This window comes from Pseudomonas sp. P2S-1 (assembly GCF_057197725.1).
This window is the reverse complement of the sequence record NZ_CM170068.1, coordinates 3,344,620-3,569,014: the sequence shown is the minus strand read 5'-3', so window position 1 is coordinate 3,569,014 and position 224,395 is coordinate 3,344,620. Positions and strand designations below refer to the sequence as shown.

General features: G+C 63.6%; 208 protein-coding genes, 1 tRNA gene, 1 other RNA gene and 2 pseudogenes (2 of these 212 running past the window's edge). 115 read left to right on the top strand and 97 right to left on the bottom strand.

Translation table 11 applies throughout. The features are described from left to right. The 12 genes from AC2CQI_RS15760 to yaaA all read right to left on the bottom strand — a co-directional run. Positions 1–273 carry the 5' end (the start) of an alginate O-acetyltransferase AlgF gene (locus AC2CQI_RS15760; RefSeq protein ID WP_075806391.1) on the bottom strand. The gene continues 384 nt to the left of window position 1, outside the view, so the window shows 273 of its 657 coding nt (coding positions 1–273); its start codon is at positions 271–273; the stop codon falls past the left edge of the window. A 6-nt stretch (positions 274–279) separates the two neighbouring features. Beyond that, the gene (locus tag AC2CQI_RS15755; RefSeq protein ID WP_484577256.1) at positions 280–1,437 is read right to left on the bottom strand and encodes an alginate O-acetyltransferase; all 1,158 of its coding nucleotides are present in this window, start codon (positions 1,435–1,437) and stop codon (positions 280–282) included. Between the two features lie 11 nt (positions 1,438–1,448). Then, on the bottom strand, positions 1,449–2,906 hold the full coding sequence (locus tag AC2CQI_RS15750; protein ID WP_075806393.1) for an MBOAT family O-acyltransferase: 1,458 nt from the start codon (positions 2,904–2,906) through the stop codon (positions 1,449–1,451). A 205-nt stretch (positions 2,907–3,111) separates the two neighbouring features. Next, entirely contained in the window at positions 3,112–4,203 is a 1,092-nt protein-coding gene (locus tag AC2CQI_RS15745; RefSeq protein ID WP_484577255.1) for a mannuronate-specific alginate lyase, read from the bottom strand. Between the two features lie 7 nt (positions 4,204–4,210). Beyond that, positions 4,211–5,653, bottom strand: coding sequence for an alginate O-acetyltransferase (locus tag AC2CQI_RS15740; RefSeq protein WP_484577254.1), 1,443 nt, complete (start codon positions 5,651–5,653; stop codon positions 4,211–4,213). A 12-nt stretch (positions 5,654–5,665) separates the two neighbouring features. Continuing rightward, complete coding sequence (gene algG / locus AC2CQI_RS15735; RefSeq protein ID WP_484577253.1) at positions 5,666–7,234, bottom strand: mannuronan 5-epimerase AlgG; 1,569 nt, start codon at positions 7,232–7,234, stop codon at positions 5,666–5,668. An 18-nt stretch (positions 7,235–7,252) separates the two neighbouring features. Next, positions 7,253–8,740 (bottom strand): alginate export family protein, encoded by a 1,488-nt coding sequence (locus AC2CQI_RS15730; protein ID WP_484577252.1) that lies wholly within the window; start codon positions 8,738–8,740, stop codon positions 7,253–7,255. Beyond that, positions 8,737–10,152, bottom strand: a complete 1,416-nt coding sequence (gene algK, locus AC2CQI_RS15725) for an alginate biosynthesis TPR repeat lipoprotein AlgK (protein WP_484577251.1) — start codon at positions 10,150–10,152, stop codon at positions 8,737–8,739. The genes AC2CQI_RS15730 and algK overlap by 4 nt, the downstream gene beginning before the upstream one ends. A 127-nt stretch (positions 10,153–10,279) precedes the next feature. After that, positions 10,280–11,446 carry a PilZ domain-containing protein gene (locus AC2CQI_RS15720; protein WP_484577250.1) on the bottom strand — a complete coding sequence of 389 codons (1,167 nt, stop codon included), beginning with the start codon at positions 11,444–11,446 and terminating at the stop codon, positions 10,280–10,282. A gap of 39 nt (positions 11,447–11,485) precedes the next feature. Continuing rightward, positions 11,486–12,967 (bottom strand): mannuronan synthase, encoded by a 1,482-nt coding sequence (alg8, locus tag AC2CQI_RS15715; RefSeq protein WP_484577249.1) that lies wholly within the window; start codon positions 12,965–12,967, stop codon positions 11,486–11,488. A 70-nt stretch (positions 12,968–13,037) separates the two neighbouring features. Continuing rightward, complete coding sequence (algD, locus tag AC2CQI_RS15710) at positions 13,038–14,354, bottom strand: GDP-mannose 6-dehydrogenase (protein ID WP_484577248.1); 1,317 nt, start codon at positions 14,352–14,354, stop codon at positions 13,038–13,040. Between the two features lie 855 nt (positions 14,355–15,209). Beyond that, positions 15,210–15,989 (bottom strand): peroxide stress protein YaaA, encoded by a 780-nt coding sequence (gene yaaA, locus AC2CQI_RS15705; RefSeq protein ID WP_484577247.1) that lies wholly within the window; start codon positions 15,987–15,989, stop codon positions 15,210–15,212. Positions 15,990–16,110: 121 nt separating this feature from the next. Between yaaA and AC2CQI_RS15700 the strand changes: the two genes are divergently transcribed. The 6 genes from AC2CQI_RS15700 to AC2CQI_RS15675 all read left to right on the top strand — a co-directional run bounded on the left by AC2CQI_RS15700 (position 16,111) and on the right by AC2CQI_RS15675 (position 21,256). After that, positions 16,111–17,235: a polysaccharide deacetylase family protein gene (locus AC2CQI_RS15700; RefSeq protein ID WP_484577246.1), complete on the top strand. Its 1,125-nt coding sequence runs from the start codon at positions 16,111–16,113 to the stop codon at positions 17,233–17,235. A gap of 309 nt (positions 17,236–17,544) precedes the next feature. Further along, on the top strand, positions 17,545–18,939 hold the full coding sequence (locus tag AC2CQI_RS15695) for a PhoH family protein (RefSeq protein WP_484577245.1): 1,395 nt from the start codon (positions 17,545–17,547) through the stop codon (positions 18,937–18,939). Positions 18,940–19,039: 100 nt separating this feature from the next. Next, positions 19,040–19,513 carry a cyclic pyranopterin monophosphate synthase MoaC gene (gene moaC / locus AC2CQI_RS15690; protein ID WP_009408165.1) on the top strand — a complete coding sequence of 158 codons (474 nt, stop codon included), beginning with the start codon at positions 19,040–19,042 and terminating at the stop codon, positions 19,511–19,513. Further along, positions 19,510–19,755: a MoaD/ThiS family protein gene (locus AC2CQI_RS15685; protein ID WP_484577244.1), complete on the top strand. Its 246-nt coding sequence runs from the start codon at positions 19,510–19,512 to the stop codon at positions 19,753–19,755. Before moaC ends, AC2CQI_RS15685 begins: the two co-directional genes overlap by 4 nt. A gap of 1 nt (position 19,756) precedes the next feature. Then, positions 19,757–20,203: a molybdopterin synthase catalytic subunit MoaE gene (moaE, locus tag AC2CQI_RS15680; protein ID WP_484577243.1), complete on the top strand. Its 447-nt coding sequence runs from the start codon at positions 19,757–19,759 to the stop codon at positions 20,201–20,203. A gap of 273 nt (positions 20,204–20,476) precedes the next feature. Further along, positions 20,477–21,256, top strand: a complete 780-nt coding sequence (locus AC2CQI_RS15675; protein ID WP_075806407.1) for an ABC transporter substrate-binding protein — start codon at positions 20,477–20,479, stop codon at positions 21,254–21,256. Positions 21,257–21,287: 31 nt separating this feature from the next. On the opposite strand, the gene AC2CQI_RS15670 is transcribed toward AC2CQI_RS15675, so the two are convergent. The 5 genes from AC2CQI_RS15670 to AC2CQI_RS15650 form a co-directional block, all read right to left on the bottom strand. Then, complete coding sequence (locus AC2CQI_RS15670) at positions 21,288–21,908, bottom strand: helix-turn-helix transcriptional regulator (protein WP_484577242.1); 621 nt, start codon at positions 21,906–21,908, stop codon at positions 21,288–21,290. Positions 21,909–21,982: 74 nt separating this feature from the next. Next, positions 21,983–23,113, bottom strand: coding sequence for an NAD(P)/FAD-dependent oxidoreductase (locus tag AC2CQI_RS15665; protein WP_484577241.1), 1,131 nt, complete (start codon positions 23,111–23,113; stop codon positions 21,983–21,985). 15 nt (positions 23,114–23,128) lie between these two features. Then, positions 23,129–24,079: an ornithine cyclodeaminase family protein gene (locus AC2CQI_RS15660; protein WP_075806410.1), complete on the bottom strand. Its 951-nt coding sequence runs from the start codon at positions 24,077–24,079 to the stop codon at positions 23,129–23,131. A 261-nt stretch (positions 24,080–24,340) separates the two neighbouring features. Continuing rightward, positions 24,341–25,801, bottom strand: a complete 1,461-nt coding sequence (gene rhlB / locus AC2CQI_RS15655) for an ATP-dependent RNA helicase RhlB (protein WP_484577240.1) — start codon at positions 25,799–25,801, stop codon at positions 24,341–24,343. 102 nt (positions 25,802–25,903) lie between these two features. Beyond that, positions 25,904–26,560: an alpha/beta hydrolase gene (locus AC2CQI_RS15650; protein WP_075806412.1), complete on the bottom strand. Its 657-nt coding sequence runs from the start codon at positions 26,558–26,560 to the stop codon at positions 25,904–25,906. Positions 26,561–26,895: 335 nt separating this feature from the next. Here AC2CQI_RS15650 and AC2CQI_RS15645 point away from each other — a divergent pair, with 335 nt between their 5' ends. The 4 genes from AC2CQI_RS15645 (at position 26,896) to AC2CQI_RS15630 (ending at position 31,045) form a co-directional block, all read left to right on the top strand. After that, positions 26,896–27,924, top strand: a complete 1,029-nt coding sequence (locus tag AC2CQI_RS15645; protein ID WP_075806413.1) for an amino acid ABC transporter substrate-binding protein — start codon at positions 26,896–26,898, stop codon at positions 27,922–27,924. Between the two features lie 67 nt (positions 27,925–27,991). Next, positions 27,992–29,161, top strand: coding sequence for an amino acid ABC transporter permease (locus AC2CQI_RS15640; protein WP_484577239.1), 1,170 nt, complete (start codon positions 27,992–27,994; stop codon positions 29,159–29,161). A gap of 10 nt (positions 29,162–29,171) precedes the next feature. After that, on the top strand, positions 29,172–30,269 hold the full coding sequence (locus tag AC2CQI_RS15635; RefSeq protein ID WP_484577238.1) for an amino acid ABC transporter permease: 1,098 nt from the start codon (positions 29,172–29,174) through the stop codon (positions 30,267–30,269). 11 nt (positions 30,270–30,280) lie between these two features. Further along, on the top strand, positions 30,281–31,045 hold the full coding sequence (locus AC2CQI_RS15630) for an amino acid ABC transporter ATP-binding protein (RefSeq protein ID WP_009408188.1): 765 nt from the start codon (positions 30,281–30,283) through the stop codon (positions 31,043–31,045). A 151-nt stretch (positions 31,046–31,196) separates the two neighbouring features. On the opposite strand, the gene algW is transcribed toward AC2CQI_RS15630, so the two are convergent. Beyond that, complete coding sequence (gene algW / locus AC2CQI_RS15625) at positions 31,197–32,357, bottom strand: Do family serine endopeptidase AlgW (RefSeq protein WP_075806416.1); 1,161 nt, start codon at positions 32,355–32,357, stop codon at positions 31,197–31,199. A 239-nt stretch (positions 32,358–32,596) separates the two neighbouring features. Between algW and AC2CQI_RS15620 the strand changes: the two genes are divergently transcribed. The 3 genes from AC2CQI_RS15620 to cysN all read left to right on the top strand — a co-directional run bounded on the left by AC2CQI_RS15620 (position 32,597) and on the right by cysN (position 36,325). After that, positions 32,597–33,355: a Nif3-like dinuclear metal center hexameric protein gene (locus AC2CQI_RS15620; RefSeq protein WP_075806417.1), complete on the top strand. Its 759-nt coding sequence runs from the start codon at positions 32,597–32,599 to the stop codon at positions 33,353–33,355. 135 nt (positions 33,356–33,490) lie between these two features. Continuing rightward, on the top strand, positions 33,491–34,408 hold the full coding sequence (cysD, locus tag AC2CQI_RS15615) for a sulfate adenylyltransferase subunit CysD (RefSeq protein WP_009408193.1): 918 nt from the start codon (positions 33,491–33,493) through the stop codon (positions 34,406–34,408). A 15-nt stretch (positions 34,409–34,423) separates the two neighbouring features. Next, complete coding sequence (gene cysN / locus AC2CQI_RS15610; RefSeq protein ID WP_484577237.1) at positions 34,424–36,325, top strand: sulfate adenylyltransferase subunit CysN; 1,902 nt, start codon at positions 34,424–34,426, stop codon at positions 36,323–36,325. Positions 36,326–36,485: 160 nt separating this feature from the next. Here the strand turns inward: cysN and AC2CQI_RS15605 are convergent, their stop codons facing one another. After that, a complete protein-coding gene (locus AC2CQI_RS15605) occupies positions 36,486–36,965 on the bottom strand; it encodes an Lrp/AsnC family transcriptional regulator (RefSeq protein ID WP_075806518.1) in 480 nt (159 codons plus the stop codon). 128 nt (positions 36,966–37,093) lie between these two features. On the opposite strand from AC2CQI_RS15605, the gene AC2CQI_RS15600 reads away from it, so the two are divergent. From AC2CQI_RS15600 to AC2CQI_RS15565, 8 genes are all read left to right on the top strand, one after another. Then, entirely contained in the window at positions 37,094–38,296 is a 1,203-nt protein-coding gene (locus AC2CQI_RS15600; RefSeq protein WP_484580626.1) for a methionine gamma-lyase, read from the top strand. A gap of 159 nt (positions 38,297–38,455) precedes the next feature. After that, positions 38,456–40,600: a type I secretion system permease/ATPase gene (locus tag AC2CQI_RS15595; RefSeq protein WP_484577236.1), complete on the top strand. Its 2,145-nt coding sequence runs from the start codon at positions 38,456–38,458 to the stop codon at positions 40,598–40,600. Then, the gene (locus tag AC2CQI_RS15590; protein WP_484577235.1) at positions 40,597–42,012 is read left to right on the top strand and encodes an HlyD family type I secretion periplasmic adaptor subunit; all 1,416 of its coding nucleotides are present in this window, start codon (positions 40,597–40,599) and stop codon (positions 42,010–42,012) included. Before AC2CQI_RS15595 ends, AC2CQI_RS15590 begins: the two co-directional genes overlap by 4 nt. Positions 42,013–42,015: 3 nt before the next feature. Next, on the top strand, positions 42,016–42,807 hold the full coding sequence (locus tag AC2CQI_RS15585) for a hypothetical protein (protein ID WP_484577234.1): 792 nt from the start codon (positions 42,016–42,018) through the stop codon (positions 42,805–42,807). Beyond that, positions 42,807–43,166 (top strand): hypothetical protein, encoded by a 360-nt coding sequence (locus AC2CQI_RS15580; RefSeq protein ID WP_484577233.1) that lies wholly within the window; start codon positions 42,807–42,809, stop codon positions 43,164–43,166. Before AC2CQI_RS15585 ends, AC2CQI_RS15580 begins: the two co-directional genes overlap by 1 nt. After that, on the top strand, positions 43,088–43,324 hold the full coding sequence (locus tag AC2CQI_RS15575; protein WP_484580625.1) for a beta-barrel domain-containing protein: 237 nt from the start codon (positions 43,088–43,090) through the stop codon (positions 43,322–43,324). The genes AC2CQI_RS15580 and AC2CQI_RS15575 overlap by 79 nt, the downstream gene beginning before the upstream one ends. A gap of 3 nt (positions 43,325–43,327) precedes the next feature. Further along, positions 43,328–44,116, top strand: coding sequence for a hypothetical protein (locus AC2CQI_RS15570; protein WP_484577232.1), 789 nt, complete (start codon positions 43,328–43,330; stop codon positions 44,114–44,116). A gap of 2 nt (positions 44,117–44,118) precedes the next feature. Then, on the top strand, positions 44,119–44,985 hold the full coding sequence (locus AC2CQI_RS15565; protein WP_484577231.1) for a hypothetical protein: 867 nt from the start codon (positions 44,119–44,121) through the stop codon (positions 44,983–44,985). 48 nt (positions 44,986–45,033) lie between these two features. Here AC2CQI_RS15565 and AC2CQI_RS15560 read toward each other — a convergent pair whose 3' ends face one another. Further along, a complete protein-coding gene (locus tag AC2CQI_RS15560) occupies positions 45,034–45,471 on the bottom strand; it encodes a Z-ring associated ZapG family protein (RefSeq protein WP_075806425.1) in 438 nt (145 codons plus the stop codon). A 141-nt stretch (positions 45,472–45,612) separates the two neighbouring features. Between AC2CQI_RS15560 and AC2CQI_RS15555 the strand changes: the two genes are divergently transcribed. The 3 genes from AC2CQI_RS15555 (at position 45,613) to zapE (ending at position 48,798) form a co-directional block, all read left to right on the top strand. Continuing rightward, positions 45,613–46,248: an alpha/beta hydrolase gene (locus tag AC2CQI_RS15555; protein ID WP_484577230.1), complete on the top strand. Its 636-nt coding sequence runs from the start codon at positions 45,613–45,615 to the stop codon at positions 46,246–46,248. A gap of 24 nt (positions 46,249–46,272) precedes the next feature. Next, a complete protein-coding gene (locus AC2CQI_RS15550) occupies positions 46,273–47,622 on the top strand; it encodes a tryptophan--tRNA ligase (protein ID WP_484577229.1) in 1,350 nt (449 codons plus the stop codon). Positions 47,623–47,703: 81 nt separating this feature from the next. Next, the gene (gene zapE, locus AC2CQI_RS15545; protein WP_075806428.1) at positions 47,704–48,798 is read left to right on the top strand and encodes a cell division protein ZapE; all 1,095 of its coding nucleotides are present in this window, start codon (positions 47,704–47,706) and stop codon (positions 48,796–48,798) included. A gap of 149 nt (positions 48,799–48,947) precedes the next feature. Here zapE and AC2CQI_RS15540 read toward each other — a convergent pair whose 3' ends face one another. Further along, the gene (locus tag AC2CQI_RS15540; protein WP_178392079.1) at positions 48,948–49,844 is read right to left on the bottom strand and encodes a GlxA family transcriptional regulator; all 897 of its coding nucleotides are present in this window, start codon (positions 49,842–49,844) and stop codon (positions 48,948–48,950) included. 470 nt (positions 49,845–50,314) lie between these two features. Here AC2CQI_RS15540 and rplM point away from each other — a divergent pair, with 470 nt between their 5' ends. The 7 genes from rplM (at position 50,315) to AC2CQI_RS15505 (ending at position 55,174) form a co-directional block, all read left to right on the top strand. Then, the gene (gene rplM, locus AC2CQI_RS15535) at positions 50,315–50,743 is read left to right on the top strand and encodes a 50S ribosomal protein L13 (protein WP_009404632.1); all 429 of its coding nucleotides are present in this window, start codon (positions 50,315–50,317) and stop codon (positions 50,741–50,743) included. Positions 50,744–50,757: 14 nt separating this feature from the next. Beyond that, positions 50,758–51,150, top strand: coding sequence for a 30S ribosomal protein S9 (rpsI, locus tag AC2CQI_RS15530; RefSeq protein ID WP_009404633.1), 393 nt, complete (start codon positions 50,758–50,760; stop codon positions 51,148–51,150). Between the two features lie 263 nt (positions 51,151–51,413). Further along, positions 51,414–52,007, top strand: coding sequence for a ubiquinol-cytochrome c reductase iron-sulfur subunit (petA, locus tag AC2CQI_RS15525; protein ID WP_484577228.1), 594 nt, complete (start codon positions 51,414–51,416; stop codon positions 52,005–52,007). Continuing rightward, positions 52,007–53,218, top strand: a complete 1,212-nt coding sequence (locus tag AC2CQI_RS15520; RefSeq protein WP_484577227.1) for a cytochrome b — start codon at positions 52,007–52,009, stop codon at positions 53,216–53,218. Before petA ends, AC2CQI_RS15520 begins: the two co-directional genes overlap by 1 nt. Then, a complete protein-coding gene (locus AC2CQI_RS15515; RefSeq protein ID WP_075806431.1) occupies positions 53,218–54,000 on the top strand; it encodes a cytochrome c1 in 783 nt (260 codons plus the stop codon). Before AC2CQI_RS15520 ends, AC2CQI_RS15515 begins: the two co-directional genes overlap by 1 nt. Positions 54,001–54,117: 117 nt before the next feature. After that, positions 54,118–54,741 (top strand): glutathione S-transferase N-terminal domain-containing protein, encoded by a 624-nt coding sequence (locus AC2CQI_RS15510; RefSeq protein WP_075806432.1) that lies wholly within the window; start codon positions 54,118–54,120, stop codon positions 54,739–54,741. Positions 54,742–54,751: 10 nt separating this feature from the next. Further along, positions 54,752–55,174 (top strand): ClpXP protease specificity-enhancing factor, encoded by a 423-nt coding sequence (locus tag AC2CQI_RS15505; protein ID WP_484577226.1) that lies wholly within the window; start codon positions 54,752–54,754, stop codon positions 55,172–55,174. A gap of 48 nt (positions 55,175–55,222) precedes the next feature. Here the strand turns inward: AC2CQI_RS15505 and AC2CQI_RS15500 are convergent, their stop codons facing one another. The 4 genes from AC2CQI_RS15500 to AC2CQI_RS15485 all read right to left on the bottom strand — a co-directional run bounded on the left by AC2CQI_RS15500 (position 55,223) and on the right by AC2CQI_RS15485 (position 58,701). Further along, positions 55,223–55,801 carry a BON domain-containing protein gene (locus tag AC2CQI_RS15500; protein WP_484577225.1) on the bottom strand — a complete coding sequence of 193 codons (579 nt, stop codon included), beginning with the start codon at positions 55,799–55,801 and terminating at the stop codon, positions 55,223–55,225. Continuing rightward, entirely contained in the window at positions 55,798–56,391 is a 594-nt protein-coding gene (locus tag AC2CQI_RS15495) for a phosphoheptose isomerase (RefSeq protein WP_075806435.1), read from the bottom strand. Before AC2CQI_RS15495 ends, AC2CQI_RS15500 begins: the two co-directional genes overlap by 4 nt. A 122-nt stretch (positions 56,392–56,513) precedes the next feature. Next, positions 56,514–56,885, bottom strand: coding sequence for a YraN family protein (locus tag AC2CQI_RS15490; protein WP_075806436.1), 372 nt, complete (start codon positions 56,883–56,885; stop codon positions 56,514–56,516). Between the two features lies 1 nt (position 56,886). Beyond that, the gene (locus tag AC2CQI_RS15485) at positions 56,887–58,701 is read right to left on the bottom strand and encodes a penicillin-binding protein activator (RefSeq protein ID WP_484577224.1); all 1,815 of its coding nucleotides are present in this window, start codon (positions 58,699–58,701) and stop codon (positions 56,887–56,889) included. A gap of 177 nt (positions 58,702–58,878) precedes the next feature. Here AC2CQI_RS15485 and rsmI point away from each other — a divergent pair, with 177 nt between their 5' ends. From rsmI to lpxC, 18 genes are all read left to right on the top strand, one after another. Continuing rightward, on the top strand, positions 58,879–59,754 hold the full coding sequence (rsmI, locus tag AC2CQI_RS15480) for a 16S rRNA (cytidine(1402)-2'-O)-methyltransferase (protein ID WP_484577223.1): 876 nt from the start codon (positions 58,879–58,881) through the stop codon (positions 59,752–59,754). A 67-nt stretch (positions 59,755–59,821) separates the two neighbouring features. Then, positions 59,822–60,181: RNase P RNA component class A (rnpB, locus tag AC2CQI_RS15475), an RNA gene on the top strand. Positions 60,182–60,492: 311 nt separating this feature from the next. Beyond that, a complete protein-coding gene (gene mraZ, locus AC2CQI_RS15470) occupies positions 60,493–60,948 on the top strand; it encodes a division/cell wall cluster transcriptional repressor MraZ (RefSeq protein ID WP_009396653.1) in 456 nt (151 codons plus the stop codon). Further along, entirely contained in the window at positions 60,945–61,892 is a 948-nt protein-coding gene (rsmH, locus tag AC2CQI_RS15465) for a 16S rRNA (cytosine(1402)-N(4))-methyltransferase RsmH (RefSeq protein ID WP_484577222.1), read from the top strand. The genes mraZ and rsmH overlap by 4 nt, the downstream gene beginning before the upstream one ends. Then, complete coding sequence (gene ftsL, locus AC2CQI_RS15460) at positions 61,889–62,182, top strand: cell division protein FtsL (RefSeq protein ID WP_075806440.1); 294 nt, start codon at positions 61,889–61,891, stop codon at positions 62,180–62,182. The genes rsmH and ftsL overlap by 4 nt, the downstream gene beginning before the upstream one ends. Continuing rightward, the gene (locus tag AC2CQI_RS15455; RefSeq protein ID WP_484577221.1) at positions 62,179–63,906 is read left to right on the top strand and encodes a peptidoglycan D,D-transpeptidase FtsI family protein; all 1,728 of its coding nucleotides are present in this window, start codon (positions 62,179–62,181) and stop codon (positions 63,904–63,906) included. Before ftsL ends, AC2CQI_RS15455 begins: the two co-directional genes overlap by 4 nt. Next, on the top strand, positions 63,906–65,369 hold the full coding sequence (locus AC2CQI_RS15450; RefSeq protein ID WP_484577220.1) for a UDP-N-acetylmuramoyl-L-alanyl-D-glutamate--2,6-diaminopimelate ligase: 1,464 nt from the start codon (positions 63,906–63,908) through the stop codon (positions 65,367–65,369). The genes AC2CQI_RS15455 and AC2CQI_RS15450 overlap by 1 nt, the downstream gene beginning before the upstream one ends. Continuing rightward, a complete protein-coding gene (locus AC2CQI_RS15445; RefSeq protein ID WP_484577219.1) occupies positions 65,362–66,729 on the top strand; it encodes a UDP-N-acetylmuramoyl-tripeptide--D-alanyl-D-alanine ligase in 1,368 nt (455 codons plus the stop codon). The genes AC2CQI_RS15450 and AC2CQI_RS15445 overlap by 8 nt, the downstream gene beginning before the upstream one ends. Continuing rightward, on the top strand, positions 66,729–67,811 hold the full coding sequence (mraY, locus tag AC2CQI_RS15440; RefSeq protein ID WP_042122971.1) for a phospho-N-acetylmuramoyl-pentapeptide-transferase: 1,083 nt from the start codon (positions 66,729–66,731) through the stop codon (positions 67,809–67,811). Before AC2CQI_RS15445 ends, mraY begins: the two co-directional genes overlap by 1 nt. A 5-nt stretch (positions 67,812–67,816) precedes the next feature. After that, positions 67,817–69,163 carry a UDP-N-acetylmuramoyl-L-alanine--D-glutamate ligase gene (gene murD, locus AC2CQI_RS15435; protein ID WP_484577218.1) on the top strand — a complete coding sequence of 449 codons (1,347 nt, stop codon included), beginning with the start codon at positions 67,817–67,819 and terminating at the stop codon, positions 69,161–69,163. Further along, positions 69,160–70,377 (top strand): putative lipid II flippase FtsW, encoded by a 1,218-nt coding sequence (gene ftsW, locus AC2CQI_RS15430; protein ID WP_075806445.1) that lies wholly within the window; start codon positions 69,160–69,162, stop codon positions 70,375–70,377. The genes murD and ftsW overlap by 4 nt, the downstream gene beginning before the upstream one ends. Continuing rightward, positions 70,367–71,446 (top strand): undecaprenyldiphospho-muramoylpentapeptide beta-N-acetylglucosaminyltransferase, encoded by a 1,080-nt coding sequence (gene murG, locus AC2CQI_RS15425; protein WP_484577217.1) that lies wholly within the window; start codon positions 70,367–70,369, stop codon positions 71,444–71,446. The genes ftsW and murG overlap by 11 nt, the downstream gene beginning before the upstream one ends. Next, a complete protein-coding gene (gene murC / locus AC2CQI_RS15420) occupies positions 71,439–72,893 on the top strand; it encodes a UDP-N-acetylmuramate--L-alanine ligase (protein ID WP_075806447.1) in 1,455 nt (484 codons plus the stop codon). The genes murG and murC overlap by 8 nt, the downstream gene beginning before the upstream one ends. Then, entirely contained in the window at positions 72,890–73,849 is a 960-nt protein-coding gene (locus tag AC2CQI_RS15415; RefSeq protein WP_075806448.1) for a D-alanine--D-alanine ligase, read from the top strand. Before murC ends, AC2CQI_RS15415 begins: the two co-directional genes overlap by 4 nt. 4 nt (positions 73,850–73,853) lie before the next feature. Further along, positions 73,854–74,723: a cell division protein FtsQ/DivIB gene (locus tag AC2CQI_RS15410; protein WP_075806449.1), complete on the top strand. Its 870-nt coding sequence runs from the start codon at positions 73,854–73,856 to the stop codon at positions 74,721–74,723. 15 nt (positions 74,724–74,738) lie between these two features. After that, positions 74,739–75,992, top strand: a complete 1,254-nt coding sequence (gene ftsA, locus AC2CQI_RS15405) for a cell division protein FtsA (protein WP_009396676.1) — start codon at positions 74,739–74,741, stop codon at positions 75,990–75,992. 57 nt (positions 75,993–76,049) lie between these two features. Further along, positions 76,050–77,246, top strand: a complete 1,197-nt coding sequence (gene ftsZ, locus AC2CQI_RS15400) for a cell division protein FtsZ (RefSeq protein ID WP_075806450.1) — start codon at positions 76,050–76,052, stop codon at positions 77,244–77,246. 112 nt (positions 77,247–77,358) lie between these two features. Further along, the gene (gene lpxC, locus AC2CQI_RS15395; protein WP_075806451.1) at positions 77,359–78,270 is read left to right on the top strand and encodes a UDP-3-O-acyl-N-acetylglucosamine deacetylase; all 912 of its coding nucleotides are present in this window, start codon (positions 77,359–77,361) and stop codon (positions 78,268–78,270) included. A 203-nt stretch (positions 78,271–78,473) separates the two neighbouring features. Here the strand turns inward: lpxC and AC2CQI_RS15390 are convergent, their stop codons facing one another. After that, on the bottom strand, positions 78,474–78,938 hold the full coding sequence (locus tag AC2CQI_RS15390; protein ID WP_075806452.1) for a DUF721 domain-containing protein: 465 nt from the start codon (positions 78,936–78,938) through the stop codon (positions 78,474–78,476). A 280-nt stretch (positions 78,939–79,218) separates the two neighbouring features. On the opposite strand from AC2CQI_RS15390, the gene secA reads away from it, so the two are divergent. The 3 genes from secA to AC2CQI_RS15375 all read left to right on the top strand — a co-directional run bounded on the left by secA (position 79,219) and on the right by AC2CQI_RS15375 (position 84,298). Beyond that, on the top strand, positions 79,219–81,954 hold the full coding sequence (gene secA / locus AC2CQI_RS15385; protein ID WP_075806453.1) for a preprotein translocase subunit SecA: 2,736 nt from the start codon (positions 79,219–79,221) through the stop codon (positions 81,952–81,954). Between the two features lie 120 nt (positions 81,955–82,074). Beyond that, the gene (gene argJ / locus AC2CQI_RS15380; RefSeq protein ID WP_484577216.1) at positions 82,075–83,292 is read left to right on the top strand and encodes a bifunctional glutamate N-acetyltransferase/amino-acid acetyltransferase ArgJ; all 1,218 of its coding nucleotides are present in this window, start codon (positions 82,075–82,077) and stop codon (positions 83,290–83,292) included. 61 nt (positions 83,293–83,353) lie between these two features. Then, positions 83,354–84,298 (top strand): Nudix family hydrolase, encoded by a 945-nt coding sequence (locus AC2CQI_RS15375; RefSeq protein ID WP_484577215.1) that lies wholly within the window; start codon positions 83,354–83,356, stop codon positions 84,296–84,298. A 181-nt stretch (positions 84,299–84,479) separates the two neighbouring features. On the opposite strand, the gene AC2CQI_RS15370 is transcribed toward AC2CQI_RS15375, so the two are convergent. Genes AC2CQI_RS15370 through AC2CQI_RS15360 form a run of 3 tightly spaced genes read right to left on the bottom strand, consistent with a single transcriptional unit; the run spans position 84,480 to position 88,038 of the window. Next, on the bottom strand, positions 84,480–85,040 hold the full coding sequence (locus AC2CQI_RS15370; protein WP_484577214.1) for a cob(I)yrinic acid a,c-diamide adenosyltransferase: 561 nt from the start codon (positions 85,038–85,040) through the stop codon (positions 84,480–84,482). A 3-nt stretch (positions 85,041–85,043) separates the two neighbouring features. Further along, a complete protein-coding gene (locus tag AC2CQI_RS15365) occupies positions 85,044–87,074 on the bottom strand; it encodes a sensor histidine kinase (protein ID WP_484577213.1) in 2,031 nt (676 codons plus the stop codon). A gap of 46 nt (positions 87,075–87,120) precedes the next feature. Beyond that, positions 87,121–88,038, bottom strand: coding sequence for a putative 2-dehydropantoate 2-reductase (locus tag AC2CQI_RS15360; protein WP_075806458.1), 918 nt, complete (start codon positions 88,036–88,038; stop codon positions 87,121–87,123). A gap of 115 nt (positions 88,039–88,153) precedes the next feature. Here AC2CQI_RS15360 and AC2CQI_RS15355 point away from each other — a divergent pair, with 115 nt between their 5' ends. The 3 genes from AC2CQI_RS15355 (at position 88,154) to AC2CQI_RS15345 (ending at position 91,000) form a co-directional block, all read left to right on the top strand. After that, positions 88,154–88,639, top strand: a complete 486-nt coding sequence (locus AC2CQI_RS15355; RefSeq protein WP_075806459.1) for a YajQ family cyclic di-GMP-binding protein — start codon at positions 88,154–88,156, stop codon at positions 88,637–88,639. A 108-nt stretch (positions 88,640–88,747) separates the two neighbouring features. Then, a complete protein-coding gene (locus AC2CQI_RS15350; protein WP_484577212.1) occupies positions 88,748–89,593 on the top strand; it encodes a mechanosensitive ion channel family protein in 846 nt (281 codons plus the stop codon). Between the two features lie 183 nt (positions 89,594–89,776). Then, positions 89,777–91,000: an MFS transporter gene (locus AC2CQI_RS15345; protein WP_484577211.1), complete on the top strand. Its 1,224-nt coding sequence runs from the start codon at positions 89,777–89,779 to the stop codon at positions 90,998–91,000. Here AC2CQI_RS15345 and AC2CQI_RS15340 read toward each other — a convergent pair whose 3' ends face one another. Continuing rightward, positions 91,001–92,572: an AmpG family muropeptide MFS transporter gene (locus tag AC2CQI_RS15340; RefSeq protein WP_075806462.1), complete on the bottom strand. Its 1,572-nt coding sequence runs from the start codon at positions 92,570–92,572 to the stop codon at positions 91,001–91,003. 43 nt (positions 92,573–92,615) lie between these two features. Continuing rightward, a complete protein-coding gene (locus AC2CQI_RS15335) occupies positions 92,616–92,969 on the bottom strand; it encodes an MGMT family protein (RefSeq protein ID WP_075806463.1) in 354 nt (117 codons plus the stop codon). 144 nt (positions 92,970–93,113) lie between these two features. Here AC2CQI_RS15335 and AC2CQI_RS15330 point away from each other — a divergent pair, with 144 nt between their 5' ends. The 5 genes from AC2CQI_RS15330 (at position 93,114) to groL (ending at position 97,731) form a co-directional block, all read left to right on the top strand. Continuing rightward, a complete protein-coding gene (locus AC2CQI_RS15330; protein WP_075806464.1) occupies positions 93,114–94,121 on the top strand; it encodes a DUF481 domain-containing protein in 1,008 nt (335 codons plus the stop codon). A gap of 102 nt (positions 94,122–94,223) precedes the next feature. Next, a complete protein-coding gene (locus tag AC2CQI_RS15325) occupies positions 94,224–94,955 on the top strand; it encodes a HugZ family pyridoxamine 5'-phosphate oxidase (protein WP_484577210.1) in 732 nt (243 codons plus the stop codon). A gap of 63 nt (positions 94,956–95,018) precedes the next feature. Next, positions 95,019–95,489 (top strand): FxsA family protein, encoded by a 471-nt coding sequence (locus tag AC2CQI_RS15320; protein ID WP_484577209.1) that lies wholly within the window; start codon positions 95,019–95,021, stop codon positions 95,487–95,489. 257 nt (positions 95,490–95,746) lie between these two features. Further along, entirely contained in the window at positions 95,747–96,040 is a 294-nt protein-coding gene (locus AC2CQI_RS15315; RefSeq protein WP_075806467.1) for a co-chaperone GroES, read from the top strand. Positions 96,041–96,087: 47 nt separating this feature from the next. After that, complete coding sequence (gene groL, locus AC2CQI_RS15310) at positions 96,088–97,731, top strand: chaperonin GroEL (protein WP_075806468.1); 1,644 nt, start codon at positions 96,088–96,090, stop codon at positions 97,729–97,731. A 256-nt stretch (positions 97,732–97,987) separates the two neighbouring features. Here the strand turns inward: groL and AC2CQI_RS15305 are convergent, their stop codons facing one another. Next, positions 97,988–98,734 (bottom strand): phosphatase PAP2 family protein, encoded by a 747-nt coding sequence (locus AC2CQI_RS15305; RefSeq protein WP_075806469.1) that lies wholly within the window; start codon positions 98,732–98,734, stop codon positions 97,988–97,990. A gap of 287 nt (positions 98,735–99,021) precedes the next feature. On the opposite strand from AC2CQI_RS15305, the gene AC2CQI_RS15300 reads away from it, so the two are divergent. The 6 genes from AC2CQI_RS15300 (at position 99,022) to AC2CQI_RS15275 (ending at position 103,725) form a co-directional block, all read left to right on the top strand. Beyond that, on the top strand, positions 99,022–99,927 hold the full coding sequence (locus AC2CQI_RS15300; RefSeq protein WP_484577208.1) for a DUF3800 domain-containing protein: 906 nt from the start codon (positions 99,022–99,024) through the stop codon (positions 99,925–99,927). An 88-nt stretch (positions 99,928–100,015) separates the two neighbouring features. After that, the gene (gene colR / locus AC2CQI_RS15295) at positions 100,016–100,699 is read left to right on the top strand and encodes a two-component system response regulator ColR (protein WP_075806470.1); all 684 of its coding nucleotides are present in this window, start codon (positions 100,016–100,018) and stop codon (positions 100,697–100,699) included. Continuing rightward, on the top strand, positions 100,689–101,981 hold the full coding sequence (locus AC2CQI_RS15290) for a sensor histidine kinase (protein WP_075806471.1): 1,293 nt from the start codon (positions 100,689–100,691) through the stop codon (positions 101,979–101,981). The genes colR and AC2CQI_RS15290 overlap by 11 nt, the downstream gene beginning before the upstream one ends. 129 nt (positions 101,982–102,110) lie before the next feature. After that, positions 102,111–102,791, top strand: coding sequence for a class I SAM-dependent methyltransferase (locus tag AC2CQI_RS15285; RefSeq protein WP_075806472.1), 681 nt, complete (start codon positions 102,111–102,113; stop codon positions 102,789–102,791). Positions 102,792–102,796: 5 nt separating this feature from the next. Next, the gene (locus AC2CQI_RS15280) at positions 102,797–103,507 is read left to right on the top strand and encodes a lipopolysaccharide kinase InaA family protein (protein ID WP_484577207.1); all 711 of its coding nucleotides are present in this window, start codon (positions 102,797–102,799) and stop codon (positions 103,505–103,507) included. Next, entirely contained in the window at positions 103,507–103,725 is a 219-nt protein-coding gene (locus tag AC2CQI_RS15275; protein WP_075806474.1) for a hypothetical protein, read from the top strand. Before AC2CQI_RS15280 ends, AC2CQI_RS15275 begins: the two co-directional genes overlap by 1 nt. A gap of 61 nt (positions 103,726–103,786) precedes the next feature. Here AC2CQI_RS15275 and AC2CQI_RS15270 read toward each other — a convergent pair whose 3' ends face one another. The 5 genes from AC2CQI_RS15270 to AC2CQI_RS15250 all read right to left on the bottom strand — a co-directional run bounded on the left by AC2CQI_RS15270 (position 103,787) and on the right by AC2CQI_RS15250 (position 111,658). Then, complete coding sequence (locus AC2CQI_RS15270) at positions 103,787–106,834, bottom strand: multidrug efflux RND transporter permease subunit (protein WP_484577206.1); 3,048 nt, start codon at positions 106,832–106,834, stop codon at positions 103,787–103,789. A 12-nt stretch (positions 106,835–106,846) separates the two neighbouring features. Continuing rightward, on the bottom strand, positions 106,847–107,983 hold the full coding sequence (locus AC2CQI_RS15265) for an efflux RND transporter periplasmic adaptor subunit (RefSeq protein ID WP_075806476.1): 1,137 nt from the start codon (positions 107,981–107,983) through the stop codon (positions 106,847–106,849). Positions 107,984–108,049: 66 nt separating this feature from the next. Further along, positions 108,050–109,147, bottom strand: coding sequence for a DUF1513 domain-containing protein (locus tag AC2CQI_RS15260; RefSeq protein WP_484577205.1), 1,098 nt, complete (start codon positions 109,145–109,147; stop codon positions 108,050–108,052). Positions 109,148–109,149: 2 nt separating this feature from the next. After that, the gene (locus AC2CQI_RS15255; protein WP_075806478.1) at positions 109,150–110,214 is read right to left on the bottom strand and encodes an imelysin family protein; all 1,065 of its coding nucleotides are present in this window, start codon (positions 110,212–110,214) and stop codon (positions 109,150–109,152) included. Positions 110,215–110,230: 16 nt separating this feature from the next. Next, positions 110,231–111,658, bottom strand: coding sequence for a di-heme oxidoreductase family protein (locus tag AC2CQI_RS15250; protein WP_484577204.1), 1,428 nt, complete (start codon positions 111,656–111,658; stop codon positions 110,231–110,233). On the opposite strand from AC2CQI_RS15250, the gene AC2CQI_RS15245 reads away from it, so the two are divergent. After that, on the top strand, positions 111,657–111,878 hold the full coding sequence (locus AC2CQI_RS15245) for a hypothetical protein (protein WP_484577203.1): 222 nt from the start codon (positions 111,657–111,659) through the stop codon (positions 111,876–111,878). The two genes, AC2CQI_RS15250 and AC2CQI_RS15245, sit on opposite strands and share 2 nt — an antisense overlap. A 16-nt stretch (positions 111,879–111,894) precedes the next feature. Here AC2CQI_RS15245 and AC2CQI_RS15240 read toward each other — a convergent pair whose 3' ends face one another. From AC2CQI_RS15240 to AC2CQI_RS15225, 4 genes are all read right to left on the bottom strand, one after another. Beyond that, a complete protein-coding gene (locus tag AC2CQI_RS15240) occupies positions 111,895–113,235 on the bottom strand; it encodes an imelysin family protein (protein WP_075806480.1) in 1,341 nt (446 codons plus the stop codon). A gap of 152 nt (positions 113,236–113,387) precedes the next feature. Next, on the bottom strand, positions 113,388–115,469 hold the full coding sequence (locus AC2CQI_RS15235; RefSeq protein WP_372239149.1) for a putative bifunctional diguanylate cyclase/phosphodiesterase: 2,082 nt from the start codon (positions 115,467–115,469) through the stop codon (positions 113,388–113,390). A gap of 354 nt (positions 115,470–115,823) precedes the next feature. Next, a complete protein-coding gene (locus tag AC2CQI_RS15230) occupies positions 115,824–116,420 on the bottom strand; it encodes a superoxide dismutase (protein WP_075806482.1) in 597 nt (198 codons plus the stop codon). Positions 116,421–116,611: 191 nt separating this feature from the next. Then, a complete protein-coding gene (locus AC2CQI_RS15225; protein WP_075806483.1) occupies positions 116,612–117,211 on the bottom strand; it encodes a LysE/ArgO family amino acid transporter in 600 nt (199 codons plus the stop codon). A 191-nt stretch (positions 117,212–117,402) separates the two neighbouring features. Here AC2CQI_RS15225 and AC2CQI_RS15220 point away from each other — a divergent pair, with 191 nt between their 5' ends. The 3 genes from AC2CQI_RS15220 (at position 117,403) to AC2CQI_RS15210 (ending at position 120,284) form a co-directional block, all read left to right on the top strand. Continuing rightward, positions 117,403–118,332: a LysR family transcriptional regulator ArgP gene (locus AC2CQI_RS15220; protein WP_484577202.1), complete on the top strand. Its 930-nt coding sequence runs from the start codon at positions 117,403–117,405 to the stop codon at positions 118,330–118,332. A 12-nt stretch (positions 118,333–118,344) separates the two neighbouring features. Beyond that, entirely contained in the window at positions 118,345–119,340 is a 996-nt protein-coding gene (locus tag AC2CQI_RS15215; RefSeq protein ID WP_484577201.1) for an NAD-dependent epimerase/dehydratase family protein, read from the top strand. Between the two features lie 89 nt (positions 119,341–119,429). After that, entirely contained in the window at positions 119,430–120,284 is an 855-nt protein-coding gene (locus tag AC2CQI_RS15210; protein WP_484577200.1) for an ATPase, read from the top strand. A gap of 107 nt (positions 120,285–120,391) precedes the next feature. Here AC2CQI_RS15210 and AC2CQI_RS15205 read toward each other — a convergent pair whose 3' ends face one another. Both AC2CQI_RS15205 and AC2CQI_RS15200 read right to left on the bottom strand, forming a co-directional pair. After that, positions 120,392–121,441 carry an alkene reductase gene (locus AC2CQI_RS15205; RefSeq protein ID WP_484577199.1) on the bottom strand — a complete coding sequence of 350 codons (1,050 nt, stop codon included), beginning with the start codon at positions 121,439–121,441 and terminating at the stop codon, positions 120,392–120,394. A 52-nt stretch (positions 121,442–121,493) separates the two neighbouring features. Continuing rightward, on the bottom strand, positions 121,494–121,796 hold the full coding sequence (locus AC2CQI_RS15200; protein WP_075806488.1) for an ArsR/SmtB family transcription factor: 303 nt from the start codon (positions 121,794–121,796) through the stop codon (positions 121,494–121,496). A gap of 243 nt (positions 121,797–122,039) precedes the next feature. Here AC2CQI_RS15200 and AC2CQI_RS15195 point away from each other — a divergent pair, with 243 nt between their 5' ends. After that, entirely contained in the window at positions 122,040–122,642 is a 603-nt protein-coding gene (locus AC2CQI_RS15195; RefSeq protein ID WP_075806489.1) for an acyl carrier protein phosphodiesterase, read from the top strand. On the opposite strand, the gene AC2CQI_RS15190 is transcribed toward AC2CQI_RS15195, so the two are convergent. Together AC2CQI_RS15190 and olsB are read right to left on the bottom strand one after the other, a co-directional pair. Continuing rightward, positions 122,618–123,403, bottom strand: coding sequence for a lysophospholipid acyltransferase family protein (locus AC2CQI_RS15190; protein ID WP_484577198.1), 786 nt, complete (start codon positions 123,401–123,403; stop codon positions 122,618–122,620). The genes AC2CQI_RS15195 and AC2CQI_RS15190 overlap by 25 nt on opposite strands. After that, positions 123,403–124,158, bottom strand: coding sequence for an L-ornithine N(alpha)-acyltransferase (olsB, locus tag AC2CQI_RS15185; protein ID WP_484577197.1), 756 nt, complete (start codon positions 124,156–124,158; stop codon positions 123,403–123,405). Before olsB ends, AC2CQI_RS15190 begins: the two co-directional genes overlap by 1 nt. A gap of 133 nt (positions 124,159–124,291) precedes the next feature. Here olsB and AC2CQI_RS15180 point away from each other — a divergent pair, with 133 nt between their 5' ends. From AC2CQI_RS15180 to AC2CQI_RS15150, 7 genes are all read left to right on the top strand, one after another. Next, entirely contained in the window at positions 124,292–125,182 is an 891-nt protein-coding gene (locus tag AC2CQI_RS15180; RefSeq protein ID WP_484577196.1) for an acyl-CoA dehydrogenase family protein, read from the top strand. Positions 125,183–125,346: 164 nt separating this feature from the next. Next, a complete protein-coding gene (locus AC2CQI_RS15175; protein WP_484577195.1) occupies positions 125,347–126,369 on the top strand; it encodes a serine hydrolase domain-containing protein in 1,023 nt (340 codons plus the stop codon). Next, positions 126,366–126,662, top strand: a complete 297-nt coding sequence (locus AC2CQI_RS15170) for an amidase (protein ID WP_484577194.1) — start codon at positions 126,366–126,368, stop codon at positions 126,660–126,662. The genes AC2CQI_RS15175 and AC2CQI_RS15170 overlap by 4 nt, the downstream gene beginning before the upstream one ends. Positions 126,663–126,707: 45 nt before the next feature. Next, on the top strand, positions 126,708–127,289 hold the full coding sequence (locus AC2CQI_RS15165; protein WP_075806494.1) for a YceI family protein: 582 nt from the start codon (positions 126,708–126,710) through the stop codon (positions 127,287–127,289). 1 nt (position 127,290) lies between these two features. Beyond that, positions 127,291–128,448, top strand: coding sequence for a phospholipase D-like domain-containing protein (locus AC2CQI_RS15160; RefSeq protein ID WP_484577193.1), 1,158 nt, complete (start codon positions 127,291–127,293; stop codon positions 128,446–128,448). Positions 128,449–128,542: 94 nt separating this feature from the next. After that, positions 128,543–129,124: a DJ-1/PfpI family protein gene (locus AC2CQI_RS15155; RefSeq protein ID WP_075806496.1), complete on the top strand. Its 582-nt coding sequence runs from the start codon at positions 128,543–128,545 to the stop codon at positions 129,122–129,124. Positions 129,125–129,134: 10 nt separating this feature from the next. Continuing rightward, on the top strand, positions 129,135–129,434 hold the full coding sequence (locus AC2CQI_RS15150) for a ribbon-helix-helix domain-containing protein (protein WP_484577192.1): 300 nt from the start codon (positions 129,135–129,137) through the stop codon (positions 129,432–129,434). A gap of 78 nt (positions 129,435–129,512) precedes the next feature. On the opposite strand, the gene AC2CQI_RS15145 is transcribed toward AC2CQI_RS15150, so the two are convergent. Next, positions 129,513–131,036: a fumarate hydratase gene (locus AC2CQI_RS15145; protein WP_075806498.1), complete on the bottom strand. Its 1,524-nt coding sequence runs from the start codon at positions 131,034–131,036 to the stop codon at positions 129,513–129,515. Between the two features lie 269 nt (positions 131,037–131,305). On the opposite strand from AC2CQI_RS15145, the gene AC2CQI_RS15140 reads away from it, so the two are divergent. Then, positions 131,306–132,241, top strand: a complete 936-nt coding sequence (locus AC2CQI_RS15140) for an iron-sulfur-binding ferredoxin reductase (protein ID WP_484577191.1) — start codon at positions 131,306–131,308, stop codon at positions 132,239–132,241. Positions 132,242–132,346: 105 nt separating this feature from the next. On the opposite strand, the gene pyk is transcribed toward AC2CQI_RS15140, so the two are convergent. Further along, positions 132,347–133,798 (bottom strand): pyruvate kinase, encoded by a 1,452-nt coding sequence (gene pyk / locus AC2CQI_RS15135; protein ID WP_075806500.1) that lies wholly within the window; start codon positions 133,796–133,798, stop codon positions 132,347–132,349. 317 nt (positions 133,799–134,115) lie between these two features. Between pyk and AC2CQI_RS15130 the strand changes: the two genes are divergently transcribed. The 3 genes from AC2CQI_RS15130 (at position 134,116) to sbcB (ending at position 136,481) form a co-directional block, all read left to right on the top strand. After that, complete coding sequence (locus tag AC2CQI_RS15130; protein ID WP_075806501.1) at positions 134,116–134,502, top strand: hypothetical protein; 387 nt, start codon at positions 134,116–134,118, stop codon at positions 134,500–134,502. Positions 134,503–134,649: 147 nt separating this feature from the next. Next, positions 134,650–135,009 carry a pilus assembly protein PilZ gene (locus tag AC2CQI_RS15125; protein ID WP_075806502.1) on the top strand — a complete coding sequence of 120 codons (360 nt, stop codon included), beginning with the start codon at positions 134,650–134,652 and terminating at the stop codon, positions 135,007–135,009. A 32-nt stretch (positions 135,010–135,041) separates the two neighbouring features. Further along, positions 135,042–136,481, top strand: a complete 1,440-nt coding sequence (gene sbcB / locus AC2CQI_RS15120) for an exodeoxyribonuclease I (RefSeq protein WP_484580624.1) — start codon at positions 135,042–135,044, stop codon at positions 136,479–136,481. Positions 136,482–136,548: 67 nt separating this feature from the next. On the opposite strand, the gene mvaT is transcribed toward sbcB, so the two are convergent. Continuing rightward, complete coding sequence (gene mvaT, locus AC2CQI_RS15115) at positions 136,549–136,929, bottom strand: histone-like nucleoid-structuring protein MvaT (protein WP_075806504.1); 381 nt, start codon at positions 136,927–136,929, stop codon at positions 136,549–136,551. Positions 136,930–137,235: 306 nt separating this feature from the next. On the opposite strand from mvaT, the gene purU reads away from it, so the two are divergent. Next, on the top strand, positions 137,236–138,087 hold the full coding sequence (purU, locus tag AC2CQI_RS15110; RefSeq protein WP_075806505.1) for a formyltetrahydrofolate deformylase: 852 nt from the start codon (positions 137,236–137,238) through the stop codon (positions 138,085–138,087). A 4-nt stretch (positions 138,088–138,091) separates the two neighbouring features. Then, a pseudogene (locus AC2CQI_RS15105) lies at positions 138,092–138,256 on the top strand (hypothetical protein); the annotation flags it as partial. Here AC2CQI_RS15105 and gpgF read toward each other — a convergent pair. From gpgF to AC2CQI_RS15080, 5 genes and pseudogenes are all read right to left on the bottom strand, one after another. Continuing rightward, positions 138,233–139,225, bottom strand: coding sequence for a glucosaminyl phosphatidylglycerol flippase (gene gpgF / locus AC2CQI_RS15100; protein ID WP_484577190.1), 993 nt, complete (start codon positions 139,223–139,225; stop codon positions 138,233–138,235). The pseudogene AC2CQI_RS15105 and the gene gpgF sit on opposite strands and share 24 nt — an antisense overlap. Continuing rightward, on the bottom strand, positions 139,222–139,986 hold the full coding sequence (gpgD, locus tag AC2CQI_RS15095; RefSeq protein ID WP_484577189.1) for an N-acetylglucosaminyl phosphatidylglycerol deacetylase: 765 nt from the start codon (positions 139,984–139,986) through the stop codon (positions 139,222–139,224). The genes gpgF and gpgD overlap by 4 nt, the downstream gene beginning before the upstream one ends. Then, positions 139,979–141,103, bottom strand: coding sequence for an N-acetylglucosaminyl phosphatidylglycerol synthase (gene gpgS / locus AC2CQI_RS15090; protein WP_484577188.1), 1,125 nt, complete (start codon positions 141,101–141,103; stop codon positions 139,979–139,981). The genes gpgD and gpgS overlap by 8 nt, the downstream gene beginning before the upstream one ends. Positions 141,104–141,247: 144 nt before the next feature. After that, the gene (locus AC2CQI_RS15085; RefSeq protein ID WP_372239151.1) at positions 141,248–142,012 is read right to left on the bottom strand and encodes a methyl-accepting chemotaxis protein; all 765 of its coding nucleotides are present in this window, start codon (positions 142,010–142,012) and stop codon (positions 141,248–141,250) included. A 90-nt stretch (positions 142,013–142,102) separates the two neighbouring features. After that, positions 142,103–142,978: pseudogene (locus AC2CQI_RS15080) on the bottom strand (cache domain-containing protein); the annotation flags it as partial. 316 nt (positions 142,979–143,294) lie between these two features. On the opposite strand from AC2CQI_RS15080, the gene AC2CQI_RS15075 reads away from it, so the two are divergent. Further along, positions 143,295–144,770 carry a helicase HerA-like domain-containing protein gene (locus AC2CQI_RS15075; RefSeq protein ID WP_484577187.1) on the top strand — a complete coding sequence of 492 codons (1,476 nt, stop codon included), beginning with the start codon at positions 143,295–143,297 and terminating at the stop codon, positions 144,768–144,770. A gap of 143 nt (positions 144,771–144,913) precedes the next feature. Here the strand turns inward: AC2CQI_RS15075 and AC2CQI_RS15070 are convergent, their stop codons facing one another. Beyond that, a complete protein-coding gene (locus AC2CQI_RS15070; protein WP_075801439.1) occupies positions 144,914–146,386 on the bottom strand; it encodes an inorganic phosphate transporter in 1,473 nt (490 codons plus the stop codon). Between the two features lie 327 nt (positions 146,387–146,713). Then, positions 146,714–146,920 (bottom strand): hypothetical protein, encoded by a 207-nt coding sequence (locus AC2CQI_RS15065; RefSeq protein ID WP_075801438.1) that lies wholly within the window; start codon positions 146,918–146,920, stop codon positions 146,714–146,716. 539 nt (positions 146,921–147,459) lie between these two features. On the opposite strand from AC2CQI_RS15065, the gene pcaR reads away from it, so the two are divergent. The 7 genes from pcaR (at position 147,460) to pcaC (ending at position 155,400) form a co-directional block, all read left to right on the top strand. Beyond that, positions 147,460–148,335 carry a pca regulon transcriptional regulator PcaR gene (gene pcaR, locus AC2CQI_RS15060; protein WP_178391953.1) on the top strand — a complete coding sequence of 292 codons (876 nt, stop codon included), beginning with the start codon at positions 147,460–147,462 and terminating at the stop codon, positions 148,333–148,335. 249 nt (positions 148,336–148,584) lie between these two features. Then, the gene (gene pcaK, locus AC2CQI_RS15055) at positions 148,585–149,931 is read left to right on the top strand and encodes a 4-hydroxybenzoate transporter PcaK (RefSeq protein WP_075801436.1); all 1,347 of its coding nucleotides are present in this window, start codon (positions 148,585–148,587) and stop codon (positions 149,929–149,931) included. Positions 149,932–150,158: 227 nt separating this feature from the next. Next, positions 150,159–151,364, top strand: coding sequence for a 3-oxoadipyl-CoA thiolase (pcaF, locus tag AC2CQI_RS15050; protein WP_484577186.1), 1,206 nt, complete (start codon positions 150,159–150,161; stop codon positions 151,362–151,364). Positions 151,365–151,486: 122 nt separating this feature from the next. After that, positions 151,487–152,776, top strand: a complete 1,290-nt coding sequence (locus AC2CQI_RS15045; protein WP_484577185.1) for an MFS family transporter — start codon at positions 151,487–151,489, stop codon at positions 152,774–152,776. A gap of 51 nt (positions 152,777–152,827) precedes the next feature. Next, on the top strand, positions 152,828–154,192 hold the full coding sequence (locus AC2CQI_RS15040) for a 3-carboxy-cis,cis-muconate cycloisomerase (protein WP_484577184.1): 1,365 nt from the start codon (positions 152,828–152,830) through the stop codon (positions 154,190–154,192). Positions 154,193–154,203: 11 nt separating this feature from the next. Continuing rightward, positions 154,204–154,995: a 3-oxoadipate enol-lactonase gene (gene pcaD, locus AC2CQI_RS15035; protein ID WP_484577183.1), complete on the top strand. Its 792-nt coding sequence runs from the start codon at positions 154,204–154,206 to the stop codon at positions 154,993–154,995. A 12-nt stretch (positions 154,996–155,007) separates the two neighbouring features. Beyond that, entirely contained in the window at positions 155,008–155,400 is a 393-nt protein-coding gene (gene pcaC / locus AC2CQI_RS15030; RefSeq protein ID WP_075801431.1) for a 4-carboxymuconolactone decarboxylase, read from the top strand. 111 nt (positions 155,401–155,511) lie between these two features. Here the strand turns inward: pcaC and AC2CQI_RS15025 are convergent, their stop codons facing one another. Next, positions 155,512–156,036: an Mpo1 family 2-hydroxy fatty acid dioxygenase gene (locus AC2CQI_RS15025; RefSeq protein WP_484577182.1), complete on the bottom strand. Its 525-nt coding sequence runs from the start codon at positions 156,034–156,036 to the stop codon at positions 155,512–155,514. A 90-nt stretch (positions 156,037–156,126) separates the two neighbouring features. Here AC2CQI_RS15025 and AC2CQI_RS15020 point away from each other — a divergent pair, with 90 nt between their 5' ends. After that, the gene (locus AC2CQI_RS15020) at positions 156,127–156,816 is read left to right on the top strand and encodes a Crp/Fnr family transcriptional regulator (RefSeq protein WP_484577181.1); all 690 of its coding nucleotides are present in this window, start codon (positions 156,127–156,129) and stop codon (positions 156,814–156,816) included. On the opposite strand, the gene AC2CQI_RS15015 is transcribed toward AC2CQI_RS15020, so the two are convergent. The 5 genes from AC2CQI_RS15015 to AC2CQI_RS14995 all read right to left on the bottom strand — a co-directional run bounded on the left by AC2CQI_RS15015 (position 156,802) and on the right by AC2CQI_RS14995 (position 165,373). Beyond that, positions 156,802–157,731 carry a LysR family transcriptional regulator gene (locus AC2CQI_RS15015; protein ID WP_075801428.1) on the bottom strand — a complete coding sequence of 310 codons (930 nt, stop codon included), beginning with the start codon at positions 157,729–157,731 and terminating at the stop codon, positions 156,802–156,804. The two genes, AC2CQI_RS15020 and AC2CQI_RS15015, sit on opposite strands and share 15 nt — an antisense overlap. Positions 157,732–158,006: 275 nt before the next feature. Continuing rightward, positions 158,007–159,212, bottom strand: a complete 1,206-nt coding sequence (locus AC2CQI_RS15010; protein ID WP_484580623.1) for an OprD family porin — start codon at positions 159,210–159,212, stop codon at positions 158,007–158,009. Positions 159,213–159,635: 423 nt separating this feature from the next. After that, positions 159,636–161,069 carry an AdeC/AdeK/OprM family multidrug efflux complex outer membrane factor gene (locus tag AC2CQI_RS15005; protein WP_484577180.1) on the bottom strand — a complete coding sequence of 478 codons (1,434 nt, stop codon included), beginning with the start codon at positions 161,067–161,069 and terminating at the stop codon, positions 159,636–159,638. Next, positions 161,066–164,218, bottom strand: coding sequence for a multidrug efflux RND transporter permease subunit TtgB (ttgB, locus tag AC2CQI_RS15000; RefSeq protein ID WP_484577179.1), 3,153 nt, complete (start codon positions 164,216–164,218; stop codon positions 161,066–161,068). The genes AC2CQI_RS15005 and ttgB overlap by 4 nt, the downstream gene beginning before the upstream one ends. A 3-nt stretch (positions 164,219–164,221) precedes the next feature. Next, positions 164,222–165,373, bottom strand: a complete 1,152-nt coding sequence (locus AC2CQI_RS14995; RefSeq protein WP_484577178.1) for an efflux RND transporter periplasmic adaptor subunit — start codon at positions 165,371–165,373, stop codon at positions 164,222–164,224. Positions 165,374–165,638: 265 nt separating this feature from the next. Between AC2CQI_RS14995 and AC2CQI_RS14990 the strand changes: the two genes are divergently transcribed. Then, the gene (locus AC2CQI_RS14990; RefSeq protein WP_484577177.1) at positions 165,639–166,271 is read left to right on the top strand and encodes a TetR family transcriptional regulator; all 633 of its coding nucleotides are present in this window, start codon (positions 165,639–165,641) and stop codon (positions 166,269–166,271) included. Positions 166,272–166,428: 157 nt separating this feature from the next. Then, complete coding sequence (locus tag AC2CQI_RS14985) at positions 166,429–167,313, top strand: DMT family transporter (protein WP_075801422.1); 885 nt, start codon at positions 166,429–166,431, stop codon at positions 167,311–167,313. Here the strand turns inward: AC2CQI_RS14985 and AC2CQI_RS14980 are convergent, their stop codons facing one another. Continuing rightward, a complete protein-coding gene (locus AC2CQI_RS14980) occupies positions 167,314–168,714 on the bottom strand; it encodes an MDR family MFS transporter (protein ID WP_484580622.1) in 1,401 nt (466 codons plus the stop codon). Between the two features lie 454 nt (positions 168,715–169,168). Beyond that, positions 169,169–170,077 carry a LysR family transcriptional regulator gene (locus AC2CQI_RS14975; protein ID WP_484577176.1) on the bottom strand — a complete coding sequence of 303 codons (909 nt, stop codon included), beginning with the start codon at positions 170,075–170,077 and terminating at the stop codon, positions 169,169–169,171. A gap of 103 nt (positions 170,078–170,180) precedes the next feature. Here AC2CQI_RS14975 and AC2CQI_RS14970 point away from each other — a divergent pair, with 103 nt between their 5' ends. Continuing rightward, on the top strand, positions 170,181–171,047 hold the full coding sequence (locus AC2CQI_RS14970; protein ID WP_484577175.1) for an MBL fold metallo-hydrolase: 867 nt from the start codon (positions 170,181–170,183) through the stop codon (positions 171,045–171,047). Positions 171,048–171,075: 28 nt separating this feature from the next. After that, positions 171,076–171,690, top strand: coding sequence for an NAD(P)-dependent oxidoreductase (locus AC2CQI_RS14965; RefSeq protein ID WP_484577174.1), 615 nt, complete (start codon positions 171,076–171,078; stop codon positions 171,688–171,690). Positions 171,691–171,790: 100 nt separating this feature from the next. Here AC2CQI_RS14965 and AC2CQI_RS14960 read toward each other — a convergent pair whose 3' ends face one another. Continuing rightward, a complete protein-coding gene (locus tag AC2CQI_RS14960) occupies positions 171,791–172,663 on the bottom strand; it encodes a LysR substrate-binding domain-containing protein (protein WP_484577173.1) in 873 nt (290 codons plus the stop codon). A 116-nt stretch (positions 172,664–172,779) separates the two neighbouring features. Here AC2CQI_RS14960 and AC2CQI_RS14955 point away from each other — a divergent pair, with 116 nt between their 5' ends. Then, positions 172,780–174,399, top strand: coding sequence for a 5-guanidino-2-oxopentanoate decarboxylase (locus AC2CQI_RS14955; protein WP_484577172.1), 1,620 nt, complete (start codon positions 172,780–172,782; stop codon positions 174,397–174,399). Here AC2CQI_RS14955 and AC2CQI_RS14950 read toward each other — a convergent pair. Beyond that, positions 174,396–175,295, bottom strand: a complete 900-nt coding sequence (locus AC2CQI_RS14950) for an AraC family transcriptional regulator (RefSeq protein ID WP_484577171.1) — start codon at positions 175,293–175,295, stop codon at positions 174,396–174,398. The two genes, AC2CQI_RS14955 and AC2CQI_RS14950, sit on opposite strands and share 4 nt — an antisense overlap. Positions 175,296–175,603: 308 nt before the next feature. On the opposite strand from AC2CQI_RS14950, the gene AC2CQI_RS14945 reads away from it, so the two are divergent. Both AC2CQI_RS14945 and AC2CQI_RS14940 read left to right on the top strand, forming a co-directional pair. Further along, entirely contained in the window at positions 175,604–175,897 is a 294-nt protein-coding gene (locus AC2CQI_RS14945) for an antibiotic biosynthesis monooxygenase family protein (protein WP_075801414.1), read from the top strand. A gap of 39 nt (positions 175,898–175,936) precedes the next feature. Next, positions 175,937–176,167 carry a hypothetical protein gene (locus AC2CQI_RS14940; RefSeq protein ID WP_075801413.1) on the top strand — a complete coding sequence of 77 codons (231 nt, stop codon included), beginning with the start codon at positions 175,937–175,939 and terminating at the stop codon, positions 176,165–176,167. Positions 176,168–176,174: 7 nt separating this feature from the next. On the opposite strand, the gene AC2CQI_RS14935 is transcribed toward AC2CQI_RS14940, so the two are convergent. Then, on the bottom strand, positions 176,175–176,777 hold the full coding sequence (locus tag AC2CQI_RS14935; protein WP_484577170.1) for a flavin reductase family protein: 603 nt from the start codon (positions 176,775–176,777) through the stop codon (positions 176,175–176,177). 117 nt (positions 176,778–176,894) lie between these two features. Beyond that, the gene (locus AC2CQI_RS14930; RefSeq protein ID WP_484577169.1) at positions 176,895–177,221 is read right to left on the bottom strand and encodes a hypothetical protein; all 327 of its coding nucleotides are present in this window, start codon (positions 177,219–177,221) and stop codon (positions 176,895–176,897) included. Between the two features lie 443 nt (positions 177,222–177,664). Between AC2CQI_RS14930 and AC2CQI_RS14925 the strand changes: the two genes are divergently transcribed. Next, a complete protein-coding gene (locus AC2CQI_RS14925) occupies positions 177,665–178,423 on the top strand; it encodes a COG4705 family protein (protein WP_484577168.1) in 759 nt (252 codons plus the stop codon). Between the two features lie 101 nt (positions 178,424–178,524). Here the strand turns inward: AC2CQI_RS14925 and AC2CQI_RS14920 are convergent, their stop codons facing one another. The 4 genes from AC2CQI_RS14920 to bglX all read right to left on the bottom strand — a co-directional run bounded on the left by AC2CQI_RS14920 (position 178,525) and on the right by bglX (position 185,560). Continuing rightward, entirely contained in the window at positions 178,525–179,850 is a 1,326-nt protein-coding gene (locus tag AC2CQI_RS14920) for an MFS transporter (RefSeq protein WP_075801409.1), read from the bottom strand. A 268-nt stretch (positions 179,851–180,118) separates the two neighbouring features. Further along, positions 180,119–181,453 carry a sigma-54-dependent transcriptional regulator gene (locus tag AC2CQI_RS14915; protein ID WP_484577167.1) on the bottom strand — a complete coding sequence of 445 codons (1,335 nt, stop codon included), beginning with the start codon at positions 181,451–181,453 and terminating at the stop codon, positions 180,119–180,121. Further along, positions 181,447–183,204, bottom strand: a complete 1,758-nt coding sequence (locus AC2CQI_RS14910; RefSeq protein WP_484577166.1) for an ATP-binding protein — start codon at positions 183,202–183,204, stop codon at positions 181,447–181,449. The genes AC2CQI_RS14915 and AC2CQI_RS14910 overlap by 7 nt, the downstream gene beginning before the upstream one ends. A gap of 58 nt (positions 183,205–183,262) precedes the next feature. Continuing rightward, complete coding sequence (gene bglX / locus AC2CQI_RS14905; RefSeq protein ID WP_484577165.1) at positions 183,263–185,560, bottom strand: beta-glucosidase BglX; 2,298 nt, start codon at positions 185,558–185,560, stop codon at positions 183,263–183,265. A 185-nt stretch (positions 185,561–185,745) separates the two neighbouring features. Here bglX and AC2CQI_RS14900 point away from each other — a divergent pair, with 185 nt between their 5' ends. From AC2CQI_RS14900 to AC2CQI_RS14880, 5 genes are all read left to right on the top strand, one after another. Continuing rightward, entirely contained in the window at positions 185,746–186,342 is a 597-nt protein-coding gene (locus tag AC2CQI_RS14900; protein WP_484577164.1) for a LemA family protein, read from the top strand. Continuing rightward, positions 186,342–187,082 (top strand): TPM domain-containing protein, encoded by a 741-nt coding sequence (locus AC2CQI_RS14895; RefSeq protein WP_484577163.1) that lies wholly within the window; start codon positions 186,342–186,344, stop codon positions 187,080–187,082. Before AC2CQI_RS14900 ends, AC2CQI_RS14895 begins: the two co-directional genes overlap by 1 nt. 156 nt (positions 187,083–187,238) lie before the next feature. Then, positions 187,239–187,856 carry a TPM domain-containing protein gene (locus tag AC2CQI_RS14890; protein WP_484577162.1) on the top strand — a complete coding sequence of 206 codons (618 nt, stop codon included), beginning with the start codon at positions 187,239–187,241 and terminating at the stop codon, positions 187,854–187,856. 78 nt (positions 187,857–187,934) lie between these two features. Next, positions 187,935–189,137 (top strand): class I SAM-dependent methyltransferase, encoded by a 1,203-nt coding sequence (locus AC2CQI_RS14885; RefSeq protein WP_484577161.1) that lies wholly within the window; start codon positions 187,935–187,937, stop codon positions 189,135–189,137. Positions 189,138–189,798: 661 nt separating this feature from the next. Further along, positions 189,799–190,041, top strand: a complete 243-nt coding sequence (locus tag AC2CQI_RS14880; protein ID WP_484577160.1) for a hypothetical protein — start codon at positions 189,799–189,801, stop codon at positions 190,039–190,041. Positions 190,042–190,080: 39 nt separating this feature from the next. Here AC2CQI_RS14880 and AC2CQI_RS14875 read toward each other — a convergent pair whose 3' ends face one another. The 5 genes from AC2CQI_RS14875 to AC2CQI_RS14855 form a co-directional block, all read right to left on the bottom strand. Beyond that, positions 190,081–190,902, bottom strand: a complete 822-nt coding sequence (locus AC2CQI_RS14875) for a hypothetical protein (RefSeq protein ID WP_484577159.1) — start codon at positions 190,900–190,902, stop codon at positions 190,081–190,083. Positions 190,903–191,191: 289 nt separating this feature from the next. Continuing rightward, on the bottom strand, positions 191,192–193,753 hold the full coding sequence (locus AC2CQI_RS14870; RefSeq protein WP_484577158.1) for a TonB-dependent receptor: 2,562 nt from the start codon (positions 193,751–193,753) through the stop codon (positions 191,192–191,194). Positions 193,754–194,005: 252 nt separating this feature from the next. Further along, on the bottom strand, positions 194,006–194,953 hold the full coding sequence (locus AC2CQI_RS14865; RefSeq protein WP_484577157.1) for a FecR family protein: 948 nt from the start codon (positions 194,951–194,953) through the stop codon (positions 194,006–194,008). Next, positions 194,950–195,495 carry an RNA polymerase sigma factor gene (locus tag AC2CQI_RS14860; protein ID WP_075801395.1) on the bottom strand — a complete coding sequence of 182 codons (546 nt, stop codon included), beginning with the start codon at positions 195,493–195,495 and terminating at the stop codon, positions 194,950–194,952. Before AC2CQI_RS14860 ends, AC2CQI_RS14865 begins: the two co-directional genes overlap by 4 nt. Positions 195,496–195,587: 92 nt before the next feature. Continuing rightward, positions 195,588–196,610 (bottom strand): DUF4917 family protein, encoded by a 1,023-nt coding sequence (locus AC2CQI_RS14855; RefSeq protein ID WP_484577156.1) that lies wholly within the window; start codon positions 196,608–196,610, stop codon positions 195,588–195,590. 114 nt (positions 196,611–196,724) lie between these two features. Here AC2CQI_RS14855 and AC2CQI_RS14850 point away from each other — a divergent pair, with 114 nt between their 5' ends. Next, positions 196,725–197,792, top strand: coding sequence for a glycerophosphodiester phosphodiesterase (locus AC2CQI_RS14850; RefSeq protein WP_484577155.1), 1,068 nt, complete (start codon positions 196,725–196,727; stop codon positions 197,790–197,792). A 54-nt stretch (positions 197,793–197,846) separates the two neighbouring features. Then, the gene (locus AC2CQI_RS14845) at positions 197,847–198,482 is read left to right on the top strand and encodes a LysE family translocator (RefSeq protein ID WP_484577154.1); all 636 of its coding nucleotides are present in this window, start codon (positions 197,847–197,849) and stop codon (positions 198,480–198,482) included. Positions 198,483–198,574: 92 nt separating this feature from the next. Here AC2CQI_RS14845 and AC2CQI_RS14840 read toward each other — a convergent pair whose 3' ends face one another. The 4 genes from AC2CQI_RS14840 to AC2CQI_RS14825 all read right to left on the bottom strand — a co-directional run bounded on the left by AC2CQI_RS14840 (position 198,575) and on the right by AC2CQI_RS14825 (position 205,033). Then, on the bottom strand, positions 198,575–200,305 hold the full coding sequence (locus AC2CQI_RS14840; RefSeq protein WP_484577153.1) for a SulP family inorganic anion transporter: 1,731 nt from the start codon (positions 200,303–200,305) through the stop codon (positions 198,575–198,577). Between the two features lie 264 nt (positions 200,306–200,569). Beyond that, positions 200,570–201,517: a cation diffusion facilitator family transporter gene (locus tag AC2CQI_RS14835; RefSeq protein ID WP_484577152.1), complete on the bottom strand. Its 948-nt coding sequence runs from the start codon at positions 201,515–201,517 to the stop codon at positions 200,570–200,572. Between the two features lie 31 nt (positions 201,518–201,548). Continuing rightward, the gene (locus AC2CQI_RS14830) at positions 201,549–203,615 is read right to left on the bottom strand and encodes a methyl-accepting chemotaxis protein (protein WP_484577151.1); all 2,067 of its coding nucleotides are present in this window, start codon (positions 203,613–203,615) and stop codon (positions 201,549–201,551) included. A gap of 65 nt (positions 203,616–203,680) precedes the next feature. Then, on the bottom strand, positions 203,681–205,033 hold the full coding sequence (locus tag AC2CQI_RS14825) for an APC family permease (protein ID WP_484577150.1): 1,353 nt from the start codon (positions 205,031–205,033) through the stop codon (positions 203,681–203,683). A gap of 74 nt (positions 205,034–205,107) precedes the next feature. On the opposite strand from AC2CQI_RS14825, the gene AC2CQI_RS14820 reads away from it, so the two are divergent. After that, positions 205,108–205,419, top strand: a complete 312-nt coding sequence (locus tag AC2CQI_RS14820; RefSeq protein WP_484577149.1) for a hypothetical protein — start codon at positions 205,108–205,110, stop codon at positions 205,417–205,419. Positions 205,420–205,505: 86 nt separating this feature from the next. On the opposite strand, the gene AC2CQI_RS14815 is transcribed toward AC2CQI_RS14820, so the two are convergent. The 8 genes from AC2CQI_RS14815 to AC2CQI_RS14780 form a co-directional block, all read right to left on the bottom strand. Beyond that, entirely contained in the window at positions 205,506–205,649 is a 144-nt protein-coding gene (locus AC2CQI_RS14815; RefSeq protein ID WP_484577148.1) for a hypothetical protein, read from the bottom strand. 3 nt (positions 205,650–205,652) lie between these two features. Further along, positions 205,653–206,264, bottom strand: a complete 612-nt coding sequence (locus tag AC2CQI_RS14810; protein WP_484577147.1) for a GNAT family N-acetyltransferase — start codon at positions 206,262–206,264, stop codon at positions 205,653–205,655. 14 nt (positions 206,265–206,278) lie between these two features. Beyond that, on the bottom strand, positions 206,279–206,452 hold the full coding sequence (locus AC2CQI_RS14805; RefSeq protein WP_484577146.1) for a hypothetical protein: 174 nt from the start codon (positions 206,450–206,452) through the stop codon (positions 206,279–206,281). A 270-nt stretch (positions 206,453–206,722) separates the two neighbouring features. Continuing rightward, a tRNA-Gly gene (locus tag AC2CQI_RS14800) sits at positions 206,723–206,796 on the bottom strand. Between the two features lie 144 nt (positions 206,797–206,940). Continuing rightward, complete coding sequence (locus tag AC2CQI_RS14795; RefSeq protein ID WP_484577145.1) at positions 206,941–207,825, bottom strand: alpha/beta fold hydrolase; 885 nt, start codon at positions 207,823–207,825, stop codon at positions 206,941–206,943. 325 nt (positions 207,826–208,150) lie between these two features. Further along, on the bottom strand, positions 208,151–208,843 hold the full coding sequence (locus AC2CQI_RS14790; protein ID WP_484577144.1) for a pseudouridine synthase: 693 nt from the start codon (positions 208,841–208,843) through the stop codon (positions 208,151–208,153). A 33-nt stretch (positions 208,844–208,876) separates the two neighbouring features. Further along, the gene (locus AC2CQI_RS14785) at positions 208,877–209,098 is read right to left on the bottom strand and encodes a cysteine-rich CWC family protein (protein WP_075801385.1); all 222 of its coding nucleotides are present in this window, start codon (positions 209,096–209,098) and stop codon (positions 208,877–208,879) included. Continuing rightward, entirely contained in the window at positions 209,091–210,578 is a 1,488-nt protein-coding gene (locus AC2CQI_RS14780) for a sensor domain-containing diguanylate cyclase (RefSeq protein ID WP_484577143.1), read from the bottom strand. Before AC2CQI_RS14780 ends, AC2CQI_RS14785 begins: the two co-directional genes overlap by 8 nt. Positions 210,579–210,792: 214 nt before the next feature. Here AC2CQI_RS14780 and AC2CQI_RS14775 point away from each other — a divergent pair, with 214 nt between their 5' ends. Further along, positions 210,793–211,212: a hypothetical protein gene (locus AC2CQI_RS14775; RefSeq protein ID WP_484577142.1), complete on the top strand. Its 420-nt coding sequence runs from the start codon at positions 210,793–210,795 to the stop codon at positions 211,210–211,212. A 16-nt stretch (positions 211,213–211,228) separates the two neighbouring features. Here the strand turns inward: AC2CQI_RS14775 and AC2CQI_RS14770 are convergent, their stop codons facing one another. Further along, the gene (locus AC2CQI_RS14770) at positions 211,229–212,335 is read right to left on the bottom strand and encodes an enoyl-CoA hydratase/isomerase family protein (RefSeq protein ID WP_484577141.1); all 1,107 of its coding nucleotides are present in this window, start codon (positions 212,333–212,335) and stop codon (positions 211,229–211,231) included. 129 nt (positions 212,336–212,464) lie between these two features. Between AC2CQI_RS14770 and ung the strand changes: the two genes are divergently transcribed. Then, positions 212,465–213,157 carry a uracil-DNA glycosylase gene (ung, locus tag AC2CQI_RS14765; RefSeq protein ID WP_484577140.1) on the top strand — a complete coding sequence of 231 codons (693 nt, stop codon included), beginning with the start codon at positions 212,465–212,467 and terminating at the stop codon, positions 213,155–213,157. 100 nt (positions 213,158–213,257) lie between these two features. On the opposite strand, the gene AC2CQI_RS14760 is transcribed toward ung, so the two are convergent. The 5 genes from AC2CQI_RS14760 to AC2CQI_RS14740 all read right to left on the bottom strand — a co-directional run bounded on the left by AC2CQI_RS14760 (position 213,258) and on the right by AC2CQI_RS14740 (position 218,729). Beyond that, positions 213,258–214,301: an AbrB family transcriptional regulator gene (locus tag AC2CQI_RS14760; protein WP_484577139.1), complete on the bottom strand. Its 1,044-nt coding sequence runs from the start codon at positions 214,299–214,301 to the stop codon at positions 213,258–213,260. Beyond that, entirely contained in the window at positions 214,294–215,808 is a 1,515-nt protein-coding gene (locus tag AC2CQI_RS14755; protein WP_075801379.1) for a tripartite tricarboxylate transporter permease, read from the bottom strand. Before AC2CQI_RS14755 ends, AC2CQI_RS14760 begins: the two co-directional genes overlap by 8 nt. Position 215,809: 1 nt before the next feature. Next, entirely contained in the window at positions 215,810–216,268 is a 459-nt protein-coding gene (locus AC2CQI_RS14750; RefSeq protein ID WP_484577138.1) for a tripartite tricarboxylate transporter TctB family protein, read from the bottom strand. Between the two features lie 155 nt (positions 216,269–216,423). Next, positions 216,424–217,410: a Bug family tripartite tricarboxylate transporter substrate binding protein gene (locus AC2CQI_RS14745; protein ID WP_484580621.1), complete on the bottom strand. Its 987-nt coding sequence runs from the start codon at positions 217,408–217,410 to the stop codon at positions 216,424–216,426. 29 nt (positions 217,411–217,439) lie between these two features. Continuing rightward, positions 217,440–218,729 carry an OprD family porin gene (locus AC2CQI_RS14740; protein WP_484577137.1) on the bottom strand — a complete coding sequence of 430 codons (1,290 nt, stop codon included), beginning with the start codon at positions 218,727–218,729 and terminating at the stop codon, positions 217,440–217,442. A 201-nt stretch (positions 218,730–218,930) separates the two neighbouring features. On the opposite strand from AC2CQI_RS14740, the gene AC2CQI_RS14735 reads away from it, so the two are divergent. Both AC2CQI_RS14735 and AC2CQI_RS14730 read left to right on the top strand, forming a co-directional pair. Beyond that, positions 218,931–219,602, top strand: coding sequence for a response regulator (locus tag AC2CQI_RS14735; protein WP_075801375.1), 672 nt, complete (start codon positions 218,931–218,933; stop codon positions 219,600–219,602). Beyond that, complete coding sequence (locus AC2CQI_RS14730; protein ID WP_484577136.1) at positions 219,595–220,977, top strand: sensor histidine kinase; 1,383 nt, start codon at positions 219,595–219,597, stop codon at positions 220,975–220,977. The genes AC2CQI_RS14735 and AC2CQI_RS14730 overlap by 8 nt, the downstream gene beginning before the upstream one ends. Positions 220,978–221,079: 102 nt before the next feature. On the opposite strand, the gene AC2CQI_RS14725 is transcribed toward AC2CQI_RS14730, so the two are convergent. Further along, positions 221,080–221,889, bottom strand: coding sequence for an HDOD domain-containing protein (locus tag AC2CQI_RS14725; RefSeq protein WP_075801373.1), 810 nt, complete (start codon positions 221,887–221,889; stop codon positions 221,080–221,082). Between the two features lie 60 nt (positions 221,890–221,949). Then, positions 221,950–222,879 carry a CAF17-like 4Fe-4S cluster assembly/insertion protein YgfZ gene (ygfZ, locus tag AC2CQI_RS14720; protein WP_484577135.1) on the bottom strand — a complete coding sequence of 310 codons (930 nt, stop codon included), beginning with the start codon at positions 222,877–222,879 and terminating at the stop codon, positions 221,950–221,952. A gap of 145 nt (positions 222,880–223,024) precedes the next feature. Between ygfZ and AC2CQI_RS14715 the strand changes: the two genes are divergently transcribed. Then, complete coding sequence (locus AC2CQI_RS14715; RefSeq protein ID WP_003252043.1) at positions 223,025–223,279, top strand: FAD assembly factor SdhE; 255 nt, start codon at positions 223,025–223,027, stop codon at positions 223,277–223,279. Then, complete coding sequence (locus AC2CQI_RS14710) at positions 223,263–223,715, top strand: protein YgfX (protein WP_484577134.1); 453 nt, start codon at positions 223,263–223,265, stop codon at positions 223,713–223,715. The genes AC2CQI_RS14715 and AC2CQI_RS14710 overlap by 17 nt, the downstream gene beginning before the upstream one ends. A gap of 115 nt (positions 223,716–223,830) precedes the next feature. Here AC2CQI_RS14710 and nadB read toward each other — a convergent pair whose 3' ends face one another. Further along, positions 223,831–224,395: the end of an L-aspartate oxidase gene (gene nadB / locus AC2CQI_RS14705; RefSeq protein WP_484577133.1), read on the bottom strand. Its footprint extends 1,049 nt past the window's final position; only the last 565 of its 1,614 coding nucleotides appear in the window; its start codon lies off the right edge, out of view — the gene reads right to left on this strand; the stop codon is at positions 223,831–223,833.

Genomic DNA, 224,395 nt, shown 5'->3' with positions numbered 1-224,395 from the left:
GTTGCCCACCTTGGCGCTGTAGTCGCCTTGCGGCATGAAGCTGAAGTCGCTGCTGGCCTGGGCCCCGACCTGGTTGATCGGGGTGTTGCCGACGCTGGCGGCGACCGGCTGGCTGGAGGCGTTGTACAACCGCACGAAGGTCGAACCCTTCGGCGCGCTCGGGCCATACAGTGCGGCGTCGCCGCCGGCCCAGGCTTGCAGCGAGGCGAGGGTGAGGCCGGCAGCGAGGGCGCAGGCTTTGGCGATACGGTGCTTGGACGTTTGCATGTGCATTTCCTCTTAGTGTTCGGTCCGGATGGACGTCAGGGCCAGCTCTTGATCGGAGTTGCGGGTTTTCTTCAGTTGCGCGATCCATTGCGGGTCGAAGCCGCTGAGGTCGTTCTTGATTGGCAGATAACGCTCGGGGAATTCCCAGACCACCAGTTGCGGCGGGCTGTTCTTGAACTCATCGCTTTGCAGGTACTTGAGCATCGGCAGGATCGGCCCGTGGCCGTCCTCGGCGTAGTTGGCGACATCGCTGTGCAGGGCCTGCTGCAGGGCGCCGAGGAAGTTCCAGTTGGGGTTGGCGCTGTAGCTGGTGCCGACCAGGGCCACGGGGATCTGCTTGTCGGCGAACAGGGCGTCGCCGCCGCCGTTGTCAGCCTCGACCGCGCGGGTGCTGCGTTTCTGCAACTGGTCCGGCTTGGGCAGCAGGTTGCTGAACAGCGGGTCCAGCGGCAGGAAGTTGGTCAGGTCGCCCTTGTACGGCGCCTGCTGCTGGTTTTCGGTGATGAAGGTCTGCGGCTCGCCGTTGAGCAGGGTCTGCCGGGAGACCGCCTCGGCCAGTTGCTGGGCGGCGACTTCGGCGCCCATCGGTGTCCAGTGGCTGTCGGTACGCAGAAACACCTGGCCGCGAGCCTTGGCCGCTTCCAGCGGGCCGAACAGGTCGGGGGCGAAGATGTTGGCCTGGCGCGCCTGGGCGTGGAAGCTGTTGTACAGATCATGGTGGACGCTGGCCGGGGCGCGCACGCCGATGTACTCGGGATACACCCGGGCCTTGGCCGGGATGATCGCCAGCACCAGTTCCACGCCCTGTTTGCGCAGGGTGTCGCGCACGCCGCGGAGCAGGGCCAGGTTTTCGTTGCGGGTCAGCTCGCCGTCGGCCGCCGGCTTGAACTCCTCGTCGCTGAACAGCCACTGGTCACGGCCCAGCACCACGCCGGGACGGCCTTCGTTGAACAGCTTGAAGTCCAGCGCCGCCCACAGGTTGGTGCCGATGCGCTTGAGCGGGAACTGCTCGTCGTAGTGGGTCTCGGCGGCCTTGGCCAGCTTGCCGTCGAGCAGGCTCATCTGCGCCGTGCGGTGGAACCCGGCGAGCCCGCCGAGGGACCAGATACCCAGCGCCGAAAGCAGGGCGAGGAACAGCAGCGAGTAGAAGATGCGAAGTGATCGGGTCATGGTCGGCTCGCTCAGAACTGGAAGTAGAGGAAGGGCGAGTAGCTCTGCGCGGAGAGCTTGAGGATCGACGCGACGAACAGCAGCAGGACCAGCACGCGGGTGGCGTACAGGCTCCAGTCGAGGCCGACGCTGCCGTCGTGGTGCACCACCACCGGGCTGGCCTTGGCGGTCGGCTTGGCATTGCGATAGAAGTCGCGCAGGCCGAACCAGGCCAGGGTGATGTAGGCCAGGATCAGGGTCGCCACCTGCAGGCCGGTGAGGCTGGCGCGGTTGAGCTCCGAGAGGTTCCAGTCACCGAGGCTGAACATGGCGGCGTACATGCGCCCGGCCACGTGCAGGTTTTCGGCGCGGAAGATCACCCAGCCGATCACCACCAGCAGGAAGGTGAAGGCCCATTTGACCGGGTTGAAGCGCTGCGGGTTGGTGTCCAGGCCCAGGGCCCGCTCGATCGCCAGCCACATGCCGTGCCAGGCGCCCCAGATGATGTAGGTGAAGTTGGCGCCGTGCCACAGGCCGCCCAGGAGCATGGTCAGGAACAGGTTGCGGTAGGTGGCGAAGGTGCCGCCGCGGTTGCCGCCGAGGGTGATGTACAGGTAGTCGCGCAGCCAGGTCGACAGGCTGATATGCCAGCGCCGCCAGAACTCGGTGATCGACTGGCTGATGTACGGCTGCTTGAAGTTCTCCATGAAGCGGAAGCCCATCATCAGGCCCAGGCCGATGGCCATGTCGCTGTAGCCGGAGAAGTCGAAGTACAGCTGCGCGGTGTAGGCCAGGGCGCCGAGCCAGGCGTCGCCGGTGCTGGGATTTTCCAGGGCGAAGCAATGGTCGGCGACCACCGCCAGGGTGTCGGCGATGAAGACCTTCTTGATGAAGCCCTGCATGAAGCGGGTGCAGCCCTCGGCGAACTTGTCGACGGTGTGGGTGCGGTGGTTGAACTGGTCGGCGAGGTCCTTGAAGCGCAGCACGGGGCCGGCGATCAGGTGCGGGAAGATCGCGACGAAGGCGGCGAAGTCGATCAGGTTGCGGGTCGCCGGGGTGTCGCCGCGGTACACGTCGATGATGTAGCTGATCGACTCGAAGATGTAGAACGAGATCCCGATCGGCAGCAGCACGTGGGTCAGGATGAACGGCTCCAGGCCGAACGAGGCCATGATCGCGTTGATGCTGTCGACGCCGAAGTTGGCGTACTTGAAGTAGCCGAGGATGCACAGGTCGACGGCCACGCCCAGCAGCAGCCAGCGCTGGGCAGACTTTGTGCGGACTCCGGCGGCGCCGACTTTCAGGCCGATCCAGTAGTTCCACAGGGTGACCCCGGCGAACAGGGCGAGGAAGTCCACCCGCCACCAGGCATAGAACAGGTAGCTGGCCAGCAGCAGGAGCAGGTTGCGGTAGCGTTGCCCGCTCAGGTAGTACAGGCCGAGGAAGATCGGCAGGAACAGGAACAGGAACACGTTGGACGAGAAGACCATCCGGGTTCTCCTTGGTGGTCAGCTACGGGGCAACAGCGCCCCCCAAACCCCCCAACCATCCGGTTGGGGGAAACCAATGAATCAGTGTCGCTGCGGTCCCTGTGGGAGCTGGCTTGCCAGCGATAGGGCCAGCAGGTTCAGCAGAGGTGTCCAGTCGGGCCTCATCGCTGGCAAGCCAGCTCCCACAGGGGCCGTGTCAAGCCGCCTATTTGCGCTCGGCCCCCGGGTCATACACCCGCGTCACATCCCCGCCGAGGCGGAAGCTGTTGAACGGCTGCATCCCGTGCCGACGCTGCTGCACATCGCCGTTGCACTGGTAGAGGCTGCACCACGGCTCGAGCCAGGCGTACTTGCTGTCGACCTTGAGGTCGTCCATATCCTGCTTCTCGCCGTTCTTGCCCTTGAACGCCGAAGGATCCTTCGACCCACCCAGCACCCGCTCGCCCAGGCGCTTCAGGGCCTGGTGGTTTTCATCCTTCAGGTCTACGCCATTGACCTGGGCAAAGCTGGCGATCATCGCCAGCGGCGGCAGGGCGTAGTTGTGGTAGGCGAGGGCGCGCTGCTTGCGCTTGAGCTCGTTCGGCAAGAAGCCCTGGTCATCCACCTGGTTGGCGGCGACGCGGTACTCCTTCACCGACCAGTCGAACAGGTCGCGGCGGTCGGTGGCCACGGCCGTCGCCATCACCGACCAGGCCGCCCAGTAGCTGTGGTTGTTGATCTTCGCCAGCGGCAGATCGCTCCAGTCGGCAACCACCTGGTCGGCCACGCGGCCGAACCATTTCTCGATTTCCTCGGCCTGGGCCTGGTGCGCCGCCAAGGGCTTCGCGTTGGAGAACTTCAGGCGCAGCCACGAACCGCTGAGGCTGCCCAGGGCCCATTTGCGCATGGACTTGCCGGTGTGGTTGAAGTCCTTCGACAGCAAGGCATCGGCCCGCGCCCAACTGCCCATCCAGGTCAGGGCACAGTCGAGCTGCGCCGGACGCCCGTCGCGCATGTACTGGGTGACCAGCTTGGCCACCCCGCGCTCCAGGGTGGTGATGTCCTTGGTCGAGTCGCGGAAGGCCTGCTCGGACGCCTTGTTCAGGGTCGAGCGCGCCGAGTCCGAGCCCTCGTACTTGCTGCGGAATTGCAGGCTGCCGGTGTAGGGCGTCGGCACCGCTTCGCACTGGAAGTTGCCGTCGCCGGTCTTCTGTTTCTCGATGCCGGCGTAGTAGCCCTGGGGCGGCACCAGCCCGGCGAACGCCTGGCTGGATAGCCCGAGCAATACCGCGCTGGCGAGCATGCTGAGTCTGTTCATGGGGTCCTCACAGTCCGGCCTGGGCGTTGCGCGGGGCATCGCCGACAGGGCCGCGTTTGCACAGGGTGGCCTGGACTTTCTGGGTGCCGTTCTCCGGGCCTTGCAGCTCGACGGCGAGCAGGGTCTGGCTGGCCCAGTCCTCGTCTTCACGCAACTGGAAGGCGAAGCGGCCGTCGGTGTCGGAGGTGGTCGGCTTCTCGATCTTGATGTCCTCATGGCGGCCATTGAGGTACCAGAGGGTGGCCTGCATGACCTTGACCGAGGTGTCTTCGAAACGGATGTCGAGCTGGTGGTTGCGGTTGGTCAGGTCCTTGATCACGCCATCCCGGCCGTTGACCATCAGTTCGTTCTTGCCCGGCTTGATCGCGGTGCTGGCGCTCATCTGCGCCGGCTTGCCTTCGCAGCCGTTGTCGAGCAGGGCGAGCATCTGCCGCCAGATGGTTTCCTGGTTCAGCGGGTACAGCGGGGAGAATTCCCAGACCAGGATCTTCGGCGGGTTCTTCCTGAATTCCTCGCTGCCCAGGTACTGGATCATCGAGCCTTCCAGGCCACCACCGGGGAAGGCGACGTTGAGCACGTCGGCGCCGATGTACTGTTCGAGGAAGCCGGAGAAGTTGTAGTTCTTGCCACTGTGGCTGGTGCCGACCAGGGTGATCTGCGCATTGCCGGAATCACCGAAGAGGTCGTCGCTGCCGCCGCTGGAGCCCTTCGGCTCGGTGGCGAACTGATCCATGTACTGCACGGCGTAGCTGGTGCCGCAGAGCTGGCCGGCGACGTTGTGCAGGGTGCCGGTCTTGCCCATGCGTCCGGATTTCTTCGTTTCGAACTCCTTGCGCGGAATGCCTTCGAAGGCCGGCATGGCGTGCACGGTGTCGGCGACGATCTTCGCCGCGCGCTCGGCGCCGTAAGGGGTCCAGTGCTGGTCGCCACGGAAATAGAAATCCTTGCCCTGGTCGGCCGCCGCCAGTTGCTCGTTGGTCAGCGGCGACAGGTCGGGCACGTTGTAGCCCATGCCCTGGAAGCGCTTGAGCATGGCCTGGTAGTTGCCCAGGGCCTTCTGGTAATCGAACTTCGCTTTCTCTTCCGGGGTAAGCATGTTGCGGTTCACCAGGCCGCGGGTCGGCTGGTAGACGACGACCAACTCAACGCCACGGGCCTTGAAGGCGTCATGCAGTTGCTGCAGGCGCTTGTAGCCGGCGGGGGTGGTGTTGAACTCGGTGCGCAGGTCTTCCTTGGTACGGAACAGCCAGTCACCCTTGGCCTGCACCAGGGTGGTGAAGTTCTGCTGGTAGCGGGTGGTGTAGCGGCTGGCGTCGTGGGCCTCGGGGCACAGTTGGCAGCACGGTTCGGCGCTGAAGCTCGGCGCCGTGACCTGGTCGGCGCGCGCGCCATTGCTGATCGCCAGCAGGGCGGCACTGAGGCCCAGGAGTTTGATCAGATGTGGAGTCATGTTCGGGCTTCCTCAGTCGGCCATTTCGGTCTGTCGTTCGACCGGGTCGATCAGCACGGCCTTCTGCTGGCGCACCATCAGGTCGAGGATCTCGTTCTGCCGTTCGCCCAGCACGCCGGACAAACTGATACCGCTGGCCTTGCTCGGCGCCAGCATCGATACGCGGTACAGCTCCACGCTCAGCGGCGAGTCGATGGACAGCGGGCCGCTGCCGTTGGCCGCCAGCTCGCCGCCGACCAGGATCAGCGAGACCTTGGTGTCGAAGGGGTCGAGGGCGATGTCGCGGTCGGTGTCGGAGAGGTCCTTGATATGGCCGTAGACGCCGACCAGGCCGTTGGCCATGGCGAGGTTTTCGTAGAGACGGATGTTCACGCTGTTGCGCACGCGGATGCCGTGGCGGCGGTTGCTGATCAGCTTGTTGCCCCAGATCAGGTTGTCGCCGCTTTCGTACAGGGTGATGCCGTCGGTGTGGTTGCGGTAGATCTCGTTGTAGGCGATCAGGTTGTTGACGCTGTTACGGTCGATCACCACGCCGGAGAGCTTGTTGTCGTAGCTCTTGTTGTTGATGATCCAGCTGTCGTTGACCTCGCGGGAAATGATGATCCCGTGCTTCTTCTTGGTCCCGTAGACCGTGTTGCCGGCGATGATCAGGCGGTGCGAACGGTCGTGGGGGTCGATGCCGTAGACGATGTTGTCGCTGTAGGTGCTGTCCTTGACCACGAAGTCGCTGGTCTCGTAGCAGTAGAAGCCGTACCACATGTCGCTGAAGGTCGAACCGATGATCCAGCCGGTGGGTTCGGCCCGGCCCATCTGCTTGGCCATGTTCGGCGTGTACTGCGAGATGCTGACCCCGTAGGACTTGCTTTTCGCGTAGCCGAAGTTGGCCATGGTGCTGTTGACGATGTAGGTCTCGGTACCGCCCCACGACAGCAGGAACGGGCGGAATTCATCCGGCTTGCGGAAGGTCGCCGGGCCGTTTTCCTTCTCGCGCCAGCCGATCACCCGGGTGTCGCTGACGAACAGCTTGCCGTCGTTGACCATGAACGAGCCGCCTTCCTGGGACAGGCGCAGTTCCTTGACCTTGCCGTCGATCTCCAGGGTCGCGCCGTGGCCGACCACGATCGGCAGGCGGGCCAGGTACACGCCGGGCGAGGTCTGGCGGAGGAAGCGCTCGGGGACTTTCTTCGCCAGCTCGGTGAAGTTCACATGGCCGCCGTCGATGAAGATCGCCTGGGGAATGCCGCGCTGGCGGGCCACCCATTCGGCGCCCTTGTTGTCGCCGCCGATGAATTCCTTGAGCACGTCTTCCTGGAGCATGCGCCGCACCGAGACCTTGCCCGGCTTGCGGCGGTCGATCTTCTTCTGCACGGCCTCGGCGGTGTAGCCGGAGAGGTCCGGCAGCTTCGGCGGGTCGAGGTGCAGCGGCTCCACCGGCGCGGTGCTGACGGTGTAGGTCCTGGCCTGTTGCAGCTCCTTGGCCACCGACGGCGCCGGCTGCGGGTTGCTGGCCTGGGCGACGCCGGCGGCCAGCAGCAGGGCGCCGGTCAGCAGGGCGTGAAGCCTGTTCGCGTGAAGGTTCATGTCAGTGCTCTCCGCCCATCAGAAGCGCCAGACCACGTCGATGAAGGCGCGGTGCATGTACGAGTCGGCCTCTTTGCCGTAGGCGTCGCCCGGCTTGAATACGCCGCCGCGAAAACGCACCAGCGCCGAGGGTTCGTCGATGGATTTGCTCAGGGCTGCCGGCAGCAGGCCCTGCTTGAAGTACTTGGTGACCACCAGGTCCATCTCCTGCCCGACATCCTTCTCGCCCTGGACCAGCGGACGGTTGATGCCGCCGTCGTCGACCACTGCGTTGATGCCGCTGCCGCCAAGGTTCTGGTCACCGTCGACGCGCCAGAACTTGTGGTAGATCAGGCTGGCGTCGTAGTCGTCGCGCAGTTGCCAGGAGGTGAACAGGGTGGCCGCCTGCAGGTTGCCCAGCTCGCCGCGGAAGGCTTCGCCGAAGCGGTGCACGCGGGAGCGGGTGCCGGTCCAGTTGGAGCGGTTGGATTCCAGGCCGGTCTGCTCATAATTGTTCGAGCCGTCGCTGCCACCGCCGCCGCTGCCCCGGGCATAGGCCGCGCCGACCTGCCAGTTGGGGTCGAGGCGCAGGCGGATGCCGAGGTCGGTGGCCCAGGCGTTGACGTCGCCGCTTTGCTTGCCGGTCGCCACCTGGTCGTTGCCCACCGTGGTGCTGCTCAGGGTGTCGCGGTCGCCGGTCAGCCAGGTCACGCTGCCCCAGTAGTTGAGGGTGTTCTGGTTGCGCCAGTTGTAGGCGTCGCTGTTGGCTTCCAGGCCCAGCCAGGTGAGGTCGCCGGTGCGGGTCTTGTCGAGGGCGTCGAGGGTTTCGCCGGGGCTCTTGAGCTTGCCGTCGTCATGGGTATGGTGGGCGCGCAGGCCGACCCAGTGGCCCGGGGTCCACTGTGCGGCGATATCGCCGTAGACGTGCAGGCGGTCCTTGTCTTCGGCAGCCAGCTCGGTGAGGTCGGTGCGGTACTCGCTGAAGCGTTCGGCCACGCCCAGGTTGGCGCGCAGCAGGGTGGTGTCGAAGGTCCAGTTCAGCGCTTCGATATTGGTGTCGCGCCACATGCCGTCGTCGTTGCGCAGGCGCTGGCGGCCGAAGCGCAGCTCTTCGCCGGGGTAGGCGGTGAAGCCCTTGTAGCCGACCCAGAACTCGCGCATCGCCAGGTAGTTTTTCTTGGCTTCGCGGTCGTCATTCGAGCTGTTGGAATCCTGGATCTCGCTGCCGTCGGCGGACTGGCGGCTGGTGTCGGTCTCGATGATGTCGGTGGCGGCCACCGCCTGGCCCATGGCGTAGGCGCTCCAGTCGCCGCGCTCGAAGTACACCCAGGGGCGCAGGTCGACACCGAGGCCGTTGACGTCGCCGCCATCGCGGGTGCCGAGGTCGCGGTCGTCTTCGGACTGGCCGGTGATCTTCACCTCCAGGCCGAAGTTCTTTTCAGCGGTTTCGGCGGCCAGGGTCGGGCACGCCCAGAACAACGCGAAACTCAGGCCGAGACCGGCTTTCATCCACGGGTTGAGCATCATAGGGAAGCGTCCTCACCTTGTTCTTCTTCAGGGCTTTTCACAGCTTGCAGGGCCAGCGCGCCAGGCCCTGGACCGAGGGCGCCACGGGCGGCGCGCTCCTGTTCCAGCAGGCGCTGGGCGGCGGCTTTCTGTTGCGGATCGAGTTGGCTGTCCAGCTCGCCGGCCAGGGCGGTCGATTGCTCGCTCGGGTTGGCCTGGGCCAGCTGGGCGAAGACCCAGGCATTCACCGGGTTCTGGCGGATGCCATGGCCTTCGCTGTAGAGCTGGGCCAGGGCGTAGTCGGCACTGAGCTGGCCACCGCGGGCGGCCTGGAGCAGGTGGTCGACCGCTTTCTGCGGCTCGACATTGCCCAGGTAGCCACGGCGATAGAGCTGGCCGAGGTAGTAATGGGCGCTGATCTCGCCGGCATCGGCGGCGGCCAGCAGATGGGTTTCGGCCTGTTTAGCGTCGGCCGGGAGGGTCTTGCCTTCGTAGTAGAGGCGACCCAGCAGCAGCTCGGCGCGGGGCTGTTCGGCGTCGCGGCCCTTGTCGATGTATTCCAGCAGCTTGTCGCTGTCGCCCAGCTCGGGGAAGTCGTAGAGCAGTTGCGCCAGGCTGACCCAGGAGGCCGGGTTCTGCGGGGCGATGTCTTCGAGCAGGGCCTGGGCGGTTTTTTCGTCGGTCTGGCCGAGGCTGCGGTCGGCGAGCACGCGGGCCACGCTGTCGACCCGGCTGGCGGGGACGGTGCCGCGCTTGTAGGCCGCTTTCAGCTGGTCCAGCAGCGCCGCCTGTTGTTCCGGCTGGGCGCGTTTCTGGTACACGGTGGCCAGTTCGACGTAGCAGATATCGGTGGTGTTCAGGGCGGCCTTGCAGATCCGTTCGACCTCGGCCAGGTGCTGGTCGTAGGTGTTCTGGGTGCGATAGAGCAGGACCTGGGCCAGGCCGGCTTCCGGGTAACCGGCGGCGCGCCACTGGTCGATCTGCTGCTGGGCGTTGACCTTGGGGAAACTCTGCGGGTATTGCAGGTAGAGCATCGCCAGGGGGATCAGGGTGTTGCCTTCGCCGCTGGCGAAAGCCTGCTTGAGCAGGGCCTCGGCTTCGTGGCGTTCGGCTTCGCTGCTGTCGGGCTTGGCGACGAGCAGGCGGCCGAGGCGGGCCTGGGCGCGGGACGAAGTTGCAGCGGCATCACGGTAGGTGGCTTCGGCCTGCTTCAGCTTGGCCGGGTCGCCGGTTTCCACCTGGATATCGGCGAGGCCGACCTGGGCTTCGCTGTAGCCGAGGTCGGCGAGCTGCCGGTAGTTGCGCTCGGCGGTGGCGGTGTCGCCGTTTTTCAGGGCTTCGTTGGCCAGGCGCTGGTCGGGGAGGCCGGCGCAGCCGGTGAGGCTTATGGCCAGGGCCAGGGCACACATCAGGGGTGTGGCTGATGGCCTCATCGCTGGCAAGCCAGCTCCCACAGGGTTCGAGGCTGCCCACGATACCGAGTCCGACTCAGGTCCTGTGGGAGCTGGCTTGCCAGCGATTGCGGTCACCGCGGAATAACTGTTCATCAAGGAACCCTCTTCAGAGCCCATGCGCCATGGCGCTGTCGATCAGCCAGTCCAGGGACGGGCCGCGCTTGGCGTTGACGCTCGCCGGCAAACCGACCAGTTGGCTCGGCAGCGGTGCATCCGGCTTGATCTGCACGCGGATATCCGAGGACAGGTCGTCGTTGTTCAGGTTGGCGCTGCTGACGATGCGGCCAGTGCGTTCTTCACCGTCGCCGGCAATCTGGAAGTTGACCCGGGTACCCGGCTTGACGTCGTCGAACTGGCGGTAGCTGAAGCGTGCATCGATGGTTGGATTGCTGGTGCGCGGGATCAACTGGAAGATCACCGCGCCCTTGGCCGCGTACTGGCCGTCATCCACCAACTGGCGGGCCACGGTGCAGTCGCACGGGCTGGTCAGGGTGCCGCTCATCTGCTTGCCGAACAGCTCCTCGACCTTGGCCGGCTCCAGTTGCTCCTCATCCAGGTGTCCCTTGAGCAGGTCGAGCATGCTGGTGCTGAACGAGGCCAGCGGCGCACCCTTGACCACCTCGGCGCCGTTTTCCACCAGGGCCTGCAGGGTGCCGTCGCGAGGCATGGTGACCTGGGTGCTTGGCACGCTGACCACGCCGGCTTCGGCATGGCTGACGAAGTACACGCCGTACACCGACTTGGCGATAAAGCCGAAGGCGGCCACGCCGACCACGAACACGCCAAGGCTGAAGGTCACCGCACGCAGGCGGCCCAGCGGGCTGAGGCCGCCGTCGTGTTTCTTCTGCTTGCGCGCCTTGGTGAAGTTGTCGCGCTGCAGGGTGCTGAGCACGTCGCCGATGCTGATCAGCTCGCCGGACAGGTGCGAGGTGATCAGGTGGCGCAGGGTGGCGATGTCGCGCTGCTCGAGGTTCTGGAACTGCGCGCCGGTTCGGCCGTTGGCCGGGTTATAGGCGCGGATCTGGAACTCGACGTCCATCGACAGGCCGAGGTTGTCGACGGTGAACTGCAGGCGCCCGCGCATCACCTCACCCACCGGCAACGGCTGCTTGGCGTGGAAGCTCAGGCCGCCGGCGGAGAGGTCGTCGACCTTCACTTCGACGGTCTCGCGGTTCTCGTTCAGGTAGCGCAGCTTGGCCGGGATCTTGACCCGGGCATGCTGGCGCTGGGTTTCGGACTCATGCACGACATTGACGTTCACGGCGGTATTCATGGCGATGTTTTCCTGTTGGATCCGTAGGGTTGCGGCGACTCACACGACCACGAACAGCACAGCAACGAAGATGCTGGCCGCCGAGAAGGTCATGGTCCGGGAGGACCAGGTGTTGAACCATTGTTGAAAGCTGGCGAGGTCGCGTTTGAGTGCGGTGGGCTGGCGGGTCCAGGACTGGCGGTCGAGGCGGAAGAACACGTAGATCTTCATCAGCGCGCCGACGATCTGGTTGTAATAGAGAATCATGGGATAGGCCGGGCCGATCTTGTGCCCGGAGCACAGCAGCATGATGGTCAGGATCAGGCGGGTGATGCCGATCCACAGCAGGTAGGCGAGGAGGAATTTCGCGCCGAACTTGAAGCTGGCGATCATGGCCACGGTCAGGCCCAGCAGGCTGGTCCACATCGAGACGCGCTGGTCGAACAGCACCACGCTGGTGAACAGGCCGAGGCGGCGCATCCCCAGGCCGAGGGCGCGGGAGTTCTGCCGCAGGTTGTTGCCGTACCAGCGGTACATCAGCTTGCGGCTGGCCTTGAAGAAGCTCTTTTCCGGCGGGTGCTCGACGGTGTTGATGTCGGCATCGGGCACGTAGAAGGTGTCGTAGCCCAGGCGCATCAGGCTGAACCAGCTGGATTTGTCGTCGCCAGTAAGGAACTTGAAGCGGCCGAGGCGCCAGTGGTACAGCGAGTCGCTCTCGACGTCGGCGATGAACTCGGGGTTGGTCACCACCGTGGCGCGGAACATCGACATGCGCCCGGTCATGGTCAGCACGCGCTTGGACAGGGCCATGGAGCACATGTTGATGTGGCGCTGGGCGAAGCGCAGCTTGTGCCATTCGCTCATCACGTAGCCGCCGCGCACTTCGCAGAATTCGTTGGTGGTCAGGCCGCCGACATTGCCGAACAGCTTGAACCAGGGGACGGTCTTGCGCACCACACCTTCACCGAGCACGGTGTCGCCGTCGATCACCGCGACCACGGCGTTTTCGTCCGGCAGGTGGCGGGAGATGGCGCGGAAACCGAAGGCCAGGCCATCGCGCTTGCCGGTACCGGCGATGCGCACGAAGTCCAGGCTGACGTGTTCCGGCGGGTTGTACTTGGCCCACAGGCTCTTGATCAGCAGTTCGTCGGACATCTCCACCAGCGAGCAGACCACGGTGGTCGGGTAGCCGCACTGGATCGCTTCGCGGATCACCGAGCTGTAGACCTGGGCGGTGGTCAGGGCGTCGATGCGGAAGCTGGTGACCATCAGGTAGACGTGGGACGGGTCGGCCGCCTTGCCGAGTTTCTGCACCTTGCGGCGCAGGCGTGGGTAAACCACATACAGGAACAGCATGCCGCGCACGAAGTGGGTCGCGCCCATGGAGTAGCGCCAGATGCCGACCGCGCCGATCAGGAACAGGAAGTCCTTGGAATCGGGGTCGAACAGGGTGTTGGGCAGGGCCAGGGCGATCAGCATGAGCAGGCTCACGTAGAACAGCCAACCGGCGGCCTGCAGCAGGCCGTGCTTGAGGCTTTGCATGTTCAGCATCCGTATCGGTGACGGGACGTTCGAATAAGCGCGCGGGGCCGGATGGCCCCGCGCGGCCTGCTTACCAGCAGATACCTTCGGTACGGCTGGTGCTGCAGGTGGTCTTGCTCATGAAGCCGACCAGGTCGATCACCTGCTTGCCGGCGGGCGCCTGCTGGGCCAGGGCGCGGAACTGCTCGTCGCGGTTGCCCAGGACGATGATCTCGGCACCGTCGATGACCTTCTGGAAATCGGCGTTGAGCAGGGAGGAGACGTGGGGGATCTTCGACTCGATGTAGTCCTTGTTGGCGCCATGGACCCGGGCGTATTCCACGTTCTGGTCGTAGATGTTCAGCTCATAGCCCTTGCCGATCAGGCGCTCGGCCAGTTCCACCAGCGGGCTTTCGCGCAGGTCGTCGGTGCCGGCCTTGAAGCTCAGGCCGAGCAGGGCAACCTTGCGCTTGTCATGGCTTTCGATGATGTCGAAGGCGTTCTGCACCTGGGATTCGTTGCTGCGCATCAGCGAGTCGAGCAGCGGTGCCTTCACGTCGAGGCTGCTGGCGCGGTAGGTGAGGGCGCGCACGTCCTTGGGCAGGCACGAACCGCCGAAGGCGAAGCCGGGGCGCATGTAGTACTGGGACAGGTTTAGGGCCTTGTCCTGGCAGACCACGTCCATCACTTCGCGGCCATCGACGCCGACCGCCTTGGCGATGTTGCCGATCTCGTTGGCGAAGGTGACCTTGGTCGCGTGCCAGACGTTGCAGGTGTACTTGATCATCTCGGCGACTTCGATGTCCTTGCGGATGATCGGCGCGTCGAGTTCTTCGTAGAGGGCCTGGAGCACGTCGCCGCTGGCCTTGTCCAGTTCACCGATGACGGTCATCGGCGGCTGGTCGTAGTCCTTGATCGCGGTGCTTTCACGGAGGAATTCCGGGTTGACCGCGACGCCGAAATCGACGCCGGCCTTCTTGCCCGAGCAGTCTTCGAGGATCGGGATCACCACGTTCTTCACGGTGCCCGGCAGCACGGTGCTGCGCACCACGATGGTGTGGCGGCTGGCTTTCTCGCGGAGGACGAAGCCGATCTCGCGGCACACCGACTCGATGTATTCGAGGCCGAGGTCGCCGTTTTTCTTGCTTGGGGTACCGACGCAGATCATCGATACATCGCTGTCGCGGATGGCCTGGGAGAAATCGGTGGTGCCCCGCAGCCGACCGTTGGCGATGCCCTGTTGCAGCAGGGTTTCCAGGCCGGGTTCGACAATCGGGGATTTGCCCTGGTTGATCAGGTCGATCTTGGTTGCGGAAACATCCACGCCGATGACCTCATGGCCCCGGGCAGACAGGCAACCGGCACAGACTGCACCCACATAACCCAAACCAAAGATGCTGATACGCATCGCATTCACCTCATGTAGTTAGCTACGCCGATTCCATTCAAAGAACCGGACCGGATTGGTTTACCAGCCGTTTTTCGGGCGTACGAATCCACGGCGAAAAGTTCGCGGATTTGCACGCAGGCATAAGTAAGTTGTGAGCGCTTAAATAAGTGCACTCTAATAAGGCAGCCAATGGCCATAAAACGGGGCATGCCCCAAACGCTAGCCGTCTTTATTGCAATACCGCTGCTTCAGTACTGCAGTGCTTGTTCTTTCAAGTGGATTAAATCCTTTGAAATCAACCACTAGGACGAATTTTGAGTGCGTCTTCTCCTGGGCGTGAGCCGCGCTCCGGACGGGTTCCGGGCGGTTGCTCGACAAGGTCCGTACAACTTCCACAATGGATTATTTCTGATGTAAGTCATTTCTCACATGTTGCAATGGAAAATCGTTACCGGTGGTATGAGCGGCGTTGCGGAGGGAAGTTCCTGAGGGCGTTCAGGGCTGGTGAAAGATTTTTTAATATTTTTACAAGATCAGATAGTTTCAATCTGATAGCACTTGTCAGTGTCACCCCTGTATATGCGGGGCGAACTTGGGGTGGGATGGTTATGTGCCAGTACGTGAAATTTTTTCAGGATTTTTCGTCAAAAAACTACGAACGGTCTTATGGCGTTTTGCGATAACGGAAGAAGGGTGGTTTTTTGGCGCCGGGATGTTGGCGAAAAATTGTTGGCTTTATGCGATCCCGGTAGGAGCGTGGCTTGCCCGCGAAGGACCGCGCAGCGGTCCCAAAATGGTGGCAGCAATGAGATTTTGGGACCGCTGCGCGGTCCTTCGCGGGCAAGCCACGCTCCTACCGGGGGGCGGTGGCGTTTACTCGGCTGGATGATCCCGCAGGAACACCAGATTGTCCGGTTTCGACTGCTCGGCACTGTAGTAGTACCCCTGTATATCGAACTGCTTGAGCTGCTGCGGATCGTTGATCCGCTCCTGGATCACGAAGCGGCTCATCAGGCCGCGGGCCTTCTTGGCGTAGAAGCTGATGATCTTGTACTGCCCGTTCTTCTGGTCACGGAACTCGGTGTTGATCACCCGCGCGTTCAACGCACTGCGCTTCACCGCGCTGAAGTACTCGTTGCTGGCCAGGTTGAGCAACAGGTCGTCGCCTTGCTCGGCCAGCGCCTGGTTCAGCCATTCGCTGATCCGCGTGCCCCAGAAGGCATACAGGTCCTTGCCACGGGCGTTGGCCAGCTTGGTGCCCATTTCCAGGCGGTACGGTTGCATCAGGTCCAGCGGGCGCAGCAGGCCGTACAGGCCGGAGAGCATGCGCAGGTGGTCCTGGGCGTAGCTGAAGTCGTCTTCCTTCAGGCTTTCGGCATCCAGGCCGGTATAGACGTCGCCCTTGAACGCCAGCAGCGCCTGCTTGGCATTGGCCGGGGTGAAGTCCGGGGTCCAGCTGCCGAAGCGTGCGGCATTCAGGCCGGCGAGCTTGTCGGACAGGTGCATCAGCTCGCTGATCTGCGCCGGCGACAGGTCGCGCAGTTGCACGATCAGTTCCTGGGAGTCGTCCAGGTATTGCGGCAGGGTGAAGCGCGAGGTCACCGGCGGGGTGTCGTAGTCGAGGGTCTTGGCGGGGGAAATCACCGTCAGCATAAGGTCGGCTCCTTGAATCGTCGGGCGATTCTACGGGGCGGGGCCGATGTTCTCCAGCTATCGCGGCGATAGAGGCCAGCGCTGCTATAGTGCCCGGCGGATCCATGGAAGAGTGTTCACCGTGCGCAAAGCCCTCGTTGTCCTGACCGCCCTGCTGGCCTTCGGCGCCCAGGCCGCCCCGCAGCCGATCGCCGTGTTCGACCGCAGTTTCTGGCCGGAAACCCTGGATACCCCGGTGCTCTTCGATGTCGCCTCGCGGGCCGAGATCCTCTCCTTCGCACGGGTGCTGAGCGAAACCGAATCCCTCGACGACGCGACCCTGACCGCCCGCCTGCAACTGCGCCAGGCCAATCTGCCGGTGATCCGCGAGGTGCGTGAACGCTTGTGGGCCGCGTTGTGGCGCAATTACGACATGGCCCAGCAAAGCTGCGAGCAGGATGCGTCCTTCTGTTATGCGGTGGAGAACCTTGGCGACCTGCGCCGCACCGCTGCCACCTTCGCCGTCGCGGCCGATTCCTTCTATGCCGGCTGGGCCGAACCGAGCCGGCAGTTCCATATCGCCTACCTCAACGAGATCCTGCGCAAGGCCGCACTGTTCCCGCAGACCGCCAGCGAGGTGGCATTCTTCTCGCCCCAGGAAGTCACCGGCGACCGGCTCAACGACCGCCTGTTCCTGTTCAGCTTCGACGGCGGGCCGAGCATGGTCCCCGGCAATACCGAAGCGCTCACCACCTTCCTGCGCAAGCAGAAGCTGGAAGGGTTGTTCTTCGTGCTCGGGCAGAACCTGCAGACCCGCCGCGACAAGCAGCCGATGCAGGCGCTGCGCGACATGTACCGCGGACAATGCGTCGGTACCCAGGGCTGGCAGTACCGTTCCCATGCGCAGTGGAAGGATTGGGAGGATTCGGTGATTCGCGGCGTGTCACGGGCGCAGAGTGATCTGCCGGATCAGTACGTGCCCTTGTTCCGCCCGCCTTATGGCCAGCGCCGGGCCGACAGTCCTGCATTTTTCGCCAGCCAGAACCTCAAGGTCACCCTGTGGGATATCGACGCCCAGGACCTCAGCCCATTGACCGCCGAACAGTCGGCGCAGCGCACCCTGACCTTGATGCTGTTGTGGCGTCGCGGGCTGATCCAGCTGAACGACAGCCAGCCGAAAGCCCTGGAAGTGGTGACGTGGTTGTTGACCAAGACAGCGCAGAGCGGGATCGGCTGGGAGGACTGCCGCGACTTTGTCAGGCAGTGATCGGACAGGGATTGGTGAAAGGTTTCAACGAGGTCCACTCCTGACTGTAGTCGTGCTTTCCCCCCTCGCCAAGGGCTATTCGTCAAAGCGAAAAATAAACTTCACCAACCGGTAAAAACGCTTTTTCCTGCAATGGTTTTTGCGGTATGTAGGAATCAGACGGCCGAATCCTGCAGCCAGGTGGCGTCTTTAAAGGCCCCCTTATGCAGGTGCACCTCCCGCCCGTAACGACGCGGATACGGGAAGGACGGCGTCACTCTGCGATGCAGCCGTAGCGCATCGTGTAGCTTTCACATAAGGTGACCGAGTATGGATGACCAAGGACGCACTTCTTCTTCCAACCAGCCAATCCTGTATGTGTTGGACACCAACGTCCTGATTCACGACCCCAACGCCCTGCTCAATTTCGAAGAACACCACGTCGCCATTCCGATGACGGTGCTGGAGGAACTCGACAAGCTCAAGACCGGTAAACATACAGTCGCCGCCGAATGCCGCCAGGCCATCCGCCTGATCGACCAGACCCTGGGTGATGCGACGCCTTCGGATGTCGAACTGGGTGTGCCCATCCAGCGCGGCAAGAATGGTCCGAAGGGATCGCTGTCGATCCTCATGACCGAGCGCGCCGAGCCCAATCGCCTGCTGCCGGAACATCTCAACGACAACATCATCATCAACCAGGTCCTGGACTTGCGCGCCAAGCACAAGGATCGCGACGTGGTGCTGGTGACCAAAGACATCAACATGCGCCTCAAGGCCCGGGCTTGTGGAATCTCGGCCGAGGACTACAGCACCGACCAGTTGGTCGACGACGTCAGCCTGCTGTCCAAGGGTTATCACTCGGTGACCGGTTCGTTCTGGGATCGCGTGGCCAAGGTCGAGACCCGCCAGGAGCGCGGGCGCACCTGGCACCGGGTGCAACTGATCGACAACCTGCCGGCGGTCCACGTCAACGAGTTCATCATCGATGAACAGGGGTTCGTAGGCTGGATCAAGGGCATCAAGGACAGCGAGCTGCTGCTCCTCGACCTGCACCAGGAGCCGCTGCTGCACCAGGAAGCCTGGGGCCTCAAGCCGCGGGATATCCATCAGGCCCTGGCGCTGTTCGCCTTGCTCGATCCGGATATCCACCTGGTCAACCTCACTGGCGCTGCCGGTTCCGGCAAGACCATCCTCGCCCTGGCTGCCGCCATCGAGCAGACCATGGTCAGCAAGCGCTATCGCCGTATCATCGCCACCCGCAGCGTGCAGGGCCTGGACCAGGAAATCGGCTTCCTGCCTGGCACCGAAGCGGAAAAGATGGAGCCCTGGCTTGGCGCCATCACCGACAACCTCGAAGCCCTGCACATGGACGACGAGAGCACGCATGGCAGTGTCGAATACATTCTCGAAAGGGTCCCGTTGCAGTTCAAATCCCTGAACTACATCCGCGGGCGCAGCTTCCAGCAAAGCCTGATCCTCATCGACGAATGCCAGAACCTCACCCCGCACCAGATGAAAACCATCATCACCCGTGCCGGTTCGGGTTCCAAAGTGATCTGCCTGGGCAACCTGGCGCAGATCGACACGCCATACCTGTCGGCCACCAGCTCGGGCCTGACCTACCTCACCGAGCGCTTCAAGGACTTCCCGAACGGGGTGCATATCACGCTGCAAGGGGTACCGCGGTCGATTCTGGCGGAATACGCCGAATCCCATCTGTAAAACGACAAAGCCGGGCGGCCCAGTGCCGCCCGGCTTTTTTTCGCTGCCAGATCCTGACTCCCGGGTTTACAATCACTGCCCCCGATCAGGAGTTCCCTCTGTGCTGACTCATCTCGATTCCCAGGGCCGCGCCGCGATGGTCGACGTGACCGACAAGGCCGTGACCTTCCGCGAAGCCGTGGCCGAAGCGCGGGTGCGCATGCTGCCGCAGACCTTGAGCATGATCGTCGACGGCGCCCACCCGAAGGGTGATGTGTTCGCCGTGGCGCGTATCGCCGGCATCCAGGCGGCGAAGAAGACCAGCGACCTTATTCCGCTGTGCCATCCGCTGATGCTGACCGGGGTGAAGGTCGAGCTGAGCGCCGAAGGCAGCGACTGCGTGCATATCGTCGCGCGCTGCAAGCTGTCCGGGCAGACCGGGGTGGAGATGGAAGCGCTGACCGCCGCCAGCGTCGCAGCGCTGACCATCTACGACATGTGCAAGGCGGTGGACCGCGGCATGACCATCGAGAGCGTGCGCCTGCTGGAGAAGCTCGGCGGCAAGAGCGGGCATTACCAGGCGGATGCGCAATGAAGATCAACGTGGTGTATTTCGCCCGCTACCGCGAGGTGCTGGGGCGTGATGGCGAGCGGCTGGACGGCGATTTCGCCCGTATTGAAGAGGTACGCCAGGCCTTGCTCGGCAAGGGCGAGGCCTATGCCGTGCTGGCCGAACAGAACCTGATGTGCGCGCGCAACCAGGACCTGTGCAAGCCGGACGAAGCCCTGGAGGACGGCGACGAAGTGGCCTTCTTCCCGCCGGTTACCGGAGGTTGAGATGAGCGTCAGGGTGCAGGCCGCGGCCTTCGATCCGGGAGCGGAAACCAATGCCATGCATGCGGCCAATGTCGGGGTCGGTGCGGTGGTGGCGTTTGTCGGGTATGTCCGCGATTTCAATGACGGGCTGGACGTGGCCGGGATGTTTCTCGAGCACTATCCGGGGATGACCGAGAAAGCCCTGGAGAAGATCGTGGTCGAGGCCGGGCAGCGCTGGCCGTTGCTCAAGGTCGAGGTGCTGCATCGGGTCGGTGCCCTGGAGCCAGGGGAGCCGATCGTTTTCGTCGGCGTTGCCAGTGCCCATCGCCAGGCGGCGTTCGACGCCTGCAACTTCATCATGGATTACCTCAAGACCCGCGCGCCGTTCTGGAAGAAGGAACAGACCAGTGAAGGGGAGCGCTGGGTCGAGGGGAAACAGAGCGATACCGATGCGGCGGGGCGTTGGTAGACACCAATCCTGAATACTGTGCAAAACCCTGTGGGAGCTGGCTTGTCGGACCGCCGAACCGCAGCGATGACGATGGTGAATTCACTATCGCAATCGCTGGCAAGCCAGCTCCCACAGGGTTTTGTGTTGTCCTCGAAAATTGTGGTTGTTGTGTTTCCATACGATAAAGTCCAGTATGGATTAACAAGTACAAAACAACGACAGGCCCCCGCGCCTGACTCCTTTCCTCTGTCTTGTCACCCCCAACACAACAACGAGCGAGAGAGCCCCATCATGAAGACCACCCACCTGATCGCCGGTCTGGCCCTGGGCCTGCTGGCCAGCAGCCCGCTGTTCGCCGCTGAGAAGACCCTGCGCATCGGCATCGAGGCGGCCTATCCACCGTTCGCCTTCAAGACCCCGGACGGCAATATCGCCGGCTTCGACTACGACATCGGCAACGCCCTGTGCGCCGAGATGAAGGTCGAGTGCACGTGGACCGAACAGGAATACGACGGCCTGATCCCGTCGCTGAAGGTGAAGAAGATCGACGCGGCACTGTCCTCGATCACCATTACCGAGGACCGCAAGAAGTCCGTGGACTTCAGCCACAAGTACTACTTCACCGGCGCGCGCCTGGCGATGAAGGAAGGCACCCAGGTCGATGACCAGTACGAAGCCCTGAAAGGCAAGCGCATCGGCGTGCAGCGCGCGACCACCACCGACCGTTATGTGACCGCGGTGCTGGTGCCCAAAGGCGTGGAAGTGGTGCGCTACACCACCAACGAAGAGATCTTCATGGACATGGCCTCCGGCCGCCTCGATGGCGTGTTCGCCGATACCATCCCGCTGCAACTGGGTTTCCTCGACAGCGACAAGGGCAAGGGCTTCGCGTTTGCCGGCCCGGAGCTGAAGGATCCGAAGTTCGTCGGTGAAGGCGCCGGTATCGCTGTGCGCAAGGGCAATACCGAGCTGGTCGCGGAACTGAACAAGGCCATCGATGCGATTCGCGCCAATGGTGAGTACCAGAAGATCCAGGCCAAGTACTTCAAGACCGATATCTACGGCGACTGACCTGTCGCCCCAACTCAGGGCCTGAAGCTTCTCAGGCCTTGAGTTCCTTCAGGTGCTTGTACACCGTCGCCCGCCCCATGTTCAGCACATTGGCCACATAGTTGGCCGCACTCTTGCCCTTGAACGCGCCCTCGGCATACAGGGCCAGGACCAGCTCGCGCTTGTGGTCGCGGCTGAGCACGTTGAGGCTCAGTTGACGCTGGCGCAGCCAGCTGTTGAGGAAGGTGTTGATGCGCTCCTGCCAGTCATCGCGGAACAGCGCATCCGGCTGCGGGATCAGCTTGCTCGGCGAGAGGAACAGGTCCAGCGCCGCCTTGACGTTCTCGAACAGGGAAATGTTCAGGTTGATGCACAGCACCGCCAGCGGCTGGCCGGCCGGATCACGCAGCACCGTGCTCAGCGAGCGGATCTTCTGCCCGTCCCAGTTGAGCTTTTCATAGGGCCCGATATTGGTCTCGTCGGTGCCATCCTCGAACATGTCCTCCAGCGCCGCGTCGTCGCCGATCTCGCGCTTGGACAGGTTGTTGGCGATGTAGTCGATCTTCTGCGTGCGCAGGTCGTGCAGGACCACCTCGGCGTGGGGGAAGAACAGCGTGGCGATGGCGTCGGCGATCGCCCGGTAGTTCTGCAGGAAAGGATCGGGGGTGGGCATTCGGGCGGGCTCCGCAATGGGGTCGGCGCCCTGCAGGCAGGGCGCTGGGAGTGTGCCGCAATCCGGCGCGGGCGTCATCCGCCGAGGCGCGACGGCGACAGTTGCGCGGCGCTCAGGCCGAAGCTGCGCAGTTCTTCGGACAGGTCTTCGCCACGCACCAGTGCGGCGCTGGCCTGGCCCATGGCCGGCGAGGTCTGGATGCCATAGCCACCTTGCGCGGCGACCCAGAACAGGCCGCTCACCTGCGGATCGAAACCGGCTACCAGGTCACCGTCGGCGACGAAGCTGCGCAGTCCGGCCCAGGTGCGGAACGGGCGACGGATCGTCAGGTTGGTGGCTTCCTCGATCTGGTAAATGCCCAGGGCGATATCCAGCTCTTCTGGCTGCACGTCATGGGGCTCGACCGGGTCGGCATTGCACGGCGAGCCGAGGAGCATGCCGGCGTCGGGCTTCATGTAGAAGGACTCGTCCAGGCTGACCAGCATTGGCCAGGCATGGGTGTCGAGGTCTGCCGGGCCTTCGAAGATGAAGGCGGCGCGGCGCTTCGGTTGCAGGCCCAGCGCTTGCGCACCCGCCAGCTCACCGATCCTGTCGGCCCAGGCCCCGGCTGCGTTGATCAGCACCGGTGCGCGGAACTGACCGCGGGAGGTTTCGACCAGCCACTGGCCTTCCGCGTCCTTGGTCAGCCCGAGGACTTCGCAATCGCCATGGATTTCGCCCTGCTGGCGACGGATCCCGCGCAGGTAGCCCTGGTGCAGGCCATCGGTATCGATGTCGCTGGCGCTGGGGTCGTACAGGGCGCCGTGGACCTTTTCCCGCTTGAGCACCGGAATCCGCGCACAGGCTTCATCGGCACTGAGCAGCTGCATTTCCGGCACGCAGGCGCGGGCGCTGTCGAACTGGCGCTGGAGTTCCTCGGCATCGCCTTCGAAGTCCACGGTCATCTCGCCGCGCGGGGTGAGCAGCGGATGCTCGGCGAAACCGGCCGGTGGCTGGTCGAAGAAGGCCCGGCTGGCGAGGGTCAGGGCACGCACCTGCGGGGTGCCGTAGGCGGCGGTGTACAGCGCCGCCGAGCGGCCAGTGGAGTGGTAGCCCGGCAGGGTTTCACGCTCCAGCAGCACGACCTTGCCGTGGTGCGCCAGCCAGTAGCCGGTGGACGCGCCGGCGATACCGGCGCCGATGATGAGGTAGTCGGCCTGTTGCATGACGGTCTCCGCGACTCAGTGGTTGCACTGCAGGTGGTAGAGGGCATTGGCCAGGGCGATATCTTCCAGGCCGAGGCCGATGGAGCGGAAGAACGCGTGGCGCTTGTACTCGGGACGGGCGGCGTGGCCGCTGACCAGTTCCGGCAGGTCGCCGACGATGGCCGCTTCGTTCCAGCCATGCTGCTCGGCAGCCAGGCGCATCTCGCCGGCGCTGCCGGGGGTGGTCTTGCGGTAGTCGCAGTAGACGTCCATGTCCGCCAGGCTGGCCGGTGGCACTTCGTGGGCGCGCACGGCATTGGTGCTGATCGAGGTGATCAAGGCCGGTTTGCCCAGGCGCGCCGGGTCGATCACCGGCTTGGCCGAGGAGGTGCAGAGCAGGATGACGTCGGCGTCGTGCAGGGCGCTGTCGAGGTCGTCTTGCAGGCTGAGGCGGCTGTCCAGGGCGAGAAGGGCGTTGCGCTGCTCGGCGCTTTTGCCTGGCAGGGACGGCGAATGCAGGCGGATGTCCTGCCATTCGCGCAGTTCGCGGATGTAGTGCAGGTGGGCGCGGGCGATGGCGCCGCTGCCGATGATCGTCAGGCGGCGGGCGTCGCTCGGCGCCAGGGCATCGACGGCCACGGCGGTGGTGGCGGCGGTGCGCGCGGTGGTCAGTTCACCGGCGTCGCAGAGCAGCAGGGGCTGGCCGCTGTCCATGGACATCAGCAGGGTCCAGGCGGTGACCAGGGCGCCTTGCTCGCGAACGATGTAGGGCGAGGTCTTGACCCCGTAGACCCGGTCTTCGGCGAGGACGCCGCCGTAGTTGATGAAGTCGCCCTGGCCGGACGGGAATTCCACCAGTTGCTGGGGCGGCTGCACCGCCTGGCCGGCGGCGAGGTCGCGGAACAGGTCGCGCAACACCCGGGGGACATCCACCTGGGCGAGCAGTTGACGGGCTTGCTGCTGATCGAGGACTAGAGGCGCGGCCATTCGGTGGGACTCCCGGGGTTCGGTTTTAAACTAATTTTTCCATTATGGACTTTTAGTTTAAGAATTTGCCATCCCCAGGGTCGGAAATTTGTGCTGTTGCTCAGGGCCCTATCGCTGGCAAGCCAGCTCCCACAGGTACTGCACATGACTTGAGATGTGCAGGGACCCTGTGGGAGCTGGCTTGCCAGCGATGAGGCCCTGAAGAACACCAAAAAATCCCAGGCATAAAAAAACGCAGTCCGAAGACTGCGTTCCTTCCAATCACCCGTGCTTCTTCGGCACCGGCTTGAGCAACTCCGTAGGCGGCATCTCGCAACTGATCTTGCGCCCCAGCAGTTCCTCGATCGCCGGCAACTGGTAGGAATCATCCTCACCGGCAAAGCTGATCGACACCCCACTGGTCCCGGCCCGGCCGGTCCGGCCGATACGGTGCACGTAGTCGTCCGGGTCTTCCGGCAGGGTGAAGTTGATCACGTGGCTGATGCCATCGATGTGAATCCCGCGACCCGCCACGTCGGTGGCGACCAGCACGGTAATCCGGCCTTCGCGGAAGTTCTCCAGGGTGCGAATGCGCTTGTGCTGCGGCACATCGCCGGACAACTGTGCGGCATTCACGCCATCACGCACCAGTCGCTCTTCGATCCGCCGCACTTCGTCCTTGCGGTTGGCGAAGACGATGACCCGCTCCCACTTGTTCTCGGTGACCAGGTTGTACAGCAACTTGTACTTGTCGCTGCCGGCCACGGCGTAGACGTGCTGTTCCACGGTTTCGCTGGCGACGTTCTCCGGCTCGATCTCGACGATCGCCGGGTTGGTGGTCCACTGCTTGGCCAGGTTCATCACGTCTTCGGTGAAGGTGGCGGAGAACAGCAGGGTCTGGCGCTCGCTCTTCGGCGGGGTCTGGCGAATGATCTGGCGCACCTGCGGGATGAAACCCATGTCGAGCATGCGGTCGGCTTCGTCCAGGACCATCACCTCGACCATGTCCAGGTGCACCTCACCGCGCTGGTTGAAGTCCAGCAGGCGGCCCGGGGTGGCGACCAGGATGTCGCAGTGGCGGGCTTCGAGGGCCTTGAGCTGCTTGTCGTAGTCCATGCCGCCGACGAAGGTCATCACGTTGAGGCCGGTGTACTTGGTCAGTTGCTCGGCGTCCTTGGCGATCTGCACCACCAGCTCGCGGGTCGGGGCGATGATCAGCGCCCGTGGCTCACCCATGTAGCGCTCTTTCGGCGGCGGGGTCTGCTGCAACTGGGTGATGATCGAGATCAGGAAGGCCGCAGTCTTGCCGGTACCGGTCTGGGCCCGGCCGATGGCGTCCTGGCCGCGCAGGGTGAAACCCAGCACCTGGGCCTGGATCGGCGTGCAATACGGGAAACCGAGGTCATGGATGGCGTGCATCAGCTCGGGGGAGAGCTTGAAGTCGTGGAAACGGGTCTTGCCTTCCTGCGGCTCGACCACGAAGTCTTCCAGCTTCCAGGTCGAGGCCTGGGGTTTCGGCTTGCGCTCGCGGCGCGGCTTGGCGGCAGGTGCAGGCTCGCTGCGGGCAGGTTTGGCCGCTTCCTTGACCTCGGCGCGGGCAGGCGCTTCGGGCTTGCGCGGGGCGACGGGCGTGGGGGCGGGAGCGGGTGCCGGGGCAGGTGGCTGCATCACGGGAGCAGCGCTTTCGGCGACGAGTTGCTCAACCTCGCCTTTGCCGAACATCTTCTTGAGTGCTTTGAGCACGATCTTCTCATCGATTGGTTAAGGAATGTACGCCGGGCAGTGTAATGCAAGATTCGGGCTCGGCGTAGTGGATTGATCCGACAACTACAGGTAATGCGACATTCAGCGCAGACGCTCGCTCAACCAGTGATAGATGTCGCGGATTTCGTCCTGCACCACCTCGTGCTCCATCGGGTACTCCTGCCAGTTGGCGCTGACGCCCCACTGCTTGAGGTATTCGAAGGCGGTACGACCCATGGAGGTCAGGACCACCGGGTCGTGCATGCCATGCAGGCACAGCGCCGGGATGCGCTGCTGGCTGGCGCTGAGCTGGGTGTCTTGCTGGAAGGTCGGGGCGTAGGTGGAGAGGGCCAGTACCCCGCCGAGGGCACTTTGCCACCTTCTATAGGCAGTGTGCAGCACCACGGCACCGCCCTGGGAGAAACCGGCGAGAACGATGCGCGTCGGGTCGATGCCGGCGGCGCGCTGTTCCTCGATCAGGGCGATGACCTGCTCGGCGGACTCTTCCAGTTGCGCCTCGTCGATGGCCCTGGCCGGGCTCATGGCCTTGATGTCGTACCAACTGGGCATTTCATAGCCACCGTTGATCGTCACCGCACGGCTCGGCGCCTGGGGCATAACGAAACGGGTACTGAGCAGGTGTTCCTGCAACGCTTCGGCCACCGGCATGAAGTCGTAGCGATCGGCGCCCAGGCCGTGCAACCAGATCACACAGGCGTCGGCGGTGTTCTGGGGTTCGAGAATCAAAGGCTTGGTCATGACTGCTCCGAAGTAGTGCACGCGATCTCAATGCGGTGCATGAAAAAAAGGCACGCGAGGGCCACAGGGAAAAAAGATGTCGCATTGCTATAACTTTGCCAGTTGCCAAAGGCTGAACCGCTTTAGCCGGGCGATGTGGTACGCGCTTTGCTACACCCCCTTCGACATGATGCGGCGTGTTTCCTCGGTAACACCTTCTCATGGGAAAACCAAGGCTGTCACAGAACAGCGAATTGCGCCAATTGACCCAATAACAAGCCGAAACGGGTCGGATGCGCCTCATAAGGGTGCGGTGCAAGCCGGCTCAACACAATAAGAGCGAACTGGAGGTTTTAATGAAGATGTTGAAGTCCACCCTGGCAGTCATGACGGCTGCCGCAGCGCTGGGCCTGAGTTCCTTTGCCCAGGCGGGTGCAACCCTGGATGCGGTGCAGAAGAAAGGCTTCGTTCAGTGTGGCGTGAGTGACGGTCTGCCGGGCTTCTCGGTACCGGACGCCAAGGGCACCATCATCGGCATCGACGCTGATGTCTGCCGCGCGGTTGCTGCAGCCGTGTTCGGCGATGCGACCAAGGTCAAGTTCAGCCAGCTGAACGCCAAGGAGCGTTTCACCGCCCTGCAATCCGGTGAAGTAGACGTGCTGTCGCGCAATACCACCTGGACCAGCTCCCGCGACGCGGGCATGGGCCTGGTCTTTGCCGGTGTCACCTACTACGACGGCATCGGCTTCCTGGTGAACAAGAAGCTCGGCGTTTCCAGCGCCAAGGAACTGGACGGTGCAACCATCTGCATCCAGGCCGGTACCACCACCGAGCTGAACGTCTCCGACTACTTCCGCGCCAATGGCCTGAAATACACCCCGATCACCTTCGACACCTCCGATGAAAGCGCCAAGTCGCTGGAATCCGGTCGTTGCGACGTGCTGACCTCGGACAAGTCGCAGCTCTACGCACAACGCTCCAAGCTGGCTTCGCCGACCGACTACGTCGTGCTGCCGGAAACCATCTCCAAGGAACCGCTGGGCCCTGTCGTGCGCAAAGGCGACGAAGAGTGGTTCGCCATCGTCAAGTGGACCCTGTTCGCCATGCTCAACGCCGAGGAAATGGGCGTGACCTCGAAGAACGTCGAGGCCGAAGCCAAGTCCACCAAGAACCCGGACGTGGCCCGTATGCTCGGCGCCGACGGCGAGTACGGCAAGGACCTGAAACTGCCGAAGGACTGGGTAGTGAAGATCGTCAAGGAAGTGGGTAACTACGGCGAAGTGTTCGAGCGCAACCTTGGCAAGAGCACCCCGCTGCAGATCGATCGCGGTCTGAACGCCCTGTGGAACCAAGGCGGCATCCAGTACGCGCCACCAGTGCGCTGATTGGCCGGGCCCGCGGTGACGCTTCCGTCATCGCGGGCTGTTTCGTTCCTTACCATCGGGGCATTTCATGCACAATCCACCCAGGGGCTTGTCCCTTAGCGATCCACGCGTTCGCGCGTGGCTGTTCCAGATCCTCACGATCATCTTCGTGGTCGGTCTGGGCTGGTATCTGTTCCACAACACCCAGACCAACCTGCAGCACCGGGGTATCACCTCGGGCTTCGACTTTCTCGAGCGCAGCGCCGGCTTCGGCATCGCCCAGCATCTGATTCCCTATACCGAATCCGATTCCTATGCGCGGGTCTTCGTCATCGGCTTGCTCAACACGCTGCTGGTGACCTTCATCGGCATCATCCTGGCGACCCTGCTCGGCTTCATCATCGGTGTGGCGCGGCTGTCGCCGAACTGGATGATCAACAAGCTGGCCACCGTCTACGTCGAGACGTTCCGCAACATCCCGCCGCTTTTGCAGATCCTCTTCTGGTACTTCGCGGTGTTCCTGACCCTGCCGGGACCGCGGGGCAGCATCAACATCAACGACACCTTCTTCATCAGCAACCGCGGGCTGAACATGCCCGGCGCCTCGGCTGCCGAAGGCTTCTGGCCGTTCGCCGTCGCCGTGTTGCTGGCGATCGCCGCCGTGGTGTTCATGGTGCGCTGGGCCAACCGCCGCTTCGAGGCGACCGGCGAGCCGTTCCACAAGTTCTGGGCCGCCCTCGGCCTGCTGCTGGTGATCCCGGGCCTGAGCGTGCTGCTGTTCGGCAACCCGCTGAGCTGGGAACTGCCGGAATTGAAGGGATTCAACTTCGCTGGCGGCTGGGTACTGATCCCCGAGCTGCTGGCGCTGACCCTGGCCCTGACCATCTACACCGCGGCGTTCATCGCCGAGATCGTCCGCTCCGGGATCCGCTCGGTGAGCCACGGCCAGACCGAAGCCGCCCGTTCCCTCGGCCTGCGTGAAGGCCCGACCCTGCGCAAGGTGATCATTCCCCAGGCCATGCGGGTGATCATTCCGCCGCTGACCAGCCAATACCTGAACCTGGCGAAGAACTCCTCGCTGGCGGCCGGTATCGGCTACCCGGAAATGGTTTCGCTGTTCGCCGGCACCGTGCTCAACCAGACCGGGCAGGCCATCGAAGTGATCGCCATCACCATGAGTGTGTACCTGGCCATCAGCATCAGCATTTCCCTGCTGATGAACTGGTACAACAAGCGCATTGCGCTGATCGAGCGGTAAGGAGACGCGCATGAGTACCCATGTTTTCAAACCCGACATGCCGCCACCGGTGAAAACCGTCGGCGTCGTTGCCTGGCTGCGGGCCAACCTGTTCTCCAGCTGGCTCAACACCCTGCTGACCCTGTTCGCCCTCTACCTGGTCTGGCTGATCGTGCCGCCGCTGCTGCAGTGGTCGATCTTCGACGCCAACTGGGTCGGCACCACCCGCGCCGACTGCACCAAGGAGGGCGCCTGCTGGGTGTTCATCCAGCAGCGCTTCGGCCAGTTCATGTATGGCTACTACCCCACCGAGCTGCACTGGCGCGTGGACCTGACGGTCTGGCTGGCGGTGATCGGCGCGGCGCCGCTGTTCATCTCGCGCTTCCCGCGCAAGGCGGTCTACGGCCTGTGCTTCCTGGTCGCCTACCCGATCATCGCCTACACCCTGCTGCATGGCGGGCACTTCGGCATGACCACCGTACCGACCAGCCAGTGGGGCGGCCTGATGCTGACCCTGGTGATCGCCACCGTTGGCATCGTCGGCGCCTTGCCGCTGGGAATCCTCCTGGCACTCGGGCGGCGCTCGAAAATGCCGGCGGTGAAGGTGGTCTGCGTGACCTTCATCGAGTTCTGGCGTGGCGTTCCGCTGATCACCGTGCTGTTCATGTCCTCGGTGATGCTGCCGTTGTTCCTGCCGGAAGGCATGAGCTTCGACAAGCTGCTGCGGGCCATGATCGGGGTGATCCTGTTCCAGTCGGCCTATATCGCCGAGGTGGTGCGCGGTGGTCTGCAGGCCATTCCCAAGGGGCAATATGAAGCCGCTGCGGCCATGGGCCTGGGCTACTGGCGCGCCATGGGCCTGGTGATCCTGCCGCAAGCCCTGAAGCTGGTGATTCCCGGCATCGTCAACACCTTCATTGCCCTGTTCAAGGACACCAGCCTGGTGATCATCATCGGCCTGTTCGACCTGCTCAACAGCGTCAAGCAGGCGGCCGCCGACCCCAAATGGCTGGGCATGGCGACCGAGGGCTACGTGTTCGCGGCCCTGGTGTTCTGGATTTTCTGTTTCGGTATGTCCCGCTACTCCATGCATCTGGAGCGCAAGCTGGATACAGGCCACAAGCGTTAGGAGAGATTTTGATGAGCGAAGCGATCAAACAGCCTGTAGGCCCTGAAGGCATTATCCAGATGCAGGGCGTGAACAAGTGGTACGGCCAGTTCCACGTACTCAAGGACATCAACCTGAACGTGCGCCAGGGCGAGCGTATCGTCCTCTGCGGGCCGTCCGGCTCGGGCAAGTCGACCACCATCCGCTGCCTCAACCGCCTGGAAGAGCACCAGCAGGGGCGTATCGTGGTGGATGGCGTGGAGCTGACCAACGACCTCAAGCAGATCGAAGCGATCCGCCGTGAAGTCGGCATGGTGTTCCAGCACTTCAACCTGTTCCCGCACCTGACCATCCTGCAGAACTGCACCCTGGCGCCGATGTGGGTGCGCAAGATGCCCAAGCGCAAGGCCGAGGAAATCGCCATGCACTACCTGGAGCGGGTACGGATTCCGGAGCAGGCGCACAAATTCCCGGGGCAGTTGTCCGGTGGTCAGCAGCAGCGCGTGGCGATTGCCCGGGCGCTGTGCATGAAGCCGAAGATCATGCTGTTCGACGAGCCGACCTCGGCACTCGATCCGGAGATGGTGAAAGAGGTACTGGACACCATGGTCAGCCTGGCGGAAGACGGCATGACCATGCTCTGCGTAACCCACGAAATGGGCTTCGCCCGGACCGTGGCGAACCGGGTGATCTTCATGGACAAGGGAGAGATCGTCGAGCAGGCCGCGCCGGATGACTTCTTCGACCGGCCGCAGAATGACCGGACCAAGCTGTTCCTGAGTCAGATTCTGCATTGATGGAGGTGGCTGGCAGATCCTGGTCTGTCAGCCATTCTTGTGTTGTTTTTGAGGGCCTCATCGCTGGCAAGCCAGCTCCCACAGGTTATGCGATCCCTGTGGGAGCTGGCTTGCCAGCGATGAGGCCCTCAAGAGCAATAAAGCTCTGGGATCAGTTCCCTTCTTCCTGAGCCGCCGGCGCCGGTGGTGGCCGCAGCCCCACTTCAGCCATCAGCTTCAGCTGCTTGCCATTGCGCATGACCTCGATGGCCACCTTCTCGCTCGGCTTGATCCGCGCCACCTGGTTCATCGAGCGCCGACCATCCCCGGCCGGTTCGCCATTGATGCTCAGGATCACGTCCCCCAGTTGCAGGCCGGCCTTCTGCGCCGGACCATCGCGGAAGATCCCCGCCACAACGATCCCCGGACGCCCCTGCATGCCGAACGACTCGGCCAGTTCCGCGCTCAGCGGCTGCACCTCGATCCCCAGCCAGCCACGAATCACCTGGCCGTGCTCGATGATCGACTTCATCACCTCCAGTGCCAGCTTGGTCGGAATGGCGAAGCCGATGCCCTGCGAACCACCGGACTTGGAGAAGATCGCCGTGTTGATCCCGGTCAGGTTGCCGTTGGCATCCACCAGCGCCCCGCCGGAGTTGCCTGGGTTGATCGCCGCGTCGGTCTGGATGAAGTCTTCGTAGTTGTTCAGGCCCAGCTGGTTGCGCCCGGTGGCACTGATGATGCCCATGGTCACGGTCTGGCCGACCCCGAACGGGTTGCCGATGGCCAGGGCGACGTCACCGATGCGGATACTGTCGGAACGGCCGATGGTGATCGCCGGCAGGTTCTTCAGGTCGATCTTCAGTACCGCGAGGTCGGTTTCCGGGTCGCTGCCGATGACCCGGGCCAGGGTTTCGCGGCCGTCCTTCAGCGCCACCACGATCTGGTCGGCACCGGAGGTCACGTGGTTGTTGGTCAGCAGGTAGCCTTCCGGGCTCATGATCACCGCCGAACCCAGGCTCGACTCCCAACGGCGCTGCTTGGGCAGGTTGTCGCCGAAGAAGCGGCGGAACTGCGGGTCTTCGAACAGCGGATGGGCAGCCTTGTTGACCACCTTGGTGGTGTACAGGTTGGCGACGGCGGGGGCGGCATGGGTCACGGCGTCGGCGTAGGACACCGGGCCCTGGACCACGGCCGTGGTCTGCGGTGCCTGCTGCAGGTTGACGTCCTGGCTGGGCAGGCCGACCCACTCGGGAAAACGCTGGATGACCAGCATGGCGATCAGCACGCCGGTGAACAGCGGCCAGCCGAAATAACGCAAAGCCTTGAACATTGAACGAATCCTGGGGAGTTGGCCCGAGCCGGTGACGCGATGGGGAAGTGTTTGAAGCGCGCGATGATACTGCGGCAATGACCGGGCAGGAACCGCTAAATCGCTCGGCCCGTGATGCAGTTGGCCGAATGCCGCCAGGTCGTTGCCGGCGGTTTCCCCGAAACCGTCGACGGCCCATAATGGCCGGCATTATACGGGGCCTTGCGCCGTGCTGAACTGCTGAATTGAGGAGTCTTTCCATGGCTGTTGCCCTGACTACCCTGGTCGAGGAAGCCGACCGTTATCTCGGTAGCGCGAAAATCCAGGACTACTGCCCCAACGGCCTGCAGGTCGAGGGCCGTCCGCAGGTGACCCGCATCGTCAGCGGCGTCACCGCCAGCCAGGCGCTGCTGGACGCGGCGGTGGAGGCGGGGGCCGACCTGGTGCTGGTCCACCACGGCTATTTCTGGAAGGGCGAGAACCCTTGCATCACCGGGATGAAGCAGCGCCGCCTGAAAACCCTGCTCAAGCACGACATCAGCCTGCTGGCCTATCACCTGCCGCTGGATGTGCACCCGGAAGTGGGCAACAACGTGCAACTGGCGCGGCAACTGGATATCACCGTCGAAGGCCCGCTGGACCCGAACAATCCGCGGGTGGTGGGCCTGGTCGGCTCGCTGGCCGAACCGGTGTCGGCGCGGGACTTCGCCCGGCGGGTCAGTGAAGCGATGGGCCGCGAGCCCCTGCTGGTGGAAGGCGAGGAGGTCATTCGTCGGGTCGGCTGGTGCACCGGCGGTGGCCAGGGCTACATCGACCAGGCGATCGAAGCCGGGGTCGACCTGTTCATCAGCGGCGAAGCCTCCGAGCAGACCTACCACAGCGCCCGGGAAAACGGCGTCAGCTTCATCGCCGCCGGGCACCACGCTACCGAGCGTTATGGCGTGCAGGCCCTGGGCGACTATCTGGCCCGGCGCTTCGCCCTCGAGCACCTGTTCATCGACTGTCCGAACCCGGTCTGAGCCCAAACGCACGGGCATATCCATAGATTGTTTCGTTCTAGCCACCCTCCTAAATAGAAGCGGGCGCTGTGATAGAGTGGCCCGCTCGAACACGGCCCGCTTGGCCGTCCATAAGATCGATTTCCGTGAGTAGCCATGGTCGACAAACTGACGCATTTGAAACAGCTGGAGGCGGAAAGCATCCACATCATTCGTGAGGTGGCCGCCGAGTTCGACAACCCGGTGATGCTGTACTCCATTGGCAAGGACTCGGCCGTGATGCTGCATCTGGCACGCAAGGCCTTCTTCCCTGGCAAGCTGCCGTTTCCTGTGATGCACGTCGACACCCAGTGGAAATTCCAGGAGATGTACCGCTTCCGCGACAAGATGGTTGAGGAAATGGGCCTGGAGCTGATCACCCACGTCAACCCGGAAGGTGTGGCGCAGGGCATCAACCCCTTCACCCACGGTAGCTCCAAGCACACCGACATCATGAAGACCCAGGGCCTCAAACAGGCGCTGGACAAGCACGGCTTCGACGCCGCCTTCGGTGGCGCGCGCCGCGACGAAGAGAAATCGCGGGCGAAAGAGCGCGTGTATTCCTTCCGCGACAGCAAGCACCGCTGGGACCCGAAGAACCAGCGTCCGGAGCTGTGGAACGTCTACAACGGCAAGGTCAACAAGGGCGAGTCGATCCGCGTCTTCCCGCTGTCGAACTGGACCGAGCTGGACATCTGGCAGTACATCTACCTCGAAGGCATCCCGATCGTGCCGCTGTACTTCGCCGCCGAGCGTGAAGTCATCGAGAAGAACGGCACCCTGATCATGATCGACGACGATCGCATCCTCGAGCACCTGAGCGACGAGGAAAAGGCCCGTATCGTCAAGAAGAAGGTGCGTTTCCGTACCCTCGGCTGCTACCCGTTGACGGGTGCCGTCGAATCGGAGGCCGAGACCCTGACGGACATCATCCAGGAGATGCTCCTGACCCGTACGTCCGAGCGTCAGGGCCGTGTCATCGACCACGATGGCGCAGGCTCGATGGAAGACAAAAAACGTCAAGGCTACTTCTAATTTCAGGGTTACTCCATGTCGCACCAATCCGAATTGATCAGCGAAGACATCCTCGCTTATCTGGCTCAACACGAGCGTAAAGAACTGCTGCGTTTCCTCACTTGCGGCAACGTGGACGACGGCAAGAGCACCCTGATCGGTCGCCTGCTGCACGACTCCAAGATGATCTACGAGGACCACCTCGAGGCCATCACCCGTGACTCGAAGAAAGTCGGCACCACCGGCGAAGAGATCGATCTGGCGCTGCTGGTCGACGGCCTGCAGGCCGAGCGCGAGCAGGGCATCACCATCGATGTCGCCTACCGCTACTTCTCCACCGCCAAGCGCAAGTTCATCATTGCCGACACCCCGGGCCACGAGCAGTACACCCGCAACATGGCCACCGGCGCGTCCACCTGCGACCTGGCCATCATCCTCGTCGACGCCCGCTACGGCGTGCAGACCCAGACCCGTCGGCACAGCTACATCGCCTCGCTGCTGGGCATCAAGCACATCGTCGTCGCCGTCAACAAGATGGACCTGAAGGGCTTCGACGAGCAGGTCTTCGAGTCGATCAAAGCTGATTACCTGGCCTTCGCCGAGGGTATCAACCTCAAGCCGAGCAGCCTGCACTTCGTGCCGATGTCGGCGCTCAAGGGCGACAACGTGGTCAACCGCAGCGAGCGTTCGCCGTGGTACACCGGCCCTGCGCTGATGGAAATCCTCGAGACCGTCGAAGTCGCCGCCGACCGCAACTTCACCGACCTGCGTTTCCCGGTGCAGTACGTCAACCGTCCGAACCTGAACTTCCGCGGCTTCGCCGGCACCATCGCCAGCGGCCTGGTGCACAAGGGCGACGAAGTGGTGGTGCTGCCGTCGGGCAAGAGCAGCCGCGTCAAGTCCATCGTCACCTACGAAGGCGAGCTGGAAAGCGCAGGCCCAGGCCAGGCCGTGACCCTGACCATGGAAGACGAGATCGACATCTCCCGTGGCGACCTGCTGGTGCACGCCGACAACGTCCCGTCGGTGACCGACCAATTCGACGCCATGCTGGTGTGGATGTCCGAGGAGCCGATGCTCCCGGGCAAGAAATACGACATCAAGCGCGCCACCAGCTACGTGCCGGGCTCGATTGCCAGCATCACCCACAAGGTCGATGTGAACACCCTGGAGCAGGGCGCTGCGAGCGCGCTGCAACTGAACGAGATCGGCCGGGTCAAGGTGGCCCTGGACACCGCGATCGCCCTGGACGGTTACGACAGCAACCGCACCACCGGCGCCTTCATCGTCATCGACCGCCTGACCAACGGCACCGTCGGCGCCGGCATGATCATCGCGCCGCCCGTCCTGCCGCATGGCAGCACCGGCCAGCATGGCAAGCAGGCGCACGTCTCCACCGAAGAACGCGCCCTGCGCTTCGGCCAGCAGCCGGCCACCGTGCTGTTCAGCGGCCTGTCCGGCGCTGGCAAGAGCACCCTGGCCTATGCCGTCGAGCGCAAGCTGTTCGACATGGGCCGTGCGGTCTACGTGCTGGATGGCCAGAACCTGCGGCATGACCTGAACAAGGGCCTGCCACAGGACCGCGCCGGTCGCACCGAGAACTGGCGTCGTGCCGCCCACGTGGCGCGTCAGTTCAACGAAGCCGGCATGCTCACCCTGGCGGCGTTCGTCGCGCCGGATGCCGAAGGCCGCGAGCAGGCCAAGGCGCTGATCGGCAAGGACCGTCTGGTCACCGTCTACGTCCAGGCTTCGCCGCTGGCTTGCCGCGAGCGTGACCCGCAAGGTCTGTACGCGGCCGGTGGCGACAACATCCCGGGCGAAAGCTTCCCGTACGATGTGCCGCAGAACGCCGACCTGGTCATCGACACCCAATCCACCAGCGTGGAAGAGGGTGTGAGGCTGGTGCTGGATGTGCTGCGTGCGCGTGGTGCGATCTAAGCGTTATTGCTGACAACAAAAACCCCGCTTCGGCGGGGTTTTTGTTTTCTGACTCGATGGCCTCATCGCTGGCAAGCCAGCTCCCACAGGGTCCGCGGCGCCGCTGAACCCTGTGGGAGCTGGCTTGCCAGCGATGAGGCCCGGATGAGCACCACAACATTTAGATGTGCTTCTCCGAGACCGGAATCACCCGCTTCTCTTTCACTGCCTTGTACGAAAAACTCGAGTAGATCTCCTTCACCCCTGGCAGCGACTGCAAGGTTTCCCGGGCGAACTCCCCGAACGACTCCAGATCCCGGGCCAGCACCTCAAGCAGAAAGTCGTAACGTCCTGAAATGTTATGGCAGGCCACAATCTCCGGAATCTCCATCAACCGCTGCTCGAATGCCCGGGCAATCTCCTTGGTGTGCGAGTCCATCATGATGCTGACGAACGCCGTCACCCCGAAGCCCAGCGCCTTGGGCGACAGGATCGCCTGATAGCCGGTGATATGCCCGCTTTCCTCCAGCAGCTTGACCCGCCGCCAGCACGGCGAGGTGGTCAGGGCCACGCTGTCGGCCAGTTCGGAAATGGTCAGGCGCGCGTTGTCCTGCAAGGCGCCGAGCAGGGCGCGGTCGGTGCGGTCGAGGGCGTTGGGCAAGATTTGCCCGGCCTTGGCTGGATCGTGGAATTTCATGCCCGGAAAGCCCCGTGGTGGTGGTCATATTTGGAAAAATATTAGTTCATCACTGGCATAAGCTTATGGCAATCCAACAAGAGGGCATCGCCATGAGCGGCTCCAGCAAGCAACAGGGATTTGCCACCCGGGCCATTCACCATGGCTACGACCCGCAGGCCCACCGAGGGGCGCTGGTGCCGCCGGTCTATCAGACGGCGACCTACGCGTTTCCCACCGTCGAGTACGGCGCGGCCTGTTTTGCCGGTGAAGAAGCCGGGCATTTCTACAGCCGGATCTCCAACCCGACCCTGGCCCTTCTGGAAAACCGTATGGCGTCGCTGGAAGGTGGCGAGGCGGCCCTGGCCCTGGCATCGGGCATGGGCGCCATTACCGCTACGCTGTGGACCCTGTTGCGCCCGGGCGATGAAGTGTTGCTCGGCAGCACCCTGTACGGCTGCACCTTCGCTTTTCTGCACCACGGCATCGGCGAGTTCGGGGTCAAGCTCAAGCACGTCGACATGGCCGATCTGAAGGCCGTCGAGGCGGCGATTTCCCCGGCGACGCGGATGATCTACTTCGAATCCCCGGCCAACCCCAACATGCACCTGGCGGATATCGCCGGGGTGGCGAAGATCGCCCGGCGCCATGGCGCGACGCTGGTGGTGGACAACACCTACTGCACGCCCTACCTGCAACGTCCGCTGGAGCTGGGTGCCGACCTGGTGGTGCACTCGGCGACCAAATACCTCAGTGGTCACGGCGATATCACTGCCGGGCTGGTCATTGGCGCGAAGACCCTGGTGGACCGGATTCGTCTGGAGGGCCTGAAGGACATGACCGGAGCGGTGCTGTCGCCCCATGACGCGTCGCTGCTGATGCGCGGGCTGAAGACCCTTAACCTGCGCATGGAGCGGCATTGTTCCAATGCCCTGGCGCTGGCGGAATTCCTCAGGAAGCAGCCGGAGGTCGAGGTATTGCATTACCCCGGGCTGCCGTCATTCCCGCAGCATGTGCTGGCGAAGAAGCAGATGGCCTTGCCGGGCGGCATGCTGGCGTTCGAACTGAAAGGAGGGATCGTTGCCGGGCGGCGTTTCATGAATGCGCTGCAACTGTTCTCGCGGGCGGTCAGCCTGGGCGATGCCGAGTCGCTGGCGCAGCATCCGGCTAGCATGACCCATTCGAGCTACACGCCGGAGGAGCGGGCGCGCTACGGGATTTCCGAGGGGCTGGTGCGGTTCTCGGTGGGGCTGGAGGATATCGATGACTTGCTGGGGGATGTGCGGCAGGCATTGAGGGCCTTCTCGTCAGGATAGTTCTCACACGGATTTACCGCTCCACTGTAGTCCTCCTACAAAAACGCGGTTTTTCCACGGATTTGTCTGTCGCGATTTGAAGAAGCAGCATGATTTTTCTCACCGCTGAATGAGCCTAGTTTCCGGGACAACGATTTCCCGGATCATGGAGCGCTCAGGATGGCGGCAGACAATCAGCATCAAGGCGAAATGCCCGACTCCGGCCTGGCCTGCCTGGTCATGCTGGCCCGGTACCACAACCTGGCGGTCAACCCGGAGCAATTGCTCCATCGCTTCGCGGTCGGCAACGGCCGTTTCTGCACGAGCCTGATCCTCCAGGCGTTCAAGCAGCTCGGACTCAAGGCGCGGGTTTCCGATTGCCCTGTCGAGCGTCTGCGCCATCTGCCGTTGCCGGCCATCGCAGTGGACGAGGAGGGCAGGTATTTCATCATCGCCCGGGTGGATGGCGATCAGGTTCTGCTTCAGGACCCTCGACTATCAAGCCCGCAGGTGTCGACGCTTGAGGCGTTAGGCAAGCGCTGGAGTGGCGAGGTCATTCTGGTGCGGTCCTGGGCCCACCTGCCCGGGGCGGTGGCGCGCTTCGACCTGTCCTGGTTCATCCCTGCTGTCGTCAGGCACCGGCGCCTGCTGGGTGAGACTTTGCTGGTGTCGTTTGTCCTGCAACTGTTCGCCTTGCTCACGCCACTGTTTTTTCAGGTGGTGATGGACAAGGTCCTGGTGCATCGGGGGCTGACCACGCTGGATGTCATCGTGATCGGCCTGCTGGTGATCACCCTGTTCGAAAGCCTGCTGGGCATGCTGCGAACCTACGTTTTCGGTCATACCGCGTGCCGCATGGACGTGGAGCTGGGCAAGCGGTTGTTTCAGCACTTGGTGGACCTGCCGCTAGCGTACTTCCGCGCCCGCAGAGTGGGGGATTCGGTCGCCCGGGCCAGAGAGCTGGAAAACATCCGCACTTTCCTCACCGGCAACAGCATCACGGTGGTGCTGGACGTGCTGTTTTCCGGGGTGTTCATTGCCGTGATGTTTGCCTACAGCGGCTGGTTGACCCTGGTCGTTGTGCTATCGCTGCCGTTCTACGTGCTGGTTTCCTTGCTGGTCACACCGCCGTTGCGGGCGCGTCTGGAGCAGAGCTTCAACCGCGGCGCGGAAAACCAGGCCTTCCTGGTCGAGACCATCACCGGCATCGACACCCTCAAGTCGATGGCGGTGGAGCCGCAGGTCACCCGCCGCTGGGATGATCATCTGGCCGCCTATGTCGCGGCCAGCTTCAAGACCCAGAACCTGTCGGCACTGGCCCATGAGAGCGCCAGCCTGATCGGCAAACTGGTCACTGTCGTCACCCTGTGGCTGGGCGCGCGACTGGTGATCGAAGGCGAGCTGACCGTTGGCCAGTTGATCGCCTTCAACATGCTGGCGGGTCGGGTTTCGCAGCCGATCCTGCGGCTGGCGCAGCTGTGGAGCAGCTTCCAGCAAGTCGGGGTGTCCATCCAGCGCTTGGGGGACATCTTCAACACCCGTACCGAAGCCAATCACGGCAACGCCAGCACAATGCCGAGGCTGGGTGGGCAGATCGAACTTGACCAGGTGAGCTTCCGTTATCGCGCCGACGCCAGCGAGGTCTTGCGTGGGGTCAGCCTACGGATTGCGCCGGGGGAGGTCATCGGCGTGGTGGGGCGCTCCGGATCGGGCAAGAGCACCCTGACCCGTCTGGTCCAGCGCCTTTATGCGCCCGAGCGTGGCCGGGTACTGCTCGACGGCATGGACCTGGCCCTCGTGGACGTCTCGTCCCTGCGTCGCCAGATCGGCGTCGTGCTGCAGGAAAACATGCTGTTCCGCCGCAGTGTCCGCGCCAACATCGCCCTGGCTGACCCCGGTGCGCCGCTCGAGGAGATCATCGAGGTGGCGAAGCTGGCTGGCGCCCACGAATTCATCCTGGAATTGCCCGAGGGCTACGACACCCTGGTGGGGGAGCAGGGTGCTTCGCTGTCGGGAGGCCAGCGGCAGCGCCTTGCCATCGCCCGCGCGCTGATGGGCAATCCGCGCATCCTCATCCTCGACGAAGCCACCAGCGCCCTCGACTACGAGTCGGAGCGGATCATCCAGCAGAACATGGCGCGGATCTGCCGCGACCGCACGGTGATCATCATTGCTCATCGACTCTCTGCGGTGCGCCATGCCGACCGGATCCTGGTCATGGAGCGCGGGCAGATCGTCGAACAGGGCCGCCACGACCAACTGCTGCAACAGCCTGACGGGGTCTACAGCCACTTGCACCGCTTGCAGCAAGGCGGTGGCGAATGATGGCCTGGCGCCTGTTGCTGGAGCGCTACCGCGACGCCTGGGTCGATGCCTGGCGCCGGCGCCGGGTGATGGACGGGCCGCGCCGGACGCAGGACGAACTGGAATTCCTGCCGGCTGCGCTGGCACTCCAGGAAACCCCGGTGCATCCCGCGCCGCGCGTGCTCCAGTGGAGCTTGCTGCTGTTCACGGCGCTGGCCGTTGCCTGGGCCTGTATCGGCGAGGTGGATGTGGTCGCCAGTGCGACCGGGAAAGTGGTGCCCAGCGGGCGCAGCAAACGGATCCAGGCCAGCGAAGGTGCGGTGGTGCGGGCGATCCACGTCAGTGATGGACAAGCGGTCCGGGCCGGAGACTTGCTGGTGGAACTGGACGACCGGATCACCGCCGCCGAGGTCGAGCGCCTGGGGGGTGAGCTGCTGGCGGCGCAAATCGACAAGGCCCGGGCCCAGGCCTTGCTCCGGGCCATCGAGCAGCAACGCGAACCGGAACACCTGGCAGCGCTGATTCCCCAGGCCTCGCCCCAGCAGCAACAGGCAGCACAGCGCTGGCTGCTGGGCCAGCACGAGGAGTTGCGTGCCGCGCTGGACCAGGCCACGGCTGAAATCCAGCAACGCGGTGCCGAAGCCCGTTCTGCCGAGGCGCGGGTCGATTCGCTGGTGCAACTGCTGGTCATCACCCGTCAGTTGGCCGCCGACTACCGGCAACTGTGGCAGGAGTCGGCCATGGCCAAGCACCGCTACCTGGAAAAGGAACAGATGCGCCTCGACCAGGAGCGCGAGTTGGCTACCCAGCGCCTGCGGGTGGAAGAGCTGATGGCGGCGAAGGAAGCCGCCGGCCATCGCCATGCCGGCGTCATCGCCCAGACCCGGCGAGCCATGCTGGATCTGCACGGTGAGGCCAGCAAGCGGGCGGGCGGCCTGACTTTGGAGTTGAGCAAGGCCGAGCAGCGGCATCGCCTGAAGCGGCTGGTCTCGCCGGTCGACGGCACGGTACAGCAATTGGCGATTCATACCCGTGGCGGTGTGGTAACCGAAGCGCAGACGTTGATGGTGATCGTCCCGGTCGAGCAACCGGTGGAAGTCGAAGTGCAGTTCGAGAACAAGGATATCGGCTTTGTGTTTCCCGGGCAGACGGTGGAAATAAAGGTCGAGACATTCACGTTCACGCGCTACGGAGTTATTCCCGGCGTTGTCCAGAGTATTTCCAGTGATGCAATCGAAGATGAGCGGCGGGGCTTGGTGTACAGCGCCAGGGTGAAACTTGAGCAGCGGCATATTCGGGTTAATGAACGGGATATTCCTTTGTCTGCGGGTATGGCGGTGCGGGCCGAAGTGATAACGGACAGGCGCAAGGTGATCAGTTATTTCCTGAGTCCGTTGCAGCGGCATGTTAGGGAAAGTCTGGGGGAAAGATAAGACATGGATTTGGTTCTGGGCTTGACAGTGAAGGTTGCATTTTTTCTTCTGAAATGGTCTTGGAATTTTCTCAGGTTGATCGCGCTTCTTCTTATTTTACTAGTGGGGGCTTGCTGTGTACGGACAGTTGTCGAAGTGGTGAAGGCGCCTGAGTCCGTTCGGTACTTTCCAGATCCCTATGTATGCGGCCAAATTTCAGGATATGTCCTGAGGTTCTCAAATAAGTATGTTCCATACTGGGCCGAGTACGAAGGCAAAAGTTCGTGGGAGCCTGGTTTCACGAAAAACAAGAAAGGGTGTGGCGCAAACCTGACCGAGCTTACGCTGATTGCCTCATGGCCAGATATGAAACCTGATGTTAGCGCCTATTTTGCTACCAGTTTTAAATACGATTATGAAGGATTGAGTATATCGATACAGCCGTCGTCGAGAGTGGTGAAGGATATGCAGGGGCTGATGGACTTCAGACTTAGACACCTTTCTCTTGGGCAGCGACGCGCTATTGAATATGTTGAAAGTATGGATCTTTACCATGTTCGGGGCTTTGGCCCCCTTGGGCAAGAACGTGTATCGGACTTCTATTGGAATAAGAAGGATGGGCAAGTGATGTATATGATCTCTTGCCGCTGGTTACCCATACAGAAAAGAAGCGACTCCTGTGAGGTTGAGTTTTTCTATCCGGGGCTTGACGCTTTCGTGAAAATTGATTTTCAAGTTGAAAAAATAGCGCGCTGGCAGGAGGTTGTCCGTGCATCTGTGGGCTTTCTTAATGAAGGTTTGATAGGGAGTGAATGATGAGTAAATTGACCGAGTTTGATCTTGATCATGCCGAAATTCTGCTCAAGGCTGAAGGTCCGGCATCTATGTATAAATATTTGATTTCCAAAGGGGACCGCTATTCAGCGTTGGCTATAGGTGTGGTGGAGCGAGAGTCATTGTCGGGCATCGCAGCGTCAGCTTACCTGGATTTGACTGCAGAGAAATATGGTAAGGAGTTATCGATAGCTGATAAAGAAACGATCATGAGGAGTATGGCGGGGTACTTCTTGAAAGATAGGCGGTCGAATACGGAGTTATTCTCGACGTTGTCCAGAGTATTTCCAGCGATGCCATTGAAGATGAGCGGCGCGGCTTGGTGTATAGCGCCAGGATAAAACTTGAGCAACGGCGTATTCGGGTTAATGAGCGGGGCATTCCTCTGCCTGCAGGTATGGCAGTGCGGGCCGAAGTGATAACGGACAGGCGCAAGGTGATCAGTTATTTCCTGAGTCCGTTGCAGCGGCATGTTCGGGAAAGTCTGGGGGAGAGATAAGTTATGAATGTTGCGCTGGGTTTGCTGCTGAAAACTGCACTCGTGATGATGGTGTGGTTTTGGAATTCTCTGCGGTTGTTTGCGCTGTTGCTGATTGTCCTGCTCGGAGCTTTGAGTGTGTGGAATATTGTTGAGGTCGTCAGGTGGCCTGCTCCAATTCATTACTTCCAAGATCCTTATGTGTGTGGGCAGATCTCTGGTTATGTGCTCAGGTTTTCAAGGAAGTATGTGTTTCGCTGGCCGGAGTATGAGGGTCTGAGCTCGTGGGAACCTGGGTTTCACAAAAATAAGAGCGGGTGCGATGCAAATTTGAGGGCGCTTAAGTTGATTGCCTCTTGGCCGGAAATGAAACCTGACGTGAATTCATATGGTTCTGCTGGTTTTAAATATGATTTCCAAGGCTTGAGCATATACATAGTGCCGGCGTCGAACGCGGTCACAGACATGCAGCGTTTATTGATGCTGACGCTGGAAGGCCTAACTCCTGAACAGCGCCGCAGTATTAAATATATTGATAGCTTGGGACTTTATCACGTCCGTGGATTTGGCCCGATGAGCCGAAAAGACATCGCTGATCTTTACTGGAGTGAGAAAGATGGAGAAGTGATACATGTGGCTTATTGCCCATGGTTACCTATTCAGAAAAGATTAGGAGAGTGTAGTTTCAGGTTTTTTGTACCGGAGCTAGGGGCTTTTGTCGAAGTTGAGTTTCAAGTTGAAAAGTTAGGGCGCTGGCGCGAGATTGTTCGTGCAGCTATAGATTTTCTTAACGAAGGGCTGGTGGGGAGTTGATTATGAGTAAATTGACAGATGCTGATCTGGCGCATGCTAGGGGGTTGCTTGAAAATGAAGGGCCTGCATCAATGTATGAGTATCTTGGGGGAAAAGGAGATCGATACTCAAAGTTGGCCGCTGGGGTGGTCGAGCTAAAATCTTTGTCAGGTATCGCAGCGTCTAGCTATATGCATTCGATTGCCGCTAAACATGACAAGCAGCTTTCGAAGACAGACGTAGAGGTGATCATGCGTGGCATGGCGGACTCCTACCTTCAGGATATGAATTCGAGGTTGCAGGGCGGAGTGGTTAATACAGAAATAGACCATGTGGCGGCGTCGGAATTTCATAGTAGAACATTCCGGAGGAGTGGCTTGCCTGATGAGGCCTGGACTCTCTACCCTGTTTTAGACGTGCTGACTGAACAAGGCAAGGTAGCCTACTGGAATGCCTTGCGCGGGTTCCGACAGGGTATCGACAAGATCGACCTGAGCCAGACGGGTATCGAAAGCTTCGAAGCGCTGGAACTGTCCAAGGTGCAGCGGGCAACCATCAACGGGCTGGCGCAGATCCATGGGGTTTCGGTGAAGTCCAGCGCCTTGGGGAGCGACGGCAAGCCTGTCGAGTTGCTGTACCTGGATGCTCTGGACCTTGTCCAGGCTACCCGTGACGACTTCATCTTAGCCCAGGCGGGGCAATCGCCCGCCACTCCGGACCCGACGCCGCCCGAAGCGCCTGGAGCCACGCTGCTGGCGTCGCTCGCAGTGCCTGATATCGGTCACCTGATCGATTCGATGGCAGCCTTCGCGCCCCAGGCGCAGCCGGGGTTCCTGCCGATGGATGACGGGCACCGGAATATAGCGGCGATGATGGCGGTGGGCGCGTAAGGGAATGCCGGCCCAATAAAAAGCCCCGCGGTTAGCGGGGCTTCTGGCTCAGTTGCGTTTCAGACCGTAGCTCTCATCGAGCATCCCCGGGCTGTTCGGCGTTTTCGGCGCGTAGTCCCGCGGCACTTCGGTATCCCGTGGCGGGGTCAGGCGATCGCGCTGGCCTTGGCCGGCATCGGAGTGCAGGGCGGCCAGCAGGCGTTGGCGGGTCAGGTCGTCCAGGGCCAGGCGGTTGGCGCCATCGGCCAGGTGATCCTGCACTTCCTGGTAGCTTTGCGTGAGCTTCTTGACCAGGGCCGCAGTGCTGTTGAAGTGGGTGACCACTTCATTCTGGTAGCTGTCGAAGCGCTCCTGGATATCGTCCAGTTGCCGCTGGGTGCTGCTCGGCGCGGCATTGGGCAGAAGGCGGGCTACCAGGAAACCAACGACGACACCCACTGCCAGGGCCAGGGTCGGCAACAACCAAACTAAGAGCGAGAGTTCCACGAGTCCTTCCTCTATAAACGGCTTTGCTTTACGTTAACGGCTCGGACCTGCGCTGTATACCGCGAAGCATCGCAAATATCTCAGAACAGAATCAATCAGCTAGACGAGTCGACCCTTGCCGGGGTCACGGAGTTTAATGCCTTGCTTACCCGCGAATCCCCCGTACTGATCGACGGCCCGGTCGGCCAACTGGAAGCCCTGTATCAAGAGGTTGCCGATGCCCATGGCCTGGTGCTGATCTGCCATCCCAACCCGGTGCAGGGCGGGACCATGCTCAACAAGGTGGTGTCGACCCTGCAGCGCACCGCCCGGGATGCCGGGCTGATCACTTTGCGCTTCAATTATCGCGGCGTCGGCGCCAGTGCCGGCAGTCACGACCTGGGCAGTGGTGAAGTGGACGATGCCCAGGCGGCTGCCGCCTGGTTGCAGGCCCGGCATCCGGACCTGCCGCTGACACTGATCGGCTTCTCCTTCGGCGGTTTCGTCGCCGCCGCCCTGGGTGGACGGCTCGAAGGGCAGGGCGTGGCGCTGAAACAGCTGTTCATGATTGCGCCCGCAGTGATGCGCCTGACCGGTGCGCAAGCCGCGCCGCTGAACGTGCCGCTGACCATCGTCCAGCCCGACGCCGACGAAGTGATCGAGCCCGGGATCGTCTACGACTGGTCCGCCGCGTTCCCGCGCCCCCATGAGCTGCTGAAAGTGGCAGAATGCGGACACTTTTTTCATGGCAAGCTGACCGACCTCAAGGATCTGGTACTGCCGCGTCTTTCGAACTGAGCCAAGCCTGATAAGCGAATACCCATGACTACGCGCATCCTCACCGGCATCACCACCACCGGCACCCCGCACCTGGGCAACTACGCCGGTGCCATTCGCCCGGCGATCCTCGCCAGCCGCCAGCCCGGTGCCGACTCCTTCTATTTCCTCGCCGACTACCACGCCCTGATCAAATGCGATGACCCGCAGCGCATCCAGCGCTCGCGCCTGGAAATCGCCGCGACCTGGCTGGCCGGTGGCCTGGACCCGGAGCAGGTGACCTTCTATCGCCAGTCCGACATCCCCGAGATCCCGGAACTGACCTGGCTGCTGACCTGTGTCGCCGCCAAGGGCCTGCTCAACCGCGCGCACGCCTACAAGGCCTCGGTGGACAAGAACCTGGAAAACGGTGAAGACCCGGATGCCGGCGTGACCATGGGCCTGTACAGCTACCCGGTGCTGATGGCCGCGGACATCCTGATGTTCAACGCGCACAAGGTGCCGGTCGGTCGCGACCAGATCCAGCATGTGGAAATGGCCCGTGATATCGGCCAGCGCTTCAACCACCTGTTCGGCAACGGCAAGGACTTCTTCGTCCTGCCGGAAGTGGTGATCGAAGAGAGCGTGGCGACCCTGCCGGGCCTGGACGGTCGCAAGATGTCCAAGAGCTACGACAACACCATCCCGCTGTTCAGCAGCGCCAAGGACATGAAGGACGCGATCTCGCGCATCGTCACCGACTCCCGCGCGCCGGGCGAGGCGAAGGATCCGGACAACTCGCACCTGTTCACCCTGTACCAGGCGTTCTCCACCAGCGAACAGTCCGCCGCCTTCCGCGACGAACTGTTGCAGGGCCTGGGCTGGGGCGAAGCCAAGCAGAAGCTGTTCCAGCTGCTGGACGGCCAGCTGAGCGAGTCCCGCGAGCACTACCAGCAACTGATCGCCCGCCCGGCCGATCTGGAAGACATCCTGCTGGCCGGTGCGCAGAAAGCCCGCAAGGTGGCCACGCCGTTCCTCGAGCAACTGCGCGAGGCCGTTGGCCTGCGCTCGTTCCGCGCCATCGCCCAGGGGCCGGTCGAGACCAAGAAGAAGGCCGCGAAAGCCGCGCGCTTTGTCAGCTTCCGCGATGAAGACGGCAGCTTCCGCTTCCGCCTGCTGGCGGCCGATGGCGAGCAACTGCTGCTGTCGCGCAACTTCGCCGACGGCAAGGCCGCCGGTGCGGTGACCAAGCAGTTGCAACAAGGCCAGGAACTGGACGTGCGCGCCGAAGGCCTGGGCTTCAGCCTGTGGCTGGACGGCGAGGCCGTGGCCGAAGGCGCCCAGTTCGCCGACGCCGCTGCTCGCGATGCCGCCATCGAGGCCCTGCGTGCCGCCTTGGCACCTCAACAGGACTGACGGCTTATCGGAAGTCTGATTGCCATTACCCGGGGCCGTCGCTACAGTGACGGCCCGCTTTTGTTGCCTTGCTAACGAATTATGACGCCCCTAGAACGATATCAAGCAGATCTGAAACGTCCCGACTTCTTCCATGATGCGGCGCAGGAAACTGCGGTGCGCCATCTGCAGCGCCTGTACGACGATCTGATCGCGGCGCAGAACAACAAGCCGGGCATGTTCGGCAAGCTGTTCGGCAAGAAGGAGCAGGCGCCGGTAAAAGGTCTGTATTTCTGGGGCGGGGTGGGCCGGGGCAAGACCTATCTGGTCGATACCTTCTTCGAAGCGCTGCCGTTCAAGGAAAAGTCGCGCACGCACTTCCACCGTTTCATGAAGCGTGTGCACGAGGAGATGAAGGGCCTGAAGGGTGAGAAGAACCCGCTGACCCTGATCGCCAAACGTTTCGCCGAAGAGTCGCGGGTGATCTGCTTCGATGAATTCTTCGTCTCCGACATCACCGACGCGATGATCCTCGGCACCCTGATGGAAGAGCTGTTCAAGAATGGTGTGACCCTGGTGGCGACCTCCAACATCGTCCCGGACGGCCTGTACAAGGACGGCCTGCAGCGGGCGCGCTTCCTGCCGGCCATCGCCCTGATCAAGCAGAACACCGAGATCGTCAACGTCGACAGCGGCGTCGACTATCGCCTGCGTCACCTGGAGCAGGCCGAGCTGTTCCACTTCCCGCTCAACGAGGAAGCTCACGAAAGCCTGCGCAAGAGCTTCCGTGCGCTGACCCCGGAATGCACCCAGGCGGTGGAAAACGATGTACTGATCATCGAGAACCGCGAGATCCGTGCCCTGCGCACCTGTGATGACGTGGCCTGGTTCGACTTCCGCGAGCTGTGCGACGGCCCGCGCAGCCAGAACGACTACATCGAGCTGGGCAAGATCTTCCATGCCGTGCTGTTGAGTGGCGTGGAGCAGATGGGTGTGGCCACCGACGATATCGCCCGGCGCTTCATCAACATGGTCGACGAGTTCTATGACCGCAACGTCAAGCTGATCATCTCCGCCGAGGTCGAGCTGAAGGACCTGTACACCGGTGGACGCCTGACCTTCGAATTCGCCCGGACCCTCAGCCGCCTGCTGGAAATGCAATCCCACGAATTCCTGGCGCGGGCGCACAAGCCTTAACCACTCTCGAAAGCACAACACCGACCCTGTGGGAGCTGGCTTGCCAGCGATGACTATGGTGAATTCACCATCGCTATCGCTGCGGTTCGGCGGTCCGACAAGCCAGCTCCCACAGGTTTTTTATCGGCAGGGAGATGTGTGCTCGAGGCTCAGGCTTCCTGCATGAACTGCTGCCGATACTGGTTCGGCGACAGCGCCGTATGCTGCCGGAACAGCCGTGCGAAGAAGCTGGCATCGTCGTAGCCGACTTCGTAGCTGATGGTCTTGATGCTCTTGCGCGTGCCGGAGAGCAATCCCTTCGCCGTTTCGATCCGCAGCCGCTGCAGGTAATGCAGGGGCTTGTCGCCAGTGGCGGTCTGGAAGCGCCGCATGAAATTGCGGATGCTCATACCGTGGTTGCGCGCCACGTCCTCGAAGCGGAACTTGTCGGCGAAATGCTCTTCGAGCCAGTGCTGGATCTGCAGGATGATCACGTCCTGGTGCAATTTCTGCCCGCCGAAGCCCATGCGCCCCGGGGTGTAGTTGCGCTGCACTTCGTAGAGGATGTCGCGGGCCACTGCCTGGGCGACGTTGGCCCCGCAGAAGCGCTCGATCAGATAGATGTACAGGTCGCAGGCCGAGGTGGTGCCGGCGGCGCAGTACAGGTTGTCGGCGTCGGTGAGGTGCTTGTCCTGGTTCAACTGGACCTTGGGGAAACGCTCGGCGAACTGATTGAAGAAGCGCCAATAGGTGGTCGCCTCCTTGCCATCCAGCAAGCCGGCCTCGGCCAGCCAGAACACCCCGCTGGCCTCACCGCAGAGTACTGCGCCGCGTGCATGCTGCTGGCGCAGCCAAGGCAGGACCTGGGGGTAACGCTCGCAGAGCGCGGAGAAATCGTCCCAGAACGCCGGCAGGACGATCACGTCGGCTTCTTCCAGGCCGCTGTCGACCGGGACCAGCACATCGCTGAAACTGCGTACCGGCTCGCCATCGGGGCTGACCAGGCGCGTCTCGAACATTGGCTGCAGGCTCAGGCCCAACTGCTTGGCATAGCGCAGGCTGGCCAGGTGGAAGAAGTCCTTGGCCTGCATCAGGGTGGACGCGAACACCTTGTCGATCGCGAGGATGCTGACGCGCCGCAGGGGCACGTTGGGTTGGGTAAACATCATTTTCTTTATTCTTATAGGTCAGAGTGGTCAATCACCGGCTGGATCGTCTTATTTTTTGGCGATTGTGTCCAGCTTCCCGTCCCAGGGCCCTGGTACGGGCGTGCACGGGGTCACGCCGCAGGCGGTCGGGGCAGGGGAGGTGGAAAATCCGCTTGATATTTCTCTGGTAATCCGGATAATCCGCCGTCTCTTTCTACGGTGGAAGTGATGCCCCGCCGCTGAAAAAGAACCCCGCCGAGTATTGAACGCGCTGACCCGAGCCCCCGAAAGCGTTCGTATGCGGCTGCCTTTGACCTTGTCAAAGTAAGCACTATTCAGTAAGATTCGCCGTCTATTTTTTGCAGGGCGGCCTCTGAGGCTTATAAAGAATGAAAACTTTTACTGCTAAACCGGAAACAGTAAAACGCGACTGGTTCGTCGTTGACGCTGCTGGTCAGACCCTGGGTCGTCTGGCCACTGAAATCGCGAGCCGTCTGCGTGGCAAGCACAAGCCAGAATACACCCCTCACGTTGACACCGGCGACTACATCGTCGTCATCAACGCCGAGCAGGTACGTGTCACTGGTGCCAAGACTTCGGACAAGATGTACTACTCCCACTCCGGCTTCCCGGGCGGTATCAAGGAAATCAACTTCGAGAAGCTGATTGCCAAGGCCCCAGAGCGCGTGATCGAGACCGCGGTAAAAGGCATGCTGCCGAAGAACCCGCTGGGTCGCGACATGTACCGTAAGCTGAAAGTCTATGCGGGCGCTACTCACCCTCATACTGCTCAGCAGCCCCAAGAACTGAAGATTTAACGGAATAGTTCATTATGTCGGCGACTCAAAATTACGGCACTGGCCGTCGCAAGACTGCAACCGCTCGCGTTTTCCTGCGTCCGGGCACTGGCAACATCTCCATCAACAACCGTTCTCTGGACGTGTTCTTCGGTCGTGAAACCGCGCGCATGGTCGTTCGCCAGCCGCTGGAACTGACCGAAACCGTCGAGAAGTTCGACATCTACGTCACCGTTGCCGGTGGTGGTGTCAGCGGTCAGGCCGGTGCGATCCGTCACGGTATCACCCGCGCTCTGATGGAGTACGACGAGACTCTGCGTGGCGCTCTGCGTCGTGCTGGCTACGTCACTCGCGACGCTCGTGAAGTCGAGCGTAAGAAAGTGGGCCTGCGTAAAGCGCGTAAGCGTCCACAATACTCGAAGCGTTAATTCGCTCAGAGTTTCAAAAAAAGCCCGGTTCCAAGTGGAACCGGGCTTTTTTTATGTCTTGAATAAAGGGGGGCGGCCATTTGTGTGACAACTTGCCGCATAGACGCAGATCAAGATCTGCGTGGGATGCAGGCCTTTGGCCAGGGTAATAACCTTGCCAGTCATGGGTCTTTTCTTTACCATGCGGCAAATTTTTAGCGCTTCAGAAAATATCTAGTAGATGCCTGTTTCAACAGGCCACAGAGCTGATGGGAGAGGACTGAATGAGCAATGACGGCGTCAATGCAGGCCGGCGTCGCTTCCTGGTTGCAGCCACATCCGTTGTGGGTGCTGCAGGGGCGGTGGGGGCTGCGGTCCCGTTCGTAGGGTCATGGTTTCCCAGTGCGAAGGCGAAGGCAGCTGGTGCACCGGTGAAGGTCAATATTGCCAAGGTCGAACCTGGGCAGCAGATGGTGGCCGAATGGCGCGGTCAGCCGGTTTTCATCGTCCGTCGTACCGAGGAGATCCTTGGTAATTTGAAGAAGATCGTGGGAGATCTCTCCGATCCTGAGTCAAAGGCTTCGGTCCAGCCTGACTATGTCGATCCCTCCAATCGCTCGATCAAGCCGGAAATCCTGATCCTCGTCGGCCTCTGCACCCACCTCGGCTGCTCGCCGACCTTCCGCCCTGAAGTCGCTCCAGCCGACCTGGGTCCAAAGTGGGTGGGTGGTTATTTCTGCCCCTGCCACGGCTCCCACTACGACCTCGCCGGCCGCGTCTACAAGTCCCAGCCCGCGCCGCTCAATCTGCCGGTGCCACCGCATTCGTATGAGTCGGATGACGTCATCGTCGTCGGCGTCGATCAGGAGAAAGCGTGATGAGCAAGTTCATGGAATGGGTTGACGCCCGCTTCCCCGCCACGAAGATGTGGGAAGACCACCTGAGCAAATATTACGCACCGAAGAACTTCAACTTCCTGTACTTCTTCGGTTCCCTGGCGCTGCTGGTGCTGGTCAACCAGATCGTCACCGGTGTCTGGCTGACCATGAGCTTCACCCCTTCGGCCGAAGAGGCGTTCGCCTCGGTCGAATACATCATGCGTGACGTCGAGTACGGCTGGATCTTGCGCTACCTGCACTCCACCGGCGCGTCGGCGTTCTTCATCGTCGTCTACCTGCACATGTTCCGCGGCCTGCTCTACGGTTCCTACCAGAAGCCCCGCGAACTGGTATGGCTGTTCGGCATGCTGATCTACCTGGCGCTGATGGCCGAGGCTTTCATGGGCTACCTGCTGCCGTGGGGCCAGATGTCCTACTGGGGTGCCCAGGTGATCATCTCGCTGTTCGGTGCCATCCCGGTGATCGGCGATGACCTGACCCAGTGGATCCGTGGTGACTACCTGATTTCCGGCATCACCCTGAACCGCTTCTTCGCCCTGCATGTGATCGCCCTGCCGATCGTCATCCTCGGCCTGGTCGTCCTGCACATCCTGGCGCTGCACGAAGTGGGTTCGAACAACCCCGATGGTGTGGACATCAAGAAGAAAAAGGACGAGAACGGCATTCCTCTGGACGGCATTCCGTTCCACCCGTACTACACCGTGAAAGACATCGTCGGCGTGGTGGTCTTCCTCTTCGTGTTCTGCGCCGTGGTGTTCTTCTTCCCGGAAATGGGTGGCTACTTCCTGGAGAAACCGAACTTCGAACAGGCCAACGCCTTCAAGACCCCTGAGCACATCGCCCCGGTCTGGTACTTCACCCCGTTCTACGCAATCCTGCGGGCGGTTCCGGACAAGCTCTTCGGCGTTATTGCCATGGGTGCGGCGATCGCGGTGCTGTTCGTCCTGCCGTGGCTGGACCGCAGCCCGGTGCGCTCGATGCGCTACAAGGGCTGGCTGAGCAAGATCTGGCTGCTGGTGTTCTGCATCGCCTTCGTGATCCTTGGTGTGCTCGGTGTTCTGGCGCCGACTCCAGGCCGCACGCTGCTGTCGCAGGTATGTACCTTCCTGTATTTCGCCTACTTCATTCTGATGCCGTTCTACACCAGGCTCGAGAAGACCAAACCGGTTCCGGAAAGGGTGACTGGCTGATGAAAAAGCTATTTGCAGTATTGATTCTGGCAGTGATGCCTGCCCTGACCTTCGCCGCCAGCGAGCACGGTCCGGAACTGGACAAGGTCGATATCGACCTGACCGACAAGGCCGCCATGCAGGACGGCGCGCGTACCTTTGCCAACTATTGCATGGGTTGCCACAGTGCCAAGTTCCAGCGTTACGAGCGTGTTGCCGATGACCTGGGGATCCCCCACGAGCTGATGCTCGAGAAGCTGGTGTTCACCGGTGCCAAGATTGGCGACCATATGAACATCGGCATGCAGCCGGCCGATGCCAAGGTCTGGTTCGGCGCTGCGCCGCCCGACCTGACCCTGGTTGCCCGGGTTCGGGGTACCGACTGGCTGTACAGCTACCTGCGCGGCTTCTATGAGGATCCGGCGCGTCCATGGGGCGTGAACAACAAGATCTTCCCGAACGTCGGCATGCCGAACGTGCTGGTCGGCTTGCAAGGTCGCCAGGTGGTGGGCTGCAAGCAGATCCAGACCGTGGTCGATGGCAAGAAGCAATTCGACCCGCTCACCGGTGCTCCGCTGACCCACGAAGCCTGTGACCAGCTGACCATCGTGCCGAAATCCGGTACCCTGAACGAAGAGCAGTTCGACGAGAAGGTCAAGAACCTGGTGACCTTCCTGGCCTACTCGGCCAACCCGGTCAAGCTGGAAAGCCAACGCATCGGTACCTATGTACTGCTGTACCTGGCCTTCTTCTTCGTATTCGCCTACCTGCTCAAGCGCGAATACTGGAAGGACGTGCACTGATCACGCAGTAATTTCTGGTAGTTGAACGCGCGCCCTGGGGCGCCTCCGGAGTCCGGAGGTGGCCCCAGGGCGCGTTTGCGTTTATAGCTTTTACTATTCCATGCGAGGAGGAGCTCTATGGGCATGACCAATCGGTTGGCCTGCTATTCCGACCCCGCTGACCACTATTCTCACCGGGTGCGCCTTGTGCTCGCCGAGAAAGCTGTCAGTGTCGAGATCATCGACGTCGTTGCCGGCAGCCAGCCGGCCAAGTTGCTGGAGGCCAACCCGTACGGCAGCCTGCCGACCCTGGTCGACCGTGATCTGGCGTTGTACGAATCCACCGTGGTAATGGAATACCTCGACGAGCGTTACCCTCATCCGCCGCTGTTGCCGGTGTATCCGGTGGCCCGGGCGAACAGCCGCCTGCTGGTACATCGCATCCAGCGTGACTGGTGTTCCCTGGTGGACCAGATCCTCGATCCGCGGGGCAAAGATGCCGCCCGGGCGGTGGCCAGGAAGGAGCTGCGCGAGAGCCTGACCGGAGTGTCCCCGCTGTTCGCCGACAAGCCCTGTTTCCTCAGCGAGGAGCAAAGTCTGGTGGATTGTTGTCTACTACCCATCCTGTGGCGTTTGCCGATCCTGGGTATCGAATTGCCACGGCAGGCCAAACCCCTGCTGGACTATATGGAGCGACAGTTTGCCCGTGAGCCTTTCCAGGCGAGCCTGTCCGCTGCTGAACGAGAAATGCGCAAGCTTTAAGGAGCTGTTGATGAACTCCAGTCGCCCCTACCTGGTGCGTGCACTGTACGAGTGGATCGTGGATAACGATTGCACGCCTCATATCCTGGTGAATGCCGAGTATCCTGCGGTGCAGGTGCCCCAGGGTTTCGCCAGCGACGGTCAGATTGTCCTGAATATCTCGCCGAACGCCGTGCGCGGTCTGCAGATGGAAAACGATGCGGTGAGTTTTGAAGGGCGTTTCGGTGGTGTAGCCCACAGCCTCTACGTGCCGACCGGCGCCATCCTCGGCATCTATGCCCGTGAGAATGGCCAGGGCATGGTCTTCGAACTGGAGCCGCCGATGGTCGAAGACGACGAGGATGACGAAGTCGAGCCGGATGACGATGGTCCGCCGGATGGCGGGCAGCCGCCGCGCCCGACTGGGCGGCCAAGCCTGAAAGTGGTGAAATGAAAAAAGGCGACCTGTGAAGGTCGCCTTTTTCGTTGCTGCGTTTTGCTGTCAGTCAATGTATTCGAACAGCTTGACGATCTTCTGCACGCCGGAGACGCCCTGTACCAGATTGGTGGCGCGGTTGGCCTCCGCCTGGGTCAGCAGGCCGAGCATGTAGACGATGCCGTTCTCGGTGATGACCTTGATCCGCGAGCCGGGGATGCTCGAGTCGGCCAGCATCTGGGTCTTGATCTTGGTGGTCAGCCAGGCGTCGTTGTTGCGCGCCAGCAGCGAGGAGGGCTGCAGTACCTGCAGTTCGTTGTGGACCTTCTTGACCTTCTGCACCTGGCCGGCAGTCTGCTCGGCGAGGCTCTTCAGGTCGGCGCGTGGGGTCTGGCCGGCCAGCAGGACAACGCCGTTGAAGCTGCTGACGACGATGTGCGAGTTCTGGTCCAGGTCAGGGCTGGCCTTGGCCACGTTGACGGCCACCTTGGTCTCGATCAGCGAGTCGTCGATCTTGCTGCCCAGGGTGCGGGTGCCGCGGTCGTCATCGATCGGAGCTTCGCGGCTGGCGTTGATCACCGAGCTGCAACCGCTCAGGCTCAGGCACAGGGTCAGGGCCATCAGGCCGAGGCGTCTTGGGGTCATTCTTCACTCCCGAACAATTGGCTGTCGATCAGATCGCAGAGGCAGTGGATCGCCAGCAGGTGGACTTCCTGGATACGTGCAGTGACATTGGACGGTACGCGAATCTCGACATCCTCGGGCAGCAGCAGCGAGGCCATGCCGCCGCCGTCGCGTCCGGTCAATGCTACGACAATCATTTCGCGATCATGTGCGGCCTGGATCGCCTGGATGATGTTCGCCGAGTTGCCGCTGGTGGAAATCGCCAGCAGGACGTCGCCCGGCTGGCCGAGGGCGCGGATCTGCTTGGAGAAGATTTCGTTGTAGCTGTAGTCGTTGGCGATCGAGGTGATCGTTGAAGTGTCGGTGGTCAGGGCGATCGCCGGCAAGCTCGGGCGTTCGCGCTCGAAGCGGTTGAGCAGTTCCGAGGAGAAATGCTGGGCATCGCCGGCCGAGCCGCCATTGCCGCAGGCGAGCATCTTGCCCTCGTTCAGCAGGGCATTGACCATGATCTGGCTGGCTTGCTCGATGTGGGGTGCAAGAACTTCCATCGCCTGTTGCTTGGTGTTGATGCTGGCCTGGAAAAGCTGGCGAATTCGGGATTGCATGTCCATCAGTGTGACCTTAAATGGGGCTGGCCGGGCGGGGATTGAAAGGCTCCCGGCACATGTCTGTGCAGCCCGCGAAGCAAAGAGCAAAAAATTGAATGGGTAAAGGTGCGTCCGTCGGCGCGGGGTCAGCTGTCGAAGGCATTCTGCAACCAGTCGAGCGGTTGTCCCGAATGGCCACTGCCTTGTAATGCGATGACATCGAAGCGGCAGGGGTGATTGGCCCAGCGTGGTTCCTCCATCAGGAAATGCTGCGCGGCGAGCGTCAGTTTTTCCTGCTTGCGGGCATCGATGCTGCCGAGGGCGCCGCCAAAGCCTGCGTGCAGGCGATAGCGAACTTCGACGAATACTACTGTATCGCGGTCGAGCATGACCAGATCAAGCTCGCCGCGTTTGCACCGCCAGTTCCGCGCCAGAAGCACCAGGCCCTGGGTCAGGAGATAATCCAGGGCCTGTTGTTCGGCCGCCAATCCGGCGGCCTGGCGCGAAGGTGCGGGCATCTCAGCGTGGCGTGTCAGGCAGGCGCTTGACCTGGCCACCGGCGAACTCGGCCCATGGCAACTGGCGCTCGATACGCTGGTTCGGGCTCATGCTCAGGCTGCCGGACAGGCCTTCGATGCGATTGTCGGGCAGGGTCTTCAGTTGGCCCAGGCGCGGCGCCAGGCTGTAGGCGTCGACGCCCATGGCATACAGGCGACCCAGGCTGCCGGCGGCTTGCGGCCACTGGCGCACGACCTGCTGGCGCAGGCCGTTGGTGGTGTCGAGCAGCCATGGGGTCTCGCAGAAGAGGATCCCGGTCATGTCGTTGTACTGGTTGACGTCACCACTGGCGCTATAGACGTTGGAGGTGGCGTAGACCGGCACGTCGCCAGCGTACTGGAAGTTCAGGGTCGGCTTGATCTGCTGGGCCTGCTGCGGGGTCGAGGCGAGGAAGATGAAGTCGATGTCCTGGCGCCGCGATGGCTGCGCCGAGACATTGCCGCCCACGGTGCTTTGCAGGCTCTTGGCGCGGCCTTCGCTCTGGCGCAACTGGAACAGGTCAGCGATCTGCTGGGCCAGGGCCACCGGCTGGGCGATGCGCTCGGCGGCGAGCAAGGTGCCGCCCTTGGCTTCCCAGTCCTGGCGGAAGGCAGCGAGCACGCGGTCGCCCCACTCACCGCTCGGCACCAGGGCCACGGCGCGGCGCTTGCCGTCGGCGTAGGCGCGGCGGGACACTTCACGGGCTTCGTCTTCGGCGGCGAGACCGAACTGGTACAGCTGTGGCGGGGTGTTCTGGCCGGCATCGCTGTAGTTCAGGGCAAGGGTCGGGATCGGCAGTTGTGAATAGGCTGCGAGTTGCTTGACCAGCGGTTTCTCCAGCGGGCCCACCACCAACTGCACGCCAGCGGCTTGCGCCTGGCGGTAGAAATCGTCGAGGGAGGTCAGGCGCGAGCTGTCGAAGACCTGGATGGCAGGCGGGTTCTGGCCGGCTTGCTGGGCCTGGAAGTGAGCAGCCATGAAGCCGTCACGCAGGGCGCGGGCGACCCCGGCCAACTGACCTTCCTGCGGCAGCAGCAGGGCGATCTTGTTCAGTGGCTGGCTGGTCAGGCTTTTCAGCTTCACCAGGGGCGACGGCAATTGCAGGGCTGCCGGGTGATTCGGGTTCTGCGCTTTCCAGGTGTCGATGGCGGCTTGCTGCTGTTCCAGGGTGCCGGCGCTTTTCACCGCCAGGGCCAGGCTGGTCCAGCCACCTAGGGTGTCGCTGCCACCGGGCTGCAGTTGCTCGGGGGGCAGGGCTGCGACCAGGTTCCAGATGGCATCGTTGTTGGCTGCGGCAGCCTCGCCACTGAGCAGCGGCGCCAGGGCGATACGCTCCTGGGCGGCGGCAAGGGTCTGGCCGTCGGCTTCGAAGGCGGCGGCATGAGCGCTGCGGGTGCGCGCCTGGAGGTCGGCCGGCAATTCGTTCAGGTGTGCCAGGCTCGGGTGGCTGAGGGCGGTCAGCGCGGCTTTTGGCTGGTTGCGGCTCAGTGCCAGTTCGGCGGAGAGGGTGCTGGCGAAGACCTGCTGGGCAGGCTTCAGGGTATCCAGCTGGACCTGTTCGAGGATGCGTGCGGCGCGCGCGTTGTCCTTCTGCCGGTAGGCCAGGTCAGCGGCGCTCAGGCGCAGCAGTGCGGCTTTCTCCGGTGTCTTGCTGTTGGCAGCCTGTTCGAGCAGTTGCTCGATGCTGGCGTCTGGTGTGCGTGGCAGTTCGCCCAGGCTGGACGAAGGCGAACTGGCGCAGGCTGCCAGCAGGGCAGCGAGGCAGAGGGCTGAGAGTAGCCGCAGGCATGCGATCATGTACGGGTCCTGTTACTCGATCAAATTAACCTGTGATTGTACCCAAGCGCTGGCCGGGGCGCGATCTTGCTGGCGTGAATCCTTTGTATCAGTTCGCTGGAAAGGTCTTTCGGTGGGGAATTGTCACCCGCTATCACGCTACAATGGCGGCTTTCATCCAGATGACAGGTGTGTGCTGTGACCGATGCTCCAGGTGCTTCCAACCCCTCTGCCGGGTCTCTTTATGTGGTGGCCACGCCCATCGGCAACCTGGATGACATCAGTGCCCGGGCCTTGAAGATCCTCGCCGACGTCGCCCTGATCGCGGCCGAGGACACCCGTCACTCGGTGCGTTTGCTGCAGCATTTCGGTATCAACACGCCACTGGCGCCCTGCCATGAACACAACGAGCGCGACGAGGGCAACCGCTTCATCGCGCGCTTGCTGGCCGGGGATAACGTTGCGCTGATTTCCGATGCGGGGACGCCACTGATTTCCGACCCGGGCTATCACCTGGTGCGCCAGGCGCGGGCGGCCGGTATCAATGTCGTGCCGGTGCCGGGGGCCTGTGCGCTGATCGCCGCGCTGTCGGCGGCAGGACTGCCGTCGGATCGTTTCATTTTCGAGGGGTTTCTGCCGGCCAAGGCTGTCGGGCGCCAGGCGCGCCTGAATCTGCTCAAGGAAGAACCGCGCACGCTGATCTTCTATGAAGCACCGCACCGGATCCTGGAGTGCCTGCAGGATATGGAAGCGATCTTCGGTGCCGAGCGTCCGGCGGTATTGGGCCGGGAGCTGACCAAGACCTTCGAAACCCTTAAAGGCTTGCCTCTGGCGGAATTGCGCGCGTTCGTCGAGAGCGACAGCAATCAGCAGCGCGGAGAGTGTGTGGTGCTGGTGGCGGGGTGGAATGCGCCGGAGGATGAGCAGGCGGTCAGCGGGGAAGTGTTGCGCGTATTGGATTTATTGCTGGCGGAGATGCCGCTCAAGCGTGCGGCAGCATTGGCGGCGGAAATTACCGGTGTGCGGAAGAATGTTCTCTATCAAGTAGCCCTGGATAAACAAAAAAACAAATGATGTCACGATGATATTATCTGTTTTGTCACTTGTTCTCTGAGCCCGCTCCCGTTAATCTTTGCGCCGGAGAGTCGATTGGACAGTCGCTGCCGGTTTTTGTTCCGCAAAAATCGGGGGAGGAAAGTCCGGGCTCCATAGGGCAGAGTGCCAGGTAACGCCTGGGGGGCGCGAGCCTACGGAAAGTGCCACAGAAAACAACCGCCTAAGCACTTCGGTGCCGGTAAGGGTGAAAAGGTGCGGTAAGAGCGCACCGCACGACTGGTAACAGTTCGTGGCTAGGCAAACCCCACTCGGAGCAAGACCAAATAGGGTTCCATATGGCGCGGCCCGCGTTGGAACCGGGTAGGTTGCTAAAGACGTCCAGTGATGGCCGTCGTAGAGGAATGACTGTCCTCGACAGAACCCGGCTTACAGATCGACTCTCCACCTCCTTCCTTTCCTCTGCTGATTCGATAGCAGAAGCCGCTTCGGTAATACCAAAAAAATCTTACTCTTAATAAATCACTTTAACTTCGCACTCTATTCATTTGAGTGAATTCGCTTTTTCCTCCCGAAAAACCCCTCCAAGTACCCTCCTGTCTGTCCTTGTTACGCTAAATCGCCGATCTGTAAGGGTTTTCCTTATATGCGCGCCTTGACGGTGCGGTGGGCGGATTCCTATAGTGTGCGCAAGTGGCAGAAAGTGGCATGAAGTGGGTTTTCAGACACAAAAAAGCTAACATTTAGGGAAGCGCAGCCGTGTTTCGCGGAGCAAACGCAATCAACCTCGACGCCAAGGGCCGTCTCGCAATGCCGAGCCGGTACCGTGACGAGCTTGATTCGCGCAGTTCCGGACAACTGATCGTGACGATCGACGCTGTGGATCCCTGCTTATGTGTGTACCCGCTCGACGAGTGGGAACTGATCGAAGCGAAATTGCGCGCCTTGCCGTCGTTACGTGAAGAGAACCGCCGCCTGCAGCGTTTGCTGATCGGTAATGCGGTAGATCTGGAACTCGACGGCAGCGGGCGTTTTCTGGTTCCGCCGCGTCTGCGCGAATACGCCAAGCTCGACAAGCGCGCGATGCTGGTGGGGCAACTGAACAAATTCCAACTGTGGGACGAGGATGCCTGGAACGCTGTTTCTGCAGCGGATCTGGCAGCCATTCAACAACCGGGCGCCATGCCTGACGAACTGCGTGATTTGATCCTGTGACTATTGATAGCGGCTTTAACCACATCACCGTACTTCTGGACGAGGCCGTCGAGGCTCTTTCGGTGCGCGCGGATGGCTGCTATCTGGATGGCACCTTCGGACGCGGTGGGCACAGTCGTCTGATTCTGCAGAACCTCGGCCCGGGAGGTCGTCTCCTCGGGTTCGACAAGGATCCTCAAGCGATTGCCACCGGGCAAGCGCTGGCGGCCGAAGACGGCCGCTTTGTCATTGTGCAGCGCAGTTTTGCCGAGCTGGGTTCGGAAGTCGCCGAGCGCGGTCTGGCCGGCAAGGTCAGCGGCGTGCTGTTCGACCTCGGCGTGTCTTCGCCACAACTGGACGACCCGGAGCGCGGCTTCAGCTTCCTCAATGACGGTCCGCTGGACATGCGCATGGATCCATCCCGTGGCGTCAGCGCGGCCGAGTTCGTCGCCACCGCCCCGGAAGAAGAAATCGCCCGTGTCTTCAAGGAATACGGCGAAGAGCGTTTCGCCAAGCGCATGGCCCGTGCCGTGGTCCTGCGTCGCGAAGAGCAGCCGTTCACCCGCACCGCCGACCTGGCGGAAGTGCTCAAGGTCGCCAACCCTGCGTGGGAAAAGGGCAAGAACCCGGCAACCCGTGCGTTCCAGGGGCTGCGCATTCACGTCAACAATGAACTGGGCGATCTCGAGGCCGGTCTCGACGCCGCGCTGGAGGCCCTGGAGGTCGGTGGCCGTCTGGCGGTGATCAGCTTCCATTCCCTCGAAGACCGCATCGTCAAACTCTTCATGCGCAAGCTGGCCAAGGGCGAGCAGGACAACCTGCCGCGCAACCTGCCAGTGCAGTTCAAGCCGTTCGAGCCGAAGATCAAGCTGATCGGCAAGGCGCAGTTCGCCTCCGACGCTGAACTCAAGGCCAACCCACGTTCGCGCAGCGCCGTCTTGCGTGTGGCGGAGAAGCTTCGGTGAGCAGGCTCTACGCCAAACCCTTGCCAGGCGGAAGCTTCCTGATGCTTCTGCTGTTCGTTGGCGTGCTCGTGTCCTCGGTCGCGGTGTCCTACAGCGCGCACTGGAACCGGCAGTTGCTGAACACCCTGTACGGCGAACTCAACGAGCGCGACAAGGCGCAAGCCGAGTGGGGCCGCCTGATTCTCGAGCAAAGCACCTGGACGGCCCACAGCCGCATCGAAGCCCTGGCCAGCGAGCAGTTGAAAATGCGCGTTCCTGCCGCTGACGAAGTGCGGATGGTGGCGCCATGATGAAGCTCGAGGGCGCCCTCTATCCCTGGCGCTTCCGGGTCGTACTGGGTTTGCTGGCCTTGATGGTCGGTGCCATTGCCTGGCAGATCATCGATCTGCAAGTGGTCGACCGCGATTTCCTGAAAAGCCAGGGTGACGCCCGCAGCATGCGGCACATTCCGATCCCTGCGCACCGTGGCCTGATCACCGATCGCAACGGCGAGCCCCTGGCCGTCAGTACCCCGGTCACCACCCTGTGGGCCAACCCCAAGGAAATGCAGGCCTCCAAGGAGCGCTGGCCGGCATTGGCCACGGCGCTCGGGCAGAACCCCAAGCAACTCGCCGAGCGCCTTGAGCAGCAGGCGAACAAGGAATTCATCTACCTGGTCCGGGGCCTGACTCCCGAGCAGGGTCAGTCGGTGCTCGACCTCAAGGTTCCCGGTGTCTATGGCATCGAGGAATTCCGTCGTTTCTATCCGGCCGGTGATGTGGCCGCGCATATGGTCGGCTTCACCGACCTCGACGACCACGGTCGCGAAGGTGTGGAACTGGCCTACGACGAATGGCTGGCCGGCGTGCCCGGCAAGCGCCAGGTGATCAAGGACCGGCGTGGTCGCTTGATCAAGGATGTCCAGGTCACCAAGAACGCCAAGGCCGGGAAGACCTTGGCGTTGTCGATTGACCTGCGCCTGCAATACCTGGCCACCCGCGAGCTGCGCAATGCCATTGCCGAGCAGGAGGCGAAAGCCGGCAGCCTGGTGATCATGGATGTGAAGACCGGCGAAGTCCTGGCCATGGTCAACCAGCCGACCTACAACCCGAACAACCGCCGCAGCATGTTCCCGGCCGCGATGCGCAACCGGGCGATCATCGACGTCTTCGAACCCGGTTCGACCGTCAAGCCGCTGTCCATGAGTGCCGCGTTGCAGAGCGGGCGCTGGAAACCGACCGACAAGGTCGAGGTCTATCCGGGCACCCTGCAACTGGGCCGCTACACCATTCGCGACGTGTCCAAGACCGAGGGTCCGATCCTCGACCTGACCGGCATCCTGATCAACTCCAGTAACGTGGGCATGTCCAAGGTCGCCTTCGATATCGGCGGCGAGGCGATCTACCGGGTGATGTCGCAACTGGGCCTGGGCCAGTACACCGGCCTCGGTTTCCCGGGCGAGCGCGTTGGCAACCTGCCGAACCACCGTGAATGGCGCAAGGCCGAGACCGCGACGCTGTCCTACGGCTACGGCTTGTCGGTGACTGCGCTGCAACTGGTGCATGCCTACGCGGCCCTGGCCAACGACGGCAAGATGGTTCCGCTGAGCATTCTCAAGGTGGACAAGGCCCCGGAATCGACCCAGGTGGTGCCGAAGGAAACCGCAGAGACCATCCAGCAGATGCTGCAACAGGTGATCGAGGCGCCGCGCGGTGTCTTCCGTGCACAGGTCCCGTCCTATCACGTGGCCGGCAAGTCGGGTACCGCGCGTAAGGCCACCATCGGCTCCAAGGGCTACACCGAAAACGCCTACCGTTCCCTGTTCGCCGGCTTCGGGCCGATGAGCGATCCGCGCTATGCCATCGTCGTGGTGATCGACGAGCCAAGCAAAGGCGGCTACTTCGGTGGCCTGGTTTCTGCCCCCGTATTCAGCAAGGTCATGTCGGGCACCCTGCGGCTGATGAACGTGCCGCCGGATAACCTGCCCCCTACGCAGCAAGCTGATGCTGCGCCCGCCAAAGGAGGGCGCGGTTGATGACGATGCCACTGAGCAAACTGTTTGCTAACGCCAGCAGCGATCCGCTGATTCGCGAACTGACCCTGGACAGCCGCAATGTGCGTCCAGGCGACCTGTTCCTGGCTGTGCCAGGCGCCAAGGTCGATGGCCGCGACCATATTGCCGACGCCCTGAAACGCGGCGCGGCGGCGGTTGCCTATGAAGTGCAGGGCGCCACCGTCCTGCCGATCACCGATGCGCCGCTGATTCCGGTGAAAGGCCTGATCGCCCAGCTTTCGGACATTGCCGGACGCTTTTACGGCGAGCCGAGCCGGCTGCTGGACCTGGTGGGTGTTACCGGTACCAACGGCAAGACCAGCGTGACCCAACTGGTCGCCCAGGCCCTCGACCTCTTGGGCCAGCACTGCGGCCTGATCGGCACCCTGGGTACCGGCTTCTACGGCGCGCTGCAAAGCGGTCGGCTGACCACCCCCGACCCGCTCGCCGTGCAGGCCACCCTCAACGACCTGAAAAAGGCCGGTGCCCGCGCCGTCGCCATGGAAGTGTCGTCCCACGCCCTGGAGCAGGGCCGGGTCGCTGCGCTGGCCTTCGATATCGTGGTGATGACCAACCTGTCCCGCGACCACCTCGATTATCACGGCAGCATGGAAGCCTACAAGGCGGCCAAGGCCAAGCTGTTCGCCTGGCCGAACCTGCGTTGCCGGGTGGTCAACCTGGATGATGATTTCGGTCGCGAACTGGCGGCCGAGCAGCGCGAGTCGCGGCTGATCAGCTACAGCCTCAAGGATCCGTCGGCCACCCTGTATTGCCGCGAAGCCACCTTCGACGACGATGGCGTGCGCGCCGTGCTGGTCACGCCGCAAGGCGAGCACATGCTGCGCAGCCGCCTGCTCGGTCGCTTCAACCTGAGCAATATGCTGGCTGCGGTCGGCACCTTGCTGGCGATGGACCATCCGCTCGATGAAATTCTGAAAGTCACCGCCAAGCTGGAAGGCCCGATCGGCCGCATGCAGCGTCTTGGCGGTGGCAGCAAGCCGCTGGTGGTGGTCGATTACGCCCACACTCCGGATGCCCTGGAAAAGGTTCTCGAAGCCCTGCGTCCGCATGCCCGTGGTCAGCTGACCTGCCTGTTCGGCTGCGGCGGTGACCGTGATCGCGGCAAGCGTCCGCTGATGGCGGAGCTGGCGGAGCGTCTGGCCGATCGCGTCGTCGTCACCGATGACAACCCGCGTACCGAAGATCCTCAGGCCATCTTCGACGATATTCGCCCCGGCTTCTCCAGGGTTGAAAGCGTGGAGTTCATTGCCGGTCGTGGCGAGGCGATCGCCCGTGTCATCGCTGCTGCCGGTGTCGACGACGTCATCGTCCTGGCCGGCAAAGGCCACGAGGACTACCAGGAAATCAACGGCGAACGTCACGACTTTTCCGATCTTGTAGAAGCCGAGAAGGCCCTTGCAGTCTGGGAGGCCTCCCATGCTTGAAGCCCTGTCCCTGAGCCAGTTGACTGAAACCCTGCAAGGCCGCCTGCTGGGCGCCGATGCGCGTTTCGACGGCGTCAGCATCGACAGCCGCAAGATCGCGCCGGGTCAGCTGTTCATCGCATTGACCGGGCCGCGTTTCGACGGCCACGACTACCTCGACGAAGTAGCGGCCAAGGGCGCCGTTGCGGCGCTGGTGGAGCGTGAGGTTCCAGGTTCCAGCCTGCCGCAACTGCTGGTGGCCGATGCCCGTGTGGCCCTGGGTCAGTTGGGGGCGCTGAACCGTCGCGCCTTCAAGCACCCGGTGGCGGCGATCACCGGTTCCAGCGGCAAGACCACGGTCAAGGAAATGCTCGCCAGCATCCTCGCGACCCAGGGCCCGGTGCTGATGACCCGTGGCAACCTGAACAACGATCTCGGCGCTCCGCTGACCCTGCTCGAACTGGCGCCGCAACATACTGCGGCGGTGATCGAACTGGGCGCCAACCATGTCGGCGAGATCCGCTACACCGTCGGCCTGACCCAACCGCATGTCGTGCTGATCAACAATGCCGGTACGGCTCATGTCGGCGAGTTCGGTGGTCCGGAGAAGATTGTCGAAGCCAAGGGCGAGATCCTCGAAGGACTGGGGGAGGGTGGCGTCGCGGTATTGAACCTGGACGACAAGGCCTTTGGCATATGGAAACAGCGCGCCGGTAAACATGCCGTGCTGAGCTTCGCCCTGAGCAATAGCGCCGCCGATTTCCACGCCAGCGATATCACCCACGACGAGCGCGGTTGCCCGTCCTTCGTCCTGCATGCGCCGCAAGGCCAGGTGGCGATCCAGCTGAACCTGCTTGGCACCCACAATATCGCCAACGCCCTGGCTGCCGCGGCCGCCGCACAGACCTTCGGCGTCTCGCTGCAAGGCATCGCCGAAGGCCTGAATACCGTGCAACCGGTCAAGGGCCGCGGCGTCGCGCAGGTCGCGCCCAGCGGCATCCGGGTGATCGACGATACCTACAACGCAAACCCCACCTCGGTATGCGCGGCCATTGATATACTCGCCGGCTTTTCCGGCCGCACCGTCCTGGTGCTCGGGGATATCGGTGAGTTGGGCCAGTGGGCCGAAGAGGGCCACCGCGAGGTCGGGGACTATGCCAGGGGCAAGGTTGCCGCGCTGTATGCCGTAGGTCCGATGATGGCCCATGCGGTCAAGGCCTTTGGCCAGAATGCCCGCCATTTCACCAATCAAGCTGACCTGATCGCCGCCGTTCGCGGCGAGCAGGCCATCAACACCACCATTTTGATCAAGGGTTCGCGTAGCGCTGCGATGGAAAACGTCGTGGCGGCCTTGTGCGATTCCAGCGGGGAGAAACATTAATGCTGCTGCTGTTGGCCGAGTATCTGCAACAGTTCTACAAGGGCTTCGCGGTCTTCCAGTACCTGACCCTGCGCGGGATCCTGGGCGTACTGACCGCGCTGTCCCTGGCCCTGTGGCTGGGCCCATGGATGATCCGTACCCTGCAGATCCGCCAGATCGGCCAGGCCGTGCGTAACGACGGCCCGCAATCGCACCTGTCCAAGTCCGGCACCCCGACCATGGGTGGCGCGCTGATCCTTTCCGCCATCGGCGTGAGCACCCTGCTCTGGGCCGACCTGAGCAACCGTTATGTCTGGGTGGTGCTGATCGTCACCTTGCTGTTCGGCGCCATCGGCTGGGTCGACGACTACCGCAAGGTGATCGAGAAGAACTCCCGTGGCCTGCCGAGCCGCTGGAAATACTTCTGGCAGTCGGTGTTCGGCCTGGGTGCGGCGATCTTCCTTTATATGACCGCGCCGACCAGCGTCGAAACCACCCTGATCGTGCCGATGCTCAAAGACGTCACCATTCCCCTGGGCGTCGGCTTCGTGGTGCTGACCTACTTCGTCATCGTCGGCTCGAGCAACGCGGTCAACCTGACCGACGGCCTCGACGGCCTGGCGATCCTCCCGACCGTGCTGGTGGGCGGTGCCCTGGGCATCTTCTGCTACCTGTCGGGCAACGTGAAATTCGCTGAATACCTGCTGATCCCGTATGTCCCGGGCGCAGGCGAGCTGATCGTGTTCTGCGGCGCGCTGATCGGTGCCGGCCTCGGTTTCCTCTGGTTCAACACCTATCCGGCCCAGGTCTTCATGGGCGACGTCGGTGCCCTGGCACTGGGCGCCGCGCTGGGCACCATCGCGGTGATCGTTCGCCAGGAAATCGTCCTGTTCATCATGGGCGGCGTGTTCGTCATGGAGACCCTCTCGGTGGTCATCCAGGTCGCGTCGTTCAAGCTGACCGGCAAGCGGGTATTCCGCATGGCGCCGATCCATCACCACTTTGAACTCAAGGGCTGGCCCGAGCCGCGTGTGATCGTCCGCTTCTGGATCATCACCGTGATTCTCGTGCTGATCGGCCTGGCAACCCTGAAACTGAGGTAGAACGCGTGTCCTTGATCGCAACTGACCACTTCCGCATCGTTGTCGGCCTCGGCAAGAGCGGCATGTCCCTGGTTCGCTTCCTGGCGAACCGGGGCATTGCGTTTGCGGTCGCCGACACGCGCGAGAACCCGCCGGAGCTGGCGACCCTGCGTCGCGACTACCCGCAGGTGGAAGTGCGTTGTGGCGAACTGGACGTGGACTTCCTCTGCCGCGCCGACGAGCTGTACGTCAGCCCCGGCCTGGCCCTCGCTACCCCAGCCCTGCAGCAGGCAGCAGCGCGTGGCGTGAAGCTGTCCGGTGATATCGAACTGTTCGCGCGTCACGCGAAGGCGCCGATCGTCGCCATCAGCGGTTCCAACGCCAAGAGCACCGTGACCACCCTGGTCGGCGAGATGGCGGCTGCGGCGGGCAAGCGCGTGGCGGTAGGCGGCAACCTCGGCACCCCGGCCCTCGACCTGCTCAGCGATGACGTCGAGCTGTACGTGATGGAGCTGTCGAGCTTCCAGCTGGAAACCACCGACCAGCTCAATGCCGAAGTGGCCACCGTGCTCAACGTCAGCGAAGACCACATGGACCGCTACAGCGGCCTGCCGGCCTACCACCTGGCCAAGCACCGGATCTTCCGTGGCGCGCGCCAGGTCGTGGTCAACCGTCAGGACGCCCTGAGCCGTCCGCTGCCGGTGGAAAACCAGCCATGCTGGACCTTCGGCCTGAACAAGCCTGACTTCAAGGCCTTCGGCCTGCGTGAAGAAGACGGCGAGAAATACCTGGCCTTCGAATTCCAGAACCTGATGCCGGTTCGCGAGCTGAAGATCCGTGGCGCGCACAACCAATCCAACGCCCTGGCGGCGCTGGCCCTGGGGCATGCCGTGGGCCTGCCGTTCGAGGCCATGCTGGAAAGCCTGCGTGCGTTCGGTGGCCTGGCCCACCGTTGCCAGTGGGTGCGTGAGCTGAACGGCGTCAACTACTACGACGACTCCAAGGCCACCAACGTCGGTGCTGCCCTGGCTGCGATCGAAGGCCTGGGTGCCGATATCGACGGCAAGCTGGTGCTGATCGCCGGCGGCGATGGCAAGGGTGCGGACTTCTCCGCCCTGCGTGCGCCGGTTGCCGAACACTGCCGCGCCGTGGTCCTGCTGGGCCGCGACGCCGAGCTGCTGGCCGAAGCCCTGGGTGACAGCGTGGCGCTGATCCGGGTCAGGACCCTCGAGGAAGCCGTGCACAAATCTGCCGAACTGGCCGAGCCCGGCGATGCCGTGCTGCTGTCCCCGGCCTGCGCCAGCCTCGACATGTTCAAGAACTTCGAAGAGCGTGGGCGCCTGTTCGCCCAGGCCGCAGGAGAACTGGCATGATCTTCGGCGCCATCAAGCCCTATCCGTCGCCGCTGATCAGCGGTCGTGGCATCGACCTGGACTTCCCGTTCCTGGTCGGCTGCCTGGCGTTGCTCGGTCTGGGCCTGGTGATGATCACCTCGGCATCGTCGGAAGTCGCGGCGGCGCAGTCGGGCAATCCGCTCTACCACATGTACCGCCACCTGGTGTACGTCGGGCTCGGCGTGGGTGCCTGCCTGGTCACCATGATGGTGCCGCTCTCCACCTGGCAGCGCATGGGCTTCCTGATGCTGATCGGTGCCTTCGGCCTGCTGGTCGCGGTGCTGATCCCGGGGATCGGCCGCGAAGTGAATGGCTCGATGCGCTGGATCGGCTTCAGCTTCTTCAACGTCCAGCCCTCGGAGATCGCCAAGGTCTTCGTGGTGGTCTACCTCGCCGGCTACCTGGTGCGCCGCCAGCAGGAAGTGCGGGAAAGCTGGATGGGCTTCTTCAAGCCGTTCATCGTCCTCCTGCCGATGGCCGGCCTGCTGCTGATGGAGCCGGACTTCGGCGCCACCGTGGTGATGATGGGCTCGGCGGCGGCGATGCTGTTCCTCGGCGGGGTGGGACTGTTCCGCTTCGGTCTGATGGTGGTGCTGGCGGTGGGCGCGGTGTTCGTCCTGGTCCAGGCCCAGCCGTACCGGATGGCGCGTCTGATCACCTTCACCGACCCCTGGGCCGACCAGTTCGGTTCCGGCTACCAGCTGACCCAGGCGCTGATCGCCTTCGGTCGTGGTGAGTGGTTCGGCGTCGGCCTGGGCAACAGCGTGCAGAAGCAGTTCTACCTGCCGGAGGCCCACACCGACTTCGTGTTCTCGGTGCTTGCCGAAGAGCTGGGGGTGATCGGTTCGCTGCTGACCGTGGCGCTGTTCGTCTTCGTCACCGTGCGCGCGCTGTACATCGGCCTGTGGGCGGAAAAAGCCAAGCAATTCTTCTCCGCCTACGTGGCCTTCGGCCTGGCCTTCCTGTGGATCGGCCAGTTCCTGATCAACATCGGGGTGAACGTCGGCCTGCTGCCGACCAAGGGCCTGACCCTGCCGTTCCTCAGCTACGGGGGCAGCTCGCTGGTGATCTGCTGTGCCTGCGTCGGCTTGTTGTTGCGCATCGAGTGGGAGAGCCGCACGCACCTGGGCAGCGAGGAGCACGAATTCGACGAAAACGATTTTGCCGAGGAGCCGAATCATCATGGCCGCTGACGGCAAGAACGTATTGATCATGGCCGGCGGCACCGGCGGCCATGTGTTCCCGGCGCTGGCTTGCGCCCGGGAATTCCAGGCGCGCGGCTTCACCGTGCACTGGCTGGGCACGCCACGCGGCATCGAGAACGAACTGGTGCCGCAGGCCGGCCTGCAACTGCACCTGATCAACGTCACCGGGCTGCGCGGCAAGAGCAAGCTGTCGCTGCTCAAGGCGCCGTTCACCCTGGTCAAGGCGGTGCTCCAGGCGCGCCGGATCATGCGCCAGGTCAAGCCGGTCTGCGTGGTCGGCTTCGGTGGCTACGTCACCGGCCCTGGCGGCGTGGCCGCGAAGCTGTGCGGCGTGCCGGTGGTGATCCACGAGCAGAACGCCCGTGCCGGTACTGCCAACCGCTTGCTGGTGCCACTGGCCGGTCGGGTCTGCGAAGCCTTCCCGGAGACCTTTGGTGCCAGCGACAAGCGCCGTACCACCGGCAACCCGGTGCGTGCCGAACTGTTCCTGGAACCAGTGCGCGAAGCCCTGGCCGGACGCCGTGCGCGCCTGCTGGTACTGGGCGGCAGCCTCGGCGCCGAGCCGCTGAACAAGCTGTTGCCCCAGGCCCTGGCCCTGGTGCCGGAAGCCATCCGGCCCGAGGTGTTCCACCAGGCCGGGAAGCATCATGACCAGATCACTGCCGAGCGTTATCGCGAAGCAGGGATCGAGGCTCAGGTAGAGCCCTTCATCAAGGATATGGCCCAAGCCTATGGCTGGGCCGACCTGGTGGTGTGCCGTGCCGGTGCGCTGACCGTCAGCGAGCTGGCGGCCGCCGGACTGCCGTCGATGCTGGTGCCCTTGCCCCATGCGATCGACGACCACCAGACCCACAACGCCCATTATCTGGCACGTGAAGGCGCCGCCTTCCTGATGCCGCAAGCGACAACTGGCGCAGCGCAGCTCGCTGAACGCCTGAACGAGGTGCTGATGCAACCGGAAAAACTCGACACCATGGCCACCACGGCACGCCGCCTGGCCAAACCTGCTGCAACCCGCACCGTGGTCGATATCTGCCTGGAGGTGGCCCATGGTTGAGAACCAGAAAGCCATGCCCCAGCCTGAAATGCGCCGCATCCGTCGCATCCACTTCGTCGGTATCGGCGGCGTGGGCATGTGCGGCATTGCCGAAGTGCTGCTGAACCTGGGTTACCAGGTGTCCGGCTCGGACCTCAAGGACTCGGCCGTGACCGAGCGCCTGAAGTCCTTCGGCGCGGAAATCTTCATCGGCCACCGTGCCGAGAACGCCGCCAGCGCCGATGTGCTGGTGGTCTCCAGCGCCATCAACACCGCCAACCCGGAAGTCGCCACCGCGCTTGAGCGCCGCATTCCAGTGGTGCCGCGTGCCGAGATGCTCGCCGAGCTGATGCGCTATCGCCACGGCATCGCCGTCGCCGGTACCCACGGCAAGACCACCACCACCAGCCTGCTGGCCTCGGTCTTCGCCGCCGGTGGCCTGGATCCGACCTTCGTCATCGGTGGCCGCCTGAACGCCGCGGGTACCAATGCCCAACTCGGTACCAGCCGCTACCTGATCGCCGAAGCCGATGAAAGCGATGCCAGCTTCCTGCACCTGCAGCCGCTGGTGGCGGTGGTCACCAACATCGACGCCGACCACATGGCGACCTACGAAGGCGACTTCAACAAGCTGAAGAAAACCTTCGTCGAGTTCCTCCACAACCTGCCGTTCTACGGCCTGGCCGTGGTCTGCCTGGACGACCCGGTGGTGCGCGAGATCCTGCCGCTGGTCAAGCGCCCGGCAGTCACCTACGGCTTCAGCGAAGAAGCCGACGTGCGGGCGATCAACGTACGCCAGTCGGGCATGCAGACCCACTTCACCGTGCTGCGCCGCGACCGCGCGCCGCTGGACGTGTCGGTCAACATGCCGGGCAACCACAACGTGCTCAATGCCCTGGCGACCATCGCCATTGCCACCGACGAAGGCATCAGCGACGAAGCCATCGTCCAGGGGCTCTCGGGCTTCCAGGGGGTTGGCCGACGCTTCCAGGTGTACGGCGAACTGCCGGTGGAAGGCGGCAACGTCATGCTGGTGGACGACTACGGTCACCACCCGACCGAGGTCGCCGCAGTGATCAAGGCCGTCCGCGGGGGCTGGCCGGAGCGCCGCCTGGTGATGGTCTACCAGCCGCACCGCTACAGCCGTACCCGCGACCTGTACGACGATTTCGTCCAGGTGCTGGGCGACGCCAACGTCTTGCTGCTGATGGAAGTCTACCCGGCCGGCGAAGAGCCGATCCCGGGCGCCGACAGCCGCCAGCTGTGCCACAGCATCCGCCAGCGCGGCAAGCTCGACCCGATCTACATCGAGCGCGGCATCGAGCTGGCGCCGCTGGTCAAGCCGCTGCTGCGTGCCGGCGACATCCTGCTGTGCCAGGGCGCCGGTGATATCGGCGGCCTCGCGCCACAACTGTTGAAAAGTCCGTTGTTCGCTGGTGCGGTTGCCAGTCAGGGGAAATCGAAATGACTGCCGAAGCCTACGCCAAGCTGCACTCCACCATTGCCCCGCAAGACTTCGGCCGCGTCGCCGTGCTCTACGGCGGCAAGAGCGCCGAGCGCGAAGTCTCGCTGAAGTCCGGTGCCGCAGTGATCGACGCGCTGCAGAGCGCGGGTGTCGACGTGGTCGCCATCGATGTCGGTGACGACCTGCTGACCCGCCTGCTCAACGAGAAGATCGATCGCGCCTTCATCATCCTCCACGGCCGTGGCGGTGAAGACGGCAGCATGCAGGGCCTGCTGGAGTGCCTGGGCATCCCGTACACCGGCAGCGGCATCCTCGCTTCGGCCCTGGCCATGGACAAGCTGCGCACCAAGCAGGTCTGGCAGAGCCTGGGTATTCCGACCCCGCTGCACACCGTGCTGGCCAGCGAAGCCGACTGTATTTCTGCAGGCGCGGAACTGGGCTTCCCTTTGATCGTCAAACCGGCCCATGAAGGTTCCAGTATCGGTATGGCGAAAGTGTCCAGCGTCGCGGAATTGATCGCGGCCTGGAAAGACGCCGCCAACTACGATTCGCAAGTGTTGGTCGAGCAGTGGATTCAAGGTCCGGAGTTCACCGTTGCGGTGCTGCGCGACCAGGTTCTGCCGCCAATCGCCCTGGGCACCCCGCATTCGTTCTACGACTACGACGCCAAGTACCTGGCTTCCGATACCCAGTACCGGATCCCGTGTGGCCTGGACGCGGCCAAGGAACAGGAATTGATCGACCTCACCGCCCGCGCCTGCGACGCCATCGGCATCGCTGGCTGGGGCCGTGTGGATGTAATGCAGGACGAGCAGGGCCGTTTCTGGCTGCTTGAAGTCAACACCGCACCCGGCATGACCGACCATAGCCTGGTGCCCATGGCGGCACGTGCGGCCGGCCTCGATTTCCAGCAGTTGGTGCTGGCGATCCTGGCGGCCAGTGTCGAGGCGCGAGGTTAAGCCCATGCAAGGCGCGATGTTACGTCATCAGCCACCCGCTCCCGGCCGTAACAAGCCGGTGCCGCGTGGTGCCAGCCGAATGGTGGCCAAGGAGCCACTGTCGGCGCGCCTGCCCAAGCCGAACTTCAGCATCTTCAAGAAGCTGCTGTGGCCGGTCCTGCTGGTCGTCGCGGGCTTCGGTGCCTACGAGGGCGCGCAGCGGCTGATGCCCTATGCCGACCGGCCGATCACCAAGATCGCCGTACAGGGCGACCTCAGCTACATCAGCCAGCAGGCGGTGCAGCAGCGGATCGCCCCCTATGTGGCGGCGAGCTTCTTCACCGTCGACCTGGCGAGCATGCGTACCGAGCTGGAGCAGATGCCCTGGATCGCCCATGCCGAAGTGCGCCGGGTGTGGCCGGACGAAGTGGTGATCCGCCTGGAAGAACAGTTGCCGGTGGCGCGCTGGGGCGAGGATGCCTTGCTCAACAACCAGGGCCAGGCCTTCACCCCGCGCGAACTGGCGAATTACGAGCACCTGCCGCAGCTCTTCGGGCCGCAGCGCGCTCAGCAACAAGTGATGCAGCAATATCAGGTACTGAACCAGATGTTGCGTCCTTTGGGTTTCTCGATCGCACGCCTGGAGCTGCGCGAGCGGGGCAGCTGGTTCCTCACCACCGGCGCCGGCAGCGCCGGCCCGGGGATCGAACTGCTGCTGGGGCGCGACCATCTGGTGGAAAAAATGCGCCGCTTCATTGCCATCTACAACAAGACGCTCAAAGAACAGATCACGAACATCGCCCGCATCGATCTGCGTTACGCCAACGGTCTTGCCGTTGGCTGGCGGGAACCGATTGCACAGCCCGCGGCCCAACCCGCCGTGGCGAAGAATTAGAGAGAGGCAGGACCCATGGCAAATGCGCATAGCGGCAAAATGATCGTCGGGCTGGATATCGGCACGTCCAAGGTGGTGGCACTGGTGGGCGAAGTCGCCGCCGACGGCACCCTGGAGATCGTCGGTATCGGCACCCATCCATCGCGCGGGTTGAAGAAAGGCGTGGTGGTCAATATCGAGTCCACCGTGCAGTCGATCCAGCGCGCCGTCGAAGAGGCACAGCTGATGGCCGGCTGCCGGATCCACTCGGCCTTCGTCGGCGTGGCCGGCAACCACATCCGCAGCCTGAACTCCCACGGCATCGTTGCGATTCGCGACCGTGAAGTCAGCACTGCGGACCTGGAGCGGGTCCTGGACGCGGCCCAGGCCGTGGCCATTCCGGCCGACCAGCGCGTGCTGCACACCCTGCCGCAGGACTACGTGATCGATAACCAGGAAGGTGTGCGCGAGCCTCTGGGCATGTCGGGCGTGCGTCTGGAAGCCAAGGTCCACGTGGTCACCTGCGCGGTCAACGCGGCACAGAACATCGAGAAGTGCGTGCGTCGCTGCGGCCTGGAAATCGACGACATCATCCTCGAGCAACTGGCCTCGGCCTACTCGGTACTGACTGACGACGAGAAAGAGCTGGGCGTGTGCCTGGTGGACATCGGCGGCGGCACCACCGACATCGCCATCTTCACCGAAGGCGCGATCCGTCACACCGCGGTGATCCCGATCGCCGGCGACCAGGTCACCAACGACATCGCCATGGCCCTGCGTACGCCGACCCAGTACGCCGAGGAAATCAAGATTCGCTACGCCTGCGCCCTGGCCAAGCTGGCCGGTGCCGGCGAAACCATCAAGGTGCCGAGCGTCGGCGACCGTCCGCCGCGCGAGCTGTCGCGCCAGGCCCTGGCCGAAGTGGTCGAGCCGCGCTACGACGAACTGTTCACCTTGATCCAGGCGGAGCTGCGTCGCAGCGGCTACGAGGACCTGGTACCAGCGGGCATCGTCCTGACCGGTGGTACCTCGAAGATGGAAGGCGCGGTCGAGCTGGCCGAGGAAATCTTCCATATGCCGGTACGCCTCGGCGTACCACACAGCGTTCGGGGGCTGAGCGACGTGGTTCGCAACCCGATCTATTCCACTGGCGTTGGCCTGCTGACCTATGGCCTGCAGAAACAGTCCGACGGCGTGCCAGTGCCAGGTATCAGAAACGACAGCTATGGCGATGAACCTAAGGCCCCGGTGCTTGAGCGCTTCAAGCGTTGGGTCCAGGGAAACTTTTAAGTTTCAAGAGCAGTAGTGGCAGGCGCAAAAAACTAGAGAACTGAAAGGAGAGGGAAAATGTTCGAGCTCGTAGACAACGTCCCGCAAAGTCCGGTCATCAAAGTGATCGGCGTCGGTGGCGGCGGTGGCAACGCCGTCAACCACATGGTCAAGAGCAGCATCGAAGGCGTCGAATTCATCTGCGCCAACACGGATGCCCAGGCCCTGAAAAACATCGGTGCGCGCACCATTCTGCAACTGGGTACCGGCGTGACCAAGGGCCTGGGCGCGGGTGCCAACCCGGAAATCGGCCGCCAGGCCGCGCTGGAAGACCGCGAGCGTATCGCCGAGGTGCTGCAGGGCACCAACATGGTCTTCATCACCACCGGCATGGGTGGCGGTACCGGTACCGGTGCTGCGCCGATCATTGCCGAAGTGGCCAAGGAAATGGGCATCCTCACCGTTGCGGTGGTGACCCGTCCGTTCCCGTTCGAAGGTCGCAAGCGCATGCAGATCGCCGATGAAGGCATCCGCGCGCTGGCTGACAGCGTCGACTCGCTGATCACCATTCCGAACGAAAAGCTGCTGACCATCCTCGGTAAAGACGCCAGCCTGCTGTCGGCCTTCGCCAAGGCGGACGATGTACTGGCCGGTGCCGTTCGCGGTATCTCCGATATCATCAAGCGTCCGGGCATGATCAACGTCGACTTCGCCGACGTGCGTACCGTGATGAGCGAAATGGGTATGGCGATGATGGGTACCGGCTGCGCCAGCGGTCCGAACCGTGCTCGCGAAGCCACCGAGGCGGCGATCCGCAACCCGCTGCTGGAAGACGTCAACCTGCAGGGCGCCCGCGGCATCCTGGTCAACATCACCGCAGGTCCGGACCTGTCGCTGGGTGAATACTCCGACGTGGGTAGCATCATCGAAGCGTTCGCCTCCGACCACGCGATGGTCAAGGTCGGTACCGTGATCGATCCGGACATGCGCGACGAGCTGCACGTCACCGTGGTCGCCACCGGTCTGGGCGCGAAGATCGAGAAGCCTGTGAAGGTCATCGACAACACCCTGCAATCCGCGGCAGCCCAGGCGTCGACCCCGGCTCCAGCGCCTGTGCGCAACGAGCAGCCAGCGGTGAACTACCGTGACCTGGAGCGTCCGACCGTGATGCGCAACCAGACTCACGCGGGTGCAGCGGCAGCGGCCAAGCTCAACCCGCAGGACGATCTGGATTACCTGGACATCCCGGCCTTCCTGCGTCGCCAGGCCGATTGATGGAATTTATCAGGGGTATTAGGGTGATTGGTGTTCAGCAAAGGTTGGGTCTGTTATCATCCCCAGCCTTTGTTGATACCAGTTCGCAATCTGTGCTGAAGCGGCCAATGCCATGATTAAACAACGCACCCTGAAAAATATCATCCGTGCCACAGGTGTCGGCCTGCACTCCGGGGAAAAGGTTTACCTGACCCTGAAACCCGCGCCTGTGGATACCGGCATCGTATTTTGCCGAGCCGACCTCGACCCCGTGGTGCAAATTCCTGCCCGTGCGGAAAACGTCGGCGAGACCACCATGTCGACCACGCTGGTCAATGGCGATACCAAGGTAGACACGGTTGAGCACCTGCTCTCGGCCATGGCTGGCCTGGGCATCGATAACGCCTACGTCGAGCTCTCTGCCTCCGAAGTCCCGATCATGGACGGCAGCGCAGGCCCCTTCGTATTCCTGATTCAATCCGCCGGCCTGGAAGAACAGGACGCGCCGAAGAAATTCATCCGCATCCTGCGTGAAGTGACTGTTGAAGACGGCGACAAGCGCGCCACCTTCCTGCCTTTCGACGGGTTCAAGGTGAGTTTCGAGATCGATTTCGACCACCCGGTGTTCCGCAACCGGACCCAAAGTGCCAGCGTGGACTTTTCCAGCACCTCGTTCGTGAAGGAAGTCAGCCGCGCCCGTACCTTCGGGTTCATGAGCGACATCGAGTACTTGCGCAAGCACAACCTCGCCCTGGGCGGGAGCGTGGAAAACGCCATCGTGGTGGACAAGGACGGTGTCCTGAACGAAGACGGTCTTCGCTATGAAGACGAATTCGTCAAGCACAAGATCCTCGACGCCATCGGCGACCTGTACCTGCTGGGCAACAGCCTGATCGGCGAATTCCGTGGCTTCAAGTCCGGTCATGCGCTGAACAACCAGCTGCTGCGCAAGCTGATCGAAGAGACCGATGCGTGGGAAGTGGTGACGTTCGAAGACGCCAGCACTGCACCGATCTCCTACATGCGTCCGGTTGCCGCTGTATAAGCTCGAATACTCTCTCTAGTTTTGAAGGCCGCCCTCGGGCGGCCTTTTTTATGCCTGTCTGCTGGCTTGGGAAATGATGTTGTCAGGTCGGGCCCTATCGCTGGCAAGCCAGCTCCCACAGGGTTTATGCCAGCCACAAGATTTGTGCTCGACGCGGACACTGTGGGAGCTGGCTTGCCAGCGATGAGGCCACCAGCAACACCTCAGGCATTGTCTTTATTGCTCTTGCGATGACTCGCCAACCGCTCCAGCGCCGCCCGCAGGTTCGGATCGCTGATCCCCTCCGCGGTGGCCTGGATGGTCTCTGCCGACTTGTCGGAAATATCGATGACATGGCTCGGCGGGCGGACGGTAGTGGCGCTCGGCTGCACCTTGAACAGGATCCGGCTCAGGTTCACGAACACATCCAGCGCTTGCAACTGCCGCTGCAGGCGCTTCTGCTGATAGCGCAGGCGGGTCGCCCAGTGCCCGTCGGTGACGATCAGCGTCAGCGTGCCCTCGCGCCACGACGCCACATGGCAATGCTCCCGCGCCGCCGGCTGCAACTGGCTTTCCACCAGGCGCTGCAACTGCGCCAGGCGTTGCGCCTGGTTGAACAGTGCCTTCAGCGGACGGGCTTCGCGCAACAGCGTGCCGGGGGCGCGAGCAGGGGAGGGGCGGTAGGCCATGATGACACCTGGAAAGTCGATTGCGGTATCTTAACAGATCGCCCGGGAGGGGCTGGAACGCCACTATCCACGTGAATCTTGATCCACGCGGGTTGAAGTTGGGGAAAAAGCCCTTATTGTAAAAAAGCCCCGTCACAGCGCTGTGCCAGCATCGTGGAACTCCACCACTTTCCTCACCATCGTTTCCGGGTAGAATGCTCGTTCGCATGCGGCCAATAAGGGCTGCACGGGCGACTCACGGGGCCGCCCTCCATCCCTACGTGTGGAAGATCCTGCCGATATGTTTGCGCCTTTGTTAAAGAAACTTTTTGGAAGCAAGAACGAGCGTGAAGTGAAGCGCATGCTCAAGACGGTGCAGACCGTCAATGCCTTCGAAGAGCAGATGGTGGCCCTCTCCGATGAACAGCTGCGGGCCAAGACCCCCGAGTTCAAAGAGCGCCTGGCCAAAGGCGAGACCCTCGACCAGATCCTGCCCGAAGCCTTCGCCGTCGCGCGCGAGGCCGGCAAGCGGATCATGGGCATGCGCCACTTCGACGTGCAGCTGATCGGCGGCATGACCTTGCATGAAGGCATGATCGCGGAAATGCGCACCGGTGAGGGCAAGACCCTCGTGGCAACCCTCGGTGTGTACCTCAACGCACTGTCCGGCAAGGGCGTGCACGTGGTCACGGTCAACGACTACCTGGCCCGCCGCGACGCCAACTGGATGCGTCCGCTGTACGAGTTCCTCGGCCTGAGCGTCGGTGTCGTCACCCCGTTCCAGCCGCCTGAAGAGAAACGCGCCGCCTACGCCGCCGACATCACCTACGGCACCAACAACGAATTCGGCTTCGACTACCTGCGCGACAACATGGCGTTCAGCGTGGAAGAGAAATTCCAGCGCGAGCTGAATTTCGCCGTGATCGACGAAGTCGACTCCATCCTGATCGACGAAGCCCGTACCCCGCTGATCATTTCCGGCCAGGCCGAAGACAGCTCCAAGCTGTACATCGAGATCAACAAGCTGATCCCGCGCCTGACCCAGCACATCGAGGAAGTGGAAGGCCAGGTCACCCAGGAAGGCCACTACAAGATCGACGAGAAGAGCCGCCAGGTCGAGCTCAACGAAGCCGGTCACCAGTTCATCGAGGAGATGCTCACCCAGGTCGGCCTGCTGGCCGAGGGCGAGAGCCTCTACTCCGCACACAACCTGGGCCTGCTGACCCACGTCTACGCCGGCCTGCGCGCGCACAAGCTGTTCCATCGCAACGTCGAGTACATCGTCCAGGACGGCCAGGTCCTGCTGATCGACGAGCACACCGGCCGTACCATGCCGGGCCGCCGTCTGTCCGAAGGCCTGCACCAGGCCATCGAAGCGAAGGAAAACCTGAATATCCAGGCCGAAAGCCAGACCCTGGCCTCGACCACCTTCCAGAACTACTTCCGTCTCTACAACAAGCTGTCCGGCATGACCGGTACCGCTGACACCGAGGCCTTCGAGTTCGCCCAGATCTACGCCCTCAACGTCATGGTCATCCCGCCGAACAAACCGTTGGCCCGGAAGGACTTCAACGACCTGGTGTACCTGACCGCCGACGAGAAGTACGCCGCGATCATCGCCGACATCAAGGAAAGCATGGCCTCGGGCCGTCCTGTCCTGGTCGGTACCGCGACCATCGAAACCTCCGAGCACATGTCCAATCTGCTCAAGAAGGAAGGTATCGACCACAAGGTCCTTAACGCCAAGTACCACGAGAAGGAAGCCGAGATCATCGCCCAGGCCGGTCGCCCGGGTGCGCTGACCATCGCCACCAACATGGCCGGTCGCGGTACCGACATCCTGCTGGGCGGCAACTGGGAAGTCGAAGTGGCTTCCATGGAAAACCCGACCCCCGAGCAGATTGCCCAGATCAAGGCCGACTGGCAGAAGCGTCACCAGCAAGTGATCGAGTCCGGCGGCCTGCACGTGATCGCCTCCGAGCGTCATGAATCGCGCCGTATCGACAACCAGTTGCGTGGTCGTTCCGGTCGTCAGGGTGACCCGGGTTCCAGCCGCTTCTACCTGTCCCTGGAAGACAGCCTGATGCGCATCTTCGCCTCCGACCGGGTGAAGAACTTCATGAAGGCCCTGGGCATGCAGTCCGGCGAGGCCATCGAGCACCGCATGGTGACCAACGCCATCGAGAAGGCGCAGCGCAAGGTCGAAGGTCGCAACTTCGACATCCGTAAACAGCTCCTCGAATTCGACGACGTGGCCAACGAGCAGCGCAAGGTGATCTACCACATGCGCAACAGCCTGCTGGCCGCCGAGAACATCGGCGACACCATCACCGAGTTCCGCCAGGAGACCCTGGACGCCACCTTCGCCCAGCACATTCCGCCACAATCCCTGCCCGAGCAGTGGGACGTGTCCGGCCTGGAAGCTTCGCTGGCCAGCGACTTCGGCGTGAAACTGCCGATCCAGCAATGGCTCGACGAAGACGACAAGCTGTACGAAGAGACCCTGCGCGAGAAGGTCATGGCCGAACTGGTTGCGGCCTACAACGAGAAGGAAGACAGCGCCGGCGCCGAGGCCCTGCGTACCTTCGAGAAGCAGATCCTGCTGCGCGTCCTCGACGACCTGTGGAAAGACCACCTGTCGACCATGGATCACCTGCGTCACGGTATCCACCTGCGTGGCTACGCCCAGAAGAACCCGAAACAGGAGTACAAGCGCGAGTCGTTCACCCTGTTCCAGGAACTGCTGGAGTCGATCAAGCGCGACACCATCCGCGTGCTGTCCCACGTCCAGGTGCGCCGCGAGGATCCGGTCGAGGAAGAAGCCCGTCTGCGCCGCGAGGCCGAAGAGCTGGCCCAGCGCATGCAGTTCCAGCATGCCGCAGCCCCAGGCCTGGAAGCGGCCGAGCAGCTGGAAGAGGGCGCTGAAGTCGCCGTCGCCACCGCGCCGGTACGCAACGACCAGAAGCTGGGCCGCAACGAGCTGTGCTGGTGTGGCTCGGGCAAGAAGTTCAAGCACTGCCACGGGCAGATCAACTGATCGAGCCGTGACACGCTGAAACCTGAACACCGCGCCGCGACCGGTTCCTACCGTCGCGGCGTTGTTCCATCTCAAGCACCGTCGGATCGCCGGCGGTGAATTTTTTCTAGGAGCGCTTTCATGGCTGTTGGTCTTGGTCCTTTGCCAACGTTGCACCCGGTTCCCGGTTTCGAACTCGGTATCGCCTCTGCGGGCATCAAGCGCCCGGGGCGCAAGGATGTGGTGGTGATGCGCTGTGCCGAAGGCTCCAGCGTTGCCGGTGTGTTCACCCTGAACGCCTTCTGCGCCGCCCCGGTGATCATCGCCAAGCAGCGCGTGCAGGGCACCGTCCGCTACCTGCTGACCAACACCGGTAATGCCAACGCCGGTACCGGCGCCCCGGGCCTGGCTGCCGCCGAGCGCACCTGCGCCAAACTGGCCGAGCTGACCGGCGTCGACGCCAGCGCCGTGCTGCCGTTCTCCACCGGTGTGATCGGCGAGCCGCTGCCGGTCGAGAAGATCGAAGGCGCCCTGCAGGCCGCCCTGGACAACCTGTCCGAGAACCACTGGGCCGAAGCCGCCACCGGCATCATGACCACCGACACCCTGCCCAAGGGTGCCAGCCGTCAGTTCCAGCATGAAGGCGTGACCATCACCGTCACCGGCATCAGCAAGGGTGCGGGCATGATCCGTCCGAACATGGCCACCATGCTCGGCTACATCGCCACCGACGCCAAGGTCGCTCCGGCGGTGCTCAAGGACCTGATCCTGGACGGCGCCAACAAGTCGTTCAACCGCATCACTATCGACGGCGACACCTCGACCAACGACTGCTGCATGCTGATCGCCACCGGCAAGGCCGACGTGGCCGAGATCAGCGAAGCCAGCGGCCCGCTGTTCGACGCGCTGAAGAAGGCGGTGTTCGAAGTCTGCATGGAAGTGGCCCAGGCCATCGTCCGTGACGGCGAAGGCGCCACCAAGTTCGTCACCGTGCAGGTCAACGGCGGCGGCAGCCACCAGGAATGCCTGGATGTCGGTTACGCCGTGGCCCACTCGCCGCTGATCAAGACCGCGCTGTTCGCCTCCGACCCGAACTGGGGCCGCATCCTTGCTGCCGTGGGTCGTGCCGGCGTGCCGAACCTCGACGTCAGCCTGATCGACGTGTACCTGGACAGTGTCTGCATCGCCTCCAAGGGCGGCCGCAGCGCTACCTACACGGAAGAGCAGGGCTCCGCCGTCATGGCCCAGGAAGAAATCACCATCCGTATCGAGCTGGGCCGTGGTCAGTGCAACGAGACCATCTGGACCACCGACCTGTCCCACGAGTACGTGAAGATCAACGCGGAATACCGCACCTGAACGAACGCCGCCGCCTGGGCTGGCCGGGCGGCGGCATCCTCTCAATCAGCGGAGTTCAAAGTTGAAACGGATTCATGTCGCCGCCGCCGTCATTCGTGGCGCGGATGGCCGTATTCTCATCGCCCGGCGTGGCGAAACCCAGCATCAGGGCGGTCTCTGGGAGTTTCCCGGAGGAAAGGTCGAGGACGGTGAAGCCGTCGAGGTAGCCCTGGCCCGCGAACTGCGTGAAGAGCTGGGCATCGAGGTGACCGCAGCGCGGCCACTGATCAAGATCAAGCATGACTATCCGGACAAGCAGATCCTGCTCGATGTCTGGGACGTCGGCGCCTTTACCGGCGAACCCCATGGGGCCGAGGGCCAGCCACTGGCCTGGGTCTCGCCGCGGGAGCTGGGGCAATACGAGTTCCCCGAGGCCAACCGGCCGATCGTTGCGGCAGCGCGTCTGCCGGGCGAGTACCTGATTACCCCGGACGACCTGGAAACCCCGCAGATGCTGCGCGGGATTCAAAAGGCCATTGCTGGCGGGGTCAAGCTGGTGCAACTGCGTGCGCCGAACATGTACGACCCGAAATACCGTGATGTCGCGGTGGACGCGGTTGGCTTGTGTGCCGGCAAGGCGCAGTTGATGCTCAAGGGGCCGCTGGAATGGCTGGGGGACTTCCCGTCTGCCGGCTGGCACCTGACGGCCGAGCAGTTGCGCAAGTACGCGCCCAATGGCCGGCCGTTCCCCAAGGATCGCTGGCTGGCGGCGTCCTGCCACAGTCTTGAAGAGCTGGCGCTGGCCGAGCAGATGGGCGTGGACTTCGTCACCCTGTCGCCGGTGCAGGCAACCCTGACCCATCCTGAGGCTCAGCCGTTGGGCTGGGAAGCGGCACAGCAGATGATCGACGGATTCAACAGGCCGGTATTCCTGCTGGGTGGTGTGGGGCCGAACGAGCGTGAGCGGGCCTGGCAGATGGGGGCGCAGGGCGTGGCCGGGATCCGGGCGTTCTGGCCCGAAGCCTGACCCCGGTGGGAGCTGGCTTGAACAATGATGTTGTCAGGCCTGGCCAATCGCTGGCAAGCCAGCTCCCACAAGGTCCTGGGTCAGCCATGGTTTTTGTGTCCGGCAGATAACCCTGTGGGAGCTGGCTTGCCAGCGATGAGGCCGGCAAGGGCAAAAATGTTGTCAGGGTCTGGCTTCCTATTCAGGGTTTTGCGGCAGCCTGCCAGAGGATTTCGCCGATGCCCTGGCGGCGGGCGATCAAGCGCGCGGCGACGAACAGTAGATCCGACAGCCGGTTGATATACGCCAGCCCAACCCCCTCCAACGGCTCTACCGCATTCAACTGCTGACACCGCCGCTCCGCACTCCGTGCCAGGCTCCGGCACACATGGGCCTGCGCCACCAGCGCCGAGCCTCCCGGAAGGATGAAGTTCTCCAGTGGCCCCAGCTCCTCGTTCCATAGGTCTATCGCCGTCTCCAGCCGTTCTATCTCGGCCTTGTCCAGCGCCTGGTAACTGGGCATCGCCAGTTCGCCACCCAGGTCGAACAAGCGATGCTGACAAGGCGCCAATACGTCGGTCAGCTCGCCCAGCCCCTCCGCGGCCAACCCCGCCAGCAACAACCCTAACTGACTGTTCAGCGTATCCACCTCGCCAATCGCTTCGATCCGCGGATGGTCCTTGGGCACCCGACGCCCGTCGCCAAGGCCAGTTTCGCCCTTGTCGCCGGTGCGGGTGTAGATCTTCGACAGGCGGAAACCCATGGCTTATGACTCCAGTTTGCGAGTGGCGGGCAGCGGCGTGGCAACCAGGGGCAGGCGCAGGGTGAAGCAGGTGCCCTGGCCCGGACTCGATTGCACTTCCATCTGGCCCTTGTGGTTGTTGGTGATGATGAAGTACGAGACGGACAAGCCAAGGCCGGTGCCCTGGCCGATTTCCTTGGTGGTGAAGAACGGCTCGAAGGTGCGCTTGCGGATCGCCTCGGGCATGCCGATACCGTTGTCCTCGACCTGGATCTCCGCCCACGGCGGATTCAGTCTGGTACGCAAGGTAATACGCCCGGGCTCGCGGTCGTCCTCGCGCAGGTGGATGGCCTGGGCGGCGTTCTTCAGCAGGTTGAGCAGTACCTGCTCCAGCTCGTTGGCGGTGCCCGGCACCGGGCCGAGCGCCGGGTCGAACTGGCGAACGATGGCCTGGCCCTTGAAGTCGAAGCCGATGGCCAGGTCGAAGTCGTTGCCGGCGATCTCCACCGCCTGGTCGATCAGCGCCGGCAGGTCGCAGGGCGCCATCTGCCGGTTGCTGCGGCGGCTGAAGCTGAGCATGTGGGTGACGATCTTCGCCGCCCGCGCCCCGGCCTGCTGGATGCCGTCGAGCAGTTGCGGAACCTGGCGCTCTTCGAGGTAGTGATTGACCGTGCCCAGGTCGATGCCGGTCTCGCTGGCGGCCTCGAGGTTCTTCGGCAGGTCCGGCGACAGGCGCCGGCGAATGTTCTGCACGTTGTGCAGGATGGCGCCCAGCGGGTTGTTGATCTCGTGGGCCATGCCCGCCGCGAGGCCGCCCACCGAAAGCATCTTCTCCGATTGCACCATCATTTCCTCCAGCGACAGGCGCTGGGTGATGTCGTCGATACGGATCACCACGCCACGCCCGCCGCCGCCCATCAGCGGGTAGAAGGTCAGGGCGTAGTGGCGCACGTCATCCTCGCGGGTCCAGGTGACCCGCTCGATCTTCGCCACCCGGTGCTTCTCGACGCTTTCCTTGAGTTGCGGCAGGAACGGCTTGAGCGGCTCGAAGGCGAGGAAGATCGGCTGGTTCAGCGCTTCGTCCAGGGGCGTACCGGAGAGGCTGCTGGCCTCCTGGTTCCACTGGGTGACGTAGAGCTGTTCGTCGAGGGCGATCAGCGCCGAGGGCATGGAGTCGATGATGCTGTTGAGGTAGTTCTGGAAGCCGGTGAGCTTGCGCTCGATCTTGCCGCGCACCTGGACTTCCAGTTCCAGCTTGCGGTTGGTATGGCGGGTTTCCTCGGCCAGGCCCTGGGCCTGGTCGTAGGCCTGCTGGAATTCGTCACGAGCGCGCTTGAGCTGCTGCTCCCGGGCCTCGATGCGCGACAGCATGGTGTTGAACGCTTCCGCCAGGCTGCCGATCTCGTCGTGGTTGCCGGGGCGGGCCCGCAGGGCGTAGTTCTCCTCCCGGGTGACCTGGCGCGACAGTTGTTCCAACTGGTAGATCGGCTGGGTGATCAGGCGCTTGATCTGCCGGGCGATGATCATCCACAGCAGCACGCTGAACACCAGGATGCCGAGGCTGGCCGTCAGGGTGCCGGTGTAGAAGGCGGTGGGCAGTTCGCTGCTGGCCACCAGCAGCAGATGGCCGGGCGGGCTGCCGGTACGGGGCAGGCGCACCAGTTGGGTACTGCGGAATTCAGTGAGGCGCCAGCCTTCGATATTGCGGTAGCGCTTGGGCAGGGCGATCGGCTCGCCATGCTGCAGCTCCGCGAGCAGCTTGCCGTCGCTGCCGTACAGCGCGGCAGCGCGCAGGGGGGTGTAGGTGTCCAGCTCGTCGAGCAGGCGGTTGGCCGCTTCCGGCGAGTCGGTGGCCTGCTGCGCCAGTTGCGGGTTGGACACCAGGCGACCGATGGTCTGCAGGGCCTGGGGCGCCATGGCCTCCTGGGAAATCCAGTAGGCGGCACTGATAAAGGTCAGGTTGGCCACCAGCAGGATGGTGATGAGCAGCACCAGCAGGGCGGCCAGCAGTTTCTGGCCGACCGGCAGGTTTTCCAGGCGTTCGCGCAAGGGCATGGTGACGGCGTGGTCCTGTGGGTGAAGGGGCAGGGTAACGCTGCCCTCAGTCGCTGGGCAATCCGTGGCTGTCCAGGTGTTCGACCAGGCGCCGATAGAGCCGTTCCAGATGGGGCAGCGGCTGACCGTGGCGCATCGCGCTGCGGCAGACGTGGCCGAGCAGGTAGTGGATCTCGGTCCGGCGGCCGTTGCGTACGTCCTGGTACATCGAAGAGTAGTTCGCGGCGGTGGCCTCGATCACCCGTTGTACCTCGGTTTCCAGGTTTTCCGCCGCTTGTGGCTGGCCGCAGCGCTGCAGCAGCCCGGCCAGCTCGGCGCACAGGGTGGCGACTTCGCAATGATGTCCGGCGAGGCCGCCGTTGCGGCAATCGTAGAGCACGGTCAGCGGGTTGATCGCGCAGTTCAGGGCCAGCTTGCGCCACAGGCGGGTGAGGATGTCCGGTGTCCATTCATGGGGAATGCCGGCGTCGGTGAGGTCGTCGAGCCAGGTCGGTGCCAGCGGGTTGGCAGGATCGCCCAGCCAGTTGAAACCGTGGCCGGCGAAGTTCACCTGCCAGTCGCGCTCGCGGAAAGCGCCTTCGGTGCTGGAAGCGAATATGCAGCGGGCCTGCGGGACCCGGGCGGCGACTTCGTCCTGGCTGCCGAGGCCGTTCTGCAGGAGGATCAGCTCGGCGTCCGGTGCCAGGCGGTGGGCGATGCTGGCGATGGCCTTTTCTGCGTCATAGGCCTTGCAGGCCAGCAGCAGGCGCTGGATCGGCGTGTCTGCGTCGAGGGTTTCCGCGGGGATGGCAAAGGTCGCCGGCTGGCCTTGTTCGACCAGGTTCAGGCCGCCCGCCGCCTCATAGGACTGCAGGCGCTGCGCGCTGCGCAGGATCAGGCGAACCGGTTTGCCGGCGCGGGCCAGGCGACAGGCCCAGAGGCTGCCGAGGCTGCCGGCGCCGAGAATATGCCAGGTGCTGCTCATCAGCGTTTCCCAAGCGTTTATAATGAGCCGGCATTTTAACCGTCAAACCCGGTGCGCTCCATCGCACTCCCGTCAAGGAGTGCCAGCGCACCTTTTATTTTCTGGAGAAAAAGGTATGCCGTCGTTCGACGTGGTATCGGAACTGGACAAGCACGAAGTCACCAACGCCGTGGAAAACGCCATCAAGGAACTGGATCGCCGCTACGACCTGAAGGGCAAGGGCAGCTTCGAGTTCAAGGAAAAGGACCAGACCGTCCTGCTGACCGCCGAAGCCGAGTTTCAGCTGGAAGCCATGGTCGAGATCCTGCGTCTGGCCCTGGTCAAGCGCAAGATCGACGTCCAGTGCCTGGAGATCAAGGACGCCTACGCTTCCGGCAAGGAAATGAAGCAGGAAGCGGTGTTCAAGGAAGGTATCGATAAAGAGCTGGCGAAGAAGATCGTCGCTCATATCAAGGACGCCAAGCTCAAGGTCCAGGCCGCGATCCAGGGCGAGCAGATCCGTGTGACCGGCAAGAAGCGCGACGACCTGCAGGAATGCATCGCCGCCCTGCGTGGCCATGAGTTCGGCATGCCGCTGCAGTTCAACAATTTCCGCGATTGATCACGGCGTTTCAGGAACCTTGGCGCTTTGTCGGCGTCCCAGGTTCCTGGCGTCGCTGAATCGTTTGCGGCGCTTTAATTTCTGTTTTTTGCCGCATCAGGAGGGCATATGGATTTGAATGCAGAGGTCGATCAACTGGTCAGGACTTCGCAGACCTGGATTCCGTTGATCATGGAATACGGCAGCCGCCTGGCCCTGGCGCTGATCACCCTGGCGATCGGCTGGTGGCTGATCAACAAGGTCACCGCGAAACTGGGCAAGCTGCTGGCCCTGCGCAACGCCGACACCGCGCTGCAAGGCTTTATCAGCACCCTGGCCAATATCATCCTGAAGATCCTGCTGTTCGTCAGCGTGGCCTCGATGATCGGCGTGGAAACCACCTCGTTCGTTGCCGCCATCGGTGCCGCCGGCCTGGCCATCGGCCTGGCCCTGCAAGGCAGCCTGGCGAACTTCGCCGGTGGTGTGCTGATCCTGCTGTTCCGTCCGTTCCGCCTTGGCGACTGGATCGAGGCGCAGGGTGTCAGCGGCGCCGTGGACAGCATCCAGATCTTCCACACCGTGCTGCGCACCGGCGACAACAAGACGGTGATCGTGCCCAACGGCAACCTGTCCAACGGCATCATTACCAACTACAACCGCCAGCCGACCCGCAAGGTGGTGTTCGACGTCGGTGTCGACTACGAGGCCGACCTGCAGAAGGCCCGCAACGTCCTGCTCGAGCTGGCCAAGAACGACCCACGGGTGCACAAGGATCCGGCGCCGCAGGCGGTGGTTTCGACCCTGGGCGACAGTTCCATCACCGTTTCCCTGCGGATCTGGGTGAATACTGCGGATTACTGGGACGTGATGTTCATGCTCAACGAGCATGCGCGTGACCGGCTGAAGGACGAGGGGATCGATATTCCCTTTCCGCAGCGCGTGATTCGTGTAGTGCAGGAGACTGCTGCCCAGTAGTCAGCCCTGTGTCGTTGCTGATGGCCCTATCGCTGGCAAGCCAGCTCCCACAAAACCCTGTGGGAGCTGGCTTGCCAGCGATAGGGCCCTGAAGGCATTACACTTCTTCACTTCTCCCCGCTATCGGTCCGACAGGGTTTTCTGGCATACAGCCCGGTCTAGTCTTCAACTGCCGACCGACCCATGACCCCGCTCATCAAGATCACTCCCTTCAGAGCCTTCTGCTTCGCCCTGACCCTGGCCCTGTTCGAACTCCTCACCTACCTCGCCAGCGACGTGGTCATGCCGGCCATGCCGCAGGTGGTCAGCGACCTCGACGCCAGTCCCGAATTCATCCCCCACGCCCTGAACCTCTACCTGCTCGGCGGAGTACTCCTGCAATGGCTGATCGGCCCGCTGGCCGATCGCTATGGCCGGCGCCCGCTGCTGCTCGGCGGCTGCGCGTTCTTCTGCGTGGCCTGCCTGGTGACCTACTGGGTCGACGGCATCGAGATGTTCAACCTGCTGCGCCTGTTGCAGGGCATCGGCCTGGGCTTCGTGGTCACGGTCAGCTATCCGGCCCTGAACGAGGCCTTCAGCGAGGCGGATGCGGTGCGGATGATGGCGCTGCTGGCCAATATCGCCCTGTTGTCGCCGCTGCTCGGGCCGTTGGTGGGCACGCTGCTGCTGGAGTGGGTGTCCTGGCGCTGGCTGTTCGTGCTGTTCGGCATCACTGCCGTGCTGGCCTGGTTCGCCTTGTACCGCTTCATGCCGGAGACCCTGGGGGTCGAGCGCCGTGATGGTTCGCGCCTGGCGTTCCAGCCGATCCACCTGCTGCCGCTGCTGTCCGGCTACGCGCAGTTGCTCGGCAATCGCCGTTTCGTCGCCGGCAGCGCCGCGTTGGGCCTGATCGGCCTGCCGCTGATCGGCTGGATCGGCCTGTCGCCGGTACTGCTGATCCATGACGAGGGCCTGAGCAAGATGGAATACGCGCTGTGGCAGTTGCCGGTGTTCGGCGGGCTGATCCTCGGCAACCTGATCATCAACCGCATCGCCGATCGGTATCCGCTGACCGCACTGGTCCGCGGTGCCCTCTGGCCTTTTCTCGCCGGGTTGGCGCTGGCTTTGCTGGCAACCTGGATCTACCCGAGCGTGCCCAGCCTGGTGGTCGGTCTGTCGATCTATGCCCTGGGCCTGGGTATCGGCAACGCCGTGCTGTACCGCATGACCCTGTTCAGCAGCGAGCAGAGCAAGGGCCTGGTCTCGGCCATGCTGGGGATGATCACCATCGCCCTGCTGGGCCTGGGCGGTGTGGTGATGGCCATGTTCGGCGCCGGGGCCAGCCTGCTGGCGTTCGCCGTGGCTTCGGGCGTGGCCGGGGTGCTGGCGCTGTGGCCGTTGCGGGGGGTGTTGAAACAGCAGCCCTGATCAGGACTGCTGCTGTTCGCTGGCGGGGGCGGCGGCGGGTTGTTCCGCCTGCTGGTCCGGATCCTTGCCGCGACGGATTTCCTGATGCCAGTGCAGGGCGATCAGGATCAGGGTCGGCACGCCGAGCAGGGCGGTGATCAGGAAGAAGTCGTGGTAGCCGAACTTCTCCACCAGCACCCCGGAATAGCCGCCGATCAGGCGTGGCAGCAGGAGCATGATCGAGCTGAGCAGGGCGTACTGGGTAGCGGAGAACTTCAGGTTGGTCAGGCTCGACAGGTAGGCGACGAAGGCCGAGGTGGCCAGGCCCGAGCTGAAGTTGTCGAGGGAGATGGTCACCACCAGCATCTGGATGTTCGGGCCCATGTCGGCCAGCATCACGAACAGGATATTGGTCGCGGCCGAGGCCGCGCCGCCGATGAACAGGATCGGCAGGATGCCGAAGCGCACGATCAGCAAGCCGCCGATGCCGGCGCCGAGCAGGGTCATGATCAGGCCGAAGATCTTGCTGACGCTGGCGATCTGGTCCTTGGTGAAGCCCTGGTCGATGTAGAACACGTTGGCCATCACGCCCATCACCGTGTCGGACATCCGGTAGGTGGCGATCAGCCCGAGCAGCAGCAGGGCCTGCCAGCGGTAGCGGTGGATGAAGTCGTTGACCGGCGTCAGCACCGGCGCCAGGCCGCGCCGGCCCATGGCCGAGAGGCACAGGCAGGTCAGGGTGGTGTAGAGGATGGCGCGCAAGAAGGCGCGGTCTTCCAGGAGCAGGTCGAGCAGGCTGACGCCGTCGAACAGCACGCTGGCGAAATCGGTGTTGTACAACTGGGTGAACATCGCAGGGACCGAGACCAGCAGCACGATCAGTACGAACACCGAGATCAGCTGGTGACTGAAGCCGTAGCGCGCGGCCTGCAACTGGGTGCGCAGCGACACCGGGGGTTCACGCATCAGCAGGGTGGTGATCACTGCCGGAAGCATCATCAGGCCGAACAGCACGTAGGTGCCGGTCCAGGCCTTGTGCATGTAGTTGAAACCGGTGGAGCCGAACCACTCGGCGAAGAACAGCGCGCCAGCGGTGGCGAGCAGGGCGGCGACCCGGTAGCCGGCCATGTAGCTGGCGGCGAGGGCGGCCTGGCGCTGGTCGTCGGCGATTTCCAGGCGGTAGGCGTCGACGGCGATGTCCTGGGTGGCGGAAGCGAAGGCGACGAGAACGGCCAGGGCGATCAGCCAGGACAAGTGCTTCTGCGGATCGCAGAAGCCCATTCCGACCAGGCCGATAAGCACCAGGATCTGCGACAGCACCAGCCACGAGCGGCGCCGGCCGAGCTTGCCGAGCAAGGGCAGGCGCCATTGATCGAGCAGTGGCGACCAGACCCATTTGAAGGCGTAGGCCAGGCCGATCAGGCTTGCATAGCCGATGGTCTCGCGTGCCACTCCGGCCTCGCGCAACCAGACCGAGAGGGTCGAGAACACCAACATGTAAGGCAGGCCGGCGGCGAAACCGAGCAGCAGGAGCACCACAGTCGACGGGCTGGCATAGGCAGCGAGCGCAGCGCGCCAGGTTTTACGGGGCATGGGCCAACATCTGCCTCAAGAATACGAACACAAAGCGCGCACTCTAACTGGTGTGATCCATCGGACGCCAGCCATGGCGCGACATATCGACGCGATTATTGCGCAGGCTGACCCCTTCGGCGCGCAAGCGCGCCCGTTGCTCATCGCCCGAAGGCGTTCCTTGCTCAAGGCTGAGACGACCGCCGGCACCCAGCACCCGGTGCCAGGGCAGGCGCGTGTCGGCCGGCAACTGGCTGAGGGTACGCCCGACCCAGCGGGCAGCGCGGCCCAGGCCGGCCATTTCGGCCAGTTCGCCATAACTGACCACCTTGCCCGGCGGGATCTGGTTCATGACCAGGTACAGCGCCGTTCGTCGGCCTTCGGCGCTTTCCTGGGTCATGTCGGAGGCGGCATTCATTCGGGTGTTTCCCCCTTCGCGGTGCACACGGAGAAAGGGTTGCTAATTGAACTCATTGGCATTGGGTGGGTCTTTCCTTGCTCTGGGCCTGGGCATCCGGATAATGCCCGACTTTTTCTCGCGAACCTGAACTCAGTGCTGCCTATGTATTCTAGAACCCTGTTGTGCCTTGCAATGGTCGGCGCGTGCGCGCCGGCTCTCGCCGATACCGTGTGGATGAAGAACGGTGACCGCCTGAGCGGCAAGATCAAGGTGTTCGATGGCGGCAAGCTGCTGCTGGAAACCCCTTACGGCGGCTCCATTCCGCTGGACTGGAAGCAGGTCAAGACCCTGGAGAGCGACCAGGAACTGCTGGTCAAGCAGGACGAGTACAACGGTGAGCGCGCCAAGTCGCTGCAGGCCGCCGAACCGGGCAAAGTGATCCTGGCCAACGGCGAGGCGCCGAAGACCGTCGAGCTGGCGAGCATCCAGCAGATCATGAAGCCCAAGCCGGTGGTCGAGGACCTGGTCTGGAAGGGCAACGTCGACCTGGCCCTGGACTACAAGCGCGCCGAGACCAACACCGACGACTACGACGTCGACTTCAAGACCACCGCCCGTCACGGTCGCTGGCGGCACAACGCTGAAGGCGAATACAACCGCGACAGCAAGGACGATGTCACCACCACCAACAACTGGAGCGCCGAGTACGCCCTGGACCGCTTCATCACCGACAAGTGGTTCTGGCAGGGCCGCCTGGAATACAAGCGCGACCATATCGAGGACCTGGCTCGCCAGCGTACCGTCGGTACCGGCCCGGGCTACCAGTTCTGGGATGACGAACTGGGCGCCTTCTCCCTCGGTTCGCTGCTCAACCGCACCGACTACGAGTACGCCGATGGCGGCAAGGACAACTTCTATTCCGTCGGCATGAAGTGGAACTACAACCGCTACCTGATCGGCAAGACGGTCGAGGTCTTCACCAACGGCGAGGTCGGCAAGCCGCTGGGCAATGTCGCCGACTACAGCCTGGATGCCGAGCTGGGTCTGCGCTACAAGGTCACCGAGTGGGCCTCGCTGAACCTCAAGGCGGAAAAGGACATCATCAGCGGCACCCGCGACAGCGATCTGGACAAGACCCGCTACACCGCCGGATTCGGCGTGACCTGGTAACACGGCTCCGGGAAGCGGGCCCCTTGGCATCGGCAACGATAATGATTAGCTTGTCGCTATCGCCGCCCGTGCCGGGTGGTCCGTTTTTCCAGGAGTGCAGACGTGAGTGCCAACGTAGCCAGGCCCGCCCGAGAATTGCTGTTGAAAGAGTACCGCGGGGTGCTCTCGACCCATTCCAAATCCATGCCCGGCTTCCCGTTCGGCTCCGTGGTGCCGTACTGCCTGGACGCTGATGGCAACCCGCTGATCCTGATCAGTCGTATCGCCCAGCACACCCACAACCTGCAGAAGGACCCGAAGTGTTCGCTGCTGGTAGGCGAGCGTGGTGCCGAGGATGTCCAGGCGGTCGGTCGCCTGACCGTGCTGGCCGAAGCGCGCAAGCTGGAGCAGGCCGAGGCCATCGAGGCCGCTGCCGAGCGCTACTACCGCTACTTCCCTGAAGCGCGCAATTACCACAGCGCCCACGATTTCGACTTCTGGGTCCTGGAGCCGGTGCGCCACCGCTACATTGGCGGTTTCGGCGCCATCCACTGGATCGATCAGCTGACCCTGGCCAATCCGTTCGCCGGCAAGGCCGAGCTGAGCATGGTCGAACACATGAACAGCGACCACGCCAACGCCATCGCCCACTACGTCGCACTCAGCGGTTTGCCTGACGCGGTACCGGCGCAACTGGCCGGGATCGACAGCGAAGGCATGCACCTGCGCATCGGTCTGGCACTGTATTGGCTGGCGTTTCCGGAGCTTTGCAACACGCCGACACAAGTGCGTGAAGCCTTGGTTTTGCTGGCCCGCGCTGATAAATGGCCACAGGTGCAAACAGCTGAGGCTTGAAATTACGAGCTAAAGTTACCATTTGGGGTCTATTGGAAGATGTCTTCCGCTGAGGAAACCTCGATGCGTGCTTTTCTACTGTTGTTTCTCGCTTTCCCGATCCTGGAGCTGTACGTCTTTTTCAAGGTGAGCAGCTCCATCGGCTTCTTCCCGGCGCTGCTGCTGATCTTCGCCGGCTCCGCCCTGGGTATCCTGGTGGTGCGGGTCGCCGGTCTGGCCACGGCGCTGCGTACCCGTGACAGCCTGCAGCGCGGCGAAATGCCCGCCGAGGACATGTTCCACGGCCTGATGCTGGCGCTGGGTGGCGGCCTGCTGCTGATCCCGGGCTTTATCAGCGATGTGTTCGGCCTGCTCCTGCTGCTGCCGTTCGTCCGTCGCCTGCTCGGGCGCAAGCTGCGCGAGCGCGCCGAGGCCCAGGCCATGCGCCAGCGGGCGTTTGCCGATGAGTACATGAACAGCCAGCCGGGTGCCCAAGGGCGCAATCCACGGCAGCCGAATGTGATCGAAGGTGAGTACGAGCACCGCGATTCCTGATCCGGATCCGCTCCTGAAAAACGGCCCTTGCGAGGGCCGTTTTTCATTCCAGCCCTTTCATTGCAAAAAAATTCATTTGCGAGCCTTGTAATCCCCTTGGCCGCCCCTATGTATGGGTCACCGCAAGGTTTCTGGGCATCCGCACCAGACATGAACAGATGTGGCCCGCCTGGCGAGCCACGACCGGCAACGCCGGAAGCATCCACCCGCCGGTAACGAAACCGGCCGATGAAAACCACAATCAGGAGAGATCGACAATGAAGCTTCGTCCTCTGCATGACCGCGTCGTTATCCGCCGCAGCGAAGAAGAATCGAAAACCGCTGGCGGTATCGTTCTGCCAGGCTCGGCTGCTGAAAAGCCAAACCGTGGCGAAGTCGTCGCCGTTGGCACCGGTCGCATCCTGGACAACGGTGAAGTGCGTGCGCTGGCCGTGAAAGTGGGTGACAAAGTGGTTTTCGGCCCTTACTCGGGCAGCAACACTGTGAAAGTTGACGGCGAAGACCTGCTGGTAATGAGCGAGAACGAAATCCTCGCCGTTGTCGAAGCTTGATTCCGCTGGTTTCCCGTTACTCCAAAGTATTCAAGGATTAAACGATCATGGCTGCTAAAGACGTAAAATTCGGCGATTCCGCCCGCAAGAAAATGCTCGTTGGTGTCAACGTACTGGCTGACGCGGTAAAAGCGACCCTGGGCCCGAAAGGCCGCAACGTGGTCCTGGCCAAGAGCTTCGGCGCTCCGACCATCACCAAGGACGGCGTTTCCGTCGCCAAAGAGATCGAACTCAAAGACGCCTTCGAGAACATGGGCGCCCAGCTGCTGAAAGACGTTGCCTCCAAGGCCAACGACGAAGCCGGTGACGGCACCACCACCGCTACCGTCCTGGCCCAGGCCATCGTCAGCGAAGGTCTGAAATCGGTTGCCGCCGGCATGAACCCGATGGACCTGAAGCGCGGCATCGACAAGGCGACCATCGCCATCGTCAAGGAACTGAAAGCCCTGTCCAAGCCATGCGCCGACTCCAAGGCAATCGCTCAGGTAGGCACCATCTCCGCCAACTCCGACAACTCCATCGGCGACATCATTGCCGAAGCCATGGAAAAAGTCGGTAAAGAAGGCGTGATCACCGTCGAAGAAGGCTCGGGCCTGGAAAACGAACTGTCCGTCGTAGAAGGCATGCAGTTCGACCGCGGTTACCTGTCCCCTTACTTCGTCAACAAGCCGGACACCATGGTTGCCGAGCTGGAAGGCCCGCTGCTGCTGCTGGTCGACAAGAAGATCTCCAACATCCGCGAACTGCTGCCAGTCCTGGAAGCCGTTGCCAAGTCCGGCCGTCCGCTGCTGATCGTGGCTGAAGACGTTGAAGGTGAAGCGCTGGCGACTCTGGTCGTCAACAACATGCGCGGCATCGTCAAGGTTGCTGCGGTCAAGGCACCTGGCTTCGGCGACCGCCGCAAGGCCATGCTGCAGGACATCGCCGTCCTGACCGGCGGTACCGTGATCTCCGAAGAAATCGGCCTGAGCCTGGAAGCCGCTACCCTGGAGCACCTGGGCAACGCCAAGCGCGTGACCCTGTCCAAGGAAAACACCACCATCATCGACGGTGCTGGCGCCGAGTCCGACATCGAAGCACGCGTCAAGCAGATCCGTGCCCAGATCGAAGAAACTTCCTCCGACTACGACCGTGAAAAACTGCAAGAGCGTCTGGCCAAGCTGGCTGGCGGTGTTGCCGTGATCAAGGTCGGTGCCGGCACCGAAGTTGAAATGAAAGAGAAGAAAGCCCGCGTTGAAGACGCCCTGCACGCTACCCGTGCAGCCGTCGAAGAAGGCGTGGTGCCTGGCGGTGGTGTTGCCCTGGTTCGTTCGCTGCAAGCGATCGCCGACCTGAAAGGCGACAACGAAGACCAGAACGTCGGTATTGCCCTGCTGCGTCGCGCTGTCGAAGCGCCACTGCGCCAGATCGTTGCCAACGCCGGCGACGAGCCAAGCGTAGTGGTCGACAAGGTCAAGAACGGTTCCGGCAACTACGGTTACAACGCTGCTACCGGCGAGTACGGCGACATGATCGAAATGGGCATCCTGGACCCTGCCAAGGTGACTCGTTCGGCTCTGCAAGCTGCTGCTTCGATCGGTGGTCTGATGATCACTACCGAAGCCATGGTTGCCGACCTGCCGGAAGACAAGCCAGCTGGCGGCGGCATGCCAGACATGGGCGGCATGGGTGGCATGGGCGGCATGATGTAATCCAGCCTTACCCTGCTGCATAAAAGAGCCCCGCTAGATGCGGGGCTTTTTTATGCCTGTCGGAAAGCAAAGTGGTCCCCTGTGGGGCTTGGCTTCAGTGGCAGGCTGAGGTTCTGTTGGGGACAAGCCCAGGTGTCATGGGCTGGCTCAATACCCTGTGGGAGCTGGCTTGCCAGCGATCTGGCCGGATCTGACAACCCTTTTGTGCTTGCCGGCCTCATCGCTGGCAAGCCAGCTCCCACAGGGTCCGCGTTGCTTATCCAGCCTGGGCTACTTTACCGGCTTCGGCACTCACCACCGGCGCCTTCCGGCGATACAGCACCAGGTAATAGCACCCCAGTCCGATCAGCCAGCAGAACACCGCCGTCCACACGTTGTGCGAGAAGAAGTGCGCGCCTTGCAACATGCGCCCGACCGAGAACACCGTGCCCAGCGCGAAGGCGAACACCAGCGCGGCCCTGGCCATGCGCGGACGCCGATCCCGCAGCACGAAGAACAGCGCAAACAGGGTAAAGCCGGTAGCCGCGTGCCCACCGGGCCAGCAGCGTCCGGGCTTGTCGGTCTGCGGCCGGGCTTCCAGCAGCTTGCTGTAGGTTTCCTTGCCACCGAACTCGCTCAAGCTCCACGGACACTGGACTGCGGTGACCGCCTTGAGTGGAGTAACGAATGCAGTGGCCAGGCCCAGGCTCAGCACCAGGCAACCCAGCTCCCGGCGGATCGGTTTCAGGCGTTGCAGGGTAAAGCTGGCTACAAAGCCGATGATTGCCAGCACACTGAAGCCGATCACCACCTGCTTGGCCCGGTCATGCAGGATGTTTTCCAGGAAATAGCTGTGCCGACCGATGAACTGGCCGGCGCTGTGGTCGAAGAACTGGTTGGCCAGGATCATGTCCAGGTCGGTCATTTCCAGAAGGATCAGGATCACAGCGGTTAACAGGGGAATGCCCAGTACAATCCAGGGATTGAGCGGGCGCGACGGACGGAAGTCGTTGATGGCGGGCATGGGCGATCCTGACGGGATGGAGTCGACCGGCGATTCTCCGCCTCGACACATGGGCCGTTCGTGAATCCGTCGTGAAAAAAACGTCAGGTGACAACAGGATACATATCCACTACCGCAGCCCAGTGGATGCCAGGGTTACCAGGGTTGACAAGCAGATTGCCCCTGCTCATCATGGCCGCCACAACCGTCGAACGGTTGACCTCGTGTCGGTTAAGTCCGGCGCAAGATACTGCGAAAGCAGACCACAGCCACCTTCAAGGTGGCTGTTCTATTTCCGGGGGTCGTTGATGCACATCTGCTATATCGACGAGTCTGGTGATTCGCAACCTATCCTGAGCGGTGTCGATAACAAGCAGCCGATGCTGGTCGTCGCAGGGCTCTTTGTAGATGCCCAGCGTATCAGCAGGATTACGGACGAGTTCATCTGTCTCAAGCGCCGTTTCTACCCCGGACTGTTCCAGAAAGAGCGTCATGCCCTGAATGTGCTGCTCAAGGAGATCAAAGGTTCGGACCTGCGCAGCGACATCCGCAAACATCCCGCAAACCACGCTCTGGTGGAGCACCATTTCAAGTTCATCGATGGTGTCCTGGGCATCTGCAAGGCCCACGGCATCAAGCTGGTAGCCCGGGTATGGGTGAAGCAGTACAAGCAGGCGCTGGAAGATCGGTCCATCTATACCATCACCGCGCAGAACATTGCCAAGCGCTTCCAGCACTTCCTGATTGACCAGGAGTCTCGGGGCATGATCATTGCCGACTTTCGGGACCCGGTACGCAACCGTTACGTGGCTCATTCGATCTTTACCCAGAAGCACAAACTGGGGCGGGGAGGGGACGCTTATCCCTCGATCGAAGAGGTCGCGGTATTTGGTATCAGCGATAACCATGCTTGCCTGCAAATCGCCGACCTGATCTGTTCAACCATTCTCTACCCTATGGCTGGACGTACCGTTTGCGACGCCTCTTTCGACAATGTCCACACACATGTCCGTTACGACGCCATCGTCCGGCGCTATGCTCGACGGATCAAAGCGCTGCAATATCACTGTGCCGAGAAGGGTCAACGGCGTTGGGGAATCACGGTGGAGGATCCCCACACCCGCCGGACGTCGATTTTCCCCCAAGCGAAATCTCATGTCATGGAGCCGGGAGAGTCAGCGATGCAGGCCGCTCCAATTGACATAACCGTTTAACCTGCCCGGTGCAGTTCCGGGCAAGCAGGACTCAGGCCGCTTCAGAGCGCCACCTGAAGGCCATCAGCCGAACATCAAGAGGGACGCCATGCGCATTCTACTGGTTGAAGACAACCGCGATATCCTGGCCAACCTGGCCGATTACCTGGGGCTCAAGGGCTATACCGTGGATTGTGCCCAGGATGGACTGTCCGGCCTGCACCTGGCCGCCACCGAACACTACGATCTGATCGTCCTCGACATCATGCTGCCCGGAATCGACGGCTATACCCTGTGCAAGCGCCTGCGCGAGGACGCCCGCCGCGATACTCCGGTGATCATGCTGACCGCCCGCGACCAGCTTGACGACCGTCTCCAGGGTTTCCGTTCAGGGGCCGACGATTACCTGCTCAAGCCGTTCGCCTTGTCCGAACTGGCCGCCCGCATCGAAGCGGTGCTGCGCCGGGCCCAGGGCGGCGGACGCCGCAGCCTGCAGGTCGGCGATCTGAGCTACGACCTCGATACCCTCGAAGTCACCCGCCAGGGCCGTCACCTCAAGCTCAACCCGGTCGGCCTCAAGCTGCTCGCCGTGCTGATGCAGAAAAGCCCGCATGTCCTGCGTCGCGAGGTGCTGGAAGACGCCTTGTGGGGCGACGACTGCCCGGACAGCGATAGCCTGCGCAGCCACGTTCACCAGTTGCGCCAGGTGATCGACAAGCCCTTCGACAAACCGCTGCTGCACACCGTGCATGGCGTCGGTTATCGCCTGGCCGAGGGCCGCGATGGAGTTTAAGCAGAGCCTCGCCCAGCGGATCATCATCGCCTTTGCCCTGATGAGCGCGCTGGTGGCCGGGGCGTTCGCCTTCGGGATCGTCGCCACCGTGCATCTGGTGGAAGAACGCCTGATTTCCTCGGTGCTCGGTGGCGATCTGCAACGCCTGCTGCTGATGGACAGTGTCAGCGAGTGGAGCCACCGGCCACGGCCGGACCAGTTGTTCTACTACAGCGGCGGGCGCGATGACTTTGCCTTGCCGTCGGATCTGCGTCACCTCAACCCCGGCTTCCACGAGGTATTCCGCGAGCATCTGTCGTACCACGCCATGGTCGAAGTGGTGGATGGCCGGCGCTATGTGCTGTTGCAGGACCAGAGCGATTTCGAAGAACGCGAGCGGGTGCTGTTCGCTGTGGTGGTGGTGGGCTTCGTGCTCAGCCTGGCGCTGGCGGTGTTCCTCGGCTGGATCCTGGCGCGGCGGGTGATGGCACCGGTCATCCGCCTGGCCCGGCAGGTTCGTCATCGCGACCAGTTGCTCGGCCTGGCCCCGCCGCTGGCGCCGGATTACGCCGCGGACGAGGTGGGCCAGTTGGCGGTGGCCTTCGATGCCACCCTGGGCCGCCTGCGCGACGCGCTGACTCGCGAACGTCTGTTCACCAGCGACGTCAGTCATGAGTTGCGCACGCCCTTGATGGTGCTCGCCAGTTCCTGCGAGTTGCTGATGGAATACCCGGGTATCGAAGGCCGCGCCCGTGCCCAGGTGGAGCGCATTGCCCGTGCTACCGAAGAGATGCAGGAACTGGTCAAGACCTTCCTGATGCTGGCCCGGGCCCAGCGCGATGAAGGCGCCGTGGCGTCACGCACCACCCTCAAGGAGGTGAGTGACGAACTGCTGGGTGTTTGGCGCGACACCATCGAGCAGAAGGGCCTGAAGCTGACCCTGGTGGTCAACGAGCAGTCACCGACCCTGTACAACGCGACCTTCCTGCATTCGGTGATGGGCAATCTGCTGCGCAATGCTGCCCACTATACCGATGAAGGCTTTATCCGCCTGACCCTCGAGGCCGACAGCTTTACCGTCGAGGACAGCGGCGTGGGCATTCCCGTTGAGCAGCGCGAGGCGATGTTCCAGCCGTTCGTGCGCGGAGGGGAGAAGCGCGGGGAGGGGCTGGGGCTTGGCCTGTCGCTGGTGCAGCGCATCTGTGACGACCAGGGCTGGGTGGTCACGCTCAGCGAAACCCAACCCCATGGCTGCCGTTTCCACGTCAGCCTGGGCGACAAGGGGATGGCGCCGGACGCCTGAGGCTGACGGCGCCCGGTGTAATACTTTGTAAAACCTGTGGTTTTATCTGACGTTTTTTTCACAACGACATGACCTGACGGCAACGTCGCCACCCGTAACGTGGCGCTCATTGAAGTCAGGAGATGTTCCATGTCCACTCAGACCAAACTCGAGTTTTCCGACAAGTACGACCGCCAGCACGCCCAGGAGTACTTCGAGAAGCACCAGGCCAGCCTGGCCCGGCGCCTGTCCCACCAGCGCGACGAGCAACTGGCCCGGCGTGCACTGACCCTGGCAGGCGACCCCGGCCTGGTCCTCGATCTGCCGTGTGGCGCGGGCCGCTTCTGGCCGATGTTGGCGGAAAAGCACAACCGCGTGATCATCGGCGCCGACAACTCAGCCGCCATGCTGGAGACAGCCTGTCGCTCGCAGCCGGCGGATATCGTGAAACGGGTACGCCCCTTGCAGACTTCTGCGTTCGACATCGACTTGCCTGATAACGCCGTCGACAGCATTTTCTGCATGCGCCTGTTCCACCATATCGGTGAAGCGCCTCACAGGATGCAAATTCTAAAAGAATTTCAAAGGGTTACGCGTGATAGCGTGATTCTGTCGCTGTGGGTCGATGGCAATCTCAAGGCCTGGCGCCGGAAAAAGCTCGAAGCGCAGCGGATTGCCCGGGGCGAAACCGGGGGTTACCAGAACCGCTTCGTGTTACCAGCGGCTACGGTCGAAGCAGAATTCAAGGCGGCAGGTTTCCGCATCCAGGAACGAATGGACTTTCTGCCGTTCTACGCCATGTGGCGAGTTTATGTATTGCGAAAGGGTTGAAGACTATGGATGTGACAGACGCGGGCCGGGCCTCCGGTACTGACCGATTCAAGCACTTCTGGCAGCAGCAGGGTGAATGGGTGGAAGCGCCCAACCAGCGCCGCGGGGGCGAGAGCGGTGTGCAGCGCCTGCGCGACGAGCGGGGCCACATGCTCTATGCCAAGCGCCAGGTCGGGCACATCTATCGCAGCCTGTTGCATCCTTTCGGTCGCCCTACGGTGTTGCGCGAGTACGAGGCACTGCACAGTTTCGAACAACTGGGGGTGCGGGTCCCGCATATCGTGTACTGCGGGGTCGAGCGTGATGCCGATCGTCAGTGGCGGGCGCTGCTGGTCAGCGAGGCACTGGACGGTTTCGAGGAGATCGACAACTGGTATGCCGCAGGTGGCCGCGAGCGCCACGGCGAAGCCCTGCATGATCGCATCCTTGAAGACCTGGCGCGCAACCTCGCGCGCATGCACCTGGGGCACTGGCAGCATGGCTGCCTGTATGCCAAGCATGTCTTCGTCAAGGTGGTGGGCGAAGGTGACGCGGCCCGTGCCGAGGTTGCATTGCTCGACCTGGAGAAATGCCGGCGGCGCATCAGCAAGCATAAGGCGGCTGCCAATGACCTGCGCCAATTGCGCCGCCATTCGTCGTTCAGCGATGCTGACTGGGAAAAGCTGCTCTACTTTTACCGTACGGCGTTTGGCAGCGCAGTCAAAGGTTTAGAGTGATGAAACTAGAAATAGCTCGAAGTTTGTTTCTCCTGGCTGCCCTGGCCACCGCAACCGCAGCGGTGGCCGCCTGGGAGCAGCCGCGTCCCGGAGTGATCAGTGCCTCCACGCACTGTCCGCTGCCGCGCACGGCGAAACCGCAGGTCCAGGTACAGCCCGACCATGATCTGCTGCTGTTTCTGTTTGGTATGAGCCAGGGGCTTCGCGCCCAGGGCTGAAGGGCTGCTTCAACCAGGAGGGCCTCATCGCCGGCGTTGCCGGCGATGAGGCCCTCATTGTTTACACAGTCTGCTCGACCGTACGCGGTTCATCCTTCTTCGCCAGCAACGTATACACGCATGGCAGCACGAACAGGGTAAACAGCGTTCCCACCGACATCCCCGTGGCGATCACCGTGCCGATATCGAACCGGCTGACCGCCCCGGCGCCCGTCGCGATGATCAACGGCACCATGCCGAACACCATCGCTGCCGTGGTCATCAGCACCGGCCGCAGGCGGATCGCCGCCGCTTCCTCGATCGCCTCCCGTACCGACAGCCCCTTGTGCTCGCGCAACTGGTTGGCGAACTCGACGATAAGGATCCCGTGCTTGCTGATCAGCCCGATCAGCGTCACCAGCCCCACCTGGGTGTAGATGTTCAGGCTCGATAACCCGAGGAACAGCGGGATCAGCGCCCCGCAGATCGACATCGGCACCGTCACCAGGATCACCAGCGGGTCGCGGAAGCTCTCGAACTGCGCCGCCAGCACCAGGAAGATGATCGCCAGGGCCAGGCCAAACGTGACCCACAGCGCGCTGCCCTCCTGCACGTACTGCCTGGCCGCGCTGGCGTAGTCGAAGGCGAACCCGGCCGGCGCTTCTTCCTGGGCGATGTTGCGCACCTCCTGCAAGGCTTCGCCCATGCTCACCAGCGGAACGCCCGAGATGATCGCCGAGTTGAGCTGCTGGAACTGGTTGAGCTGGCGTGGACGGGCGCGGTCGCTGACGGTGATCAGGGTCGACAGCGGCAGCATCTGCCCGTCCTGGTTCTTCACGTAGTAGTTGTTCAGCCAGTCGGGGTTGTCGCGGTAAGCCCGCTCGACCTGGGCGATCACCTTGTAGCTGCGCCCGTCGATGGTGAAGCGGTTGATTTCCGCCTCACCGAGCAAGGTCGCCAGGGTGCTGCCGAGCACATCCATGGACACGCCCATCTGCGCCGCCTTGGCCCGGTCGATGTCCACCACCACTTCCGGCTTGTCGAAGGCCAGGTCGATATCGAGGAAGGCGAACTTGCCGGATTTCTCGGCGCGTTCCTTGACCCGTTGGGCCACGTCCAGCAGCGACTCGTAGTCGTTCGGCGTGTTGATCACGAAGGCGAACGGCAGACCTTCGCCGGTGCCCGGCAGCGACGGTAGGTTGAAGCCGAAGATCTGCAGGCCGGCGATGCCGTCGAGCTTGTGCTGCACCTCCGGCAGCAGCTCCATCTGGGTGCGCGTGCGGTCGCCCCAGGGCTTGAGCAGGAAGCCGCCGATCCCGGATTGCACGCCGTTGAAACCGTTGATCTGGAATGACGAGTAGTACTCCGGGAACTCCTTGAACAGCGCGGTGAATTCGTCGGTGTAGGCGTTCAGGTAATCGAGGTTGGCCGGCTGCGGCGCGGTGGCCATCATGAAGATGATGCCCTGGTCCTCGTTCGGCGCCAGTTCCGAGGTGCTGAACTTGACGAACAGCGGAATCAGGCACAGCACGATCACGCCGAAGACGATCACCACCGGACGGGTATCGAGGGTGGCGTGCAGCAGCTTCCGGTAGCGCAGCTTGAGCCGTTCGAAGAGCTGGTCGAGACGGTGGGCGAAGCCGCTGGGGTTTTCCTCGTGACGCAGCAGCTTGGCGCACATCATCGGCGACAGGGTCAGGGCGACGATCCCGGAGATGATCACCGCCCCGGCCAGGGTCAGGGCGAACTCCTTGAACAGCGCCCCGGTCAGCCCCTCGAGGAAGCCGATCGGGGCGTACACCGCGGCCAGGGTGATGGTCATCGAGACCACCGGCATGGCGATTTCCCGCGCACCTTCCAGCGCTGCCTCATGCGGCGTCTTGCCCTCCTCGATATGCCGGTGGATGTTCTCCACCACGACGATGGCGTCGTCCACCACCAGGCCGATGGCCAGAACCATCGCCAGCAGGGTCAGCAGGTTCAGCGAATAGCCCATCAACTGCATGAAGAACAGCACGCCGATCATCGACAGCGGGATGGTGATCACCGGGATCAGCACCGAGCGGAACGCGCCGAGGAACAGGAACACTACGACGATCACGATCAACACCGCCTCGACCAGGGTCTTCACCACCTCGTCGATGGAGGCCTGGATGAACAGGGTCGCGTCATAGGCGATGGACGCCTTGAGGTTGGGCGGCAACTGCGCCTCCAGCTCCGGCATCAGCTTGCGCACTTCCTTGATCACATCCAGCGGGTTGGCCCCGGGCGTGGCCTTGATGCCGATGTACACCGACGGCGTGCCATCGAAGGAACTGACCGTGTCGTAGTTCTCTGCGCCCATCTCGACCCGCGCCACGTCGCCGAGCAGCACCCGGCTGTTGCCGCTGGTCTTCAGCGGGATGGCGGCGAAGGCCTCGGCGGATTTCAGTTCGGTATTGGCGTTGATGCTGGTGACCACGTACTCGCCCTTCACCTCGCCGGCGGCGGAGAGGAAGTTGTAGCGGCGCACTGCATCGGTTACGTCGCTGGCGCTGAGGCCGTAGCCGGCCAGGCGCACCGGGTCGAGCCACAGGCGCATGGCGAACAGCTGGTTGCCGAGGATTTCCGCCTCGGCCATGCCCGGCAGGGTCGCCAGCTTCGGCTGGATGACCCGTGACAGGTAGTCGGTGATCTGCGGGTTGCTCAGCTCGCTGCTGTAGAAGCTGATGTACATCAGGGCCGAGGCGTCGGCGGCCTCCTTGCTCAGCACCGGGTCTTCGGCATCCTGGGGCAGTTTGTTCTTGACCTCGTTGGCCTTGGCCAGCAACTCGGTGAACAGCCGGTCGCTGTCCGCGCCGATACGTGCGTAGATCGAGATCACCGAGAAGTTCTGCCGGCTCACCGAGGTCATGTAGTCGATGCCCTCGGCACTGGCCAGGCTCTGTTGCATCGGCTGGGTGATGTAGCCCTGGATGGTTTCGGCGTTCGCCCCGGGGTAGGCGGTGGTCACCGTGATCAGGGCGTTTTCCATCTGCGGGTACTGGCGGATCGGCAGCTTGCTCCAGGCCTGGAAGCCGAGCAGGACGATCAGCAGGCTGACCACGCTGGCCAGCACCGGACGGCGGATGAACGGATCGGTAAATGCCATGGTGCCTCCTTGTCAGTTGGCGCCAGGCTGGCTGTTCGGTTGATCCTTGAGGGTCTTGTCCGGGCTGACGGTGATGTGCGCGCCCTGGGTCAGCTTGAGCTGCCCGGCGGTGACCACCTGTTCGCCGGCCTTCAGCCCCTTGCTGACCACTACCAGGCCGTCACGGTGCTCGCCGGTGGTGACGAAGCGGCGTTCGGCCATCAGGGCGTCTTTCTCCTCCTCGCCGTTCTCGGCTTTTTTCGGCACTGCGACATACACCGAGTTGCCGTAGAGGGTGTAGGTCACCGCGCTCTGCGGCACCACCACTTCGTTGCGCGGGTTGGGCAGCAGCACCTGGACGTTGGCGAACATCCCCGGCAGCAGCTTGCCGTCGGGGTTGGCCAGGGTGGCGCGGACCAGCACGTTGCGGGTGGCGTCCTCGACCTTGGGGTTGATCGCGCTGACCCGGGCGGAGAAGGTCTGGCCGGGGAAGGCGGCGACGTCGATCAGCGCTTCCTGGCCTATGCCGACCTTGGGCAGGCTCTGTTCCGGGATCGAGAAGTCGACATACAGGCTGCTGAGATCCTGCAGGGTGGCGATCACCGTGCCGCTGGGCAGGTACTCGCCGACATCCACCTGGCGGATGCCGATGGTGCCGCTGAACGGAGCGGCGATGCTCTTCTTGTCGAGGGAGGCCTTGAGCTGCTCGACCACCGCCTTGTTACGGCGGAACTGCGAGGTGAGGCGATCGAATTCGCCCTTGGAGATGGCCTGGCTGCCGACCAGTTGGCTACCACGACCGAAGTCCACTTCCGCCAGCTTGAGATCGGCCTGGGCGGTGCCGAGCAGGGCGGTCTCGGCTTTCTGGTCCAGTTCCAGCAACGGCTGGCCCTGCTTGACCTTCTGCCCCGATTCGAACATCAGCTTGGTCACCGTGCCATCGGTTTCCAGGCTCAGGTCGACGCCTTGCAGCGCCTTGAGGCTGCCCACCGCCGGCAGGCGGCTTTGCCAGGCGAGTTCCCGCGCCTCGGTGGCCGCCACGGCGAGGGCGGGTTTCGGTGCGGTGAACATCTGGATCTGCTTGTAGATCGAGAAGGCCTTGTAGCCTCCCAGGATCAACACGATCAACAGCACGATGCCCAACATGATCAGCATGCGACGGCGCAGCATAGGTCCATTTCCCTGGATAGATGTTGGCGAAGTCTAGTCCGTTGCCCTTCGCCCGGCGACAAGTCTTCAGATGAGGTGCAGGTGGTTGTCCCACAGTCCCGACGGCAGTTGCAGCGGCTGGCCGACCAGCGTCTCCTGACGGCAGTCGTACAGACGGCAGCGGCCCTGCCCGGAGGTGACCACAAAGCCATCGGCCACGGCGCCCACGCCGGCGCAATCCGGCATCGGCGCATCGAGGCGGATGCTGGCGTCGTCGAGGTTCCAGATGAACAGGCGGTTGGCCCGCGGCGCGGTCATCGCCACCAGGCGCAGCTCGCTGTGCACGGCGACGCTGGCGGTGTACTGGGCCATGGATTGCAACTGGTGCTCCGGCACCGGGAAGGCCTCGAACGGCTGGCCTGGACGCTTGATCGCCAGCAACTCGGCGGTTTCGTGGGCATCGCCCATGAACTGCTGGCAGGCGACCACGGTGCCATCACTGGCGATGGCCAGGTGACGCACGCTGTTCATCTGCTGACCGAGGGTTTCCTTGCTGATCAGGCTGCCGTCGCGGTGCATCAGCACCAGGCTTGGCTCCATGGCGTTCAGGTTCATTTCCACCCGGCTTTCCGCTTCGGTACGGATACCGCCGTTGGCCACCACCAGGGTTTCCCCGTCGGGCAGCCAGCTGACCTGGTGCGGGCCGACGCCATGGGTAGAGATTTCGCCCGTGTGTACCAGGCGCTCGTCTTCGAAGCGGTACACGCCGAGCACGCCACGTCCCGGGTCGGTGGTGTCGTTCTCGGTGGCGTACAGCCATTCCCCGCTCTTGTGGATCACGGCGTGACCATAGAAGTGGCGATCGGGTTGCGACACGATGGTCTGCAGCAAGCGCCCGTCGCGCAGGTCGACCAGGTAGCTTTCGGTGCCCGGGCGACGGGCGACGAACAGGGCGATGGGCAACTCGGGGTGATTGATGATGTCGTGGCAACGCTGGGCCACCCGGGTGGCGAACACCTGGGTGCCGTCCAGGCGATAGCCGACCGCGTAATGCTGGCCGTCCCCGTCATCACGGGCCGACAGCAGGAGGGGCGGCTGATCCTTTCGCCGCAGCAGGGTCCAGCCGCCCAGGGTCAGGGCGCTGAGCAGAACGCTACCGAGTTTCAGGGCCTGGCGTCGCAACATGATCAGTCACCGTCGTTGGCATTGAAGCCGAGCTGGATGTTCAGCGCCTTGGCCAACTCGCCTTCGTGCAGGCGATGCACCACGTTCAGGCTGTCGTAGATGGCGTTGAGCTGCTGGCGCCCGGCCTCGTCCTGGAGCAACTCGTCGAGGGTGCGCGGGGTGCTTTCCAGCTTCTGCATCGCGTCGGCGTAGGCGGCGTCGATCTTGTCGGCCAGGGCCTTCTGGTCCTTGCCCAGCAGGCCACGCACGCCCTGGTTGTCGACACCGACCCAGACGGTCTGGGCAGCGGCCAGGCTGGCGGCGATGCTCTTCAGCGACGACTGGCTGCGCCAGGCTTCGGCCTGCAGCGGCTGCGGAATGCCCTTGCTCATGCGGCCCATCGGGGTGCCGAGCTTCTTCTTCAGGGTGTCCAGGGCGGTGACCTGGGCGCGCAGCAAGTCGGCGATGGCCTCGTGGGAATCGGCGTAGCGCTGGTTGGGGAACTTGGTCATCTGCGCGAGCATGCCGTCGGTGCTGTTCCAGCCCTTGAGGATGTCTTCGGCCATGGTCTTCTGGTAGTCGGCGATGGCCACCAGCAGCGGACAGTAGCGCGCCTTCTGCTCAGGGTTGGCGGCGTCCGGCTTGCTGTCGAAGAGGATGTATTCGTAGGCGGACAGGCCGCGCACGACCACGCTGGACTTGGCCACGGTGGCTGCGTCCACCGGCTTGTCGCCACCGACCAGGGCTTCGACCTGACGGCCGACCAGGTTCTTCTTGTCCGGCCAGAACTGCACCTGCCAGGCCCGGTTGCCCTCGGCCAGCGGGCCGATCAGCAGCGGTTGCAGTTCGGCCCAGGCCTTCTGCGCATGCAGGTAGTCGGCGCGGGCGGTTTCCAGGCTGGCCTTGCCTTCGCAATAGGCCAGGGCGCTGACGGCCAACTGGCGGTCGGCTTCGACCCAGCGGCTGTAGGTCGGCATGATCACCTGCTTGGCGATGGCGGCGGAGGTCACCGCCTGCGGGTCTTGCGGCGAGCAGGCGCCCAGGGCAAGGGCGGCGAGGCTGGTGAACAACAGCTTGGGACGGAACATGTGTCCGGTTCCTCTCTCAGAGTGAATTCAGGAAGGCCAGCAGCGCGTCGCGCTGGCCGGCGTCGAAGGACAACACACGCTGGCGCGCCGCCTCTGCCTCGCCGCCGTGCCAGAGCACGGCTTCGAGCAGGTTGCGGGCCCGGCCATCGTGAAGGAATTGGGTGTGGCCGCTGACCACCTGGTTCTTGCCGATGCCCCACAGCGGCGGGGTGCGCCAGTCCTGGCCGCTGGCGGCGAATTCGCTGCGCTGGTCGGCCAGGCCCGGGCCCATGTCGTGCAGGAGCAGGTCGCTGTAGGGCCAGATGGTCTGGTTGGCCAGTTCCGGCTCGGCGGCCTTGGCCGAGGTCACGAACGTGGGCGTGTGGCAGCCCTGGCAGCCGGCCTGGTAGAACAGGTTCTTCCCCGCCAGGACCTGCGGCGAGTCGACGTCCTTGCGTGCCGGCACGGCCAGGTTGCGGGTGTAGTAGAGGATCAGGCGGAGGATGTTGTCGCTGACCTCCTGTTCGCCATTGGTGCCATTGCCGTTGGGCGCGGCAAGGCAATCGACCTGGGCCGGGGTGCAATCGTCCATGGGCCGCAGGGTGGTGGTCAGGCCCATGTCGCCGGAGAGGGCGTGGACGTTCTGCTGATTGAGGTTGGGTTGCCCGGCCTTCCAGCCGAAGCGGCCGAGCACGGTTTCGCCCTTGGCGTCGTCCCACACCCGGTTCGGGCGGCCACGGATGCCGTCGCCGTTGCGGTCGTCCGGGTCGGCGTTGGCCAGGATCGCTTCTTCGGGAATGGCTTCGAGCAGGCCGAGGCCGATCATCGGCGGGGCGATGCGCGCCGAAAAACGGGTGTCCGGGTGCATCGGGCCATAGCCGAGCTGGGTGATGTCCAGTTTCGGCTTGCGCAGTTCGACCTGGGTGCCGTCCTTGAAGGTCACGGTCTGCGGCTCGTAGTCGACCCGCACCTTGCCTTCCGGGGCCACACCGGGGATCGCCATGTCCTGCAACTGACCGCCGTAGACCGGCTCGGGGACGATACCCAGGCGCTCGATGACCTTGACGTACTCCGGCTGGTTGGGGATCGACAGGCGTACCAGCATCGACACCGCGTTGCTGTCGCCGGGCTCCGGCGGATGGCCGCGGCCGTCGCGGATATGGCAGTTCTGGCAGGCGTTGGTATTGAACAGCGGGCCGAGGCCGTCGCGGGCGGTGGTGGTCGACGGGGCGATGACCCAGGGATTGCGGAAGAAGCTGTTGCCGACGTTGAAGTCCAGGCGCCGGGCCGGGGTCAGGTTGGCCGAGGGCATCTGGTAGGCCCCGCGGTCGCCGCGGTTCACCGTGGTATCGCCACCGGCACGGGCTTCACCCGGCTCGGCCTGGGTGAAGCGCGGGGCTTCGTCGCAGGCGGCCAGGGGCAAGGCCAGCAGCAGGGGCAGACAAAGGCGAAGCAGCGAGGGCATGGACGATCCCGGACGGTGTTCGAAAAAACAGCCCGCAAGCTTAACAGGAGCGGGCGGAGTGAATAAGAGGGATTTGCGTTTGCTGGATGAAATCGTTGTTGGGGGAGCTGCAAGCTTCAAGCTGCAAGAAAGAGCAGTCCGTGGCGCCGCGGCTTTTTCTTATGACTTGCAGCTTGAAGCTTGCAGCTCAAAAAAAAGGCGACCCGAAGGCCGCCTCTGACTAATCCCGCACCGAATCAGAATTCGTGATCGGCGGTATCCGGGTTCAGGTCGGTGATGCCCAGCTTGCCGGCAGCCTGTTCGATCGCGCCGGTCTGCTTGACCAGCGAAGCGATGGCGTCACGCACGATCTGGTTGCCGGCGGTGTTGTCGGCAGCGATCAGCTGGTCGTAGTGCTCGCCTTTCAGGGCGTGGTCGACGATGACCTGGATCTTGGCTTCGGTAGCGGCCAGATCGTCTTGCAGGGTCTTGTCCGCAGCCGGATCGACCTTGGCCACCAGCGACGACAGGCTCGGGCCGGTCATCTTGCTGCCGTCGACACGGGTGTACTCGCCCAGGTAGACGTTGCGGATGCCCTTGGCGTCGTAGAAGTGCGAGTAGTGGGTGTTGTCGCTGAAGCAGTCATGCTCGTCTTCCGGCGAGTTGGCTTCCAGGGAAACCTTCATGCGCTCGCCCGCCAGTTCACCCAGCGACAGGCTGCCCATGCCGAACAGCATCTTGCGCAGGCCGTTGGCAACCGGCTCGGCCTCCAGGCTGGCGCGATAGTTGTCGGTGACGTTCGGCGCCCAGTTCTTGACCATTTCTTCCAGGTCGCTGACCAGCAGGTCGGTCACCGCTTTCAGGTAGGCACGACGACGGTCGTTGTGGCCGCCGGTAGCGCCCTGGCCTTCCAGGTAGTCCGAAGCCGGACGGTTGCCGGCGCCCGGGCCGGTGCCGTTCAGGTCCTGGCCCCAGAGCAGGAACTCGATGGCGTGGTAGCCGGTGGCGACGTTCGCCTCGGAACCGCCCAGCTCGTTCAGGGTGGCCAGTTTCTCGGGGGTGATGTCCTTCACGTCGACCTTGTCTTCGCCGACCTGGATCTCGGTGTTGGCGATGATGTTGGCGCTGGCCGCCGGGTTGCCCAGGGCATGCTCGTAGCTCTTGTCGACGTAGTCGATCAGGCCTTCGTCCAGCGGCCAGGCGTTCACCTGACCTTCCCAGTCGTCGATGATGGTGTTGCCGAAGCGGAACGCCTCGCTCTGCAGGTACGGAACGCGCGAGGCGGCCCAGGCAGCCTTGGCGGCTTTCAGGGTGTCGTCGTTCGGATTGGCGAGGAACGCGTCGATGGCGGTCTGCAGGGTTTTCGCGGTGCTCAGCGAGTCGCTGTACACGGCGTAGACGATCTCGGCGTAGTGCTTGACCACGGCCTGGGCAGCAGCCTCGTCGACCGCGCCGGCGGCGGCTGGAGCAGCCGGGGTGGCGGCAGCGGCAGGGGCCTGGGCTTGCGGCGCGGTGGCCTTGTCCTTGCCTTCGCCGCAACCGGCGAGGGAGATGGCAATGGCCAACAGACTGGCGGTGGCCAGAGGCATACGAATCATGGCGAATTCCTGCATCGGAGGGTTGAACAGACGTGCAGAAGGCCGCACGCGAAAAAAAGCTGCGACATAATGCGAAAGATTTGCATTTTATGTAAAGAGGCCATCACGCAAATATTCCGGGGCTGTCGCACCCGGACAAGCACGACGTCGTCTCAGAGTATCGAGGCCTGGGTACGCTGCGCCTGCTTGAGGAAGGCCGTGAGTTCACGGGCCGGCAGCGGCTTGCTGTAGTGGTAGCCCTGGCCCTCGTGGCAGCCCTGGGCAACGATGTAGGCCTCCTGTTCCGCGGTTTCCACGCCCTCGGCGATGACCTGCATGCCGAGGCTTTTGCCGAGCTGGATGATGGCGCGGACGATGGTCGCATCGTCGTCGTCCTCCAGCAGGTCCTGGACGAAGCTCTTGTCGATCTTGATCTTGTCCAGCGGCAGGGATTTCAGGTAGCTCAGGGACGAGTAGCCGGTACCGAAGTCGTCGATGGCGATCAGCGCGCCGGAGCGGCGCAGGCTCAGCAGGTGCTGGGCGGCGGTGCTGATGTCTTCCATCAGGCCGGTCTCGGTGACTTCCAGTTCCAGGCTGCGTGGCGGCAGGCGGTAGACCTGGAGCAGATTGTTGACCACTCGCGGCAGTTCGCTGTGGTGCAGTTGCACGGTGGACAGGTTGACCGCCATGCGCAGCTCGGTGAAGCCCTGGTCGTGCCATTCGCGCAACTGGCGGCAGGCCTGGTCGAGCACCCATTCGCCGATCACCACGATATTGCCGTTCTGCTCGGCCAGGGGGATGAACTGGTCCGGCGGGACCATGCCCAGTTCCGGATGCTGCCAGCGCAGCAGCGCCTCGACCCCGACCACGCGCTGGTCGCGGTAGCTGATCTGCGGTTGGTAGACCAGGTACAGCTGGTTGCGCGACAAGGCTTCGCGCAGGTCCTTTTCCAGTTCGCGGCGGCGGCGCATCTCGCTGTCGACGCTGGCGATGTAGAACTGGTAGCGGTTGCGCGAGCGGGACTTGGCCAGGGTCATGGTCTGCTCGGCCTTTTGCAGCAGTTTCTCGGTGCTGTCGCCATCCTCCGGGAACAGGGTGATGCCGATGGTGGCGCGCAGGCGGATTTCCTGGAGGTCGAGGGCGAAGGGGGCTTCCAGGTCGTCGAGGATGCTCTGCGCCAGTTCGGCGGCTTCGTAGGGCTGCTCGATATCGGCCTGGACCAGGGCGAACTGATCGCCACCGAGGCGGGCGAGGGCGCCGAGGCGGCCACTGTGGGCACGCAGACGGTCGGCCAGGGCCAGCAGCAACTGATCGCCGGCCTGGTAACTGAACTGTTCGTTGATGCCCTTGAAGTCGTCGAGGCCGACGCAGATCACCGCGACCCGTCGTTGCAGGCGCCCGGCGTCGACCAGGATCTTGTCCAGTTGCTGCTGCAACTGCTGGCGGTTGGGCAGGCCGGTGAGGAAGTCGTACTGGGCCATGCGCAACAGGCTGTTTTCCGCCTCGTGGCGCAGATGGGTATTGCGCTCGATCGAGGCCAGCAACTGGTTGTGGGTATTGATCCACAGCCCCAGTTCGTTGGTTTCGTGGCCCTTGAGCAACGGCAACTGATGCTCGCTGGGGCGGTCCGGATTGATCTGGGTAAGGTGTTCGATGATCCGCGACAGTGGCTTGGTCAGCAGCCAGTGGTAGACCAGGTACAGCACCAGGCCCATGGCCAGGGCACGCAGCACCCCGGAAATGAAGATGATCACCGAACTGAAGATAAAGCTCTGGCCGTAGCTGGCGGTATCCAGGGTGATGCTCAGGTCGCCGTAGTACTCGCTGTACGGGCCACGGCCGACCAGTTGGGTGGTGAAGGAGCGTTCCTGGCCGAGGATCAGGTCGGTCAGCCAGCGGGTCTGGTTGTCCTGCAGCGGGCGGGATTTTTCCGCGAGCATGGTTTCATTGGGATGACCGATGGAGGCCATGCGCACGGCCTGGTCCTGGAACAGGCCCTCGATGACCTGCATGCCCATTTCCCGGTCGAGGCTGTACACCGCCTGGGTCGACGGGTCGCGGAACATGTCGAGGATGCGCTGCGCATCGCTGGCCACGGCCTGGCGGGTCTTGTAGGCATCGAAGACGATCTGCGCACAGCTGAGCACTACTCCGACGATCAGCGCCGAAAGCAGGACAACCCTGAGCAACTTGACCGATAAGCTGTTCTTGAATTCCAGCTTCAATGGGAGTTCCTTAATCCATGCGCGCGGCATCATTTTGCCATCAACCATGACAATCCACTATCGGCCTTTGCACGGAAAGGTCTGGGCTCTTACCTTTTCCGGTGGCCTGGTCCCTCTCGCCCGGCGGACCTTCAGCACTGTATCGGTTGACCTGTCGCGGGACTTGAGTACCGGACGACGAAAGATTTCCAAGGAGTTGATGTTAGCGTGCCTTGGGTTCTCGGCAAGGTTTGCGGCGTTCTGAGCTTCAAGCTTTAAGCCTCAAGTCATAAGAAAAGGCAGATCGCATCGCTCGCGCTTTTTCTTGCAGCTTATGGCTTGCAGCTTGCGGCTCATAAAACGAAAAAACCCGGCCGAGGCCGGGTTTCTTCAGGAGCGCGGGGCTCAGGCAGTGAAGGTCTTGCCTTCGAACTGCTCGGCGACGAACTTCCAGTTGACCAGGTTCCAGAACGCCTCGACGTATTTCGGACGGACGTTGCGGTAGTCGATGTAGTAGGCGTGTTCCCAGACGTCGCAGGTCAGCAGCGGGGTGTCGCCGCTGGTCAGCGGGCAGCCGGCGCCGATGGTGCTGGCCAGGGCCAGGGAACCGTCGGCCTTCTTCACCAGCCAGCCCCAGCCGGAACCGAAGGTGCCGACGGAAGTCTTGGTGAACTCTTCCTTGAACTTGTCGAAGGAGCCAAACGCAGCGTTGATGGCATCCGCCAGGGCGCCGGTTGGCTGGCCACCGGCGTTTGGCGCCAGGCAGTTCCAGTAGAAGGTGTGGTTCCAGACCTGGGCGGCGTTGTTGAAGATGCCACCCGAAGAGGACTTGACGATCTCTTCCAGGGTCTTGCCTTCGAATTCGGTACCTGGGACCAGGTTGTTCAGGTTCACGACGTAGGTGTTGTGGTGCTTGTCGTGGTGGTATTCCAGGGTTTCCTTGGAAATGTGCGGCTGCAGGGCATCGTGGGCGTAAGGCAGCGGCGGCAATTCAAAAGCCATTTGGATTCTCCTAATCAGGTCTGGTGCGGTGAACGCAAGGCCGATCACGGGCGGCCGGAAAATGCGCCGGCGAGTTTGTACTCTTTGCGGCGCAGACTCGGGATCATAGCACCGGGCCTGTGGCTAAACCACGCAACAAGTGTGTGGGCAAGAGGTTCCAGAGCCTTTGCCGGGGTCGGATGAGCGGCCGGTCAGGTGAAAATCAGCTGCGCCGCCACGGCGAACATCATCACTGCCACCATGAGGTCGAGCAGGCGCCAGGTGCTCGGCCGCGCCAGCCACGGGGCCAGCCAGGCGGCGCCGAGGGCCAGGGTGAAGAACCACAGCAGCGAGGCACTGGCGGCCCCGGCCACGTAGGCGCCGGGCACGCTTTGCTGGGCGCCGAGGGAGCCGATCAGCAGCACGGTGTCGAGGTACACGTGAGGGTTGAGCAGGGTCACCGCCAGGGCGCTGAGCAGCACCGCGCGGCGCGAGCGCAGGCCCTGGCCGTCGCCCTGTTGCAGGCTCTGGCTGGAGCAGGCGCGCATCAGCGCCTTGCTGCCGTACCAGATCAGGAACACGGCGCCACCCCAGCGGGCGACGGCGAGCAGGGTCGGGTTCTGCGCCAGCACGGTGGCCAGGCCGAACACGCCGAGGGCGACCAGCACGGCGTCGCAGAACACGCACAAAGCGGCCACCGGCAGGTGATGTTCACGGCGCAGGCTCTGGGCGAGGACGAAGGCGTTCTGGGTGCCGATGGCCATGATCAGGCCGAAGGCGACGAGGAGGCCGTTCAGGTAGCTTTGCCACATGGGGATGACTCCGGATCTTCAGTGCTTTCCGGGGCCTCATCGCTGGCAAGCCAGCTCCCACAGGGTCAGCGGTGCATGCAATACCTGTGGGAGCTGGCTTGCCAGCGATGAGGCCCGCAATGACTAGCAATTCTCCAGACTTTGCGGATATAAGAAAAACCAATAAACCTCATCCCGCATTAGGAAATCTGATGTTCGACTACAAGCTCCTCTCGGCCCTCGCCGCCGTCATCGAACAGGCCGGTTTCGAGCGCGCCGCGCAACTGCTGGGCCTGTCGCAATCGGCCATCTCCCAGCGGATCAAACTCCTCGAGGCCCGGGTTGGCCAGCCGGTGCTGGTGCGCGCCACTCCGCCGACCCCCACCGAAATCGGCCGGCGCCTGCTTAACCACGTGCAGCAGGTGCGCCTGCTCGAACGCGACCTGCAAGGCCAGGTCCCGGCCCTCGACGAGGAAGGCCTGCCCGAACGCCTGCGCATCGCCCTGAATGCCGACAGCCTGGCGACCTGGTGGGGCGAGGCGGCCAAGGACTTCTGTGCCGACACCCAGGTACTCCTCGACCTGGTGGTGGAGGACCAGGAAGTCGGCCTCAAGCGCATGCGCGCCGGCGAAGTGGCCGGCTGCCTGTGCGCCAGCGAACGCCCGGTGGCCGGGGCGCGCAGCGTGCTCCTGGGGGCCATGCGCTATCGTGCGCTGGCCAGCCCGGCCTTCATGGCCCGGCATTTCGGCGACGGTGTCGAGCCGCAGCGCCTGGCCCGCACCCCCGCCATCGTCTTCGGCCCGGACGATTTCCTGCAGCATCGCTACCTGGCTTCATTAGGCATCAGCGACGGTTTCCTGCATCATCTGTGTCCTTCATCCGAAGGCTTCCTGCGCATGACCGAGGCCGGTCTGGGCTGGGGCCTGGTGCCCGAACTGCAGGCCCGCGAGCAACTGGCCAGCGGGCGGCTGGTCGAGATCGTCGCCGATCGCCCCATCGATGTGCCCTTGTACTGGCATCACTGGCGCAGCGGCGGGCAGTTGCTCAACCAGCTCACCGACCATCTGCGCCGCAGCGCCGGGCAATGGCTGGTGCCGTGGGACGCCCCGGCGGCGTCTGCACCCTCAGGAAAAAAATCGTAAGGCGGAATGTTCATGGGAATTCTGGTCACCGGCGCAAGCGGCTTCATCGGCGGGCGCTTTGCGCGTTTCGCCCTGGAGCAGGGCCTGGAGGTGCGGGTCAACGGCCGCCGTGCCGAGGGCGTCGAGCACCTGGTGCGGCGCGGCGCGCAGTTCATCCCGGGCGACCTCGGCGATCCGGAAGTGGCCCGGCGCCTGTGCCAGGGTATCGACACCGTGGTCCACTGCGCGGGTGCCGTGGGCAACTGGGGGCGTTACCAGGACTTCTACCAGGGCAACGTGGTGGTCACTGAAAACGTCGTCGAAGCCTGTCTCAAGGAACATGTGCGGCGCCTGGTCCATCTGTCCTCGCCGTCGATCTACTTCAATGGCCGCTCGCGCACCGGCATCACCGAGGACCAGGTGCCGCGGCGTTTCTACGATCACTACGCGGCGACCAAGCACCTGGCCGAGCAGAAGGTCTTCGGCGCCCAGGAGTTCGGCCTGGAAGTCCTGGCACTGCGCCCGCGCTTCGTCACCGGGGCTGGCGATGTCAGCATCTTCCCGCGGCTGATGCAGATGCAGCGCAAGAAGCGCCTGGCGATCATCGGCAACGGTCTGAACAAGGTCGACTTCACCAGCGTGCAGAACCTCAACGAGGCACTGCTCAGCGCGATCAACGCCGGCCCCGAGGCGCTTGGCATGGCCTACAACATCAGCAACGGTCATCCGTTGCCGGTGTGGGACGTGGTCAACTACGTGATGCGCCGCATGCAGTTGCCCCAGGTCACCCGTTACCGCTCGGTCGGGCTGGCCTACACCGCCGCTACACTGAATGAAGGCGCCTGCCTGCTTTGGCCGGGTCGCCCGCAGCCGACCCTCAGCCGCCTGGGCGTGCAGGTGATGAGCAAGGATTTCAGCCTGGATATCAGCCGTGCCCGGCATTACCTGGATTACCGCCCGCAGGTCAGCATCTGGGCTGCGCTGGATGAATTCTGCGCCTGGTGGCAGGCCCAGCAGGGCGGTCACTGAACCCGATCCCCTGATCGTGGTCGATGAGGGCGCCGCGAAGCGGTTTATACTAGCGCCCATTTTGCTATCACCGTGGTTGAAAACTGCCCATGCGCAACGATGCTCGAGACGATTTTGACGATGTGCCCACCCTTCAGGCGGTGGAGCGCGATGACGATGAGTTCGCCCCTGCGGCGCACCCGCGCAGCGCCCGCAAGCGTGTGGCCAAGGCGCCGATGGTCGGGCCACTGTGGGCCTTGCTGGGTGCCTCGTTCATCGCCCTGGCCGGCGTGGCCTGGTGGAGCTTCCAGCAGATCTCGCTGATGGAGCAGCAACTGGTGGCGACCCAGGAAAGCTTCGCGCGCATCAGCGAGGAGGCGGCGGGGCGGTTGCAGGTGATTTCCGGCAAGGTCTCGGCCAGCGAATCGTCGGCCAACACCGAGAATGAAGCACTGAAGCTTCAGGTGCGCCAGTTGCAGGCCAGCCTGGGCGAGCAGGGCAAGCTGCAGGAAGGGCAGGCTGGTGAGCTGGGCAAGCGCCTGGAAACGGCGATGGCCCAGGTCAGCCAGCAGCAGGCGGCCAATGCCGCGTTGCAGACCGAATTGCAGAATCAACTGGCGGCGGTGGCCAAGGAGCTGACTGCGGTGAAGGCGGCGCAACTGGATGGCGGCAAGATCGACGGGCAGATCAAGTCGGTGGCCGATGAGGTCGCGGCGCTCAAGGCGGCGAAGGTGGATGGCAGCAGGATCGATACCCAACTGAAGAACCAGGCGGCGGCGACCCAGCGCCTGGAGCAGGACCTGATCGTGCTCAAGAGCGAGCAGGAGAATCGTCCCGTAGCGGCTGCCGGTGGTGGCGCCTCGACGGCGGAATTCGATGCCTTCCGCGGTCAGGTCACCCGCAACATCAACACCCTGCAAAGCCAGGTGCAGAATCTGCAGCAGCAGATCAATGCCAAGAACTAAGTGACCTTCAGGGCCCTATCGCTGGCAAGCCAGCTCCCACAGGTTCGGCGGTGCACGCGGTCCCTGTGGGAGCTGGCTTGCCAGCGATGAGGCCCTGAAGAACGACATCACATCCGCGGATAATCGATATACCCCACCGGCCCCTTCCCATGGAAGGTCTCCGGCCGCGCCTCATTCAGCGGCGCATCCGCCGCCAGCCGCGCCGGCAGATCCGGGTTGGCAATGAACGGAACGCCGAACGCCACCGCATCCGCATTCCCCGCCGCCAGTGCCGCATTGGCGCTCTGCTTGTCGAAGCGTTCGTTGACGATATACGGCCCGCCAAACGCTGCCTTGATCTGCGGCCCGAGGCTGTCGTCGGCTTCCATTTCCCGCGAGCAGATAAAGGCGATACCGCGCTTGCCCAGCTCCCGGGCGACATAGGTGAAGGTTTCTGCCCGATTCGCATCGCCCATGTCATGGGCATCGGCGCGCGGCGCCAGGTGCACGCCGACCCGCTGGGCGCCCCACACCTCGATCACCGCATCGGTGACTTCCAGCAAGAACCGCGCACGGTTCTCCAGCGAGCCACCGTAGCCATCGCTGCGTTGGTTGGTGCTGCTTTGCAGGAACTGGTCGATCAGGTAACCGTTCGCCGCATGCACCTCGACGCCGTCGAAACCGGCGGCCTTGGCGTTCTCCGCCGCCGTACGGTAGGCGTCGACGATATCTTCCAGCTCGGCCGTTTCCAGGGCCCGTGGCGTCGGGTATTCGGTGATCGGCCGCACCAGGCTGACATGCCCCTTGGGCTGGATCGCGCTGGGTGCCACCGGCAGTTCGCCGTTCAGGTAGCTTGGGTGGGAGATGCGGCCCACGTGCCAGAGTTGCAGGAAGATCCGCCCGCCGGCGGCATGCACGGCCTTGGTCACGTTGGTCCAGCCGCGCACCTGGTCGTTGGACCAGATCCCCGGCGTATCCGGGTAGCCCACGCCCATGGGCATGATCGAGGTCGCCTCGCTGAGGATCAGCCCGGCGCTGGCGCGTTGTACGTAGTACTCGGCCATCAGGGCGTTGGGCACCCGGCCCTCGTCGGCGCGGCAGCGGGTCAGCGGGGCCATGATGATGCGGTTCGGCAATTCGAGGTCGCCGAGGGTGATCGGATCAAACAGAGTCGTCATTGCTCAAACCTCAGTGGGTTGTGGGGGCCATTACGGAGCATGGGGATTGCTGTCAGAGCTCGTGGCTCAATTGCGCGAGAAACGCCTGGATGGTGTCCTCGTTGCGCTTGAAGAAGTTCCACTGCCCGACCTTCTGGCTGCTGATCAGGCCGGCCCGTTGCAGGGTGGCCAGGTGCGCCGAGACGGTGGACTGCGACAAGCCGCAGCGCTGGTCGATCTGCCCCGCGCACACGCCGTTGTCGAGGCTGTGGTACTGGTCGGGGAAGCAATGCTGCGGGTCTTTCAGCCAGCCGAGGATGTCGCGCCGCACGGGGTGGGCGAGGGCTTTTATTATTTCGTCGAGATCAAGGGGCATGGTCGGGCTCGTAGGGGTGTAGCGGTATATCGCGATGGGGCGAAATGTAAATCGGTATTTCGCGATATACAAATATGAAAAGGTTTGGGGTGTAGAAAAAATCGGTATATGCGGTGTTCTTTCGGGCCCTATCGCTGGCAAGCCAGCTCCCACAGGTTCAGCGGTGCACTCGGTCCCTGGGGGAGCTGGCTTGCCAGCGATGAGGCCCTCAAAAGCACTACAAATGCCTTAGACTCACACCCCATGAACTACCTAGCCCACCTCCATCTCGGCGGCGACCAGCCCGAGCAACTGCTCGGCAGCCTCTACGGCGATTTCGTCAAGGGCCCGCTCGAAGGCCGTTTCTCCCTGCCTCTGGAGCGGGCGATCCGCTTGCACCGGCATATCGACACCTTCACCGACAGCCACCCCCTGGTGCTTGCCTCCCTGGCGCGCTTCCCCACCGAGCGCCGGCGTTTCGCCGGAATCATCCTCGATGTGTTCTTCGACCACTGCCTGGCCCTGCACTGGCACGATTACGCCACGCAGCCACTGCCGCAATTCACCGCGCGGGTGTATCAGGTATTGGACAGGGAGCCGGCGCTGCCGGGCCGCCTGGCGCAGATCGCGCCGTTGATGGCGGCTGGAGACTGGTTGGGGTCGTACCGCGAGTTCGCGGTGCTGGAGCAGGTATTCCGCGGCATCGCCCGGCGGCTGTCGCGCCCGGAAGGCATGGCCGGGGCGATGGCGGAGGTGGAAGCCCTGTATCCGTTGCTGCTGGAGGACTTCCGCCAGTTCTATCCTGAGTTGCAGGCCTTCGCCGCCGCCGCGCTGGCCGACCCTCAGGCCGCCTTGGCGCGGCGCTGAGGCAAGGTTTCCGCCGCTTCGCCGAACAACGCCCGGCTCACCGCCTGCTGCGCCTGGAACGCCAGGGCCGCACGTTCCTCGCCCTTGCTGGCGATCGGCTCCAGCAACTGCACCTCGACGTCGCCACAAGGCTGGGCGAACAGGCGCATCAGGTGCGACAGCAGATCATCATCACCAATGAACGGCGCAATCGGATCCGGCTTGCCATCCCGCAGGTAACGCACGGCTACCGGCTGCAGCGGTACTTCGCTGTCGATGGCACTGGCCAGCAGGCGGCCGTGGAAGGTGCGCAGGCTGCGGCCATCGGTGGTGGTGCCTTCCGGGAAGATCAGCAGCGGGCATTGCTCCACCAGGTGCTGGCTGATCTGCCGACGCAACAACTGGCTGTCGCCACCGCCACGACGGATGAACAGGGTCCCGGCCTTGTGCGCCAGCCAGCCGGCCACCGGCCAGGTGCGCACTTCGGCCTTGGACAGGAAGGACAGCGGGGCGAGCATGCCCAGCACCGGGATGTCGGTCCAGGACACATGGTTGCTGACCCACAGCATCGGCTGGTGGGGCAACTCGCCGACGACCTTGACCCGGAACGGCAGGGCATTGACCAGGCGCTTCATGAAAATCTGCGACCAGCGCTGCCGGCGTTGCGCCGACGCGTTGATGCCCAGGCGCTCGAACAGGCCGAACGCCGAGGCCATGCCCAGGCCCAGCAGGACCACCAGCAGCAACCGGGCGATGCGGGCGAACACCCGCAGGCGCTGCATCACACGGCCGCCTTGAAGTGACGGGCGTAGCGCGGGCACAGTTCGTCGCGCTTGAGCAGGATGAACACGTCGGCGACCTGGAAATCTTCGTCCCAGCAAGGCTCGCCGCAGATCTTCGCGCCCAGGCGCATGTAGGCCTTGAGCAGCGGTGGCATCTGCGCCACCACGTTGCCTGGCAGGGCCAGGTTCGGCAGCGGGTTCTTCGGTTCGGCGCGCAGGTGCTCGGTGCACAGGTGCTGTTCGCGCAGGCGCTGCATGATCGCGTGGGCCTGCACGCCGCCGTCCTGCATCGGGATGCTGGCGCAGCCCATCAGGTAGCGGTACTGGCCTTCGTTGAGGATCTCGGCCAGCTCGCTCCACAGCACGGCGATGGTCCCGCCGTTGCGGTAGGCGGCGTCGACGCAGGTACGGCCGAGTTCGAGGATCGGGCCTTGCAGATGGACCAGGCCATGCAGGCTGAATTCTTCTTCGCTGTAGAAGCGGCCCAGGCTGCTGGCGGCCTGGTGGTCGAGCAGGCGGGTGGTGGCGACCAGGCGACCGCTGTTGAGGTCGCGCACGCCGATGTGCATGCAGTGGTCGTCGTAGTCGTCCATGTCCAGGCCCTGTTCGGCGCCTTTCAACTTGGCCTTGAATTCACCACTGAAAACGCTGAAGCGCAGGGCCTGGGCCTCGCGAAGTGCAGCCGGGCCCACCAGGCGTTCGGCTTGCAGACGGCGTTCAGTGCTGTTGTCGCCAGAGCGAGCGATCTGAGTCATTGCGTGTCTCCATAAGCCAGCCATGGGGTTGCGGCCGGTCGACTTTGTTGTGCAAGCTCAGACTAGGTAGGGGGGGTGTCACCCCCGTGAATGTTTGGTGATGCTTGTATGACAGGCCCCAAGGAGTCCCGCGATGAGCTGGCTGGAACGTCTCGATCACGCTGTATCCCAACCCCTGTTGAGCAACCTCGACGACACCTGGGCGGCACTGCTCGACCGCCTGGGTTCGGTGTCGCCGTTCGAGTTGGCGGTGCTCGGCGGCAAGGCCATGCCCACGCCGGGGCTGGCCTTCCTGGCCGGATACCAGGCGGCATTGCGGGTGCTCTGGCCTAGCGCGCCAGAGAGCCTCGGCGCGTTGTGTGCCAGCGAGAAACGCAGCGTCCGGCCGGCGGACATGCACATGCGCCTGGACCTGGAAGCCCTGCGCCTGAATGGCAGCAAGGATTTCGTCACCGGTGGGCACGAGGCCGACTGGCTGCTGGTGGCGGCCCGCAGCGAAGCGCCGGGGGAGGCGCCGCAGATCAGTCTGGCGGTGGTCTATCCGGGAGAGCCGGGAGTGCGGCTCGATCCCTTGCCAGCGTTGCCACTGATGCCGGAGGTGGGGCATGCGCGGCTGCATCTGGAACAGGCGCTGTGCGAGCGGCTGGCGGGGGATGGCTGGGATGCCTATGTGAAACCCTTCCGCACGCTGGAGGATCTCTACGTGCTGAGTGCGCTGACGGCGTGGCTGTATGGCATCGGGCGTGGCAATGGCTGGTCGCAGGGCTTGATGTTGCGCTTGCTGGCGCTGCTGGCCGGGTGTGCGGAAGGCAGCCGGCAGAGTCCCGAGTCGCCGGCCTGTCATCTGTTGCTCGGCGGATTGTTCGCCCAGTTCGGTGAGATGCGCGACGAGATCAACAAGGCGCTGTCCGAGAGTGAAGGGAAGTGGGCCAATCTGTGGATGCGTGACCAGGGGATCCTGGAGATTGCCAGTGCGGCGCGGGCCAAGCGGTTGGCCAAGGCGTGGGGGCAGGCCGGGTTCTGAGTTGTGGTTGATGGCCTCATCGCTGGCGAGCCAGCTCCCACAGTGACCGAGTACACCGCTGACCCTGTGGGAGCTGGCTTGCCAGCGATGAGGCCCGAAAGAACACCCTCCACCTGTCATGAACCCCGGCTACCCTTGCCCGATCACGCACCCGGGTATCGACCATGCGCACCGCGCTTATCGCCTTCCTCCTGTTCATCCTCACTCCCGCCTGGGCCGACGATTCGGCCTTGCAGGCCTACGCCTTCCCGCCGCGCAACGAACAGACCCGCGAAGGCATCCGCACCGACGCCCTGCTGGTCATCCAGGACGGCAAGGTCGTCTACGAGCACTACACTGCTCCGACCGGTGCCGACACCCCGCACCTCACCTGGTCCGTCAGCAAGAGCGTGATGGCCACCGTCCTCGGTGTTGCCTACGGCGAAGGCCGCTTCAAGCTGGATGACCCGGTCGCCACTTTCTACCCGCCGATGAAGGCCCACCCCCAGGTGCGTATCCAGGACCTGATGCACTGGGCCAGCGGCCTCGACTGGCAGGAAGATTACGAGTACGCCCCGCTGAAGTCCTCGGTGGTCGCCATGCTCTACACTAACGGCCGCAAGGACATGGCCGCTTTCACTGCCGCCCATGGTGTGGCTGCCGCACCGGGCGAGCGTTTCCTCTATTCAAGTGGCGACAGCAATCTCCTCGCCGCCGCCCTGCACCAGATGGTCGGCCCGGAGCGCTACGCCGATTATCCCTGGGCCGCCCTGTTCCAGCCCCTCGGCATCGAAAGAGCGGTCTGGGAACGGGACGCCCAGGGCACCTTCGTCGGTTCGTCCTACCTCTACATGACCGCCCGCGAGCTGGCGCGCATCGGCCAACTGATGCTCGACGACGGCCGCTGGCAAGGCCGGCAACTGCTCCCGGCGGACTGGGTGAAATTCACCCGAACGCCCTTCGCCAAGGCCGCCGCCGAACCCGGCGAAGCGATGCCCGGCGGCCAATGGTGGCTGAACAACACCTTGGCCTGGCCGGACGCCCCTGGCGACACCTTCGCCGCCCTCGGCCATTGGGGCCAGGGCCTCTACGTGCTGCCGAAACAGAAGCTGGTGATCGTCCGTTACGCCGACGACCGCGACGGCAGCTTCCAGCACAACACCCTGCTGCGCCAGGTCCTCGCCGCCATCCCTGGAGAACAGCCATGAAACGCCTGTTGCTGCTGGTGCTTCTGGGTCTGCTGATCTGGGGCTGGTCGGAGCGCGCGGCCTTGAGTGCCTTCCCCGGCATCCTCAGCGCCTACTCGGCCAAGGAGTTCTGCTCGTGCCGCTACGTGATGGGCTTCGACGACGCTTACTGCACAACCTACGTCAAGCAATGGCTGCCCCTGAGCGACCTGCGTGACGACCCCATGGCCCACCGCGTCGATGCCCGCGGCCTCGGTCGCAGCGCCAGCGCCCAGTGGCAAGGCCCGCGCGAGGGCTGTCGCTTGCTGCCGTGAGGGCGGGCGGGTAAGGTTGAGCGCCAAAGTGTTTCAGGATTTCAAATGTTCAGCCCGCTCCGCCTCCTGCTCGCCGCCCTGGCGCTCGTCTGCCTCCCAGCCCAGGCCAATTGGTACCTGGACAACGAGTCATCCCGCCTTTCCTTTATCACCAGCAAGAACGGCGATGTGTCGGAAGTGCACCGCTTCCTGGTGCTGCACGGCAAGGTTGACCGCAAGGGCGCGGCGTCCCTGCAGGTCGAGATGGATTCGGTCAGCAGCGGCATCCCGCTGCGCGACGAGCGCATGCGCAAGGACCTGTTTGCGGTCGAGAGCTTCCCCGAGGCGAGCATCCGCGCCCAGCTCGACCTGCGTCCGATCAACGACCTGGCCAATGGCGCCCAGCTCGAACTGCGCCTGCCGCTGAACGTCACCCTGCACGGCAAGACCCACAGCTACAACGCCCAGCTCCTGGCCACCCGCCTCGATGAGCGGCGTTTCCAGGTGGTGACCATGGAGCCGCTGATCCTGCGTGCCGAGCATTTCGACCTGGCCCCGGGCCTGGAGACCCTGCGCAAGGCGGCCGGGCTCAAATCGATCAACCTCTCGGTGCCGGTGGGTGCGGTGCTGATCTTCACGGCGCGCTGACATGGCCGGGCCGGTCTTTCCCTGGCGTTCCGGCAATCAATTCGAACTGCTGGTCGACGGACCGGCGTTTTTTCCCGCCATGCTCACCGCCATCGCCCGGGCCGAGTTCCAGGTCGATCTGGAGCTGTACCTGGTGGAGGCGGGAGCCTGCGCCGAGGCCATGGTCCTGGCCCTGGTCAGCGCTGCCGAGCGCGGCGTGCAGGTGCGCTGCCTGTTCGATGACTATGGCTCGTTGGCTTTTACCCTGAGCCTGCGTCAGCGTTTGCAAGGTGCGGGCGTCGAGCTGCGCTGGTACAACCGCCTGCGCTGGCGGCGCGGTGTGCGCAACCTGTATCGCGACCATCGCAAGATCCTCCTCGTCGACCAGAATGTGGCCTGGGTCGGCGGCACGGGCGTCACCGACGAGTTCTGGCATCCCGGCGAGAACAGCAGTGAATGGCACGAGGTGATGGTGCAGATGCAAGGGCCGCTGGTGGCGGACTGGCAGATGCTCTTTGACCGTCAATGGCGGGCCAACCCCCGGCGGGTCGCCTGGCGCCCGCCGACCCATTTTGGCCTGCCGCGTTTGCCGCGCCTGCCGCCTGGCCGTGAAGGGCAGGGCCGGGTCGCCTATGCCGACGCCCGCCAGCATCGCGACATCCTGCAATCCCTGGTCCGAGCCCTGAACAACGGCAAGCAGCGGATCTGGCTGGCGACCCCGTATTTCCTGCCGACCTGGAAGGTCCGCCGGGCATTGCGCCGGGCTGCCTCGCGGGGTGTCGATGTACGCCTGCTCCTGACAGGCCCGCGTACCGACCATCCCTCGGTGCGCTATGCCGGTCATCGCTATTACCCGCGCCTGCTGCGTGCCGGGGTGAAGATCTTCGAATACCAGCCGTGCTTCCTGCACCTGAAGATGGTGGTGGTGGATGAATGGGTGAGTATCGGCTCGTGCAACTTCGATCACTGGAATTTGCGCTTCAACCTTGAGGCGAATGTCGAGGCCATCGATCCGGGGCTGAATCAGGCGGTGACCGAGAGCTTCGTCCGCGATTTCGCCTTGAGCAGCGAAGTCAGTCTCGACGACTGGCGCGCGCGCCCGCTGTGGCGGCGGGTGCAGCAGCGGATCTGGGGCTGGCTGGACCGGCTGGTGGTGAACCTGCTGGATCGCCGCGACTGACGCCGTACGTAGTAGGTGCCTATTACCCGCAAGCGCCCGGCAAGGTCTAACGTGTCTGGGTACCTTTTCCCCTGCACACGAAGGAGAGCGTGAAATGGCGGCCAAGAAGATTCTGATGCTGGTGGGTGACTACGTCGAAGACTACGAAGTGATGGTGCCGTTCCAGGCCCTGCAGATGGTCGGTCATACCGTGCATGCGGTGTGTCCGGGCAAGCACGCGGGGCAGTCGGTGCGCACCGCGATCCACGATTTTGAAGGCGACCAGACCTACAGCGAAAAGCCTGGGCACAACTTCGGCCTCAATTTCGATTTTGCCAAGGTCAAGTCCGAGGACTACGACGCCTTGGTCATTCCTGGCGGCCGTGCCCCCGAGTACCTGCGCCTGAACGAAGAGGTGCTGGCGCTGGTAAAGGCCATCGACCAGGCCGGCAAGCCGATCGCGGCGGTCTGCCATGGCGCGCAACTGCTGGCGGCAGCCGGCGTGCTGGAGGGTCGCGAGTGCAGCGCTTACCCGGCCTGCGCGCCGGAAGTGAAACTGGCGGGCGGTCGCTATATCGATATCGAGGTGACCCAGGCCCATGTCCAGGGCAATCTCGCCACGGCTCCGGCCTGGCCGGCGCATCCGGCGTGGCTGGCGGGCTTCCTTGGCCTGCTGGGTACCCGCATCACCCTGTGAGGTAGCGACCATGTGCGAGCTGTACGTCAAGGCCGACCCGATCCTCTACGAATCCCGCAGCCGCTCGCTGCGCATTCGCGGGGTGGTGACCACACTGCGTCTGGAAAACCAGTTCTGGGATGTGCTGCGGGAAATCGCCGAGGTCGATGGCATGACCACCAACCAGCTGATTACCAAGCTGTACGACGAAGTGATGGAGTACCGCGGCGAGGTGGTGAACTTCGCCTCGTTCCTGCGGGTGAGTTGTATCCGTTACCTGGGCCAGCGCCGCAATACCGAGCCGGTCCCCTTGAAAGTCGTCGCGCGTTGAGCCAATAAAAAAGCGGCGTGGAGACCACGCCGCTTTTTGCCTTTCACTTGAAGCTTATCGCTTGAAGCTTGTGGCTTTTTACTTCACTTCCACCGCCAGGCTCTCGGCAATCTTGCTCTGCCAGATCGCAGGACCGGTGATGTGTACCGACTCACCGTTGCTGTCCACCGCGACGGTGACCGGCATGTCCTTGACCTCGAACTCGTAGATCGCTTCCATGCCCAGTTCGGCGAAGGCCAGGACCTGGGATTTCTTGATCGCCTGGGCGACCAGGTAGGCAGCGCCACCCACGGCCATCAGGTACACGGCCTTGTTGTCCTTGATCGCGTCGATCGCGGTCGGGCCACGCTCGGACTTGCCGATCATGCCCAGCAGACCGGTCTGCTCGAGGATCTGGCGGGTGAACTTGTCCATGCGCGTCGCGGTGGTCGGGCCAGCCGGGCCAACCACTTCTTCACGTACCGGGTCGACCGGGCCGACGTAGTAGATGAAGCGGCCTTTGAGGTCCACCGGCAGCTCTTCGCCACGGTTGAGCATTTCGACCATGCGCTTGTGCGCAGCGTCGCGGCCGGTGAGCATCTTGCCGTTGAGCAGGATGGTCTCGCCCGGTTTCCAGCTCTGCACGTCTTCCGGGGTCAGGGTGTCGAGGTTGACACGGCGGGCCGACGGGCCGGCTTCCCAGACGATTTCCGGGTAGGCGTCCAGCGACGGCGCTTCCAGTTCGGCCGGGCCGGAGCCGTCCAGGACGAAGTGGGCGTGACGGGTGGCGGCGCAGTTCGGGATCATGCACACCGGCAGCGACGCGGCGTGGGTCGGGTAGTCCATGATCTTCACGTCGAGCACGGTGGTCAGGCCGCCGAGGCCCTGGGCACCGATACCCAGCTGGTTGACCTTGTCGAACAGCTCCAGGCGCAGTTCCTCGATGCGGTTCTGCGGGCCGCGGGCTTTCAGCTCATGGATGTCGATGGATTCCATCAGGACTTCCTTGGCCATCACCGCGGCTTTCTCGGCAGTGCCGCCGATGCCGATGCCGAGCATGCCAGGCGGGCACCAGCCGGCGCCCATGGTCGGAACGGTCTTCAGCACCCAGTCGACGATCGAGTCGGACGGGTTGAGCATGGCCATCTTCGACTTGTTCTCGGAACCGCCGCCCTTGGCCGCCACGTCCACTTCCACGGTGTTGCCCGGAACGATGGAGTAGTGGATGACTGCCGGGGTGTTGTCCTTGGTGTTTTTACGCGCACCGGCCGGGTCGGCCAGGATCGAGGCGCGCAGGACGTTGTCCGGCAGGTTGTAGGCGCGACGCACGCCCTCGTTGATCATGTCGTCGACGCTCATGGTCGCGCCGTTCCAGCTCACGTCCATGCCGACGCGGACGAACACGGTGACGATACCGGTGTCCTGGCAGATCGGGCGGTGGCCGGTGGCGCACATGCGCGAGTTGATCAGGATCTGGGCGATCGAATCACGCGCAGCCGGCGACTCCTCGCGCAGATAGGCTTCGTGCATCGCCTGGATGAAATCGACGGGGTGGTAGTACGAAATGAATTGCAGGGCATCGGCGACGCTCTGAATCAGGTCGTCTTGCTTGATCACGGTCATGCAGCGCGCTCCTCTTAAACACGGGAACATTCAATAGGTATTCCGACGCGGACAGGCCGAGGTGTCGAAACGACCTTTCAGACACGCCGCGACAAAATGTCCCGGCGCAAAAAAGGCGCGGCAGTATAGCGCGGCTGGGCTTTTGGTACACGCGCCAGTGGTCCAACCATGGTCGGTGATCGCCCGGCATCGTTTTTGCTGTTTCCCTTGGCCTGTGGGTCGGAACAGGCCTAGATTGGCGCATGAATATTCAGGGGAGATGAACAGCAATGCCTGAACTGCAGGTCGGCGAACGCCAATGGTCCGTTGCACCCGGCAGCAATCTGCTCGATGCCCTTAATGATGCGGGCTGCGGTGTGCCTTACAGCTGCAGGGCGGGGAGCTGCCATGCCTGTCTGGTGCGCTGCGTGGACGGCGAGCCGGAGGATGGCCGGCCCGAGGCCCTGAGCGCGGCGCAGCGCGAGGCGGGCTGGCGCCTGGCCTGTCAGTGCCGGGTGGGGATGGATTTGCGGGTGGCGTTGTTCGATCCGAAGACCGATGGCCAGCCGGCGCGGGTGGTCGTGGCGGAGTGGCTGGGCGAGGTGCTGCGCCTGCGCCTGCAACCGCTGAACGGCCTGCGTTACCAGGCGGGGCAGCATCTGTTGTTGTGGAATGCCCTGGGCGTGGCGCGCCCGTATTCCCTGGCCAGTGTGCCGGGTGAGGACCCGTGGCTGGAGTTCCATATCGATTGCCGGCAGCCGGGGGCGTTCTGTACGCCGGCGCGGCACCTGGTCGAAGGGGCGGAGTTGCGGCTCGGCGAGTTGCGTGCCGGCGGCCTGCATTACGACCCGGACTGGCAGGAGCGGCCGCTCTGGCTGCTGGCGGCCGGGACGGGCCTGGCGCCGTTATGGGGCATCCTGCGCGAGGCGCTGCGCCAGGAGCATCGCGGGCCGATCAGGTTGCTGCACCTGGCGCGGGATGAAGGCGGGCATTATCTGGCCGAGGAATTGAAGGAGAGGGCGGCACAGCATCCGCAGTTGCAGGTGGAACTGGTGACGCCAACCGGGTTGCCCATGGCCCTGGCAGCGTTGCGCGTGCAGTCGCGGCAGACGGTGGCGCTGGTGTGCGGGGCGCCGGGGAGTGTGGAGGAGTTTTCGCGGCGGCTCTTTTTGGCGGGGGTGCCGAGGAATCAGGTGTATTCCGATCTTTTTGTGGGGCATGTGTAGGCCCTATCGCTGGCTTGTCGGACCGCCGCACCGCAGCGATAGGGCCCGAAAGAACAATGAAAAACGCCCGGCTCAAGGCCGGGCGTTTTCATTCACAGCAAGGCATCAAACCAGCGGATCACCGACATGCAGGATCTTCATGCCATTGGTGCCACCGATGGTGTGGTAGCTGTCGCCCTTGGTCAGGATGACCCAGTCACCCTGCTCGACCACGCCACGCTTGAGCAGCTCGTCCACGGCAGCCTGGCTGACCTGTTCCGGGGCCAGCGCCGCCGGGTCGAACGGCACGGTGTAGACGCCGCGGAACATGGCCACGCGGGCCTGGGTCTCGCGGTGCGGGGAGAAGGCGAAGATCGGGATCGAGGAACGGATCCGCGACATGATCAGCGGGGTGTAGCCGCTTTCGGTCAGGGCGATGATCGCCTTCACGCCCGGGAAGTGGTTGGCGGTGTACATGGCCGCCAGGGCGATGCTCTCGTCGCAACGGCTGAACTGGGTGCCCATGCGGTGGCTGGAGGTCTTGCTGGTCGGGTGCTTCTCGGCACCGAGGCAGATCCGCGCCATGGCCTGCACCGCTTCCAGCGGGTAGGCACCGGCAGCACTTTCGGCCGACAGCATGACGGCGTCGGTGTAGTCCAGCACGGCGTTGGACACGTCGGACACTTCGGCACGGGTCGGCATCGGGTTCTGGATCATCGATTCCATCATCTGGGTCGCGACGATCACCGCTTTATTGTGGCGTCGCGAGTGCAGGATGATCTTCTTCTGGATGCCCACCAGCTCGGCATCGCCGATTTCCACGCCGAGGTCGCCACGGGCCACCATCACCGCGTCACTGGCGCGGATCAGGCCGTCGAGGGTTTCGTCGTCAGCCACGGCTTCGGCACGTTCGATCTTGGCCACCAGCCAGGCGGTACCGCCGGCTTCGTCGCGCAGGCGACGGGCGTATTCCATGTCGGACGCATCGCGCGGGAAGGACACGGCCAGGTAGTCCAGGTCCATTTCCGCAGCCAGCTTGATGTCGGCCTTGTCTTTCTCGGTCAGGGCCGGCGCAGTCAGGCCGCCACCCTTGCGGTTGATGCCTTTATGGTCGGACAGCGGGCCGCCGATCAGCACCACGCAGTGCAGCGAGTCGGCGGTGGCGGTTTCGACGCGCATGACCACGCGGCCGTCGTCGAGCAGCAGTTCGTCACCGACGCCGCAGTCCTTCACCAGGTCCGGATAGTCGATGCCGACGATTTCCTGGGTACCGGCAGTCAGCGGGTGCGCGGTGGAGAAGGTGAAGCGGTCGCCCACCTTCAGTTCGATTCGTTTGTTGGTGAACTTGGCGATGCGGATCTTCGGACCCTGCAGATCGCCCAGCAGCGCCACGTGGCGGTTGTGGCGGGCAGCGATGTCACGGATCAGCCGGGCGCGAGCCTTGTGCTCGTCCGGGGTGCCGTGGGAGAAGTTCAGGCGGGCGACATCCAGGCCGGCGAGGATCAGTTGTTCGATTACTTCCGGTGAATTGCTGGCGGGGCCGAGGGTGGCGACGATTTTGGTACGGCGGATGGTCATGCACAGACTCCTGTAGTGAAGCGCAGCGAAAGGCTACTCCTGAAAAGCGCTGTAGTCATTGTTCCTTTGCACTACCTTGGGAGGGGGCAGGCGGGCGTTTGAACGGGGACTTCGAGCTGCAAGCTACAAGCCGAAAGCTACAAGTAAAAGCGGATCGCGTATTCTCTTGCAGCTTGCAGCTTGCAGCTTGCAGCTTGCAGCTTGCAGCTTGCAGCTTGCAGCTTGCAGCTTGCAGCTTGCAGCTTGCAGCTTGCAGCTTCGTGGCTGAAGAATTCCGGTCAGGCGCCGATACACTGCCTATCGAAAGGAGAATCCCCATGCGAGCCCTGATTGTCTTGGCCCTGGCGACCAGCGTCGTCGGCTGCACCCGCTGGTCCATGGACCACCACCTGAACAATGCCTACCGGGCCTACGACCGCGGCGATTGCGAGCAGGTCACCCTGGAACTGTCGCAGGTCGATCGCACCAGCCGCGCACGACCGTTCATCTGGCCGGAAACCGCGCTGCTGCGGGGGCAGTGCCTGGAGCGCCAGAAGCTGTTCGTCGATGCGGCGCAAACCTACAAATTCATCATCCAGAAGTACCCGCAGAACGAATACGCCTACCGTGCCCAGGCGCGTCTGCAAACGCTTGAACAGCTTGGACATTATCGCGAAGGCGAGGCGGCGATCCCGCGTCCGGTGCCGCTTTCGCCCTCGCGCTGAGGGAGTGCCGGGGCAATTTTGCGCTGGAAGCCTTGCCCCGGTCTGCGCTACTCTCATTGCGACAGACTGTGTACAAAGAGCGTGCACCTGTACAAGACGGCACTAGCGCGACCCTGCTCTAAGGGTCATCCAATGCGACCCATTGCCATGTATACCGAGCGCCGAATCGAGCGACATCTGCTCCCCCACTTCCTCAAGGTCTACAACCGTTTCACCGATCAGCCCATCGGTTACCTGGGCAATGCATCGGAAGACGGCCTCATGCTGATCAGCACCCTGCCTTTGCTGGTCGGTCCCGATTTCGAACTGCAGTTGCGCATTCCCGCCAAGGCTGGTGCCTGGCAGCGCATCAACATCACCGCCAGTTGCCTGTGGTGCCATGAAGACGCCAGCCCTGGCTTCTACGACTCCGGTTTCATGCTGTTGCAGGCACCCCGGGAGTACGACCAACTGGTGGCCGCCTTGCTCAACTACTTCAGCTTCCGGCCGTTGCCAACCTCGGCATAAGGTAGACTCCGGCGATTTACCCTTCAGGATGAATCGCCGTGAGCTCCAGCATTTTCTGGCACGACTACGAAACCACCGGGATCAACCCGCGCTGCGACCGGCCCCTGCAGGTCGCTGGTGTGCGCACTGATCTGGACCTCAACGAGATCGAAGCGCCGGTGAATCTGTTCTGCCAGCCGAGCGACGATATCCTGCCGCACCCAGCCGCTTGCCTGATCACCGGGATCACCCCGGCGCAACTGGCCCGGGACGGCCTGGCCGAAGCCGACTTCATGACCCGGGTTCACGCCGAACTGGCCCGGCCCGGGACCTGCAGTGCCGGCTACAACACCCTGCGTTTCGACGATGAAGTCACCCGCTACAGCCTGTATCGCAACTTCTTCGATCCCTACGCCCGCGAGTGGCAGGGCGGCAACAGCCGCTGGGACCTGATCGATGTGGTGCGCACGGCCTATGCGCTGCGTCCCGAGGGTATCCAGTGGCCGCGGGGCGAGACTGGCCAGGTCAGCCTGCGTCTGGAACTGCTCAGCGCGGCCAACGGCATCCACCATGGTCAGGCCCACGAGGCGCTGTCCGACGTGCGTGCGACCATCGCCCTGGCCCGTCTGATCCGGGAGAAACAACCGCGCCTGTATGAGTGGCTGTTCGAGCTGCGCAGCAAACACAAAGTCCTCGACCAGGTGCGCTTGTTGCAGCCCCTGGTACATATTTCCGGACGCTTTTCGGCGGCACGTAATTATCTCGGTGTGGTACTGCCATTGGCCTGGCATCCGGCCAATCGCAACGCGCTGATTGTTTGTGATCTGCACCAGGATATTGCGCCGCTGTTGACGGAAGATTCCGAAGTATTGCGCCAGCGGTTATACACGCGTCGTGAGGAAATGCCTGACGGACAATTGCCTGTTCCTCTCAAGTTGTTGCACATCAACCGTTGCCCGGTGGTGGCGCCATTGGCTGTAGTGCGCAAGGAAGACCAGCAGCGTCTGGGCCTCGATATGTCCGAATTGCTACGCCGTGGTGAACAGCTGATTGCTGCCCGGGAGCAGTGGGAAAATAAATTGGCGCCAATTTATGAAGGCAAGGAGTTCGCTGCGAGCGAAGACCCGGAGCAGCAGCTGTATGACGGTTTTTTCGGTGATCGTGACCGGCGTCTATGCGAGCAGGTGCGCCTGGCGGATCCGCAGCAGTTGGCAAGTGGGCAATGGATGTTCGATGACCCGCGTCTGACAGAACTATTGTTCCGATATAGGGCTAGGAACTTTCCGGCGAGCCTAAGTGAAACGGAGCAAGTGCAATGGAGAACATTCTGCCAACAGCGTCTTGATGATCCCGCGATGGGGGCCCCGCATACCCTGGCGGCCTTTGAAACCGCGCTGGGCGAGGCCCTGGCTGGCGCGCTGGGCGAGCAGCGGGCCTTGCTGGAAGCATGGCGCACACATGCCAACGAACTACGTCAGCGCCTGGCCCTGTAAACAGTGTTAAGAGCGCCCAATAAAAAACGCCGGCAATGCCGGCGTTCTTTATTGATAAGGACGCAAATCAATCGAGCAGGGTGGCCCAGCTTTCCACGACGTCACCGCCCCACTTGGCTTTCCACTCTTTCAGGGTCTTGTGGTTGCCGCCTTTGGTTTCGATGATTTCGCCGTTGTGCGGGTTCTTGTATTGCTTGACCTTGCGCGCGCGCTTGGTGCCGGTGACTTTAACTGCGCCGCCGCGTGGGGCCTTGTTCAGTTTGGCTTCCGGGTCCAGCAGGGCAATGATGTCTTTCAGGGATTTGCCGTAGGTCCCCATCAGGTCACGCAGCTTCTTTTCGAATTCCAGCTCTTGCTGCAGCTTGTTGTCTTCGGACAGATTCTTCAGGCGGGCTTGCAGTTCTTTGATGGCTTCTTCGGTAGCGCGATATTCGTTGATCAGGGACATGAGGCGTTCCTTGGTAATTGGGCGTTCGGGATAACAGTGCCGCAATAATAGTCAGACAATCTGCCCAAGTAAACATTCGAGTGCCACGCTTTTCAATGTTTATTCCCGGGATGGATTGTCGCGCTGGCACTTTACAAATGCCGGGAGGTGAAATTCGCAACTAAATTAATCTTCACTGCGGGCCTCGGGTATCCACAGCATGACCTTGGGTAAAGGCACGGGCGCCGCCGGATGTCACGTGACTACTGTAGTTTTGCCGGGCAATCGTTAGAATGTGCGCCTTTGCGAAGTTCTGGAGCCCCCTGCATGCGTACCTATCGGCTGGTGATCGCTTGTCCCGACCGTGTCGGCATTGTCGCCAAAGTCAGTCATTTCCTGGCGTCCCACAACGGCTGGATCACCGAAGCGAGCCATCACTCCGATGACCTGAGCGGTTGGTTCTTCATGCGTCACGAGATCCGTGCCGATACCCTGCCGTTCGGCATAGAGGCCTTCCGCGAGGCGTTCGCGCCGATCGCCGAAGAGTTCTCCATGACCTGGCGGATCACCGATACCGACCAGAAGAAGCGCGTCGTGCTCATGGCCAGCCGCGAATCCCACTGCCTGGCCGACCTGCTGCACCGCTGGCACAGCAACGAGCTGGACTGCGACATCCCCTGCGTGATCTCCAACCACGACGACCTGCGCAGCATGGTCGAGTGGCATGGCATTCCGTTCTTCCATGTTCCGGTCGACCCGAAGGACAAGCAGCCGGCCTTCGCCGAAGTCTCGCGCCTGGTCCAGGAGCACGGTGCCGATGTCATCGTCCTGGCCCGCTACATGCAGATCCTGCCGCCACAGCTGTGCGCGGAATACGCCCAGCAGGTCATCAACATCCACCACAGCTTCCTGCCGTCGTTCGTGGGCGCCAAGCCGTACCACCAGGCCTCGCTGCGCGGTGTGAAGCTGATCGGCGCGACCTGCCACTACGTCACCGAAGAGCTGGACGCCGGTCCGATCATCGAGCAGGACGTGGTGCGCGTCAGCCACAGCGACAGCATCGAGGACATGGTCCGCTTCGGCCGTGACGTCGAGAAGATGGTCCTGGCCCGCGGCCTGCGCTATCACCTGGAAGACCGCGTGCTGGTGCACGGCAACAAGACCGTGGTGTTCAACTGAGGCCATGAGCGACCCGCTCGACCGGGGCGCTGCCCATCCCCCGCCCACCTTGGGCGAGGGCTGTCTCAGTCGCTACGACCCGGAGGCCCTGGACAGCGAGGACGGCACCGATTTTCCCGGTGCCGCCGAACTGTGGCAGGCGCAATCAGCGGCGCAAGCCGGCGAGGCGCTCGAGCAGCGGCCGGCCGAGCAGGCAGAGGAACACCGGCCCGCCGGCGATCAGGTAGAAGTAGTACGTCACGACCCGCCAGACCAGGACCGCAGCCGCCGCGGTTGATTTGCCGACCATCGGCGTCAGCAGCGTCGCCGAGGTCAGCTCCGCCGCACCCGCGCCGCCTGGCAACAGGCTGAACTGCCCGGCGCTCAACGACAGGACCTGGACCAGGAAACTGGAAATCCATTGCAGATTGCCGCCCAGCCCCAGCAGCACCAGGTACAGCACGCTGTAGCGCAGGGCCCAATGCAGGCAGGTCAGCAGGAAGACCAGGGCCAGCACCCGCCGGGGCAGACGCAAGGTCGCCCGGAACGCCCGAAAGAAATGCAGCAGCCGTCTTGCCCAGCGCCGTTGTGTCGACTCCCGCACATTCAATCTTTTCAGCACGCGCCCGTTCCAGCGCATCAGCCCGCGCCGCCAGCGCAGCAAACCCACTCCCAGCCCCAGCACCGCAAGCATGAGCAGCGCACTGCCGAGCAGCATGCCCTCAAGGCTGCGGCCCAGATTGTGGAAGAGGGTGTAGACGACTATCCCAAGTACCGCACCGAGAAAGAACAGCAGGTCATTCAACTGATCCATGGCGAACACGGCGCCGCTGTGGGCGGGCCGAACCCGGTCGCGGGACAGCAGGGCCATCAGGGTCAGCGGGCCACCGCTGCCGCCGGGGGTGGTGCAGATGGCGAACTCGGTGGCCATGATCACCCCGAGGCTGCGCAGGCGGCCGATCCTTTCGCCCTGGCTGCCGAGCAACAGGCGCAGGCGTAACGCGTTCAGCACCCAGCACAGCACGATCATGCCGAACAGGGCCAGCAGCAGCCCGGGTGGGAAGCTGCGCAGGCGCGGCAGCAATTCAGCGCCGCCGAGCAGGGCCGGCACCAGCGCCGCCATCAACAGCGCCGCCAGTAGCCAGCCGATGCGGTTCACGGCGCGGGCCTGCTGGCCAGCCAGGCCATCTTGGTCATGGGAATGCGCCCGTCAGTGAGCAGGCGTTGCAGGGTGTCCAGCCAGTAGTTGCGCGAAAAGGCGTGGCGCATGTCCACCGGATGCAGGCCCAGGCGGATGGTGCTGGCATCGCTCATACGGCGCTCATGCATGGCGCTGACGGCCCGCGACAACCCGCGCCGCCAGGCACTGCGGGCACTCCACACCAAGCCTGGCGCATCGACCGGGGTGAAGTCCGGCAACCGGTACAGATGCTGCGGATCGCTGGTGTAGTGCAGCGGCAATTGGCGCAGGGCCTGGCGCGTGCCCTCGCTCATCAGCCAGGCCGGGGCGACGAAGCCGCGCAGGGGCCAGTCCAGGCGCTGGAACAGCTCCACCCCGGCTTCCAGGCGTTGCAGCGCCTGGATTTCGTTCAGGCCATAGAACTCGCCTTCCCAGGTGTAGATGCGGCGCATGAAGTACTCGCCGGGCGAGCGCGGTGGCGGGCCGTCGTCGGTATGGAAGTAGCCATGCAGGGCCAGTTCGCCCCCGCGCACCAGGCGCCGTTCCATTATCCGGCGAAAGCTGGCGTCCTGTTCCAGGGCGTTGCGCTTGTGAAAGTCCGGGACCACCAGCAGGGTCATGGGGATCTGGCCAAGGGCGTCCACCGCTTCGACGAAGGGCTGGTAGTCCGGCCAGGTTTCCGGGGCCACGTCGTGCAGGACCAGCAACACACTGCGGCCGGGGGCAGGGATCTCAGGCATGGGCACGCACCGGCAGGTCACTGTAGCCGAGCACCGCGCGGTAATGGGCGAGCAGGCCACTGACCACGTTGTCCCAGCTGTAATGCTGCTCGACATGCTGGCGCGCCTGCTGGCCGAGCGTCGCGGTGCCGCGCTCGAAGGTTTCGCGCACCGCGTTGGCCATGGCCTGGCCGTCTCCAGGGGCGCAAAGCTGGCCGCAATCGGGGTGGACGATCTCGCTGAAGGCCCCGGCCGCCACCGCCACCACCGGCGTGGCACTGGCCATGGCTTCGAGGATCACCAGGCCGAAGGTTTCCTGATCGCCGGCATGCACCAGCAGGTCGGCGCTGGCCAGCAGGCGGGCGACTTCAGTGGCCGGGCGAAACTCGCCGAACACCGTGACGTTGTCCGGCACATTGACCGGCATATGCGAGCCCACCAGCAACAGATGCCAGGGCTTGCCCAGGCGCTGGATACAGTCGAGCAGCACCGGCAGGTTCTTTTCCCGCGAGCCGCGGCCGGCGAAGACCAGCAGCCGGGTATCGTCGGCCAGGCCCAGTTCGGCGCGCAGGTTCGGGTCATGGCGTTCGGGGTGGAAGGTATTGAGATCGACGCCCAGGCGCTGCACGTGGACATTGGCGACGCCGAGCCGGCGCAGTTTGTGCGCCATCACCTGGCTGGGCGCCAGGACGCGGTCGAAATTGCCGTAGAGCTTGCTGACATAGGCCTCGACATTGGGGGTGAACCAGTTGCCCATGCGGTTGCTGACCAGCAGCGGCAGATCGGAGTGATAGAAGCCGATCACCGGCACGTCCAGCCGGCGCCGCGCGCCGAGGGCGGCCCAGGCGGTCAGGTAGGGATCGCCAACCTCGATCAGGTCGGGTTGCAGTTCGTGCAGGACATTGCACCAGGGCGCCAGACGCAGGGGAAAACGATAGCCGTTGCCGAACGGCAGCGGCGGGGCGGGGACTTCGTGGATTCCGTTGTGCTGGCGTGCAACCGCCCCGGGAATCAGCAGACTGTGGCGGACATTCGGGGCCAGGCCCAGGCGGCGGTGTTTGGCATCAAGATAGGTACGCACACCGCCGCTGGCGGGGGCGTAGAACATGGTGATGTCGGCGATATGCACGATCAGCATCCCTCCGGGATCTTCTTTCGGACAGTCACGCGGCGGCTGCAAAGCCACGGTGACGCGCCTTAGGGTTGACCCTGTGGAAGGATAGTTTGTTCGAAATGTTACGAGGGTGTCCGGCGGCAGGACGCCGCCGGACGGAGGGTCGAATCAGATGCGGAAGCTGCCGACCAGATGCTTCAGGCGACCGGCCTGCTGTTCCAGGTCGGCGCAGGCACGCAGGGTCGATTGCAGGTTCTCGACGCCTTCCTGGTTGAGCATGTTGATTTCGCTGATATCCATGTTGATCGAGTCGACCACGGCGGTCTGTTCCTCGGTGGCGGTGGCCACCGACTGGTTCATGCCGTCGATCTCGCCGATGCGCTGGGTCACGCTGCTCAGGCGCTCGCCGGCCTGGTTGGCGATGCTCACGCTGTCGTGGCTGTGGCGCTGGCTTTGGCTCATGGTGTCCACGGACTCGCGGGCACCCACCTGCAGCTCCTCGATCATGTTCTGCACTTGCTGCGCCGATTCCTGGGTGCGGTGGGCCAGGTTGCGCACCTCGTCGGCCACTACCGCGAAGCCGCGGCCGGCTTCGCCGGCACGGGCCGCTTCGATGGCGGCGTTGAGCGCCAGCAGGTTGGTCTGCTGGGAAATGCTGGTGATCACTTCGAGGATCTGACCGATGTTCACGGTCTTGCTGTTCAGCGTCTCGATGTGGGTGCTGGAGGTGGAGATCATGTCCGACAGGCGATTCATCGCCTGGATACTGCGGTCCACCACCTGCTGGCCTTCTTCCGCCAGATGCCGCGCCGAGCTGGCCTGTTGCGAAGCCTGGGCGGCGTTATGGGCGATCTCCTGGGCGGCGGCGCCAAGCTGGTTGATCGCAGCGGCGACGCTGTTGGTGCGGTTGCTCTGCTCGTCGGAGTTGACCATCGACGAGTTGGAGGCGCTGACCACCCGCAGGGCTACTTCGTTGACGTGCTCGGTGGCCGAGGCCACTTCGCGGATCGATTCGTGGATCCGTCCGACAAAGTGGTTGAAGGCCTTGCCGAGCATGCCGAATTCGTCGTGGTTGTGGATGTCCAGGCGGCGGGTCAGGTCGCCTTCACCCTGGGCGATGCCTTCCATCGCGCGGATCATGGTGTGCAACGGACGCATCAGCACGTTGATCAGCAGGCCCAGCAGGCCAATGATAAAGCCCACCGCAATGATGGTGGCGATCACCGCCGAGGTCCGGAACTTGCTGAGCATGCCGTAGGCTTTGTCCTTGTCCACGGCCAGGCCAATGTACCAGTTGGCCGACGGCAGGCCTTTCACCGGGGTGAAGCTGAGGATGGTCGGCTTGCCGTCCATTTCCACTTCCACCGGTTTCTTGTCCAGGCGCGGGGTGTTGTTCGGGAACAGCTCGCTCATGGCTTTCATGGTCAGGTCCTTGTTCGGGTGAACGAGGATCTTGCCCTGGTCGTTGACCAGGAAGGCGTAGCCCATGCCGCCGAAGTTCAGCGAGTTGATGATTTCCACCAGGCCGTCCAGCGCCAGGTCGCCACCCACCACGCCGACCTGCGGGGATACCGGGGTGACGATGGAAATCACCATCTTGCCGGTGCTCATGTCGATATAGGGTTCGGTGAGGATGGTCTTGCCGGCGGCCAGGCCGTCCTTGTACCAGGGGCGAACGCGCGGATCGTAGCCGTCAGGCATCTTCATCTGCGGACGAATGGTGAAGTCACCGTTCGGATGGCCCAGGTAGGTGGTGAGGAAACTAGAAGTCACCGCTTTCTGGCCGAGCACGGTGCCAACGTTCTGCGGATCGCTGGCGATGTTCTGCACGGCGTTTTCCACCAGCAGGATGCGGCCGTCGAACAGGTTCTTGATATTGGTCGCAGTGGTATCGCCCATCTCGCCGAGATAGTTCTCCAGGTTTTCCCGGATGGCATTACGCTGCAAGTAGTCGTTGTACAAAGTGAACAGGCTGAACGCGAGCATCACGATCAGTGAGGCGGCCAACAAGATCTTGTGGCTGAAACGGAGATTTTTATTCATGGCGTGTTGGGTCCGCTAAGGTCTTGAATATCCGGATGGTTCGCACGGAGTCGCTGATGAGATCAGAGAGAGTTCCCATATCCTTATCGGGGATTTCCTGTTTTTTGAGCGATCAATCACACTTTGATATCGGCTGACTCACACAAAAGCTTTAAATGGAGGATGAAAAAACATGGCGGACTCCACCCCCTTCGTGCTCGGCGCCGACCTTGATGGACAGCCGGTTGCCCAGGCCCTGCGCCTGACCAACCGCCATGGCCTGATCGCCGGTGCCACCGGCACCGGCAAGACCGTAACCCTGCAGCGCCTGGCGGAAGTGTTCAGCGATGCCGGCGTGGCGGTGTTCGCTGCCGATGTGAAAGGCGATCTCTGTGGTCTTGGCGCGACGGGCAATCCCCAGGGCAAGGTGGCCGAGCGGATTGCCGGGATGCCCTGGCTGAATCATCGGCCCCAGGCGTATCCGGTGACCTTATGGGATATCCACGGGCAATCCGGTCATCCATTGCGCACCACCCTGAGTGAAATGGGCCCGCTGTTGTTGGGCAACCTGCTGGAACTGAACGATAGCCAGCAGGCGGCGCTGTATGCCGCGTTCAAGGTGGCCGATCGCGAGGGCCTGCTGCTCCTGGACATCAAGGACCTCAAGGCCTTGCTCGGGCATCTCAAGGACAACCCCCAGGTGCTCGGCGAGGATGCCGCGCTGATGACCAGCGGTTCCAGCCAGGCCCTGTTGCGGCGCCTGGCGACCCTGGAGCAGCAGGGCGCGGAGGCGCTGTTCGGCGAGCCGGCGTTGCAACTGGAAGACCTGTTACAGCCGGGGGCGGACGGGCGCGGACGTATTCACCTGCTCGATGCCAGCCGTTTGATCCACGAGTCGCCCAAGGTCTATGCCACCTTCCTTTTATGGTTGCTGGCGGAGTTGTTCGAACAGTTGCCGGAGCGCGGTGATGCGGACAAGCCATTGCTGGCGCTGTTTTTCGACGAGGCGCACCTGCTGTTCAACGGCACGCCCAAGGCGTTGCAGGACCGGCTGGAGCAGGTGGTGCGGCTGATCCGTTCCAAGGGTGTGGGCGTGTATTTCGTGACCCAGTCGCCCGGTGACCTGCCGGATGACGTGCTGGCCCAGTTGGGCTTGCGGGTCCAGCACGGTTTGCGGGCCTTTACCGCCAAGGAGCAGAAGGCCTTGCGTGCGGTGGCGGACGGGTTCCGGCCCAACCCGGCGTTCGACACCCTGGCGGTGCTGACCGAGTTGGGCATTGGCGAGGCGCTGGTGGGGGCCTTGCAGGACAAGGGTACGCCGGAAATGGTCCAGCGCGTGCTGATCGCCCCGCCGCAGTCGCAGATCGGGCCGTTGAGCGAGGCGGAGCGGGCGGCGCTGGTATCCGGATCGCCACTGGCCGGGCGCTATGACAAGCCGATCGACCGTGAGTCGGCCTATGAAATCCTCATGGCGCGCAAGGGCGAGACGCCGGTAGCGGCGGGCAAGGCGGAGAAGGACGAGGACAGTCTGGCGGACAAGGCCGGGGACTTCCTGCAGAGCGCGGCGGGGCAGGCGATCAAGTCGGCGGTGCGGCAGGCGGCCAATCAGTTTGGGCGGCAGTTGGTGCGGGGGTTGATGGGGTCTTTGCTGGGTGGCAAGCGGAAGTGATGTGTTGTTCTTGAGGGCCCTATCGCTGGCAAGCCAGCTCCCACAGGGACCGCATGCACCGCAGGACCTGTGGGAGCTGGCTTGCCAGCGATGAGGCCCTCAAGAGCAATAAAAAAGGCGCCTGGAGAGGCGCCTTCTTCTAATCAGCCAACAAACCGCGTCGACAACCAGAACAACCCGGCCGCCAGGCCCATCGACGCCGGCAGGGTCAGGACCCAGGCCAGCAGGATGGTGCGCACGGTGCCGCCTTGCAGGCCGCTGCGGTTGGCGACCATGGTCCCCGCCACGCCGGACGACAGGACGTGAGTGGTCGAGACCGGCAGGCTGAAGATGTTGGCCATGCCGATGGCGCACGCCGCAGTGATCTGCGCCGACATGCCCTGGGCATAGGTCATGCCCTGCTTGCCGATCTTCTCGCCGATGGTCAGGACCACACGCTTCCAGCCAACCATGGTGCCCAGGCCCAGGGCCAGGGCGACCGCCAGGATTACCCAGAACGGTGCGTATTCAGTGGTTGCAGTCAGGTCCTTACGCAGCTTGTCCAGGTCGGACTTCTCGCGGGCTTCCAGGCCCGGCAGCTTGCCGACTTTCTTCGCGGTGTCGTCCAGGCAGAGCAGGTAACGACGCACTTCAACGCGGGTTTCCGGGCTCAGCGAGTGGTAGTCGGCTACGCCGGCCAGGGATTTCTGCAGCGCGGCGATGGTCGGCTCGGTCTGGTGCGGGTTGCAGCTGAACTGCTCCGGCAGGTCGCCCTTGGCCGCCTTGCCCAGGGCCAGGAACTCACCCAGGGTCTCGTGGTTGCGCTCGTAGAACTGGCTCAGGTGCAGGGTCGCGTCGCGGGTCCGCTCGATCTGGTAGGTGGTACTGCTCAGGTCGAGGACGAACTGCTGCGGAACGATGCCGATCAGCACCAGCATGATCAGGCCGATACCTTTCTGGCCGTCGTTGGAACCGTGCACGAAGCTCACGCCCATGGCCGACATGACCAGCACCAGGCGGTTCCAGAACGGCGGGTGCTTCTTGTCGTCGAGCATGCGCCGCTGTTCCGGGGTCTTGTGCATCTTCGACAGCGGACGCCACCACTTCAGGCCCAGCAATACCAGGGCGGCCACCAGGAACCCGGCCATCGGCGAGAGGACCAGGGACATGCCGATATCGATCGCTTTCTGCCAGTTCACCCCGTCACCCAGGGGAATGTCATTGAGCAGGGCGTTGGCCAGGCCGACACCGAGGATCGAACCGATCAGGGTGTGCGAGCTGGAGGCCGGGATACCGAAGTACCAGGTGCCCAGGTTCCAGGCGATGGCCGCCGCCAGCAGCGAGAAGACCATGGCCAGGCCGTGCCCGGTATTCACATTGATCAGCAGCTCCACCGGCAACAGGTGGACGATGGCGTAGGCGACACCGACGCCGCCCAGCAGGACCCCGAGGAAGTTGAAGACACCCGAGGCGAACACCGCCAGTTGCGGGGGCATGGCTTTCGTATAGATGACTGTCGCTACCGCGTTCGCGGTGTCATGAAAGCCATTGATGAACTCGAAGGCGAGTACGAAGGTCAAGGCGAGGAGGAGGCTCACCAGTACCCACGCATCAAGTCCGCTGAATAATTCGATCATGAAGGTTTTCTGACCCGGTCATAAGGGGGCGCGATTATGCCAGAAATCCCCCGTAATCAATGCACTGGCTGCTGACCGGTGGAGCCCTTGGAAACGGCCTGGGTTCACTCGCCCGGACAGGCGGTGTGGAGGAAAATGCAGGGAAAACCCACAAGAATGTGGATATCTGATGACAAAAACATGAATTGTTGATGTCGGAAAAAATTCAAACAAACGTATGAAATTTGTCAGAAACCATTACGGTTTCATCTTCAATGGGTAATGGCGCAGCCGGGTACCTGCGTGGACAGGTACCGTGGCGGTCCGGATCAGGGTGTCGCGAGAGGGTCAAGGCTCCTCGGTCTTCTCGTCCTTTTCCTGTTCCATCTTGCGCAGTTCTTCGGCGAAGACCTGGTCCATCACCGTGGCTCGCTTGCGCCAGGGTTTGCGTTCCGGTTCCGGTTGCGCCGCATACGTGGTGACTTCACCACCATAGACTTCCTTGAAGCGTTGTTCCTGGCGCTCGAGTTCTGCGCGCAGTTCGTCTTTCGTCACAGTGCTACCTGTCGATCAAAGTTACGCTGGCTTTCGCGAAGGCGTTAGTGCGGAGTTGCGTAACGCGCACGCGGCTACGGTGGCCAGAGTTGATAAAGGCTGTCGCAGCAACAGACTTTCGTCTTGTGCAGGTGCAGGGTTGCGCCTGGCACGGGGATTCGGCAAGTCAGACAGGGAATCCGGATTGATGGGGCCCGGGCGGGCGGCATCAGTGCTTGAGTATAGCAAGCGTCGTGAAGATGGATACGTCCAATTACGCCGTGCGAGAACTAGGACAATAAAAGAAGGGAGTTTGTTTCCTTCTTTTTCCGCGAATCAATATATGTACGCAAGAGTGGCTTGTTTTATGTCTTGAAAGAAAAACGGCCTCGCTGGTGGGCGAGGCCGTACCCGGGACTTCTACGGTGGGTACCTGACCAGTCTCTCCAAGAAGCCACAAGGGCGGAGGAAAGGTATAAGCAATTGTGGTCATTGGTCAATTGCGATTATCGGTCGTTGGTTCGATAATCGCCCCCGTGAGTGTGTGACCGAGGTGAGTCATGAGTGATGAAGCAAGCCCCAAGGGAACTGGATTGAACGACAATGTGCGCAGCTCGTTTGCGTCTCTGGCGCCGCCGATCGTGGCGTCGCCGGCCAAGCGCATCCAGGCGTTTACCGGTGATCCGGATTTCATGACTTCCCTGGCCCGCGGCCTGGCGGTGGTGCAGGCGTTCCAGGAACGCAAGCGGCACCTGACCATCGCCCAGATCAGCCACCGGACCGAGATCCCCCGCGCTGCCGTGCGGCGCTGCCTGCATACCCTGATCAAGCTGGGCTACGCCACCACCGACGGGCGTACCTATTCGCTGTTGCCCAAGGTGCTGACCCTGGGCCATGCCTATCTATCCTCGACGCCGCTGGCGGTGTCCGCGCAGCCGTACCTGGACCGCATGAGCGACCAGCTCCATGAGGCCTGCAACATGGCCACCCTGGAGGGCGACGACATCCTTTATATCGCTCGCTCGGCCACGGTGCAGCGGCTGATCTCGGTGGACCTGGCGGTAGGTGGGCGCCTGCCGGCCTATTGCACGTCCATGGGGCGCATTCTGCTGGCGGCGCTGGACGACGCCACGCTCCACGAATACCTGGAGCACGCCGACCTGCAGGCCAAGACCAGCCGTACCATCCACGACCCGCAGGCGCTGCTCGAATGCCTGCAGGTGGTGCGCCAGCAGGGCTGGTGCATCGTCGACCAGGAGCTGGAGCAGGGCCTGCGTTCCATCGCCGTGCCGGTGTACGACGCCTCGGGCCAGGTGCTTGCCGCGCTCAACGTCAGCACCCACGCCGGCCGGGTCAGCCGCAGCGAGCTGGAGCAGCGTTTCCTGCCGATCATGATCGCCGCCAGTCGCGACCTCAGCACCCAGTTGTTCGCCTGAATCCGTGCAAACCTGTTCGATAAACGCACACTGATGCGTTTATCGAATTGCGCGGTGTCACGGCCCTTATTAATGTCCCTCGCAAGGATCGCCTGACCGGTCCGTCAATAATAATGAGCGAGAGGCAAAGCCCAATGACCCGCACATCCTTCCATAGCCGTCCTGGCTAGAACTTTCGTTTCCGCTTTACTAGATCGTCTTTGCCCAGGCACGCGCGTGCCTGCTCGCCTACATTTCCGGATAACAATAATGAACAGCCCGCACGCTGCCATCGGAACACCCCTGGACGTCCAGTCCTTTATCAATGCCCAACCCTTGTCGCGTTATCAGTGGCGGGTGGTGATTCTCTGTTTCCTGATCGTGTTCCTCGATGGCCTGGATACCGCCGCCATGGGCTTTATCGCCCCGGCGTTGTCCCAGGATTGGGGAATCGACCGCGCCAGCCTCGGCCCGGTAATGAGTGCCGCGCTGATCGGCATGGTCTTTGGTGCACTGGGTTCCGGCCCGCTGGCTGACCGTTTCGGACGCAAGGTGGTGCTGGTTGGCGCAGTCGTGCTGTTTGGCGGCTTCAGCCTGGCATCGGCCTACAGCACCAATGTCGATCAACTGCTGGTGCTGCGTTTCCTTACCGGCCTGGGTCTTGGCGCCGGCATGCCCAACGCCACCACGCTGCTCTCCGAATACACCCCGGAGCGCCTCAAGTCGCTGCTGGTGACCAGCATGTTCTGTGGTTTCAACCTGGGCATGGCCGGCGGTGGCTTCATCTCCGCCAAGCTGATCCCGGCCTACGGCTGGCACAGCCTGCTGCTGATCGGCGGCCTGCTGCCGCTGGTGCTGGCGGTGGTGCTGCTGTTCTGGCTGCCGGAGTCGGCGCGTTTCCTGGTGGTGCGCAACCGCAGCGTCGACAAGATCCGCAAGACCCTGGCGCCGATCGAACCGAACATCGTTGCCCAGGCCAGCAGCTTCACTGTGCCGGAGCAAAAAACCGTGAAGAGCCGCAACGTGCTGGCGGTGATCTTCTCCGGGACCTACAGCGTCGGCACCCTGCTGCTGTGGCTGACCTACTTCATGGGCCTGGTGATCGTCTACCTGCTGACCAGCTGGCTGCCGACCCTGATGCGTGACAGTGGCGCGAGCATGGAGCAGGCCGCCTTCATCGGCGCGTTGTTCCAGTTCGGTGGCGTGCTCAGCGCCGTGGGCGTGGGCTGGGCCATGGACCGCTTCAATCCGCACAAGGTCATCGGCACCTTCTACCTGCTGGCCGGGGTGTTCGCCTACGCGGTAGGGCAGAGCCTGGGCAATATCACCCTGCTGGCAACCCTGGTGTTGATCGCCGGGATGTGCGTGAACGGCGCGCAATCGGCGATGCCGTCGCTGGCGGCGCGGTTCTATCCGACTCAAGGGCGGGCGACCGGCGTGTCGTGGATGCTCGGGATCGGGCGTTTCGGTGCGATTCTCGGTGCCTGGATGGGTGCGACCCTGCTGGGCCTGGGCTGGAATTTCGAGCAGGTGCTGACGGCGCTGGTGATTCCGGCGGGGCTGGCGACCGTGGCGGTGATCATCAAGGGTGTGGTCAGCCATGCGGATGCGACCTGATCGCTGATCTTTATTGCCCTTGAGGGCCCTATCGCTGGCAAGCCAGCTCCCACAGGTTACGCGATCCCTGTGGAGCTGGCTTGCCAGCGATGAGGCCCTCGAATCCTCCACAACAATCCGTTCGATAATCGAACTCTATGCCGATTATCGGATTGAACCGCCCCGACCCCCGCCGTACTCTCATCTCCATACCGCCCCGCCCACAGCGCCGGACCTTAGGAGAACCTTTGATGCGTGATGTATTTATCTGCGACGCCATTCGTACCCCCATCGGCCGCTTTGGCGGTGGCCTGGCCGGCGTGCGCGCCGACGACCTGGCGGCCGTCCCGCTGAAGGCGCTGATCGAACGCAACCCGACCGTGCAATGGGACCAGATCGACGAAGTCTTCCTCGGCTGCGCCAACCAGGCCGGTGAAGACAACCGCAACGTCGCGCGCATGGCCCTGCTCCTGGCCGGCCTGCCGGAAAGCGTGCCGGGCGTGACCCTCAACCGTCTCTGCGCTTCGGGCATGGACGCGGTAGGCACCGCCTTCCGTGCCATCGCCAGCGGCGAGATGGAGCTGGCCATCGCCGGCGGCGTCGAGTCCATGTCCCGTGCCCCCTTCGTCATGGGCAAGGCCGACAGCGCCTACTCGCGCAACATGAAACTGGAAGACACCACCATCGGCTGGCGCTTCGTCAACCCGCTGATGAAGGCGCAATACGGTGTGGACGCCATGCCGCAGACCGCCGATAACGTCGCCGACGACCATAACGTCTCCCGCGCCGACCAGGACGCCTTCGCCCTGCGCAGCCAGCAGCGCACCGCGGCGGCCCAGGCTGCCGGCTTCTTCGCCGAAGAGATCGTGCCGGTGCGCATCGCCCACAAGAAGGGCGAGACCATCGTCGAGCAGGACGAGCACCCGCGCGCCGACACCACCCTGGAAGTCCTGACCAAGCTGAAACCGGTCAACGGCCCGGACAAGACCGTCACCGCCGGCAACGCCTCGGGCGTCAACGACGGTGCCGCAGCGATGATCCTTGCGTCCGCCGAAGCGGTGAAGAAACACGGCCTGACCCCGCGCGCCCGCGTCCTGGGCATGGCCAGCGCCGGTGTGGCGCCACGGGTGATGGGCATCGGCCCGGTCCCGGCGGTGCTGAAACTCACCGAGCGTCTGGGGCTGGCGGTCAGCGATTTCGACGTGATCGAGCTCAACGAAGCCTTCGCCAGCCAAGGCCTGGCCGTGCTGCGCGGCCTGGGCCTGGCCGATGACGCACCGCAGGTCAACCCGAACGGCGGCGCCATCGCCCTCGGCCACCCGCTGGGCATGAGCGGCGCGCGTCTGATCCTGACCGCCCTGCACCAACTGGAGAAATCCGGTGGCCGCAAAGGCCTGGCGACCATGTGCGTCGGCGTCGGCCAAGGCCTGGCCCTGGCCATCGAGCGCGTGTAAAACCAATGACCCCGGATGGGCGGCCTCCACGCAAGGCCAAACGTCCGGGGTGATTGTCTTGCGGAACGAGGGTGTTACCAAGTGTGTCTAGACTCAGTTAGACCCTCCAGGAGTATGCAGTCATGACCTCAAGCTATTACACCGGCGAAGAACGCAGCAAACGCATCTTCGCCATCGTCGGGGCCTCCTCGGGCAACCTGGTCGAATGGTTCGACTTCTACGTCTATGCCTTCTGCGCCATCTACTTTGCCCCCGCGTTCTTCCCCTCCGACGACCCTACGGTGCAATTGCTCAATACCGCCGGCGTGTTCGCTGCGGGCTTTTTGATGCGCCCGATCGGTGGCTGGCTGTTCGGCCGCATCGCCGACCGCCATGGCCGCAAGAATTCGATGATGATCTCGGTGCTGATGATGTGCGCCGGTTCCCTGGTGATTGCCTGCCTGCCGACCTACGCCAGCATCGGCGTGATGGCCCCGGCCTTGCTGCTGGTGGCGCGCCTGTTCCAGGGCCTGTCGGTGGGCGGCGAATACGGCACCACCGCGACCTACATGAGTGAAGTGGCCCTGCGCGGCCAGCGCGGTTTTTTCGCCTCGTTCCAGTACGTGACCCTGATCGGCGGCCAGTTGCTGGCGGTGCTGGTGGTGGTGATCCTGCAACAACTGCTGACCGAGGACGAACTGCGTGCCTGGGGCTGGCGTATTCCCTTCGTGATCGGCGCCATTGCCGCCGTGATCTCGCTGCTGCTGCGCCGCTCGCTGGAGGAGACCAGCAGCGCCGAAACCCGTAACGACAAGGAAGCCGGCAGCATCGCCGGGCTGTTCCGCAATCACACCGCGGCCTTTATCACTGTGCTCGGCTACACCGCCGGTGGCTCGCTGATCTTCTACACCTTCACCACCTACATGCAGAAATACCTGGTGAACACTGCCGGGATGAGCGCCAAGACCGCCAGCTTCATCATGACCGGCGCGCTGTTCCTGTACATGTGCATGCAGCCGCTGTTCGGCATGCTCTCGGACCGTATCGGCCGGCGTAATTCCATGCTGCTGTTCGGTGCCCTGGGCACGATCTTCACCGTACCGATCCTGATGGCGCTGAAGACCGTCACCAGTCCGTTCCTGGCCTTCGTGCTGATCACCCTGGCCCTGGCCATCGTCAGTTTCTACACCTCGATCAGCGGTCTGGTGAAAGCCGAGATGTTCCCGCCACAGGTGCGGGCGCTGGGTGTCGGCCTGGCCTATGCGGTGGCCAACGCGGTGTTCGGTGGCTCGGCGGAGTTCGTCGCCTTGAGCCTCAAGGCTGCGCATATTGAAAACGCGTTTTACTGGTACGTTACCGCGATGATGGCGATTGCCTTCCTGTTCAGCCTGCGCTTGCCGAAGCAGGCCGCGTATCTGCACCACGATCATTGACCCTCCGATGCGCCCCCGACCAAGGGGGCGCGTCTCGTTGAAGGACCTGACATGCAACCACGTCCGGGCAACCAGTTGTTCGATGCCTACTTCACCGCGCCTGACATGCGCGAGATTTTTTCCGACCGTGGCCGCGTCCAGGGCATGCTCGATTTCGAGGCCGCGCTGGCCCGTGCCGAAGCGGCAGTCGGGGTGATCCCGGCGGTGGTGGTGGCGCCGATCGAGCTGGCCTGCCAGGCCGAACGCTATGATTTCGCCGCCCTGGCCGAAGCCATCGGTACCGCCGGCAACTCGGCGATCCCGCTGGTCAAGGCGCTGGGCAAGGTGATCGCCAGCGGCGTGGCCGAGGCCGAGCGCTATGTGCACCTCGGCGCCACCAGCCAGGATGCGATGGACACCGGGCTGGTCCTGCAACTGCGCGACGCCCTGGCCCTGATCGAGGACGAACTGGCGCAACTGACCGACGTACTCGCCAAACAGGCCAGCGCCCATGCCGACACCCCGCTGGCCGGGCGCACCTGGCTGCAGCATGCGACGCCGGTGACCCTGGGCATGAAGATCGCCGGCTGGCTCGGCGCCCTCGACCGCAGCCGCCAGCGCCTGAACGAACTCAAGCCACGCCTGCTGACCCTGCAGTTCGGCGGCGCTTCCGGCACCCTTGCGGCGCTGGGTGACAAGGCCCTGCCGATTGCCGAGGCCCTGGCCGATCAACTCAACCTCAGCCTGCCGGAACAACCCTGGCACACCCAGCGCGACCGCCTTGTCGAGTTCGCCGCAGTGCTCGGCCTGGTCGCCGGCAGCCTGGGCAAGATGGGCCGGGATATCAGCCTGCTGATGCAGACCGAAGCCGGCGAAGTCTTCGAGCCGTCGGCGCCGGGCAAGGGCGGTTCCTCGACCATGCCGCACAAGCGCAACCCGGTGGGTGCGGCGGTGCTGATCGGTGCCGCGACCCGCGTTCCCGGCCTGATCGCCACCCTGTATTCGGCGATGCCGCAGGAGCACGAGCGCAGCCTAGGGCTGTGGCATGCCGAATGGGAAACCCTGCCGGAGATCTGCTGCCTGGTGTCCGGTGCGCTGCGTCAGGCGCGGATCATCGCCGAGGGCCTGGAAGTGGATGCCGAGCGCATGCGCCGCAATCTCGACCTGACCCAGGGCCTGGTGCTGGCCGAGGCGGTGAGCATCGTCCTCGCCCAGCGCCTGGGCCGCGACCATGCGCACCATCTGCTGGAAGCCTGCTGCAAGCGCGCAGTGGCTGAACAACGTCATCTGCGTGCCGTGCTCGGCGACGATGCCCAGGTGACCGCGGAACTCTCCGCTGAAGAACTCGACCGCCTGCTCGACCCGGCCAACTACCTTGGCCAGGCCAGGGCCTGGGTCGAGCGCGCGGTGGCCGAACATCAACGATTCAAAGCCTGAAGGAGGCTGCTGTGGGAAGCGTACAACTCGCCGATGGCGTACTGAATTACCAGCTCGAAGGTCCTGAAGGCGCACCGGTACTGGTGCTGTCCAACTCGCTGGGCACCAACCTGCACATGTGGGACACCCAGGTGCCGTCCTTTGCCGCGCACTTTCGCGTGCTGCGCTACGACACCCGTGGCCACGGCGATTCGCTGGTCAGCGAAGGCCCGTACAGCATCGAGCAACTGGGCCGCGACGTGCTTTCGCTGCTGGATGCCCTGGAGATCGACAAGGCGCATTTCTGCGGCCTGTCCATGGGCGGCCTGATCGGCCAATGGCTGGGTATCAACGCGCCGGAGCGCCTGGAGCGCCTGGTGGTGTGCAACACCGCAGCGAAGATCGCTTCGCCGGAAGTGTGGAACCCGCGTATCGAAACCGTGCTGCGTGATCGTGAAGCGGCCATGGTCGGCCTGCGCGATGCCTCGATCGCCCGCTGGTTCACCCCGGCGTATTCCGAAGCCAATCCCGAGTCGGCCAAGCGCATCACCGACATGCTCGCCGCCACTTCGCCCGAGGGCTACGCCGCCAACTGCGCCGCCGTGCGTGATACCGATTTCCGCGATCAACTGGGTGAAATCAAGGCGCCGCTGCTGGTGATCTCGGGCGCTGCCGATGCGGTCACGCCGCCGTCGGGCGGGCTGTTCATCCAGGAGCATGTGGCGGGCGCCGAGTACGCCGAGTTCCATGCTGCGCACCTGTCCAACGTCGAGGTGGGCGAGCCGTTCACCCGTCGTGTCGTCGATTTCCTGCTGGCCCGTTGAGGAGCTGTATCCGTGGATGAGAAACAACGTTACGACGCCGGCATGCAGGTTCGCCGTGCGGTGCTGGGCGATGCCCATGTCGACCGCAGCCTGAGCAACCTCACCGAGTTCAACAGCGAATTCCAGGAAATGATCACCCGCCATGCCTGGGGTGATATCTGGACCCGTCCGGGCCTGCCGCGGCACACCCGCAGCCTGATCACCATCGCCATGCTGATCGGCATGAACCGCAACGACGAGCTCAAGCTGCACCTGCGAGCTGCCGCCAACAACGGCGTAACGCGGGACGAGATCAAGGAAGTGCTGATGCAGAGCGCGATCTATTGCGGCATTCCGGCGGCCAATGCCACCTTCCACCTGGCTGAGTCGGTGTGGGATGAGCTTGGGGTCGAGTCCCGGGTTTGACCTCTCGGGCCTCATCGCTGGCAAGCCAGCTCCCACAGTGACCGCATGCACCGCCGGACCTGTGGGAGCTGGCTTGCCAGCGATAGGGCCCTCAAGCCAAATACAGAAATATCAGGCAGTCGCTTTTTTCTGCCGAACACAAACCGGCCCCGCATTGCGCTCGATGTCTGCCTTCAGTTCAGACAGCAGCCCGAACATGAACGCCATCTCCGCCACCACGAACAACGGCCCGACGATCAACCCGCTGACATCGTCGACGAACGCCGGCTTGCGCCCTTCGTAATAGTGGCCGACAAACTGGATCACCCAGCCGACGAAGAACAGCCCCAGCCCCGCGCCCAGCCACACCCCGGTGCTTTGCAGCGCCAGCGCCTTCCCGGCCCACAGGCACAACGCCAACAGGCCGGTCATCAGCAGCCCGAGGTTCAGGCTCAGCCGCAGGTAGAACCACATTGACGCCAGCGCCACCAGCAAGGCCGGTGACAGCCACAACCAGCCCAGCTCGATGCCCGGCCGTGACAACAGTACGGTCACCGCCACGACGATCATCGGGATCCCCACGAAGTGCGTGGCGATGTTGCGTGGATCACGGTGGTAGCTGGCATATTGACTCAAATGTTCAACGAGGTTTTTCATTGTTGTTCCTCCGTCAGGGATGACCCAGCATGCCCCGCGGATCCGTTCCAGTCTGTCGGGTGCCCGACAGAGTCGCTTTCGAGGCCCCGGATGAACGAAACCCACGCCTGGCGTGAACAACTGCAGCACGGTCATTGGTTCAGGCAGCTCTCGCCGGCCTTGCAGGACAGCCTGCTGGAGGCCGCTCGCCCGGTGAGCCTGGCCGCCGGCGAGCGCCTGTTCCAGCGCGGCGATGCGCCCTGCGGGATCTACGCCGTGCTATCCGGCGCGATCCGCATCGGGGCCGTGAGCGCCGAGGGCAAGGAGGCGTTGCTGACCCTGATCGAGGCGCCGCACTGGTTCGGCGAGATCTGCCTGTTCGACGGCCAGCCGCGTACCCATGATGCCTATGCCGAAGGCGCGACCCGGTTGTTGCGCGTACCGCAGGCCACGTTGCAGAGCCTGCTGGATGAACATCCGCACTACTGGCGCGAGTTCGCCCTGCTGATGAGCCACAAGCTGCGCCTGGCCTTCGTCGCTCTCGAACAGCAAAGCCTGATGGGCGCCGCGCCGCGCGTGGCGTTCCGCCTGCTGCAGATGGCCGCCGGCTATGGCGAGGTGGATGGTGCGCGGCGGGTCCTGCAACTGTCCCAGGAGCAACTGGCGCTGATGCTGTCGCTGTCACGCCAGACCACCAACCAGATCCTCAAGAACCTGCAGCAGGAAGGCGCCGTGCGCCTCAGTTATGGCGAAATCGAGATCATCGACAGTGCCCGCCTCGAACAGCTAGCCAAGGGCTAGGGCTTCCTCTGCCGGCTGGCGATCGAGACTGACCAGCGTCTCGATCATCGCCCGTGCTGCCGGCGACAGGCGATAGCCGCTGCGGCTGACGATGCCGCAGCGGGCATTCAGGCTTTCCGGGTTCAACGGCAGGTTGCGCCAGTGCAGTTCCACCAGTTCCCCCGCGGCGATCTCGTTGGCGAAGGCTTCTTCCGGGCCGATGCCGATGGCATTGCTGCCGAGTACTACCTTGAGCAGGGTCGGCAGGTGTTCGGTCTGCACCTGGGGCGAGAAGTCGGTCTTGCCGCTGAGGTTGGCCAGCAGCTTGCGCACGCCGGGGAGGATCTGCGGGGTGGCCAGCGGGTAGTCGAACAGGTCGTTGGTCGACAGGCTGTCCTTCTTCAGGAGCGGGTGGCCCGGGCGGCAGAAGAACAGGCCGCGACGAGGTTTCAGCGGCTGGGTCTGGAAATTCGGATCGGCCTCGAAATGGCGGATATCGGCGATAAAGAACTCGACGTCCTCGCGGTTCAGCGCGCGGCTGAGGTTTTCCCAGTTGTCCACGCGCAGGCGGGTCTGCACCTTCGGGTGGGCCTTGAGGAAGCGGGTGAGGGCGCGGGGCACAAGGTCGGCAGCGGGGGCGGGGCCGGCGCCGAAATGCAGTTCGCCCGCATCGAGCTTGGTCATGCGCAGCACGTCGTGGCTCAGCTGGTTGGCGCCCTGGACCAGGCGCAGGGCATGTTGCAGGACCATCTGGCCTTCGGGGGTGGGGCGCAGGTCCTTGTTGCCGCGGTCGACGAGAATGCAGCCGAATTCCTGTTCCAGGCCCTGGATACTGCGGCTGAAGGCCGGCTGGGTGATGCCCATGGCCTCGGCGGCGCGGACGAAGCTGCGGTGGTCGTTGAGCGCTATGAAATAGCGCAGTTGGCGGAGATCCATTTGATGTACCGGTGTTTCAGGGCGGGCAGTGTTGCCAATGGGACCGCTGCGCGGTCCTTCGCGGGCAAGCCACGCTCCTACAAGAGCGATGCGCACTCCTGTAGGAGCGTGGCTTGCCCGCGAAGGGCCGCGCAGCGGCCCCCGGCATCACCGACGAAAACCGGTGTTGTAAAGCCAGACGCTTATTTCGTCAAAGAATGAATTCTTGCCTGGTTAGCTCGATAACGCATAAGAAAACGGGCGACGGCGAGAGAGGGCCGCCGCCGCCCCAAGGCTTAGAGAAGGCTGAACGGGTAGCTGATGATCAGGCGGTTCTCGTCGAAGGCGTTGGTGCTGTAGTCACGGCGCATGGTGGAGTTGCGCCATTTCATCGACAGGTTCTTCAAGGTGCCGGACTGGACCACGTAGGCCAGTTCCGATTCCCGTGCCCATTCCTTGCCGTCGTCGACGGTGGCGGTGTGCACGTTGTCGCCCTTGATGTAGCGGTTCATCAGGGTCAGGCCGGGCACGCCGAGGGCGGCGAAGTTGTAGTCGTGTCGCACCTGCCAGGAGCGTTCCTTGGCGTTGTCGAAGCTGGAGTTGTAGCTGTCGTTGGCCAGGGTGCCGCCACTGGTGCCGTTGACCCGCATCCACTGGTCGTCGCCGCTGACTTTCTGCAGGCCGACATAGAAGGTGTTGCCGCCGTACTTGGCCGACAGCAGCGCCGAGGCGGTGCGGTTGTCGAGGTCGCCGACGCGGGCCGCGCCGTCTTCCTTGCCGAGGAAGTAGCCGAGGTTGGCACCCAGGGTCCAGTCGCCCAGGGGCTGGCTGTGCACCAGGTTGATGTATTGCTGCTGGTAGATGTCCTTCAGCTCAGCGTTCCACAGGCCGATCAGGGTGCGTTTTTCATTGAAGGTGAATTCACCACCGGCAAAGTTGAAGCGGTCCGAGGTGGCGGCGCCTTTGCCGTTCATGAACATGTCTTCCATGCTCGCGTCGTTGCGCGGGCTGTTGCCGCGGAACTGGCCGGCGTACAGGGTCAGGCCGTCGATTTCCTGGGAGGTGACCTGGCCACCGCGGAAGGTCTGCGGCAGCGAGCGACCGTCGTCGGAACGCAGGATCGGCAGGACCGGCATCCACTCACCGACCTTCAGTTCGGTCTTGGAGATCTTCGCCTTCAGGGCCACGCCGAGGCGGCCGAAATCGTCGGCCGGGCGGCCGTCGTCATGCACCGGCAGCAGGTGGGTACCGGCAGTGCCCTTGCCGCCATCGAGCTTGACCGAGTACAGGCCGAGGACGTCCACGCCGAAGCCGACGGTGCCCTGGGTGAAGCCGGATTTGGCGTCGAGGATGAAGCTCTGGGTCCACTCTTCGGCCTTGCCCTGGGCGTTGGCCGGGTCGACGAAGTTGCGGTTGATGTAGAAGTTGCGCAGGTTGAGGTTGGCCTTGGCGTCCTCGAGGAAACCGCTTTCGGCGGCCATGGCGGGGAGGGCGCAGGTCATTGCGATAAAGCCGGGAAGCAGGTGTCGTGCTTTGTGCGGAGTGTTCTTCATCGATGTATCTCTTGTTTTTATGTAAGCCGAAACCATCCGCTGCGACTGGAAAGAGGCGCAGGCCGGGTTGCGTGCTTTTGGGGTGTGCTTGGGGACAAGCGGCAGGGAGGATGGTGCTGTGCGGGGCGGGGGTGAATCAATTCGTTACAGGCGGTATTGGGCGATAATCGAACACTAACTGAATGGTTAGTTTTATTTCTTCAGGAAATCTTCTGTGGATTCGAGGGCCTCATCGCTGGCAAGCCAGCTCCCACAGGTCCGGCGGTGCACGCGATCCCTGTGGGAGCTGGCTTGCCAGCGATGAGGCCCTAAAGTGAACACCAATAAAAAAGCCCACCTGGGAGGTGGGCTCTTGTTCACAGCGCTACAGCATCAACGCGAAGCCTGGGCATCACCGGTCTTTTCATACCAGCCACCACCCAGCGCCTTGTACAGGTTCACTTCACTGACCAACTGCGACAACCGGTCGGTGATCAGCGACTGCTGGGCACTGAACAAGTTGCGCTGGGCGTCGAGGAACACCAGGTTGCTGTCGACACCAATGCGGTAGCGACGCTCGGCCAGGCGGTAGTAGTCCTGGTTGGCGGCGACCAGATCGCGCTGGGCCTGCAACTGTTCGTTGTAGGTCTGGCGTGCGGCGAGGCCATCGGAGACTTCCTGGAAGGCGGTCTGGATGGTCTTTTCGTACTTGGCGATGTTGATGTCTTTCTGGATCTTGGAGTAATCCAGGCTGGCCTTCAGCGCGCCGGCATTGAAGATCGGCAGGCTGATCGATGGCTGGAACAGCCAGGTCCCCGAACCACCCTTGAACAGGCCGTCCATGTCCGGGCTCAAGGTCCCGGCATTGGCGGTCAGGCTGATGCGCGGGAAGAACGCCGCACGGGCCGCGCCGATATTGGCGTTGGCCGCTTTCAGCAGGTGCTCGGCTTCCATGATGTCCGGACGCCGGGTCAACAGGTCCGACGGCAGGCCGGCGGGCATTTCCGAGAGCAGTTCGCTGTCCAGCGCCTTGGCCGCCGGCAGGTTCACCGGCAGGCCGGCACCGACCAGCAGGGTCAGGCTGTTCAGATCCTGGGCCACCTGGCGCTGGTACTGCGCCAGCCTGACCCGCGCGCCTTCGACGGCGGTGCGCGACTGGCTCAGGTCGAGGGCCGAAGACACGCCGACATCGGCGCTGCGCTGGGTCAGCTTGAAGCTTTCCTCGTAGGTCTTCAGGGTTTCTTCGGTCAGCTTCAGCAGGGCCTGGTCGGCCTGCCAGGTGAACCAGGCGTTGGCCACGCTGGCCACCAGGGCGATCTGCGTCGAACGGCGCGCTTCTTCACTGGACAGGTAGGTTTCCAGGGCCTGCTCGCTGAGGCTGCGCACCCGGCCGAACAGGTCCAGCTCGTAGGCGCTGACGCCCACGGTGGCCGAGTACTGGCTGGTGATACCGGAGCGGCCGGTCTGCGACATGTCCGCCGGAACCCGCTGGCGCGAACCGCTGGCGTCGGCCGTCACCGCCGGGAACAGGTCGGCACGCTGGATGCGGTACTGCGCACGGTAGGCGTCGATGTTCAGCGCCGCGACACGCAGGTCGCGGTTGTTTTCCAGCGAGCTCTGGATCAGTTGCTGCAGCGCCGGGTCATGGAAGAACTGGCGCCAGCCCTGTTCGGCCGCAGCGACCTGCGCCGACTCGGTCGGCGAGTACGCCGGACCGGCCGGCCACTGGGCCGCCACCGGCGACTCAGGGGTCTTGTACTCGGGGATCAGCGAGCAACCGCTCAGGATGAACGCAGTCACCGCCAGGGACATCAAGGACTTGGTCATTGCCCAGCCTCATAACGTGGAGTTTCAGGTGTGGCGTCTTCGTCCGGCTTCTTGCTGCCGAACCACGACGACACGCTTACGAAGAACAGCGGTACCCAGAAGATGGCCAGGATGGTCGCGGTCAGCATGCCGCCGATCACCCCGGTACCGATGGCGTGCTGGCTGCCCGAGCCCGCGCCGGTAGCGATGGCCAACGGTACCACGCCGAGGATGAACGCCAGCGAGGTCATGATGATCGGGCGCAGACGCATGCGGCAGGCCTCGATGGCCGCGTCGATCAGGCTGCGCCCCTGCTCGTGCAGTTCCTTGGCGAACTCGACGATCAGGATGGCGTTCTTCGCCGCCAGGCCGATCGTGGTCAACAGCCCCACCTGGAAGTACACGTCGTTGGACAGCCCGCGCAGGCTGGTGGCCAGCAGCGCACCGATGATCCCCAGGGGTACCACCAGCATGACCGCGATCGGAATCGACCAGCTTTCATACAGCGCCGCCAGGCAGAGGAACACCATCAGCAGCGACAGGGCGTACAGCGCCGGTGCCTGGGAGCCCGACAGGCGCTCCTCGTAGGACAGGCCAGTCCAGGAGTAACCGATACCCGACGGCAGTTGCGCGATCAGGCGCTCGACCTCGGCCATGGCTTCACCGGTACTGTAGCCGGGGGCCGGGGCACCGAGGATTTCCACCGCTTCGACGCCGTTGTAGCGCGACAGCTTGGGCGAACCGTAGATCCACTCGCCATGGGCGAAGGAGGAGAACGGCACCATCTCGCCGGCGGCGTTGCGCACGTACCACTTCTGCAGGTCTTCCGGGCTCATCCGCGACGAGGCTTCGCCCTGGATGTAGACCTTCTTGACCCGGCCACGGTCGATGAAGTCGTTGACGTAGCTGGCACCCAGGGCAATCGACAGGGTGTTGTTGATATCGGCGATGGTCACGCCCAGGGCACTGGCGCGCTCGTCGTCGACGGTCAACTGGTACTGAGGCTCGTCGTTCAGGCCGTTCGGACGGACTGCCGAGAGGATCTTGCTCTGCGCCGCCAGGCCGAGGAACTGGTTGCGCGCTTCCATCAGCTTGTTGTGGCCGACGCCGGCACGGTCCTGCAGGAACACGTCGAAACCGGTGGCGTTACCCAGTTCCAGTACCGCAGGCGGGGCGAAGGCGAACACCATGGCGTCGCGGAAGCTGAAGAAGTGCTGCTGGGCCCGCGCTGCCAGGTTGAACACGCTGTTCTCGGCGGAACGCTCGCCCCACGGCTTGAGCATGATGAACGCCATGCCCGAGCTCTGGCCGCGGCCGGCGAAGTTGAAGCCGGTCACGGTGAACACGGAGGCCACGGTGTCGGCTTCCTTGTCCAGCAGGTACTCGCGCATCTGGTCGACCACCACCTGGGTGCGTTCGGCACTGGAGCCGGCCGGGGTCTGCACCTGGGCGAAGAGTACGCCCTGGTCTTCCTCGGGCAGGAACGCAGTGGGGATGCGGGTGAACAGCCAGATCATGCCGACCACGATCAGCAGGTACGCCAGCAGGTACGGGGCCTTGTGCCGCAGCATATTGCCGACGCCGCGCTCGTAGCTCTGTACGCTGCGGTCGAAGTTGCGGTTGAACCAGCCGAAGAACCCGCGCTTGGCGGTGTGGTGCTCGCCTTGCTTGAGCGGCTTGAGCATGGTCGCGCACAGGGCCGGGGTGAAGATCAGTGCTACCAGCACCGACAGGGCCATGGCCGAGACGATGGTGATGGAGAACTGTTTGTAGATCACACCGGTGGAGCCGCCGAAGAAGGCCATCGGCAGGAGTACCGCCGAGAGCACCAGGGCGATACCGACCAGGGCACCCTGGATCTGGCCCATGGATTTCCTGGTCGCTTCCTTCGGTGACAGCCCTTCCTCGGACATCACCCGCTCGACGTTTTCCACCACGACGATGGCGTCGTCCACCAATAGACCGATGGCCAGGACCATGCCGAACATGGTCAGGGTGTTGATGCTGAAGCCGAATGCCGCAAGGATGCCGAAGGTACCCAGCAACACCACCGGCACGGTCATGGTGGTGATCACCGTGGCGCGGAAGTTCTGCAGGAACAGGTACATCACCAGGAACACCAGGACGATCGCTTCGATCAGGGTGTGGATTACACCGCTGATGGACTCGGTCACCACCGGGGTGGTGTCGTACGGGAACACCGCTTTCATGCCAGGCGGGAAGAACGGCTCCAGGTCGGAGATGGTCTTGCGCAGGGCCTTGGCGGTATCCAGGGCGTTGGCGCCGGTGGCCAGTTTCACTGCCAGGCCGGAAGCCGGCTTGCCGTTGAACTGGGCACTGACCGCGTAGTTTTCACCACCCAGGCCAACCCGGGCGACGTCACCCAGGCGTACTTGCGAACCGTCCTGGTTGACCTTGAGCAGGATTTTCTCGAACTGCTCGGCGGTCTGCAGGCGGGTCTTGCCGATGATGGTAGCGTTCAGTTGCTGGCCGGGCAGGGCAGGCAGGCCGCCGAGCTGGCCGGAAGACACCTGGACGTTCTGCGCGGCAACCGCGGTTTTCACGTCGACCGGGGTCAGCTGGAATTTGTTCAGCTTGGCCGGGTCGAGCCAGATGCGCATCGCGTACTGGGCACCGAAGACCTGGAAGTCACCGACACCGGCGGTGCGCGAGATCGGGTCCTGCATGTTGGAGACGATGTAGTTGGCCAGGTCGTCCTTGGTCATGCTGCCGTCTTCCGACACCAGGCCGATTACCAGCAGGAAGTTCTTCACCGCCTTGGTCACGCGGATACCCTGCTGCTGCACTTCTTGCGGCAGCAGCGGGGTGGCCAGGTTCAGCTTGTTCTGCACCTGGACCTGGGCGGTGTCGGGGTTGGTACCCTGCTCGAAGGTCGCGGTAATGGTCATGCTGCCGTCGGAGTTACTTTCCGACGACACATAGCGCAGGTTGTCGATACCGTTGAGCTGCTGCTCGATCACCTGGACCACGGTGTCCTGCACGGTCTGCGCCGAGGCGCCCGGGTAGGTCACGGCAATCGCGATCGCCGGCGGGGCGATGCTCGGGTACTGGTTGATTGGCAACTTGAGGATCGACAACGCCCCGACCAGCATGATCACCAGGGCGATCACCCAGGCGAAGATCGGGCGATCGATAAAGAATCTCGACATGGTTTACTCCCCTTTGGCCCCTGCGCTCGCGGCACTGGCCTGGGTTGGCTGGGCAGGCTTGACGTTGGTCGCTTCGCTGACCTTCACCTCGACGCCTGGCTTGACGTACTGCAGGCCTTCGGTGATCAGACGGTCACCGGCATTCAGGCCTTCCTCGATCAGCCAATCGTTGCCGACGGTACGGCTGGCCTTGAGCTGGCGCAGCTCGACCTTGTTGTCCTGGTTCACCACCAGGGCGGTGGCCTGGCCCTTGAGGTCGCGGGTCACGCCTTGTTGCGGGGCGAGGATCGCGGTCTCGTTGACGCCGTTGTTCAGGCGGGCGTGGACGAACATGCCGGGCAGCAGGTTGTGCTCAGGGTTGGGGAATACGGCACGCAGGGTGACGGAACCGGTGGTTTCATCGACCGACACTTCCGAGAATTCCAGACGGCCTTTCTGAGCGTAGTTGCTGCCATCTTCCAGTTTCAGGCTGACTTCGGCGGCGTTGTCGCCAACCTTCTTCAGCTTGCCGCTCTCCAGCTCGCGACGCAGCTTGAGCAGCTCGGCGGAGGACTGGGTGACGTCGACGTAGATCGGGTCGAGCTGCTGGATGGTGGCCATGGCGGTGGCCTGGCCGTTGCTGACCAAGGCGCCTTCGGTGACCGCGGAACGGCCGATACGGCCGCTGATCGGGGCGAGGACCTTGGTGTAGCGCAGGTCGATCTGTGCGCTCTTCAGCGTGGCTTCGGCCTGCAAACGTTTGGCCTGGGCGTCGTCGTATTCCTGGCGGCTGACGGCTTGCTCGTTGACCAGTTGCTTGTAGCGGTCGGACAGCGAGCGGGTCGATTGCAGATTGGCCTGGGCGCTGGCCAAGGTCGCTTCATAGACCGACGGGTCGATCTGATAGAGCTGCTGGCCTTCCTTGACCTCGGAGCCTTCCTTGAACAGGCGCTTGAGGATGATGCCGTTGACCTGTGGACGCACTTCCGCCACCCGGTACGCGATGGTGCGACCCGGCAGATCGGAAACGAGGGTGTAGGCCTGGGGCTGGAGGGTCACGACGCCGACCTGAGGAGCCTGCGCCACGGGCGCCGCCTCTTCCTTTTTACAGCCGCTGAGCAGTGTTGCCAGGGCGACGGCGGAAACCAGAGCGGTAACAGCTGGCTTGAGTTGCATGAAGATCCTCGGGTCAGAAAGAGCTGAAGACGCTCAAGAGTAAAGGAAAACGGATTAAGGAAAATTAACAGGTCCGGCTAGATAAGTAGCATGCTAAGGAATATACTTACATTCATGCTTGTTTGTAAATACCCGCTACCTTGTAAAAAGCACGCTGCAAGGCGCGAAACCAGAACTCCCGGAAGGCGACCTGACCCAGGCCGCCGCCGCTCAGAACCCGGTCACCCGACGCAGGCGACCGGCTCCTTGATGAGGTTGTACTGCCATGGTCCGTCGAACCAAAGAGGAAGCACAGGAAACCCGTAACCAGATTCTCGAAGCTGCGGAAAAGGCCTTCTATAAGCGAGGGATCGCCCGTACCACGCTGGCGGATATCGCCGAGCTGGCCGGGGTGACCCGGGGCGCCATCTACTGGCATTTCGATAACAAGGCCGAACTGGTCGAGGCCCTGCTCGACAGCATGCAGGAGCCGCTGGATGCCCTGGCCCGTGCCAGCGAAAGCGAGGAAGAGCCCGACCCGCTGGGCTGCATGCGCAAACTGCTGGTGCAACTGATGCGCCAGATGGCCAGTGACCCGAAAACCCGGCGCATCAACGAAATTCTTCATCACAAGTGCGAATTCACCGATGAAATGTGCGAGATCCGCGTCCAGCGGCAGACCGCGACCATCGATTGCCATGAGCGCATCACCCGTACCCTGAGCAACGCCATCAATCGCGGGCAACTGCCGGCGGATACCGATCCGCAGCGGGCGGCGCTGGCGATGTTCGCTTACATCGACGGTCTGATCCGGCGCTGGCTGCTGCTGCCGGACAGCTTCGACCTGCTCGGTGATGCCGAGCGCTGGATCGATGCGGGGCTGGACATGCTGCGCTTGAGCCCCTCCCTGCGCAATTGAGGTTTTGTGAGCATTTGTGAATCTTTGTATTTGCAGATTCGATTGGTAGTGTAGGACGCCGGCCTGAGTCACACTCAGACCGGCGTCATTATTATGTAGGCTCAGGTCCATCTGGATACTTAGCTGGCTAATTAAATTTTCTTCATCGAGTCCGGACATGACCGCGCAGACCCCGACAATGAAAGGCGCCGATCAACCACTGCGGGGGATCGCCCTGATCTGTCTGGCGGTGCTGCTGTTTGCCAGCCACGACGCCCTGTCCAAATACCTGTCGGGGTTCTACGCCATCGTCATGGTGGTATGGGCGCGCTATGTGGTGCACACCTTGCTGATGCTGGTGGTCTTCGTGCCACGCACCGGGCTCTCGGCCATCGTCCGCACCCGCAGGCCGCTGTTGCAACTGGCCCGGGCGCTGTGCCTGATCGGTACCAGCCTGCTGTTTACCACCGGGTTGCGCTATATCCCGCTGGCCGAGGCCACGGCGGTCAACTTCCTCGCGCCCTTGCTGGTGACCGCGTTGTCGGTGCCGCTGCTCGGCGAGCGGGTCACGCGGGGGCAATGGCTGGCAGTGACGGCGGGCTTTATCGGCGTGCTGATCGTGATCCGCCCGGGCGGTGCGCTGTTCACCCCGGCGATCCTCCTGCCGCTGGGCTCGGCCTTCTGCTTCGGCTGCTACCAGTTGCTCACCCGCAAGCTCAGCGCCACCGACAGCCCGACCACCAGCAACTTCCTCACCGGCATCTTCAACAGCCTGATCATGACCGCCCTGGTGCCGTTCTTCTGGACCCTGCCGAGCTTCACCCATGGCCTGTTCATGGTCGGTCTGGGCACCTGCGGCATGCTCGGCCACCTGCTCCTGACTTCGGCGTTCAAGCACGCGGCGCCAGCAATGCTGGCTCCGTTCAGTTATGGACAGATCCTCTTCGCCGGGATGTTCGGCTACCTGATCTTCGACCACGCACCGGATATCTACGGCGTGGTCGGCATCTCCATCATCTGCCTCAGCGGCCTGGCCGTGGCCTGGGTGCAGCGCCGGCGCTGATCAGTGCCCGCGCAGTTCGCGGTTGGGCAGGGCCAGGGCGGCGGCCAGGCCCAGCAGCGAAATCGAAGCGCTGCCCAACAGCAGGTTGCGGAAGGTCACCGACAGTTCGGCCTGGACCTGCAGACTCGCCTCGCCAGTCCGCAGACTGCCCAGCAATGCCTCACCTGCCAGCGCATAACCACCGTCCTGCAGCATCGCCAGCAGCAAGGCCGACATCAGCGCCACGCCCATCGCGCCGCCGAGTGAGCGGAACAGGTTGGTGGTGCTGGTGGCGACGCCGATGTCCTGCGGCTGTACCGAACTCTGGGCAGCCACCAGCGAGGTCGGGAATTGGGTACCGCCGGCGATACCGGTCAGCAACATGAAGAAGCCGCTGAGGAAAGTGGCGGAGGGCGGGCTGAAGGCCATGCCGATGATCGACAGCGGCATCAGCACGCTGCCGAACAGGATCTGCGGCTTGAAGCGCCCGGTCAGGTTGGTCAGGCGCCCGGCGCAATAGGCACCGATCGGCAGGCCCATGGCCAGTGGCAGCAGGTGCAGCGCCGCGCTGTCGGCCCCGGCGCCGGTGATGCTCTGGTAGCGCAGGGGCATCAGCATGGTCAGGGAGATGGCCTGGAAGCTGGTGAAGAAGATCGCGCACCAGCACAGCACCGCCACCCGGTTGCGGAACAGCTTCAGCGGCAGCAACGGTTCGGGGGCACGGCGTTCATAAAGGACGAACAGGACCAGGCCGAACAGCGCCGCGCCCATCAATGCCAGCACCGATTCGCTGTGCCAGGCGTGGCCTTGGCCGATCAGGGTGATGGCCAGCAGCAGGCTGGTCAGGCCGAGGATCAGCAGCAGGGCGCCGGGGTAATCCACCTTCGCCGCCCGTTGTGGCGTGGCCAGGCCGCGCAGGCTGTTGCGCGTCACCCACCAGGCGACCAGGCCCAGCGGCAGGTTCAGCCAGAACACCCAACGCCACGACATATATTCGGTCAGCAAGCCGCCGAGCACCGGCCCGATCACGCTGGCGGCGGCGTACATGCTGCTGAAATAGCCCTGGTAGCGCCCGCGTTCCCGGGGTGGCACCAGGTCGCCGAGGATCGCCTGGCTCACCGAGACCATGCCGCCGGCGCCGATGCCCTGGATCACCCGGGCCAGCACCAGTTGCTCCATGTTCTGGGCCAGGGCGCAGAACACCGAGGCCAGGGTGAAGATCGCCGTGCCGCTGAGGATCATCCGGCGGCGGCCATAGAGGTCGCCGAGCTTGCCGTAGATCGGCGTGGCCACGGTCATCGCCACCATGTAGCCGGAGATCACCCAGGCCAGCAGGCCGACATCGTTGAACTGCGCGGAGATCGCCGGCATGGACACGGCGATGATGGTCTGGTCGAGGGCACCGAGGAAAATCGCCAGCATCAGGGCGACGAGCACGGTGCGGATGGCGGGTTGCGGGAGGGCGTTGGGTAGGGTCACGGTGGGGCTCGGATGTTTTTTCAAACGAGTTTAACCGATAGCTTGCTAAGCGTCTTTGTATGAGGGGGAGTTCTTTCGGGCCCCATCGCTGGCAAGCCAGCTCCCACAGGGTCTTGCAGCCCCGCGGACACTGTGGGAGCTGGCTTGCCAGCGATGGGGCCGGTACAGGCAACCTTTATCTCAAGGCACTAAGCGTCGCCGTATGCGGCACACAATGAACCAGCGAACAACTCGCTGCCGACCAGGGCTGGTTCCTTGCCTGCTCGACCCGCCAGGCAGCTGTCGCATAAAGCCCCATGACCGCAACGATGGCGAAGACGACCGCGCATTTCCTGGATTTGACACCCATGATGCTGACCTCCCGCAACCGATACATCCTGCTACAAGCTTAGTCCACCTACGGCAGGTCGCGATCCCATTCCGGCGGATCGGTAAAACGTTCGGCCAGGAAATCCAGCATGCTGCGCAGGGTCGCCGGCATGTGCTTGCGCGAGGTGTACACGGCATTCAGGTTCAGGGTCCTGGGCCGGGCCTGTGGCAGCAAGCGCACCAGCTCGCCACTGCGCAACGGCCGGTGCGCCAGGTAGGTCGGCAGCATGGCGATGCCGGCGCCAGCCAGGGCCGCCTGTTGCAGGGTAAGGGCCTCGTTGGCGCTGATATTGCCGTGGATCGGCACCGACACGCTTTCCCCGTCCACCTCGAAATGCCAGAGGCTATGGCCGAAATAGGAGTGGGTCAGGCAGTTGTGCTGGCTCAGGTCCTGCACCACCTGCGGCGTCGGGTGCACGCGCAGGTAGGCCGGCGAGGCGCAGATCACCGAGTGGCAGACGCTCAGGCGCCGGGCGATCAGGTTGGGATCGATATCGTTGCTGGTGCGGATCGCCAGGTCGATGCGCTCGTCCACCAGGTTGACGGTGCGGTCGAGCATCTGCAGGTCGACCTTCACCTGCGGATAGCGCAGGACGTACTCGGTGATCGCCTCCAGCAACTGCGCCTGGCCGAACGAGGTACTCACGCTGATGCGCAGCTCGCCCCGCGGCGCCTGGTCCGGGGTGGTCACGGCGGCTTGCAGGTCGCCGGCCAGTTCCAGCATCTGCCGGCAGCGCGGCAGGGTTTCCTTGCCGGCGGCGGTCAGGCTCAGCTTGCGCGTGGTGCGCTGCATCAGGCGGGCGCCGACCCAGTTCTCCAGATCGGCCAGATAACGCGACACCACCGGGCGCGACAGGTCCAGATGCTCGGCAGCGGCCGACTGGCTGCCGAGATCGACAACGGTGACGAAGACCCGCATGGCGGTAAGACGGTCCATGGATATGTCCGGTTTCAGAAACAAACTATGCTGAAGAATCGCATTTTTTGCGCCGGATCGCGCAACTAAGCTGTGGGCATTCGTCTTCCACAGGATTCAGCCGATGCGTCGTCTCTTTCTCGCTTTCATCGCACTGCTCTGCTTCAACACCGCCATGGCCGCCAATGCGCCGCTGCAACTCACGACCTACCACCCCGGCACCGAGGCGATCTTCCCGGTCAGTTCGGTGATCGTCAGCGGCAAGCACGATGCCATCCTGGTCGATGCCCAGTTCGGCAAGGCCCAGGCGCAGCAGTTGGTCGACAAGCTCAAGGCCAGTGGCAAGCACCTCACCACTATCTATATCAGCCACGGTGATCCGGACTACTACTTCGGCCTCGACACCCTGCTGCGGGCATACCCGGATGTGAAGGTGGTGGCCACCGCACCGACTGTCGCGCATATCAAGCAGACCATGGACGCCAAGCTCGCCTACTGGGGCCCGCAGATGGGCGCCGACCAGCCGCAGCGCCTGGTCCTGCCACAGGTGCTGGAAGGCGACCACCTGACCCTCGAAGGCCAGGTCTTGCAGATCGTCGGCCTCGACGGCCCGCAGCCGGACCGCACCTTCGTCTGGATTCCATCGATCAAGGCCGTGGTCGGCGGGATCCTGGTTTCGGAAAACCAGCATGTATGGATGGCCGACACCCAGGGCAAGCAGTCCCATGCCGACTGGCTGGTGGGCCTGAAGCGTATCGAAGACCTCAAGCCGGCCACCGTGATTCCCGGCCACACCCTCGGCACGGCCAGTGGCTCGCTGGCGGCGGTGCGCTTTACTGCTGACTACATCCGCGCCTTCGATCAGGAAAGTGCCCGTGCCGCCAACTCGGCCGAACTGATCGCGGCGATGAAAAAGCGTTACCCGGGCCTGGCCGACGAAAGCTCCCTGGAGCTCGGCGCCAAGGTCGACAAGGGCGAAATGAAATGGTGAGTCGTTCAATTCCTATCGGAGGTTTGTCATGAGCAAGATCGCAATCATCGGGGCTACCGGCCGTGCTGGCAGCCAGTTGCTGGAAGAAGCCCTGCGTCGTGGGCACAGCGTGACCGCCATCGCCCGGGATCCGGCGAAGTTGCAGGGGCGGGCCGGGGTGACGCCGGTGGCGCTGGATATCAAGGATGGCGCTGCGCTGGCCAAGGCTCTGGCGGGGCACGATGTGGTCCTGAGTGCTGCGCATTTCTCCGGGATTCCGGCGCAGACCCTGCTGGACCCGGCCAAGCAGGCCGGGGTCCAGCGTGTGCTGGTGGTGGGCGGTGCGGGCAGCCTGCTGCTGCCGGACGACTCGCGGGTGATCGACAGCCCGGACTTCCCCGAGGCGTACAAGGCCGAGGCCAGTGCTGGCGCTGCTTACCTTGATGCTTTGAAGCAGGAGAAAGAACTGGACTGGACCTTCCTTTCGCCGTCGGCTGAATTTGTCGAAGGGCCGCGCACCGGGTCGTACACGCTGGGCAAGGATCATCTGCTGATCGGTGCCGATGGCAAGAGCTGGATCACCTTTGCCGATTATGCGATCGCCTTGCTGGATGAGGTTGAGCAGCCGAAGCATTCGCGGCAGCGGTTCACTGTGGGTTATTGATTGACCTTTCGGGCCTATCGCTGGCAAGCCAGCTCCCACAGGTTCAGCGGTGCACGCGGACCCTGTGGGAGCTGGCTTGCCAGCGATGAGGCCCGAAAGATCACCGCCTATTGGCCTGCTCCCCCAACCACTCAACCAGCTCCACCAACCCCGGCGCCGCCATCTTCCCGGGCCTCGCCAGGTAATACCCCTTCCCCGTAGCCACCCTCAACCCAAACGGCATCACCAACCTGCCGGTCACCAGATCATCCCCGATCAACGCCCAGTCCCCGATCGCCACTCCGGTCCCTTGCGAGGCCATGGCCATCGCCATATCCAGCGTCTCGAAATGCTGGCGCCGGCCCTGAATCTCCAGCCCGCTTCCGGCCGCCTCCAGCCAGGTCCGCCAGTCCCGCTCGTCCCGGGCCGGATGCAGGAGCATATGCCCGGCCAGATCCGCCACCTCGCGCAACGCCGCCTTGCCGGCCAGCAACTGCGGCGAACACACTGGCGTCAGTTGCTCATCGAACAGTTTCAGCGCCTCACCTTCCGGCTCGGCGCCGTACACCACCGCCGCGTCGAAACCTTCACGACGAAAATCCACGCCATGCTGGATGGTCGTGGTCAGTTCCACCGGCACATCCGGGCGCAGCGCCTGCCACTCCATCAGCCGTGGCAGCAGCCAGCGCATGACGCAGGTCGGCGCCTTCAACTGCAAGGTGCCGCGGGGTGCACCGATCTGCTGCACGCCATCCTCGATCAGGCCGAACACCTGCTGCACCCGTGGCAGCCATTCCTGGCCTTCAGGGGTCAGGCTCAAGCCCCGGGCCTGGCGGATGAACAGCGGATAACCGAGATGCTCTTCCAGCCCGGCGATCTGCCGGCTCACCGCACCCTGGGTCAGGTGCAACTGCTGGGCGGCACGGGTGAAATTGCAGCACTGGGCGGTAATCAGGAAGGTATGCAGGGCGGGCAGGGGCGGAAGTCGTTTCATCGGGATAAGCCATGAGCTGGGTGCATGGCTAGTATGAGGAACTTTGCCTTGTGCCGGTAGCCGCCCGGCGGTCCAATGAGCTCTTGTTCCAATGACAAGACAACAGGTGAACGAACATGGCAACGTGCGGCGAAGTGCTGGTAAAACTCCTCGAAAACTACGGCGTGGACCATGTGTTCGGCATTCCCGGCGTGCACACCGTGGAGCTTTATCGCGGCCTTGCGGCGTCGAGCATCCGCCATATCACCCCGCGCCACGAGCAAGGCGCCGGCTTCATGGCTGACGGTTACTCGCGCACCCGGGGCAAACCCGGCGTGTGCTTCATCATCACCGGCCCGGGCATGACCAACATCACCACCGCCATGGGCCAGGCCTACGCCGACTCGATCCCGATGCTGGTGATCTCCAGCGTGCAGTCGCGCAATGCCCTGGGTGGCGGGCGCGGCAAGCTGCATGAACTACCGAACCAGAGCCAACTGGTGTCCGGCGTTGCGGCCTTCTCCCATACCCTGATGTCCGCCGATGACCTGCCGGAGGTCCTGGCCCGTGCCTTCGCCGTGTTCGACGGCGCCCGTCCGCGCCCAGTGCATATCGAGATTCCGCTGGACGTGATCGTCGAGGAAGCCGGTCACCTGCTGAACAGCGAGCCAGTGCGTGTCGATCGCGCCGCCGCTGCCCCGGCCACTGCGGCGAAGATGGCGGCCATGCTCGCCGGTGCCCGTCGCCCGCTGATCCTCGCCGGTGGCGGTGCCATCGACGCCAGCGCCGCGTTGACCCGTCTGGCCGAATACCTCCAGGCACCCACCGCGCTGACCATCAATGCCAAGGGCATGCTGCCGTCCAGCCACCCGCTGTTGATCGGCTCGACCCAGACCCTGGTCGCCACTCGCGAACTGGTGTGCGAGGCCGACGTGATCCTGGCCATCGGCACCGAGCTGGCCGAGACCGACTACGACGTCACCTTCAAGGGTGGTTTCGAAATCCCCGGTACCCTGCTGCGCATCGACATCGATCCGGACCAGACCGTGCGCAACTACCCGCCGAAGCTGGCCCTGGTCGCCGACGCCAACTACGCCTGTGACGCGCTGCTCCACGCCCTGGCCGAGCAACCGTCGCCGGTACGAGCCGGCGACTGGGGCCCGGCTCGCGCGGCTCGTCTGCGGGAAACCCTCGCTGCCCAGTGGGATGACGCGGCGAATGCCCAGACCCTGTTCCTCAATACCATTCTCGAAGCCCTGCCGAACGCGGTGCTGGTGGGCGACTCGACCCAGCCGGTCTACACCGGCAACCTGACCCTCGACCTGGATCACCCGCGCCGCTGGTTCAACGCGTCAACCGGCTACGGCACCCTCGGCTACGCCCTGCCGGCAGCCATGGGCGCCTGGCTGGGCAGCGGTCTGCCGTCGGTATGCCTGATCGGTGATGGCGGCATCCAGTTCACCCTGCCGGAACTGGCCAGTGCCGTGGAAGCGCGGGTGCCGCTGATCGTCCTGCTGTGGAACAACCAGGGCTACGAAGAGATCAAGCGCTACATGGTCAACCGCGATATCGAGCCGGTGGGCGTGGATATCCACACGCCGGACTTCGTCACCATCGCCAAGGGCTTTGGTTGTGCAGCTGAAGCGGTGCATGAGGTGGAGGCCCTCAAGGCGGCGCTGCTCGCGGCGGCCGGTCGCCAGGGCCCGACGCTGATCGAGATCGACCAGCGCCGCTGGAGCGAAACAGTCCTGGCTTAAATCGCGTTGCGCAGGCGCGCCATGTCCCGCAACGGGGGCGCGCCATACAGCCGGCTGTATTCGCGGCTGAACTGCGACGGGCTTTCATAGCCGACCCGATACCCCGCCACCGCTGCCTCCAGGCCGTCGTTGAGCATCAAGCGACGGGCTTCCTGGAGGCGCAGCTGTTTCTGATACTGCAACGGGCTCATGGACGTGACCGACTTGAAGCGGTGATGCAGGGCCGAGACGCTGAGGTTCACCTCTTTCGCCAGATCCTCGATGCGCAGCGGCTTGTCGTAATAGTCGTTGAGCCACTGGATCGCCTGGCAGACCCGGTGGGTCTGACTGTTGGCCATGGCGATCTCGTACAGCCGATGGCCCTGTTTCCCACGTAGCAGGCGATAGAGGATTTCCCGGCGGATCAACGGTGCCAGCACCGGGATGTCCTTCGGTGTATCCAGCAGGCGGATCAGCCGAATCAGTGCATCGAGCAGCGCCAGGTCGAGGCGCTCGACGAATAGCCCGCGCTCGGACGCAGCCGGCACGCCCATGGGCCCGGCATCGGCGATCAGGTTATTGATTTCCGCCGGATCGATATCCAGGCGAATGCCCAGGCTCGGGTTCTCCGGGCTGGCGTCCAGGTACACGCCGCTGATCGGCATCGCCACCGAGACCACCATGTAGTGCAGCGGGTCGTAGACATAGCGCTCGTCGCCCAGGTGCACGGCCTTGCTGCCCTGGGCCAGGATGCACAGGGCCGGGCTGGCCAGGGTCGGCATGGAGCGGATGTTTTCTTCGTGGCGGACGAGGAACAGGCCAGTGATCGCCGGCGAATCGCCATGCCGGCGGACCAGGTCGGCAAGGGCCTCGCGCAGGGCTTCGAGGGCGGGGTCGAGCGGTTCGGCGGATGACATGGATGAGGTTCCTCCTGCAGGATTTTCGCAGCATAGGTTTGTGCAAGTCCTGGCGCTAGCCGAAAGCTGTCGGGTTCTTGCACGATCCTGCTGTGCATGCCGGGCTGTCACCAAATTGAAGCGATTGCACTTGCCCGAAGCGGATTGGAGGGTGAACTGCGGTTTTCAGTGTGTGCAGGGCAGGGCCGGAGGAGCTGTGCAGGATCAGGCAATTTGCCGACAGCATTCGTCTAACGTCGCTGGCGGTCGGCTGGCTAATCTTGGCAGCCTGGCAGTTTTCCTCTGACCGCTTTAAAGGAGCACCGCACATGACAACATCACAACCGGTCAGCCATCTCTCCTTCGTGCGCGCCAGCGCTGGCCGTTCCGCCGAGCTGGGCGAGCGCCTGCAACAACTTCGCGAGCCGACCCGCAACACCCCGGGTTGCCTCGGCTTCAGCCTGCAACGTTCGGCGTTCGACAGCCAGCTCTGGCTGCTCAGCAGTCACTGGCAGGACCAGTCGGCGATGAACGACTACTTCCATTCGCCGAGCCTGCAATTGTTTGGCGAACTGGTGCAGGCGCGGGTGCTGGCTAGCCTCGATCTGCACACCTTCGGCTAGAATGGCGGCCTTTTTCGCAATCTTCCGGATGTAACGACAATGGCGCGCAGGGTATTCGTAGGCTTTGAAGCGGTCGCGGCGATGGTGCCGACCGAAGGTGGCTACTACGCCGCAATCGCGGTGAAGGGCCTGGGCGCCGTGGGCGCGCCGACCTTCCACAAGGTGCTGGACGGCCAGGTGTTCAAGACCGCCATGGCCGCCGACGACGCCGCAAGCGCCGAGCTCGAGCGCCTGCAGGGCGTCACTGCGGACGCCGAACTGGTCTGGTAAACAGGTCTCAGAGCGGGCGGCGCATCTTGAACAGGTTGCCCAGCTCGAAATAATCCGCAGGTCCCCCGCCACGCAGGATCGGCTCGGCGGCGGCGGTATCGTAGATACCGTCCTTGAGCAGATGCTCGGCGATATGTACCGCCACCACCTCGCCCAGGATCAGCCAGCTTGGCACCGGTTCCTGGTCGGCGCGCGTGAGCTGGATGATCTGGCTCACCTTGCACTCGAACGACACCGGGCTCTCCTGCACCCGTGGCACCGCAATCACGCGGGAGGCCACCGGGGTCAGGTGGCTCAGGGCGAACTCGTCGACTTCCGGCGCCACGGCGGCGCAGCTCTGGTTCATCGCCTCGGCCAGCGGGCGGGTGGCCAGGTTCCAGGCGAACTCGCCGGTCTGCTCGATATTGTTCAGGCTGTCTTTGCGCCCGACGCTGCTGAAACCGATGATCGGCGGGATGTAGTTGAAGGCGTTGAAGAAGCTGTAGGGCGCGAGGTTCAGGTTGCCTGCGGCGTCCTGGGAGGAGATCCAGCCGATCGGGCGCGGGCCGACGATGGCGTTGAACGGATCGTGGGGCAGGCCGTGGCCTTTGCTGGGTTCGTAGTAGTACATCGGGCGGGCCTTGTGGGCGGGGACACGGGAAGAAGGTCCTAGTGTGCCAAGAGTCTCGGGCCCTGAAAACGATTAAGCCCGGCCGAAGCCGGGCTGTGGAAGGTGAGGCTTCAGGTCTTAGCTGAAGCGATGGGCCTGGGTGCGGTCGAAACCGTCGGCGGCGAATTTGGCGCCGTTGGTGCGATCGAAGCCGTCTTCGGCGAATTTGGCGCCGTGGGTGCGATCGAAGCCGTCTTCGGCGAATTTGGCGCCGTGGGTGCGATCGAAGCCGTCTTCAACGAATTTGGCAGCGCCGGTGCGATCGAAACCATCCTCGGCGACAGCGGCCGCGTGGGCTTGCGGGTGGCTGAAGTTGTGGCTGCCGGTGCGGTCGAAGCCGTCGGCGGCAAAGGCGTTGGCGGTCAGTACAGAGAAGGCCAGGGTCAGGATCAGTTTGCTTTTCATGGTGGTTGCTCCGGGGTAGTGAGTTGGGTTGCTTGTTTCTATGGGTTTAATGCTATGCCGATTAATTTGATTAAAAAGCGCAAAAAATCGGCCATAAAGATCAGTTAAATCGATTTATTGGCGTGCGCAGATCTCCTGTAGGAGCTGGCTTGCCTGCGATGGACCGCGCAGCGGTCCCAAAACCTGCCACCCCATGCCTCGGTAGAGCGCTGTTCAACCAGGCGCAGTGAATTTCAAATCGCCGTATGGCTGGAGCTCGTGCGGGATGGTTTCAGGACCGCTGCGCGGTCCATCGCAGGCAAGCCAGCTCCTACAGAGGGGCGGTGTCGACGGGTAGAAAAATGAAAGAATTTTCACCCACGCATTTTTCATTTTTCACCCACGCATTTTTCATCGCTCCCTGCGCAATCTCCGCGGCACTTGACCCTGGAGCGACCCCCACAATGAATAAACTCCCGCACATCACCCTGGCGTTCTGGATCATGAAGATCTGCGCCACCACACTCGGGGAAACCGCCGGTGACCTGCTGTCGATGACCCTCAACGTCGGTTACGCGCTGAGCTCGGTGATCCTGATCAGCCTGTTCCTCGCCACGCTGCTGGCGCAGCTGGTCTCGCGCAAATACCACCCGGCGCTGTACTGGCTGGTGATCCTCTCCACCAGCACTGCCGGCACCACCATGTCCGACTTCATGGACCGTACCCTGGGCCTTGGCTACGCCACCGGCTCGGCGATCCTGATCGGCATCCTCGCGCTGACTTTCGCCCTGTGGCGCCTGAGCGGCAACACCCTCAACGTCAACCACATCAGCAGCCGGCGCGGCGAGATCTTCTACTGGGTGGCGATCCTGTTCTCCAACACCCTCGGCACGGCCCTGGGCGACTACCTGGCGGACGATTCGGGGTTGGGCTTCGCGGGCGGTGCGCTGCTGATCGGCTCGGCGATCTGCCTGGTGGTGATTGCGCGCTACGTGACCCGGATCTCCCCGGTTGTGCTGTTCTGGATCGCCTTCGTCCTGACCCGGCCGTTCGGCGCGACCCTGGGGGACTTCCTGACCAAACCGTATGAAAAAGGCGGGCTGGATTTCGGCACCGTGGGGTCTTCGGCGGTGCTGGGCGGGGTGTTGCTGGTGATGGTGGGGATGGCGTATTACTTCAATGCCCGGCGGACCCAACAGGCTGAGGTGGCGCGGATATCCTGATTTCTTCCGAGCTTTAAGCTGCAAGCTTCAAGCGGCAAGAAAAAAGCGGTCCGTGTTGGCACCGCTTTTTCTTGTGGCTTGAAGCTTGGGGCTTGCAGCTGTCAGTCAGTCACAATCCGCGAATGCTTCTGCGTGTCCTTCATGAACACATACACCAGCAGCGAGCAGGCGATGCAGGCGGTGACGTACCAGTAGTAACCGGTTTCCATGCCCGCGCTCTTGAACCACAGCGCCACATACTCAGCAGTACCGCCGAAGATCGACACGGTCAGCGCATACGGCAGGCCCACGCCCAGTGCACGGATCTCGGTAGGGAACAGCTCGGCCTTCACCACGGCGTTGATCGAGGTGTAGCCGCTGACGATGATCAGCGCCGCCATGATCAGGAAGAACGCACCCCACCAGCTTTGCACGGTGTGCAGGGTGGAGAGGATCGGGACGGTGAAGATCGTGCCGAGCACACCGAAGGCGATCAGGATCGGACGCCGGCCGATCTTGTCGGACAGCGCGCCGATCACCGGCTGCAAGCACATGAACAGGAACAGGGTGGCCGCCGAGATCATGGTCGAGTCGGTGATGCTCATGCCCACCGTGTTGACCAGGTACTTCTGCATGTAGGTGGTGTAGGTGTAGAAGGCCAGGGTGCCGCCCATGGTCAGGCCGACCACGGTGGCGAGTTCCTTCGGATGGCGCAGCAGGGTGCGCATCAGGCTTTCCTTGGCTTTCGGCTTTTCCTTCTTGGTGAAGGACTCGGTCTCTTCCATGCCGCGACGCAGGTACAGCGCAACCACCGCGCACAGCGCGCCGATCACGAAGGGTACGCGCCAGCCCCAGGCGTAGAGCTGTTCGGTGGTCAGGGTCTGTTGCAGGACGATCAGCACGGCGAGGGCGATGAGCTGGCCGGAGATCAGGGTCACGTACTGGAAGCTGGAGAAGAAGCCGCGACGTTCCTTGGTCGCCATCTCGCTGAGGTAGGTGGCCGAGGTGCCGTATTCGCCACCCACCGACAGGCCCTGCATCAGGCGGGCGATGACCAGCAGGATCGGTGCGGCGACGCCGATGGTTTCATAGCCCGGGGTCAGGGCGATGACCAGGGAACCGAAGCACATCAGCAGGACCGAAGCCATCAACGCCGCCTTGCGCCCTTTGCGGTCGGCGTACAGGCCCATCAGCCAGCCACCGATCGGGCGCATCAGGAAGCCCACGGCGAAGATCGCGGCGGTGTTGAGCAGTTGTGCGGTGGTATCGCCGGCGGGGAAGAAGGCCTTGGCGAAGTACAGGGAGAATGCGGCGTAGACGTACCAGTCGTACCACTCGACCATGTTGCCGACGGAGCCGCTGAAGATCGACTTGAGGCGACTGGAGGTGGTCTTGGGCGCAGCCGTGGCAGCGGCCGCCCCGGCAGGCAGGGTGGAAGTGTTATCCATTGGACGGAACCTTCATGTTGTTTTTGTGGGGGCGCGGTGGAGCGCGGCCTGCGGGGGCTATAGCAGGAGGTGTGCCAGGGGAACCGGTGTGGCCCCAATCGCTGGCAAGCCAGCTCCCACAGGTCCTGTGTCAGGCCCGTATTCCGCGGCTTGCAGAGAATCCTGTGGGAGCTGGCTTGCCAGCGATGAGGCCAGCCCAGGCAACAACAATGAAGGGAGGGTGAGCGGATTTCCGCTTATCAAATGTAGGAAGCAAGCGGAATTCCGCTCAGGGCCTGTCGAGAAAATCCTCCCGCACCAACCCATGCCGCTGCATCTTCTCGTTCAGGGTCCGCCGCGGTATTTGCAGCTCTTCCATCACCGCCTTGATCTCGCCCTTGTGCCGGCGCAGCGAGGTCTTCAGGCAGTTGGCCTCGAACGCCTCGCTCTGCGCCGCCAGCGACGAATCCGCCGCCACCTGCGGCGCCGCCGGATCGCTCAGGCCCATGGCATGACGTTCTGCCGCATTGGCCAGTTCGCGTACGTTGCCCGGCCAGTCATGCCCCAGTAACTGCCCCAACTGGGCGATGCTCAACGGCGGCGCCGTGCGCCCGATGCGCTCGGCGGCATGCCGGGCGAAATGTTCGAACAACAGGGGAATGTCCTCGCGCCGCTCGCGCAGCGGCGCCAGGCGCAGCTCGGCAATATTCAGCCGATACACCAGGTCCTCGCGAAAACGCCCGGCGCGGGCTTCTTCGAGCAGATCCGGCTTGGTCGCGGCAATGATCCGCAGGTCAACCTTGATGCTCTGGTTGGCCCCCAGTCGCTCCAGCTTCTGCTCCTGGATCACCCGCAGCAACTTGGCCTGCTGGGCCAGGGGCATGCTCTCGATCTCATCGAGAAACACCGTGCCGCCATTGGCGTATTCCAGCTTGCCGATGCGCTTGCCCTGGGCCCCGGTAAAGGCGCCGCTCTCATGCCCGAACAGCTCGGCCTCGAACAGATGCTCGGGAATCGCCGCGCAGTTCAGCGCCACGAACGGTTTGTCCGCCCGCGGCCCGAAATCATGCAGGCAGCGGGCGACCTGCTCCTTGCCGCTGCCGGTCTCGCCCCGGATCAGCACGTTCACCGGCAGCCCCGCCAGCTCCAGCACCTGGCGACGCAACTGCTGCATGCCCTGGGTCATGCCGAGCAGGCTGGCTTCGAGGCGGGTCTTGAGATCGGCCTGTTCATGCAGGCGACGGTTATCCAGGACCAGCCGGCGCTTCTCCAGTGCCCGGTGCAGGCTGCCTATCAGGGCTTCCGGGCTGAAGGGCTTTTCCAGGAAGTCGTAGGCGCCGTTGCGCATGGCTTCCACGGCCATCGGCACATCGCCGTGGCCGGTGAGCAGGATCACCGGCAGGTCGGCATCGCGGGCTTGCAGCTCACCCAGCAGGTGCAGGCCATCCATGCCCGGCATGCGCACATCGCTGAGGATCACCCCGGGGAAGTGCGGCGGCAATTGCGCCAGGCAGTCCTCGGCACGGCTGAACAGCTGCACCTGGAAGCCCGACAGGCCCAGCCACTGCTCGACCGCCGTGCGGATGCTGGCTTCATCGTCGACGACAATCACCGAATTCAACATACAGGCTCCGGATCACGGGGAAGGGTAAAGCTGAACCGCGCACCGCCCGGCTGGTTGTCCACCACCAGGCGGCTGCCGGCCTCGTGGATGATGCCATAGGAAATCGCCAGGCCCAGCCCCAGCCCTTCGCCCACCGGCTTGGTGGTGAAGAACGGGTCGAAGACATTGCCCAGGTGCTCCGGGGCGATGCCGCCGCCGCTGTCGAGCACGCTCAGGCGCCAGCCGTCGGCCTCGCTGTCGATGCGGATTTCCAGGCGGCGGAAGCCCTTGTCGAGCATGGCGTCGAGGGCGTTGTGCAGCAGGTTGATCAGCACCTGTTCCAGGCGGATGGCATCGCCGCGCACCCAGGCCGGCCGTGCCAGGTAAAGCGCGGTGCTGACGCCCTCGGCACGAATCCGCGTATCCAGCAGTTGCAGGGCGTGGTCCACCACCGTGGCCAGGTCCAGCCGTTCGCGCAGGCCGCTGGGGCTGTTGCGGGCGAAGGTCTTCAGGTGGCCGGTGAGCGAGGCCATGCGCGTGAGCATCTGTTCCAGCGGCAGCAGGGCCTGGCGCGCGTCGTCGATGCGGTCGTGGTCCAGCAGCAGGCGCAGGGTCGCCAGTTGCATGCGCTGGGCGGTCAGCGGCTGGTTCAGCTCGTGGGCGAGGGCAGCGGACATCTGCCCCAGCGCCGCCAGCTTGGTCGATTGCACCAGGCCTTCCTGGGCGGTGCGCAGGTCGCGGGTGCGTTCTTCCACCAGTTGCTTCAATTCTTCGCGGCTGCGCTGGCGCAGGCGGGCCAGGCGCAGACGCTGGCTGACGAAGAGCACGGCGAACACCAGGCTCAGCCACACCGCCGCCGCGGCCAGCGCTGCATTGCGCCCGTCATTGCCGGTCTGCGGCTGGCGCAGCAGGTGCAGGGTCCAGCCGTCGCTGAGCAGCGGCAAGCTCTCCCACAGGTAGTCCACCGGGCCTTGCGGGCCCTGGACGCGGACCAGGTTGCTGTTGTCGTCGAAGCGTTCCAGCACCTGGCGTTGCAGGGGGACCAAGGCCTGCTTGTCGTACTGGCGGGTCTGCTCCAGCTCGTTGAAATCATGGGCCGACAGGGTATTCAGCTTGCGATAGCGCCAGCCCTCCTGGTTGGCGATGAAGATGATCCCGCGTGAATCGCTGACCAGCACCACATCGTTGCCCTGGCGCCACTCGCGCTCCAGTTCGGGAAACTCCAGCTTGACCACCATGGCGCCGAGAAAGCCCTGCTGTTCGTCGGTCACCGCGCTGGACAGGAAGTAGCCGGGAATCCCGCTGGTCACGCCCACCGCATAGAAACGCCCGGTGCCCTGGCTGCGGGTCTGTTTGAAGTACGGGCGAAAACCGTAGTTGTGCCCGACATAGGTGGTCGGCAACTGCCAGTTGCTGGCCGCCACGGCCAGCCCGCTGCGGTCGAGCAGTTCCAGGGTCGAGGAGTTGGCCGCGCCGTTGATGCGCTCCAGCTTGCGGTTGAGATGGTCCTGTGTCGCCCCTTCGACCGGGCCGCGCAGGGCGCTGATCAGTTCGGGATCGAGGGCCAGCACCGCCGGCAGGGCGCGGTAGCGTTCGATCAGGGTATGCAGCGAATTGGCGTACAGCCCGAGTTGCTGGCTGGCCCGTCCGGCGTCCTCGATCATTGCCTGCTGCTCGGCATGTTGCCGGGCCCAGGCGGCGGCGATCAGGGTGCCGGCGGCGATCACCAGGACGATCAGGCCCAGGCGCAAGGTGCGAAATGAAAGGGACATGGAGAAGCCATCCGGGCGATGGGGAAGGCCGCGCGGCGCTTCCCCTTGGGCAGGGCGCTTACAGCAGCTCGAAGCTCTGCTGCTGCACCGACTCGGAATCCAGGCCGACCTGCACGTTGAACTCGCCCGCTTCGGCGGCGTACTTCAACTGGCTGTTGTAGAACTTCAGGTCGTCCTCGCTGATGCGGAAGGTCACCGTGCGTTCTTCACCCGCCTTGAGCAGGATCTTCTGGAAGTTCTTCAGTTCCTTGACCGGCCGGCTCATCGACGCGGCAACGTCCTGCACGTACAGCTGGACCACGGTCTCGCCGTCACGCTTGCCGGTGTTCTTCACCTTGACGCTGGCTTCCAGGCTGGCGCCTTTCTTCAGGGGCTTGCCCGACAGGGTCAGCGGCGACACCGAGAAGTCGGTGTAGCTCAGGCCATAGCCGAACGGGTACAGCGGGCCATTCGGCTCCTCGAAGTACTGCGAGGTGTAGTTGCCCGGCTTGCCCGGGGTGAACGGCCGGCCGATGCGCATATGGTTGTAGTACATCGGGATCTGGCCGACGGAGCGCGGGAAGGTGATCGGCAGCTTGCCCGACGGGTTGTAGTCGCCGAACAGCACGTCGGCGATGGCGTTGCCGCCCTCGGTGCCGGAGAACCAGGTCTCGAGGATGGCGTCGGCCTGCTCGCGTTCCCAGCCGATCGACAGCGGACGGCCGTTCATCAGCACCAGCACCAGCGGCTTGCCGGTGGCCTTCAGGGCCTTGATCAGATCACGCTGCACCGCCGGGATTTCCAGGGTGGTGCGGCTGGACGACTCGTGGGACATGCCACGGGATTCGCCGACCACGGCCACCACCACATCGGCGCCCTCTGCGGCCTTGACCGCTTCGTCGATCAGCACCGCGGCCGGACGCGGGTCGTTGACGATTTCCGGGGCATCGAAGTTGAGGAAGTTCAGGTAGTCGAACATCGCCTTGTCGCCAGTGATGTTCGAGCCCTTGGCGTAGACCAGCTTCGCCTTGTCGCCGATGGCGCGGCGCAGGCCTTCGCGGACGGTCACCGAATGCACCGGCTTACCGTCGGCGGCCCAGCTGCCCATCATGTCGATCGGCGCATCGGCCAGCGGGCCGACCAGGGCGATGGTCCCGCTCTTCTTCAGCGGCAGGGTCTGCGCGCGGTTTTCCAGGAGGACCAGGCCACGGCGGGCCACGTCGCGGGCGGCCTCGCGGTGCAGGCGCGCATCGGCGTAGTAGTCCGGGACATCGTCCGCGGCCTTGCCGATGCGCACGTACGGATCCTTGAACAGGCCCATGTCGTACTTGGCGCCCAGCACTTCACGCACGGCCTGGTCCAGCTCGGCCTGGCTGACTTCGCCGGACTTGAGCAGGCCCGGCAGCTCTTCGCCGTACAGGGTGTCGTTCATGCTCATGTCGATGCCGGCCTTGATCGCCAGCTTCGCCGCCTCACGACCGTCGCGGGCCACGCCGTGGCGGATCAGTTCCTGGATCGCGCCGTGGTCGCTGATGGTCACGCCATCGAAGCCCCACTCCTTGCGCAGCAGGTCGTTCATCAGCCAGGTGTTGGAGGTGGCCGGCACGCCGTTGATCGAGTTCAGCGCCACCATCACCCCGCCGGCACCGGCGTCGATGGCCGCGCGGTAGGGCGGCAGGTAGTCGTTGTACATCTTCGGCAGGCTCATATCGACCGTGTTGTAGTCGCGCCCGCCTTCCACCGCGCCGTACAGGGCGAAGTGCTTGACGATGGCCATGATGCTGTCGTGCTCGGCCGGGCTCTTGCCCTGGAACGACTCGACCATCACCTTGCCGATCTTCGAGGTCAGGTAGGTGTCTTCGCCGAAGCCTTCGCTGGTGCGGCCCCAGCGCGGGTCACGGGCGATGTCGACCATGGGCGCGAAGGTCATGTCCAGGGAATCGGCGGCGGCTTCGACGGCCGAGGTGCGGCCGACCTTGGCGATGGCCTGCATGTCCCAGGACGAGGCCATGCCCAGGCCGATCGGGAAGATGGTGCGGTTGCCGTGGATGGTGTCGTAGGCGAAGAACATCGGGATCTTCAGGCGGCTGCGCATGGCGGCGTCCTGCATCGGCCGGTTCTCCGGGGCGGTGCGCGAGTTGAAGGTACCGCCGATACGGCCGGCGGCGATTTCCTCGCGGATCTTCTCCCGGGGCATTTCCGGGCCGATGGAGATCAGGCGCAACTGGCCGATCTTCTCGTCCTGGGTCATCTGGCCCAGCAGGTTGTCGACGAAGGCCTTCTTCGCCTGCAAGTGCGCGGCGGCGGCGGAGGTATCGGCCAGGGCGACCTGACTGGCCAGGCTGACGAGCAGGCCCAGCAAACACAGTTTCTTCATGAATTCTGTTCTCGTGGCTCACACCGGTACTCACGGGCGGTACCGGCCAGCCGAAATTGGGGGAGCGGCTATTGTTGTAGTCTACTGGGGCACGTTTTTAGCTGGTTGAACCCGTACACGCCAGCAGCGGTCACGGATTATGCCTCAAGTACAGCGGCAAACGGATAAACAAGGAGCTTCACACGATGGTTGCAATCACCCGTGGCAAAAACTGGGTGCTGATCCTGCTCGCCAGCCTGCTGGCCGGCTGCGGCATCAACAACATTCCCAGCTACGACGAGCAAGTGAAGGCCGCCTGGGGCCAGGTGCAGAACCAGTACCAGCGGCGTGCCGACCTGATTCCCAACCTGGTGGAGACCGTGAAGGGCTATGCCAGACATGAGCAGGACACCCTTACGGCGGTGATCGAGGCGCGGGCCAAGGCCACCTCGATCCAGGTGGACGCGAAAACCCTCGATGATCCGGAAAAGCTCAAGCAGTTCCAGGCGGCCCAGACCCAACTGACCGGCGCCTTGAGCCGGCTGATGGTGGTGGCCGAGCAGTACCCCAACCTCAAGGCCGACCAGAACTTCCTGGCCTTGCAGTCCCAGCTCGAAGGCACGGAAAACCGCATTGCCGTGGCGCGCAAGGACTTCATCGCGGCGGTGCAGAAGTACAACACCGAGATCCGCACTTTCCCCGGGCGCATCTGGCACAGCCTGATGTACAGCGACCTGCCGCTGCGTGAAAGCTTCGAGGCCACCAGCGCCAATGCCGACAAAGCGCCTGAAGTGAAATTCTGATGCGCGGGTTCAAGGCCCTGATGCTGCTGGCGCTGATGCTGGCAGCGCTGGTGGTGCGTGCCGAGGTGACCTTCCCGCCGCTCAGTGGCCGGGTGGTGGACGACGCCAACCTGCTTGACGCCCACACCCGGGCGCAGCTGACGCAGATGCTCGAAGCCCATGAACAGGCCACGGGCGAGCAGGTGGTGGTGGTGACCCTGCCGGACCTGCAGGGCCTGCCCATCGAGGATTATGGCTACCAGCTCGGCCGGCACTGGGGCATCGGCCAGAAGGGCAAGGACAACGGCGCCCTGCTGATCGTCGCGCCGCAGCAGCGCAAGGTGCGGATCGAGGTGGGTTATGGCCTGGAAGGGCTGCTCACCGATGCGCAGAGTTCGGTGATCATCAACCGCATCATTCTTCCGGCGTTCAAGCGCGGAGAAATGAGCCAGGGGATCGTCCAGGGCAGTGCGGCGATCCTCCAGGTGCTTGGCGGCAATCCGCTGGCGCAGCCGTCCCGGGTCAGCTCCGCCGAGGGCGATAACGGGCCGCCGCCGTTGTGGATGATCGGCTTGTTCATATTGCTGGTCGTGGTGGTGCTTTATCTTCAGGGCCTCGGCGGCGGCGGCGGCCGACGGGGTGGGCCGGGCGGCGGATTCGGTGGTGGGTTTGGCGGGTTGGGAGGTGGTCGCGGCGGTGGCGGCGGCTTTGGTGGAGGCGGTGGCAGCTTCGGCGGCGGCGGCTCCTCCGGTAGTTGGTAATTCACTATCTCCCAGACCCTGGAAAACCCTGTGGGAGCTGGCTTGCCAGCGATAGGGCCCTCACAGACACCATCATTGCCCCTGCTGGCCTCATCGCTGGCAAGCCAGCTCCCACAGGGTTCTGTGGTGAGGCTGAAACTGTTCAAAGGAAGTTCCATGGCACTACTCAACGAATTCCAGCAACGCCAGGTCGCCGAGGCCATCACCGCGGTCGAGCGCGACACCGATGCCGAACTGGTCACCGTCCTCGCCCGCAGCGCCGACGACTATGCCTATGTCCCGCTGGTCTGGGCCAGCCTGCTGGCGCTGTTGCTACCGGGGTTGTTCTACTACCTCACCGGCTGGTTCAGCGCCCACGGCCTGCTGCTCACCCAATGGCTGACCTTCATCGTGCTGGTCCTGATCCTGCGCCTGCCGGTGTTCACCAGCCGCCTGGTACCGCGCCGGGTTCGCCAGTGGCGGGCGTCCAACCTCGCCCGGCGGCAGTTCCTCGAACAGAACCTGCACCACACTGCCGGCCGCACCGGGGTGCTGATCTTCGTCTGCGAGGCCGAGCGCTACGTCGAGATCCTGGTGGACGACGGCATCGCCGCACGCCTGGAGAACCACGTCTGGGACGCCATCGTCGCCACCTTCACCGCCCAGGTTCGCGGCGGGCAGACCCTCGAAGGTTTCCTCACCTGCATCGGCGCCTGCGGTGAACTGCTCAAGGCCCACGTACCGGCCACCAGCCAGCGCAACGAACTGCCCAACCGCCTGGTCCTGCTGAATTGACGCGCTGATCGAAAACCTGTGCGCTGGCCGGGCATCCACGTAAAATGCCCGGCATTGAACCCTAGGCACCCCATTCCCATGTCTGCTACTTCCACCGCGCCGGATGCCCGCGCGCAGTTTCTCGCCCTGCTCGCCGACGCCCTGCAACAGCAATCCCTGGTCAAGCTGGTGCTGGCCCGTCACGTTGGCGCCGAAGCCGACCTGCAGCGCATCACCGCCAAGCCGCTGACCGTCAAGGGCACGCCGAGCCTGCAATTCGTCTACCGCTACAAGACCCGCGACATCACCCGCAACCTGGCGCTGGACGAAGCGTTGGTGCAGATCGGCGAATGGCTGCCAGGGTCGTTCCGCAACGCTCACCTGCTCAGCCTGGCGGACGAAGTGCAGTTGGAGTTCAGCAAGAAGGGCAAGCCCATGCTCCACCGCAACGCCGCGCAGCAGGTGCGCCAGGTCGCAGCGGGCGAGCATGACCGCGAGAAGAAACGCTACCTGGAACTGAGCCGCCCGTTCCTCCACGACCTGGGTGTCACCGACAAGCAGCAGGCGCTGATCCCGGCGATGTCGCGCAAGTGGAAGCAGATCAACAAGTTCATCGAAGTGTTTTCCCATGCCTTCAACAGCGTGGCGTTGCCGGCCGAACAGCCGGTGCGGGTGGCGGATTTCGGTTCGGGCAAGGGTTACCTGACCTTCGCCATCCACGACTACCTGAGCAACACCTTGCAGCGTCCGGCGCAGGTCACCGGTGTGGAACTGCGCGCCGACATGGTCGAGCTGTGCAACAAGGCCGCCAGTCACCTGGAGCATCCGGGGCTGGTGTTCGAACAGGGTGATGTGCGCAGCGTGGTGCCGGCCAGTATCGACGTGATGATCGCCCTGCATGCCTGCGATATCGCCACCGACTACGCGATTCATACCGGCATCCGTTGTGGTGCCGCGATCATCATGTGCTCGCCGTGCTGCCACAAGCAGATCCGCCCGCAACTGAGCAGCCCGGGGTTGCTCAAGCCGATGCTGCAATATGGATTGCACCTGGGGCAGCAGGCCGAAATGCTCACCGACAGCCTGCGGGCCTTGTACCTGGAAGCGTGTGGGTACGAGACCAAGGTGTTCGAGTTCATTTCGTTGGAGCACACCAACAAGAACAAGATGATACTGGCGACCAAGCGCAAGGAGGCGGGGGATCCGGCGGTGTTGTTGGGGAAGATTGCCGAGTTGAAGGCGTTCTATGGGGTGTCGGAGCACTGCCTGGAGACGTTGTTGCGGGCGGATGGATTGATCTGAGGGTGTGGCTGCTGGCCTCATCGCTGCATGGGTATCTACACAACCTGGGCTGAAGGCTGACGCAATTCTGGTAGGAGCGTGGCTTGCCCGCGAAGGGCCGCGCAGCGGCCCCAAAACCTGCCACGCCGAGCATCTGGAATACAGAAGTCGAGCAGGCGCCGAATCCAGAAAATCGCTCCCCAACTGCTCGTGCTGGATGGTTTTGGGGCCGCTGCGCGGCCCTTCGCGGGCAAGCCACGCTCCTACAGATTCTGCGTTGACCCGCCTCCGAGCCTGAGCGAGAGATGTGTAGATACCCATGCTCATCGCTGGCAAGCCAGCGATGAGGCCCGGATGAACAACCCATCCATAAACTGTTGCATATCAGCTGGAAACTTCACCGATTTCCGACTTTCTTGTAGGCAATTTCCCAAGCATACTCCCCGACCCCTTTTGGTGGTTGCGTCATGTGGAAACGCTGCCTAGTCTGCGTCGGTCGTTGCGGTTTTGACGACCGGTTTTGACAGACCGTTTCCAGACGCCAGTGCTTATGGCAGCTGTGCGTGTGGGCGTCTTCGGGCGCGCCGGGCACCTGGACCGGTCTGTCAACCATACGTACAGCTGCCACCCTCCGTTTGACAGCAGATCGTGGCAGCCCCGTTTATTTCCAGGGAGTTTAACCATGAAGAAACGCGTCCCCGATCCACCTCCCGTCCTCTGCGTCGGTCCCGGCCTCTCCCATGAAGAAGCCATCACCCGCGCGGTGGAACACCTCACCAAAGCCATCCTCAGCACCGCCTACCTCCCCGACCCGCCCGATGCGCGGCATCGGGAAATGCTCAGCAGCGCCGTGCTGGACATGCGGATTTCCAAGGCCTTGCTGGCGATTGCCCAATCGCCGTCGCCGGTGACCATACCGGTGTGAAAAAAGGCCGCAGAGGTTACCTCTGCGGCCATCCTGCTGCTAATCCCCCCGTTCTATCATCTCCATCGTTATCCCGCCGTACCCATAGTAGTGGTAGGTGTTAGGTTCGGGCGCCAGCCGTACCTCCGACACGCTGAATATGACGATCCGTATAAAGGGCAAGTCTTCGAAGCCCTTGTACGCCTCCGGCGGAATCAGGAAGTCATAACTTGCTCCAGGTTTTCCCGGAAGTACAAACAATTCGTTGTAGAGCGGTACAGTGCCCTCTTCGGTATGCCCCAGCACTGACCAGATGTGCCGAACGGTATGCCACTCCTGGATGTGTTCGATGGGCTCATAGTGAATAGGGACGCCGTTTGGATAGTCGTCGGGAAGAAAAAGATCGCCTTGCTGCTGGTCATTGCCGACAGTCATCCCACCGAAAACGATGCGTGTGGGAATTTTGATCGTGATGGGGTCGGCAATTTGAATCGTGCCGTCCGGCAGGACCATCTCATGCTCGATCAGCACGCTTTTGCCTTCGCTCTCCAGGATCCAACTGTCCTCGAGGCGCAGTCTGGTATTTCTTGTTTCCTCGCCAGTCAAACGGTGCGTGACCCGGTGCACCTGGTTGCCATCCTGGGGTGTCCAGCGCATTCCCAGCATGGTGCCGGCGGGCAGGCCCAAACTATCGACTTCGAGAAAATACCCGATTGAAGGATGCTCCGCCGTCTCGACCGGTATGACGATGCCCACCGGCGGAACATCCAGCATGTATAGACCAACAGCGACGTAGGCAACCCAGATCTTCGATTGGGTCGGGACCTTGCCGTCCACGCAAGAGGCGAGGCGTGGGCCGGGTTTCAGTAGTTCGTGATGCATATCAGGCTCCTCTGGCTCGGTTGTGAACGAGCCCCAAAGAAGGCTGGAGACACGGGCGCCGTACCCGTGCGAAGGAAAAGGGGATGCAAATCGGCCCCGTCGGTATCAGCACGATGGCGACGGCGGACGACTCTGCCAGGGAGCGGATGGAAAGACCCCGGCGAGTGCCGGGGTGTTCAGGAAGTGTAGAAGACTCGGTGGTGCTGGGTGTGGCTGATGGCCTCATCGCTGGCTAGCCCACAGGGTTCTGCGTCGTTCACAAAATCCCGGTCAGGCTTGCCCGCAGCTGTCAGAAGAACCGCGTCACACTCACCTTGGCATTGCGCCCGGTGCTGTACACGTTGTTGTCGCTGAGCATCGGCATGTAGTCGCGGTTGAACATGTTGTCCAGGGTGAAGTTGACCTCGGTTCCTTTCAGGTAAGGCTGCTGCGGCTTCCAGCTGGCGAACAGGCCCTGGACGTTGTAGGCGTCGTTGGCGCGGTGGTCCCAGGCGCTGTCGCCCAGGGCGCTGCCCAGGTCGCCGGGGCCGTATTTGTCGCTGGGCAGGCGATCGGTCTGGCGCACCCACAGGCCTTTCCAGCCCACCACCACATCCCAGTCGGGAATCTTCACGCCCAGCCGCGCCACCCATTTCGGCGCCGGCACGTCCCGGGCCCAGACATCCGGGCCCCAGGGGTTGTTGTAGGCACCTTCATGCTTGCCGCTCACCCAGGTGTAGGACAAGGTGCCGAACAGGTAGGTGGAGTCGTAGAAACTCTCCATCTCGAAGCCCTTGTAGGTCACCCCATCCAGGTTGCGATAGACGCCGATCAGGTAGTCGCCACACGCCTTGCTGATGCTGGCACCCGTCGGGTTCTGCGCCTGGCATTCGACACCGAGGTTCTTGAAGATTTCGTCCTTGATCGTGTTGTGGAACAGGGTGGTGCGTACCTGCAGGTTGTCGTCGCTGAACATCAGCCCGGAGAAGTCGGTGACGTTACCTACGCGCACGGCGGTGATGCGTTCGGGGTCGAGATTGCGGCTGGTGGCGCTGCGGGTGCTGGCGGCGCTTTGCACTTCGTATTGTTCGTCGATCACCGGCGCGCGCCAGGTCTTCGAGTAGTCGGCGAAGAACGCTGTGTCGTCGGTGGCACGCCAGAACAGCGACAGGCGCGGCGACCAGCCGGTGTAGGTCTTGTCGCCGTAGTCATGGCCGGCGGAGGCGACGTTGTAGAACGGTGCATCGTTTTCTTCGCCGCGGTTGCGCACATGGTCATAGCGCAGCGACGGGGTGATGGTCACCTGGCCGATCGTGATCGCGTCCTGCACGTAGGCACTGTTGGTGTCGACCTTGCCGTGGGGCATGAAGGCCGGCTGGAAGTGGCCGTAGTTGTAGGCGGCCGTGTTCTGCGCGGCGCCCGGCATCCACATGTCGACTTCCCGGGCGTGGCGGTGCAGCTCGAAGCCGGTGGTCAGCGAGTGCTGGAGCGCGCCGGTGTCGAATTGCGCAGTGTTGCGCACTTCGAAGTTGCGGTCCTTGTACTCGGTGTCCATCTTGCGCCCACCGGTAGCGAGCTGGAAGAACGCGTTGGGGCCGCGGTCGTCGGTCTGGTCGACGTCGGACTCGCTGTACTTCACTTCCAGGTTGACCAGCGGGTTGTCCACCGGCTGGAAGCGGTACTTGGCCGACCAGGTGGTGTCGATGGTTTCGCGGTGGGCGAGGAAGCGGCGGATGGCCTGGTCGTAGCCATACCGGTCGATGTTGGCCTGGGTCGGCGGCGTCGAGTAGTTGGTCGACGAATAGCGGGTCATGCGCTGGTTGTTCGAGCGCGAGTACGACAGCCCGAGGGATTGCTCGTCAGTGAGCTGGACGTTCAGCTTGAACAGCCCGCCTTCCAGGTCCTGGGCGCTGTCGGGCAGGCGCTTGGGGTTGATCGGATACTGGTTGCGCGGGTCGGGCTGCGAAGAGGCCAGCTTGAAGTCGTCGCCGTCACGCTTGGTCAGGTAGACCAGGGCGTCGATGCGGCGGTCCTCGGTGCGGCCATACAGCGCCGAACTGTAGACCTGCTGATGGTCGTTGCTGGAGTAGCCGTACTTGAGCATGGCGCCGCTGTCGCGGCCGTCCTGCAGCAGGTCCGGGGCATCCTTGGTGGTCATGTTGACGCTGCCGCCCAGGCCGCCGTTGCCGACGAAAGGCGAGTGCGGGCCTTTCTCCACCTCGATGCTCTTGATCAGCTCCGGCTCGACGAACATGGTGCCTTGCTGGTAGCGCTCGAAGCCGGTCTTGGTCGCGCCGTCGACGGTCAGCTGGATGTCCTCGGCGTCGCCCATGCCCCAGATGTTCACCTTCTGCCCGCCGGGCATCATGGAGCCGGCCATTTCCACGCCGGGCAGGGTGCCCAGCAGGGAGGGGACGTTGTTCGCCTGTTCACGGTCGATGTCGCGCTGGCTCAGGGTCGAGCGGCCGACGGTGGCCGGGGTGACCTGCTGGCCGTCGCCGACGATGCTCATGGCGCCGAGCTGGATGCTGGTGTTGGCGTTGCCGGGCGGCGTGCTCTCGTTTTCCTTGGCGCGGACCACGTAGGTGTTGCCCACCTTGACCAGGGTGAAGCGGCTGCTGGCGAGCAGGCGGGTGATGGCTTCCTCGGCGCTGAACTGGCCGTTGAGGGCTGGCGCGGAAACGTTGCGCAGCAGGCTCTCGTCGAACAGCAACTGCACCTGGGCCTGTTGCGCCACCTGGCTCAGCGAGGTGGCCAGCGACTGCGCCGGCAATTGCAGCTGCACCGGCGCGGCCTGGGCCTGCAGGCTCAGGGCCAGGCACAAGGCTAGCAGCGATGGGCGGGCTGACAACGGCTTGAAAGCTCGAAACATGAATTCCCCCGGAACGGCCAAAGGCCAAAAAAAGACGGTGTTGACGGCGCAGTCGGGGAGGAAGACGCGGCGCGGAGGAAAACCCTCACCTGCGAATGAAAATATTTCTTACCAAGTTCTAAAGGCTGGATGCAGAACCCTGTGGGAGCTGGCTTGCCAGCGATTGAGGCCGGCAAGGGCAATGATGTTGCCAGGTCTGGCCTCATCGCTGGCAAGCCAGCTCCCACAGGGTTTTGTGGTGTTCCAGCTAGATTACTTGCGCTCGATGCGCATCCGCCCGTCCGCCAGCGCCACGGTCTTCACCGGCAACAGTGCCGGCAGCGCATTGAGCAGCGCATCCGGATCATGCACATCGAGGTTGCCCGAGACCTTGTACCCGGCCAGCGCCGGATCAGCCAGCAACACCGCTGCCGGCCGGTACAGCGACAGCTCGTCCACCAGGCTGGCCAGTTCGCGGTTGCGGAACGACACATGTCCGCCACGCCAGTCCGCCACCTCGCCATCGCTCACGGTCTGCCGGCTCAGGTCGCCACGGGCAAGGTTGTACACCGCCCGTTCCCGCGCCCCAAGCAGCAGCGGCTCGCGCCGCTCCCCCGGCGTTTCGAAGGCGACCAGGCCATGGGATACGCTCAGCACCAGTTCGCGCTGACCGCGGCGCAGGTCGAAGGCGGTGCCCACCACCCGCACCCGCGCAGTCCCGGCATCGACGAACAGTGGCCGTTCCTTGTCCGGGGCGACGTCGAGATACACCTGGCCCTGTTCCAGGTGCACCAGGCGGCGCTCGGCAGTGAAATCGATGCTCAGCCGGGTATTGGCGTTGAGCTGCAGACGGCTGCCATCGGGCAGGGTGACGCTGGTGGGCTGGCCATCCTGGCTGGCCAACTGGCGCTGGATCGGCGCCGCAGTGGTGCCGAGGTTGCCGGCGAGCAGGGCGCACACCAAGGCCGCCGCCGTCGCCAGGGCCGGCCGCCAGTAGGCGGTCTTGCGCGGGCGCAGTTCGACCGGCTTGTTCAATTCCTTGAGCGCGGCCAGGTCGTCCCAGAGTTGTTCGAACTGCTGGTAGGCATGGGCGTGGCCGGGTTGCTCAAGCCACTGCGCGAAGGCCTTGCGCGAGGCCCGCGAGCGGTCGTTGCGGTTGCGTGTGAACCAGCTCGCCGCCTGGGCGTCGACCGCACGGCTGTCCTTGTCAGGTAGGGTCATTCCGGTTGCTCCGCAACGTTGTCACTGTCCAGGCGCTGTTTGCAGTACAGGAGCGCAGCGGCGACGTGCTTTTCCACCATGCTGACGGAAATCCCCATGCGTTCACTGATCTGCGCCTGACTCAAACCTTCGAAGCGGTGCAGCATAAGGGCTTCGCGGCGGCGCGGCGAGAGTTCGGCGAGAACAATCTTCAGTTGCTCCAGGCGTTGCAGGCGTTGCGCCCCGGCCAGCGGGTCGGAATCGGGGGCGTCGCTGGCGCGTTCGTCTTCCTTGGCATCGACCTGTTCATCGACCACCTCATGCCGGACTTTCTGCCGCCGCCAGTGATCGCGCAGCAGGTTGCGTGCCATCTGGAACAGGAACGCCCGCGGCTGCTCGACCCGCGCCTTGTCGCGGTAGCCCAGCCACTGGGTGAAGACATCCTGGGTCATGTCCGCGGCATCGCTGGCGTTGTCCGTGCGCTTGCGCAGGAAATGCAGGATGTCGGTGTAGAAGCCGTGACAGGTGTCCTGCGCGAAGCGGTCGGGTTTGGGGCGCTGCATGCGAACTTTCCAGGAGAAGCCGGGAGAGAAAGGTCGCGAATGTTATCGAGAATTATTTTTATTTGCTATAGGCGGTAAGCGGCGCTTTGCTATCAGCGGCGTCGGCGGGTGATCGCTGCCGGGGCCGGGACATTGAGTTCCGCCTGGCCCAGAGGGTGGCTGGTGGCATCGAAGAAATGCAGCACGATCCCCGGTGTTTCTTCGAAGATCCGCGTGAAATGCTGCTTCTGGCTGACGATGGCGGCGTCGCTCAACGGCAGGATGGCGATGGCCAGGTGAGGCGGGCGGGCCTGCTGGATGGCGTGCAGCAGATGCTGGTCGGCGCGGTCCAGATGATGGCCGAACAGGCACAGACCGTCGCTGTGGCTGGCCAGGGCGGCGTAGCTCCAGGTCAGGTAGTCGGAGCTGCGGATAGCCTTCAGCTTGTGTTCGCTGGTGCACTCGTTGACGAACAGCGGCACATCCCCGGGCGTGTTGATCGCGAAGCCGTCGAGCAACTGGCTGCCGCTGGCGGCGCGCAGGCGGGTGCCGCCGTCGTCGGTGCGCAGCAGGTGCAGGCCGCCGTGCAGGTAGTGCAGGCGGGTGCCGTCGCCACGCGGGCGGCTGACATCGAAGTGGCCCTCTTCATCGAACAGTGACTCGAAGCCTTGCGGGTCATGACTCACTGCCCAATGGCAGAGCAGGTCGTAGTTGCCACTGAACACGTTGCGGTAGTTGCGCAACTCGGCATTGAGCGCCGCCAGGACCGGGTCAGGCAGCAGCTTGCGCGGGATATGCACGCTGCGGATGGCGTGGATCAGCGCTTCCTTGATCGCATAGTAGCGGTTCAGCGGTGCCGACGAGCTGATCGCCAGCGCGGCATTGACCCGCACCGTGGTGTTGAGGGCGCTGAGCACCGGCTCGAACAGCTCGCTGCCCAATGACTTGAACAGTGCCTGGTCGCTCACCCCCAGCGGCTTGTTGCGTACCCGCTGGGCAATCTCGAACAGCGAGAAGTAGCTGAACGGCCGCCAGATCGCCCGGCTGGCGCCATTGCCCAGCAGCAGGCCGCTGCACGGATGGCGCGCGGCAAGGTCGGGCCAGGAGGCGAGGGAGGCGTCTAGGTCGGCGGTCATGGCGTGTCTCGTAGGAATCTGTTGCAAATCGGCAGGGCGCGACTGTAGCACGACACGGGTTGTCATCCGGGACGGCGACTATGCTTCGGGCCGGTTTTTACAAGGAGACACCCTATGCGATTGAAGGACATCTGCCTGGGCCTGGCCCTGTTCGGTGTGGCGAGCCAGGCACAGGCCAGCGACAGTTCGGCGCTGGCCAAAGCCCAGGGCATCCCGTACCGGGCGGTGATCGCCCACCGTGGCGCTTCCCATGACGCGCCGGAGTCCACCGTCCCGGCCTATCAACTGGCCCGGGATCTGGGTGCCGACTACCTGGAACTGGACCTGCAACGCAGCAGTGACGGCGTGCTGGTGGTGGTGCATGACGACGATCTGAGCCGCACCAGTGACGTGGCCGAGCGCTTTCCCGAGCGCAAGGCCAGCCCGGTCAGTGCTTTCACCCTGGCCGAGCTGAAATCGCTGGATGCTGGCAGTTGGTTCAACCGCGCTTATCCGGAGCGCGCGCGACCGGCCTTCGCCGGCTTGAAGATCCTGACCCTGGACGAAGTGATGGATATCGCCGAAGGCAACCCGGCGCACCAGCCGGGGCTGTATATCGAGACCAAGGTGCCGAACCAGTTCCCCGGGATCGAACAGGACCTGCAAAAGGCCCTGGACAAGCGAGGCTGGCTCGACAAGCCGGGGCGCGTGGTGTTGCAGACCTTCGACCGTGGCAGCCTCGCGCTGCTGCACAAGGCCATGCCGCAGACGCCGAAGGTGTTGCTGCTATGGCTGGGCAAGGACCATGTCGAAGCGGCGCCGGGCCAGGCCTTCGCCGAGTCCGGCCTGAAGGACAGGGCCGCCTGGTATGCCCGTCAACAGCCGAAGGACCGCGCCGAGTTCGAGCGCTGGCTGGATATCGCCAGGAGCACGGGCGCCGTCGGCACCGGTCCGTCCACCGCACTGGCCGCAGGCGGCGAGCAAAGCTATGCCGATCTGGCGCAACCGTGGATGAACCGCATGGCCCACGACAAGGGTTTGCTGGTGCATGTCTACACCGTCGATGACCCGGTGGATTTCAAGCGGGTCAGTGAGGCGGGCGTGGATGGCATCTTCACCAACCGGCCGGGTGCGCTACTGAAATACTACGCTCGACCGGCGGCGCAGGATGAAGCGGTTCTGCTCAAGGCCGGCGGCTGGTAACCATCCCTGGAGGCGGCGTAGACTGCGGCCTCCATCCATTTCGGACGCCGCGTCATGACCTTCTCGCTGCTGCTCGCCGTGCTCGCTTCCGGCTTTATCTATGGCATCACCCCCGGGCCTGGCGTGCTGGCCGTGCTGGGCATCGGCGCGACCCGTGGGCGCCGGGCCGGGGCCGGGTTTCTCTGCGGTCACCTGCTGGGTGATGTGCTGTGGTGCAGCACTGCGCTGGTGGCGATCATCGGCGCGCGGCAGATCGGCAGCTCGGTGTTCGACATTCTTGGCGTGATCAGCGGCCTGTACCTGGGTTGGCTGGGCTGGCGGGCGTTGCGCAGCCAGCCCGGCAATAGCGCGGAGCAGGGTGCGGTGCGCCAGCCGTTCTGGCATGGCGTGGTATTCGGGCTGACCAATCCCAAGGCTTATCCGGTGGCGGTGGCGACCTTTACCGCGCTGCTCTCGAGTCGGGCGCAAGCGCTGGACTGGTCGATGCTGCCGGCGTTGATTGCCCTGAGTTTCCTGGGTGGGCTGCTGGCGTACCTGATCCTGATCGTGCTGGTGGGGGCGCGGCAGGTGCGCACCTTGTATATGCGCTATGAGCTGTGGATTACCCGGGCGTGTGGGGTGATGTTCATCGGGTTTGCGGTGAATGCGCTGATGCATGCGGTACCGGGGCTGATTCCCCGGCGCGGCTGAGGGCCTCATCGCTGGCAAGCCAGCTCCCACAGGGATCGCGTGCACCGCTGGACCTGTGGGAGCTGGCTTGCCAGCGATAGGGCCCTCAAGAGCTAAGGAAGATTCGGAACGGGCGCCGCTTTCCCGGCGTCCGCCTCCTCCCTCCTGACCCGATTGCGCCACAACCGATAAGCCCGAATCCCCGCCCTGACCGACCCATACAGCAGATGATTCTCCATCTCCCGCGCCAGCCCCGAGCGCACCAGCATCCGTAGAAACGCCCCGCGTGCCCGGGCGATCCCCAGCTCGATCCCCTGGGCCTTCAAGGTATCGCGCACTTCCCGCAACGCTGCGATGCCGCTGACATCGATACTGCTCACCGCCTCGGCATCGAACAGCACCGCCTTGGCATTGGCTTCCCGCTGCACCGCCTCCAGCAGGCGCATCTTGAAGTAGTCGGCATTGAAGAACAGGATCGCGTCGTCGAAGCGGTACACCACCAGCCCCGGCACGGTGCGGGCGTCCTTGTGCCGGCTGATGTCCACCTGCCCCTCGACCCCCGGCGCCCAGCCGAGCACCGCGTCGGTGGGCTGGTAGATGCTGTAGAGCAGGCGCAGGATCGCCAGGGTCACGGCGATGATGATCCCCGGCAGCACGCCGACACCCAGCACGCCGATGGTGGTCAGCACGCACAGGCACAGTTCGAAGCGGCTCAGCGCCCAGATCTTGCGCAGCGACTGCACGTCGATCAGCCCCCAGCCGGCCATCAATAGCACCGCACCCAGCGCCGCCTGGGGAATCCAGGCCATGGGCGCGGTGAAGAACATCAGGATCAGGGCGATCACCAGGGCGGCGACGATGCCCACCAGCTGGCTCTTGCCGCCGACCATGTCGTTGACCGCGGTGCGCGAGTCGGCGCCGCTGATGGCGAAGCCCTGGGACACCCCGGCCGCCAGGTTGGACACGCCCAGCGCCACGAACTCATGGTTGGCGTTGATCGCATAACCGTGCCGCGCGGCAAAGCTGCGGGCGGTGAGCATGGCGCTGCAGAAGCTCACGGTGGCGATACCCAGGGCGTCGCGCAGCAGGCTCTTCATTTCTTCCAGCGAGGTCTGCGGCCAGGCCAGTTCCGGCATGCCGCCGGGTACGTGGCCGAGCACCGCGACGCCGTGGTTGTCGAGGCCGAAGACCCCGGCGATCAGGGTGAACACCGCCACCGTCACCAGCGCCGCCGGCAGTTTCGGATAGCGTCGCGGCAGCCAGATCAGCAGGGCCAGGGCGGCCAGGCCGATCGTCAGGGTCAGCCAGCGGATCTCGTCGAGACGGTCGAAGAAGTTGATCATCGCGAGGATGAAGCCGCTGCCCTCGATCTTGAACCCGACCACCTTGCCCAGTTGCCCGGCCAGCAGGCTCAGGCCGATGCCGTTGAGGTAGCCGATGAGGATCGGCCGCGAGAAGAAGCTGGCGATAAAGCCGGCCCGGGCCACCCCGGCGGCGATCAGCATCAGGCCGACCAGTACCGCGACCACCACCGACAATTGCAGCAGACGGTCGGGGTCGCCCATGGCCAGGGGCGCGATGGCCCCGGCGACCATGGCGCAGGTGGCGGCGTCGGGGCCGACCATCAACTGGCGCGAACTGCCCACCAGCGCATAGACGATCATCGGCAGGATGCACGCGTACAGGCCGACCTGCGGCGGCAGGCCGGCGATCTGCGCGTAGGCGATGGCGATGGGAATCTGGATGGCGGCTACCGACAGGCCGGCCTGCACGTCGGCGCGGAACCACTCGCGCCGGTAATGCAGGAGGTTGGCCAGGCCCGGAAGCCAGCGGGAAAGAAACATGTTCAGGTCCTTTTGATGTATCTGACAGACGCTAGCGCAAAAGCCCGGCACGCGGCGCTTCATGAAGAAGGTCGGGAGGATTTGGGCATTTGGCCAGCATCGTAACCGCTGGGGAGGGGGAGGCCAACCAAAGGAGGGTGTTCTTGAGGGCCCTATCGCTGGCAAGCCAGCTCCCACAGTGTCCGCGGCGATCACAAATCTGTGGTCAACACAAAACCCTGTGGGAGCTGGCTTGCCAGCGATGAGGCCCGAAAGATCAATACATCACTCAGCCCACTCAGGATCCCCGGTAAACACCACGGTCAACCAGCGATCCGGCCCTTCACCGCCAATGGCATCGCCAATCTCGTCCCGCCACGCATCCCACTCGGCGATATTCCGCGCCGCCATGGTCCGCGGCACGATGAAGTACAACTCGATCTCCCGCGATCTCCCGACCTTGGCCACATAAGCCCGGTACGACAACATGGCGTGCTTCTCGACGAACGCCTGCGCCACCTCGTCCACATGCTGCTTCAGGTCCCCCGGGGTCACCAGGAACATGTCCGCCAGGGCCTGGCGGATCACCGACAGCGGGAGCGGAATGATCACCAGGCACACCAGCCCCAGCACCGCCGGGTCGATATACGGCGAGATCCATTCCCACTCCGTATCCTGCACCGCGATCCCGACGCAGAAGGCAATCAACAGCGCCGCCGTGATGCTCGCCGACATCACCCAGCCCTTGACGTCCATACGCACGAAGTCCGAGTTGATCCGCCGGTTGGCCCGGGCCTCGAGGATGGCGATGGTCAGGCAGGCGATCACCGTCAGCACCGCATAGATCAGCGCCAGCCCGAACTCCAGGTCGCGCCCGCCTTCGAGCAGGCTGAGCACGGCGTTGATCAGCGCATAGATCGCCACCCCGGTGAGCAGGATGCCGTTCAGCGCCAGCACCATCGGCTCCAGGTGCCAGAACCCCATGGTGAAACGCTCGCGCAGCTTGCGCGACAGGTGGGCGCTGCGGGTGTGGGCGGTGATCAGCCGCACCACCACCAGCGACAGCCCGCTCATGCTGGCGTCGACCATCGAGTAGACGCCGTCGAAGACGATCGAGAACGACCCCGAAGCCAGGCCGAAACCGATACCGATCGCGGCAATGAACAGGGTGACGGCAATGGACGTACGCAGTACGCCTTGCTCATCGTTCAGATCGAAAAAACGTGTTGCCACCACGGGCCTCCTAAAAAACACGGCCGGGCCGTCAGACCCGGAATTGCTCCATCAGCGCCTGCTGCTGGTTGGCCAGGCGATTCAACGCCTGGCTGATACGCGCCGACTCATCAGCCTGTCCGGACAGCGACTCGGTGACATCGCGAATCCCGGCGACATTGCGATTGACCTCCTCGGCCACGGCGCTCTGTTCCTCGGCGGCCGAGGCGATCTGCAGGTTCATGTCGCTGATCACCGTCACCGCCTCGCCGACCCGTTGCAGCGCCGGCACCGCCTGCTCCATGCGCGTCACGCTGTCCCGGGCCTGACGCTGGCCGTCGTGCATGGCCTCGACCACGCCCTGGGTGCCGCCCTGCAAAGCTTCGATCACCTGGCGGATTTCTTCCACCGACACCTGGGTACGTTGCGCCAGATTGCGCACTTCGTCGGCCACCACGGCAAAACCGCGCCCGGCCTCGCCGGCCCGGGCTGCCTCGATGGCGGCGTTGAGGGCCAGCAGGTTGGTCTGTTCGGCAATGGCGCGGATCACTTCCAGCACCGAGCCAATCTGGTCGCTGCGCCCGGCCAGGGCCTGGACCCGTTCCATGGCCAGGTCCATATCGGCAGCGAGCTGGTCGATGGCCTGGCGGGTATGGCCGATCAGCTCCAGGCCTTCGCGGCTGGCCTGGTCCGCACCGCGTGCAGCGTGGGCGGCCTGCGCGGCATTGTTGGCGACATCATGGGCGGTGGCGCTCATCTCGTTGGCAGCGGTGGCCACCTGTTCGATCTCGCGCTGCTGTTGCTGCATGCCGCCGCTGGTCTGGCTGGCGATGGCGGCGGACTGGTCGGCGGTGCCGCGGGCTTCCTGCAGCGAGCCTTTGACCTGGACGATCACCGGTTGCAGCTTGTCGAGGAAGCGGTTGAACCAGCCGCTCAACTGGCCCAGTTCGTCATCGCGGGCATAGTCGAGGCGCTGGGTCAGGTCGCCGTCACCGCTGGCAATCTCGCGCAGGCGCTCGGCTACCACCAGGATCGGCCGGGTCACGCCACGGGCGGTCAGCCAGATCAGCACCAGCCCGGCGAGAGCGGTGACCAGCGCGATCAGCAGGTTGGTAAGGTTGGCGCTCTGGTTGCTGGCATCCAGGCGCTGGTTGAGTGCGATGGCCGGGGCCTGCAGGACGCTTTGCGGCACTTCCAGCAAGACCTGCCACGGTGTGGCGTCCGGGATCGGCGAGAAGGGCCGGGCGATACGCATCAGGCCGTCTTCCACGGCCTTTGGCGCCTGCTTGCTCAACTGCGTGGCATCGGCGCTGTGCCCGGCCAGCAGGCCGGCGGGGCTGACGATACTGACCTGACCCTGGCCCTCGTAGACTTCCTTGCGCCCCTCGAGGGCCAGCTGTTGCAGGTTGTCCAGGCCGATATCCAGGCCGACCACGCCGACTACCTTGCCCTGGTCCAGCAGCGGCAGGGCGATGCTGGTCATCAATACCTGCTTGCCGTTGACCTCGTCGAAATACGGGTCGAGCACGCAGGCTTTGGCCGTCTCCAGCGGGCAGGTCAGCCAGCGGTTATAGGGCGAGCCGTTGGCGCCGATGCTGGCGTCGGCTAGCATGGACTCGGGCATGGCTTCCGATTCCAGTTCGCCGGCGGCATTGCGCGACCAGTACAGGGAAAAGCGCCCGCTGTCGTTGCTGCCTTGCTCGGCCTGGCCGACGAAGGCAGCGTCCTGGCGGTCAAGCTCGTCGGGCTGGAACACCAGGTACAGGCCGATCAGGTCGCGGTTGCCCGCCAGCGCCGCCCGGGCCTGGCTGACCAGGGTGCTGCGCAGGTCGCCAGCGCCGCGTTCGCGCAGGACTTGGGCCAAGCGGGCAAAGCCATTGCCGTACTGGTAGGCATCCATGAAATAGCGCTGGATGCGCAGGGCCTGGGTCTCGCCATGGGCCTGCAGACGCAGGCGGGCGTTGTGCTCGAGCAGTTCGGTATTGGCCTGGAACACTTCGGCCGCACTGCGTCGTGACTGGGTCAGCGAAGTGACCGCCAGGACGATAACGATGGCCAGCAGGCACAGGCCGGCGAGCAGGATGATCTTCCACTGGATGGACAGGCGGCGCGGGAGCATGAGGTTTTTCCTTCTCGGTCATGAAGCACGCCCGCGATCCTCGCGGGCGTGTTCGACAGGCGGTCTCACTCGGCGATGTAGGTCGGTGGCGCGACCCGGAACGACTTGGTCAGCCGCGCCAGGTAGATCACCCCGGCCAGGGCCCAGACACCGCCGAACAGCAGCGAGTGCTCGTTCAGGTCGAGCCAGAGCAGGGCGATGATGCAGAAGCCGATGGTCGGCAGGATCAGGTGCTTAAGCTTGTTGCCCAGGCCCTGCTTCATGCCCTGGCGAAGGTAGCAATGGTTGATGACCGACAGGTTGACGAAGCTGAACGCCACCAGCGCGCCGAAGTTGATGATCGAGGTGGCGGTGACCAGGTCGAAGAAGATCGCCGACAGCGAGATGAAGCCGACCACGATGATGTTCAGCACCGGAGTCTTGTAGCGCGGGTGCAGGCGGGCGAACAGGCCGTGGGGGATGACCTTGTCGCGGCCCATCACGTAGAGCAGGCGCGAGACGCTGGTCTGCGAGGCCAGGCCCGAGGCGATGGTGTTGATCACCGTGCAGGCGATGAAGATCGACTGGAACAGCTTGCCGCCGACGTACAGGGCGATTTCCGGCAGGGCCGCTTCGTGGTCCTGGAAGCGCTCCATGGTCGGGAAATAGGCCTGGATGAAGAACGAGATCAGGATGAACACCGCGCCGCCGATCAGGGCGGTGAGGAAGATCGCCCGCGGGATGACTTTCTCCGGCTGGTGGGTTTCTTCCGAGAGGGTGGTGACCGCGTCGAAGCCGAGGAACGAGAAACAGAGGATGGTCGCCCCGGCCATCAGCGCGCTGAGCTGGGTCTTGTCATCGCTGAACGGGATCAGCGTCCACGGCGTGCCCTGGCCTTCGCCCTGGTCGAGGCCGCGCAGGCACAGGTAGACGAACACCGCCATGATCACCAGCTGCACGCCGACGAACAGGACGTTGAAGTTGGCCACCAGGTTGATGCTGCGGATATTGATCAGGGTGATCAGGGTGACGAACGCGGTGACCCAGATCCAGCCCGGGACCTCGGGGAACATCGCGCCCAGGTAGAGCTTGGCCAGCAGCGCGTTGACCATCGGCAGCAGCAGGTAATCCAGCAGCGACGACCAGCCCACCAGGAAGCCGACATGCGGGTTGATAGCCTTCTGCGTGTATGTGTACGCCGAGCCGGACTGGGGGAAGTGCCGCACCAGCACGCCATAGCTCACGGCGGTGAAGAGGATGCCCAGCAGGGCCAGGATGTAGGCGCTGGGCACGTGCCCGGAGGTGAGGCCGGAGACGATGCCGAAGGTGTCGAACACGGTCATCGGCGTGAGATAGGCCAGGCCGATGATCACCACCTGCCACAGGCGCAGGGACTTGCGAAGTTGCAGGTTGCCGTGGGTGCTGTGCTCAGGCTGCATGCGCGCGTTGCTCCTGGGACGGGGCCACGGAAGGGTTTTGTGGCGGGCACGACAGGGTCGAACGGGTGGGCTCCATGTTGTTCACCTTTTATGTTGGAGCTGGAATGGGCGCGGGCGAGGCGCCGGTGTCACTGGCAAGGACCGGACCGGGAAAACGAGCGTGCAGGTACGACGCGCGCGGGCGTCAGGGGAGCGGCGCTGATTGTTCTTGGTGGTATCGGACGCAGGGCAAGGTGGGAAAAATAAGAAACGATTGGGGTGGGGTGCGTCAAGTAAATCGTTACATTATTTTTCTTTCATGGAGATTTATCGACTTTTTAGGCGTTTTCAGAGAGTTTTACGACGGTTTTTGTCAGTGGTTCGATTTAGCTGTTCGTAAAAGTTGACGTTTTATAGGAGGATTTTAATCACTGGAAGCTCTGCTCGTTTGTCGCAGGAGGTTGGGTGGTGTCGACACTCACGGTGAGCCGTGTTATTTCGAGACGGGGAGCTTTCCATTCTCGATAAAAAAGTCGAAAGCGGCATCACCGCAGCGTGCAGCCGCTCGCACGGCTACGAACGTCAATGGTTTGTCCTTGAGCATTCTTTTACGCTTCGCAGCTACTTTGCGATTCATCACCTATTTCTCCTGCGTGTTCGACAAAAACTGTTCCTCCAGCGCCTCATCATTGGCAGGTTCGAGCTCAAGCTGGTTCAGATCGAGAAACATGATTGGTTCCGATCTGTCCCGATTTTCTTCTGTATCCAGCAGCGTAAACCCCGCTTTGTTGTAGAACCCCACTGAACGCGCCTTGGAGTCAGTGACAAGGAAACGGCACCCTGCACTCGGCCCAATATGGTCAGCCGCCAAGGCGATCGCGAAATCCACCAGCGTTTGGCCGATACGGTGTCCTGCGTAATCTGCATGACTTGCCAGGCGAGCGATCTTGAGCGCGGGCATCGATGGATAACGATTGGCATGCTCGCAATCCACGAGTGAATAACTGTCGCCTAGATAGATCTCGCTGCAGGTCAGGCTGATGTAGCCAATCACGCGCGAACGAGCGCCTTCCTCTACTGGAGGCAGGGTCGCTACGTAGGTAACCGCAACATTGGCGTTTTGATAGCTGAGAGCGTTTTGTTGAAGAAACGACTTCAGAGGTCGGAGATCCAGTTCGGCACCGAGGGAAAAACGACTCGTTTGGTGCTTCAGGTCCAGTTTTTCGATGAGATAGTCAACGCCAGGCTGCATGAAATCGAGCTGTTTCAGCGGCTTGGAGTTGTTTGATTCGCCAGGAACTGGCCAAGGAGGGCGCGGCCGCGGGCATACGATGCTTTGGCACGGGGGTTGGGGGCATCTTCGCGAACGTGTTTCACAAAGCGCTGCGCATCGCTGTCGCTGAGTTCAACCCGGCTGAAAGTATCGCTTTTGATAGCCATATGACTTCCTGTGTGTAGCGCTGCTTAACGGCGGTGAGGCAAGGATTCAGTAGGTGATCGCGCGTTTCTGAACGATCAACGCGAAAGAGTTTGTGGGCATGAGCACACGCTGTCAACGGCACGAACACCGAGCAATTCGGGTCAGCAGCATCGAGAGAGGGGAGTAAAGAGGGTAAACCAGAGGAGAGGTGGGCCTGACGAAACGGCCCCCAAAACGGCCCCCAACTGGTTGCGGTCATGCTCACGCACCGCTGGAAGCCTTGAAAATACTGGAGCGGGTGAAGGGAATCGAACCCTCGTTATCAGCTTGGGAAGCTGGAGTAATGCCATTATACGACACCCGCGCAGGGCCACTTTGTACCAGAATCGTGAAACGATTTGAAGCTTTTATCTTTGCAACGTGGTGCGACCTGTAGCGCCGGGGCGGGAATCTTCCTTCTGCCTGGGGCCGATGATTCCGTTGGCCGGGCTACAGGCGCCCGTTTTCTTCAGACTGCCAGTGCATGCTGGCCCTGCACGTACTGGTAACGCGCACGCGGTTCACGCTGCGTCGGTTTCAGGAAGTCCATCAGCACGTCGCGGGTGTCGCGGCAGGCCGATTTGTTTTCCATGTCGAGGAAGTGCCCGGCGCTGCGGATCTCGCGGAACTGCGAGTTGCGCACGTGCCGGCTGAACTGCCGCGCATCGGCGATGGTGGTGTATTCGTCCCACTCGCCATTGACGAACAGCACCGGGATGTCGATGGCCCTGGCCCCGTTGAGCGCCTTCTCCAGGTCGTGGTCGAGCACCTGGTGGATGTGGAAGTGCATCTGCGCGTATTCGTGGGTGTCGAGGCTGCTGACATGCCGGTAATTGAAGCGCTTGAACAGCGGCGGCAGGTACTTGCCGATGGTGTCGTTGACCAGGTTGCCGACCTGGTAGCGATCGCACTCGCTGAGGTACTTCGAGCCGCGCTCCAGGTAGTCGCGCATCGGTTCGTTGATCACCGGCGAGAACGAGCTGACCACCGCCCGCTCGATGCGCCGCGGCTTGTGGGCCAGGGCCATGAGGGTGCAGGCACCGCCCCAGGAGAACGACATGACCTGGTCGGCGGCGAAATGGTCGATCAGTTCGAGGAGGATTTGCCCCTCGGTTTCCTTGGTCAGCATCCGCTCGTGGTGGTTGTGCGGCTTCGACTTGCCGGCATACGGCTGGTCGTAGAGCACCACGTTGAACTGTGGATGCAGGTTGCGCACCGCCTGGGCGAACGATGCGGTGGTAGCCAGCGAGCCATTGATCAGGATGATCGTCTTCTCGGCTTCTTGCGAACGGTAGAACTCCGTGTAAACCCGGTACTGCCCCTGTATATCCAGCACAGCTATTTCTGGCCTCATGTCATCGACTCCTGGCGCAAAAAAGGGTATCCGTCCAAGCAAGCTTGCACGTTCTATGTGACAGGTAGGCATACGCCTTGAAGTGAATCGAGGGGCCCATGTCGATCCGTTGCAGGCTGGTCGACGGGTGTTGTTCTTAGGCGGGCGATTCCACTGGACGCCCGCGCATCGAGGTGCGGGTCGCCAGCGAAAAGGTGTCTTGGACTACGGACGTGACTGGTGAGTCACATGAAGACCGACGATTCGATTCAAGCAGCCGTTCGCCGATGCCGCAAGTGCCGTTCGGGCAATTAGCGGATTTTTTTCAGGCCAACCGTTTGCGCGCTCAGATGGGCAGGATCTCGTCCGGGCGCAAGGCCCGGTACTGCCCTGGCGACAGCTCTGGATCGAGGGTCAGCGGCCCCATGCGCTCGCGATGCAGGCGCACGACCTTGTTGTCGTAGTGGCCGAACATGCGCTTCACCTGGTGATAACGGCCCTCGATGATGCTCAGCCTGGCACTGTGGCTGCCGAGCGGAATCAGCTCAGCCGGCTGGGTGGTGAGGTCTTCGAAGGCGAAGTAGAAACCTTCGCGAAAACGCGCGACGTATTCCTCGAGGATCGGCTGCTCGGTCTCCACGTAGTAGACCTTGGGCAGCTTGGTCCGGGGCTGGGTCAGGCGTCGCGACCACTGGCCGTCGTTGGTCAGGATCAGCAGCCCGGTGGTATTGAAATCCAGGCGCCCGGCGATATGCAGGTCGTCCTTGTCCGGCTCGTCGAGCAGGTCGATAACCGTGCGGTGCTCGGGATCGCGGGTGGCGCTGACGCAGCCGGCGGGCTTGTGCAGCATGAAGTAGCGCGCCGGACGACCTTCCTGCAGCACCTGGTCGTCCACTTCGACGCGGCTGAAGATGCGCACCTCGTGCTGCGCATCGCTGACCGCCACGCCATCCACCCGCACACGCCGCTCCACCAGCAGCAAGCGCACTTGCTGGCGATTGAAACACGGCAGGTTGGACAGGAAGCGGTCGAGGCGCATGGCGGAAAAAGAGGCGGAAAAGGGGCGCGCAGTCTACCGCTTCGGCACAGCGTCGGCAGCTTTCAGTTGCGCATCGACCTGCGCACAGGACGGGCACAGGCAGGCAGCATTGCGCAGTTCGGCGGGCAGCGCTGCGAGCACGGCCGGGTCGATGCTCACGCTGTAGCACCAGCAGGCGCGACCGGCGGTGCGCGGGTCGGCGAGGGTGCACTGGTTGCTGGCGCCACAGGCGGGGCAGCGGCTGGTGTCAGGCATGGTCGGAGCTCGGGGGTTCGCTGCAGACGCGGTTGCGCCCGTTCTGCTTGGCGCGGTACAGCGCCTGGTCGGCACGGGCGATCAGGCTGCGCAGGGTATCGCTGGCGCTCAGCCCGGTCACGCCGATGCTGGCGGTCAGCGACAGGCGGGTGTCGTCGCAGGTGAATTCGCTCAGTTCGGTGCGCTGGCGGATCTTTTCCGCGACCCAATGGCCCTGGCTCGCCTCGGTGTCCTTCAGTAGCACGACGAACTCTTCCCCACCCCAGCGGCAAAGGATATCGGCCTGGCGCAGGCTGCTTTCGAGCAGGCGGGCGAACTGGCGCAGCACCTCGTCCCCGGCCAGATGGCCGTAGGTGTCGTTGAGCTCCTTGAAGTGATCGAGGTCAATCAGCAACGCGGTCAGCGGCAGGGCGCCGCGCTCGGCATCGAGCAGCGCCTGGGCGGCGAGCAGGTCGAAGGCGCGGCGGTTGTGCAGGTGGGTCAGGCTGTCGAGGGTCGCCAGTTCCTGGATGCCGTCCTGGTGGCGGCGGATCATGCCGTTGATCATCGCCAGCACCACCGCCGAGATGATCGCGCAGATCGCCAGGTTCAGGTACAGCGACTGCTTGACCCCGTCGAGGCTGTCGCCGGCCGGTTTCTCGACGAACAGGTACCAGTTCAGTTCGGGTATGAAACGCACATTGAGGAAGTGCTCCTGGTCATCCCGCTGGTACTCGCGGCTGCCGGTGCTTGGCGTGGGCATATGGGCCAGCAACCGGGCCAGCGCCGGGATGCTCTCCAGCGTGGTGCCGGCGCGGGCGCCGTCGGGGCCGCCGGACGAACCGGTGAGGACGATCTGCCCGCGCGGATCGACGAAATACACCGAGCGCTTGTAGCGCAACTGGTAGGCATCGATCAGCTTGACTGCCGCATCCACCGTCAGGCCGACCCCGGCCGCACCCATGAAGCGCTGCTGCTCGTCGAGCACCTTGTAGTTGATGAACACGGTCATGCGGTCCTTGTTGGCCATGTCCATGTCGACGTTGATTTCGTAGGGCGCCTGCATCTGCTTGACCCGGGCATACCAGCGGTCGCGCTCGGTGCTCGGGTCGATCTTCTTGAGGATGCCCTTGGCCTGGTAATAGATGCCGCTGGCTTCTGACACATAGAAGGCGGTGTAGGCGCGCTGCTGGCGCTCCACTTCGCTGAGGTAGCGGGTCATCTGCGCCGGGTCCTGCTCGCCGGCCAGGGTCCAGTCGCGCAGGAAGGTGTTCTGCGCCAGCATCGACGAGACCACGATGGGGCGGATCAGGTCTTTCTGGATTTCCGAATAGACGGTGTCGGAGGTCAGCGGCAGTTCGGTATTGATGATGCCGTCACGGATCGCGCTGCGCGAGGCGTAGTAGCTCACCAGCGAAGTCGCGAGGAAACCGCAGCCAAGCAACAGCAGCAATGTCAGCAGCAAGGACCGTTGCGAAAACAGGGCGGAACGAAGGGGCATGACAATCCCGGGGGCGGCAAACCAATGCTCCCTATTCTAGAGGCCGCGGGGAAAAATAACTTTACGATTTTCGGGGTTAAAGGATGGCAACAAAGTATTTCGAAAATCGCACTGCACGTCTTTTTCGTTGTCAGATTCTGTGTCGATGAACGCTTGCCGATCGACGCCGACCAGCGCCGCTGGGAGTGGCAGTTTCGCGGTCCAGGAGGCCGCCATGTATCGCCGACTTGCTTTGCTTGCCGTAATGGGTCTGATGCTTGCCGCCTGCGCGCCTTATGGGGGCGGTGGCTACTATCGAACCGATGTCTATTCCGTTGATCGTTACTCGTATCCCGCCTATCCCTATGGCTACAACCGTGGCTACTACGTTGCGCCGCAGCCACGCTATTACACGCCGGCGCCGCGCTATTACCGTCCGGCGCCGGTGCCTTACTACCGTCCTGCGCCGCCACCGCGTGGCGGTTGGGATGCACGCGGACCGGGACGTCCCGACAACCACGGCTGGAACCGTGGCTGGGAACGCGACCATGACCGCGGTGACAACCGCGGCCATCGCGACAACCGCGGCGACTGGCGTGACCGCCAGAACCACCAGGGTGACCAGGACGACCGCGGTCGCGGCCGTTATCACTGAGTGAATCGGACACCCCCTACGCCAGATCGGCGAGGGGGTGTCTTCCTTCCCATACCTTGCTGAAATGCGCCTCCACCACTGCCGCAGGCACTTGCGCGATATCCGGCCAGTGCCAGCGTGGCGCGTTGTCCTTGTCCAGCAATCGCGCGCGTACGCCCTCGCTGAATTCCGGGTGACGGCAGCAGTTCAGGCTCATCGCATATTCCATCTGCAGCACCTGGCCCAGGGACAGGTAGCGTGCGCGCTGCAGTTGCTGCCAGACCAGATGGGCGGTCAACGGACAGCCCTTGAGCAAGGTTCCCGCCGCCTTGGCCAGGACCACATCGGCCTGATGTTCGAGCTGCCCGATGGCCCGCCAGGCACAGGCCGGATCACTGACATCCAGCACCCGGTCGATCTGTTCCCGGCGCGGTAGCCACTGCGCCGCCGGCACGTGTTCGCGAGCCTCCTGCTCCAGGGCCTTGAGCAGACTGTTCAACTGCAGGGTGGTCTGTTCCTGCCAGTTGAGTTGCAGCAGGCCGTCGATCAACTGGTCCTGCTGGTCTTCTTTCATGAAGCGGTCGGCAAGCCCCAGGTCGAGGGCATCGCGGGCATTGATCGGCGCACCGGTCAGGCCGAGGAACAGGCCCAGCCGTCCGGGCAGGCGCGAGAGAAACCAGCTCGCCCCGACATCCGGGTACAAGCCGATGCTGATCTCCGGCATCGCCAGCCGGCTCGATGGCGTGACGATTCGCACCCCGGCACCCTGCAACAGGCCCATGCCGCCACCCAGCACATGGCCGTGGCCCCAGCACAGCAGTGGCTTGGAATAATGGTGCAACAGATAATCCAGGCGGTATTCGGCAGCGAAGAAGGTCGCCGCCAGCGGTGGAACTTCGCCGGGGTGGGCGCGGCAGGCTTCGACCAGTTGGCGGACCTCTCCGCCGGCGCAAAAGGCCTTGCTGCCGTTGCCGCGCAGCAACACGCAGACGATCGCCGGGTCCTGCGCCCAGGCCCGCAGGTGCGTGCCCAGTTGCTCGATCATCGGCAGCGACAGGGCATTCAGGCTTGCCGGCGCATCCAGGGTGGCGATGGCCAGCCGGGCGCCATCGACACCGGTCAGAACTTCGAACTGCACAGCCATGGAAGACCTCGCTCGGGTGGAGCTGACAAGTATGGTCGCTGTGCCGGATCGCGGCGGTTGCCGGTCGGATCGATTGACAAGAGGGAAGAGCTTTCCTAGTGTCCGCCCCATTGTTCACCGGATGACCCCATGACCGACGACGACCGCATCAAGCTCGAACCCAGCTGGAAGGAGGCCCTGCGCGCCGAATTCGACCAGCCCTACATGCACGAACTGCGTGAATTCCTGCGCCAGGAGAAGGCCGCCGGCAAGGAGATCTACCCGCCCGGCCCGCTGATCTTCAATGCCCTGAATTCCACGCCGCTGGACCAGGTGAAAGTGGTGATCCTCGGCCAGGACCCGTACCACGGCCCGGGCCAGGCCCACGGCCTGTGTTTCTCGGTGCAGCCGGGGGTCCCGACGCCGCCGTCGCTGGTGAATATCTACAAGGAACTGCACCGCGACCTGAACATCGAGATACCGCGGCACGGCTACCTGCAATCCTGGGCCGACCAGGGTGTGCTGCTGCTCAACACCACCATGACCGTGGAGCGCGCCAACGCCGCGTCCCATGCCAACAAGGGCTGGCAGTTCTTCACCGACCGGATCATCCAGGTGGTCAGCGAGCACCAGCCGAACTCGGTGTTCCTGTTGTGGGGCTCGCATGCGCAGGGCAAGCGCAAGCTGATCGATGCCAGCAAGCACCTGGTGCTGACCTCGGTGCACCCGTCGCCGCTGTCGGCGTATCGCGGGTTCCTGGGCTGCGGGCATTTCAGCCGGACCAACAAGTTCCTCGAACAGCACGGGATGGCGCCGATCGATTGGCAGGTGCCTGCCCTTTAAAGTCTTGTTGTTGCTGAGGGCCTCATCGCTGGCAAGCCAGCTCCCACAGGGATCGCGTAACCTGTGGGAGCTGGCTTGCCAGCGATGAGGCCATCAGCATTTACACCTGCCTTTCGGCATCCCCCGCCATCCAGTGCCTGAACAACGGCTCTGCCAGAAACAGCACGAACAGCAGGCGCATCATCTGCAACGCCGTCACCAGCGGCACCGACAGTTGCAGCGTCTCTGCCGTCAGGCTCATCTCGGCAATACCGCCAGGCATCATGCCCAGGGTCAGCGAGCGCAGGTCCAGCCGGGTCGCCGCACTCAGCGCCAGGGCGGCGATCGCGGCAATGCCCATGGTCAGTGCCGTTGCCGCCAGGGTCCGGGCGAGAAACGACGGCGCCCGGCGGAAGAACGCCCGGTTGAAGTGACAACCCAGGCCACTGCCGATCAGCCATTGGCCGATCTGGCTGGCGCCGTCCGGCAACCCCAGGTGCAGGTTCCAGCCGATACTGGCGACACCCGCCACCAGCAAGGGCCCGAACAGCCACGGGTTGGGCTGCTTCAAGCGCTGCCAACCCCAGGCCACCAGCCCGCCGAGAGGAAACACCACGGCCAGCCAGACCCAGTCCACCGCTCCGGCATGGCTCAAAGGCACGCCTTCACCCAGCAAGTATTTGAACGCCGCCGGCACGCACAGCACCACCACCAGCACCCGCAGGCTCTGGCCCGCTGCCACGCGGCTGAGGTTGGCGCCATTGCGCGCACCGAGGTTGACCATCTCCCCGGAACCGCCCGGCATGCTGGAGAAGAACGCCGTCGCGCGATCTTCACCGGTACGCCGCAGCAGCCAGACGCCGACCACGCTGGAAAGACTGGTGATCAGCGCGCCGAAGAAGATCAGGCCGAAATGGCTGGCGACCTGTTCGGCCACATGCGGGGTGAAATGCAGGCCGATACCGATGCCGACGATCCACTGCCCGCATTTGCGTCCGCCGGGAATCTCGGCGAGCTGCCAGGGTGTCAGGCAGCGCACCAGGATGATCGCCAGCAGCGAGCCGACCATGAACGGCAACGGCCAGCCGATGGCGCTGGCCGCGAACCCGCCGGCCAGGCCGACCAGCGGGGTTGCCCACCATTGCCTGAAGGATGAATCAGACATTGGCCAGGGCGCGACGCTGCAGGACGCGACGACGCCAGATGCGGATCAGCGGCAGGGCCAGCATCAGCGCAGTGACCGCCCAGACCGCGAGGCTGATCGGGCTCGACCAGAGGATGTCCAGGGCACCGTTGGAGATCGACAGCGCACGGCGCAGGTTCTGCTCCATCAGCCCGCCGAGGATGAACCCGAGGAGGATCGGCGACAGCGGGAAGTCCAGCTTGCGCAGGATGTAGCCCATGATGCCGATGCCGACCATCAGGAACAGGTCGAAGGTGGTGGCGTGCACGGCGTAGACGCCGATCGCGGTGATGATCGCGATCACCGGCACCAGCGCCCAGTTCGGTACGGCAAGGATGCGGGTGAAGATGCGGATCATCGGGATGTTCAGGATCACCAGCATGATGTTGGCGATGAACAGCGAGGCGATCAGGCCCCAGACGATGTCCGGTTGCTGTTCGAACAGCAGCGGGCCGGGGGTGATGTTGTACAGGGTCAGGGCGCCGATCATCACTGCGGTCGTGCCGGAACCCGGAACGCCGAGGGTCAGCATCGGCACCAGGGCACCGCAGCAGGACGCGCCGATCGCGGTTTCCGGCGCGGCCAGGCCGCGGGCGTCGCCCTTGCCGAACTTGCCGCTGGCACCGGCGAGGCGCTTCTCGGTCATGTAGGCCACGGCACTGGCCAGGGTCGCGCCGGCGCCGGGCAGTACGCCCATGATGAAGCCGAGCAGGCCGCAACGGATATTCACCACGAACACCGAGGCCGCTTCCTTGAGGTTGAACAGCATGCGCCCGGTGGCTTTCACCGCTTCGTGGCCGTGGTGGGTCTTTTCCAGGAGCAAGAGGATCTCGCTGATGGAGAACAGGCCCAGGACCAGCACGACGAACTGGATGCCGTCGGCCAGGTGCACGCTGTCACCGGTGAAGCGGTACACGCCGCTGTTGGCGTCGATGCCGACACTGGACAGGAACAGGCCGATCAGGGCCGCGATAAAGGTCTTCAATGGCTTGTCGCCGGCCATGCCGCCCAGGGCGACGATGGCGAAGACCATCAGCACGAAGTACTCCGCGGGCCCGAAGGCGATTGCCCATTTCGCCAACAACGGCGCGAACAGGACCATGCCGCAGGTGGCAATGAACGCACCGATGAACGAACTCCAGGCCGACAGCGACAGCGCTACGCCGGCCAGGCCCTGGCGGGCCATCGGGTAGCCGTCGAGAGTGGTCATTACGGTGGAAGCTTCGCCCGGGATGTTCAGCAGGATCGAGCTGATCCGCCCGCCGTATTCGCAGCCGAGATAGACCGCAGCCAGGAGGATCAGCGCCGACTCCGGCGGCAGGCCGAGGGCGAAGGCGATCGGGATCAGCAGGGCCACGCCGTTGATCGGGCCCAGGCCCGGGAGCAGGCCGACCACGGTGCCGATCAGGGTGCCGCTGAGGGCGGTGACCAGGTTGTACGGGCTGAGGGCCACGCCGAAGCCCTGGCCCAGGTAACTCAAGGTATCCATATCAATTCTCCAGGACGTCGAGCAGGCCGAGGGGCAGTGGCACGTCCATTACCCGGTCGAACAGTACGTAAAGGGCAATGCTCATGAGGCCCACGATCAGTGCGCTGGAGGACCAGCGACCGCCGTACAGCCGGGCCATGGGCACACCGACGAGAATGCTGCTGATGATGAAGCCGAGGCTTTCGAAGGTCGCGGCGAAGACCAGCAGCAGGGCGACGCAGAGGCCGATCTTGTTCAGGGTTTCGCGGTCCAGCTCGGGCTCGTCCTCGCCACGCACGATGGGCGTGGGGCGGAACGCCAGGTAGAGCAGGGCCAGGCCCATCAGGCCGAGCATCAGCAGCGGGTAGGCGCGCGGGCCCACCGGTTCATAGGAGAAGGCGGCCTGGTAGGGCCAGGCCATCACGGCCAGGGCGGCACAGACCGCCAGCAGGGCCAGGGCGAAGATGCGTTGCAGGATCATCAAGAAATCCTCTTGGGGAGGGTGATTTCAGGCAATGCCGGAGGCATTTTGGCTGTCTTGAGGGCCTCATCGCTGGCAAGCCAGCTCCCACAGGTTCACCACTGTTCTTGCGAGCGGCGCGGTCCTTGTGGGAGCTGGCTTGCCAGCGATTGCGGTTACTGGATCAACCCGAATTCCCGGGCCAGCGACTTGTAGTCGGCGACCTGCTTCTTGACGTAGGTGTCCAGCTCTTCACCGGTCATGGCGAAGGGGAACAGTTCGCGCTGGTCACGCAGCTTGGCGAAGTCTTCGGACGCCAGCAGCTTGTCGAACGAGGCTTTCCACCACTGGTAGTCCTCGTCGCTGACCTTCGGCCCGACATAGAAACCGCGCACTACCGGCCAGACAATGTCATAGCCCTGTTCCTTGGCGGTCGGGATGTCCTTCATCTCCGGCTCGTCCAGGCGCTGCTCGGAGAACACCGCGAGCAGGCGCATGTCGCCGCTCTGGATATGCGGCATGGAGTCGGAAATGTCGGTACTGCCGACCTGGATATGACCACCGAGCAGGGCGGTGGCGATTTCGCCGCCGCCTTCCAGGGCGACGTAGCGCAGGTCGCGCGGGTTGATCCCGGCGGCCTTGGCGATCAGTGCGGTCTGCATCCAGTCCTGGCTGCCGACGGTGCCGCCGGAACCGATCACCACCTTGCCCGGATCCTTCTTCAGGGCCGCGACCAGATCGTCGAGGGTCTTGTAGGGCGAGTCCTTTTTCACTGCGATGGCACCGTAGCTGGTGCCGACCGCCGCCAGCCAGCGCACGGCGTTTTCATCGAAACGGCCGAACTTGCCCTGGGCCAGGTTCAGCAGCGAGCCGCTGGACCAGGCCACCAGGGTCCCGGCATCGCCCGGGCGCTGGGCGACCACGGCGTTGTAGGCCACCGCGCCGACACCGCCGGGCATGTAGGTGACGCGCATTGGCTTGGTCAGGATCTTCTCGTTGACCAGGGCGCTTTGCACCAGCTTGCAGGTCAGGTCGAAGCCACCGCCCGGCGAGGCCGGGGCGATGCATTCAGGGCGTTTCGGTTCGGCCGCCAGGACCTGGCCGGCGAACAGCAGGCAGCCGGTGGCAATGGCGATTCGGCGCAGTGAAAAGGTCATCTTCAGTCTCCGTAGCTTTAGTTGTTATAGGCGGATTACCACAGGGCGACGCTGTAGCTCACCAGCAGCCGGACCTCGTCCGCGTCGCGGGCGAAGCTGGAGCGGTAGGTGGCGTTGCGCAGGCGGACAGCCACGTTCTTGAACGTGCCGTTCTGCACCACGTACTTGAGCTCGGTGTTGCGTTCCCATTCCTTGCCTTCACTGCCGTTCGCCAGGCTGACGTTGTCGCCGTTGATATAACGGGTCATGAACGTCAGGCCAGGAACGCCCAGTTTGGCGAAGTCGTAGTCATAACGCACTTGCCAGGAGCGCTCGTCGGCCCCGGCGAAGTCGTTGATCTGGACGAAGTTGACCAGGTACGGGTCGGAGCCATCCAAATAGGGGAAGGCGCTGTCGCCGGACATGCTCTGGTAGGCGGCGCTGAACTTGTGGCCGTTGAGGCCGTAGCTGAGCATGCCGTTGAGCGAGGTGTTGTCGATCTTGCCGCCGCGGGCCTGGCCCTGGTCATCGCTGAGGGCCAGGCGCAGGTCGGCGCCGAAGGTGCCCGGGCCCCATGGCTGGGTCGCGGTCAGGCCGGCGAAGTGCTGGCGGTAGACGTCGTCGAGCTGGGCGAAGTGATAGCTGCCGGTGATGCGGTCGGTGAACTTGTAGTCCAGGCCGGCCATGTCGAAGTGGTTGCCGGCGACGGTGCCGAGGAAGCGACCGTTCTTGTTGTTCAGCGCGATGTCTTCCTTGTTGGTGTCATCGCGGTCCTTGGCCTTTTCCAGGCGGCCGCCGGTGAAGGTCAGGCCCTTGATCTCCTTGGAAGTCACCAGGCCGCCCTCGAAGGTCTGCGGCAGGATGCGCCCGTCGTTGGGCTTGAGGGTCGGCAGTTCGGGGATCAGGGTGCCGATCTTCAGCTCGGTGGCGGAGATCTTCACCTTGCCGGTCAGGCCAAGCTTGGAATATTCGTCGGCGGCGCGGCCGTTATCGTGGGTCGGCAGCAGGCCGGTACCGGTGCGGTCCGGGCTGGAATCGAGCTTGACCCCGAGCATGCCCAGGGCATCGACGCCGAAGCCGACGGTGCCTTCGGTGTAGCCCGACTGCAGGTTGAGCATGAAGCCCTGGGCCCACTCGTCGCGCTTGGATTGCTGGGCGCTGGTGCCATCGCGGAAGTCGCGGTTGAAGTACATGTTGCGGGTTTCGAAGGTGGCGCTGCTGTCTTCGATGAAGGCGGCCTGGCTCAGCGGTGCGACGCTGCACAGGGCGATGGCGCTGGCGAGGGAGTGACGGCTGGAAAAAGGACGACGGATAGGCGCGAACGCCCGAGGCTGTGCTGACAGCATCTGGATAAACCCCGTTTATTGTTCTTATTTGGTCGAACACTGTGGTTCGTTCTTCGACTCCCGGAAGAAGCCGTGAAGCGATGCTAGGGGCTCAACCTTTCGCTAACCTTTCAATTCACTTTCATTCCTGCGCCGGCTTCACAGGGGCCGCTTCCTCTGTAAACTCCGCGCCACTGAACGCGACGCGACCGGGAGAAACCCATGCGAGTGCTGCTCGTCGAAGACCATCTGCAACTGGCCGAAAGCGTGGCCCAGGCCCTGAAAAGCACGGGTTTGACCGTCGATGTGCTGCACGACGGGGTGGCGGCCGACCTGGCCCTGGCCAGCGAGGAATACGCGGTGGCGGTGCTCGACGTGGGCCTGCCGCGGATGGACGGTTTCGAGGTGCTGGCGCGCCTGCGTGCCCGCGGCAAGACCGTGCCGGTGCTGATGCTGACCGCACGCAGCGACGTCAAGGACCGGGTCCATGGCCTCAACCTCGGCGCCGATGATTACCTGGCCAAGCCGTTCGAACTGACCGAGCTGGAAGCCCGGGTCAAGGCCCTGCTGCGCCGCAGCGTGCTCGGGGGCGAGCGCCAGCAGCGCTGCGGGCCGTTGGTGTATGACCTGGATACCCGGCGCTTCACCCTGAATGACGAACTGCTGACCCTGACTTCCCGCGAGCAGGCGGTGCTGGAAGCGCTGATCGCCCGTCCCGGCCGGGTGATGAGCAAGGAGCAACTGGCCTCGCAGGTGTTCGGCCTGGACGAGGAAGCCAGCGCCGACGCCATCGAGATCTATGTCCACCGCCTGCGCAAGAAGCTCGACGGGCATGCGGTGGCCATCGTCACCTTCCGCGGCCTCGGCTACCTGCTCGAGCACCGTGATGCGTAACGTCGGCAGCCTGCGCGGGCGCCTGCTGTGGAACCTGGCGCTGCTGCTGGTGGTGCTGATGATCGCCAGCGGCCTGAGCGCCTACTGGAACGGGCGCGAGGCGGCCGACACCGCCTACGACCGCACCCTGCTGGCCTCGGCGCGGACCATCGCCGCCGGCCTGTTCCAGCGCGATGGCACCCTCAGCGCCGACGTGCCCTACGTCGCCCTCGACACCTTCGACTACGACAGCGTCGGGCGCATCTACTACCAGGTCAACGACACCCAGCGGCGCCTGGTTTCCGGCTACGAGAACATTCCCGGCCCACCTCCCGGCACGCCGCGCACCGATGACTATCCGGCGCTGGCGCGGTTCTACGATGCGAGCTACCGCGGCCAGGACGTGCGCGTGGTCAGCCTGCTCAAGGCGATGTCCGACCCGAACATGAGCGGCATGGCCGAGATCCGCGTGGCCGAGACCACCGAGGCGCGGGTGCGCATGGCCCGCAGCCTGATGGCCGACACCCTGCTGCGCCTGGGCATGCTGGCGCTCGGTGCATTGTTGCTGGTGTGGTTCGCGGTCAGTGCGGCGTTGCGTCCGCTGGAGCGGCTGCGCGGCGAGGTGGAAGAGCGCCAGCCGGATGACCTGCGGCCGTTGCCGGAGGTGGAGGTGCAGCATGAGCTGGGGCCGCTGGTGCGGGCCTTGAATCACTTTACCGAGCGCTTGCGCCGGCAGTTCGAGCGCCAGGGCCAGTTCATCGCCGATGCCGCCCACGAGCTGCGCACGCCGCTGGCGGTGCTCAAGGCCCGGGTCGAGCTGGGCCTGCGTTCGCAGGCGCCGCAGGTGTGGCGGGAAACCCTCGAGGATGCCGCGCAGAGCACTGACAAACTGACCCACCTGGCCAACCAGTTGCTGTCCCTGGCGCGGGTGGAAAATGGTGCGCGGGCGGTGGCCGAGGGTGGCGCGGAGCTGCTCGATCTCAGCCAGTTGGCCCGGGAACTGGGCATGGCCATGGCGCCACTGGCCCATGCCCGGGGGATTGCCCTGGCCCTGGAGGCCGAGGCGCCGGTGTGGGTGAAGGGCGAGCCGACCTTGCTCAACGAGTTGTTGAGCAACCTGGTGGACAACGCCCTGGCCCATACGCCCAAGGGCGGCAATGTGATCTTGCGGGTCACCGCGCCGTGCGAGCTGGAGGTCGAGGATGACGGGCCGGGGATTCCGCCGGAGGAGCGGGAGAAGGTGTTCGAACGCTTCTATCGGCGTGGGGTGCAGGGCACCGGGCTGGGTCTGGCGATTGTTGGCGAGATCTGCCGGGCGCATCTGGCAGAAATCAGTCTGCATGATGGCGAGAAGGCTGGGCTGAAGGTCCGGGTGAGTTTCAATCCGGTCCAATAGTGTTCTTGCGGGCCTCATCGCTGGCAAGCCAGCTCCCACAGGGTTCGGCAGCGACGCGGACACTGTGGGAGCTGGCTTGCCAGCGATGAGGCCCTAAAAGTTTTACCGGAACATCAGCCTGGCATCGAGCAGGTCATCCTCCGAGAACAACCCCGCCGCCGGCACCGCCAGGTGCCGATAGGCCGGCAATACCGTGGCAGGCCGCTCGCGCCCGGTGTTGTCACACAATGCCCTGGCAATCTGCACGATGTCGACGTAGTCCACCTGCGCCGAGTGCCGGTCCAGGTCCTGCACTTCCCCCGGCAGATTGGCCAGTTGATCCGGAAACTCCCAGACGCTGAGGATCTTGTCCCCCAGCACCGGGTGGATCTGCTCGATCACATGGTTCAGGCACACCGGGTCCGACAACAGTTCGTTGTGTTCCTCGGCATAGGTGAGGATCGGCAGCACGCCGATCTGGTGCACCAGCCCGGCCAGGGCTGCCTGGTCGGCCTTCAACTCGGTATAACGCGCAGCCAGTTCATAACTGACGCCCGCCACTTCCAGGCTTTTCGCCCAGATTTCGCGCATCTTCTGTTCAACGGTCTCCGAGCGGGCGTGAAAGATCTGCTCAATCACCAGGCCGATCGCCAGGTTGCAGCTGTAGTTGACGCCAAGCCGGGTAATGGCGGTCTGCAGGTCGGTGACCTCGGTGATCGCCCGCAGCAGCGGACTGTTGACCACCTTGATCAGGCGCGCGGCCAGGGCGGCGTCGCGGCCGATGACCTTGCTCAGGTCGGCGACGCTGATCTCGGTGTCTTCCGCGGCTTCGCGGATGCTCAAGGCAACCTCGGGCAGGGTCGGCAGGACCAGGTCGTCGTTGTCGATGGCGCGCAGCAACTGCGTTTGCACCATCTTGGCCAGCGTGTTCATGCGTGTCTTTCTCCCGCGTTCAGGGATGGCCCCGCCGGCACGCGGCGGGGCAGGGCGGGTTCAGCGCTGGATCTCGCGGTCGCGGTCCAGTTCGTAAGGCAAGGTCAGCAGGCTCAGGCGCGGGCCTTCGAGGCTGCCCAGGTGCAGGTTGCCGTCTTCCACGGAATCGGCGGTCAGCACGGCCAGCAGCTCGCCACGGGCGGCGATCACCACTTCGCCAACCGACGAGGCGTGGGTCGGCGAGAAGATCTCGCTGCCCGGCGCCGGCATTTCGCCTTCAGCCAGGGCCAGGCGGTACAGGCGACGCTTGAGCTTGCCCAGGTACTGCATGCGCGCGACGATTTCCTGCCCGGTATAGCAGCCTTTCTTGAAGCTCACACCACCAACGGCCTGCAGGTTGATCATCTGCGGGATGAACAGCTCGCGGGTCTGCTCCATGACCTGGCCGATACCGGCACGGATTTGGCCGAGCAGCCAGTCGTCCAGTTCGCCTTCGGGCAGATGCGCGACCAGTCGGGTGCGCACGGCGTCAGCCTGGACGGCAGGGGCCCAGAGTTCGACGCGGTCGTCGCAGACGCGAACAGCGATCAGGCCGTCGTGACGCACCGTGGCGCCGGCTTCGGCAGGGGCTTCGAGGTTCAGGGCGGCGAGGGCAGCGTCGCCGCCGGTCAGGCCGAAGCGTACCCAGGCGTCGCTCTCGTCGGTCAGCTTCGCCTTGGAGAACACCGCGTACTTCTTCAGGTCGGCCATCTGTGGCTCGAGCAGTTCGCGGGTCATCGCCAGGAGGAAGCCGTCGCCTTCCGGCAGGATGCGGAAGCTCGACTGCATCCGGCCCTTCTGCATGCAGCGCGAGCCGAGGCTGGAGGTGTGTTCGTCGAGATAACCGAGATGGCAGGTCAGCTGACCTTGCAGGAATTTGCCGGCATCGGAACCGCGTACGGCGAGGACACCTTCATGGGACAGGGTGCAGAAAAAAGCGGAATCGGCCATGGTTCATCGCAGGTAATTCAGGACTGGCGGCCATCATAGAGTGCGATGGGCAAAATAGGTAGCAGACTCACGGCCCACTCGACCAACGCCGTGTGCCCTTCGCCGGTTCGCTCTGTATACTGGCCGCCTTTCCGAGGAGGGCCCCATGGTCGAACAAACTGAACTCAACCGCCTGTTCTGGCACAGCCGCCGCGGCATGCTGGAGCTGGACGTACTGCTGGTACCTTTCACCCAGGAGGTCTACCCGACCCTGAACGAGACGGACCGCGAGCTGTACGTGCGTCTGCTGAGCTGTGAGGATCAGGACATGTTCGGCTGGTTCATGGAGCGCACCGAGTCGGAAGATCCGGAGCTGCAACGCATGGTTCGCATCATTCTGGACCGTGTCCAGCCCAAGTGACCGCTTCGAGTGTCGCTGGCAGGGCTCGAAGGTCCTGCTGGCGCTCTACCTTGCCTGCCTGGCGCTGGCCATCACGGCCCTGAGCCTGCTGGCGATTCCCCTGCCGTTATGCGTTTTCGGCCTGGCGCTGTGCCTGGGCCATGCCTGCTGGGTCATTCCACGGCAGATTCTCCTGACTCACCCCCATGCGATCACCGGCCTGCGCCGCGATGCCCTTGGCTGGCAGTTGTGGAGCGCCGCCCGTGGCTGGCACCCGGTACAGCTGCGCCCCGACAGCATGGCGCTGCCGGGGTTGGTCATATTGAGGTTTCGACGGGCGGGGCAGTGGTTCGCCCGCAGCCAGTGCATCGGCCATGACGCGCTGGAGCCGGTGCAGCACCGGCGCCTGCGGCTGCGCTTGAAGTTCAGTCGGAAAAGGTGGGCGGCGCCCCTGTAGGAGCGTGGCTTGCCCGCGAAGGACCGCGCTAGCGGTCCCAAAATCTCATTGTCGCCACTATTTTGGGACCGCTGCGCGGTCCTTCGCGGGCAAGCCACGCTCCTACGTGGGGTGGTCAAGGGGTCTGGCGTGGGGTGAGGATCGTGTCGATTGCCTCGGGTAGCATCCTTGGATAATCCAGCGTGTAATGCAAGCCACGGGACTCCTTGCGCTGCATCGCCGAATGAATCATCAGCTCGGCCACCTGGGCCAGGTTGCGCAGCTCGATCAGGTCGCGGCTGACCTTGTAGTTGCTGTAGAACTCGTCGATCTCGTCCAGCAGCAGGCGCACCCGGTGCTCGGCGCGCTGAAGGCGCTTGCTGGTGCGCACGATGCCGACGTAGTCCCACATGAAACGCCGCAGTTCGTCCCAGTTGTGCGCGATGATCACGTCTTCGTCCGAATCGGTGACCTGGCTGGCGTCCCAGCAGGGCAGGGCCCTGGGCATTTCGACCTGATCGAGCTGGGCAACGATGTCGGCAGCCGCCGAGCGGCCATAGACGAAGCATTCCAGCAGCGAGTTGCTGGCCATGCGGTTGGCGCCGTGCAGGCCGGTGAAGCTGGTTTCGCCGATGGCGTAGAGGCCTGGCACGTCGGTGCGGCCGTCCTGGTCGATCATTACCCCGCCGCAGGTGTAGTGG

Bases quoted from the DNA above. Each gene is read 5' to 3' on its own strand.
- AC2CQI_RS15755 (WP_484577256.1), bottom strand. From the start codon at position 1,437: ATGACCCGATCACTTCGCATCTTCTACTCGCTGCTGTTCCTCGCCCTG.
- AC2CQI_RS15750 (WP_075806393.1), bottom strand. From the start codon at position 2,906: ATGGTCTTCTCGTCCAACGTGTTCCTGTTCCTGTTCCTGCCGATCTTC.
- AC2CQI_RS15745 (WP_484577255.1), bottom strand. From the start codon at position 4,203: ATGAACAGACTCAGCATGCTCGCCAGCGCGGTATTGCTCGGGCTATCC.
- AC2CQI_RS15740 (WP_484577254.1), bottom strand. From the start codon at position 5,653: ATGACTCCACATCTGATCAAACTCCTGGGCCTCAGTGCCGCCCTGCTG.
- algG (WP_484577253.1), bottom strand. From the start codon at position 7,234: ATGAACCTTCACGCGAACAGGCTTCACGCCCTGCTGACCGGCGCCCTG.
- AC2CQI_RS15730 (WP_484577252.1), bottom strand. From the start codon at position 8,740: ATGATGCTCAACCCGTGGATGAAAGCCGGTCTCGGCCTGAGTTTCGCG.
- algK (WP_484577251.1), bottom strand. From the start codon at position 10,152: ATGAGGCCATCAGCCACACCCCTGATGTGTGCCCTGGCCCTGGCCATA.
- AC2CQI_RS15720 (WP_484577250.1), bottom strand. From the start codon at position 11,446: ATGAATACCGCCGTGAACGTCAATGTCGTGCATGAGTCCGAAACCCAG.
- alg8 (WP_484577249.1), bottom strand. From the start codon at position 12,967: ATGCAAAGCCTCAAGCACGGCCTGCTGCAGGCCGCCGGTTGGCTGTTC.
- algD (WP_484577248.1), bottom strand. From the start codon at position 14,354: ATGCGTATCAGCATCTTTGGTTTGGGTTATGTGGGTGCAGTCTGTGCC.
- yaaA (WP_484577247.1), bottom strand. From the start codon at position 15,989: ATGCTGACGGTGATTTCCCCCGCCAAGACCCTCGACTACGACACCCCG.
- AC2CQI_RS15695 (WP_484577245.1), top strand. From the start codon at position 17,545: ATGGATGACCAAGGACGCACTTCTTCTTCCAACCAGCCAATCCTGTAT.
- AC2CQI_RS15685 (WP_484577244.1), top strand. From the start codon at position 19,510: ATGAAGATCAACGTGGTGTATTTCGCCCGCTACCGCGAGGTGCTGGGG.
- moaE (WP_484577243.1), top strand. From the start codon at position 19,757: ATGAGCGTCAGGGTGCAGGCCGCGGCCTTCGATCCGGGAGCGGAAACC.
- AC2CQI_RS15675 (WP_075806407.1), top strand. From the start codon at position 20,477: ATGAAGACCACCCACCTGATCGCCGGTCTGGCCCTGGGCCTGCTGGCC.
- AC2CQI_RS15670 (WP_484577242.1), bottom strand. From the start codon at position 21,908: ATGCCCACCCCCGATCCTTTCCTGCAGAACTACCGGGCGATCGCCGAC.
- AC2CQI_RS15665 (WP_484577241.1), bottom strand. From the start codon at position 23,113: ATGCAACAGGCCGACTACCTCATCATCGGCGCCGGTATCGCCGGCGCG.
- AC2CQI_RS15660 (WP_075806410.1), bottom strand. From the start codon at position 24,079: ATGGCCGCGCCTCTAGTCCTCGATCAGCAGCAAGCCCGTCAACTGCTC.
- AC2CQI_RS15650 (WP_075806412.1), bottom strand. From the start codon at position 26,560: ATGACCAAGCCTTTGATTCTCGAACCCCAGAACACCGCCGACGCCTGT.
- AC2CQI_RS15645 (WP_075806413.1), top strand. From the start codon at position 26,896: ATGAAGATGTTGAAGTCCACCCTGGCAGTCATGACGGCTGCCGCAGCG.
- AC2CQI_RS15640 (WP_484577239.1), top strand. From the start codon at position 27,992: ATGCACAATCCACCCAGGGGCTTGTCCCTTAGCGATCCACGCGTTCGC.
- AC2CQI_RS15635 (WP_484577238.1), top strand. From the start codon at position 29,172: ATGAGTACCCATGTTTTCAAACCCGACATGCCGCCACCGGTGAAAACC.
- AC2CQI_RS15630 (WP_009408188.1), top strand. From the start codon at position 30,281: ATGAGCGAAGCGATCAAACAGCCTGTAGGCCCTGAAGGCATTATCCAG.
- algW (WP_075806416.1), bottom strand. From the start codon at position 32,357: ATGTTCAAGGCTTTGCGTTATTTCGGCTGGCCGCTGTTCACCGGCGTG.
- AC2CQI_RS15620 (WP_075806417.1), top strand. From the start codon at position 32,597: ATGGCTGTTGCCCTGACTACCCTGGTCGAGGAAGCCGACCGTTATCTC.
- cysD (WP_009408193.1), top strand. From the start codon at position 33,491: ATGGTCGACAAACTGACGCATTTGAAACAGCTGGAGGCGGAAAGCATC.
- cysN (WP_484577237.1), top strand. From the start codon at position 34,424: ATGTCGCACCAATCCGAATTGATCAGCGAAGACATCCTCGCTTATCTG.
- AC2CQI_RS15600 (WP_484580626.1), top strand. From the start codon at position 37,094: ATGAGCGGCTCCAGCAAGCAACAGGGATTTGCCACCCGGGCCATTCAC.
- AC2CQI_RS15595 (WP_484577236.1), top strand. From the start codon at position 38,456: ATGGCGGCAGACAATCAGCATCAAGGCGAAATGCCCGACTCCGGCCTG.
- AC2CQI_RS15590 (WP_484577235.1), top strand. From the start codon at position 40,597: ATGATGGCCTGGCGCCTGTTGCTGGAGCGCTACCGCGACGCCTGGGTC.
- AC2CQI_RS15585 (WP_484577234.1), top strand. From the start codon at position 42,016: ATGGATTTGGTTCTGGGCTTGACAGTGAAGGTTGCATTTTTTCTTCTG.
- AC2CQI_RS15580 (WP_484577233.1), top strand. From the start codon at position 42,807: ATGAGTAAATTGACCGAGTTTGATCTTGATCATGCCGAAATTCTGCTC.
- AC2CQI_RS15570 (WP_484577232.1), top strand. From the start codon at position 43,328: ATGAATGTTGCGCTGGGTTTGCTGCTGAAAACTGCACTCGTGATGATG.
- AC2CQI_RS15565 (WP_484577231.1), top strand. From the start codon at position 44,119: ATGAGTAAATTGACAGATGCTGATCTGGCGCATGCTAGGGGGTTGCTT.
- AC2CQI_RS15550 (WP_484577229.1), top strand. From the start codon at position 46,273: ATGACTACGCGCATCCTCACCGGCATCACCACCACCGGCACCCCGCAC.
- zapE (WP_075806428.1), top strand. From the start codon at position 47,704: ATGACGCCCCTAGAACGATATCAAGCAGATCTGAAACGTCCCGACTTC.
- rplM (WP_009404632.1), top strand. From the start codon at position 50,315: ATGAAAACTTTTACTGCTAAACCGGAAACAGTAAAACGCGACTGGTTC.
- rpsI (WP_009404633.1), top strand. From the start codon at position 50,758: ATGTCGGCGACTCAAAATTACGGCACTGGCCGTCGCAAGACTGCAACC.
- petA (WP_484577228.1), top strand. From the start codon at position 51,414: ATGAGCAATGACGGCGTCAATGCAGGCCGGCGTCGCTTCCTGGTTGCA.
- AC2CQI_RS15520 (WP_484577227.1), top strand. From the start codon at position 52,007: ATGAGCAAGTTCATGGAATGGGTTGACGCCCGCTTCCCCGCCACGAAG.
- AC2CQI_RS15515 (WP_075806431.1), top strand. From the start codon at position 53,218: ATGAAAAAGCTATTTGCAGTATTGATTCTGGCAGTGATGCCTGCCCTG.
- AC2CQI_RS15510 (WP_075806432.1), top strand. From the start codon at position 54,118: ATGGGCATGACCAATCGGTTGGCCTGCTATTCCGACCCCGCTGACCAC.
- AC2CQI_RS15505 (WP_484577226.1), top strand. From the start codon at position 54,752: ATGAACTCCAGTCGCCCCTACCTGGTGCGTGCACTGTACGAGTGGATC.
- AC2CQI_RS15500 (WP_484577225.1), bottom strand. From the start codon at position 55,801: ATGACCCCAAGACGCCTCGGCCTGATGGCCCTGACCCTGTGCCTGAGC.
- AC2CQI_RS15495 (WP_075806435.1), bottom strand. From the start codon at position 56,391: ATGGACATGCAATCCCGAATTCGCCAGCTTTTCCAGGCCAGCATCAAC.
- AC2CQI_RS15490 (WP_075806436.1), bottom strand. From the start codon at position 56,885: ATGCCCGCACCTTCGCGCCAGGCCGCCGGATTGGCGGCCGAACAACAG.
- AC2CQI_RS15485 (WP_484577224.1), bottom strand. From the start codon at position 58,701: ATGATCGCATGCCTGCGGCTACTCTCAGCCCTCTGCCTCGCTGCCCTG.
- AC2CQI_RS15455 (WP_484577221.1), top strand. From the start codon at position 62,179: ATGATGAAGCTCGAGGGCGCCCTCTATCCCTGGCGCTTCCGGGTCGTA.
- AC2CQI_RS15450 (WP_484577220.1), top strand. From the start codon at position 63,906: ATGACGATGCCACTGAGCAAACTGTTTGCTAACGCCAGCAGCGATCCG.
- AC2CQI_RS15445 (WP_484577219.1), top strand. From the start codon at position 65,362: ATGCTTGAAGCCCTGTCCCTGAGCCAGTTGACTGAAACCCTGCAAGGC.
- mraY (WP_042122971.1), top strand. From the start codon at position 66,729: ATGCTGCTGCTGTTGGCCGAGTATCTGCAACAGTTCTACAAGGGCTTC.
- ftsW (WP_075806445.1), top strand. From the start codon at position 69,160: ATGATCTTCGGCGCCATCAAGCCCTATCCGTCGCCGCTGATCAGCGGT.
- murG (WP_484577217.1), top strand. From the start codon at position 70,367: ATGGCCGCTGACGGCAAGAACGTATTGATCATGGCCGGCGGCACCGGC.
- murC (WP_075806447.1), top strand. From the start codon at position 71,439: ATGGTTGAGAACCAGAAAGCCATGCCCCAGCCTGAAATGCGCCGCATC.
- AC2CQI_RS15415 (WP_075806448.1), top strand. From the start codon at position 72,890: ATGACTGCCGAAGCCTACGCCAAGCTGCACTCCACCATTGCCCCGCAA.
- AC2CQI_RS15410 (WP_075806449.1), top strand. From the start codon at position 73,854: ATGCAAGGCGCGATGTTACGTCATCAGCCACCCGCTCCCGGCCGTAAC.
- ftsA (WP_009396676.1), top strand. From the start codon at position 74,739: ATGGCAAATGCGCATAGCGGCAAAATGATCGTCGGGCTGGATATCGGC.
- ftsZ (WP_075806450.1), top strand. From the start codon at position 76,050: ATGTTCGAGCTCGTAGACAACGTCCCGCAAAGTCCGGTCATCAAAGTG.
- lpxC (WP_075806451.1), top strand. From the start codon at position 77,359: ATGATTAAACAACGCACCCTGAAAAATATCATCCGTGCCACAGGTGTC.
- AC2CQI_RS15390 (WP_075806452.1), bottom strand. From the start codon at position 78,938: ATGGCCTACCGCCCCTCCCCTGCTCGCGCCCCCGGCACGCTGTTGCGC.
- secA (WP_075806453.1), top strand. From the start codon at position 79,219: ATGTTTGCGCCTTTGTTAAAGAAACTTTTTGGAAGCAAGAACGAGCGT.
- argJ (WP_484577216.1), top strand. From the start codon at position 82,075: ATGGCTGTTGGTCTTGGTCCTTTGCCAACGTTGCACCCGGTTCCCGGT.
- AC2CQI_RS15370 (WP_484577214.1), bottom strand. From the start codon at position 85,040: ATGGGTTTCCGCCTGTCGAAGATCTACACCCGCACCGGCGACAAGGGC.
- AC2CQI_RS15365 (WP_484577213.1), bottom strand. From the start codon at position 87,074: ATGCCCTTGCGCGAACGCCTGGAAAACCTGCCGGTCGGCCAGAAACTG.
- AC2CQI_RS15360 (WP_075806458.1), bottom strand. From the start codon at position 88,038: ATGAGCAGCACCTGGCATATTCTCGGCGCCGGCAGCCTCGGCAGCCTC.
- AC2CQI_RS15355 (WP_075806459.1), top strand. From the start codon at position 88,154: ATGCCGTCGTTCGACGTGGTATCGGAACTGGACAAGCACGAAGTCACC.
- AC2CQI_RS15350 (WP_484577212.1), top strand. From the start codon at position 88,748: ATGGATTTGAATGCAGAGGTCGATCAACTGGTCAGGACTTCGCAGACC.
- AC2CQI_RS15345 (WP_484577211.1), top strand. From the start codon at position 89,777: ATGACCCCGCTCATCAAGATCACTCCCTTCAGAGCCTTCTGCTTCGCC.
- AC2CQI_RS15340 (WP_075806462.1), bottom strand. From the start codon at position 92,572: ATGCCCCGTAAAACCTGGCGCGCTGCGCTCGCTGCCTATGCCAGCCCG.
- AC2CQI_RS15335 (WP_075806463.1), bottom strand. From the start codon at position 92,969: ATGAATGCCGCCTCCGACATGACCCAGGAAAGCGCCGAAGGCCGACGA.
- AC2CQI_RS15330 (WP_075806464.1), top strand. From the start codon at position 93,114: ATGTATTCTAGAACCCTGTTGTGCCTTGCAATGGTCGGCGCGTGCGCG.
- AC2CQI_RS15320 (WP_484577209.1), top strand. From the start codon at position 95,019: ATGCGTGCTTTTCTACTGTTGTTTCTCGCTTTCCCGATCCTGGAGCTG.
- AC2CQI_RS15315 (WP_075806467.1), top strand. From the start codon at position 95,747: ATGAAGCTTCGTCCTCTGCATGACCGCGTCGTTATCCGCCGCAGCGAA.
- groL (WP_075806468.1), top strand. From the start codon at position 96,088: ATGGCTGCTAAAGACGTAAAATTCGGCGATTCCGCCCGCAAGAAAATG.
- AC2CQI_RS15305 (WP_075806469.1), bottom strand. From the start codon at position 98,734: ATGCCCGCCATCAACGACTTCCGTCCGTCGCGCCCGCTCAATCCCTGG.
- AC2CQI_RS15300 (WP_484577208.1), top strand. From the start codon at position 99,022: ATGCACATCTGCTATATCGACGAGTCTGGTGATTCGCAACCTATCCTG.
- colR (WP_075806470.1), top strand. From the start codon at position 100,016: ATGCGCATTCTACTGGTTGAAGACAACCGCGATATCCTGGCCAACCTG.
- AC2CQI_RS15290 (WP_075806471.1), top strand. From the start codon at position 100,689: ATGGAGTTTAAGCAGAGCCTCGCCCAGCGGATCATCATCGCCTTTGCC.
- AC2CQI_RS15285 (WP_075806472.1), top strand. From the start codon at position 102,111: ATGTCCACTCAGACCAAACTCGAGTTTTCCGACAAGTACGACCGCCAG.
- AC2CQI_RS15280 (WP_484577207.1), top strand. From the start codon at position 102,797: ATGGATGTGACAGACGCGGGCCGGGCCTCCGGTACTGACCGATTCAAG.
- AC2CQI_RS15275 (WP_075806474.1), top strand. From the start codon at position 103,507: ATGAAACTAGAAATAGCTCGAAGTTTGTTTCTCCTGGCTGCCCTGGCC.
- AC2CQI_RS15270 (WP_484577206.1), bottom strand. From the start codon at position 106,834: ATGGCATTTACCGATCCGTTCATCCGCCGTCCGGTGCTGGCCAGCGTG.
- AC2CQI_RS15265 (WP_075806476.1), bottom strand. From the start codon at position 107,983: ATGCTGCGCCGTCGCATGCTGATCATGTTGGGCATCGTGCTGTTGATC.
- AC2CQI_RS15260 (WP_484577205.1), bottom strand. From the start codon at position 109,147: ATGTTGCGACGCCAGGCCCTGAAACTCGGTAGCGTTCTGCTCAGCGCC.
- AC2CQI_RS15255 (WP_075806478.1), bottom strand. From the start codon at position 110,214: ATGTTCCGTCCCAAGCTGTTGTTCACCAGCCTCGCCGCCCTTGCCCTG.
- AC2CQI_RS15245 (WP_484577203.1), top strand. From the start codon at position 111,657: ATGGACGATCCCGGACGGTGTTCGAAAAAACAGCCCGCAAGCTTAACA.
- AC2CQI_RS15250 (WP_484577204.1), bottom strand. From the start codon at position 111,658: ATGCCCTCGCTGCTTCGCCTTTGTCTGCCCCTGCTGCTGGCCTTGCCC.
- AC2CQI_RS15240 (WP_075806480.1), bottom strand. From the start codon at position 113,235: ATGATTCGTATGCCTCTGGCCACCGCCAGTCTGTTGGCCATTGCCATC.
- AC2CQI_RS15235 (WP_372239149.1), bottom strand. From the start codon at position 115,469: ATGCCGCGCGCATGGATTAAGGAACTCCCATTGAAGCTGGAATTCAAG.
- AC2CQI_RS15230 (WP_075806482.1), bottom strand. From the start codon at position 116,420: ATGGCTTTTGAATTGCCGCCGCTGCCTTACGCCCACGATGCCCTGCAG.
- AC2CQI_RS15225 (WP_075806483.1), bottom strand. From the start codon at position 117,211: ATGTGGCAAAGCTACCTGAACGGCCTCCTCGTCGCCTTCGGCCTGATC.
- AC2CQI_RS15220 (WP_484577202.1), top strand. From the start codon at position 117,403: ATGTTCGACTACAAGCTCCTCTCGGCCCTCGCCGCCGTCATCGAACAG.
- AC2CQI_RS15215 (WP_484577201.1), top strand. From the start codon at position 118,345: ATGGGAATTCTGGTCACCGGCGCAAGCGGCTTCATCGGCGGGCGCTTT.
- AC2CQI_RS15210 (WP_484577200.1), top strand. From the start codon at position 119,430: ATGCGCAACGATGCTCGAGACGATTTTGACGATGTGCCCACCCTTCAG.
- AC2CQI_RS15205 (WP_484577199.1), bottom strand. From the start codon at position 121,441: ATGACGACTCTGTTTGATCCGATCACCCTCGGCGACCTCGAATTGCCG.
- AC2CQI_RS15200 (WP_075806488.1), bottom strand. From the start codon at position 121,796: ATGCCCCTTGATCTCGACGAAATAATAAAAGCCCTCGCCCACCCCGTG.
- AC2CQI_RS15195 (WP_075806489.1), top strand. From the start codon at position 122,040: ATGAACTACCTAGCCCACCTCCATCTCGGCGGCGACCAGCCCGAGCAA.
- AC2CQI_RS15190 (WP_484577198.1), bottom strand. From the start codon at position 123,403: ATGCAGCGCCTGCGGGTGTTCGCCCGCATCGCCCGGTTGCTGCTGGTG.
- olsB (WP_484577197.1), bottom strand. From the start codon at position 124,158: ATGACTCAGATCGCTCGCTCTGGCGACAACAGCACTGAACGCCGTCTG.
- AC2CQI_RS15180 (WP_484577196.1), top strand. From the start codon at position 124,292: ATGAGCTGGCTGGAACGTCTCGATCACGCTGTATCCCAACCCCTGTTG.
- AC2CQI_RS15175 (WP_484577195.1), top strand. From the start codon at position 125,347: ATGCGCACCGCGCTTATCGCCTTCCTCCTGTTCATCCTCACTCCCGCC.
- AC2CQI_RS15170 (WP_484577194.1), top strand. From the start codon at position 126,366: ATGAAACGCCTGTTGCTGCTGGTGCTTCTGGGTCTGCTGATCTGGGGC.
- AC2CQI_RS15165 (WP_075806494.1), top strand. From the start codon at position 126,708: ATGTTCAGCCCGCTCCGCCTCCTGCTCGCCGCCCTGGCGCTCGTCTGC.
- AC2CQI_RS15160 (WP_484577193.1), top strand. From the start codon at position 127,291: ATGGCCGGGCCGGTCTTTCCCTGGCGTTCCGGCAATCAATTCGAACTG.
- AC2CQI_RS15155 (WP_075806496.1), top strand. From the start codon at position 128,543: ATGGCGGCCAAGAAGATTCTGATGCTGGTGGGTGACTACGTCGAAGAC.
- AC2CQI_RS15150 (WP_484577192.1), top strand. From the start codon at position 129,135: ATGTGCGAGCTGTACGTCAAGGCCGACCCGATCCTCTACGAATCCCGC.
- AC2CQI_RS15145 (WP_075806498.1), bottom strand. From the start codon at position 131,036: ATGACCGTGATCAAGCAAGACGACCTGATTCAGAGCGTCGCCGATGCC.
- AC2CQI_RS15140 (WP_484577191.1), top strand. From the start codon at position 131,306: ATGCCTGAACTGCAGGTCGGCGAACGCCAATGGTCCGTTGCACCCGGC.
- pyk (WP_075806500.1), bottom strand. From the start codon at position 133,798: ATGACCATCCGCCGTACCAAAATCGTCGCCACCCTCGGCCCCGCCAGC.
- AC2CQI_RS15130 (WP_075806501.1), top strand. From the start codon at position 134,116: ATGCGAGCCCTGATTGTCTTGGCCCTGGCGACCAGCGTCGTCGGCTGC.
- AC2CQI_RS15125 (WP_075806502.1), top strand. From the start codon at position 134,650: ATGTATACCGAGCGCCGAATCGAGCGACATCTGCTCCCCCACTTCCTC.
- mvaT (WP_075806504.1), bottom strand. From the start codon at position 136,929: ATGTCCCTGATCAACGAATATCGCGCTACCGAAGAAGCCATCAAAGAA.
- purU (WP_075806505.1), top strand. From the start codon at position 137,236: ATGCGTACCTATCGGCTGGTGATCGCTTGTCCCGACCGTGTCGGCATT.
- gpgD (WP_484577189.1), bottom strand. From the start codon at position 139,986: ATGCCTGAGATCCCTGCCCCCGGCCGCAGTGTGTTGCTGGTCCTGCAC.
- gpgS (WP_484577188.1), bottom strand. From the start codon at position 141,103: ATGCTGATCGTGCATATCGCCGACATCACCATGTTCTACGCCCCCGCC.
- AC2CQI_RS15085 (WP_372239151.1), bottom strand. From the start codon at position 142,012: ATGGTCAACTCCGACGAGCAGAGCAACCGCACCAACAGCGTCGCCGCT.
- AC2CQI_RS15075 (WP_484577187.1), top strand. From the start codon at position 143,295: ATGGCGGACTCCACCCCCTTCGTGCTCGGCGCCGACCTTGATGGACAG.
- AC2CQI_RS15070 (WP_075801439.1), bottom strand. From the start codon at position 146,386: ATGATCGAATTATTCAGCGGACTTGATGCGTGGGTACTGGTGAGCCTC.
- pcaR (WP_178391953.1), top strand. From the start codon at position 147,460: ATGAGTGATGAAGCAAGCCCCAAGGGAACTGGATTGAACGACAATGTG.
- pcaK (WP_075801436.1), top strand. From the start codon at position 148,585: ATGAACAGCCCGCACGCTGCCATCGGAACACCCCTGGACGTCCAGTCC.
- AC2CQI_RS15045 (WP_484577185.1), top strand. From the start codon at position 151,487: ATGACCTCAAGCTATTACACCGGCGAAGAACGCAGCAAACGCATCTTC.
- AC2CQI_RS15040 (WP_484577184.1), top strand. From the start codon at position 152,828: ATGCAACCACGTCCGGGCAACCAGTTGTTCGATGCCTACTTCACCGCG.
- AC2CQI_RS15025 (WP_484577182.1), bottom strand. From the start codon at position 156,036: ATGAAAAACCTCGTTGAACATTTGAGTCAATATGCCAGCTACCACCGT.
- AC2CQI_RS15020 (WP_484577181.1), top strand. From the start codon at position 156,127: ATGAACGAAACCCACGCCTGGCGTGAACAACTGCAGCACGGTCATTGG.
- AC2CQI_RS15015 (WP_075801428.1), bottom strand. From the start codon at position 157,731: ATGGATCTCCGCCAACTGCGCTATTTCATAGCGCTCAACGACCACCGC.
- AC2CQI_RS15010 (WP_484580623.1), bottom strand. From the start codon at position 159,212: ATGACCTGCGCCCTCCCCGCCATGGCCGCCGAAAGCGGTTTCCTCGAG.
- AC2CQI_RS15005 (WP_484577180.1), bottom strand. From the start codon at position 161,069: ATGACCAAGTCCTTGATGTCCCTGGCGGTGACTGCGTTCATCCTGAGC.
- ttgB (WP_484577179.1), bottom strand. From the start codon at position 164,218: ATGTCGAGATTCTTTATCGATCGCCCGATCTTCGCCTGGGTGATCGCC.
- AC2CQI_RS14995 (WP_484577178.1), bottom strand. From the start codon at position 165,373: ATGCAACTCAAGCCAGCTGTTACCGCTCTGGTTTCCGCCGTCGCCCTG.
- AC2CQI_RS14990 (WP_484577177.1), top strand. From the start codon at position 165,639: ATGGTCCGTCGAACCAAAGAGGAAGCACAGGAAACCCGTAACCAGATT.
- AC2CQI_RS14985 (WP_075801422.1), top strand. From the start codon at position 166,429: ATGACCGCGCAGACCCCGACAATGAAAGGCGCCGATCAACCACTGCGG.
- AC2CQI_RS14980 (WP_484580622.1), bottom strand. From the start codon at position 168,714: ATGCTGGCGATTTTCCTCGGTGCCCTCGACCAGACCATCATCGCCGTG.
- AC2CQI_RS14975 (WP_484577176.1), bottom strand. From the start codon at position 170,077: ATGGACCGTCTTACCGCCATGCGGGTCTTCGTCACCGTTGTCGATCTC.
- AC2CQI_RS14970 (WP_484577175.1), top strand. From the start codon at position 170,181: ATGCGTCGTCTCTTTCTCGCTTTCATCGCACTGCTCTGCTTCAACACC.
- AC2CQI_RS14965 (WP_484577174.1), top strand. From the start codon at position 171,076: ATGAGCAAGATCGCAATCATCGGGGCTACCGGCCGTGCTGGCAGCCAG.
- AC2CQI_RS14960 (WP_484577173.1), bottom strand. From the start codon at position 172,663: ATGAAACGACTTCCGCCCCTGCCCGCCCTGCATACCTTCCTGATTACC.
- AC2CQI_RS14955 (WP_484577172.1), top strand. From the start codon at position 172,780: ATGGCAACGTGCGGCGAAGTGCTGGTAAAACTCCTCGAAAACTACGGC.
- AC2CQI_RS14950 (WP_484577171.1), bottom strand. From the start codon at position 175,295: ATGTCATCCGCCGAACCGCTCGACCCCGCCCTCGAAGCCCTGCGCGAG.
- AC2CQI_RS14945 (WP_075801414.1), top strand. From the start codon at position 175,604: ATGACAACATCACAACCGGTCAGCCATCTCTCCTTCGTGCGCGCCAGC.
- AC2CQI_RS14940 (WP_075801413.1), top strand. From the start codon at position 175,937: ATGGCGCGCAGGGTATTCGTAGGCTTTGAAGCGGTCGCGGCGATGGTG.
- AC2CQI_RS14935 (WP_484577170.1), bottom strand. From the start codon at position 176,777: ATGTACTACTACGAACCCAGCAAAGGCCACGGCCTGCCCCACGATCCG.
- AC2CQI_RS14930 (WP_484577169.1), bottom strand. From the start codon at position 177,221: ATGAAAAGCAAACTGATCCTGACCCTGGCCTTCTCTGTACTGACCGCC.
- AC2CQI_RS14925 (WP_484577168.1), top strand. From the start codon at position 177,665: ATGAATAAACTCCCGCACATCACCCTGGCGTTCTGGATCATGAAGATC.
- AC2CQI_RS14920 (WP_075801409.1), bottom strand. From the start codon at position 179,850: ATGGATAACACTTCCACCCTGCCTGCCGGGGCGGCCGCTGCCACGGCT.
- AC2CQI_RS14915 (WP_484577167.1), bottom strand. From the start codon at position 181,453: ATGTTGAATTCGGTGATTGTCGTCGACGATGAAGCCAGCATCCGCACG.
- AC2CQI_RS14910 (WP_484577166.1), bottom strand. From the start codon at position 183,204: ATGTCCCTTTCATTTCGCACCTTGCGCCTGGGCCTGATCGTCCTGGTG.
- bglX (WP_484577165.1), bottom strand. From the start codon at position 185,560: ATGAAGAAACTGTGTTTGCTGGGCCTGCTCGTCAGCCTGGCCAGTCAG.
- AC2CQI_RS14900 (WP_484577164.1), top strand. From the start codon at position 185,746: ATGGTTGCAATCACCCGTGGCAAAAACTGGGTGCTGATCCTGCTCGCC.
- AC2CQI_RS14895 (WP_484577163.1), top strand. From the start codon at position 186,342: ATGCGCGGGTTCAAGGCCCTGATGCTGCTGGCGCTGATGCTGGCAGCG.
- AC2CQI_RS14890 (WP_484577162.1), top strand. From the start codon at position 187,239: ATGGCACTACTCAACGAATTCCAGCAACGCCAGGTCGCCGAGGCCATC.
- AC2CQI_RS14885 (WP_484577161.1), top strand. From the start codon at position 187,935: ATGTCTGCTACTTCCACCGCGCCGGATGCCCGCGCGCAGTTTCTCGCC.
- AC2CQI_RS14880 (WP_484577160.1), top strand. From the start codon at position 189,799: ATGAAGAAACGCGTCCCCGATCCACCTCCCGTCCTCTGCGTCGGTCCC.
- AC2CQI_RS14875 (WP_484577159.1), bottom strand. From the start codon at position 190,902: ATGCATCACGAACTACTGAAACCCGGCCCACGCCTCGCCTCTTGCGTG.
- AC2CQI_RS14870 (WP_484577158.1), bottom strand. From the start codon at position 193,753: ATGTTTCGAGCTTTCAAGCCGTTGTCAGCCCGCCCATCGCTGCTAGCC.
- AC2CQI_RS14865 (WP_484577157.1), bottom strand. From the start codon at position 194,953: ATGACCCTACCTGACAAGGACAGCCGTGCGGTCGACGCCCAGGCGGCG.
- AC2CQI_RS14860 (WP_075801395.1), bottom strand. From the start codon at position 195,495: ATGCAGCGCCCCAAACCCGACCGCTTCGCGCAGGACACCTGTCACGGC.
- AC2CQI_RS14855 (WP_484577156.1), bottom strand. From the start codon at position 196,610: ATGACCGCCGACCTAGACGCCTCCCTCGCCTCCTGGCCCGACCTTGCC.
- AC2CQI_RS14850 (WP_484577155.1), top strand. From the start codon at position 196,725: ATGCGATTGAAGGACATCTGCCTGGGCCTGGCCCTGTTCGGTGTGGCG.
- AC2CQI_RS14845 (WP_484577154.1), top strand. From the start codon at position 197,847: ATGACCTTCTCGCTGCTGCTCGCCGTGCTCGCTTCCGGCTTTATCTAT.
- AC2CQI_RS14840 (WP_484577153.1), bottom strand. From the start codon at position 200,305: ATGTTTCTTTCCCGCTGGCTTCCGGGCCTGGCCAACCTCCTGCATTAC.
- AC2CQI_RS14830 (WP_484577151.1), bottom strand. From the start codon at position 203,615: ATGCTCCCGCGCCGCCTGTCCATCCAGTGGAAGATCATCCTGCTCGCC.
- AC2CQI_RS14825 (WP_484577150.1), bottom strand. From the start codon at position 205,033: ATGCAGCCTGAGCACAGCACCCACGGCAACCTGCAACTTCGCAAGTCC.
- AC2CQI_RS14820 (WP_484577149.1), top strand. From the start codon at position 205,108: ATGTTGTTCACCTTTTATGTTGGAGCTGGAATGGGCGCGGGCGAGGCG.
- AC2CQI_RS14815 (WP_484577148.1), bottom strand. From the start codon at position 205,649: ATGAATCGCAAAGTAGCTGCGAAGCGTAAAAGAATGCTCAAGGACAAA.
- AC2CQI_RS14810 (WP_484577147.1), bottom strand. From the start codon at position 206,264: ATGCAGCCTGGCGTTGACTATCTCATCGAAAAACTGGACCTGAAGCAC.
- AC2CQI_RS14805 (WP_484577146.1), bottom strand. From the start codon at position 206,452: ATGGCTATCAAAAGCGATACTTTCAGCCGGGTTGAACTCAGCGACAGC.
- AC2CQI_RS14795 (WP_484577145.1), bottom strand. From the start codon at position 207,825: ATGAGGCCAGAAATAGCTGTGCTGGATATACAGGGGCAGTACCGGGTT.
- AC2CQI_RS14790 (WP_484577144.1), bottom strand. From the start codon at position 208,843: ATGCGCCTCGACCGCTTCCTGTCCAACCTGCCGTGTTTCAATCGCCAG.
- AC2CQI_RS14785 (WP_075801385.1), bottom strand. From the start codon at position 209,098: ATGCCTGACACCAGCCGCTGCCCCGCCTGTGGCGCCAGCAACCAGTGC.
- AC2CQI_RS14780 (WP_484577143.1), bottom strand. From the start codon at position 210,578: ATGCCCCTTCGTTCCGCCCTGTTTTCGCAACGGTCCTTGCTGCTGACA.
- AC2CQI_RS14775 (WP_484577142.1), top strand. From the start codon at position 210,793: ATGTATCGCCGACTTGCTTTGCTTGCCGTAATGGGTCTGATGCTTGCC.
- AC2CQI_RS14770 (WP_484577141.1), bottom strand. From the start codon at position 212,335: ATGGCTGTGCAGTTCGAAGTTCTGACCGGTGTCGATGGCGCCCGGCTG.
- ung (WP_484577140.1), top strand. From the start codon at position 212,465: ATGACCGACGACGACCGCATCAAGCTCGAACCCAGCTGGAAGGAGGCC.
- AC2CQI_RS14760 (WP_484577139.1), bottom strand. From the start codon at position 214,301: ATGTCTGATTCATCCTTCAGGCAATGGTGGGCAACCCCGCTGGTCGGC.
- AC2CQI_RS14755 (WP_075801379.1), bottom strand. From the start codon at position 215,808: ATGGATACCTTGAGTTACCTGGGCCAGGGCTTCGGCGTGGCCCTCAGC.
- AC2CQI_RS14750 (WP_484577138.1), bottom strand. From the start codon at position 216,268: ATGATCCTGCAACGCATCTTCGCCCTGGCCCTGCTGGCGGTCTGTGCC.
- AC2CQI_RS14740 (WP_484577137.1), bottom strand. From the start codon at position 218,729: ATGCTGTCAGCACAGCCTCGGGCGTTCGCGCCTATCCGTCGTCCTTTT.
- AC2CQI_RS14735 (WP_075801375.1), top strand. From the start codon at position 218,931: ATGCGAGTGCTGCTCGTCGAAGACCATCTGCAACTGGCCGAAAGCGTG.
- AC2CQI_RS14730 (WP_484577136.1), top strand. From the start codon at position 219,595: ATGCGTAACGTCGGCAGCCTGCGCGGGCGCCTGCTGTGGAACCTGGCG.
- AC2CQI_RS14725 (WP_075801373.1), bottom strand. From the start codon at position 221,889: ATGAACACGCTGGCCAAGATGGTGCAAACGCAGTTGCTGCGCGCCATC.
- ygfZ (WP_484577135.1), bottom strand. From the start codon at position 222,879: ATGGCCGATTCCGCTTTTTTCTGCACCCTGTCCCATGAAGGTGTCCTC.
- AC2CQI_RS14715 (WP_003252043.1), top strand. From the start codon at position 223,025: ATGGTCGAACAAACTGAACTCAACCGCCTGTTCTGGCACAGCCGCCGC.